At 62.3% G+C, this 230,686-nt stretch carries 188 protein-coding genes and 11 pseudogenes (2 of these 199 only partly in view); 111 read left to right on the forward strand and 88 right to left on the reverse strand.

The window, feature by feature from the left end:
• Window positions 1-974, forward strand: partial view of an ABC transporter substrate-binding protein gene (locus ACSC1P_RS18450; protein WP_435361679.1) — the 3' portion only. It extends 919 nt beyond the left edge of the window; the window shows 974 of its 1,893 coding nt (coding positions 920-1,893); its start codon lies beyond the left edge, outside the window; its stop codon occupies window positions 972-974.
• Between the two features lie 194 nt (window positions 975-1,168).
• Here ACSC1P_RS18450 and ACSC1P_RS18455 read toward each other — a convergent pair whose 3' ends face one another.
• Both ACSC1P_RS18455 and ACSC1P_RS18460 read right to left on the reverse strand, forming a co-directional pair.
• A complete protein-coding gene (locus tag ACSC1P_RS18455) occupies window positions 1,169-2,398 on the reverse strand; it encodes a DegT/DnrJ/EryC1/StrS family aminotransferase (RefSeq protein WP_435361680.1) in 1,230 nt (409 codons plus the stop codon).
• Window positions 2,399-2,484: 86 nt separating this feature from the next.
• On the reverse strand, window positions 2,485-4,308 hold the full coding sequence (locus tag ACSC1P_RS18460) for a hypothetical protein (RefSeq protein ID WP_435361681.1): 1,824 nt from the start codon (window positions 4,306-4,308) through the stop codon (window positions 2,485-2,487).
• Between the two features lie 119 nt (window positions 4,309-4,427).
• Here ACSC1P_RS18460 and ACSC1P_RS18465 point away from each other — a divergent pair, with 119 nt between their 5' ends.
• Both ACSC1P_RS18465 and ACSC1P_RS18470 read left to right on the forward strand, forming a co-directional pair.
• A complete protein-coding gene (locus tag ACSC1P_RS18465; protein ID WP_435361682.1) occupies window positions 4,428-5,051 on the forward strand; it encodes a hypothetical protein in 624 nt (207 codons plus the stop codon).
• A gap of 1 nt (window position 5,052) precedes the next feature.
• Window positions 5,053-5,907 (forward strand): metallophosphoesterase family protein, encoded by an 855-nt coding sequence (locus tag ACSC1P_RS18470; protein ID WP_435361683.1) that lies wholly within the window; start codon window positions 5,053-5,055, stop codon window positions 5,905-5,907.
• 1 nt (window position 5,908) lies between these two features.
• Here ACSC1P_RS18470 and ACSC1P_RS18475 read toward each other — a convergent pair whose 3' ends face one another.
• The 8 genes from ACSC1P_RS18475 to ACSC1P_RS18510 all read right to left on the reverse strand — a co-directional run bounded on the left by ACSC1P_RS18475 (window position 5,909) and on the right by ACSC1P_RS18510 (window position 17,701).
• Window positions 5,909-7,048, reverse strand: a complete 1,140-nt coding sequence (locus ACSC1P_RS18475; RefSeq protein WP_435361684.1) for an oligopeptide/dipeptide ABC transporter ATP-binding protein — start codon at window positions 7,046-7,048, stop codon at window positions 5,909-5,911.
• On the reverse strand, window positions 7,045-8,121 hold the full coding sequence (locus ACSC1P_RS18480; protein WP_435361685.1) for an ABC transporter ATP-binding protein: 1,077 nt from the start codon (window positions 8,119-8,121) through the stop codon (window positions 7,045-7,047). Before ACSC1P_RS18480 ends, ACSC1P_RS18475 begins: the two co-directional genes overlap by 4 nt.
• Window positions 8,122-8,251: 130 nt before the next feature.
• Window positions 8,252-8,521: a hypothetical protein gene (locus ACSC1P_RS18485; RefSeq protein WP_435361686.1), complete on the reverse strand. Its 270-nt coding sequence runs from the start codon at window positions 8,519-8,521 to the stop codon at window positions 8,252-8,254.
• Window positions 8,522-8,721: 200 nt separating this feature from the next.
• Complete coding sequence (locus tag ACSC1P_RS18490; protein ID WP_435361687.1) at window positions 8,722-9,684, reverse strand: Gfo/Idh/MocA family protein; 963 nt, start codon at window positions 9,682-9,684, stop codon at window positions 8,722-8,724.
• A 168-nt stretch (window positions 9,685-9,852) separates the two neighbouring features.
• Entirely contained in the window at window positions 9,853-13,860 is a 4,008-nt protein-coding gene (locus tag ACSC1P_RS18495) for a twin-arginine translocation signal domain-containing protein (protein ID WP_435361688.1), read from the reverse strand.
• Between the two features lie 105 nt (window positions 13,861-13,965).
• Entirely contained in the window at window positions 13,966-14,727 is a 762-nt protein-coding gene (locus tag ACSC1P_RS18500; protein ID WP_435361689.1) for a sugar phosphate isomerase/epimerase family protein, read from the reverse strand.
• A 41-nt stretch (window positions 14,728-14,768) separates the two neighbouring features.
• Window positions 14,769-16,793: an alpha/beta hydrolase gene (locus ACSC1P_RS18505; RefSeq protein ID WP_435361690.1), complete on the reverse strand. Its 2,025-nt coding sequence runs from the start codon at window positions 16,791-16,793 to the stop codon at window positions 14,769-14,771.
• 65 nt (window positions 16,794-16,858) lie between these two features.
• Window positions 16,859-17,701: a GNAT family N-acetyltransferase gene (locus tag ACSC1P_RS18510; protein WP_435361691.1), complete on the reverse strand. Its 843-nt coding sequence runs from the start codon at window positions 17,699-17,701 to the stop codon at window positions 16,859-16,861.
• 107 nt (window positions 17,702-17,808) lie between these two features.
• Here ACSC1P_RS18510 and ACSC1P_RS18515 point away from each other — a divergent pair, with 107 nt between their 5' ends.
• The 8 genes from ACSC1P_RS18515 to ACSC1P_RS18550 all read left to right on the forward strand — a co-directional run bounded on the left by ACSC1P_RS18515 (window position 17,809) and on the right by ACSC1P_RS18550 (window position 26,634).
• The gene (locus tag ACSC1P_RS18515; RefSeq protein WP_435361692.1) at window positions 17,809-19,257 is read left to right on the forward strand and encodes an enolase-like domain-containing protein; all 1,449 of its coding nucleotides are present in this window, start codon (window positions 17,809-17,811) and stop codon (window positions 19,255-19,257) included.
• A gap of 48 nt (window positions 19,258-19,305) precedes the next feature.
• A complete protein-coding gene (locus tag ACSC1P_RS18520) occupies window positions 19,306-20,280 on the forward strand; it encodes a GNAT family N-acetyltransferase (protein ID WP_435361693.1) in 975 nt (324 codons plus the stop codon).
• A gap of 95 nt (window positions 20,281-20,375) precedes the next feature.
• The gene (locus ACSC1P_RS18525; protein ID WP_435361694.1) at window positions 20,376-21,242 is read left to right on the forward strand and encodes a sugar phosphate isomerase/epimerase family protein; all 867 of its coding nucleotides are present in this window, start codon (window positions 20,376-20,378) and stop codon (window positions 21,240-21,242) included.
• Window positions 21,243-21,322: 80 nt separating this feature from the next.
• Complete coding sequence (locus tag ACSC1P_RS18530; protein ID WP_435361695.1) at window positions 21,323-22,300, forward strand: Gfo/Idh/MocA family protein; 978 nt, start codon at window positions 21,323-21,325, stop codon at window positions 22,298-22,300.
• A 22-nt stretch (window positions 22,301-22,322) separates the two neighbouring features.
• Window positions 22,323-23,300, forward strand: a complete 978-nt coding sequence (locus tag ACSC1P_RS18535; protein ID WP_435361696.1) for a Gfo/Idh/MocA family protein — start codon at window positions 22,323-22,325, stop codon at window positions 23,298-23,300.
• A gap of 26 nt (window positions 23,301-23,326) precedes the next feature.
• A complete protein-coding gene (locus ACSC1P_RS18540) occupies window positions 23,327-24,595 on the forward strand; it encodes a CapA family protein (RefSeq protein WP_435361697.1) in 1,269 nt (422 codons plus the stop codon).
• 76 nt (window positions 24,596-24,671) lie between these two features.
• A complete protein-coding gene (locus tag ACSC1P_RS18545) occupies window positions 24,672-25,688 on the forward strand; it encodes a Gfo/Idh/MocA family protein (protein WP_435361698.1) in 1,017 nt (338 codons plus the stop codon).
• A 52-nt stretch (window positions 25,689-25,740) separates the two neighbouring features.
• Entirely contained in the window at window positions 25,741-26,634 is an 894-nt protein-coding gene (locus ACSC1P_RS18550) for a Gfo/Idh/MocA family oxidoreductase (protein WP_435361699.1), read from the forward strand.
• Window positions 26,635-26,724: 90 nt separating this feature from the next.
• Here the strand turns inward: ACSC1P_RS18550 and ACSC1P_RS18555 are convergent, their stop codons facing one another.
• Together ACSC1P_RS18555 and ACSC1P_RS18560 are read right to left on the reverse strand one after the other, a co-directional pair.
• Window positions 26,725-27,786 carry a Gfo/Idh/MocA family protein gene (locus ACSC1P_RS18555; RefSeq protein ID WP_435361700.1) on the reverse strand — a complete coding sequence of 354 codons (1,062 nt, stop codon included), beginning with the start codon at window positions 27,784-27,786 and terminating at the stop codon, window positions 26,725-26,727.
• Window positions 27,783-28,763, reverse strand: a complete 981-nt coding sequence (locus tag ACSC1P_RS18560; protein WP_435361701.1) for an LLM class flavin-dependent oxidoreductase — start codon at window positions 28,761-28,763, stop codon at window positions 27,783-27,785. Before ACSC1P_RS18560 ends, ACSC1P_RS18555 begins: the two co-directional genes overlap by 4 nt.
• Window positions 28,764-28,965: 202 nt before the next feature.
• Here ACSC1P_RS18560 and ACSC1P_RS18565 point away from each other — a divergent pair, with 202 nt between their 5' ends.
• A complete protein-coding gene (locus tag ACSC1P_RS18565) occupies window positions 28,966-29,730 on the forward strand; it encodes an IclR family transcriptional regulator (RefSeq protein WP_435361702.1) in 765 nt (254 codons plus the stop codon).
• A gap of 148 nt (window positions 29,731-29,878) precedes the next feature.
• Here ACSC1P_RS18565 and ACSC1P_RS18570 read toward each other — a convergent pair whose 3' ends face one another.
• Window positions 29,879-31,855, reverse strand: coding sequence for a hypothetical protein (locus ACSC1P_RS18570; protein WP_435361703.1), 1,977 nt, complete (start codon window positions 31,853-31,855; stop codon window positions 29,879-29,881).
• Window positions 31,856-31,948: 93 nt separating this feature from the next.
• On the opposite strand from ACSC1P_RS18570, the gene ACSC1P_RS18575 reads away from it, so the two are divergent.
• The 3 genes from ACSC1P_RS18575 (at window position 31,949) to ACSC1P_RS18585 (ending at window position 35,028) form a co-directional block, all read left to right on the forward strand.
• Window positions 31,949-32,923, forward strand: a complete 975-nt coding sequence (locus ACSC1P_RS18575) for a Gfo/Idh/MocA family protein (protein ID WP_435361704.1) — start codon at window positions 31,949-31,951, stop codon at window positions 32,921-32,923.
• Window positions 32,920-33,906 carry a Gfo/Idh/MocA family protein gene (locus tag ACSC1P_RS18580; RefSeq protein WP_435361705.1) on the forward strand — a complete coding sequence of 329 codons (987 nt, stop codon included), beginning with the start codon at window positions 32,920-32,922 and terminating at the stop codon, window positions 33,904-33,906. Before ACSC1P_RS18575 ends, ACSC1P_RS18580 begins: the two co-directional genes overlap by 4 nt.
• A gap of 93 nt (window positions 33,907-33,999) precedes the next feature.
• Window positions 34,000-35,028 (forward strand): Gfo/Idh/MocA family protein, encoded by a 1,029-nt coding sequence (locus ACSC1P_RS18585; protein WP_435361706.1) that lies wholly within the window; start codon window positions 34,000-34,002, stop codon window positions 35,026-35,028.
• 33 nt (window positions 35,029-35,061) lie between these two features.
• Here the strand turns inward: ACSC1P_RS18585 and ACSC1P_RS18590 are convergent, their stop codons facing one another.
• The 4 genes from ACSC1P_RS18590 to ACSC1P_RS18605 all read right to left on the reverse strand — a co-directional run bounded on the left by ACSC1P_RS18590 (window position 35,062) and on the right by ACSC1P_RS18605 (window position 39,411).
• On the reverse strand, window positions 35,062-36,396 hold the full coding sequence (locus ACSC1P_RS18590) for a neutral/alkaline non-lysosomal ceramidase N-terminal domain-containing protein (protein ID WP_435361707.1): 1,335 nt from the start codon (window positions 36,394-36,396) through the stop codon (window positions 35,062-35,064).
• A gap of 109 nt (window positions 36,397-36,505) precedes the next feature.
• Window positions 36,506-37,525, reverse strand: a complete 1,020-nt coding sequence (locus tag ACSC1P_RS18595) for an ABC transporter permease (protein ID WP_435361708.1) — start codon at window positions 37,523-37,525, stop codon at window positions 36,506-36,508.
• Window positions 37,526-37,529: 4 nt separating this feature from the next.
• Window positions 37,530-38,537: an ABC transporter permease gene (locus ACSC1P_RS18600; protein ID WP_435361709.1), complete on the reverse strand. Its 1,008-nt coding sequence runs from the start codon at window positions 38,535-38,537 to the stop codon at window positions 37,530-37,532.
• A gap of 142 nt (window positions 38,538-38,679) precedes the next feature.
• Window positions 38,680-39,411, reverse strand: a complete 732-nt coding sequence (locus tag ACSC1P_RS18605; RefSeq protein ID WP_435361710.1) for a fumarylacetoacetate hydrolase family protein — start codon at window positions 39,409-39,411, stop codon at window positions 38,680-38,682.
• 156 nt (window positions 39,412-39,567) lie between these two features.
• Between ACSC1P_RS18605 and ACSC1P_RS18610 the strand changes: the two genes are divergently transcribed.
• The 3 genes from ACSC1P_RS18610 to ACSC1P_RS18620 are packed head-to-tail and all read left to right on the forward strand — an operon-like array spanning window position 39,568 to window position 41,516.
• Window positions 39,568-40,023 (forward strand): universal stress protein, encoded by a 456-nt coding sequence (locus ACSC1P_RS18610; RefSeq protein ID WP_435361711.1) that lies wholly within the window; start codon window positions 39,568-39,570, stop codon window positions 40,021-40,023.
• Between the two features lie 45 nt (window positions 40,024-40,068).
• The gene (locus tag ACSC1P_RS18615) at window positions 40,069-40,455 is read left to right on the forward strand and encodes a Rid family detoxifying hydrolase (RefSeq protein WP_435361712.1); all 387 of its coding nucleotides are present in this window, start codon (window positions 40,069-40,071) and stop codon (window positions 40,453-40,455) included.
• The gene (locus ACSC1P_RS18620) at window positions 40,452-41,516 is read left to right on the forward strand and encodes a glucose 1-dehydrogenase (protein ID WP_435361713.1); all 1,065 of its coding nucleotides are present in this window, start codon (window positions 40,452-40,454) and stop codon (window positions 41,514-41,516) included. Before ACSC1P_RS18615 ends, ACSC1P_RS18620 begins: the two co-directional genes overlap by 4 nt.
• A 20-nt stretch (window positions 41,517-41,536) precedes the next feature.
• On the opposite strand, the gene ACSC1P_RS18625 is transcribed toward ACSC1P_RS18620, so the two are convergent.
• Window positions 41,537-42,742, reverse strand: a complete 1,206-nt coding sequence (locus ACSC1P_RS18625) for an aminotransferase class V-fold PLP-dependent enzyme (RefSeq protein WP_435361714.1) — start codon at window positions 42,740-42,742, stop codon at window positions 41,537-41,539.
• Between the two features lie 113 nt (window positions 42,743-42,855).
• Here ACSC1P_RS18625 and ACSC1P_RS18630 point away from each other — a divergent pair, with 113 nt between their 5' ends.
• Together ACSC1P_RS18630 and ilvA are read left to right on the forward strand one after the other, a co-directional pair.
• Window positions 42,856-43,833: a mannonate dehydratase gene (locus ACSC1P_RS18630; RefSeq protein ID WP_435361715.1), complete on the forward strand. Its 978-nt coding sequence runs from the start codon at window positions 42,856-42,858 to the stop codon at window positions 43,831-43,833.
• 140 nt (window positions 43,834-43,973) lie between these two features.
• Window positions 43,974-45,194, forward strand: a complete 1,221-nt coding sequence (ilvA, locus tag ACSC1P_RS18635; protein ID WP_435361716.1) for a threonine ammonia-lyase — start codon at window positions 43,974-43,976, stop codon at window positions 45,192-45,194.
• A 35-nt stretch (window positions 45,195-45,229) separates the two neighbouring features.
• Here ilvA and ACSC1P_RS18640 read toward each other — a convergent pair whose 3' ends face one another.
• The 5 genes from ACSC1P_RS18640 to ACSC1P_RS18660 all read right to left on the reverse strand — a co-directional run bounded on the left by ACSC1P_RS18640 (window position 45,230) and on the right by ACSC1P_RS18660 (window position 51,148).
• Window positions 45,230-46,648: a hypothetical protein gene (locus ACSC1P_RS18640; protein ID WP_435361717.1), complete on the reverse strand. Its 1,419-nt coding sequence runs from the start codon at window positions 46,646-46,648 to the stop codon at window positions 45,230-45,232.
• Between the two features lie 112 nt (window positions 46,649-46,760).
• Entirely contained in the window at window positions 46,761-47,966 is a 1,206-nt protein-coding gene (locus tag ACSC1P_RS18645; protein WP_435361718.1) for an AGE family epimerase/isomerase, read from the reverse strand.
• A 417-nt stretch (window positions 47,967-48,383) separates the two neighbouring features.
• Window positions 48,384-49,202, reverse strand: coding sequence for a PIG-L deacetylase family protein (locus tag ACSC1P_RS18650; protein WP_435361719.1), 819 nt, complete (start codon window positions 49,200-49,202; stop codon window positions 48,384-48,386).
• A gap of 71 nt (window positions 49,203-49,273) precedes the next feature.
• On the reverse strand, window positions 49,274-50,005 hold the full coding sequence (locus ACSC1P_RS18655; protein WP_435361720.1) for a glutamine amidotransferase: 732 nt from the start codon (window positions 50,003-50,005) through the stop codon (window positions 49,274-49,276).
• 348 nt (window positions 50,006-50,353) lie between these two features.
• Window positions 50,354-51,148 carry a helix-turn-helix transcriptional regulator gene (locus ACSC1P_RS18660; RefSeq protein ID WP_435361721.1) on the reverse strand — a complete coding sequence of 265 codons (795 nt, stop codon included), beginning with the start codon at window positions 51,146-51,148 and terminating at the stop codon, window positions 50,354-50,356.
• 246 nt (window positions 51,149-51,394) lie between these two features.
• Here ACSC1P_RS18660 and ACSC1P_RS18665 point away from each other — a divergent pair, with 246 nt between their 5' ends.
• Window positions 51,395-52,381 (forward strand): DMT family transporter, encoded by a 987-nt coding sequence (locus tag ACSC1P_RS18665; protein WP_435361722.1) that lies wholly within the window; start codon window positions 51,395-51,397, stop codon window positions 52,379-52,381.
• Between the two features lie 113 nt (window positions 52,382-52,494).
• Here ACSC1P_RS18665 and ACSC1P_RS18670 read toward each other — a convergent pair whose 3' ends face one another.
• Window positions 52,495-52,794 carry a SulP family inorganic anion transporter gene (locus tag ACSC1P_RS18670; RefSeq protein ID WP_435361936.1) on the reverse strand — a complete coding sequence of 100 codons (300 nt, stop codon included), beginning with the start codon at window positions 52,792-52,794 and terminating at the stop codon, window positions 52,495-52,497.
• 697 nt (window positions 52,795-53,491) lie between these two features.
• On the opposite strand from ACSC1P_RS18670, the gene ACSC1P_RS18675 reads away from it, so the two are divergent.
• Window positions 53,492-53,947, forward strand: coding sequence for an ATP-binding protein (locus tag ACSC1P_RS18675; protein ID WP_435361723.1), 456 nt, complete (start codon window positions 53,492-53,494; stop codon window positions 53,945-53,947).
• A gap of 82 nt (window positions 53,948-54,029) precedes the next feature.
• On the opposite strand, the pseudogene ACSC1P_RS18680 reads toward ACSC1P_RS18675, so the two are convergent.
• Window positions 54,030-54,308, reverse strand: a pseudogene (locus ACSC1P_RS18680) (glucodextranase DOMON-like domain-containing protein); the annotation flags it as partial.
• Window positions 54,309-54,684: 376 nt separating this feature from the next.
• Here ACSC1P_RS18680 and ACSC1P_RS18685 point away from each other — a divergent pair.
• From ACSC1P_RS18685 to ACSC1P_RS18700, 4 genes and pseudogenes are all read left to right on the forward strand, one after another.
• Complete coding sequence (locus ACSC1P_RS18685; RefSeq protein WP_435361724.1) at window positions 54,685-55,479, forward strand: helix-turn-helix transcriptional regulator; 795 nt, start codon at window positions 54,685-54,687, stop codon at window positions 55,477-55,479.
• A 378-nt stretch (window positions 55,480-55,857) separates the two neighbouring features.
• Window positions 55,858-56,895: an alpha/beta hydrolase family protein gene (locus ACSC1P_RS18690; RefSeq protein WP_435361725.1), complete on the forward strand. Its 1,038-nt coding sequence runs from the start codon at window positions 55,858-55,860 to the stop codon at window positions 56,893-56,895.
• Between the two features lie 115 nt (window positions 56,896-57,010).
• The gene (locus ACSC1P_RS18695; protein ID WP_435361726.1) at window positions 57,011-58,057 is read left to right on the forward strand and encodes an SGNH/GDSL hydrolase family protein; all 1,047 of its coding nucleotides are present in this window, start codon (window positions 57,011-57,013) and stop codon (window positions 58,055-58,057) included.
• Between the two features lie 181 nt (window positions 58,058-58,238).
• Window positions 58,239-58,490: pseudogene (locus ACSC1P_RS18700) on the forward strand (family 4 glycosyl hydrolase); the annotation flags it as partial.
• A gap of 31 nt (window positions 58,491-58,521) precedes the next feature.
• On the opposite strand, the gene ACSC1P_RS18705 reads toward ACSC1P_RS18700, so the two are convergent.
• Window positions 58,522-60,774 carry an NADP-dependent malic enzyme gene (locus ACSC1P_RS18705; protein WP_435361727.1) on the reverse strand — a complete coding sequence of 751 codons (2,253 nt, stop codon included), beginning with the start codon at window positions 60,772-60,774 and terminating at the stop codon, window positions 58,522-58,524.
• A gap of 139 nt (window positions 60,775-60,913) precedes the next feature.
• On the opposite strand from ACSC1P_RS18705, the gene rdfA reads away from it, so the two are divergent.
• From rdfA to ACSC1P_RS18720, 3 genes are all read left to right on the forward strand, one after another.
• On the forward strand, window positions 60,914-61,549 hold the full coding sequence (gene rdfA / locus ACSC1P_RS18710; RefSeq protein ID WP_435361728.1) for a rod-determining factor RdfA: 636 nt from the start codon (window positions 60,914-60,916) through the stop codon (window positions 61,547-61,549).
• Window positions 61,550-62,978: 1,429 nt separating this feature from the next.
• Window positions 62,979-64,415 carry a LamG-like jellyroll fold domain-containing protein gene (locus tag ACSC1P_RS18715; RefSeq protein ID WP_435361729.1) on the forward strand — a complete coding sequence of 479 codons (1,437 nt, stop codon included), beginning with the start codon at window positions 62,979-62,981 and terminating at the stop codon, window positions 64,413-64,415.
• A gap of 374 nt (window positions 64,416-64,789) precedes the next feature.
• On the forward strand, window positions 64,790-66,169 hold the full coding sequence (locus ACSC1P_RS18720; RefSeq protein ID WP_435361730.1) for a hypothetical protein: 1,380 nt from the start codon (window positions 64,790-64,792) through the stop codon (window positions 66,167-66,169).
• 105 nt (window positions 66,170-66,274) lie between these two features.
• Here the strand turns inward: ACSC1P_RS18720 and ACSC1P_RS18725 are convergent, their stop codons facing one another.
• Window positions 66,275-66,472 (reverse strand): hypothetical protein, encoded by a 198-nt coding sequence (locus ACSC1P_RS18725; protein ID WP_435361731.1) that lies wholly within the window; start codon window positions 66,470-66,472, stop codon window positions 66,275-66,277.
• A gap of 183 nt (window positions 66,473-66,655) precedes the next feature.
• Between ACSC1P_RS18725 and ACSC1P_RS18730 the strand changes: the two genes are divergently transcribed.
• From ACSC1P_RS18730 to ACSC1P_RS18745, 4 genes are all read left to right on the forward strand, one after another.
• The gene (locus tag ACSC1P_RS18730) at window positions 66,656-68,530 is read left to right on the forward strand and encodes an ABC transporter substrate-binding protein (RefSeq protein WP_435361732.1); all 1,875 of its coding nucleotides are present in this window, start codon (window positions 66,656-66,658) and stop codon (window positions 68,528-68,530) included.
• 144 nt (window positions 68,531-68,674) lie between these two features.
• The gene (locus ACSC1P_RS18735) at window positions 68,675-69,679 is read left to right on the forward strand and encodes an ABC transporter permease (RefSeq protein WP_435361733.1); all 1,005 of its coding nucleotides are present in this window, start codon (window positions 68,675-68,677) and stop codon (window positions 69,677-69,679) included.
• A 104-nt stretch (window positions 69,680-69,783) separates the two neighbouring features.
• Entirely contained in the window at window positions 69,784-70,794 is a 1,011-nt protein-coding gene (locus tag ACSC1P_RS18740; RefSeq protein WP_435361734.1) for an ABC transporter permease, read from the forward strand.
• Between the two features lie 12 nt (window positions 70,795-70,806).
• Window positions 70,807-73,035 (forward strand): ABC transporter ATP-binding protein, encoded by a 2,229-nt coding sequence (locus ACSC1P_RS18745; protein WP_435361735.1) that lies wholly within the window; start codon window positions 70,807-70,809, stop codon window positions 73,033-73,035.
• Between the two features lie 320 nt (window positions 73,036-73,355).
• On the opposite strand, the gene ACSC1P_RS18750 is transcribed toward ACSC1P_RS18745, so the two are convergent.
• From ACSC1P_RS18750 to ACSC1P_RS18760, 3 genes are all read right to left on the reverse strand, one after another.
• Window positions 73,356-74,660, reverse strand: a complete 1,305-nt coding sequence (locus ACSC1P_RS18750; RefSeq protein ID WP_435361736.1) for a hypothetical protein — start codon at window positions 74,658-74,660, stop codon at window positions 73,356-73,358.
• 231 nt (window positions 74,661-74,891) lie between these two features.
• A complete protein-coding gene (locus ACSC1P_RS18755) occupies window positions 74,892-76,058 on the reverse strand; it encodes a pectinesterase family protein (RefSeq protein ID WP_435361737.1) in 1,167 nt (388 codons plus the stop codon).
• A 53-nt stretch (window positions 76,059-76,111) separates the two neighbouring features.
• Window positions 76,112-77,281 carry a pectinesterase family protein gene (locus tag ACSC1P_RS18760; RefSeq protein ID WP_435361738.1) on the reverse strand — a complete coding sequence of 390 codons (1,170 nt, stop codon included), beginning with the start codon at window positions 77,279-77,281 and terminating at the stop codon, window positions 76,112-76,114.
• Between the two features lie 165 nt (window positions 77,282-77,446).
• On the opposite strand from ACSC1P_RS18760, the gene ACSC1P_RS18765 reads away from it, so the two are divergent.
• Window positions 77,447-78,496, forward strand: a complete 1,050-nt coding sequence (locus ACSC1P_RS18765) for a Gfo/Idh/MocA family protein (RefSeq protein ID WP_435361739.1) — start codon at window positions 77,447-77,449, stop codon at window positions 78,494-78,496.
• Between the two features lie 87 nt (window positions 78,497-78,583).
• On the opposite strand, the gene ACSC1P_RS18770 is transcribed toward ACSC1P_RS18765, so the two are convergent.
• Entirely contained in the window at window positions 78,584-78,808 is a 225-nt protein-coding gene (locus tag ACSC1P_RS18770; RefSeq protein WP_435361740.1) for a DUF8074 family membrane protein, read from the reverse strand.
• An 87-nt stretch (window positions 78,809-78,895) separates the two neighbouring features.
• On the reverse strand, window positions 78,896-80,440 hold the full coding sequence (locus tag ACSC1P_RS18775; protein WP_435361741.1) for a glycoside hydrolase family 28 protein: 1,545 nt from the start codon (window positions 80,438-80,440) through the stop codon (window positions 78,896-78,898).
• Window positions 80,441-80,716: 276 nt separating this feature from the next.
• Between ACSC1P_RS18775 and ACSC1P_RS18780 the strand changes: the two genes are divergently transcribed.
• Window positions 80,717-81,013 carry a hypothetical protein gene (locus ACSC1P_RS18780; protein WP_435361742.1) on the forward strand — a complete coding sequence of 99 codons (297 nt, stop codon included), beginning with the start codon at window positions 80,717-80,719 and terminating at the stop codon, window positions 81,011-81,013.
• A 117-nt stretch (window positions 81,014-81,130) separates the two neighbouring features.
• Here the strand turns inward: ACSC1P_RS18780 and ACSC1P_RS18785 are convergent, their stop codons facing one another.
• Window positions 81,131-82,195: a pectate lyase family protein gene (locus tag ACSC1P_RS18785; protein ID WP_435361743.1), complete on the reverse strand. Its 1,065-nt coding sequence runs from the start codon at window positions 82,193-82,195 to the stop codon at window positions 81,131-81,133.
• A gap of 492 nt (window positions 82,196-82,687) precedes the next feature.
• Here ACSC1P_RS18785 and ACSC1P_RS18790 point away from each other — a divergent pair, with 492 nt between their 5' ends.
• The 4 genes from ACSC1P_RS18790 to xacF (ACSC1P_RS18805) all read left to right on the forward strand — a co-directional run bounded on the left by ACSC1P_RS18790 (window position 82,688) and on the right by xacF (ACSC1P_RS18805) (window position 86,544).
• Window positions 82,688-82,837: a hypothetical protein gene (locus tag ACSC1P_RS18790; protein WP_435361744.1), complete on the forward strand. Its 150-nt coding sequence runs from the start codon at window positions 82,688-82,690 to the stop codon at window positions 82,835-82,837.
• Window positions 82,837-83,940, forward strand: coding sequence for a lactonase family protein (locus ACSC1P_RS18795; protein WP_435361745.1), 1,104 nt, complete (start codon window positions 82,837-82,839; stop codon window positions 83,938-83,940). Before ACSC1P_RS18790 ends, ACSC1P_RS18795 begins: the two co-directional genes overlap by 1 nt.
• Window positions 83,941-84,044: 104 nt before the next feature.
• Window positions 84,045-84,479: a PPC domain-containing DNA-binding protein gene (locus tag ACSC1P_RS18800; protein ID WP_435361746.1), complete on the forward strand. Its 435-nt coding sequence runs from the start codon at window positions 84,045-84,047 to the stop codon at window positions 84,477-84,479.
• 613 nt (window positions 84,480-85,092) lie between these two features.
• Window positions 85,093-86,544, forward strand: a complete 1,452-nt coding sequence (xacF, locus tag ACSC1P_RS18805; protein ID WP_435361747.1) for a 2,5-dioxovalerate dehydrogenase — start codon at window positions 85,093-85,095, stop codon at window positions 86,542-86,544.
• Window positions 86,545-86,631: 87 nt separating this feature from the next.
• Here xacF (ACSC1P_RS18805) and ACSC1P_RS18810 read toward each other — a convergent pair whose 3' ends face one another.
• From ACSC1P_RS18810 to ACSC1P_RS18820, 3 genes are all read right to left on the reverse strand, one after another.
• Window positions 86,632-87,471, reverse strand: a complete 840-nt coding sequence (locus ACSC1P_RS18810) for an NAD-dependent epimerase/dehydratase family protein (protein ID WP_435361748.1) — start codon at window positions 87,469-87,471, stop codon at window positions 86,632-86,634.
• 91 nt (window positions 87,472-87,562) lie between these two features.
• Complete coding sequence (locus ACSC1P_RS18815; RefSeq protein ID WP_435361749.1) at window positions 87,563-88,027, reverse strand: universal stress protein; 465 nt, start codon at window positions 88,025-88,027, stop codon at window positions 87,563-87,565.
• An 81-nt stretch (window positions 88,028-88,108) separates the two neighbouring features.
• Window positions 88,109-89,245 (reverse strand): mandelate racemase/muconate lactonizing enzyme family protein, encoded by a 1,137-nt coding sequence (locus ACSC1P_RS18820; RefSeq protein WP_435361750.1) that lies wholly within the window; start codon window positions 89,243-89,245, stop codon window positions 88,109-88,111.
• Window positions 89,246-89,405: 160 nt separating this feature from the next.
• Between ACSC1P_RS18820 and ACSC1P_RS18825 the strand changes: the two genes are divergently transcribed.
• Complete coding sequence (locus ACSC1P_RS18825) at window positions 89,406-90,350, forward strand: dihydrodipicolinate synthase family protein (RefSeq protein WP_435361751.1); 945 nt, start codon at window positions 89,406-89,408, stop codon at window positions 90,348-90,350.
• Between the two features lie 162 nt (window positions 90,351-90,512).
• Here ACSC1P_RS18825 and ACSC1P_RS18830 read toward each other — a convergent pair whose 3' ends face one another.
• Complete coding sequence (locus ACSC1P_RS18830; protein WP_435361752.1) at window positions 90,513-91,757, reverse strand: mandelate racemase/muconate lactonizing enzyme family protein; 1,245 nt, start codon at window positions 91,755-91,757, stop codon at window positions 90,513-90,515.
• Between the two features lie 693 nt (window positions 91,758-92,450).
• Here ACSC1P_RS18830 and ACSC1P_RS18835 point away from each other — a divergent pair.
• The gene (locus tag ACSC1P_RS18835; RefSeq protein ID WP_435361753.1) at window positions 92,451-93,401 is read left to right on the forward strand and encodes a dihydrodipicolinate synthase family protein; all 951 of its coding nucleotides are present in this window, start codon (window positions 92,451-92,453) and stop codon (window positions 93,399-93,401) included.
• 117 nt (window positions 93,402-93,518) lie between these two features.
• On the opposite strand, the gene ACSC1P_RS18840 is transcribed toward ACSC1P_RS18835, so the two are convergent.
• Window positions 93,519-94,511: an aldo/keto reductase gene (locus tag ACSC1P_RS18840; RefSeq protein WP_435361754.1), complete on the reverse strand. Its 993-nt coding sequence runs from the start codon at window positions 94,509-94,511 to the stop codon at window positions 93,519-93,521.
• A gap of 123 nt (window positions 94,512-94,634) precedes the next feature.
• Between ACSC1P_RS18840 and ACSC1P_RS18845 the strand changes: the two genes are divergently transcribed.
• Window positions 94,635-95,357, forward strand: coding sequence for a ThuA domain-containing protein (locus ACSC1P_RS18845; protein WP_435361755.1), 723 nt, complete (start codon window positions 94,635-94,637; stop codon window positions 95,355-95,357).
• Window positions 95,358-95,454: 97 nt separating this feature from the next.
• The gene (locus tag ACSC1P_RS18850) at window positions 95,455-97,362 is read left to right on the forward strand and encodes a DUF8034 domain-containing protein (protein ID WP_435361756.1); all 1,908 of its coding nucleotides are present in this window, start codon (window positions 95,455-95,457) and stop codon (window positions 97,360-97,362) included.
• 25 nt (window positions 97,363-97,387) lie between these two features.
• Here the strand turns inward: ACSC1P_RS18850 and ACSC1P_RS18855 are convergent, their stop codons facing one another.
• Entirely contained in the window at window positions 97,388-98,170 is a 783-nt protein-coding gene (locus tag ACSC1P_RS18855) for an IclR family transcriptional regulator (protein ID WP_435361757.1), read from the reverse strand.
• 303 nt (window positions 98,171-98,473) lie between these two features.
• Here ACSC1P_RS18855 and ACSC1P_RS18860 point away from each other — a divergent pair, with 303 nt between their 5' ends.
• Both ACSC1P_RS18860 and ACSC1P_RS18865 read left to right on the forward strand, forming a co-directional pair.
• On the forward strand, window positions 98,474-99,826 hold the full coding sequence (locus ACSC1P_RS18860) for a glycerate kinase type-2 family protein (protein WP_435361758.1): 1,353 nt from the start codon (window positions 98,474-98,476) through the stop codon (window positions 99,824-99,826).
• Between the two features lie 29 nt (window positions 99,827-99,855).
• A complete protein-coding gene (locus ACSC1P_RS18865; RefSeq protein ID WP_435361759.1) occupies window positions 99,856-100,842 on the forward strand; it encodes an LLM class flavin-dependent oxidoreductase in 987 nt (328 codons plus the stop codon).
• A gap of 130 nt (window positions 100,843-100,972) precedes the next feature.
• On the opposite strand, the pseudogene ACSC1P_RS18870 reads toward ACSC1P_RS18865, so the two are convergent.
• A pseudogene (locus tag ACSC1P_RS18870) lies at window positions 100,973-101,179 on the reverse strand (transporter associated domain-containing protein); the annotation flags it as partial.
• A 633-nt stretch (window positions 101,180-101,812) separates the two neighbouring features.
• Between ACSC1P_RS18870 and ACSC1P_RS18875 the strand changes: the two are divergent.
• Entirely contained in the window at window positions 101,813-103,744 is a 1,932-nt protein-coding gene (locus tag ACSC1P_RS18875) for an archaea-specific SMC-related protein (protein WP_435361760.1), read from the forward strand.
• An 81-nt stretch (window positions 103,745-103,825) separates the two neighbouring features.
• Here ACSC1P_RS18875 and ACSC1P_RS18880 read toward each other — a convergent pair whose 3' ends face one another.
• Together ACSC1P_RS18880 and ACSC1P_RS18885 are read right to left on the reverse strand one after the other, a co-directional pair.
• A complete protein-coding gene (locus ACSC1P_RS18880) occupies window positions 103,826-104,296 on the reverse strand; it encodes an MFS transporter (protein ID WP_435361937.1) in 471 nt (156 codons plus the stop codon).
• Window positions 104,181-104,987: an MFS transporter gene (locus tag ACSC1P_RS18885; protein ID WP_435361761.1), complete on the reverse strand. Its 807-nt coding sequence runs from the start codon at window positions 104,985-104,987 to the stop codon at window positions 104,181-104,183. Before ACSC1P_RS18885 ends, ACSC1P_RS18880 begins: the two co-directional genes overlap by 116 nt.
• A gap of 145 nt (window positions 104,988-105,132) precedes the next feature.
• Between ACSC1P_RS18885 and ACSC1P_RS18890 the strand changes: the two genes are divergently transcribed.
• Window positions 105,133-105,549, forward strand: coding sequence for an EamA family transporter (locus ACSC1P_RS18890; RefSeq protein WP_435361762.1), 417 nt, complete (start codon window positions 105,133-105,135; stop codon window positions 105,547-105,549).
• A 51-nt stretch (window positions 105,550-105,600) separates the two neighbouring features.
• Window positions 105,601-106,029 (forward strand): universal stress protein, encoded by a 429-nt coding sequence (locus tag ACSC1P_RS18895; RefSeq protein ID WP_435361763.1) that lies wholly within the window; start codon window positions 105,601-105,603, stop codon window positions 106,027-106,029.
• A gap of 209 nt (window positions 106,030-106,238) precedes the next feature.
• Here the strand turns inward: ACSC1P_RS18895 and ACSC1P_RS18900 are convergent, their stop codons facing one another.
• The 3 genes from ACSC1P_RS18900 to ACSC1P_RS18910 are packed head-to-tail and all read right to left on the reverse strand — an operon-like array spanning window position 106,239 to window position 109,458.
• Window positions 106,239-107,876, reverse strand: a complete 1,638-nt coding sequence (locus ACSC1P_RS18900; RefSeq protein ID WP_435361764.1) for a BCCT family transporter — start codon at window positions 107,874-107,876, stop codon at window positions 106,239-106,241.
• An 11-nt stretch (window positions 107,877-107,887) separates the two neighbouring features.
• A complete protein-coding gene (locus ACSC1P_RS18905) occupies window positions 107,888-108,346 on the reverse strand; it encodes a Rieske (2Fe-2S) protein (RefSeq protein WP_435361765.1) in 459 nt (152 codons plus the stop codon).
• A 2-nt stretch (window positions 108,347-108,348) separates the two neighbouring features.
• Entirely contained in the window at window positions 108,349-109,458 is a 1,110-nt protein-coding gene (locus tag ACSC1P_RS18910) for an amidohydrolase family protein (RefSeq protein WP_435361766.1), read from the reverse strand.
• Between the two features lie 368 nt (window positions 109,459-109,826).
• Here ACSC1P_RS18910 and ACSC1P_RS18915 point away from each other — a divergent pair, with 368 nt between their 5' ends.
• Window positions 109,827-110,594 (forward strand): IclR family transcriptional regulator, encoded by a 768-nt coding sequence (locus ACSC1P_RS18915; RefSeq protein WP_435361767.1) that lies wholly within the window; start codon window positions 109,827-109,829, stop codon window positions 110,592-110,594.
• Window positions 110,595-110,693: 99 nt separating this feature from the next.
• Here ACSC1P_RS18915 and ACSC1P_RS18920 read toward each other — a convergent pair whose 3' ends face one another.
• The gene (locus ACSC1P_RS18920) at window positions 110,694-111,938 is read right to left on the reverse strand and encodes a saccharopine dehydrogenase family protein (RefSeq protein WP_435361768.1); all 1,245 of its coding nucleotides are present in this window, start codon (window positions 111,936-111,938) and stop codon (window positions 110,694-110,696) included.
• Window positions 111,939-112,102: 164 nt separating this feature from the next.
• Between ACSC1P_RS18920 and xacF (ACSC1P_RS18925) the strand changes: the two genes are divergently transcribed.
• Window positions 112,103-113,554, forward strand: coding sequence for a 2,5-dioxovalerate dehydrogenase (gene xacF / locus ACSC1P_RS18925; RefSeq protein ID WP_435361769.1), 1,452 nt, complete (start codon window positions 112,103-112,105; stop codon window positions 113,552-113,554).
• Between the two features lie 26 nt (window positions 113,555-113,580).
• Here xacF (ACSC1P_RS18925) and ACSC1P_RS18930 read toward each other — a convergent pair whose 3' ends face one another.
• Window positions 113,581-114,345 carry an IclR family transcriptional regulator gene (locus tag ACSC1P_RS18930; RefSeq protein WP_435361770.1) on the reverse strand — a complete coding sequence of 255 codons (765 nt, stop codon included), beginning with the start codon at window positions 114,343-114,345 and terminating at the stop codon, window positions 113,581-113,583.
• Window positions 114,346-114,943: 598 nt separating this feature from the next.
• The gene (locus ACSC1P_RS18935) at window positions 114,944-115,708 is read right to left on the reverse strand and encodes an IclR family transcriptional regulator (RefSeq protein WP_435361771.1); all 765 of its coding nucleotides are present in this window, start codon (window positions 115,706-115,708) and stop codon (window positions 114,944-114,946) included.
• Window positions 115,709-115,867: 159 nt separating this feature from the next.
• Between ACSC1P_RS18935 and ACSC1P_RS18940 the strand changes: the two genes are divergently transcribed.
• Both ACSC1P_RS18940 and ACSC1P_RS18945 read left to right on the forward strand, forming a co-directional pair.
• The gene (locus ACSC1P_RS18940; RefSeq protein ID WP_435361772.1) at window positions 115,868-117,937 is read left to right on the forward strand and encodes an alpha-glucuronidase family glycosyl hydrolase; all 2,070 of its coding nucleotides are present in this window, start codon (window positions 115,868-115,870) and stop codon (window positions 117,935-117,937) included.
• Between the two features lie 93 nt (window positions 117,938-118,030).
• The gene (locus ACSC1P_RS18945; RefSeq protein WP_435361773.1) at window positions 118,031-118,264 is read left to right on the forward strand and encodes a hypothetical protein; all 234 of its coding nucleotides are present in this window, start codon (window positions 118,031-118,033) and stop codon (window positions 118,262-118,264) included.
• 19 nt (window positions 118,265-118,283) lie between these two features.
• Here ACSC1P_RS18945 and ACSC1P_RS18950 read toward each other — a convergent pair whose 3' ends face one another.
• Window positions 118,284-119,192: a HEAT repeat domain-containing protein gene (locus ACSC1P_RS18950; RefSeq protein ID WP_435361774.1), complete on the reverse strand. Its 909-nt coding sequence runs from the start codon at window positions 119,190-119,192 to the stop codon at window positions 118,284-118,286.
• Window positions 119,193-119,299: 107 nt separating this feature from the next.
• Here ACSC1P_RS18950 and ACSC1P_RS18955 point away from each other — a divergent pair, with 107 nt between their 5' ends.
• The 14 genes from ACSC1P_RS18955 to ACSC1P_RS19020 all read left to right on the forward strand — a co-directional run bounded on the left by ACSC1P_RS18955 (window position 119,300) and on the right by ACSC1P_RS19020 (window position 137,912).
• On the forward strand, window positions 119,300-120,604 hold the full coding sequence (locus tag ACSC1P_RS18955; RefSeq protein ID WP_435361775.1) for a DUF7405 family protein: 1,305 nt from the start codon (window positions 119,300-119,302) through the stop codon (window positions 120,602-120,604).
• 44 nt (window positions 120,605-120,648) lie between these two features.
• Window positions 120,649-122,289: a CRTAC1 family protein gene (locus tag ACSC1P_RS18960; RefSeq protein ID WP_435361776.1), complete on the forward strand. Its 1,641-nt coding sequence runs from the start codon at window positions 120,649-120,651 to the stop codon at window positions 122,287-122,289.
• Between the two features lie 71 nt (window positions 122,290-122,360).
• Window positions 122,361-123,245: a fumarylacetoacetate hydrolase family protein gene (locus ACSC1P_RS18965; protein WP_435361777.1), complete on the forward strand. Its 885-nt coding sequence runs from the start codon at window positions 122,361-122,363 to the stop codon at window positions 123,243-123,245.
• A gap of 181 nt (window positions 123,246-123,426) precedes the next feature.
• Window positions 123,427-125,655, forward strand: coding sequence for a glycoside hydrolase family 3 N-terminal domain-containing protein (locus ACSC1P_RS18970; protein ID WP_435361778.1), 2,229 nt, complete (start codon window positions 123,427-123,429; stop codon window positions 125,653-125,655).
• A gap of 247 nt (window positions 125,656-125,902) precedes the next feature.
• Window positions 125,903-126,994: a D-xylose 1-dehydrogenase Gfo6 gene (gfo6, locus tag ACSC1P_RS18975; protein ID WP_435361779.1), complete on the forward strand. Its 1,092-nt coding sequence runs from the start codon at window positions 125,903-125,905 to the stop codon at window positions 126,992-126,994.
• Between the two features lie 168 nt (window positions 126,995-127,162).
• The gene (locus ACSC1P_RS18980) at window positions 127,163-127,924 is read left to right on the forward strand and encodes an IclR family transcriptional regulator (protein ID WP_435361780.1); all 762 of its coding nucleotides are present in this window, start codon (window positions 127,163-127,165) and stop codon (window positions 127,922-127,924) included.
• A 72-nt stretch (window positions 127,925-127,996) separates the two neighbouring features.
• Complete coding sequence (locus ACSC1P_RS18985) at window positions 127,997-129,070, forward strand: mannonate dehydratase (protein ID WP_435361781.1); 1,074 nt, start codon at window positions 127,997-127,999, stop codon at window positions 129,068-129,070.
• Between the two features lie 228 nt (window positions 129,071-129,298).
• Window positions 129,299-131,056 (forward strand): ABC transporter substrate-binding protein, encoded by a 1,758-nt coding sequence (locus ACSC1P_RS18990; protein ID WP_435361938.1) that lies wholly within the window; start codon window positions 129,299-129,301, stop codon window positions 131,054-131,056.
• A gap of 39 nt (window positions 131,057-131,095) precedes the next feature.
• Window positions 131,096-132,094, forward strand: coding sequence for an ABC transporter permease (locus ACSC1P_RS18995; RefSeq protein WP_435361782.1), 999 nt, complete (start codon window positions 131,096-131,098; stop codon window positions 132,092-132,094).
• On the forward strand, window positions 132,084-133,103 hold the full coding sequence (locus ACSC1P_RS19000) for an ABC transporter permease (protein ID WP_435361783.1): 1,020 nt from the start codon (window positions 132,084-132,086) through the stop codon (window positions 133,101-133,103). Before ACSC1P_RS18995 ends, ACSC1P_RS19000 begins: the two co-directional genes overlap by 11 nt.
• Window positions 133,104-135,320 carry an ABC transporter ATP-binding protein gene (locus ACSC1P_RS19005; RefSeq protein ID WP_435361784.1) on the forward strand — a complete coding sequence of 739 codons (2,217 nt, stop codon included), beginning with the start codon at window positions 133,104-133,106 and terminating at the stop codon, window positions 135,318-135,320.
• A 111-nt stretch (window positions 135,321-135,431) separates the two neighbouring features.
• Window positions 135,432-135,776, forward strand: a complete 345-nt coding sequence (locus ACSC1P_RS19010) for a hypothetical protein (RefSeq protein WP_435361785.1) — start codon at window positions 135,432-135,434, stop codon at window positions 135,774-135,776.
• Window positions 135,777-135,895: 119 nt separating this feature from the next.
• Window positions 135,896-137,341 carry an MATE family efflux transporter gene (locus ACSC1P_RS19015; RefSeq protein ID WP_435361786.1) on the forward strand — a complete coding sequence of 482 codons (1,446 nt, stop codon included), beginning with the start codon at window positions 135,896-135,898 and terminating at the stop codon, window positions 137,339-137,341.
• Between the two features lie 121 nt (window positions 137,342-137,462).
• On the forward strand, window positions 137,463-137,912 hold the full coding sequence (locus ACSC1P_RS19020; protein ID WP_435361787.1) for a universal stress protein: 450 nt from the start codon (window positions 137,463-137,465) through the stop codon (window positions 137,910-137,912).
• A 283-nt stretch (window positions 137,913-138,195) separates the two neighbouring features.
• Here the strand turns inward: ACSC1P_RS19020 and ACSC1P_RS19025 are convergent, their stop codons facing one another.
• Entirely contained in the window at window positions 138,196-139,122 is a 927-nt protein-coding gene (locus ACSC1P_RS19025) for an NAD-dependent epimerase/dehydratase family protein (RefSeq protein ID WP_435361788.1), read from the reverse strand.
• Between the two features lie 165 nt (window positions 139,123-139,287).
• Between ACSC1P_RS19025 and ACSC1P_RS19030 the strand changes: the two genes are divergently transcribed.
• From ACSC1P_RS19030 to ACSC1P_RS19065, 8 genes are all read left to right on the forward strand, one after another.
• On the forward strand, window positions 139,288-141,615 hold the full coding sequence (locus tag ACSC1P_RS19030; RefSeq protein ID WP_435361789.1) for a glycoside hydrolase family 3 N-terminal domain-containing protein: 2,328 nt from the start codon (window positions 139,288-139,290) through the stop codon (window positions 141,613-141,615).
• Window positions 141,616-141,740: 125 nt separating this feature from the next.
• On the forward strand, window positions 141,741-143,189 hold the full coding sequence (xacF, locus tag ACSC1P_RS19035) for a 2,5-dioxovalerate dehydrogenase (RefSeq protein WP_435361790.1): 1,449 nt from the start codon (window positions 141,741-141,743) through the stop codon (window positions 143,187-143,189).
• Window positions 143,190-143,272: 83 nt separating this feature from the next.
• Window positions 143,273-144,817 (forward strand): glycoside hydrolase family 43 protein, encoded by a 1,545-nt coding sequence (locus ACSC1P_RS19040; protein WP_435361791.1) that lies wholly within the window; start codon window positions 143,273-143,275, stop codon window positions 144,815-144,817.
• Window positions 144,818-144,916: 99 nt separating this feature from the next.
• Window positions 144,917-146,158 (forward strand): mandelate racemase/muconate lactonizing enzyme family protein, encoded by a 1,242-nt coding sequence (locus ACSC1P_RS19045; protein ID WP_435361792.1) that lies wholly within the window; start codon window positions 144,917-144,919, stop codon window positions 146,156-146,158.
• A gap of 900 nt (window positions 146,159-147,058) precedes the next feature.
• A complete protein-coding gene (locus tag ACSC1P_RS19050; RefSeq protein WP_435361793.1) occupies window positions 147,059-147,826 on the forward strand; it encodes an IclR family transcriptional regulator in 768 nt (255 codons plus the stop codon).
• Window positions 147,827-148,008: 182 nt separating this feature from the next.
• Entirely contained in the window at window positions 148,009-149,055 is a 1,047-nt protein-coding gene (locus tag ACSC1P_RS19055) for a thiamine pyrophosphate-dependent dehydrogenase E1 component subunit alpha (RefSeq protein WP_435361794.1), read from the forward strand.
• Complete coding sequence (locus tag ACSC1P_RS19060; protein ID WP_435361795.1) at window positions 149,052-150,065, forward strand: alpha-ketoacid dehydrogenase subunit beta; 1,014 nt, start codon at window positions 149,052-149,054, stop codon at window positions 150,063-150,065. The genes ACSC1P_RS19055 and ACSC1P_RS19060 overlap by 4 nt, the downstream gene beginning before the upstream one ends.
• A 6-nt stretch (window positions 150,066-150,071) precedes the next feature.
• On the forward strand, window positions 150,072-151,088 hold the full coding sequence (locus tag ACSC1P_RS19065; protein ID WP_435361796.1) for an NAD(+)/NADH kinase: 1,017 nt from the start codon (window positions 150,072-150,074) through the stop codon (window positions 151,086-151,088).
• A gap of 95 nt (window positions 151,089-151,183) precedes the next feature.
• Here ACSC1P_RS19065 and ACSC1P_RS19070 read toward each other — a convergent pair whose 3' ends face one another.
• On the reverse strand, window positions 151,184-152,518 hold the full coding sequence (locus ACSC1P_RS19070) for an E3 binding domain-containing protein (RefSeq protein WP_435361797.1): 1,335 nt from the start codon (window positions 152,516-152,518) through the stop codon (window positions 151,184-151,186).
• 120 nt (window positions 152,519-152,638) lie between these two features.
• Window positions 152,639-153,598: a LipP1 family hormone-sensitive lipase gene (gene lipP1 / locus ACSC1P_RS19075; protein ID WP_435361798.1), complete on the reverse strand. Its 960-nt coding sequence runs from the start codon at window positions 153,596-153,598 to the stop codon at window positions 152,639-152,641.
• A 107-nt stretch (window positions 153,599-153,705) separates the two neighbouring features.
• Here lipP1 and lpdA point away from each other — a divergent pair, with 107 nt between their 5' ends.
• Entirely contained in the window at window positions 153,706-155,124 is a 1,419-nt protein-coding gene (lpdA, locus tag ACSC1P_RS19080; RefSeq protein ID WP_435361799.1) for a dihydrolipoyl dehydrogenase, read from the forward strand.
• Window positions 155,125-155,618: 494 nt separating this feature from the next.
• On the opposite strand, the gene ACSC1P_RS19085 is transcribed toward lpdA, so the two are convergent.
• Both ACSC1P_RS19085 and ACSC1P_RS19090 read right to left on the reverse strand, forming a co-directional pair.
• Window positions 155,619-156,329, reverse strand: a complete 711-nt coding sequence (locus ACSC1P_RS19085; protein WP_435361800.1) for an amidase family protein — start codon at window positions 156,327-156,329, stop codon at window positions 155,619-155,621.
• A 347-nt stretch (window positions 156,330-156,676) separates the two neighbouring features.
• Window positions 156,677-158,494, reverse strand: coding sequence for a PAS domain S-box protein (locus tag ACSC1P_RS19090; protein ID WP_435361801.1), 1,818 nt, complete (start codon window positions 158,492-158,494; stop codon window positions 156,677-156,679).
• A gap of 374 nt (window positions 158,495-158,868) precedes the next feature.
• Between ACSC1P_RS19090 and ACSC1P_RS19095 the strand changes: the two genes are divergently transcribed.
• Entirely contained in the window at window positions 158,869-159,108 is a 240-nt protein-coding gene (locus ACSC1P_RS19095) for a hypothetical protein (protein WP_435361802.1), read from the forward strand.
• A 910-nt stretch (window positions 159,109-160,018) separates the two neighbouring features.
• Here ACSC1P_RS19095 and ACSC1P_RS19100 read toward each other — a convergent pair.
• Complete coding sequence (locus tag ACSC1P_RS19100; protein WP_435361803.1) at window positions 160,019-160,225, reverse strand: hypothetical protein; 207 nt, start codon at window positions 160,223-160,225, stop codon at window positions 160,019-160,021.
• Window positions 160,226-160,291: 66 nt separating this feature from the next.
• On the opposite strand from ACSC1P_RS19100, the gene pyrH reads away from it, so the two are divergent.
• The 4 genes from pyrH (at window position 160,292) to ACSC1P_RS19120 (ending at window position 163,733) form a co-directional block, all read left to right on the forward strand.
• Window positions 160,292-161,002 (forward strand): UMP kinase, encoded by a 711-nt coding sequence (gene pyrH, locus ACSC1P_RS19105; protein WP_435361804.1) that lies wholly within the window; start codon window positions 160,292-160,294, stop codon window positions 161,000-161,002.
• 34 nt (window positions 161,003-161,036) lie between these two features.
• On the forward strand, window positions 161,037-161,276 hold the full coding sequence (locus ACSC1P_RS19110; protein WP_435361939.1) for a hypothetical protein: 240 nt from the start codon (window positions 161,037-161,039) through the stop codon (window positions 161,274-161,276).
• Window positions 161,277-162,025: 749 nt separating this feature from the next.
• Window positions 162,026-162,454: a DUF7539 family protein gene (locus ACSC1P_RS19115; RefSeq protein WP_435361805.1), complete on the forward strand. Its 429-nt coding sequence runs from the start codon at window positions 162,026-162,028 to the stop codon at window positions 162,452-162,454.
• A gap of 670 nt (window positions 162,455-163,124) precedes the next feature.
• Entirely contained in the window at window positions 163,125-163,733 is a 609-nt protein-coding gene (locus ACSC1P_RS19120) for a hypothetical protein (protein WP_435361806.1), read from the forward strand.
• A 107-nt stretch (window positions 163,734-163,840) separates the two neighbouring features.
• Here ACSC1P_RS19120 and ACSC1P_RS19125 read toward each other — a convergent pair.
• A pseudogene (locus ACSC1P_RS19125) lies at window positions 163,841-165,042 on the reverse strand (CBS domain-containing protein).
• Window positions 165,043-165,356: 314 nt separating this feature from the next.
• Here ACSC1P_RS19125 and ACSC1P_RS19130 point away from each other — a divergent pair.
• Together ACSC1P_RS19130 and ACSC1P_RS19135 are read left to right on the forward strand one after the other, a co-directional pair.
• The gene (locus ACSC1P_RS19130) at window positions 165,357-165,785 is read left to right on the forward strand and encodes a universal stress protein (RefSeq protein ID WP_435361807.1); all 429 of its coding nucleotides are present in this window, start codon (window positions 165,357-165,359) and stop codon (window positions 165,783-165,785) included.
• Between the two features lie 126 nt (window positions 165,786-165,911).
• Complete coding sequence (locus ACSC1P_RS19135) at window positions 165,912-168,092, forward strand: heavy metal translocating P-type ATPase (RefSeq protein ID WP_435361808.1); 2,181 nt, start codon at window positions 165,912-165,914, stop codon at window positions 168,090-168,092.
• Between the two features lie 274 nt (window positions 168,093-168,366).
• Here the strand turns inward: ACSC1P_RS19135 and ACSC1P_RS19140 are convergent, their stop codons facing one another.
• Window positions 168,367-169,623, reverse strand: coding sequence for a tyrosine-type recombinase/integrase (locus tag ACSC1P_RS19140; RefSeq protein ID WP_435361809.1), 1,257 nt, complete (start codon window positions 169,621-169,623; stop codon window positions 168,367-168,369).
• A 212-nt stretch (window positions 169,624-169,835) separates the two neighbouring features.
• Window positions 169,836-170,581: pseudogene (locus ACSC1P_RS19145) on the reverse strand (IS6 family transposase).
• A gap of 76 nt (window positions 170,582-170,657) precedes the next feature.
• On the opposite strand from ACSC1P_RS19145, the gene uxaC reads away from it, so the two are divergent.
• Window positions 170,658-172,025, forward strand: a complete 1,368-nt coding sequence (gene uxaC, locus ACSC1P_RS19150) for a glucuronate isomerase (protein ID WP_435361810.1) — start codon at window positions 170,658-170,660, stop codon at window positions 172,023-172,025.
• 253 nt (window positions 172,026-172,278) lie between these two features.
• Here uxaC and ACSC1P_RS19155 read toward each other — a convergent pair whose 3' ends face one another.
• From ACSC1P_RS19155 to ACSC1P_RS19165, 3 genes and pseudogenes are all read right to left on the reverse strand, one after another.
• On the reverse strand, window positions 172,279-173,394 hold the full coding sequence (locus ACSC1P_RS19155) for a sensor histidine kinase (protein ID WP_435361811.1): 1,116 nt from the start codon (window positions 173,392-173,394) through the stop codon (window positions 172,279-172,281).
• 113 nt (window positions 173,395-173,507) lie between these two features.
• Window positions 173,508-173,630: pseudogene (locus tag ACSC1P_RS19160) on the reverse strand (IS6 family transposase); the annotation flags it as partial.
• 40 nt (window positions 173,631-173,670) lie between these two features.
• The gene (locus tag ACSC1P_RS19165) at window positions 173,671-174,501 is read right to left on the reverse strand and encodes a winged helix-turn-helix transcriptional regulator (protein ID WP_435361812.1); all 831 of its coding nucleotides are present in this window, start codon (window positions 174,499-174,501) and stop codon (window positions 173,671-173,673) included.
• 374 nt (window positions 174,502-174,875) lie between these two features.
• Between ACSC1P_RS19165 and ACSC1P_RS19170 the strand changes: the two genes are divergently transcribed.
• Window positions 174,876-179,405, forward strand: a complete 4,530-nt coding sequence (locus tag ACSC1P_RS19170) for a right-handed parallel beta-helix repeat-containing protein (protein WP_435361940.1) — start codon at window positions 174,876-174,878, stop codon at window positions 179,403-179,405.
• A pseudogene (locus ACSC1P_RS19175) lies at window positions 179,404-179,613 on the forward strand (hypothetical protein); the annotation flags it as partial. The gene ACSC1P_RS19170 and the pseudogene ACSC1P_RS19175, both read left to right, overlap by 2 nt.
• Before the next feature lie 475 nt (window positions 179,614-180,088).
• Here the strand turns inward: ACSC1P_RS19175 and ACSC1P_RS19180 are convergent.
• Window positions 180,089-181,807 (reverse strand): sensor histidine kinase, encoded by a 1,719-nt coding sequence (locus ACSC1P_RS19180; protein WP_435361813.1) that lies wholly within the window; start codon window positions 181,805-181,807, stop codon window positions 180,089-180,091.
• A gap of 257 nt (window positions 181,808-182,064) precedes the next feature.
• Between ACSC1P_RS19180 and ACSC1P_RS19185 the strand changes: the two are divergent.
• A pseudogene (locus tag ACSC1P_RS19185) lies at window positions 182,065-182,379 on the forward strand (DUF955 domain-containing protein); the annotation flags it as partial.
• Here the strand turns inward: ACSC1P_RS19185 and ACSC1P_RS19190 are convergent.
• Window positions 182,320-182,475, reverse strand: a pseudogene (locus ACSC1P_RS19190) (arsenic resistance protein); the annotation flags it as partial. The pseudogenes ACSC1P_RS19185 and ACSC1P_RS19190 sit on opposite strands and share 60 nt — an antisense overlap.
• Before the next feature lie 29 nt (window positions 182,476-182,504).
• Window positions 182,505-182,600, reverse strand: a pseudogene (locus ACSC1P_RS22125) (hypothetical protein); the annotation flags it as partial.
• A gap of 509 nt (window positions 182,601-183,109) precedes the next feature.
• Here ACSC1P_RS22125 and ACSC1P_RS19200 point away from each other — a divergent pair.
• Window positions 183,110-184,540 carry an FAD-binding oxidoreductase gene (locus tag ACSC1P_RS19200; RefSeq protein ID WP_435361814.1) on the forward strand — a complete coding sequence of 477 codons (1,431 nt, stop codon included), beginning with the start codon at window positions 183,110-183,112 and terminating at the stop codon, window positions 184,538-184,540.
• 365 nt (window positions 184,541-184,905) lie between these two features.
• The gene (locus tag ACSC1P_RS19205; RefSeq protein WP_435361815.1) at window positions 184,906-185,058 is read left to right on the forward strand and encodes a C2H2-type zinc finger protein; all 153 of its coding nucleotides are present in this window, start codon (window positions 184,906-184,908) and stop codon (window positions 185,056-185,058) included.
• 255 nt (window positions 185,059-185,313) lie between these two features.
• Here the strand turns inward: ACSC1P_RS19205 and ACSC1P_RS19210 are convergent, their stop codons facing one another.
• The 5 genes and pseudogenes from ACSC1P_RS19210 to ACSC1P_RS19230 form a co-directional block, all read right to left on the reverse strand.
• Window positions 185,314-186,117: an energy-coupling factor ABC transporter ATP-binding protein gene (locus tag ACSC1P_RS19210; RefSeq protein ID WP_435361941.1), complete on the reverse strand. Its 804-nt coding sequence runs from the start codon at window positions 186,115-186,117 to the stop codon at window positions 185,314-185,316.
• Between the two features lie 68 nt (window positions 186,118-186,185).
• Entirely contained in the window at window positions 186,186-186,998 is an 813-nt protein-coding gene (gene cbiQ, locus ACSC1P_RS19215) for a cobalt ECF transporter T component CbiQ (protein ID WP_435361816.1), read from the reverse strand.
• 2 nt (window positions 186,999-187,000) lie between these two features.
• Window positions 187,001-187,321: a cobalamin transport operon protein gene (locus tag ACSC1P_RS19220; RefSeq protein ID WP_435361817.1), complete on the reverse strand. Its 321-nt coding sequence runs from the start codon at window positions 187,319-187,321 to the stop codon at window positions 187,001-187,003.
• Window positions 187,321-188,001 carry an energy-coupling factor ABC transporter permease gene (locus tag ACSC1P_RS19225; RefSeq protein WP_435361818.1) on the reverse strand — a complete coding sequence of 227 codons (681 nt, stop codon included), beginning with the start codon at window positions 187,999-188,001 and terminating at the stop codon, window positions 187,321-187,323. Before ACSC1P_RS19225 ends, ACSC1P_RS19220 begins: the two co-directional genes overlap by 1 nt.
• 137 nt (window positions 188,002-188,138) lie before the next feature.
• Window positions 188,139-188,483, reverse strand: a pseudogene (locus ACSC1P_RS19230) (CopG family ribbon-helix-helix protein); the annotation flags it as partial.
• 143 nt (window positions 188,484-188,626) lie between these two features.
• Between ACSC1P_RS19230 and ACSC1P_RS19235 the strand changes: the two are divergent.
• The 5 genes from ACSC1P_RS19235 (at window position 188,627) to ACSC1P_RS19255 (ending at window position 195,333) form a co-directional block, all read left to right on the forward strand.
• Window positions 188,627-189,883, forward strand: a complete 1,257-nt coding sequence (locus tag ACSC1P_RS19235) for an RNA-guided endonuclease InsQ/TnpB family protein (RefSeq protein WP_435361819.1) — start codon at window positions 188,627-188,629, stop codon at window positions 189,881-189,883.
• A gap of 775 nt (window positions 189,884-190,658) precedes the next feature.
• The gene (locus tag ACSC1P_RS19240; protein WP_435361820.1) at window positions 190,659-191,360 is read left to right on the forward strand and encodes a cob(I)yrinic acid a,c-diamide adenosyltransferase; all 702 of its coding nucleotides are present in this window, start codon (window positions 190,659-190,661) and stop codon (window positions 191,358-191,360) included.
• Window positions 191,360-192,853: a cobyric acid synthase gene (locus ACSC1P_RS19245; protein WP_435361821.1), complete on the forward strand. Its 1,494-nt coding sequence runs from the start codon at window positions 191,360-191,362 to the stop codon at window positions 192,851-192,853. The genes ACSC1P_RS19240 and ACSC1P_RS19245 overlap by 1 nt, the downstream gene beginning before the upstream one ends.
• A 106-nt stretch (window positions 192,854-192,959) precedes the next feature.
• Entirely contained in the window at window positions 192,960-193,964 is a 1,005-nt protein-coding gene (locus ACSC1P_RS19250) for a sister chromatid cohesion protein PDS5 (protein ID WP_435361822.1), read from the forward strand.
• Window positions 193,965-194,115: 151 nt separating this feature from the next.
• Window positions 194,116-195,333, forward strand: a complete 1,218-nt coding sequence (locus tag ACSC1P_RS19255; RefSeq protein WP_435361823.1) for an ABC transporter substrate-binding protein — start codon at window positions 194,116-194,118, stop codon at window positions 195,331-195,333.
• Window positions 195,334-195,380: 47 nt separating this feature from the next.
• Here the strand turns inward: ACSC1P_RS19255 and ACSC1P_RS19260 are convergent, their stop codons facing one another.
• Window positions 195,381-196,343, reverse strand: a complete 963-nt coding sequence (locus ACSC1P_RS19260) for a formylglycine-generating enzyme family protein (protein WP_435361824.1) — start codon at window positions 196,341-196,343, stop codon at window positions 195,381-195,383.
• A 197-nt stretch (window positions 196,344-196,540) separates the two neighbouring features.
• Here ACSC1P_RS19260 and ACSC1P_RS19265 point away from each other — a divergent pair, with 197 nt between their 5' ends.
• The 7 genes from ACSC1P_RS19265 (at window position 196,541) to ACSC1P_RS19295 (ending at window position 202,941) form a co-directional block, all read left to right on the forward strand.
• Window positions 196,541-197,224 carry a hypothetical protein gene (locus ACSC1P_RS19265; protein ID WP_435361825.1) on the forward strand — a complete coding sequence of 228 codons (684 nt, stop codon included), beginning with the start codon at window positions 196,541-196,543 and terminating at the stop codon, window positions 197,222-197,224.
• 380 nt (window positions 197,225-197,604) lie between these two features.
• Window positions 197,605-198,918: an MFS transporter gene (locus ACSC1P_RS19270; protein WP_435361826.1), complete on the forward strand. Its 1,314-nt coding sequence runs from the start codon at window positions 197,605-197,607 to the stop codon at window positions 198,916-198,918.
• Window positions 198,919-199,032: 114 nt separating this feature from the next.
• A complete protein-coding gene (locus tag ACSC1P_RS19275; protein ID WP_435361827.1) occupies window positions 199,033-199,650 on the forward strand; it encodes a histidine phosphatase family protein in 618 nt (205 codons plus the stop codon).
• 56 nt (window positions 199,651-199,706) lie between these two features.
• Entirely contained in the window at window positions 199,707-200,114 is a 408-nt protein-coding gene (locus tag ACSC1P_RS19280) for a DUF5788 family protein (protein ID WP_435361828.1), read from the forward strand.
• 685 nt (window positions 200,115-200,799) lie between these two features.
• Window positions 200,800-201,657: a ParA family protein gene (locus tag ACSC1P_RS19285; protein ID WP_435361829.1), complete on the forward strand. Its 858-nt coding sequence runs from the start codon at window positions 200,800-200,802 to the stop codon at window positions 201,655-201,657.
• The gene (locus tag ACSC1P_RS19290) at window positions 201,654-202,139 is read left to right on the forward strand and encodes a DUF7970 domain-containing protein (RefSeq protein ID WP_435361830.1); all 486 of its coding nucleotides are present in this window, start codon (window positions 201,654-201,656) and stop codon (window positions 202,137-202,139) included. The genes ACSC1P_RS19285 and ACSC1P_RS19290 overlap by 4 nt, the downstream gene beginning before the upstream one ends.
• A gap of 145 nt (window positions 202,140-202,284) precedes the next feature.
• Window positions 202,285-202,941 (forward strand): ThuA domain-containing protein, encoded by a 657-nt coding sequence (locus ACSC1P_RS19295; protein ID WP_435361831.1) that lies wholly within the window; start codon window positions 202,285-202,287, stop codon window positions 202,939-202,941.
• A gap of 24 nt (window positions 202,942-202,965) precedes the next feature.
• Here the strand turns inward: ACSC1P_RS19295 and ACSC1P_RS19300 are convergent, their stop codons facing one another.
• The 5 genes from ACSC1P_RS19300 to ACSC1P_RS19320 form a co-directional block, all read right to left on the reverse strand.
• Window positions 202,966-204,054 (reverse strand): Gfo/Idh/MocA family protein, encoded by a 1,089-nt coding sequence (locus tag ACSC1P_RS19300; protein ID WP_435361832.1) that lies wholly within the window; start codon window positions 204,052-204,054, stop codon window positions 202,966-202,968.
• A gap of 113 nt (window positions 204,055-204,167) precedes the next feature.
• Window positions 204,168-204,560, reverse strand: a complete 393-nt coding sequence (locus ACSC1P_RS19305) for a Zn-ribbon domain-containing OB-fold protein (protein ID WP_435361833.1) — start codon at window positions 204,558-204,560, stop codon at window positions 204,168-204,170.
• Window positions 204,557-205,726 carry a thiolase domain-containing protein gene (locus tag ACSC1P_RS19310; protein WP_435361834.1) on the reverse strand — a complete coding sequence of 390 codons (1,170 nt, stop codon included), beginning with the start codon at window positions 205,724-205,726 and terminating at the stop codon, window positions 204,557-204,559. Before ACSC1P_RS19310 ends, ACSC1P_RS19305 begins: the two co-directional genes overlap by 4 nt.
• A gap of 69 nt (window positions 205,727-205,795) precedes the next feature.
• On the reverse strand, window positions 205,796-206,971 hold the full coding sequence (locus ACSC1P_RS19315) for a 3-hydroxyacyl-CoA dehydrogenase (RefSeq protein WP_435361835.1): 1,176 nt from the start codon (window positions 206,969-206,971) through the stop codon (window positions 205,796-205,798).
• A 27-nt stretch (window positions 206,972-206,998) separates the two neighbouring features.
• Window positions 206,999-207,223 (reverse strand): hypothetical protein, encoded by a 225-nt coding sequence (locus ACSC1P_RS19320; protein WP_435361836.1) that lies wholly within the window; start codon window positions 207,221-207,223, stop codon window positions 206,999-207,001.
• 180 nt (window positions 207,224-207,403) lie between these two features.
• Here ACSC1P_RS19320 and ACSC1P_RS19325 point away from each other — a divergent pair, with 180 nt between their 5' ends.
• Both ACSC1P_RS19325 and ACSC1P_RS19330 read left to right on the forward strand, forming a co-directional pair.
• Window positions 207,404-209,056: an AMP-binding protein gene (locus ACSC1P_RS19325; RefSeq protein WP_435361837.1), complete on the forward strand. Its 1,653-nt coding sequence runs from the start codon at window positions 207,404-207,406 to the stop codon at window positions 209,054-209,056.
• Window positions 209,037-209,546 (forward strand): nuclear transport factor 2 family protein, encoded by a 510-nt coding sequence (locus tag ACSC1P_RS19330; protein WP_435361838.1) that lies wholly within the window; start codon window positions 209,037-209,039, stop codon window positions 209,544-209,546. The genes ACSC1P_RS19325 and ACSC1P_RS19330 overlap by 20 nt, the downstream gene beginning before the upstream one ends.
• A gap of 22 nt (window positions 209,547-209,568) precedes the next feature.
• Here ACSC1P_RS19330 and ACSC1P_RS19335 read toward each other — a convergent pair whose 3' ends face one another.
• The 3 genes from ACSC1P_RS19335 to ACSC1P_RS19345 all read right to left on the reverse strand — a co-directional run bounded on the left by ACSC1P_RS19335 (window position 209,569) and on the right by ACSC1P_RS19345 (window position 211,386).
• Window positions 209,569-210,423 carry a 3-hydroxyacyl-CoA dehydrogenase family protein gene (locus tag ACSC1P_RS19335; protein ID WP_435361839.1) on the reverse strand — a complete coding sequence of 285 codons (855 nt, stop codon included), beginning with the start codon at window positions 210,421-210,423 and terminating at the stop codon, window positions 209,569-209,571.
• A 94-nt stretch (window positions 210,424-210,517) separates the two neighbouring features.
• A complete protein-coding gene (locus ACSC1P_RS19340) occupies window positions 210,518-210,934 on the reverse strand; it encodes a MaoC family dehydratase (protein WP_435361840.1) in 417 nt (138 codons plus the stop codon).
• Complete coding sequence (locus tag ACSC1P_RS19345; protein ID WP_435361841.1) at window positions 210,931-211,386, reverse strand: MaoC family dehydratase; 456 nt, start codon at window positions 211,384-211,386, stop codon at window positions 210,931-210,933. The genes ACSC1P_RS19340 and ACSC1P_RS19345 overlap by 4 nt, the downstream gene beginning before the upstream one ends.
• Before the next feature lie 149 nt (window positions 211,387-211,535).
• On the opposite strand from ACSC1P_RS19345, the gene ACSC1P_RS19350 reads away from it, so the two are divergent.
• Entirely contained in the window at window positions 211,536-212,711 is a 1,176-nt protein-coding gene (locus ACSC1P_RS19350) for an acyl-CoA dehydrogenase family protein (RefSeq protein ID WP_435361842.1), read from the forward strand.
• 274 nt (window positions 212,712-212,985) lie between these two features.
• Here ACSC1P_RS19350 and ACSC1P_RS19355 read toward each other — a convergent pair whose 3' ends face one another.
• The 3 genes from ACSC1P_RS19355 to ACSC1P_RS19365 form a co-directional block, all read right to left on the reverse strand.
• Window positions 212,986-214,629, reverse strand: coding sequence for a class I adenylate-forming enzyme family protein (locus tag ACSC1P_RS19355; RefSeq protein WP_435361843.1), 1,644 nt, complete (start codon window positions 214,627-214,629; stop codon window positions 212,986-212,988).
• 122 nt (window positions 214,630-214,751) lie between these two features.
• Window positions 214,752-215,720 carry an MBL fold metallo-hydrolase gene (locus ACSC1P_RS19360; protein ID WP_435361844.1) on the reverse strand — a complete coding sequence of 323 codons (969 nt, stop codon included), beginning with the start codon at window positions 215,718-215,720 and terminating at the stop codon, window positions 214,752-214,754.
• Between the two features lie 117 nt (window positions 215,721-215,837).
• Window positions 215,838-216,290 (reverse strand): nuclear transport factor 2 family protein, encoded by a 453-nt coding sequence (locus tag ACSC1P_RS19365; protein WP_435361845.1) that lies wholly within the window; start codon window positions 216,288-216,290, stop codon window positions 215,838-215,840.
• Window positions 216,291-216,448: 158 nt separating this feature from the next.
• On the opposite strand from ACSC1P_RS19365, the gene ACSC1P_RS19370 reads away from it, so the two are divergent.
• Together ACSC1P_RS19370 and ACSC1P_RS19375 are read left to right on the forward strand one after the other, a co-directional pair.
• Window positions 216,449-217,207 (forward strand): SDR family NAD(P)-dependent oxidoreductase, encoded by a 759-nt coding sequence (locus ACSC1P_RS19370; protein WP_435361846.1) that lies wholly within the window; start codon window positions 216,449-216,451, stop codon window positions 217,205-217,207.
• A gap of 55 nt (window positions 217,208-217,262) precedes the next feature.
• On the forward strand, window positions 217,263-218,204 hold the full coding sequence (locus ACSC1P_RS19375) for an amidohydrolase family protein (protein ID WP_435361847.1): 942 nt from the start codon (window positions 217,263-217,265) through the stop codon (window positions 218,202-218,204).
• A gap of 34 nt (window positions 218,205-218,238) precedes the next feature.
• Here ACSC1P_RS19375 and ACSC1P_RS19380 read toward each other — a convergent pair whose 3' ends face one another.
• The 5 genes from ACSC1P_RS19380 to ACSC1P_RS19400 are packed head-to-tail and all read right to left on the reverse strand — an operon-like array spanning window position 218,239 to window position 223,198.
• Complete coding sequence (locus ACSC1P_RS19380) at window positions 218,239-218,988, reverse strand: ABC transporter ATP-binding protein (protein WP_435361848.1); 750 nt, start codon at window positions 218,986-218,988, stop codon at window positions 218,239-218,241.
• Window positions 218,985-219,800, reverse strand: coding sequence for an ABC transporter ATP-binding protein (locus ACSC1P_RS19385; RefSeq protein ID WP_435361849.1), 816 nt, complete (start codon window positions 219,798-219,800; stop codon window positions 218,985-218,987). Before ACSC1P_RS19385 ends, ACSC1P_RS19380 begins: the two co-directional genes overlap by 4 nt.
• Window positions 219,797-220,954 (reverse strand): branched-chain amino acid ABC transporter permease, encoded by a 1,158-nt coding sequence (locus tag ACSC1P_RS19390; protein ID WP_435361850.1) that lies wholly within the window; start codon window positions 220,952-220,954, stop codon window positions 219,797-219,799. Before ACSC1P_RS19390 ends, ACSC1P_RS19385 begins: the two co-directional genes overlap by 4 nt.
• On the reverse strand, window positions 220,951-221,820 hold the full coding sequence (locus ACSC1P_RS19395) for a branched-chain amino acid ABC transporter permease (RefSeq protein ID WP_435361851.1): 870 nt from the start codon (window positions 221,818-221,820) through the stop codon (window positions 220,951-220,953). The genes ACSC1P_RS19390 and ACSC1P_RS19395 overlap by 4 nt, the downstream gene beginning before the upstream one ends.
• A 31-nt stretch (window positions 221,821-221,851) precedes the next feature.
• Window positions 221,852-223,198: an ABC transporter substrate-binding protein gene (locus tag ACSC1P_RS19400; RefSeq protein WP_435361852.1), complete on the reverse strand. Its 1,347-nt coding sequence runs from the start codon at window positions 223,196-223,198 to the stop codon at window positions 221,852-221,854.
• A gap of 261 nt (window positions 223,199-223,459) precedes the next feature.
• Between ACSC1P_RS19400 and ACSC1P_RS19405 the strand changes: the two genes are divergently transcribed.
• The 3 genes from ACSC1P_RS19405 to ACSC1P_RS19415 all read left to right on the forward strand — a co-directional run bounded on the left by ACSC1P_RS19405 (window position 223,460) and on the right by ACSC1P_RS19415 (window position 225,780).
• Entirely contained in the window at window positions 223,460-224,275 is an 816-nt protein-coding gene (locus ACSC1P_RS19405; protein WP_435361853.1) for an enoyl-CoA hydratase/isomerase family protein, read from the forward strand.
• Between the two features lie 89 nt (window positions 224,276-224,364).
• The gene (locus ACSC1P_RS19410; protein WP_435361854.1) at window positions 224,365-224,862 is read left to right on the forward strand and encodes a Zn-ribbon domain-containing OB-fold protein; all 498 of its coding nucleotides are present in this window, start codon (window positions 224,365-224,367) and stop codon (window positions 224,860-224,862) included.
• A 138-nt stretch (window positions 224,863-225,000) separates the two neighbouring features.
• Complete coding sequence (locus tag ACSC1P_RS19415; protein ID WP_435361855.1) at window positions 225,001-225,780, forward strand: enoyl-CoA hydratase/isomerase family protein; 780 nt, start codon at window positions 225,001-225,003, stop codon at window positions 225,778-225,780.
• Between the two features lie 42 nt (window positions 225,781-225,822).
• Here ACSC1P_RS19415 and ACSC1P_RS19420 read toward each other — a convergent pair whose 3' ends face one another.
• Window positions 225,823-226,959 (reverse strand): acyl-CoA dehydrogenase family protein, encoded by a 1,137-nt coding sequence (locus ACSC1P_RS19420; protein WP_435361856.1) that lies wholly within the window; start codon window positions 226,957-226,959, stop codon window positions 225,823-225,825.
• A 94-nt stretch (window positions 226,960-227,053) separates the two neighbouring features.
• Between ACSC1P_RS19420 and ACSC1P_RS19425 the strand changes: the two genes are divergently transcribed.
• The 3 genes from ACSC1P_RS19425 to ACSC1P_RS19435 all read left to right on the forward strand — a co-directional run bounded on the left by ACSC1P_RS19425 (window position 227,054) and on the right by ACSC1P_RS19435 (window position 230,248).
• A complete protein-coding gene (locus tag ACSC1P_RS19425; RefSeq protein ID WP_435361857.1) occupies window positions 227,054-228,208 on the forward strand; it encodes a thiolase family protein in 1,155 nt (384 codons plus the stop codon).
• Window positions 228,205-229,368, forward strand: a complete 1,164-nt coding sequence (locus tag ACSC1P_RS19430; protein WP_435361858.1) for a thiolase family protein — start codon at window positions 228,205-228,207, stop codon at window positions 229,366-229,368. The genes ACSC1P_RS19425 and ACSC1P_RS19430 overlap by 4 nt, the downstream gene beginning before the upstream one ends.
• A gap of 97 nt (window positions 229,369-229,465) precedes the next feature.
• Entirely contained in the window at window positions 229,466-230,248 is a 783-nt protein-coding gene (locus tag ACSC1P_RS19435) for an SDR family NAD(P)-dependent oxidoreductase (protein ID WP_435361859.1), read from the forward strand.
• Window positions 230,249-230,301: 53 nt separating this feature from the next.
• Here the strand turns inward: ACSC1P_RS19435 and ACSC1P_RS19440 are convergent, their stop codons facing one another.
• Window positions 230,302-230,686, reverse strand: the end of a protein-coding gene (locus tag ACSC1P_RS19440) for a zinc ribbon domain-containing protein (protein ID WP_435361860.1). It continues 1,028 nt past the right edge of the window; 385 of the gene's 1,413 nt are visible here — the last part of the coding sequence; its start codon lies off the right edge, out of view; it ends in the stop codon at window positions 230,302-230,304.

Genomic DNA, 230,686 nt, shown 5'->3' on the forward strand with positions numbered 1-230,686 from the left:
AGTACCCGACGACGAACAACATCAAGGTACTCATCAACTGGAAGAACCGCGACTACCTGCAGGACGTGAACTTCCGTCGCGCTATCGCTGCCGTCATCAACACGCAACCGGCCGCGACCGCGGCAGGGAACGGTGCGCCGCTCCCCGTCCACAGCGGGATGGACCCGGGGAACAGTGAGGTGTACCTCGGTGACAACATGGGCAAGTTCATCGACTACAAGCCCCAAGAATCTGCACACGACCTCGCCGACGAGTTCCTCGCGAAATCCGGTTACGAACGCCAGAACGGCACCATCGTCGATTCCAGTGGCAGCGAAATCGACCCGATTCGCTTCACTGTCGGCAACGGCAGTCAGTGGTTCATCGCCGGTCGCGTCGCCTCCGAGCAGATGAAGGAGTACGGCTTCCCCGTCGAGTTCAACTCCATCGAGCGCAGCACGAAGGTCGACATCATCCAGAACAAGATGGGTGACTGGGACCTGAGTACCGAGAGTCACTATGCCGGTATCACGCTCCACCCGTTCTCGTACTTCGACTACGGGACGTTCTGGGGCTGGCGGCTCGGCCCGGCGGGCTACGGCCCGACGAGCGGTCTCGACTCGCAGATTCAGGGCTGGCTCGACGACGGCGAAAAGTTCTCCCCGTACAATGGCAAGCCGCTCGTCGTCGAAGTGCCGGAGGAGATCGGCGCGATGACCCTCGACGGCCCGACGAAAGAGGTGAACGTGTTCGAACTCGTCAATGAAGTTCAGACGCCTATCTCGAAGGAACGGACTAATGAGATCATCACGGACCTCAGCTGGGCGTGGAACTTCCACCTCCCGGACATCGACACGTACAACCTCCTCGGTGGAAACTGGGGCGACACGAAGAACTACCAGTGGCCCGAAGAGGACTGGCCGGCGACCGGGACCAACAACACCGGTCTGTACTACATGATCCAGAACGGGATGGTCGACCACGTGTACGAGTAAGCCACCAACAACCCACCACTGTCTGTCACGGTATCCCGCCTCGTCACTATGTTTTACGGTCATGCTGGTGTCCACAGCGATCGCTGTTCACGCGGACCTGTTGCACTGCTCAAGTTTGGACTGGAACGTGCGAATGTTCGAGTCCGATTCGTCGAAGAGGCAGAGAGAGATACCCATCGACGAGCGGAAATCGCCTAAATGAGTTCGTCGACGTTCCGCTGAATCTTCCGGAAGGCGTCTGCGATGGCCCGGATGTCTGCTTCCTCGACGAGGAGCATCGGGTGGCTGAACGAGATGACGCGTTCGGTGACTTGCTCGACGCCGGGGAGATGCAGGCTCCGGTACGCTGGGACGTCTGCGTCGTCGGGGACGAGGGCTTCGACGCTCTCTCGCGAGAACGTGGGTTGGTCGTACATCGGGTAGGTGTAGCCAGTCCCCGAGGGAACGCCTTCGGCACTCAGGGCCTCACGGAAGTCATCGCGCGAGAGTCCCTCGAACGAAGACGAGTCGTACTGGAGTTCGAAGATGCAGTACCCGCGAGCCGTGATACGGTCGTCCTCGGGCTTGGCCGAGATGCCGTCGATGGATTCGAGTTCTTCGCGGAGAATCGCCTCGTTCTCGCGGCGTTTCTCGTTCTGTGCTTCGAGTCGTTCCAGTTGTGAGCAGAGCAGGGCACCCTGGAACTCGGTCATGCGGGCGTTCGATGCGAGTTCGTAGTGTCGGTACGCCTTCCCGCTGACGCGGCCGATGTTGTGCAGCAGGTGCCCGCGCTCTGCGAGTATTTCGTCGTCGGTGACGACGATGCCACCCTCACCGCCCGAGAGTGCCTTGGTCTGCTGGAAAGAGAAGGTTCCCACGTCGCCGATGGTGCCGACTTTCTCGCCGCGCCACTCGCTCCCCTGTGCGTGGGCCGCGTCTTCGATGAGGAAGAGGTCGTGTTCCTCGACGACGGGCAGGAGTTCGTCGAAGTTCATCGGGTAGCCGCCGATGTGGACGCCGACGAGGCCGACCGTTTTGTCGGTGACTTGCTCGGCGACCGACTCGGGGTCGACGTTGTGCGTCTCCGGGTCGACGTCGACGAACCGGGGAACCGCGCCGATAGACGTGACGGCACTCGCCGTCGCGATGAAGGTGTACGGCGGGACGAGGACTTCGTCACCGGGCCGCACGTCACACATCCGGAGTGCGACCTCGATGGCGATGGTCCCGTTCGCGACGGCGATGGCGTGCTCTGCGTCGTGGTAGTCGGCCCACTGGTCTTCGAAACGCTCGACCCACTCCGCGTTTCCGGAGGAGCGACACCAGACGCCGGAATCGAGCGCGTCGAGTACGTTTTCTCTGTCCTGGTCGTTCACTTGTGGCCACGGTGGAATCTCTAGCTCTTCGACGGCCTGGGGGCCACCGTGGAGTGCTAATTCACTCATCTGCCTGAGAATGCGTCCGTCAGTTATTAAGTTTTTACCCGCGACGAGAACCTACCGCCGTCGTCGATTTCGAACGATGGTTCGAGTCACTGCGTGTGCGTTGGTTCGAGGCGCGTCTCGAACACCATCTCCGCACCGGGAACCAGTTCCGTCTGTGCCGCCAGACAGCGTCGTGCCGTGTAGCTGCGCTGCCAGAGTTGCTTGTACTCGGTAGTCGGGAACTCGTCGTAGCTCTCTTCGTAGATCGGTGGGAGGTTCGGTTCGACGACCGAGGTCTCGGCTGGCGTCTCGCCCACGTCGACGAGCAACGCCCCTGGCGGGTTCGTGGTCTCGATGTGGTCCATCGACCGCAGCGTCTCCGTGCGAAGCTTGTAGCGACCGTCAGTGAGTTCGTCGATGCGCTCGGCGTGGAACAACGGGCCACCACAATAGCCAGCCTCGTGTGCCAGCATGCCGTCTCGCACGACGACCGCCCCGTCGGGCTCGACGTCTATCTCGCGCGTTACGTCGATTGGAAGGCCGTGAAATGAGTCGTAGCGAACCTGACAGTGTGCAGACCGTGCGCCGAGCCCGAATTCGGTTATCTCTCCCGCGGTGTCGTTGTCACCCGTGAGGAGTTTGTCGTGGTCGTCAGCCGGGTAGCGGTCCCACGTCGTCGGCTGTGCGTACGGGACGTTGTGGTAGAGGAGTTCACGCTGGAGGTAGCCGTTCGTGCCGAGGAGCGTCGATTCGTCGTAAGTCAGGAGTTGTATCGCCCCGGCGTCGGCGTGGTCGTGGACGAGTGCCGGTCCGACCGAGAGGAGCAGATACGATTTCGTGCCACTCTCTGTGTCACCCCCGGTGAGCGCGACTTGCCCGTCGACGAGTTCGTGGCTCGGGAGTCGCGTCAAGTCGGACTCGTCCAGAACGTACCCCTGTGGAAGGCGTCGAATACGCCCGTCGGGCGTCGGTCGGCGTCGAAAGTCGACGGTCGAGTCTCGCCAGTGGGTCGCAAGCGCCAACCACGCGAGTTCGTGGGCGTGTGTCTTGAAGACGAGTCGCCCGTTGTACACGCTCTCGGTTTCGGGCAGGCGATTCAGCGTCGCAGCGAAAGTGGGAGCGACTCGGCGGCCGAAGTACGAAAACACGTCGTCAGCCACGGCCTGGTACCGACCGTCGCCCGTGTCCGCCGCCACTCGTTCGAACAGCGCGAGCCACGTACACTGGTGCTGGTGATAGCTCGAATCACCGTACGGGGCGACCATCCCACCGGGCGTGACGACTCGCGTGTTCCGTTCGAGCATGTTCTGGACCGAGCGCGAGGCGTAGAACTCGTCGGTCAGTCCCCGGAGGCCTGCCCACTGAGCCAGCATCGACTCCGCGAACCCTTCGTAGTTCGATGCTTGCTCGTGGAACTCCCGCCGGTTCCACCACGACTGCCACACCGGGTCGGTTCGGTCGCTGAACTCGTATGCGGCGGCTTCGTCGGGGAACAGGTGACGCGCGTAGTCAGCGTAGAAACACGCCGCGATGGCGTGATTCGGAACGTGCTCCCACTCTGATTCGCGCTCATCGACGTACTGGCCGAGTGCCGCATCTGCACCGGCGACCCACGTGTCGGCGAACGAGGCGCGTTCGGCGTCCGTCAGTTCGTCGCCGACGAGTTCGTACGCCGTGCCAGTGAGAATCGACGCGAAGTGGTCGCCCTCGCCGATGTCTGTGAGATACGCCACGGCTTCGTCACGGTACGTTTGGTTCCCGGTCTCTGCCGCGAGAACCGCGTATATCGCCGCGAAGTCCTGCCGAATCCGACTTCGTCCGCCCCACTCTGCCTCGTCGTACTCTCCGTCCCAGTAGGGTTCGAGGTGTGGTCGTCGCAACGCGCTCACCGCCGACTCGAGTACCTCGACACGTGTCTTCGCTAGGGGCATCGTCGACTAGCAGTGTGCATCGAACCGGCATAATGGTTTGGCGACGGCGACCTTGCGGACAAATCGCGAGCCCTGGCCGGGGAGCAAAGTATTATTAGCGGGCGTGTGAACGTCTGTCTATGGGTGACCAATCGAGCCCACGCTCAGATAGCGAGAGCACCGACGCCGCCTCACAGGGCGGCCGTCGTCGGCCCTCGCGTACAGACGTCGCCGACAACCGCATCGTCGAGCGACGAGACCCCGTCGACCAGAGCGAGAGCGGCCTCGTCTCACGCGACTACCAGCCGCGTCACGGCGGCCCGGAACTCATCGCGTCGTGGCCACTCGGTCCGACGCCATCACAGACCGAACCGGGTGCAGTCGACTGGGAGGTGACCAGTTCGGAGTACGTCCAACTCCAGCGCAACCTCACGGTCAATCACTTCCTCGGCCCCATCGAGTACACGAAGATTTACGCCGGCATTCGTGGCCGTGGCCGCGTCGAAGGCGGCGGGACACTCTCGCTCAAACTCGAACCCATCCACTTAGAGGGCGACGAGTTCCAGACGGAAATCACGCTGACCAACGACGACGACGAACCGTTCATGACGCCGATGGTCGAGTTCACGCCCGACGGGCGGGTCTACCGTGAACACTCGTTCATCGGCCGCGAGATGTACGGCGGGTACGTGTTTTCGGCGAAGGTCGAAGACGGGACGGGCTACCTCGACCAGGGAACCGCGGTCCACCTGTGGAGTGAGTGAGATGCAGACGATAGGCCTCCTCTACGACCTGCACATCAGTATCGGTCGCTTCCCGCACGAAGACGAACACGTCCAGCACGCTGCCATCGACAAGCTGAACGAAGTCGGCGTCGACTGGACGCTGGCCGGTGGCGACCTGCGCCTCATCTCGCCGTGGGAAGACGCGACCCAGTGGGGCGAGTGGCACGGCGACCCCGACGACGCCTACTACCACAGCGAGTTCGGCAAGGCGAAGCGACTGCTCGACGAACGCCTCGACAGCGACTACCACGTCATCCGCGGGAACAACGAGCGACCCCTGAGCGCGTACCGGAAGCACTTCCCCGCGGAGGACCACCCGCTGTGGTTCCACTTCGAGGAAGACGGCGCGCGCTACGTGTTCCTCGACTCGAACCCGCACGACGGGACCCACCCGCTCACCGAGATTCAGAACTTCGTCACGGCCCCGCAGATATCCATGCTCGAACGGCTCATGGACGAGGACCCGGACATTCCGACGTTCGTCTTCTGTCACGCCCCGTTGTGTAAGCACACGGAGCTGGACGAGAACTGGGAGACGCGTTCGAAACCGTACTTCTTCGTCCTCAACTATCAGACCGTCCAGAGCGTGCTCTCGCGCGGGAACACGGTGCTGGTGAACACCGGGCACTACTACTACGACCACGGCCGTGGCAGCAAGGTCGAGAACGGCATCGAGTTCGTCCTCTCGCGCCATCTGAGCCACATGTCCGAGGAGTCGGACTACGGCGGCGACGTGCGCTGGATGAACGTCGACACGGAGAACAACTACGCCGAAGTGCGCTACTACGACGTCGGCGAAGACGAAGAAGGACAGTTGACCGAAACGACCTGGTAAGTCAGTCGTCGTTGTCGGCGGTGGCGGTCGTCCCGCCTTTCTCGTCGAGCGTTTCGAAGTCGCTCGCAGCGTCGGCGTCGAGCGGTTCTGACTCCCAGTACTCGTGGTGGTCGTCCATCCGGAAGCACGCCGCCTGCGTCTGGCACTCAGTCTCGACGAGTTCCGGAACCTCTCCCGTACAAGCCTCTCTCGCTTCCGGACAGCGGTTGTGGAACCGACAGCCCGATGGCGGGTTCTTCGGGTCCGGAATGTCGATTTCACGTACCGGTGGCTTCGTCTGCTGTGCCTTCTGTGCGAGGTCGGGGTCGAGCGGCGGCGTCGCCCACGCGAGCACCTTCGTGTACGGGTGTTGCGGGTTCTGCAGGACGCGGTCCGCGGGGCCGATTTCGACCAGTTTCCCCAGGTACATGATGCCGATTCGGCCGTCGGCCTTCTCCGCCAGATACCGGGCGTTCGAGAAGTCGTGTGAGATGAACAGGAACGAGGTGTCCACCAGCTCCTGCAGTTCGAGCATCAGGTCCATCATCTCGACGCGCAGACTCACGTCGAGCGCGCTCACCGCCTCGTCGGCGAGGATGAGGTCCGGTTCCATCAGAATGGCCCGAATCAGTGCGACGCGCTGTTTCTCACCGCCGGAGAGTTGGTGTGGGAAACGCGTCGCGTAGTCCTCGGCGGGCTTCATCCCGACACGCTGGAGTAACCGGTAGATGTGGTGTTCGCGCTCGTTCACGTCCATGTCCGGCTGCCAGCGTTTCAGCGGGTCCGAGAGACAGGAGACGATGGTCCGGTTCGAGTTCAGCGAACTCCCCGGGTCTTGGTGGATAATCTGAAGCGACCGACGAATCTCGTCGAACGGGATGTCCGGATTCCGTGAGTCTTTCGCCGCCCAGATGTCCTGCCCACGGTACTTGACGCTGCCACCGGTCGGCCGCTGGAGGCCGACGGCGGTCTTGCCGAGCGTCGTCTTGCCACAGCCGGATTCGCCGACGAGTGCGAGCACGTCCTGTTCGGCGATATCGATAGACACGTCGTCGACCGCCTTGACGACGCTATCGTCGTGTGAGAAGATCTTGTCGAGGAAGCCGTCACTCTGAAAGTGGACTTCGACGTTTTCGAGTGAGACCAGTGGTTCCGTGCTCACGTGTCACCACCTCTGTGGGCGTGCGCACCGAGCCCATACGGCACCGACTGTTGGGCTTCTTCCGAGTAGAAGCACGCCGCTTCGTGTTGGCCTTCCACCTCGTGGAAGTGGGGGTCGCTCTGGACGCACTGTTCACGCGCGACGGGACAGCGCGGGTGGTACGAACAGCCAGCCGGAACGTTCACCGGGTCAGGTGCCTCGCCCTCGATGGGTCGCATCTCGTCGAGCGGTGCGTCGACGCTCGGCACCGACCGAAGCAGCGCACGAGTGTACGGATGCCCGGCGTCCCTGACCACGTCGGCGCTCGGGCCGTACTCGACGAAGTTGAAGGCGTACATGACGCCGAGTCTGTCGGCCAGTCCCGCCACGAGCGGCAGGTCGTGCGTGATGAAGACGACCGTCAGGTCGTAGTTCTCCTGTAAGTCCTGCAACAGCGTCAGAATCGTCCGCTGCATGAGCAAGTCGAGTGCCGCCGTCGGCTCGTCCATGACCAGTATCTCCGGTTCGAGGATGAGGCTCAGCGCGATGAGGGTGCGCTGTTTCATCCCGCCGGAGAGTTCGTGGGGATACGCGTTCATCACGCGCTCGGGGTCCATGTAGAGGTCCGAGATGAGCCGGTACGCGTGGTCCATCCGCTCCGAGTAACTCGCCCGGTGAGCGTGGATGGTCTCCTCGAAGTGGTCTTTGATCTTCATCGTCGGATTGAACGAACTCATCGCTCCCTGGAACACCATCGAGATCTCGTTCCAGCGAAGTTTCTTGAGTTCGTCGTCTCGGAGATTGAGCACGTCGACCGGGTCGCCGTCACGCGGGTAGTACGTGATATCGCCGGTGACGATACCGGGATTGACGACGGCGTCGAGTAAGGCCGCCGCGAACATCGATTTCCCGCTGCCGGACTCGCCGACGACGCCGAGGATTTCTTCGCGGTAGATCTCCATCGAGACTTCGTCGAGTACGCGGGACTCGCCGCGGTCCATGTCGAACTTGACCGTCACGTCGTTCATCTCGATGATGACGTCGCGCTCCTGTCCCCGTTCGTGCGTCCCGAGCGCTGCCTCGCTACGGGACACTCGCATCACCTGCTAGCGAGCCATCGCGCGCTGCGAGCGGTGGCGTGGATACTCTACCGTCGATACCGTCGACCGTGGTGGTGTGTTTCGTGCGCATGTGTCGGTTGGTGGGTATGGTGGCCAGCACGGTTCAGTAGTTCCGGAGGTACCGCAGCGTCCCGTACCCGACGAGACCGAGGGTGAAGGCGGTGAGTCCCCAGATGCCGAACATCCCTGCGAGGACACCGTCTTCGACGGGATGGCCGAGCATCCACAGGACCTCGAACGTGTACCCGATCGCCGTGACGAGGACGCCGAAGACGGTCAGTGACAGAAAGAACGAGCGACGGAGCGCGAAGACGCCACGCTCGACGAGGCTCGCATCCTGCCTCGCGTCTGCTCGCATCGTATTCGATACCATGTGTTAGCAATTCAGAAGACAGACACCTAAAGGTTGTGTCGCCGTACTGGGTGGATAGGCGTTCGCTGCACGGGCAGCAGACGAAATTCGTCGCCGACTCCGCTACTGTGTCTCGACTGACTAGCAGTCGGTGAGTGGCCAATCGACTCGTCGTTACTGTGTCTCGGTGCGCTGCTGTGCCCCGGGCGTCCTGGGTCGATTCATCGGTCGCCGGGAGAGGACACCGACCTCGACGCTGCCGCGTCGATAGCGGCCCAGTTCAGTTCGAGCGTGCGCGTCGCGTCGGCGAACGAACAGCGAACGAGCGACTGGTCGTCCGCTTCGCACGCCTGAAGGAACTGTTCGACCTCTTTCGCGTAGCGGTCACACGTGCCGTCGAACTCGATTGCTTCACCGTCTACCAGACCGGTCAATCGTTGGTCCGGATAGTCGAGGTGCATTTCGAAGTCGTCCCCGACGATGTCGAGTTCGACCGTCCACTCCGGTGCGGTGACCGACGACGAGACGTTCGAGACGACCCCTGTCTCGTGTTCGAGCGTCGCGGCGACGGCGTCGAAGTAGTCGATTTCTGGCGTCCCGACCGACTCGCTGCCGGCCGCGAACACGCGGTCGACTTCCCCACCGAGGTAGCGAAGCAGGTCGTACACGTGCGTCGCTCGAACGTTGATGTCGCCGCCGGACAGTTCCATCTCGTTGCCCCACTCGCTCGCGAGCAAGCTACTCCAGTAGCAGGCGTCGAGGAGCGCGATTTGCCGCTGGTCGATGAGTTCGATGGCTCGTTCCGTGATGGCATCGTACCTGAAGACGTACCCAGAACCGGTCACGACGCCAGCGTCGTCGAGGACTCGTTCCCATTCGCGGGCGTCTTCGGGATGGAGACCGACGGGCTTCTCGACGAAGCAGTGGACGCCGTGTTCGGCCGCGAGTTCCGCCTGGTCGTCGTAGGCGAACGGGGGAATCGCGACGAAGACGATATCGAATTCTTCCGCCTCGAACAGTGTGTGGTGGTCGGTGTAGACAGACGCGCCGCGCGGGTCGGCCGCGTCACGCGCCGCTTGTTCGTTCACGTCACAGACGGCGACGATCTCGTGGCTGTCGACGTCGTCGACGCAATCCATGAGACCGCCGGCCATCTTGCCAGCTCCGATGAAGGCTATTCGCATCTCGTGTTCATCTCACTCGATAGAACCTTCAACGTTGTGTTGACGAGTGACAGACGTGAGTAACAGCGTGGCGAAAAAAGGGGAACGATCCAGTGATGGCAGACGGGGGATGCCGGTAGCGTCGGCAGTCCGGTAGCGTCGGCAGTGTCGTGGAGTTGTCGAGTGCCTTCAGGCCGACCAGGTGGAAGAGAGCGGGACAACGCAGTCGCCACCCTCGACGAGGACGTACTCGTAGCCAGCATCGGGGTTCTCGGAGTCAGTGAACTCCTTGACCGTGGTCCGTTCGCCGACCGAGAGCGTCACGCGGTTGCCGGATTCTTGCGTCACGCCGGTAATCTCGTACGCACCGTTGCGCATGTCGACGGCGTCGCAGTACACCCAGCGACCGACGGCGTCCTCGATGGACGCGCGATTGCCACCGTTGCTGTTGTGCCCACCGGCGAGTTGGACAGTTATCTCGTTGTCGAGCGTCAGCGACCGAGTGAAGTCTTCGACCGTCCCTTCGAAGCGTCCCACCGGATTGCTGACGAACGGCTGCCCGGGGTCGTAAGAGCCGTCGTCCTCTTCGTTGACCGGCCGGACGAGCGTCCCGTCGCCGAGGTAGACCTGACTGACTTCGCCGTCGTTGACAGAGACGACGGCGTACTCGCCCTGGACCTGCACCGTGCGGTCGATGGTGTAGACGGTATCGCGGTCGTAGGTCCGGACGACGTAGTCGGTCCGACCGTTCGTGAGTTCGACCTTCACGGCAGCGACCGGCCCGGACGCGACCTGCATATCGCCGTCGTCGAACGATTCCTCGTCGCTGTCGACGGTTTCGACGAGCGGACTGGAGATGGACGCGACGTACCGGTCGTCGACGTACGGTTCGACGACCGAGGTGAACGTCGTGTCGAGGTCGGTCCCTTCGCGATGGGCGAGGGCGTACCGGAACTTGTCGGGGTTACCCCACCGCTGTGGAGGGTTCCCACTCGCGATGGCCACGTCGTCGCACTCGGTGAGCATCGTCAGCCGGAGGTGCGCGTCGATGTCCGTGTCGAGTGCGTCCCAGTAGTCGACGATGTCCCAGTCGACGCTGAACGCGCCGGGGTCGTCGTCGCGGCTCACGTCGTAGAGGTAGTTGTAGCCGTTGCCGACCTCGCGGTTGTAGTCGGTGTCCTCGCCGCGACCCGGCTTGGGGACGTTCGGACCGGCGTAGGTGCCACCGTCCTGTTCGGTGAGCGAGAGGCCCTCGATTTCGAGCCCGGTGTTCGACTCGAACTCGACGTCGAGGAACTCCACGGTGGAGCCGTCGAGTTGGAAGTCGTCGAAGTAGAGCGCGCCGGTCTGGCCCTTGCCGACACCGCCGAAGATGCCGACTTGCGAGTCGGTCGGACTGTCGAGGGTGTAGGACCCAGCGGCGTGGGTAGACCCACTGCTGTCGACGAATTCTACGTCGACGCCAGTCCCGGACTGGGTGACGGAGAGGCTGAACCACGCGCCTTTCTCCCAGTCGTTCATGTTGTCGTGGTCGCCCCAGGTGTTGCTCTCTGGGTAGTAGATACCGATTTTCGCGGCCGGGTCTGCGCCCTGATTGCCGACGCCGGCGACGACGCGGCGGCCCTGGTCGTCCGTGCCGAGGGAGACCGAGTGGTTGTGGTGCCAGTAGTCGTTGTAGCCGGTGACCGCGCTGTTGATGTCGACGGTGACGTCCACGTCGCTGCTGCCCGCGTCGATGGCGAGGCCACGCCAGTCGTGACTGTCGCCGTCGGGGTCGTATACCCGCGTCGACCACGTGCCGGTGGTCTTCTTCTCGGTCGACGCCTGAATACTCCCGACGCCGTTGCGCACGACGAACTCGGAGACGCCGTCGGCGAGACTGTAGCTCAGGTCGTCGCCGGGCACTTTCGCGCCGTGGAAGCTGAACAGGTGGTCGTCGCCACCAGCGACGCGGAAGAAGTCGACCGAGTACGAGTCCTCCTCGTCCACGGCGACCTGCATCGTCGTCCGTTCGTAGGCGTCACACTGGTCGTAGACGTTACTCGCGTCAACGTCGAACACCTGTACGTCGTCGGTGTGGTCGAAGAAACGGGGCTTCGAGACCCACTGTTTCTCCTGTTTGTTTTCGTCGACGAGGACGGTGTTGTGACTGACTGTGTTCGAGGTCCAGTTCCGACGCTTTGGCCAGCCACCGGTCTCCTCGGGGTAGCCGAGGTCCGGACTGAGATTCAGGCCGTGTGCGAAGACGCCGAGGTTCAGCGTGTCGCGGTGACAGTGACTGGTGCCGTACCCCTCGTCGGGGCCGTACGCGTTCCGACCGTAGTAGGTCCAGACGCCGCGGCCGTTCTCCGCGTCGCCCGCACGAAGCGCGCTGAAGCCCAGTCCGGCCAGTTGCGTGCTGTCGATGTCCAACGGCCCTTCCGCATCGAGGACCGCCTGGATGTCGTCTTTCACCGAGTTGGGGTCGGTGTCGAAGATGCCGCCGCGAAGCCCGTCGGTGGACTGGTCGTTACGGAGGTAGATCCACCGCGCGAGGTCGTCGCCGCCGTGGACTTCGTACGCCCGGACGAGGTTGTCCGTCTCGATGGTGTACTGGAAGCCCGGTGCCCCGGCCCCTTCCGTGTCACCGTACTTCGGGACGTACTCGTTCAGGTACGTGATGGGGTGTTGGGTCTTGAACGACTGCTTGAACACGGGATTCTGGTAGAGGTCTGCGCCCTCGTAGGCGTCGTAGCCGTTGAGGGCGTCGGCAGTCCCCTGCAAGGCGGACGCGACGAGGCTGTTGTAGTGGGGCGTCCCCTCGTAGGGGTGGCCGTCGCGGTCGAACTTCGTGAGCAGCGACGAGAGTACGTCGCCGCCGGTGATGTACCAGTTCCCCCACGGCGTGCCGTCGTCTTCGTACTCCAGTCCGCCTGCTTTGAACAGGAAGTCGAGGGCGTCTTTCGTGTAGCCGTCGGCGTCGTCCTGAATGACTGCCGAGAGGGCGAGCGTCGTCTGGTGACTCCCGAAGTTCCCCCGAATCTGTGCGTCCTTGAACGCCGGGAGTATCTCCTGAATCAGGCCGGTCTCGATGTTCGCTCGGATGTCTTTGACCGACGACTTCGAACCGATGCCGGGATACTCGGCTTCCTTCTCCGAGAGGAACGAGACCATCTCGTCGTCGCCGGACTGTGCCGGGAAGACCGCGTCGTACGCCTGCAGTATCGCTTTGATGCGGAACGACTCCCAGATGGAACCGGCTACCTTCCCGCGCCCGGTCCCACCGTGTGAGTTGTTCGGCAATCCGTTGATGTAGGTGTAGCCGCTCTCTTCGAAGTACACCGTGTCTTGCAGACTCAACTCGGGATAGACGTCGGCGATACGGTCGAGCAGCACCGAGGCTGCCGTCGCGTACTGCTGCTCGCCGGTGTAGAGGTAGGCGTCGCGTAGTGCGACGGCCAGTTCACGATGGCCGTATCCAGCGAACCAGTGGTTCGCCCACGCGACGGGAACCCAGCGCTGCCCTTCCGGACCGAGGTCACCGTTCTCGTCGACCCAGCCAGTGCCGTCGTCGACACCCCAGCCCGCACCCATCTCGGGGTGTTCTTCGTTGACCAGCAGCGAGTCGTCGGCGAGGTCCGGATCGAACTTGCCGGCGTCGTCGAGGCCACTCTTGCGGTACGCCTCGTAGTCGTTCGTCGGGAGTGTGTACGTGCCGTTCGTCACCTTCCACTGCTTCCCGGGTTCGCAGGCGTAGCTGAAGCCGGAGAGCGGGTGTTTCGAGTCCCAGCCACTGCCAGGGTAGTAGCCGGCGTTGCCGCCGGCGAGCCAACCCGCCCGCGGAACGTCCTGACTCGTGACGTACTCCCAGAGTTCGTCCTGCGAGAACGTCGAAAGGACGGTGTCTGCGTCTTCGACCGCGCCGTCGCGGATGTCTTTCGCCCAGTCGTACTGCTGGATGTTGTCGCGTGCTGCCTGTCGTTCCTCGTTCGTGTAGTAGGTTACTCGTGTCTTTTGTGCTGTATCGGTTGGGGTTGCCCCGGCCATGTTCGCGCCGACCATCGACGCCAGCGCCGCGACTCCTGAGGCTTTCAGGAAGTCCCGGCGGTCCACCGGCAGTGAGTCCGCCACCAGTGAGAGGTTCGGGTCGAGCCATTCGGTCCAGTCGTCGTCGGATGCGCCGCTCCCCCCGACATGGGATGTGTTGTCACTCGACATCGCATCTGGTCATACCCACTAAATCTTAATAAGTATTCGGTATGTTGATTATTCTGAATTATCTGACTTCCTCGTCCGGGAGAACGTCTGTCCCGGACGAGCGACTCACCGCATCGACGTGAGATACGCTCTGTCGCGTTCAATCGCCTCCTCGTAGGACAGGTCGTCGGTGACGAACTCGACGTTCACGTAGCCTGCATATCCCTCGTCCGCGAACGCACCGAGCACCGCCTCGAGGTCGAAGAACGCGTCCGACAGGAGACACCGGTCGCGCGTGTCGCGGTCGGGCACTGCCTGCACGTGGACGTTGTTCGACAGGGGTGCAAGTGCCCTCGCCTCCTGCACGAGCTCTGCCGGAGCCATGCCGAACAGTGGCTGGTAGTTCAGGCCACACGCCTCGTGGTCGACGCCCTCGACGACACGTCGGGCACCTTCGGTCGTGTTCGTCAGTGTCCCTTCGTGCTTCTCGACCGTGACTTCGAGTCCCATATCTGCCGCCAAGACGGTCGCCTCGTAGAGGTCGGAGACGACCTCGTCGTGGTGGTCGTCGTCCCGGTCTTGCCACTCTTGGTCGCCCGCCCAGACACGGACGAGGTCCGCCCCGAGTCGGTCGGCGACGCGAAGTTCGTGTGAGAGTTCGTCGTGGAAGCCAGCCGTTCCGGGGCGGAGATACGACCCGTAGACCGGAATCGCGAGGTCGTTCGCCAGTGCACACTCGCGAATCGCGGCACACGTCGCTTCGTCGCCGTCGCCGACGTGGTCGCCGCCCCAGACTTCGACACCGTCGTAACCCGCGGCCGCGGCGGCATCGAGGACAGCCAACACGTCCTGCTGCTTGTTCGAGATGGTACAGAGACCGAACTGCATGGTTGGTCCTTTCGGGTGAATTGACAAAAGCGTTCCCGCATTCAGGTTCGACGGTCCGGGGCCGGAAGCCCACCGTCGGGGAACGGTACCTGCTCGACCTGCCGGTCGTCGAGCACCGGCAGCAGCTGTGGCACGTCGAATCGACCGACCACGTCGAAGACGTTGAGGCCGAACACCGGGTCTATCTCGGCGGTCGTCGCCCGGTCGCGGAACGTCGGCACGTCGTCGAGGGTGACGGCGACGAACTCCGCGTCCGCGACCGCGGCGTACAGTGCGGGGAACATCATCCGGCCAGCACCGACGATACCGAGTCGCTCGCATCCGATTCGCTCGCGGAGGTAGTCGGCCGCCCGGAGCACATCGAAGGTCCGCATCGCGAGCAAGGAAGTGCCGGTCATCAGCGCGTCAGAAGCGAGTTTGTACTCGGTCCCGTGGTAGTCGAAGTACGTTCCCCCGTTCGCCAGCGGCGTGTTCACGTTGCGCGACCGGACGCCGCCGACGCCACGGGGGTCGAAGACGAGAACGACACCGCGTTTGCGAGCCCACTCGTCGACGTCGTCGCGGTAGGCGTCGATGTCGTCGGTCCCGTGCGGAAGTAACACGATGGTCGGTATCGACTCGTCTACGTCCGGGTCACGAACGATAATTCCGGTGGTGACGATGTCGGGTTCACTCCGGAAGAACACCTTTTCGCGGACGAGTCCGTCCGATTCTTCGCGCTCGATGGACCGTGGCGAGAGTCGACACCGCGACCGGTCGAGGTCGAAACGGTCCCGAAGGCGGTCCGGCAACTCGTCCACGTCGGGCCGTTCGGTGTCGCTCGTCCGTCCCGTTTCGTCGAGGAAGTCACGGACGAGGTCGACGACGTGGCGTTCGTCGGGGTAGGCTGCGTTCACCTCGCCGTCGGGGAGGCAGTGCAACGTTTCCACAGCCTCGACGGCCGGGTCCCCAGTCTCGAACGTCGGGTCTCGGCCCTGCAAGTGGACACGGAACCAGTTGACCGCGGCCTGTCGCAGCGTCGGGGAAAACCCGTGCGTCTCCGGCGACACCGTGAGGTCGATGTGCTCGGCCGCGTCGTACAGGCCGTACACCGACTCGGCGCGCTCGACCGTTCTGTGTGCGCCCTCGATGCAGAGGAAGTCAGACTGCGCAGCGCCAACACGAACCGGCTTCGGGGCGAATCCGGTGAGGAAGTCATCGTATCTGGGCCCGCGCTCGATTGCTCGCCAGAGAATCTGTTCGCCGTCCTGTGCCTGCCCGGTCTTCATGTAGTCCTCCTTGCTCGTCACGAAGCAACAGGGCATCGCGGCGGCGAGGCGGTCGTCGGCAAGCATCAGGTAGCCCGTCTGCATGCCGCCGCCGGAGTTGCCCGTCGCGCCGATGCGGGTCTCGTCGACCTCGGGCCGTCCAGCCAGATAGTCGAACGACCGGATACAGTCCCAGACGAAGAACCGGGCCAGATTCGTCCCGGCGAGCAAGCACTGATGCCCGAGGTAGGTGTGTTCGATAACGTTCTCTCTCGGGGTCGTCCCCGTTTCGGGGTCGTAGAACTGGTGACGCTCGCCCTGCCCGATGGGGTCGACCGCGAGGATGGCGAACCCCTCGGCAACGAGGTCGAGACACACTTGCTGGTAGACTTGCGCCGCTTTTCCCGTCGACGAGTGCCCACAGAAGAGGAGGACACCTGGGACCTGCTCGGCTTCGGACTCGTCGTCGCTGCGTTCGCCGAATTCGTCAGCTACTGCGTCGGGAAGATAGAGGTTCGCTGTGACGTGGAACCCAGGAAGACTCTCGAACACGACCGACTCGACGACGTAGCCGTCGCGTTCGAGCGTTCCGGTCACTTCGGGCCGAAGTGGCGTCTTTTCGCTCGGGAGTCCACCCATCGCGTCGAAGAAGTGCTCCCGAGCAGCGTCTCGTCGGGCCGCGGCGGCCTCGACCGAATCGACCGCTTCGCGAGCGCGCTCTGCGGCCGCGAACTGCGCGTCTGCGCGTCTGCGAATCTCTCTCGGAAGCTGTGCACTGGCGTCGTAGAAGCCGTCGACGTTCTGGGCGAACGAGTCCATCGGTGGACTGAATCGACGTGTACGAGTCGATTAAAGCTTTGCCTGCGACGGTCGCCCCACCCGAGTTATCCCCACGCGAAGTCGACCGCCCCGTGGACTGCGGAGCCGTTCAACAGCCGTTCGTCGGTCTCGTAGCTCATCCTGACGAGTTCACGCCGTTTCTGTAGCCCGTACCGTTCCAGGACCTCGGTCGTCTCGGGTGACGGGAAGGAGTCGACGACGAGACACGGGTCAGTGAGGACGCCGGCGGCCCCGTCGAGCAACCGGGGGAGGTCGGCGGGGTCTGGTGCGACGATTGGGCCCAGTTGTGGGTGTTCACGCCCAGGTCGAAGTATCGCGTACGCTCGAAGGCTGCCGTCGTCTCGGACGCCAAGTGCCGACGTGCCGACTTCGGACAACAGGCGACCGAGGAGCTTGCTCCTGTCGACACCGACCGTCGCGTAGTCGAGTTCGTAGATGGAGTCGCGGGCACTCGGCGTGAGTACCGTCGCTGCAGTCTCGGTGTCGGGACTGGCGTCGAGCGGGCCGGTCCAGCGTTCGATGGGACCCGCGTCTTCGAAGTCGTGGTCGTGATAGATGGACGCGCCGTACTGCGTCGCGTCGAGGCCGATGGCTGACGAATTCGCGTCGCGCGCGTAGTCTAGGCCTCGTTGGAACAGTTCGGTTCCATAGCCAGCGCGCCGATGGTCTTCGTCGACGAGGACCATCCCGATCCACGACACGTCGTCGTAGGTGGCGACGCAGGTGGTCGCGACGACGTCGCCGTCGATACGACCAGCAAAACAGCCGTTCGGTGAGAGTGCGAGAAATCGCTCCCAGTCCGCTGCCACCTGATTCCACCCTGCCTGAGTGGAGAGGCGTACGCCAGCCTCGACGTCGTCGAGGGTGAGCGTGGTAATATCGAGCACGTCTACCACTCACGCCGGGAGGAATAAAATGTATCGCTGGCACAGTCACCCGAAATCGGAGACGCGACCGGGCGGAGTTTTATCTACCGTCGGCGAGAGTGTCTCGTATGACAGTTTCCGTCGCGGACACTGAGCTGTACGTACTGAACTTACACCGGCGGATGACGTTCCACTTCGGAAACGTCCACGTCGCCGAAGGCCCGCAGATTCTGCTCGACGCGACCGTCGAAGTCGACGGCGACGAGTATCGCGGCGTGGCGATGGGTGCGCTCGCGCCGATGTGGTTCTACAAGGATCCGGACCTCACGATGGAGTCCGGCGTCGATGCCATGCTCGACGTGTTCGAGATCGCGTGCGCGACCGCCGAGGAGATGGCGGCCGAACCGTCTGCGTTCGCGTGTTGGCAGGCACTCTACGACGCCATCGGGAATGGGACGCCGGACACCGACCATCCTGACCTCCTCTGGAGTTACGGCGTCAGCCTCGTCGAACAGGCAGTTATCGATGCGACCTGCACAGCACTCGACACGCCCTTCCCGGACGCAGTCCACGAGAACGACCTCGGCATCGACCTCGGCGCGATTCACGATGAACTGACCGACGCCGAGCCCGGTGACTTACTTCCCGACGAACCCCGCACCGACGCAGCGGTTCGGCACACTGTCGGCCTCAGTGACCCGCTCGTCCCCGCAGACGTGTCGCCCGAGGACCGACTCGACGACGGCCTCCCACAGACGCTCTCGGAGTACGTCACCGAGCAGGGCATCAGCCACTTCAAGATAAAACTCGCCGCAAAACCGTCCGACGCCGACCGTCTCCGGCGCATCTACGACGTGGTCGACGACCACCTCGACGACTACGCCTTCACGCTCGACGCGAACGAGCAGTACGACTCCGTCGCGGCGTTTCGCGACCAGTGGACAGAGATGGCGGCCGACGACGACCTCGCTGCGTTCTTCGACCACCTGCGCTACGTCGAACAGCCGCTACCCCGCGACGAAGCGTTCAGCGGACAGACCCGCGAGGCGTTCGCAAAGTGGGACGACCGGCCGCCAGTCATCATCGACGAGTCCGACGACTCGCTCGACAGTCTCCCCCGCGCGCTCGACAGCGGCTACGACGGCACGAGCCACAAGAACTGCAAGGGTGTGTTCAAAGGTATCGCGAACCGCTGTCTGCTCGAACACCGTCGCCAGCGAGACGGCGGTGAGTACCTGCTGAGCGGCGAAGACCTCACCACGCTCGGTCCCGTCGAACTGCAGGAGGACCTCGCCGTGATGGCCACGCTGGGCATCGACAGCATCGAACGAAACGGCCACCACTACTACCGCGGTCTGAGCATGCTCCCCGACGCGGTCCAGGAACAGGTCCTCGACGCACACTCGGACCTGTACACGCGTCACCCGGACGGTTTCGCGACACTCGCCGTGGAAGACGGCCGCATCGACCTCGGCTCGGTCGTCGAGGCACCCTTTGGCCACCGCGTCGACCTCGACACGGACGACCCGATATTCGTCCCGCTGTCGGAGTGGACGCTCGAATCCATCTACCTGTAAGCAGTCCCGCGGGGAAACCTATTTTCGGCCACCGTGAGTAGTCGTGTCATGGACTGTCGCCGTCTCACCCGAAGAGCCACGATTCACGAGGGCGTCGCTCGCTGGAACGCCTGCCACCCGACCGTCGCGTTCGACCACCGCATCGCCGAACAGCGACTCTTCTCCCCCGCTGACGGGGTCGCCACTACCGCGTGGGGTGGCTTCGTCGACGGTGACCTCGCGGGGTTCGTTGCCACCAAACGACTCAGGGAACCGGTTCCGGGGTACCCGGAGACAGACACCGGCTGGGTGAGTCTCATGGTCGTCGACCCGTTACTCGCAGACCCGGTCGAAGACGGCACGACGTTGCTCGAAACGGCCGTCGGAGACATGCGAGACGACGGCATCACGACGATACGATTCGGTGTCGACATCCGCAAATTCTTGCCTGGGCTGCCAGCCGCCGCCGAGGTGTACGCCCCCGCACTGGAGTCGGTCGGGTTCGAGCGCGGCCGAGAGCTGTGGGACCTCTACTGTGACATCGGCTCGCCCGACGCTCGCGCGGCGATGGCACCGCACCTCGACGCGCCCGACGGCGTGCGAGCGCGTCGGGCCCGACCCGAAGACGAGGTCGCACTTCACGCGTTCATGGAGCGCGAGTTCGACGGGCGCTGGGCGTACCAAGTCGAGACGAACTGCCGTCTTCCCGGTGGCTTGCAGGACTACTGGCTCGTCGAGCGAGACGACGAGGTGGTCGCGTTCGCCCGGACCGGCTGTGCCGATTCGTCGGTTCTCACGGCCTGTGTCAACTGGCTCGACCGCTGGGGGGCGCGCTACTGTGGCCTCGGTCCCATCGGCGTCGCCGAAGACGAACGCGGCAACGGGTACGGTTTGCACCTCATCGCGTCCGCGATGGATACGTTCCGAGAAACAGGCTATCACCACATGACCATCGACGGCGTCGCAGCAGGCTTACTCGACTACTACGCCCAACTCGAATTCAGCCCCGAACTCGCGTTCGTCGGCTACGCCACCGACCAGTGACCGTCGCCTCTTCTCGACCGACCGCCTCGCTCACACCGGCGTCGATGTCACCGTCAGGACAACACTCAAGTTCCACGCCGTGGCATTCTCTGTCGATGCAAACCGCGCTATTCACCAAGGTACTCAGCGACCGCAGTCTGAAAGACGCCTGTACGGTCGCCGCCGACATCGGCTACGACGGTGTCGAACTGATGTGTCGCGACCCGCACTTCGGTGTCGACACCACCGACGAGGAAGCAGCCGAGCTGCGCGACCACGTCGCAGCCCTCGGGCTCGAGATCCCGTGTCTCGCGACCTACACCGGCAGCTACCTCGACAAGAGTGAGGACGAGCGCGAGGAACAACTCGACCAGCTCGAACGGTTCTGTGAACTCGCGACGATACTCGACGTGGACCTCGTCCGCCACGGGCCCGGCGGGCCGTCCTCGTTCGAGGCCGAAAAGTCCGACTACGAGGAGGCGGCGGGGTGGTTCCGACGTGCTGCGGACCTCGCGGCCGAGTACGACAAAGAACTCGGTGTCGAGATTCACAGCAGCACTATCGTCGAATCGGCCGCCGACGCGCGCTACTTCCTCGACATGGTCGACCGCGAGAACGTCGGTGCCATCCACGACGCCGGGAACATGTTCATCTCCCGGTCGGACTACGGTGCGGCGTCGGTGAAGATGCTCGGCGACTGGCTCCGTCACGTCCACGTCAAAGACGAGCGGCGGGTCGCCGGCGACGGAGACGGGCGATTCACTGTGCGGACCGTCGAAGGAGCGGAGTGGTTCGAACCGGCTCTGCTGAACGAGGGCGACGCCGACCACGCGCCACTGTTCGACGCACTCGCCGCAATCGACTACGACGGGTTCCTCACCGACGAGTGCCACGTCGCGCCGACCGACGACCGCGACCCGGTCGCCATCGCGCGGGGAGAACACGAGACACTCGACCGTCTTCTCTCGAACGCAGGGCGGTAGACGGGGGAGACACGAGGCGAGAGAGAGACGAAGCGGCACAAACACGAACCGTTTTGGTCCAGCGGGCCGACGCTGGTGGTATGTCAGCACACGTCGGAGTCGTAGGACTCGGACTGATGGGGACGGCCCACGCGACGCGATTGCGCGAGGCAGGGGCCACTGTCGTCGGCGCGGACGTGAGTGCCGCGGCACGCGAGGAATTCGCGTCTGAGTTCGACGCCCCAACGTTCGAGTCACACGAGGCATTGCTCGATTCGGGCGTCGACGCGGTCGTGGTCACGGTCCCGAACTCGGTACACGAGGCGGTCACCGTCGACGCACTGGAGCGTGGCGTCCACGTCCTCGTCGAGAAACCACTCGCGCACACGGTCGAGAGCGCCGAACGCATCGCCGCCGCCGCGCGCGACTCCAGCGCCTTCTGTACGGCTGGCTTCGTGATGCGCTACTACGGCTGTGCCACGGCCCTCCTCGACCGCTGCGCTGCAGGCGAGTTCGGCGAGGTCCAGCACGTCGAGGCTGCCTACGTCCGCCGCGATGGTGTCCCCGAGAGCGGCTGGTTCCGCGACGCGCCCCTCGCCGGAGGTGGCGCACTCGTCGACATCGGTGTCCACGTCCTCGACCTCGCACTCGCGAGTATCGACTTCCCTGCAGTCGAGGGTGTCTACGGTCGCGCACGGAGCGAACGAGAACCCCTCTCTGTCGAAGACAGTGCCACGGCACTCCTCCGCTGTGCAGACGGGTCGACCATCTCGCTAGAAGCCGCGTGGGCGTCCAACCGCGAACTGCGCAAAGAAGTCGTCGTCCGTGGGACCGAGGGTGGGGCGACACTCGACCTCGTCGACGAGACGCTCACGGTATACGACGACCCGACCGAGGAACCCACCGTCGTCGAGACGGGCGAGACGGTCTGGTTGACGCCGGAAGTCGAGGCGTTCGTCGCCGCCGTCGACGCCGACCAGCCGCCGTCGACTGGGACCATCGACGAGGCGCTGACCGTGCAGCGAGCCATCGGCGCAGTGTACGAATCGAGCGACACTGGGGAGGTGGTCCGTCCATGAGCGACGGCCGAGTACTCGCCAGGTGTCGGCCGACCGCTGGACGGACGACTCCGGTCCGGGGGCGACGATGACGACCCTCGGCCTCGGTCTCGTCGGCCCGAGCGACCGTCTCGAACGGCGAGTTGCGCTGTGGCAGACCGTCGACGGGGTCTCCGTGACGGCGGTTGCCCCGACGGATGGGGTGTCTCCAGCAGTCGACACCACGACCGTCGAAACTGTCCCTGCGCTCGTCGACACGGGGAAAGTCGACGCACTCGACTGTGTCACCGCCCCTGCCCGAACCCGGGAAATCGCACTGGAAGCCATCGAACAGGACGTCCCTGTCCTCTTGCCGTGGCCAGTCGCCGAGTCGGTCGGGGACGCATCGGCCGTCGCCGACGCCGCAACCGAGGCGGACTGTCTGGTGCTTCCGACGCTCACCTCGCGATTCGCCCCGCCCCGTGTCCGTGCGAAAGCGCGCGTCGACAGCGGTGCGCTCGGCTCGGCCGGGAACGTCCGGGCCGCACACCGATACCAGCAAGAGAGCGTAGACGGGGAGGACGAAGATTGCGACGACGGCGAACTGCTCGCGGCGCTCGGAGTCGAACTGGACTTCCTTCAGTGGGTGTGTGGCGACCTCGTCCGCGTCTTCGTCCGTCGTGCCGGCATCCCGGCAGCCGTCGTCACCGGTCGGTTCGCAGACGACACCGTCCTTCACGTGACCGTTCGCGAAGCCGGTACGTCCGGGTACGGCTTCGAACTCGCTGGTGACGAGGGCCTCGTGGAGTTCGACACGACCGACTCACCTGGCGTCTCGACGAGTAACGGGGCCGTCCCGGTCGGCGAAGTCGACCCGCTCCGCCGCGTCCTCGTCCACTTCCGCGAGTGTGTCGTGGGCGACGCCGAGCCGCGGGTTACAGTCGCTGAAGCGGCAGATGTGCTGCGAATCGCACGCGCAGCACTCGACTCCGAGACGACGAACGAGCCAGTCTCCATCGACACCACCCAGGCCAACGATTAAGCACCTGTCCACGAGAGTTCCTCTCGATGACCGACAGCCTCGAGTTCACTACTGGGTCTAGCGACTGGTCGCTGTTCGCGGCCGGCGACTGTTGTCTCGACCCCGCCCGACGCAGCGACGACGATTCACTGCTTTCTCCTGCCCTCCACGACCGTGTCGCCGGTGCAGACTGTGCTGTGGTCAACTTCGAAGCCCCGGTCAGAGCCGACGGCACTGCGGGAATCCCGAAGAGCGGACCACCCCTCGAAAACGACCCAGCTGCACCGACGCGCCTCGCCGACGCGGGGTTCGACGTGGCGGCTCTCGCGAACAACCACTCGATGGACTACGACTGGGAGAGCCTCCGTCGGACCATGACCGAGTGTGAACAGCACGGACTCGCGGTTTGCGGGGCGGGCATGAACCGCACTCGTGCACTGGAACCGGCGACGTTCGAGGCCGCGGGAAACAGTGTCGCGATACTCAACGTCTGCGAGCGCGAGTTCGGCGTGGCGCGCGCAGACTGTCCCGGAACGGCGTGGTCCAGCCATCCAGACGCACGCAAGCGAGTACGTGACGCGGCGGCCGACTTCGACGTCGTCGTCCTCGTCTCACACGGTGGCGTCGAATACGTCCCCTTCCCATCACCGGAGCGACGCGCTCAGCTACACGAGTTGGCTGAGGCGGGTGCAGACGTCGTCGTCGCTCACCATCCACACGTCCCGCAGGGGTGGGAGGTCCACGACGGGACGCCCATCTTCCACAGCCTCGGCAACTTCGCGTTCGACAAGATGGCCGACGACACGGCGACGAGTTGGGGTCTCACTGTGGAACTCCACTTCGACGGCGACGAACTGGTCGGTGCCGACCTCGTCCCGACGGCGATGGTCGACTCGGTCGTGCACGAACTCGGTGTCGCGGACGAGCGCGACCGCGAGACCCATCTGGACTACCTGCACGACGTCGCCGACCGCACGTCGACGGCGCTCGACGCGCACTGGCAGGCCGTCGCCGTCCAGACCTTCTACCGGTCGTACTCGAACTGGTTGCTCACGGGCGTCGGTCACGATACCGCCGCACTCGAAGCGGCGCGAGAACAGCCACACGACGAGGCGACACAGCAGGACCTCTGGGACGCGAGCGAGACGACGCGCCGCGAGGAGATGCTCGTGTTGTTGAACGTCTTACGCTACGAGGGCCATCGACAGGTCATGACCGATGCGCTCGCCGTCCTGACCGGCGAGGTGGCGGACCAGCGCTCACCCGAGATTCAGATTGCCGTCGACGGCCTACTCGAGTGGACGCGCCGCGAGTGACGGCCGAATAGATACGTGTCGTTGAAGTCTAAAGTGGTCGAAAGGTTTTATTCGGTGGGGCGTGGTATGGTAGGGTATGACGACCGATAGAGAGTTGCCAGTCCGACTTGGACTCCTCTCGACAGCGCACGTCCATACGGGTGGGTTCGCTCGTCTCCTCTCGGAACGGGCCGACGTGGAGTTCGTCGGCCTCACCGACGACGACGAGCAACGTGGTCGACGGGCTGCCGACGAATACGATGTCCCGTTTCTGGGTCTCGAAGCGCTCCTCGACGACTGCGACGGTGTCCTCGTCTTCTCGACCAACACGACCCACGGGAAGTGGGTTCGCGCGGCGGCCGACGCCGACGTCGACGTCCTCTGTGAGAAACCGCTGGCGACCGACCGCGACGAAGCCGCAGACCTCGCTGCGACCTGCGAGGCGGCAGGCGTCAATCTCGCGATGCTGATGCCGCTCCCGTTCACCGACCCCGCCCGGCGAGCCAAACGCGCCTACGACGATGGTGCCATCGGCGACCTCACGATGGCGGTCGGGACGAACCGCGCGAAGTTGCGCAACCGTCACGAGACGGGCTGGTCCGCCGACGAAGAACACGCCGGCGGCGGGGCCGTGATGGACCACACCGTCCACATCGTCGGCCTCGTCCGCTGGCTCACGGGCCGCGAAGTGACGAGCGTGCACGCCGAGTTGGCGACTATGCAGGACGGCCCGGAGACGGAGACCATCAACGTCCTCTCGATGGAACTCGACGACGGGACTCCGTTCACCCTCGATGGCTCGTGGGACCGACCCGAGGAGTGGCACTACTGGGGCGACGCGACGCTGTCCCTCTTCGGTGACGACGGTGACCTCCACGTCGACTGCTTCGACTACACCTTCCGCGAAACGCGAGATTCGGGCGACGACCCCGGCATCGCGTCGACGTACTGGGGCGAAGAGCCCAACGAAGCACTCCTCGTGGACTTCATCGACGCGATTCGAGCGGGGCGAGAACCCGAGGTCTCGGGGCGAGACGGTGTCCGCGAGGCTGCCGTCTGCGTCGCCGCCTACGAATCCGCGGCCGCTGGCAGACCCGTGGAGGTCAAGTACTGATGAGGCTACCCGAACAGTCGGTCCACGAGCCGACTCCGAGCGGGGTGAATCCATGCGAGAAGTAGGAATCGTCGGCCTCGATACGAGCCACCCAGCAGCGTTCGCGGAGATACTCGACGACCGGGACGACGTGACAATCGGTGGTGTCTGGGACGACGGGACGGTCCGCGACGACGAGCACGTCGACCAGTTCTGTGCCGACACCGACGCGGAGCGGTTCGAGGACGTGGAGACGATGGCGGAATCGGTCGACGGGGCGATGGTGCTCACGGTCGACTGGGAGACGCACGTCCCGCTCGCGACCGCGTTCCTCGACGCCGACGTGCCGACGCTCGTCGACAAACCCCTCGCCGCCGACCTCGCGTCATTGGACCGATTGGAAGCGAGTGCCGAGGAGGCCCCACTGTGTGGCGGGTCGGCGGTCCCCTTCCACCCGGAGTTGCGCGCCCTCCCCTGTGGTGGCGAAGATCGTACCATCTTCGCTGCGGGGTACAACGACTTCTACTACTACCGCGTCCACCTCTCGGATACGCTCAGGCGACTCGCAGACGCACCGTGGGCCGCCGTCGAACCGACCGATGACCCGGGTACGACGCTCCGTGTCGTCTTCGAAAACGGTGTTCACTCGTGGATTCGCTACGACGGGACGCCCGACGAAGGTGTCTTCGGGGTCCTCGACGTGACCGACTCCTCGACCACGGCCGTCGAGATTCGAAGCGGCGAAGACAGTTTCGCGGCCCTGTACGAGCCGTACATCGAATCGTTCGTCCACGCCATCTACGGCGACCGCGACGACACGGCACTGCTCATCGACGCCGCACAGCTCGGACTCGCCGTCGAGGCTGCACTCGATGCGGGACGGCGTGTTACCCCCGACGACGATGTCCTCACCGAGACGAAGAAGGACTCGTCGACCTTCGTCGGGAGCTACGAACCGTACTACTGACGATGGTGAGAAGGAAGAACGACTGCGGCTGGTCGAATCGACTTACACCGCCCTGCTGATTGGTTGCTGGTTGCTGACGACCGAAGCGACTTACTGGCCCGAAACCCGGACCCACGAGTCGGTCGCTGCCGACTCGTACACCGCGTCGAGGACGCGAAGAACGCGAATCGCATCCGCGATGTCTGCTGGATTCGGTGCGTCTCCGTCACGTGCGGCGAGGAACTGCTCGAAGAACGACAGCCCCCAGCCACCGCCGTAGCCCGGCACCGGCGTGTACTCGTGGGTCACCTGGCGATGGGGCGTCGCTGTCCAGTCGTCGGCCGAAGAGTCGAGTTCGACCGTCGTCTCTTCGTCGAAGCCGAACGTCGACCCCATCGGGTCCCAGCGGCTCCGCCCGTCGGACCCGTAGACGTTGAGCGTCGTGTCGTACCGCCCTTCGCGCAGGAAGTAACTGCACGTGTGGGTGCCGATCGCGCCGCTCTCAGTCTCCAGCTGGATGGTCGCGCCATCCTCTACGTCGACGCTTCCTGTCCCGTGCGTCGTCATCGCGTTGACGCGGACGACCGGTTCGTCGAGTATCCACTGGAGCAGGTCGATCCAGTGGACGCCGAGCCACTGGACGATACCGCCGCGGCTCGCGTCGGCGTCGAATAGGTAGTGGTCGGTGTCGCGATGGTCGAGTGCGGAGGCGACGAAGCGCATGTCGAAGCCTCGAACGTCGCCGTAGAACCCTTCTGCGGCGAGTTCTTTGAGCTGCTTGGAGATGGGATGACCCCGCCACGTGTACGAGAGGCCGACGGTCGCGTCGCTCGCTCGAATGCGGTCTGCGAGTGGTTCGAGGTCGGCAGCAGTTCGTGCCGCCGGCTTCTCCGTGAACACGTCGACGCCTCGCTCGACGGCTGCGCGGACGAGCGCCGGTGTCTCCCGGTTCGCTGCGGTTACCCAGAGGAGGTCGATGTCGGTGTCGTCGAGTAGCTCCGACGTGGCTTCGTAGTACGGGACGTCGGCGAGCGTGTCGATACCGAGTGCTTCGGGTGTCGCACCGTATGGGTCTGCACAGGCGACTACGTCGCAGTCCAGTTGTGCGATACTCTCCAGATATGGCGCGCGGTGGTGATGGTCTAGACCGACGTAGCCGATACGTGCAGTCATTTGAACGCCGGGATGACCTCGTCGCCGAGTCGTTCGAGACACGTCATCGTCGGCTCCTGTGGCTGACCCGGGAACTGGACCCGAACGAGGACGTGGTCGACGCCGAGGTCCTCGTACTCCCGGAACTGTTCGACGCACTCCTCGGGCGACCCGATGACGAACTTCTCGTCGAGTTCCGACCAGTCGACTTCCACGTCGTGTTCGTCCATGTAGGTCTGGCCGTAGCGCGCGTAGATCTCGTAGAGGTTCAGCAAGTACGGTTCGATGGCGTCGCGCGCTTCCTCGGTGGTGTCGGCGACGAAACAGTCCCGCATCAAGATGACCTCGTTCTTGGAGCGGTCCATGTCGAACTCCTCGATGGCGTCCTCGTAGACACCAATCTGGTATTCGAGGTCCTCGAGCGTCGACGACGCAGAGGCGATCCAGGCGTCACCGCGGTAGGCCGCTCGCTTGATGGCGACGTCCGCGTGGCCGCCGATCCAGATGGGCACGTCGCCTTTCGGCGGCGGCGTCACGAAGGCGTCGTCGTAGTACCAGAAGTCACCGCTGTGGTCGACGCGCTCGCCGTCGAACAGTCGGCGCAGCAGGCCAACCGACTCGATGAACCTGCCCACTCGTTCGTCCATCTCGACGCCGAACACCTCGAGTTCACGCTCGCGGTAGCCCAGTGCCGCCCCGAAGGCCGCGCGCCCGTCGCTGAGTCGGTCGATGGTGGTGAACTGTTCGGCGAGGTGGAGCGGGTCGTAGAGCGCGGGTAACATCGCAGCGGTCCCGAGCTGGAGCGAGTCGGTCCGCGCAGCGATGGCAGCGAGTGCGGTGACGGGTTCGACGAATCCCTCGTCGTGGACGTGACGTTCGCCTACGGTGACGGAATCGTACCCGACTTCTTCCATGAGTTCGGCCTGTTCGACGAGGTGTGATTCGTCGAACACGCCAGCTTCGGTGTGGTACTGATTGAGGAAGACACCAAACTTCACGCGTACACCACCTCGGGATACTGGCAAAGGTTGCTAGAACTGTAGCGCAGTCTGCGCATGCGTAACATACCTCCCCTTCTGCCTCGGGTGTATTATAAGTTGTGTCGTCGCACATTTCTCGTGGCTCTGGGGTAACCGAGCATCGACCCTCGCGTGTTCATCTCTCCCAAACATTTTTACTTCCCTTGGCTAAACGAGAGGTATGGCAGCAAACGACGCACGCAACCCGATAAAGGCGGTCCAGACGTCGCTCGACGTGCTCGACGTCGTTCAGGAGCACGAGTCGGTGGGGGTGACGGAACTGGCGAACGAACTCGGCCTGACCAAGGGGACGGTTCACTGTCACCTCTCGACGCTTCGGCAGAACGGGTACATCGTCAAGGAAGACGGCCAGTACAAACTGGGGCTCCGCTTCATCGACGTGGCCCACCGCGTCCGGAACAGACACGAGATATACGACATCGTGAAGGACGAAGTCGACCGGCTCGCGGAGAAGAGTGGGGAGATGGCACTGTTCACCGTGGAAGAACAGAACCTCGGCGTCTGCCTGTACAAGGCGCGTGGCGAAGACGCCGTCCAGACCGAACTGTACGTCGGCTATCGCAACGAACTCTATCACACCTCTGTGGGGAAGGCACTGCTTGCGTGTAAGTCTGAGGACGAGGTGTCGCAGTACATCTCCGAAACCGAATTAGAGTCGCTGACCGAGAACACCATCACGGAACCCGACGCGCTTCAGGTGGAACTGGACGAAATCGCAGAGTCGGGGTTCGCGTACAACAGAGAGGAGAGCATCGCCGGCCTCACCGGCGTCGGGGCGGCGATCCGGAACCAGGACGGCACGGTGTACGGCGCAATCGCGGTCATTGGTCCGACCAGTCGAATGAGCGAAGACCGCCTCGACGAGGTCGCAGAGATGCTCTATCACTCGGTGAACGTCGTCGAAATCAACGCCACGTCGCTGTAATCGTTTGGCTGTGTAAAATCACCGTTTTCAGTTCTTCTATCTCCCGTATTCAACCGTCTGAAACGTTAGTTCTGGTGACCCCCCGGAAAACCGGTGTGAGCGTTACGAACATAGTATCGTAATGATTTCGAAAACGTGTTTCGGACCGTCAAACGTCGTCGTTCTCGGTAGTACCAGGGTCGAGCAAACACTGCTCGCCATCCGCCTCGATTGAAACCGCAGTTTCGCCGAACGGGACCGTACAGTACGGGCCGTCGTACCGTGGATAGCCAGTCAACGAGACCTCGTCGCCGTCGACGGTGAACGGCTCGTCCCAACCGAACGTGACGCGCCCGAGCGACGGCGAAGTGTACGTCATCGACTCGGCATCGCCCGATAGCGAGGCGGTAGACACGGCGTCGACGAACCGGTCGAAGGAGCCGTGTTCTTCGCGCCGACCGACCTCGCAGACCCACGCCGTGTCGGTCGCGGCTGCGACGAGGTCGTAGGGAGTCGGCTCGTCAAGGCCGAGGAGGTCACAGACTTCCGCTGTGGGCGGCGCCCAGTTCGTCGGTTGTGGCGTCCCGATGGCGAGGTACCCGTCGCCGCGGCGACCGCAGACCCAGTCCCCACACTCGACCCACTCGTCGAACGCGAATCGAGGCACGTAGGCGTGGGTGAACGGCTGCTCGGCTAGCGAGGCGTCGAACCCCGGAATCGCAGGTGGCTCGTACGGCGGGTCGCCGACGCGATAGAGCGAGACACAGACGTTTCTGTGGGATGCAGCACGGGGGAGGACCCCGTTTCGTCCCCAGTAGGTGGCCATCCCATCGTCTCGTTTCGCTTGCGGGTGATTGGTGAAGACGACGGCGCGGTCGCCGAGCGACGCCTGCCAGACGTGTTGCTGGAAGCCGAACTTCCCGGGGCGATAGTCCTGGACACAGCTCAGCGAACACGCGGGCGTCCGGTAGGTCGTTATCTCGGCACGTGTCAGGGCGGTGTTGTTCGGGTCGGGTGTGTAGTCCGGTCCGTCTGCGTGCTCTCGATGGTAGCAAACCGCCGGTGCGATCTCTGCGTGGCGGCGGCGATAGCTTCGCGGACAGACGGATAGGGCCGTCTCGGCGACGTCACGATGGCCCATGACGAGTTGGCCCCAGAAGAACAGCGTGTCGTCGGGACTGGCCGGGTTGACTCCAAACGCGGCGGCTTCGCCCACGTCGAGGCCGTGGCGCTCACGGTGGACGAGTTCGGGCGGGTCGTCCCGACCGACGGCACGAATCACGTCGGGGACATCGTGGTCGACGGTCGCGAGGACGAGCGCGGCGAGGCCGACGGTCTGGGGTGGGTCGCCGGTCCCCCAGCCGAGATAGCACAACGGCGCAACTGGCTCCAGTGCTGGGTCGAGAAGCGCGTCGGCGTACGCTCTCCCGTGCGTCGTCGCGAGCGCGCCGTCGAAACTGTCGACTGCTAGTTCGTACAGCAGGACGTTCACGAGGTCACGGGCACGCCGTCGAAGCACGTCGTCGGGGGCGTACTCCGCGAGCAGCAACAGTGCGAGGGCGTTCTCGTCGTAGTACTGGTTCGAGAGCCACTCGCTCCACCCGAATCGGGCACGCCAGTCGAGCCAGCGGTCGAGACGCCCCCTCGCTCGGTCGCGATGCCACGTCCCCGGCTTTCCGGTGACGGTGAAGGTGTCGTCGGCGAGGAGGTCGCCTGCGAGGTACTCGGCGGCCGCGTACAACACTTGGTGGTTCTCCGTCGAGAACCAGCAGTCGGTCGGGGCGTCGTCGAACCAGTAGACAGCCCGGCGGAGCGTTTCGTCGATGGCGTCGCGGAGAGACGCATCGATATCGGCGGCGTATCGGTGTCTGAGGTGCAACAGGGCGTGCAGTCCGAAGTCGGCACAGTCGGCACGAGAGCGAACGTGTTCCATCGTGACCCAGACGTGGTCGGCGTTTACGGGTGGGGCGTCGTGCCCGCGCCGCCGGAGTTCGAGCGGTGGAATCGCCAGATACGCCCGAGAGTGTGATGGGAGTCCCGACGGACACGCCTCGTTTATCGCCCTATCTGGGTCGGGCGGCGGGTCCGTTGCGATGGCGTCGAGGTAGGCGAGGCGTCGTGCGTCGGGGTCGTCCGGAAACATCATCTGACTGGCTTCCTCCAGTTCACGCGTTCTCGTGACGAGCACTTAGTCGTTCACGCCGGTGTGCTTATGTCCGCGCCGTGAAAGCATTGAGGTATGCCAACAGTTGCCCTCGTCGGAGCCGGGTTCATGGCTCGGACACACCTCGAACGATACGCCGAGATGGACGTCGACGTGGTCGCCGTCGCCTCTCGAACGGGACCGAGCGACTTCGTCGACGAGTTCGACCTCGACGCGGAGACGTTCACCGACTTCGAGACTCTGTGTCGAGCAACCGACCCGGATTTCGTCGACATCTGCACACCGACGGACACCCATCGCTCACTGGTCGAGACAGCGGCCGCCGCCGGGTGTGACGTCTTCCTCGAAAAGCCCATCGCGGGGTCGCTCGCAGACGCAGAAGCCATCGCGGACGCCATCTCGACGTCGGGCGTCACGTGCATGGTCGGCCACGTTCTCCGCTTCTTCCCGGCGTACCGAACCGCGAGAGACCGCGTCGAGGATGGCGGTATCGGGACCCACGGCGTCGCCCGCGCGAGACGACTCTCGCCGTTTCCAGAGTGGGGGTCCGACGACTGGTACGCCGACCGAGACCGGAGCGGTGGCCTGTTCCTCGACCTCGCGATACACGACCTCGACTACCTCCGGTGGGTCTTCGGCGACGTGTCTCGGGTCTTCGCGCGCCAGCGTCGTCGCGAGCGCCAAGAACACGGCGTCGTCACCCTCCGATTCGAGAGCGGGGCCGTCGGCTACGTCGAAGCGTCGTGGGCACAACCCGAGAGTAGGACGCTGACGAGCGAACTAGAATTGGCGGGTGATGACGGCCTCATCGAACTCGACTCGTCTGCAGCGCCACTCCGGGAGTTCCACGACGACGAGTCGAGCGTCCAGAACACGATGGCACGCGACGGCTATCGTCGCCAACTCGACCACTTCGTCGAGTGTCTGGAACACGGCGTCGAACCGACTGTCACGGTCGCAGACGCGACCGCCGCACTTCGACTCTCACTCGCGGCCGAACAGTCTGCGGCGAGTGGACGACCAGTCGACCCTGCGGAGGTGGAGCCATGACGGTCCGTGTCGGCGTCTGTTCGGCCGCGCACGTCCACACCGACGCCTATCTTCGGCTGCTCTCCGACCTCGACGACGCCGAACTCGTTGGAATCGCGGACGATGACCCGAAACGAGGACGTGAGGCGGCCGACCGGCACGGGACCGAGTCCACCGACAGTAGCGACCTGCTGGCCCGCGTCGACGCCGCAGTCGTCTGTGCGACCAACGCCGACCACCGCGAGTGGGTCCGACGGGCGGCCGACGCAGGGGTCGACGTCCTCTGTGAGAAACCGCTCGCCCCGTCCCTCGACGAGGCGTCAGAAATCGTTTCGCTCGCCGACGAGGCCGGCATCCACCTCGGAGTCGCGATGCCGCTTCGTTTCAGCGACCCGGTACAGCGCGCCGCGGAACGACTCGGGGACGACGCGGTCGGCGACCTCTTCGCGCTCTCGGGAACCAACCGAGGGCGAATGCCCGGCGGCTGGTTCGCGGACCCGGAGAAAGCCGGCGGCGGAGCCGTCATGGACCATACCGTCCACGTCCTCGACCTCGTCTTGCACCTGACTGGGCGTCGCGTGACCGAAGTGTTCGCCGAAGTCGACACGCGCTTTCACGACATCGCCGTCGACGACGTGAACGTCCTCTCGATGGAACTCGACGACGGGACACCGTTCGTGCTCGACGGGTCGTGGAGTCGACCGGACGAGTGGCACACGTGGGGCGACGCCACGCTCGAACTCGTCGGTGAGTCGGGAACACTCGCCATCGACTGTTTCGACCAGCGACTGCTCCATACCCGGAATTCGGGTGAGGCCGCCGGCGTCAACAGCGTCTTCTGGGGAACCGACCCCAACGAAGGGTTGCTTCGTGACTTCCTCGCGGCTGTCGAGGCCAACCGGCCACCAGCAATCACGGGTGCCGATGGTCAGTACGCGGTCGCGGTGGTCGAGGCCGCGTATCGGGCAGCGGCCTCCGGTGAACCGGAACCAGTCGACTTCTGAGGCACTCGCCACGTCGGCGGCCTCGTAGGCGCGCTGGTCACACCCACCGTGTCAGTCGATAGCTATACAGTGCAGAGACGAGATGATGACGGTATGACTCTGGACGTGGCTATCCTGGGCACCGGCCCGGACCCCGACGCAGACGGCGACCACGACGGCTACTCGATGGGCTACCGGCACGCGAACGCGTACGCCGCAGTCGACGGGTGCGAACTCGTGGCCTGTGCAGACCTCGACGAGGAGAACGCGGCGGCGTTCGCGTCGAACTACGACCTCCCCGAGGACTCAGCGTACACCGACCACACCGAGATGCTCGCCGACGCGAGCCCGGACCTCGTGAGCGTCTGTACACCGCCCGCGAGCCACGACGCACTCGTCACCGACTGTGCCGAAGCGGGTGCCGCAATCCACTGTGAAAAGCCGATGGCGACGACGTGGGAGGCGTGTACCTCGCTCGTCGCGACCTGCGAGGCACTGAACGTCCAGTTGACGTTCAACTTCCAGAACCGGTTCCGTCCGGTCGTCGACAAAATCGACAGGCTACTCGACGGCGGAGCCATCGGCGAGGTCGAGCGAGTCGAGGTCCACCGCGCCGACCTTATGCAGACCGGTATCCACAACTTAGACCTCGCCACCCACTTCGCCGGCGACACCGACCTCGACTGGGTACTCGGTGCCGTCGACGCCAGCAGTGGCCGGAAGTGGTACACGAACATGTACGCCGAAGACCAGGGACTCGCGCAGTTCCGGTACGAAAACGGCGTCGATGGCCTCGTCGTCACGGGCGAGGGAACCGACGAAGCAGCATCACTCGTCCGGGTGGAGGGCACCCGCGGCTGTCTCGAACTCTCGTTCTGGTCGGAGACGCCACTGCGGGTACGGCGTGACGGTGGGGACTGGGAGGCGGTCGGCGTTCCAGACGGTGACGCACAGGTCGGTGCGTGTCGAGAAGTCGTGAACGCCCTCCGAGAAGAGCGGCCGTGCGAACTGCGCGCCGAACGGGCCCTGCGAGTGACCGAACTCGTCTTTGGCGTCTGGGAGTCGGCGCGCACGAGCGGTCGTGTCGACTTCCCGCTCGACGTCTCGGGGAACCCACTGGCCGCCATCGTCGAGGACGAATAACCGCGCGAATCGTTAGAACCGCTCGAACCGCACTCAGTCGACCGTCCGGTCGCCGCGAACTCTATCGGCGAGGGCCCGGGCTCGACGCAGGATACGGTCCTCGTTCGTCGGTTCGAGCGGTCCGGCGTACTGCGACCGAAGTATCGCGTCGGTTCCCTCGTACCCACCCTCGTAGACGGCGTCTGCAGTCGGAACGTAGGTGAACTCCGCATTGGCGTACGCGGCGACCCACACGGGCCCGGGCAGCGACTCCTTGAGTTGCGTGGCGTACTCGACTAGCACTTCGCCGCCGAGGCCGACGAGCGTGAGGTCGTCACCGAACCCGAACGCCTGTATCGGATACGGATAGCACTGTGCGATACCGCCCGTCTCGTCCAACTCGTCGAGCAGTCGCTCCGCACGAACACGAAGGTACCGCTCCTCGCTCTCGCACATGGCCTCGAGTTCGGCCCTGTCCGGTGCAGGTTCGAACGTGACCGGCTGTTCGGTGAACACGGTTCTGAGCGGACCTCTGACGGGCTGCCGACGAGAGTCGACTGCGGCCCGAACCGCGTTGGCCAGCGACCGACCGTGTTGCGCCACGAGCTCCGGCTCTCGCCGAGGATACGGGTTCTGGTCGCCGGCACAGCCCAGCACGAACTGCGCGGTCGCGTCCGGATATTCCGCTTCGACGTATCGCGTCGCGTAACCCGCCCAGTCGCCGCTAAAGCGGGTGAAAAAGACGGTCGTCGTGTGACAGGCGTAGCCGAACAGAATCGCGACCGGTTCTCCGTCTCGTTCCGCGACGAGGACCGGAACGTCGTGGTCGACTGGCCCATCGGGGTTTTGGACGTGTGCGATGCCGTCTTCGACCGAGAGTCGACGGTTCATCGCGAACCCACAGCGCGCGTGACTGTAGCTCAGGGCTGCGGGCTGGCAGTCCTGTACCGCCGCGTCGATGACAGCGACGAGTTCGTCTTCGAGGCGCTCGCGGTAGGCAGCACCCCGTTCGTGGTACGGCCCGTCTTCGTCGGCGTACATATCGAGTTTGAACTCGCGGAACTCCGGCCCGCAGTGGGTGTGCGTCGCCGTCACCATCACCGCGTCCGGGTCGAGGCCGCGGCCGCTGGTGACACGCTCGACGACGCGTTCGCGCATCGTTCGCGGGACGAACAGCACGTCGGCCGTCGCGATGACGGCGACTGTGCCGGTTCCGTCCTCTAGCGCGGTCGCTTTCGCGAACAGTTCTTGCTCGGTTCCATCGGACGGCTCGGTTCGCTTCGCGAAGCCGGCCATCCACATCGACTGGTCGGGCGTAATGTCGCGAGTCGCCGTTCCGACCGCCCACCGACCTTTCTCGGACGGTGCTGTCTGCGCAGGTGGTACCATCGTACGTCACCGTTTCGCAGGGCTGTCAGGTAAGTATATCCCCGCGATTCGTGCGTCAGGGGCGGCGAGTCGGAGAGTAAGAGAGACGAACGGCTCTCGGCTCGGTCGGTCAGCTGTTGGCGATGTCCGTCTCCTCGTTGCCACCGACGGACTTGGCGTGCCGGGCGCGAAGCTGCGGGTTGAACACGCGGTCGAGTCCCTGTGAGAGGATGATGAGCCCGAACGAGAACAGGGTCAGCGCGAACATCGGCACGAGTAGCCAGTGACCGTACTGTCCCATGTTGACCATCGCGCCCGCCTGATACGCGAGGTTCATCATGACGCCCCAGTTGAGGGTCGAGAACGGCAGAAAGCCGAGGAAGTACAGCGCCACCGACTCGAAGATGACGATGCGTGCGGAGTTCGCCGAGTTGATCAGGATGTACGGCATCAGCTGCGGCACCACGTCGCGCCGAAGGATGGTGCCGGACGAGACGTCCATCGCACGAGCGGCCTCGATGTAGGACTCCTCACGGATGGTGAGCACCTGCGACCGAATCGAGCGGGCGAGGCCCGGCCAGTTGTCGATGGCCAGAATCATGCCGACCATGAACGGGTCCTTCGGCTGGTAGATGGCGGCGATGACGATGACGAGCGGCAACGCGGGAATCGTCATGACGACGTCCGAAATCGTCATCAACACGTTGTCCGCCCAGCCACCCTTGTAGCCGGCGACGGTCCCGACGAAGACGGCGATACCGGTCGCGACGATGGCACCAGCGACCGCCATCTTCAGCATCGCCGGCGTGGCGTGGACGACCTGCTTCGCGACGCTCTGTCCGAGTCTGTCGGTCCCGAGTGGCACCGAGGAATCGACGAACGCTGCCGTGTACGGTGCGCCGTCGGTCAGCGACGGCTCTTCGACGAACCTGACGCCGACGACGCCGACGAGGATGTAGGCGAGGACGATGAACCCGCCGAGCGGCAGCCGCCAGTCGGAGAAGCCGACCCGCAACGGGGCCAACACGTACTGGTCGAGTTTGCGGTAGGTGCGTTCGCGCCGCGTGCTGGTTCGCTCTGCGCCGCTCGTTCCGTCGTCGAAGATACTTCCCCGCTCCGAATCAGTCTTCCTGAGGGTATCGTGGCTCATAGCGTTAGTAGGCCTCCCGTTCGCCGGTGGTTGCCCGCGGGTCGATGATGCCGTACGTGAATTCGGCGATCAGGACACCGATGAGGGTGACAGTGGTGAAGAACAGGAATATCCCCATGAGGAGGGGGAAGTCCCTGTTCTCGATGGCGCCGAAGGTGTACCACCCGACTCCGGGGTAGCTGAACAACTGTTCCATGATGATGGAACTGCTGAAGATGCTCGCGATGCCGATCATCAGGCTGGTGTACAGCGGGAGGATGGCGTTTCGCATCACGTACCGTGACGCGATTCGCCCCTCACCCAATCCACGGAGTTCCGCGACGCGGATGTAGTCCTCACCCATGACGCGGATACTGTTCCCGCGCATCGCCAGTGCCTGGCCGCCGAAGCCGACGACGAACCCGGTGAGTATCGGTAAGGCCGCGTGCCTGATGACGCTGATCATGAAGGGCAGCGTAAAGCCCGGCGTCAGTGCGTGATTGTACCGGCCACCAGTCGGGAACCACCCCTGGCCGAACGCGAGGACCGATAGCATGAGGATCGCCGCGACGTAGTACGGGACCGAGGTCAGAATCGTCGCCACGAGCGACATCGACTTGTCGAGGTGGCCGCCCTCGCGATAGGCCATCAGCGAGCCGAGGAGGATGTTGGTGACGAACCCGAGCAGTAGCCCGTAGATGCTGATGAAGACGGACCAGGGCATCGCCTTGAACAGTAGGTCGAACACTGGCTTGTTCTGCCAGATGGACTGTCCGAAGTCCTGGTAGACAACGATGTCACGGAGGTAGAACAGGTACTGCTTCCAGACCGGTTCGTCCGGCTGAATCCCGGTCCGGAGTTCGACGAGATGGTTGATTCGCTCGATGTCGACCTGGTCCCCCTGCGACACGGCCTGCTGTACCAACTGCTCTCGCATCGCTTCGATGGGTCCCCCCGGCAACAACCGGTACATGAAGAACGAAATCGTGAGGACCACGAAGAGCGTGAAGACTGCCTGCCCGATCCGACTCACGTAATATCTCATCGTCTATGACCCAAAGAACCCACAGCAGACATATAATAGTATGGGTCACAATCCCAAACAACCAGCAGCGGGGACGGGGCAGTGACTCCACTATCAAAGCAGCAACGCGAGAGTAGTTCGACGGTCGAACCTATCGAGTCGTGACGTGGTTCTCTAGGACACCGACGCCCTCGAACTCGACTTCGACTACGTCGCCCTCGGCGAGCGGCCCCGGACCGTAGGGCGTGCCGGTCGCGATGAGGTCGCCGGGTTCGAGTGTGATAAGCTGGGAGATCTCCTCGATGAGTTCGGCGACGGTGAAGATGAGCATCTCGCGGGTCGCCTCCTGTTTCGTCTCACCGTTCACACGAAGTTCGAGTCGCGCGTCAGCAGGCACCTCGTCCGGCGTGGCGAGGAACGGACCGATGGGGAGCGAGCCGTCGAAGGCCTTCCCGCGGACCCAGTTCTGTTCTTCCGACTGGTCGTCGCGGTTCGAGATGTCGTTGACGCAGGTGAAACCGCGGACGTACTCCATCGCCTCGTCGGCCGAGACTTCTCGACACTGTTCGTCGATGACGACGCCGAACTCGGCTTCGAACTCGACGAGTTCTTTCCCCGGCGGGAGTTCTATCGCGTCGCCGTGGCCGGCGATGGTATTCGGTCCTTTGAGGAAGAAGTCGGGGCGGTCGGGGAGGTCTCGGTCGGCCTCGTCACGGTGGGCCTGATAGCCGCCTGCTTGGCAGACGATCTTCGTCGGTTCACAGGGCGGTAAGACCGTAACGTCGTCGAGGTCGTAGGTCTGGCCGCCCGCCTCGACGGTTCCGTCGTCGTACTCGCCAGTGCGGGTCCTCCCGGTCGGGTCACGGAAGCGAAGCTGTCGCATCGTGTCAGTCACGTTCGCGGTATCCTGTATTAGTGTTTTGGGAGGGGTCAGTCGCTGCCGAACTGGTACCGACTGTCACCAGTTCCAGCCGTGAATCCCCGCCACATCGTGACGGCCGAGACGAATATTTATACAGTGGGTTCACGAACGTCCGCTATGGATCGCGCACTCGTCGTCGTCGATTCGACAGAATCACACGAAAGTCTCCTGCGAGAAGCGGCCGATTGTACCAGCGGCACGCCCGCCTCGCTCTTGCTCGTCTCGTTCATCAGTGAGGAGAGTTTCCACCAGGACCAGGAGACGCTCCAGCAGATCGCATCGGCCGAGTCGACGTCGTACGGGGCTGATGCCCCAATCGAGGCCGCCCGTGGGGTTGCCGAGGCCGCAGGGCGGGACGCACTCGGTGCCGATGCCGAGTTCGAGACGATGGGTGCCGTCGCCGACGACGACGAGCAGGCAGACCGAATCGTCGCCATCGCTGCGGAGGAAGGGTGTGACCACGTGTTCCTCACCGGCCGTCGGCGCTCGCCCACGGGAAAGGCGCTGTTCGGTGACCGGGCACAGAAGGTGTTGCTCAACTTCGACGGCTACGTGACCGTCGCGATGGAGTGAGCCGTCGGTAGTTTTACAGTCCTCGCTGACTCGCTCCAGATAGAGATGGAAGAGATATCCACAGCTGACGCACCGCCGAGTATCGGGCCGTTCTCGCAGGCGATTCGCGACGATGGCCGCATCTACGTCTCCGGACAGGGACCCATCGACCCGGAGACCGGCGATATCATCGAGGGCAGCGTCGGCGACGAGACCGCCCAGACGCTGGAGAACGTCGACGCGGTCCTTCGCGCCGCCGACTGCTCACTCGACGACGTGGTGAAAGCGACGGTCTTCGTCCGCGATATGGCGAACTACGACGCCATCAACGAGGTGTACGCCGAGTACATGAGCGAGCCGTACCCGGCCCGAAGTGCGGTAGAGGTGGCGGACCTGCCGGTCGACATCGAAGTCGAGATAGAGGTCGTCGCGTCCGCGGGGACCCGCGAATGAAGGCGGTCGCCGTTACTCGTGACGACCCTACTCCCCGCGTCATCGAGGTTGCTGACCCAGAGCTTGGCGAAGGTGAGGTACTCGTCCGCGTCTGTAGAGTCGGCATCGACGGCACCGACCACGAAGTCATCGCTGGCAATCACGGCGGCTTCCCCGCGGGCGAGGAACACATGGTCCTCGGCCACGAGGCCGTCGGCGTCGTCGAGGACCCGAACGGGTCCGCGTTCGAAACGGGCCAACTCGTCGTGCCGACGGTTCGTCGCCCGCCCGCAACAGGTTCGAACCGCTATTTCGAAAACGGCGAACCCGACATGGCCCCCGCGGGCCAGTACGTCGAGCGCGGCATCGACGGCGCGCATGGGCACATGGCCGAGTACGTGACGGCACCACCCGAGTGTCTGGTCCCAGTCCCCGACTCGTTCCGGGAGTTCGGCTTTCTGGTCGAACCGCTGAGCAACGCCGTCAAAGCGGTCGAGCACGCCGAGGCGTCGCGGTCTGCGTTCGAGTGGGAACCGGAGAGCGCCTTCGTGTTGGGGAACGGCCCCCTCGGCTTGCTCACGGTCGCGCTCCTCCGCGAACAGGGCTACGACCGACTCTACTGCATGGGCCGCAGAGACCGGCCCGACCCGACCATCGACATCATCGAAGAAACCGGTGCGACGTACGTCGACTCGCGCGAGACGAACCTCGAAGATGTGCCCGACGAGTACGAGCAGATGGACCTCGTCGTCGAGGCGACGGGCTACGCCCGCCACGGCGTCGAGGCTGTCGAGGCACTGGCTCCGAACGGGGTCGCTGCCCTCCTCGGGATTCCGGGCGACACGACGTTCGAATTCGACGGCGGGCGCATCCACCGTGAGATGGTGTTACAGAATCAGGCCATCGTCGGCAGCGTCAACTCGCACGTCGGTCACTTCGAGACTGCACGCGAGGCTCTCGCGGCGTTCCCCGACTGGTTCGTCGACGACCTGCTCACGGGCGTCTTTCCACCAGAAGATATCGAAGCAGCGTTCGAGTCCGACCGAGCGAAGATCAAGACCGTCATCGACTTCGAGAACTGACGAAGACTACTGTCCTCGTTTCAGAACTGTGCGCGAATCCGGTCGACGACGTAGTCAGTCTCGTCGTCGGTGAGGCACATCGGGTTCACGGTGAACGCCTCGGGCAGACTGTCTGCACCAACGAACACCCGTGGTTCCTCCCGGCGGAGACCCGAGACTGCATTGGTCGCCGACACGCTCGCTTCTTCGGCGTCAACCGTGACGACGACTTCTGGCGCGACGTTCACCTTCCCAGCCGCGGAGAGTGACGTTTCGACACCCGGCAAGTCGCCGAGTTCGTCTGCGACGTACTCCGAACGCTCGGTCCACTCCCGGGCGTTCGCGTCGTGGTCCTCGTCGAGGAACGCGTCGAGCGCGGCGAGCAGGCCAGCGAGTTCCTCTTTGCCCACCTTCATCGGCCTGCCGATGCCCTGTCGCGGGACCCCGCCGAGGGCGTCGGGGTCGAGCAGCTCGGTCGGCGGTTCCCACACCTCCGCAGCCGCGTGCATGTCGAGATGCTGGGCCGCGACCGAGCGAATCAGGTCTTCGCGCCCGGCGAGGATACCGGTCGTCTGCGGCCCCCGAATCGCCTTGCCACCGCTGAAGGCGACGAGGTCCGCCCCTGCCTCGACGAACCGCTTGAAGTTCGCCACCGGCGGGAGTTCCGCAGCGGCGTCGACGATGACCGGCACGTCCGCCTCGTGCGCGATGTCGCACACCGTTTCGAGATCGGGTTCGGTGTACTCCTTCTGGACGTAGGCGACTGCTGCGGTGTCGTCGGTGACGGCCGCAGCGATCTCCCACGGTTCGGTGTTTCGCGAGCCCGTCCCGAGGTGGCGGTCGTTCGTCCCCACGTCGACGATGGTCGCTCCTGCGGCGCGGAGCGCGTGGTCGTAGCCGGTCCGGTGTGTCCGGGGCATGACGATTTCGTCCGCGAGACCGTCGGTGTCGGGAAGCTGGTCCATCGCGGCGATGTCTCCACCGGCGAGACAGGCCGCTGCACCGAGTGCGAGCGCGCTCGCGGCGCCGGACGTGACGTAGCCTGCATCGGCACCAGTGACCGCTGCGATTCGGTCGCTGGCCGCCGCTTGCAGGTCCGAGAGTCTGACGAACGCCTCGGCTGCGCGGTCCATCGCTTCGACCGCTTCGGGCCGGATGCGACTCCCGCCGATACGCGTCTTGGTCCCCGTCGCGTTCACGACGTGTGGCACACCGAACGTCTCGTAAATCGTGTCCTCTCCACTCATGTCCCAATGCGCGCTGCCCGACGGCAAAAGCGTGGTGGTGAGTCGAACGCCTCGACCGTCTGCACTGGCGAAACTGTAAAGGCCTCCATGCGTGTTGGCGAAGGAGAGAACAGATGAAGACAGCACTCGCGCTGCCCGCGAAGCGGGACCAGCGGTGGGACCTCGCGGCACAGGCCGGCGTCGACCAGGCGGTCGTCCACCCCCACATGAGCGACGTGGACAACGGTCGCCGTGGCGACACGCCGTGGTCCTACGACGACCTCCAGCGACTCCAGAACGCCTACGAACAGACCGGCCTACGACTCGGTGTCATCGAAGGCGGCACCCCACTGACGGACACGACGCGACTCGGCCTCGACGGCAGAGACGAGGAACTCGACCGATTTTGCGAGTTTGTCCGAACGATGGGTGCACTCGATATCCCCGTCCTCTGCTACTCGTGGATGACACACTTCTGGTGGCTCCGAACGACAGATACCTATCCGACGCGCGGCGACGCCTGGACGACGGCGTACGACCACGACCAGATGCAGCGCGGCCCGCGACCCGACATCCCGGACGTGACCGAAGCCGACCTCTGGGACAGTCTGGAGTACTTCCTCGACCGGGTCGTCCCCGTCGCGGAGGATGCCGGTGTTCGTCTCTCGATGCACCCCGACGACCCGCCGCTCAGTCCAATCCGGGGTGTCCCGCGAATCATGACCAGCGTCGACGCCTACGACCGTCTCCTCGACCTGTACCCGAGCGAGGCGAACAGCGTGAACTTCTGTCAGGGGAACTTCGCCGCGATGGGTGAAGACGTGCCCGCGGCCATCCGCCACTTCGGCGACGACATCTCGTTCGTCCACTTTCGGGACGTCGAGGGCACGACCGAACAGTTCGTCGAGGTCTGGCAGGACGACGGGCCGACCGACATGCACGCGTGTGTCGAAGCCTACCGGGACATCGGTTTCGACGGTCCTGCGCGACCCGACCACGTCCCGACGATGGCCGGGGAGAAACAGGACACTGCCGGGTACGAAACGAAGGGGCGACTCTTCGCCATCGGCTACATGACTGGACTCATCGAATCGGTCGGCCCGTGGGAGTGAGAACGGGATTCGCGCCGGGAGTGACGAGACGATTCTCACGACACCGTTTGGTCTTGTGAAACGGGTGGATACAGACTGGGACCGTCGTCGTCCCGCCTGTTCTCCACAATTTTCAAATAGCACGTCCGTGTCTTGGTACCATGCCCCGTGTCGATAGCGAAGCTATTCGGGAAGCAGCGGAACGGTTCGACGACGAAATCGTCCAGCGGACGCCAGTCGACCTGAGTCGGTCGCTCGGGTCGCACGCCGACGCGACCGTCTACCTCAAGATGGAACACCTCCAGCGAACAGGCTCGTTCAAGACCCGCGGCGCGACCAACAAGATGGCCGAACTGTGGGCGAGCGACCGCGACATCGACCACGTCGTCGCCGCGAGTGCTGGCAACCACGCACAGGGCGTCGCGCTCGCTGCGACCGCGACCGGGTTCGACGCCACCATCGTAATGCCCCAGAACGCGCCACAGGCGAAGATTGACGCGACCCGTGATTACGGAGCGTCCGTCACACTCCACGGACACGACTTCCAGCAGGCGATGGCACACGCCAAGGAGTTGTCCGGGCGAGACGGCACTGCGTTCGTCCACGCCTACGACGACCCCGCGGTCGTCGCCGGACAGGGCACGCTCGGCCTCGAAATCCTCGAAGACGTCCCGGACGTCGACACCGTCATCCTCCCCATCGGCGGCGGCGGCCTCATCGGTGGGACGGCCCTCGCCATCAAGAGCGAGCGACCAGACGTACGGGTCATCGGTGTCCAAGCCGAATCCGCGGCGACGGTCCCACAGAGCCTCCAGAAGGGTGGCCCGAACGACTGCGACGAGACGGACACCATCGCCGACGGCATCGCGACCGGTGGCATCTCGCAGTTGACGTACGACCTCATCGAAGCGCACGTCGACGAGGTCGTCACCGTCTCGGATAGCGACATCGCCCGGGGTATCCTGCTCCTGATGGAGCGAGCGAAGCAAGTGGTCGAGGGAGCCGGTGCGGCCGCGGTCGCACCACTGCTCACCGACGACGTAGATGTCACCGGTGAAACGGTCGTCCCCGTCCTCAGCGGTGGCAACCTCGACGTGTCGATGCTCCAGACCGTGCTCACGCACGAACTGAGCGCCCGAAGCCGACTCATCCAGTTGCGTATCCGCATCGACGACCGACCCGGCGTGTTAGAGACGATTTCGAGCATCGCGGGCACGCATGGTGCGAATATCCGGACGGTCCACCACTACCGGGCAAACGCGGACCTCGCCGTCGGTGAAGCCTACCTTACCTTCGAGATGGAGACGAGCGGGCGCGAACACGGTGCCGCAATCAAGGAGAGTATCCGCGACTCCGGGTTCGAAATCACACAGATCAACTGAGTGGGTGTCGTCGACCGAGTGTCCGCGGGGAGTCGTCAGCGCACGTCCGGCGTCTGCACACGTGCTACTAGCGAGCGAGTCGCAGAGACGATTCGGTCTTCGATGTCCGGCTTCCACGTCCCTGGAGCCGTCGTCAGTCTGATTACGTTCCCGCCCTCGTACCCACCGTCGTAAATCGCCTGCTTGGTTGGCACGTAGGTGAACGCGTCGTTCGAGTAGCCACTGACCCAGACCGGGCCGTCGAGTTCCTCCGTGAGCCGGAGCGAATACTCGACCAAGACTTCGCCAGCGAGGGCGACCATCGTCAGGTCCGTGCCGAACCCGAGCGCCTGTATCGGATACGGGTACTCACGCGGTACCGACCCGTACTCGTCGAGGGTCGCGAGCAGGTGCGACGCGCGCCACGACGCCGCCTCGTCATCGGCGTCGGCCATCTCTTCCAGCTCCGCCCGGCTGGGTGGGTCCTCGAACGCGATGTCTATCTCCTCGTAGGCCACCGTCAGTGGGCCACGGACTGGGCGACGTTCGGCCTGTAGTGCCGCCTCGACGCCGAGCGCGACGGCTCGTGCGTGCCCTTCGACGTACCGCTGTTCTCGCTCCGGGTACGCCTTCTGATCCCCACCACAGCCTTGGAGGAACAGTGCTGTCGCGTTCGGGTAGCGGTCTTCGAGGATTTCCTGCGTGTACCCTGCCCAGTCACCGGAGAACTCGGTCAGGTGTTGCACCGTCGTGTGACAGGCGTAGCCGAACACGAGACCAAAGATTGCGTCGTCGCCCGATTTCGTCGGGTCCTCGACGCTCAACACGGGAACGTCGTGGTCCACCGGCCCGCCGGCGTACGGCGTGAACGAGATGCCATCCTCGTACGGTCGTCGTCGGGACATGGCACTCCCGCAGCGGCCGTGACCGTACGTGAGTTCGGCGGGGCGACGGTCGTCCAGGGCGTCGCCGACGAGTGAGACGAGCGTCTCGACGAGGCTGTCCCGGTACTCGACAGCGCGCTGTTGGTACTTCTCGTCGACGCCGTAGGCTTCGAGCGGGAGAAATCGAATCCTGTCGGGCGACTTCGGACGAGACTGTCCGCCGCCTTCCGTATCCCCGCCAGTCGTCGCCGTTCGCGTGACCGGCCCCTGATGGGTGTGCGTCGCGTTCAGCAACAGTCGACGCGGTTCGAGGTCGTACGTCTCCGCACACCGTTCTGCGACGGCTGTGCGCAACTGGTGACCGACGAACAGTAACTCGACGCTCGCGATGACCGCCGTGTTTCCCGCCTCGTCCGACAGGGCGAGTGCCTTCGCGTGGAGGTCTTTGTGGATACCCTGCGAGGGCTCGTCGCGGGCGAAGAAGCCAGCCATCCACATCGGCTCGTCGGGCGTAATCGTCCGAGTTGCGGTTCCTGCTGACCACGGCGGTGACCGCTGTTGACTCACGCTGCTGGTGTCGGCGTCGTCCATAGCGAAAAGGCGTCCCGAATCGAGTTAACTATTCGCACTCTGCTGAGGGTGTCGCTCCCGGCTCGCCAGAAAGCGAACCTCGAGCGAATCCGGCGACGCGTCGGTGGTGACCCTACGACTGTCTCGCCGCGTCGAGTGCGAGTTCGATGTTGGCGAGCTGGTGGTAGCCGACCGTCACCTTCGGCGTCGGGTCGAGGGCTTCGTGGACCGCGTTCTCTCGCGTGAGCTTGAAGTACCAGTTCCCGTATTTCGTGTTCACGACGTTGTCCCACGCGTACGACCAGATGTCGTCGTACCACTCACCGTACTTGCTGTCGCCCGTCGCCGTGCCGAGGACGACTGCCGCCCCGATTCCCTCGGCCAGTGGCCAGTAGTACTTGTCCTCGACGACGGGCTCGCCGTCCCGGTCGAAGTTGTACACGAAGCCGCCGTACTCGTCGTCCCAGCCGGACTCGACTGCGGCTTCGAAGAACTGCTCTCCTCGCGAAAGCAGCCAGTCCTCCTCGCGGTGGCGTGCCAGCAGTCCCAGCAGCTTACTCCACTCCAGCAGGTGGCCGGGCTGGTAGCCCCACGGTCTGAACAGGTCACCGGGGTCGTCACGGTTGTACGCGTAGTCGAACTCCCAGTCCTCGGTGTAGTGTTCCCACAGGAGGCCGTCGCCCCGGTCGGTGAGTTCGCGAGCCAGTGACTCGGCGATTTCGTACGCCCGGGAGAGATACGCCGACTCTCCCGTCGCTTCGTACGCCGCGAGGTACGCTTCGCACATGTGCATGTTCGCGTTCTGTCCGCGGTAGGTCGATAGCGGCTCCCATTCGGCGTCGAGGTTCGACCGACACAGTCCGTGTGCTGGTTCCCAGAACTGCTCGACGATTGTCTCGACTGTCGGTTCGATGCGCGCTCTCGCACCGGGAATGCCCGCCCTCGCAGCCGTCGCGTAGGCGAGGAGGACGAACGCGTGGCCGTACGTCGACCGGGTATCGTCGACGACCTCCCGACCGTCGAGGAGCCAGGCGTAGCCGCCTGTCTCGGGGTCGTAGTGTGCAGTCTCGAGGAACTGGAGGCCGTGTTCGGCTGCGGACCGACACCAGTCCGGCCCGCCGAGGATGTGTCCCACGCTGTAGTTGAACACCAGTCGGCAGGTAGCGACGAGATGGCGACTGCGAGCGTCGTACACCGTCCCGTCGTCGTCGCGCAGTTGCGCGACGTAGCCACCGTGCGTGTGGTCTATCGACGCTGGGTAGGAGAAGTTGAGTAGATTCGTCGCATGCTGGTGCAGCCACCGCGGGTCTTGAAACGGGGCGTGGTCTGTGGTGAACATCGGTCGGTATGTCTGTCCAAGCCGACTCTCGCCGACTCATTAAGGCTTGTCCCGAGCGAGCCTCGTGTCGCAGTACTGTTTGGTACTGCCAAACGAAACCGTGGGGTTCAGTCGCTGAACACTGACCTCTCACCGCAAATCCGCCCACACATTACATACATAGTTCCGTAATGATTGCGAAGTTCTCCGCACTGAGTAAAAGATGACCCGCGCTAGCATCCATGGTACGAAATAACACAAAGCTGTTTAACATAGACAAACAGGTTAGGATCTTCTACACCGTAACCGTCGGAGCGTCGGCCCGAACGAACCGGTGACTCAGGGTCGCTTCGGCGAAGATGGTGTGGAACTGGACCAAAACAGTGCAGTAGCAACAGACAGTGAGCGGGCTGGGACCTCACACTCTCGTTTCTTCGCTTAGAACGGGAACAGCACTTCTTCGTCCTCCGCAGTCAGCGGACTGCCGTACTCACACGGCTCGAACGCTTCGGCGTAGTCGACCTCGTGCCCACGTTCCTCGCCGTATCGTTCGACGAGCAACTCGCGATAATCGTCTGCGACTTGCTTCGATTCGGTCAACCACTCAGTCGCCAGCCACTCCTTTCGTGCGCCCTCGTCGTCCGGGACCTCGTCGAGGTTGCCCCGGTTGTACGGGAGCCACTCGTAGAACTGCGAGGTGTGCTGGTGAAGCATCTCCAGTTTGTCGTCGACCACGTCGTCGATGTCGACGACCACGGCCGGATCGAACGGGTACGGTTTCTCGAATCCGTCCTGCACGTAGGCGATGACCGGGTCGGTCGAGAGCGGCTCCACGTCGGGACAGATGTTCGGGACCGTCACCATGTACGCCGAATCCTGCACGAGTCTCGACGTGTATCGGTGGTCGGGGTGGTAGTCGTTCGGTCGTGGGGCGAGGACGAGGTCTGGATCGTACTCGCGAATCTCGCGGATGAGTTCGCGCCGGTTGTCGAGCGTCGGCTGCAACTCGCCGTCTTCGTTGTCGTACACCTCGTAGTCGATACCGGCGACGGCGGCCGACTTTCGTGTCTCACGGCGGCGGCGTTCGACCAATTCGCTCCCACTGAGCCGGTGGTGGCCAGCACTGCCGTTCGTGAGCGAGAGGAACTTCACGTCGTGGCCCGCAGAAGCGTACTTGTTCGCAACGCCGCCGACTTTGATGTCACAGTCGTCCGGGTGCGCACCGATGGCTAGCACCCGCTTCGAGTCTCCCAACATATCGCGTACCGACGACGCTCGTCGACAAAAATCCCCCACCCGTGTGTGCCACTGTCCCGTTATTTCCACAACTAGTCAGCGACCATCCGGGAGACGATCGCTCCCCACAGCTCGGGGAGGTACTCCCACTCAAGAAACTCCTCCGGTGCCCAATGGGGCGCACAGTCGGTCGCGAATGCGAACGAACTGCCCGCACCGTAGTCGCCGACGACGAGGAATGGGTCGTCCCTGACGGTCGCCCATACCTCCGCGTTAGGTTTCGCTTCGAGGCGGTTGTAGCCGAGGACGTGGGGCCACGTGCCGGGTAGTTCACCTGGCGTCCCCTGGTCCTCCGGGACCGCACCGGCCGGCGTCTCGACGCGGTCGTCGGCCCGAGCGATTTCGACTGGGAGCACGTCGGCGACGGGCGTCATCCCGTACCTCGCTCGCCCGCCTTTCCCGGCGAAACTCATGTACCCGCCGACCATCCCTAAAGCGCCACCGTCCCGCACGTACTCTGCGAGTAGTGTGCACCTGTCCACGTCTGTCTCGCCGTCGGCCACCTGTGGGGTTATCTGCAACGTGTCCGCACCGATGTCGCTCAGGATGACGAGGTCGTACTGTGCGAGTTCGTCCAATGTCCGTGGAAACTCTGTGTTCGCGACGTGACACGGCTGGAACGTCACGTCACAGTCCGCCGTTTCGAGCGCGGCGATGACGTAGTCGGCTGGTTCGCCGTACTCGCTGTCCATGAACACGTTTCGACCTTTGACCTCGACGGTGAGCGTGAACCACGACTCACCAGCGAGTAGTACCGAGACCATAGCCTGTATGGCGTGACCACTGTTGTAACTGTACCGGCACTTGCGAGCGACGACTTCATTAACAAACCTAAGGGAGTTTAAATAGGATGAGTGTCGCCAGTCACCACCAACGATAGGTTCAGAAAATTGGTGTAGAAACGTCCTCCACTCTCGAAATCTCCCATAAATCTGTGAGGTAAAAATCCAAAATACTGCCAAACATTACATTCAGACGAGGAACGTCTTCCCCACCGAATCCTTACTAGAACACAAAAAGAGTTTGTTATCGGCCCCCAACGTGGCTGACGGAACACTACCGAGTGAAGCCAGCCGAGTGCGATTTGTTCCCCGCACGGCCAGCGGCTCGAATCACTTCGCCAACTCTGCCCGGTCGAGCGGCCGAGATGCTTCCCAGTATTGTTCGAATCGGTCGTTCGCCCACGCGAGAATCGTCTCGTCTCTCGTCTCGATCGAGCCCTGCAAGACGCCACGGTCGTCACGCAACAGGAGGTGAACGACGTCGTCGGCGACGAGGACCGCGAGCGGAATATCTTCGTCACGAACGTGAATCTCCGCGTTCGAGGCGTCGACGAGTGCTGCGAGGAGGTGACAGAGTTCTGAGTCTGCAGTAAGTGCGTCGATGGCCGACTGAGAGAACACGCCGTAGAACGAGAGACTTCCTTCGGTGACGCGTTCTTCGACAGCTGCGAGGCTCTGGTTGTTGAACGCGTGGGAGAAGGTCACCATCTCGTCGGCGGTCGCGGCGAGTTCTAGCGCCCGCTGCAGAGGCGCACCCGGTCGAGTCTCGGTGGGCTGAATGACCGTCGCGTCAGTGAGGTGAGAGAGGTCGAACGTGATGCTGTCGACCGGAAGATACGGCACCACGTCGCGGAGGTCACGTTCGGTGTCGAGAATCGTCAAGAGATTCGTAAAACCGTTGGAGACGAGTTCGCCAGTTGGCGTCGCGATGTACGACCCACCGTCGCGGCGTATCCACGACCGGTCCTGGAAGTCCTCCAAAATCCGGCCGAGCGTTGCCTGCGATGCCCCCGTCGCCTCCGCGAGGGCTGACCGCGTTCGAGAACCGTCCGAGAGTTCAGACAACACCGTGACCCGGTTCGACGAAAGCGCGAGAAACTCGATCTCCTCGAGCGCTGATTCCATGCCCGTACTCAGTGCGACGTCCCTATACCCGTTTCGCACTGTGAAAGATTTTCACGGTGTGGGGCTGGCGCACACTACGCGGTGGTTGCACGAACTGTAATAATTTCTAAACGAACCTAAAACCCTGTAGCCAGTAGGTGGGTGTATGATGAATACGTCACTCTCTTACGCCTGTTCTCACGGTTCGTTCAAAGCCCAGTCGAGCGAACGGCTTCGTTTGCGCCGCAGAGGGGAGGGCAGTCGCTGATGGCCGTCGACCGGAAGACTATCTTCGCGTTCCTCGCCGTCGCGGTGCTCTTCGGCGGGACGTTCGTCGCAGCCAAGCTCGGATTGTCGTACTTCCCACCGCTCCTGTTCGTCGCGATTCGGTTCGACATCGCGGCGGTACTGTTGGTCGGGTACGTCGTCGCGACCCGTCGTCGGAACCAGTTGATTCCCCGGACGACGGGCGACCTCGTCGGCATCCTCGCGACTGGTGTGTTCGCCATCGGTGGCGCGAACGCGCTCCTCTTCGTCGGCCAGCAGTACACGTCGTCCGCCGTCGGAGCCATCATCGCGAGCCTCAACCCCATCCTGACGCCGGTGTTCGCCGCGTTCCTCCTCTCTGACGAACGCGTCTCACCGCGGCTGGTGTCTGGGTTGCTCCTCGGGCTCGTCGGCGTCGCACTCGTCGTCGGGTTCGACCCCGCGAGCGTCACCAGCATCGGCTTCGGAAAGACGGTCATGTTCGTCGGTGCGGCAATCGGTGCCCTCGGGAGCGTCCTCATCCGCTGGGGCGACGGCAGCCTCACCAGTACGGTACGGACTGCGTGGGGGCTCCCCTTCGCCGCGGCCCTCTCGCACGGCCTCAGCGTGGCCGCCGGCGAACAGGTGTCCGCTGTCACACTCGCTCCGGAGGGACTGCTCGCCCTCGTCTACCTCGGCGTGTTCGCCGGCGCACTGGGCTACATCGCCTACTTCGGCCTCATCGACGACGTCGGCGCAGTCCGGGCGAACCTGGTGTTCTACGCCACCCCCATCGTCGCGACGCTCGGTGGCTGGGCACTGTTGTCCGAGTCGATTACCGCAAACACCGTGTTCGGCTTCGTCGTCATCTTCGCTGGTTTCGTCGTGTTGGGGAGCGAATCGGTCGACCTCGAAAGCGTGCTCCCGTTCGTCGATGGCAGTACTGAGGACGACGGAAGCTCGTGCCTCCGTGTCAATGGCGAGGCCCGCGGCTTCGAATCTGACTAGTCCTGTTCGGCTCGCCACCGACCGATGACGACGGCGATTGGCTCTGCTTCTTTCGTCGGTCCAACCGCGTCGTCGAGCGGTGCGAAGTACTCGGTCCCGGAGACCCGGCCGAGTTACATCGTGTGTGACTCACTGATTCGGCCGATGGTGACCAGTAGCGAGAGGAGCACGCCTGGGAGCATGCCGAAGAAGAGGACACCGACCAGTGCGCCCATCGCGATAGCGAACTCGCTCCGGCTGACTTCGTACAAGTGGCGCAGGCTAGGGATATCGACCAGCCCGGAGACGGCGACGATGACGACCGCAGCGAGCGTCGCCTTCGGAAGCGTGGTGAACACCTCCGTCAAGAAGACTAACACGAGGACGAGGACGAACGCGACGACCAGATTAACGAACTGGGTTCGGCCGCCGATTACTGGAGATTAGCAGACTGTTTCTGGTGTCGTTTCCGAGCAATCCAACGAACACAGCGAAAGACTACGTAGATGATCAGAGGAGATCCAGTAACGAGGAAATACGACGATTCGGGGAAGCGAATTTCGCCAGTATATTGGGACGGGGCGATAGCCGCACCTACCAGAAAGATACTGCACAGGAGGACTGCAACCGTAATGTTTCCCCACACGTATCGCAAGCGTCCCCGGAACAGACGGGAGAAAAAATACAGGAGAAGCGGTACGCAGGTCACAAGATAGAATCCCTCCGGTGGGAGATCGAGAGGCCTTCGGAGGTATGAGAGCGAGAGAGCGGATTCTCCGGTGTAGAGTATCAGCATAGTGAGTGCTAATCCCGCATCATTATCTACCGAATCCAGAATTCCCATAGGCTTACTCATACTTGCCGCTCAAAGTAAATTCCGCTATTTTCTAGTAGTCTCTCCAGCTTTTCAGCCACCGTCAAGTAGTGTAGTACATCACTTTCCTGTCTGTAACACCGAGGCCGAGAAATCGTGTAACCGATACGCGGACTGTATTTAGCAGGACTGCTGAACCCTATCACTTATTGAGAATATCAACAAGGCCGGTAGACCCGAACGAGGCGCCCGAACAATTAGACCGAGCTGCGCGTGCGCTGGACCGGGTGAACACCCTCACTTCGGGGTTAGTCGAGATGGTTCGCGAAGGCCACATCGTCACCGAGTTCAGCTCGGTCTCACTCGTCGACTGCGCCGAGCGAGCGTGGGAACGTCTCGATAGGGTCGACAGCACGCTGGTCATCGATGAAGAGACTGGAACGATACAGGGCGACGAAGCGCGCGTGCAATTCCTGTTCGAGAACGTCTTCCAGGGCATGCTCTTGTTGGGTGACGACGACGTGAATATTCGTGTCGGGACCCTCGAGAACGGATTCTTCGTCGAGGACGACGGCCCCGGTATTCTACGAGACGAACGCAAAGTCATGCTAGGAGAGGGCTACAACCCATCCAAGCGAGGAACTGCACTCATCGTCAACATCGTCCAACTCATCGCGACAGTACACAACTGGGAGGTCGCATTGACCGAGAGAACTGACGGAGGCCTCCGCGTCGAGTTTACTACTCTTCAGAACTCAAATCCAGTCGAGTGAAATTGACCATTCTTTGAACGACTTCCCCCCTTTCGAATCCGGGCTCGCCGAACTGAGTGACGACGATGCCTGGACCCGTTCGTCAGTCGAGCGTGACGAACGAGAGCGTCGCCAACTCGTCGACACTGTACGCCAGCGCGTCAGACTGAGAGACGCCATCGGGCGTCGTCACGTCCATGACGAGCGGGGCATTTCCAACAGCTCCACCTTTTGCACCGCCGAACACGTAGCCGCCTGCAGTCTCCTCGACCGGACGCAGCCCACCGAAGTTCTCGGACTGGACCATCGCGACGAGCTCGAGGGCAGCCGCGTCCACCCCGTCGAAAGCCTCACGGTCGAGGCTGAGCGTGACCGTCCCAGCGTCGGTATCGACACTGTCTCAGACCGAGATGGTGTTCCCGTCGCCGTCGGTCAGGGCCGGGACTTTCTCCGCCACCCCCGCCGACACAGCCAGCGAAGACCACCGTGAACACGACCGCCAACGTGACCACTCGATGGTTCATGCGCTACCTCCAACACGCGCTGGTAGCAGCATTTCGATGGACGGCAGTATGAGAAATCCACCGGTCCGCTCTCCCGAGCCAGTATCTGAACTGTGATACATATCCCGAAGAGTGCTCGGGATACTAATATTTATTCTCGGTGAACGATGTTCAAGACCTGAACAACGGGCGAGAGCACCGATGGAAGACGATACTGCTAAACACTCACTCTGTAAAACTTTTCAATAGGGTACGATGAATTCGCCACGCGAAGAGGTCACGTTCGTCGCTCGTTCTGAGAACCGGGTCGCCGTCCTCAGTACGATGGATGACAGGCCCATCACGAGAACGGACTTAGAGGAGCGCGCGAACGTCAGCCGTGTCACACTCGGCCGAATCCTCGCGGACTTCGAAGACCGAGGTTGGGTCGAAGAAACTGGCGGTGGCTACAACAGGACTCCGACCGGTGAAATGGTCGCAGGGGCACTCGACGAGTTGTTCGAAACCATCGCCGTCGCCCGAAAACTCGATAGCGTCGTCCAGTGGCTCCCGACCGAAGAGATGCCGTTCGACCTCCAGCGGCTCGGAAGTGCAGACGTCACATTGCCGGGCCCAGCAGACCCAGCAGCGCCGACGCGACGTGCCGGTCAGCGCCTCCGAGACACCGTACACGTCAGACTCCTCATGTCCGTCATCGTCGCTGAAGTCGTCGAAGCCTGCTGGGACGCGACGGTCAACGGAAACCAACAGTTCGAGGGCGTCTTCACGCCCGAAGTCGCCGAGACCATGGTGACCGACCCGACGATGAGTGCACAGGTGGCAGAGATGGTCCAGACCGACCAGGTTACGATCTACCTGACCGAGGAACCGTTCCCGTTCATACAGGGACTGCTGGATGACATCGTCGCTTTCGGCGTCACCGACGAGGAGAACCTGCCACGTGCCTACTTCGAAACACAGGACGAGACAGTGCGTGCGTGGGTCGAGTCGACGTACACACACTATCGGAATCGTGCCGAAGAAGTCACTCCCGAATCGTTCGGTTTTTGACGCTGCCACACCGAAAATTGACTCCCGACAGGAGCCAAATTTATCTAAATTTGTCATACTCTAAAATTTTAACTATTGTGGTTTCTTTTGTGTTATCTATTCTGACACTCCCTTCGAAGGTGTTCAAATAATGAAAATATGAAACCAGTTTGCCAACCAGTACCTCAAATTGCTTTATCTTTTGAATAGAATAGTGGATTTTATGGCTATTTGTAAACCATGATAATAAATGTACCGAAGTCCCTAAATAACAATAGTTTTATCCTTTTCAAAATGGTCTAATTTTCTTTTATTTGGGTGTTGCTAGTTTTTCACCCTGCTCTTACGGCCCCAGAGACAGATTTATCTGGGCAGTAGCCGAGTGAACGGACGAGCCGGATGACTCACGACGCCTTCGACGCAGACCGGTGGGCCACGAGACTGGTTCGCGACACGGAGGGTGCGCACCGATACGATGGCGAGACGGGGACAGCCTTCACCGAGTGGCAGCGCCAGTTTCGGAACGACCTCCGAACAGTGCTCGGACTCTACGTCGTCGAACGGACCGCGCGAGTGACTCCGAATCCACATCGTCACGAAGTCGATGTAGTCGACGACCACGAGCGACAACGCTGGTCGCTCCGCACTGAGCCGGACTGGCGACTCCCGTTCTCGATCATGCTGCCGGCTGACGCCGAGCCACCGTTCCCAGTCGTCCTCACTGTCCACGGACACACAGACTTCGGGACCGACGTCTCGATGGGTGTCGCAGCGACCGAGGATGCCCGTCGACAGATAGCGGTGGAACGCCGAGATATCGCTCGACAAGCCGTCGACAACGGGTTTGCAGCCGTCGTCCCAGCCGTACGTGGATTCGGTGCACTGGAGGCGACGGGGCCACGATGGGAGGGCGAACGGTCCTGCACGGCGCTACAGCACGTGGCACAACTGTTCGGGCGGACTCTCGCCGGCGACCGGGTCTGGGACATACTCCGGGTGCTGGACTTCGTCGCCGACGCGCCGCAGTTCGACAGTGACCGAATCGGCATCACTGGGCACTCAGGCGGAGGCGCAGTCGCGTTGTTCGCCAGCGCACTCGACGAGCGGCTGTCCGTCGCTTCGGTAAACTCGTACCTTTGTGCGGTCGAACAGTCCATCGTCGGAATCGATCACTGCGCCTGTAACTACGTCCCCGGACTTGCGACGCTCGGCGACCTGCCCGATATCGCAGGACTGGTCGCGCCACGACCCCTCGTCGTCACAGCGGGTCGCGACGATTCTATTTTCCCCATCAAGGGCGTGAGAGTCGCCTTCGACCGCGTCCAGACGATGTACGACGCAGTCGGAAGGACGGAGGACTGTACACTGTTCGTCGGGGATGGCGGTCACCGCTACTACCCCGACGGGGTGTGGCCGTTCTTCGACAAGCGACTCTGAGCGAGTCTATCCGACTATGCGCAGCATCGAGAGCCAGACTTCCGGACCGACTCTTCGTCGTTGACCCTTCGCCGCGTCCGGAGTCTACATAGTGGTTCGAGTGGATGGTGGGAACATGCGACACGACGAGTTCGACTTCCACAACGTCGCGGAGCTACGCGAACCCGACGAAGAGGACCACGATACCCACAGAGACGGCCTTCTCCTGCAACGAGTGCCCGAGTCGGTTCGACAACGGTTGAACGACGGTGCACAACGACGGATGCGTCACCCCGCAGGTGTCGAACTTCGGTTCGTCCCTGACGGGCCGGTCGAGGTGACCCTCTCGACGATTCCGGTGAAGGACAGAGAGTCAGGAACCGTCCGGGTGTTCTGGGGACCGTTCCAAACGCACCAGACCGTCGAAATTGGACCGGAACCGACGACGATTCGCGTCGAGTTCCCCGAGAAACTCGCCGACATCGTGCCCGAAGTCCGCGAAGAACTGTCGTTCGACCCACGCGTCTGTCGAATCTGTCTCCCGGGCGAACACCGCGGTGGGCACATGGTCTACCACAGTGCCGAGGGCGACCGGCGACCACCAGTCGACGACGAACTGCCAGACACACGCTATCTCGCCTACGGCACTTCCATTACCGAAGGGGAGGCGCCGCTCGCTGAACACTTGACGTACGCGAGTCAGACCGCGACGCGACTCGGGGCAGAGCTCGTCAACCTGGGGTCCTGTGGTACTGCGTACTGCGACCCTGCGATGGCGGAGTTCATAGCTGGACGAGACGACTGGGACGTCGCGACGCTGGCGCTCTCGGTGAACATGGTCGGCCGCTTCCCTGTCGAAACGTTCGAGGAGCGTGCTGCGGCGATGGTCGACGCGGTCGCGTCGGCGCACCCTGAGAAACCGGTCGGCGTCGTCACCATCTACACGAACGGCCGCGACGTGTGTGCTGGGCACTCCGAGGCTGTGGAGTGCGAACAGTTCCGCGAATCCCTGCGTCGAGTCGTCAAAGAGTCGTCGCAGGCCAACGTCCACCTGTTCGAAGGGCCTGCCATCATCGACGGCATCGAGGGAATGACGCCCGACCTCACACACCCAGGCGACAATGCGATGATCCGCATGGGCGAGAATCTCGCGAGCGAACTGCAACCGCTGCTGTCGGAGTGACCGCCGGCGGTTCTCCCGACAGTCCGCAGCCCGTTCGACTGTCCGCAGCGACGGGTGAAAGACACCGGAAACCCGAGCCATTTGTCTGTGGGTTTCGTGACCACAGAACATGCACACCCTGCAGGCGGTAGACGAGAGTCCGTCGAGCGTCCCCACCGTCAAAATCGGCTACGTCGGCGGTGTCACCCCGTTGGTCGCGGGGGAACTGCCGCCGCAGGTTCGGTCGATGGTCGAGCGTCACGTCACGAACCAAGAGACGCTCGTCGAAGCGGGATTCACGGGTAACCTCGACCTCGCGTTTCAGGCGTTCCTCAACGAACCGCTGGTCGACATCCCCAGAGAAGACGCGAGAGACCTGTTCGCCGAACTGGTCGAGACAGAGCGCGAGTACTTCGCCGAGTACGACCTCGACAGCGCGTCAGTACTCGACTGAAAACGTGGTTGGGTAGCGAGTCCGACGCGACTCAGTCTTCTTGCGCGTCGGCCACCGCGACGCCCGCGAGGTTGACGATGTCGGCGACTTCGTCGCCACGCTGGAGAACGTGGACTGGCTTATCCATACCGACGAGCATCGGCCCGATGGCTTCCGCGCCACCGAGGCGCTGGAGCAGTTTGTAGCCGATGTTGCCCGCTTCGAGATTCGGGAAGACGAGTACGTTCGCGGCCTCGTCCAGTTCCGAGAACTCGTACGTGTCGGTGAGCATCTCGTCGACCACGGCCGTGTCGGCCTGCATCTCACCGTCGACCGGGAAGTCAACGTCGGGGTCGTTCCGCAGCATTTCCGCGGCTTTGCGGGGCTTGCGCGTCCCCTGATTGTCGACCGAGCCGAAGTCGGAGTACGAGAGGATGGCGACCCGCGGGTCGACGTTGAACCGGCGCGCGAGCGAAGCGGTCTGTCTGGCCACCTCCGCGAGTACATCCTCGTCGGGGTCCTGATTCACCGTCGCGTCGGCGCAAAAGACGACTCTGTTCTTGAACGTCAGCATGTACACCCCAGCGGCGTAGTCGACGTCCGGTGCGGTCCCGACGACCTGCAGCGGCGGCCGAAGGGCCGATGGGTAGTGCTCCGTCAGACCGGTCAGCATCGCGTCGGCTTCCCCCAGTTCGACCATCACGCTGCCGAGGTACGCGCCGTCTCTGATGAGTTCGCCTGCTTCGGTCCGGGTGACTCCTTTGCGCTGTCTGAGCTCGTACAGCCGGTCAGCGTACGGGGCTAGGTCACGCTCCAGCGGGTCGACGACCTCGGGTTCGAACGAGAGACCGAGGTCGTCGACGGTCCGGCGAATCCGGGCGTGGTTGCCGAGCAGCACAGGCTCTGCGATGCCCTGGTCCGACAACTGGTAGGCCGCGCGAATCATCTTCTCGTGCTGGCCTTCGGAGAGGATGACGCGCTTCGGTTCGGACTTCGCCTTGTTGAGGACGACGCGCATCATCTCCCGAGACTTCCCGAGACGAGCTTCGAGTTCTTCGACGTACTCCGCCTCGTCGAATTCATGTTCGCTCGCACCGCTCTCGATGGCCGCCCGAGCGACCGCCGGGGACACCTCGAACAGCACCCGCGGGTCGAGCGGCTTCGGGATGATGTACTCCGGGCCGAACTGGAGCGGGTCGTCGCCGTACGCTTTGCGCACCGCGTCGGGCACGTCCTGCTTGGCGAGTTCCGCGAGTGCCTCGGCAGCGGCGACCTTCATCGCCTCGTTGATCTCCGTCGCGCGGATGTCGAGCGCACCGCGGAAGATGAAGGGGAACCCGAGGACGTTGTTCACCTGATTCGGGTAGTCGGAACGACCGGTCGCCATGATGACTTTGTCGTCGCGGGCCTGTTTCGCTTCCTCGTAGCCGATTTCAGGCTCGGGGTTCGCCATCGCGAACACGATGGGGTCGGCGGCCATCGACCGGAGCATCTCCTGGCTCACGATGCCACCGACGGAGAGGCCGACGAACACGTCCGCGCCCGCCATCGCGTCGGCGAGGTCGCCCTCGGGGCAATCCTGTGCGAACGCGCAAGTGAAGTCGTCGAGATGGTCCTCGGACTCAGCCCGGTCCTCGGTGATGATGCCGTCTACGTCGCACATCGTGATGTTCTCGCGCTCGACGCCGAGCGAGACGTAGAAACGGGCAGTCGCGGTCGCGGCCGCGCCGGCTCCGGCGAAGGTGACAGAGAGGTCGGAGAGGTCCTTCCCGGCGATTTCGCAGGCGTTGAGGAGCGCCGACCCAGAGATGATGGCAGTGCCGTGCTGGTCGTCGTGGAAGACGGGGATGTCCATGCGCTCGCGCAGTTCGCGCTCGATTTTGAAACACTCGGGCGCTTTGATGTCTTCGAGGTTGATACCCCCGAACGTCGGTTCCATCGCGGCGACGTGTTCGATGAACTCGTCCGCGTCGCCGTCGAGTTCGAGGTCGAACACGTCGACGTCGGCAAAGCGTTTGAACAGCACACCCTTGCCCTCCATCACGGGCTTCGAGGCTTCGGGACCGATGTCGCCGAGGCCGAGGACTGCCGACCCGTCCGAGACGACGGCGACGAGGTTGCCTTTCGACGTGTACTTGTACACGTCTTGGACGTGCTCCGCGATTTCTCGGCACGGCGCAGCCACGCCGGGCGAGTACGCGAGCGAGAGGTCGCGTTGCGTACTCGTCGGTTTGGTCGTCGAAATCGCTACCTTACCGGGTGGGTCCCGGCTGTGATAGTCCAGCGCTTCCTTCGTGGGGTCCATACGTTGGCTAGCTACAGCACCGGGTAAACCTGTTGTGGTGGCCACGGTCGTAGGTGCTGAGCCAACACACGTCCACCCATCTACGCACCGACCGCGTGTCCAAACCGTTTTTACACCATTCGTCCTACTCTCGGTAGGAATGACCGACGACGGCACGGACGACGGGGACGCCTCGACGACACGCCCGGCACGGCGCAGCAAGGTCGGTCGGGTCATCGAAGAGCGCGAGCTGGATGGACTCGGCGAAGAACTCGAAGCGTACTGGACCGGGACCGGGTCCGAACAGTACAGCCTCCGCGAACTCGCGGACCTGTTCAATCACCGCGTCCTCCGCGCTGCCATGCAGGCAGCGAACATGGAGATACTCGACGGCGAGGTAGAGAACTTTTACGAGTTGCTCACCGGCGACGAAGTGACCGGTGGGACGCAGGTCCAGACTGAGCGCAGACTCGAACGCGAGGGTCTGGACGTCGACAGCCTGAAAAGTGATTTCGTGTCGCATCAGGCGATTCACACCTACCTGACCAAGTACCGCGGTGTCGAGCGCGTCGAGGACGACCAGGACCAGATCTCGAAGACCCAAACGACGATAGAACAGCTTCGAAACCGTGTGCAGGCCATCACCGACACGTCCATCACGTCACTCGTGAACACCGGCCGCATCTCCCTCGGTGACTTCGACGTCTTCGTCGACGTGCGAATCACCTGCAACGACTGTCAGACGCAGTACTCGTTCACGGACTTGCTCGATAGAGAGCGCTGCGAGTGCGACTGAGGGGAACGGCTACCTGCACGAGACGCACGTGTTCTGTTCTCCATCCATCGAAACGACGACTCCCCGCGAACGGCGGGAGACGCGAACGAGAGGGGAGTGGTGCAAGCGGAGCCGAAGGCGTTCGACTCTCCCGTCGTCTTCACCTCGACAGAGTAGATCGCGTCCCTCCCAGCCCCACAGGCGTTCCCGAGCACTTGCGACCGTTCTCTCTGACGGCCATGGATATTCCAACGGGTCACAGAGAGCGACACGCCAGTGGACGGATCTTGATCTCGCATTCGCCCAAGTCCACGCCCACGATGCGATATTGGCCGTCGTCGATGAGTCGCTGGGCGTGTCGCTGCCTCGCCTGGCAGCCGAGTCACGTGAACCCATTACTGTAACAACGTACCCGGTGACGTTCGCTACCACGGTTCCCCACACACGAACATTACATCACTAGTTCTGTAATAGTAGTCTTTGGTATGGGGTGGGGGTGGGTGGAAGAAAGCCCGACGGAACGGATCATCGACACCCACATCGCGAGAACTCCCGTTATGATGGGTGTGAACGGCCGACAACGCCACCGACACGAGTTCGCCACAGGGGAACGAGTCGTCCTGCTAAGTTCAGTACAGGTCGTCGCTTGCACACCCCAAATGGTCCATACTGACCCTCCAGATGTCCAACGTGGCCGGTCTTCTCCCCCTATCTGGCCCGAATCCGCGTCGAACGGGGCCTGTCTTGTTACCACGGCACACATTCTTCGTGCCCCTCTCGGGAACGCACGCACTCAGCACGGACGAAGGCCACCATCGATGACCATCATCACACCGGAACTCCAGCCAACGTCGCGCACGCTCGGCGCTGTCGGGTATGCACTAGCGTGACGAGGAACCGGTTTCAGATATCGAGTGCTGGTGGGTTAGATTACGGTCCATGCCCGCGTTGCCGGCGTAAGTGGGGTCATGAGACTGTGTCTGATCAGCGGTCGGATTGGGTCGAGTCGATTGTGGCGTGAACAGTGGTTCCTCGTTGAGGCATCGAGGTCAGCACTCCACGTGTTCGTGGACTCCGCGCAACTCACGCGCGGAGGACGGTGAGATGCGCCAGATTTGTGAGAGCGGTCTCTTCGAGGCCGACGGTCGTCTCGCTGGACGATGCTACCGCGACTCGGCGGATCTGTCCAGTTCGATGGGAGTCATGCAGCCAGAGCATCGCCACTTCAGCGAACCCGTCGTTCACTCGGGACCAGCGAGTCCAACTGGGATATCGACCATTGGGGTCGCTTTCGCGACCGCAATACGAGTGAAGGGATGGGCTCTGTGTATCCAACAGACCGATTTCGTCGCTTCAGGCCACGAGACTGCAGTCTTTCACGTTCGGGCGAAGTGTCTCCAAATATCCAAAAGATTTAATATCAATAGCACGCCCCTTGTTCACGGGAATCATGAAGAAACAGCGTCGACAATTCCTGCAAGCGTTGAGTGCAGGTTCGATTGGACTGATAGCTGGTTGTACCGGCGGCGATGATAGTGCTGACACGACAAGTGAAACGGGAACCCAAGAAGAAACGACGACTGGGGATTCGACGGAGACGGAGTCGACCGAGACGTCGTCTGGGGGCACCCAGGAGGTCACCCCGGAGTCGGTCATCCACCAGACGGCCGGTGGCGAAGACATCTGGGACAAGACCGACAAGGGCCACTTCTTCTACACGGAGCAGAGTGGTGACTTCGACGTGCGCGTCAACGTCTACAGTGTCGAGCAGGGCGTCAACGAGTACGCGAAGGCCGGAATCATGTTCCGGAATTCGATGGACCCGGGCGACGTGCACGTCATGACCCGGCGTGCGCCGAGTGGCAACTCGAACGTGCAGTGGCGGCCGGAGAAAGGCGCAGAGGCTGGGAGTCTGACGTCTGACATCGGCGAAGGGAAGGCCCAACTCGACAATTACTTCTGGCCCTGGCATCGCCTGGTGCGAAAGGGAGATACGGTCGAGTTCCACGTCAGCAGTGACGGCGAGGAATGGCAGCTGATGGCCACGCTGACTGGAGACGACGTTGCGCTGGGGGACGGAGGGTTCCTCGGACTCGCCGCGACGAGCCACAACCGCGCGCAGAAGGCCAATTTCTACTACCAGGGACTGGAAGGAGTCACCCCGACCGAGGCAGGGGACCTGGGTGGACCCATCGTGCCGGGTAGTGTCGAAATCCTCGACGAGATGCCGAGCGACGTCAAGCCGCCCGAGAAGCCCGAACCCGCAGCCAACAAGATCGCTCACTTCACCTTCGACGGTGACCAGATCACTGACACAGTCTCCGGAAACACCGGCTCGATGGGCGGCGGCGTCGAGACTGGCGTCAGCGGCAAGGTGGACAGCGCGTTCAAGTTCAACGGTGAGGACGGGTACGCGACGTTCCCCGCGACGGGCCTCGACGCCGAGCAGGCGACCGTCACCGGGTGGTTCAATGTCAGCGAGCACCAGGAGTGGTCGCGTGTGATGCAGGCTGGCGGCAGCTACGAGGCCAGCCCGGGTGAGACGAACGGTGGCTGGGACCTGGGCTTCGAGGGTCCGACGGCCAATCTGGCTGTCACCACCTACGGTTCGCAGAAGGTGCGCCCGACCAAGCACGAGATCGAGTACGACACGTGGTACTTCGTTGCCGTCGTCTTCGACGGCGCGAACGTCGCCCTGCACCTCTACGACGAGAGCGGCGAGGTCGCAGTCGTCGAGAACGAGCAGAAGGGCCGGGGTGTGAACGCCGAAGCCCCGATCACGTTCTTCGCTGGCGACACCAACTACACCGCCGGCATGATCGACGACGTCCGCGGGTTCGACGGCCCGCTCTCGAAGGACAAGATCCAGAGCATCTACGAAGAGTAGGTTGGCAGATTTCCGTCGGCCGACCTGCAATTCACCTTCGACGGTGACCATGTCGCGGATGACGTTTCCGAAGGCACCAGCTCGATAGGCGGCAGCGTCGAGACGGCCGCCACCGGCATGGACGGCAGTGCATCAAGTTCGGCGGTGAGGACGGCTACGCGACGTTCCCCAGGGTGGCCCTCGACGGCGAACGAGCACGAGCACACGTCCAGCTCGAACAGAAGGGTCGAGCAGCTACGATAGCTACGAGGCGATCGACGGACCGGCGTCGACGCTGTCATCCTACGTTTTCATTTCTCTCGCCGCTGAGCGGCAGCGAACATCACAGCATGGCGACAAAATCTATTTGTAATTGGGTTCCTGTGCTTGCACGTATGCCTGAGGATAACGAGACTGGGGACCACTCAGTGTTCACCCGGCGGCACTGGCTCGCGATGGCCGGCGTTGGAATGTCTGGGATGGTCGCTGGCTGTTCGAGCAGCGGGACGGAGACGGAAGCGCCCACGGAGACGACGACCGAGGGAACGCAATCAGACGAAACGACGACTCCAGGTGAGACGACGGGGACAGAAGAACCAACGGAGACCAATGAAGCAGAGGTCCCCGAGGGAGAGCCACCGGAGGACGCCGGATCGTACTATAAGCTGGACTCCGGATTCGCCGATCCGGCGCCGTGGCTCGAATCCGAAGACGTCTCCGTGCACAAGGTCACGGAACCGACTCGAAAAGCACTCGCGAACGCCGTCAACAAATCCGGACCGCGAGTCGTCGTCTTCGAGACGAGTGGTACCATCGACTTGGGTGGCAACTGGATCAAAGTGACGAACGACAAGCTGTGGATCGCCGGTCAGACGGCCCCCTCGCCGGGCATCACCCTGACCAAGGGGCTCCTGCAGATCGCGGCAAACGACTGTGTCGTCCAGCACATCAGGTCCCGTCCGGGCGACGAGGGTGCCGGCGGCAAGCCCTCGGAACTCGATTCGGTAGACTCTGCAGACGGCACCCAGAACAACATCTTCGACCACGTTTCGGCGTCGTGGTCGACCGACGAGGCGCTCTCTGTCGGGTACAATACGGAGAACACGACGGTGTCGAACTGCATCATCTCCGAACCGCTGAACGACTCGCTCCATCCGAAGGGGGCACACTGTTACGGGTCACTGACGGGGAACAACGCCAAGAACGTCGCGTATCTCGGCAACGTCCGCGCGCACGCCAAAGCCCGGAATCCCCGACTCAAGACGGGGACGGAGAGCGTCGTCGTGAACGAGACGGTTTTCGACTACAAGCGGGCGGTCAAACTCGACGACGACAGCAACTCGGCTGTCGTCGGCAACACGTACCTTGACCCCGAGTACTCCTTCGAACCGACCATTCGAAACGGTAATGTCTATCTCGAAGACAACGTCTTCCGACCGAAAGGGACGAAGAAAGTCTCCGAAGATCTGGAGGAGCTCGACGAACCCCCGGTCTGGCCGGAGGGGCTCGAAGCGATGGCTGCCGAGAAGGCTCACGAGGAAGCCCTCGCCAACGCCGGTGCTCGACCGGCTGATCGGACCGCGTACGAAGAACGCATCACCAAGGAGGTCACGAACAGGGACCCAACGAAGGGGTACATCGACAGCCAATCCGAGGTCGGCGGGTATCCCGAACTCGAGGAGAACACCCGTTCGCTACAGGTGCCGGATTCGGGCCTCCGGAACTGGTTGCAGTGGCACGCCCTGGCCGTCGAGGACTCGGAGATCAGCCTGTAATCGACGTCACGTTTCCAGGTGGCTTCATCGGCGGCGAGATTGGATAACTGAACGCCGTCCTAGCCGGTCTTCTCTCGACGGACGCGAACTGCCAGCGTGACACGGTTATTTGAACGGCGTCCAGCGGAAGTAAATCACAGCGGCGCTCGCACCCATCGAGATCACGATCGGTATCAGTGCCAGTTGTGCGACCACGTAGGATGCACTCCCCGGTTCGATGACCAGTAGCGAGAGGCCAAGGAGCAGGAGAAACGTGCTGTCGAGTCCGATGATCATCTTCGACGCGGACTGGAGATCAACCATACGAACCGATTATGGCCCCGCAGTATTTACCCATTTGCTCAATTTAAATAAATAAATTTGATTACGTTTATCGGGCGATGATGCCGTTTCGGCTGGGTGCGTCGGAGCCAATTGTATATTTACACCACAATAATCGTGCGAAAATGGAGTAGATATATACATTTTGGCTACCCTCACTCTATCATGCCAGATTCAGATAGCTGGCCGAGCGCAATCAGCCGGCGGAAGGCCCTTCACGCGACAGCCCTTGGAGGAGTCAGTCTTCTCGCAGGCTGCAGTGGTGGCAACAGCCAGAACGAGGCAACGCAAGGTTCGAACGATGGTAGCAGCAGTGGAGATGGTTCCACCGTCCACGACGCGGAGTTCGTGGAACTGGACCGCCAAGGCACCCCGCCGATGAAGCGTCACTTCAATCCCTGGAACCCCACTAACAATGGATGCTGGTTCCCGGGGCAGGCTGTCTTCAATAGCCTGGCCAAGTACATCCCGGCGTCCGACGAGAACATCCCACTGATCGCGAAGTCCTGGGAAATGCCCGAGGAAAAGGTTCTCGAGGTCGAGCTCAGCGACGAGTACACGTGGCACAACGGGGACACGTTCGTCGCTGCAGACTGGGCGACCCAGTATCAGATCCAGAAGAACCTCGCCGAACTCCAATCCGAAGGCGAGGGGAACGCGACCATCTACGACAGCATCGAGGCCACGGACGACACGCACCTGCGAATCAAGATCAACTCGGATCTGTCCACACGGCGGGCCGTGATGAACACGATTGCCGTGCACAACGGGACCCACAGTTACGGGGTTTTCACCAAACATGATGCCGAGCCATGGTCGTCGTGGCGAGACGCCTTGGTGAACGGTTCGCAAAGCGAAAAGCAAAGTGCCGCCAAGGAGATTTCGACGACGGCAAAGCCAAAGATCCAGAACGCAGTCGGGAACGGTCCGTTCGAGGTCGACCAGGTCGGCGATCAAGAGATCATCCTCAAACGGTACGCGGACTATCCCAACGCCGATCAGATCAACTTCAAGAACTACACCTACTGGATTCCCCCCAACACCGGGCAGGTCTTCCAGCCGTTCGCGAACGAGATCGTTACGGCGACGTCCAAAGGCTTCCCCGTTCAGGACGCCCTGAAGAAGCAACTCCCGAAGAATACGGAACTGTTCCGTGAGGGGCTCTCCGCGAACAAGTTGTTCGCGTTCAACATGGGCAACAAGGTGCAGGATTCGGTCGTGAGCAACCGGAACGTCCGGCGTGCCCTCCTCCACGTCTTCAACCGTGAAGAGGTCAAGAGCCTCCTGTCGGGCGTCAACAAGATGTACAAGTGGCCGTCCTGCCGGATCCCAGGAAAGGTCATGGAAGACGAAACCCACCCGTCGGCAAAGTTCGTCAAGGACAACTTCGAGCAATACGGCGATGGCGATACCCAGCGCGCGGCCAAAATCCTCCGAGGGGAAGGGTTCGAGAAGAACAGCAACGGCGAGTGGATGACCGACAGCGGCGAACGATTCCAGGTGGAGGTACTCAACGCCGCCAACCGGTCGGACTTCGGGATCTGGATCCAGCAAATGAAGGACTTCGGCGTCAAGGTCAACCAGGAGAACATCGACTCCGCGACCTTCGACGAGCGCCGGAAGAAAGGTGACTTCGACATCATTCCCGACGGCTCGTCGGCGAACGGCGTCTTCGCTATGTGGACTGAGGACCTGGTCATCAACTGGCTCCTCAAGACGCTCCTGCACGGCCCGGACGAATACGACATCCCGATGCCGATCGGGGATCCGAGCGGATCCGGCGGCACGAAAACGATCAGTATCTCCGAACACATCTCGCAGTGGATGGTGACGGACGACGAGCAATACCATCACGAACTGATGTGGTGGTGGAACCAGTTCGTGCCGGAGCACGAGAACATGTATCGACCCGACGCTGGCGCAATCAACACGAAGAACTTCAACTGGAACGAGGTGCCTGACTCGGTCGTCAACGGCAGTGCGAATGCGCTTACGTTGTCGCTCAAGACCGAGGGTGGATCTCTCGCGTACCAGCCCTGAGCGTCGGCCCCTAGCGAGACTCCGATTTCGGTAGGGAACCCGGTCCACACCCTTCATTCGACGAAGCTTGCGACACCCCCGAGATTGCGTTGCCTGACGGACCAAAACATTGATTAACGAGGTCACTGATTGTTAAAGAGAGACATGGCTACCATTGACTGGCGTGTGAGACGCATCGGGCAAGCAATCTTTACAATCTGGGCCGTGATTACGTTGACATTCATCTTCATCCGCGTGATGCCGGGGAACCCCCTCGGAGCGTTGCGTTTGCAACTCATCCGCCAGGGGATGTCACCGACGCAGGTGAACGCCCTTATCGAAAAGCGTCTCACCATCGATCCGACCCAACCGATTCCACTGGCGTACGTTGACTATATGATTAGTTTCATCCAGGGGAATCTCGGTCACTCGATATACTACGACCGGCCAGTGATTAACGTCCTTGCCGAAGCCATCCCGTGGACGGTTTTCGTCCTGGGATGGGCCGTGTTCATCAGCTACTCGATGGCCGTCGTCATCGGCGCGACCATGGGGTACTTCGAGGGAGGGAAGTTCGACGTCTCCATGTCCGGGCTCGCAGTGGTCCTCGGTTCGATCCCGTTCTACGTCTTCGCGATCTTACTGCTCATCTTCCTGTCGTACAGGCAGGGCTGGTTCCCGACCGGCGGGCGGTATACGACCGGGACGTCCCCCGGACTCAACATACCGTTCATAACTGGTGTCCTTCATCACGCAGCCCTCCCGATACTGTCGTACGTCGTGATCTCGGGGTTACGTGCGCTCGGGATGCGGGGGAACAGTATCCGCGTACTCGGCTCGGACTACCTCCGCGTGGCGAGGCTCCGGGGCCTCCCAAACCTGACGATAACGACGCAATACGTCGGCAGAAACGCATTGTTGCCGATGTATACGTCCTTCCTCATCAGCGTCGGACGGATGTTCGGTGGGTCTGCCGTTCTCGAGGAAGTGTTCACGTACCGTGGGCTGGGCTACTACATGTTGCACGCGCTCTATCAACGAGACTACCCGCTCCTGATGGGTGCCTTCTCGGTCATGACGATTGCGGTGGTACTCACGCTAGTCATCGCCGACCTGACCTATCCGTTGATCGACCCGCGTGCGGGAGGTGGTAGCGATGAAAGTTACTGAGAACACGACGCTGACCCACGACCGAACGTATCGACAAGAGACCGCGCCAGTACACGCCGAACCGAGGGCACGGACAGCACCGTCCGTCTCGGGGGTGAACTCGAATGAGTGAAAAGAGCGGCATCCGCTCGAACGAAGAAGGTACCGTCAGCTCGCCGTTCGAGATTACGTCGGAGGTCGAGGAGACGCGGAGAGAGCGGTTCGAGAAACTCTACGACACGTACGTCCACACGCCCGTAGAGATCATCTGGAGCGACTGGCGAGCGCGTATCGGGGCGTTCATCCTCGTGATCTATCTCCTGATGGCCATCGTGGGCCCATCCGTGGTCGATCCGGTTCGCACTGGTGAAGGCGGTGCGCTCGTCCAGCCATTCACGACCGCGGAATTCCCGCTTGGAACGGACGACCAGGGTCGGGACCTCTTCGCGATGACGGTCTACTCGGCTAGACCGATGCTCATCATGATGTTCTCCGGGGCGATCACGACCATCGCGGTCGGGACGGGCGCCGGTGCAGTCGCCGGGTATCGAGGAGGATGGATCGACAACGTCGTGAGCGCGATCACGGACATCTTTATCAACATTCCTGGGTATCCGCTCGTGATGACGCTCTCACTCCTGCTACCGATCTCTGGGAACCCCGTCCTGATCGGGATCCTCATCAGTGTCATGGCCTGGGGCGGCCTCTCGCGGAAGATGCGCTCACAGGTCCTCACGCTCCGCAACGAGTCGTTCATCGAGGCGTCACGGTCCATCGGACAGCCCTCCCGGCTCATCGTCTGGAAGGACATCCTGCCGCACCTGATGCCGTACGCGATGATCAACCTCGCCAGTACAGCACGGCGGATTATATTCACCGTGGCCGGGCTGTACTTCCTCGGCATCCTGCCGTACGGTGATCCCAACTGGGGCGTGATGCTGAACCGCTCCTACCAAGCTGGCGCATTCTACCGCCCGCAAGCGCTGCACTGGTTCCTCATCCCGGCGGTCGTGATCATCGTCATCGGGGTTGGCCTGGTGCTGCTGAGTCAGTCGCTCGACCGGGTGTTCAATCCCCGGGTGCGGGCGCGTCATGAGAAACGAACGGACAGTAAGTCACCGATGGAGGAACTCTGAGGTACTCTCACAATGACTACGACACAACAAAACGCGTTCGTCGACGACACCGGTAGTACCGACGCGATCATGCAGTTGCGGGACATCACCGTGACCTTCGATATGGATAGCGGCGAGTCCCGCGTCGTGGATCGTGCGGATCTCGATCTCCGCCGCAACGAGATTCTCGGCATCGTCGGCGAGAGCGGCAGCGGCAAATCGATGCTCGCGTCGTCGATGATGGACGCAATCGAAGACCCCGGCTATCTGGGCGGGGATGTCACCTACAATCCGCAATCGGGTGACCCGGTCGAAGTGCTCGAGATGTCGGACTCCGAACTCAAGAATTTCCGCTGGGACACGGTCTCGATGGTGTTCCAGGGGGCTATGAGTTCGTTCAACCCGACGCTGACAATTCGTCGGCACTTCGTCGAGACCCTCGACGCTCACGATTACAACGTTCCCGACGGGATCGAATACGCCAAGGAACTTCTCTCAGATCTCTACTTAGATCCAGAGCGAGTACTGGACTCGTACCCGCACGAGCTGAGCGGCGGGATGTCCCAGCGTGCGCTGATCGCACTCAGCATGGTCCTCGATCCGGACGTGCTGATCATGGACGAACCGACCGCGGCACTCGACCTGCTGATGCAGCGGTCGATAATCTCGCTCATCAACGAGCTGAAGGACAAGTACGATCTGACGATCGCGCTCATCACGCACGACTTGCCACTCATCGCGGAACTCGTCGATCGGGTCGCCGTGATGTACGCTTTCAATCTCGTCGAAATCGGCCCCGTCGAAGACGTGCTATCGGGATCGATTCACCCGTATACGCGGATGCTACTCAAAGCCACCCCCGACATCGACTCGCCAGTCGAGGAGATGCGCCCGATCGAGGGGGACATGCCCGATCCGTTGAACGTGCCGGACGGGTGTGCGTTCAATCCCCGCTGTCCGTTGGCTGACGGGCAGTGTCGCGAGGTCGACCCGGGGGCGTACCAGGCAACCTCCGAGCACGCTGCGAAGTGTCACTACTGGGAGGCGGTCGACGAGGAGATTCCGATGAGCGAAGAGACGTCCTCGATGGAGTCCTTCGTGGATTCCGCCCTCTCGACCGACCGTCGCACGTGGCAGGATGGCGACGACCCAATCGTCGAGCTCGACGACGTCGAGGTACACTTCGAGAAGGAAGAAAGCGGCTTCCAGTTGTTCTCCTCGCCGTCGACCATTAAGGCGGTCGACGGCGTCTCCCTCGAGATCCACGAGCGAGACGTCACGGTGATGCTCGGCGAGAGTGGGTGTGGAAAGACGACGCTCGGGAAGACGGCCATCGGCCTCCAGCGACCGACCGGTGGTTCAATCGAGTACTACGGCGATACGGAGTCCGGCGGTCCCGTCGACATCTGGCAGGTCCGCGATTCGGGCGCGGAGGACGGGGTCAAATGGGGAGACATCAGAAAATCACTCCAGATCATCCACCAGGACCCTGGGAGCGCGCTCAATCCCCACCGGCGGGTCTCGACGCTGCTCGAGGACCCGCTCAAGCGCTGGAAGCCCGAGATGGACGGACACGATCGCCGGGCACGGATCCTCGGCCTGATCGAGCACTGCGGGATGACCCCGCCCGAGTCGTACATCGATCGGTATCCGCACCAGCTCTCCGGCGGCGAGCAACAACGGATGGCGATCATCCGGGCCATGCTGATGAATCCGGAGTTGATTCTGGCCGACGAGCCCGTCAGTGCACTCGACGTTTCTCTGCGCGTCGAGATGATGGACCTGATGATTCGGCTCCAGGAGGAGTTCGACACCTCCTACTTCTACGTCTCACACGACATGGCGAACGCTCGGTACATCACCGAGAAAACGGGAGGCAGAATCGGGATCCTCTATCTCGGGAACCTCGTCGAAGTCGGGCCACCCGAGCAGATCGTCCACAATCCACAGCATCCCTACACGAAGGCACTGCGGTGGGCGACGCCGAAGCTCCGGAGCGACGAAGCCGAGATCGAGGGCGACACCCCGCTCCGGAGTATCGACATCCCCGATCCGGAGAATCCCCCCAGCGGCTGTCCGTTCCACACGCGCTGTCCCGCTGCACGAGAGGTCTGCAAGAACGAGATGCCCGATTCCTACGCGGGATCCGATGCTCCGGGTCACGAGGTCTCGTGCTTCCGGGCCGTCAACAATCACCAGTACTGGAGCAGTGAACCGCTCGGCGAAGACGGCGATCTGCCGGACGCGTTCATCCAGGACTAACGACCACGGTCCACTTTCGACGGAAGGTTCGAACGTCGTAGTGCGGCTTTTCTGATTGAGTTTGTCGTCCCCGATCAACGAGACTGAACCCTTCGATCAGGCGAGGGTGTCGATTCTTTCGAGCGAACCCTCCAGGCTCCGACGAGAATGCAGCTAAAACACGTTCGCATCGGCGGACACTGCGCTGGAGGAGAGCCATCCCGCCGGTTACTCACCCACAGCTCGGGGACGGTTGAGACTGGGTACCGGGGTGAGCTGCCTCGTTTATCGTCGGCAGTAGGGAGAAGTAGTTTCCTGATCGCGCTAATCGAGTGTGCCGATTACTGTTCGACTTCGAGGGCGTGCTGTCGAAGCCAGGCTCTCAGGTTCGAATCGGGAACGGTCAGTGCGCGGGTGTTCTGTTCGAGTTCGGGATACCCGCCGACTTCTTCTTGACTGTCGATGACGTGGCCCTCCCCGTTTTTGATCATATCGACGATGCGTTCGTCGTGTTCGCTCCGGTCGGCCGGTCGAGCCCCAGCGTTCGTGAGATTATGCGACGAGACGTCGGCGGCGGCCATCGTCTCCAGGTCGTCGGGCCACAGCGGCCGTTCGTCGAGTTTCGTGAGTGCATCTTCTGCTTCCGAGACGCCTCCTTTGACGATGTTGTCTTCGAGGTAGACCTCTGCGGGCTCGTCGCCGAAGGACCGGATCGCCGGCAGCCCTGTCTGTGGTTTCTGATAAACGTTGCCGACGACACTGGCGCGGGTGACCGGTTGTCCGTCGGAGTCACCCATGACGCACCCGTCGTAGTAGTGGTGGATGAGGTTGTTGGCGACGACGGTCTCGTTGCCTTCCTTGAGCCGTGGGTTCCGGTCGGTCGAGTTCGCCCAGACGTTCCCGGCGAGCGTGACGTTCTTGGAGTTGTCGCCGATAAGTGAGTTGTACCCGTGCGGGCCTTTCGGATGGATCGAATCGTCGAGCGGTTCGGCGACCAGGCAGTTGGTGACCGTGTTCTTGTTCGTCTGGAAGCCGACCGAGAGTGCTTCGTCTATCGACCACGAGGCCGAGCAGTGGTCGATGACGTTGTTCTCGAAGTCGTCCTGGATGAAGATGGCGTCTGTCGACCCCGGCGTCGCGTCAGCACCGTCTCCCGGGCGGACCCGAATGTGTTGGACCACGCAGTTGTTGGCCTCGATCTTCAGCGTGCCGCGAGTGAGCGTGATGCCCGGCGAGGGCGCCGTCTGGCCCGCGATCCAGAGGTTGTCGTTTCCGATCGTGAACGCCCGGCCGCCGAGATCGACCGTGCCACTGGTCTCGAAGACGACGATTCGTGGTTTCGTCCCGATGAGTTTCCGGGTGAAATCTTGGAGGTTCAGGTCCGATTCGGTGATCCGGCGGACCTCCACGTCCTCGCCGTCGGCCCACGGGGCCATCTCCGCAAACCCGTCGTCTGGGTCGATCTGCGAGGCGCTTCGCGGTGGTTCGTCTGGTGGCGTGACGACGGGCTCCGTCTCGGTCGTCGTCGACGTTGTGGTCGTTTCGGTTGTCGTCGGGGTCGTCGTGTCGGTCTCCGTCGTCTCGGCTCCGTCAGTTGATTCGCTGTTGGAGTTACACCCAGCGACGGACACACTGACGCCAGCCATACCAACGGCTGCCAAGAACGAGCGTCTATCTCGTCTCATGTTTGAGATACACTAACAGAGTGGGCTCGAATATTTAGACGTTTTGGTGGTTCTTTCGACGAGAACACCGCGAGCCTGAGTGAGCGGCCCACGTCGGCTCGTCGTCCTCGCCGACCATCGACGCGTCGAAAGTGATATCGGGACTGCCGACCGCCGTCGATCCGGGTGCGACGTGCAATTGATCACGCCGGTTCAGAGGCACTTCGTGGGGTCCCAGTTGCCGAAGACTGTCGCCGGGTCGGTGTAGGGGTCGGCTTCGTCGGCGGACAACTGATGGGCCCACGACGCGCGTTCGTCGGGCGTATACCCCGGGCCCGACCCGTTGTACTCGGCGTAGAAGGCCGTCTTTCGCTTGTCGGGCGCGTCGGGTTCGGACCACCGGGCCCACCCGATCGGCTTGATGTGATCGCCCAGTTCGGTGTCGAGAAAGACCGTCCTGGCGTACTTGCCCCATGGGCGACCGAGGTAGAACGAATCGTCCGGTGCGTCCCCAGTGATCGTGCAGTCGTTGAAGACGAGTCCGTAGTCTTCGTTCTGACCCGTCGAGGCTGCAGTGACGTATCCACTGTCGTCGACGCAGTGGATCTGGCAGTGCTCGTAGTAACCCTGACCTGGACCGAAGATGAAGTCGACATCCCCCTCGACGTAGCAGTTCTCGAGGTACTGGGAGCCACCGACGTAGAGCGTGTCCTGAAAACTGGTAATTCGGCAGTTCAGGAACATCGCACGTTCACCTTCTGCCTGCGCGGCGATCGCTTGGCCGAGCGGTTCGGCGTCGTTCCTAATGGTGAGATCCTTCGCCGTGAAGTCCCACCCCCAAATCGTGAGGGTTCCGGTCGCGAACGTCCCGAGGGGGTGTCCGTTCTCGTCTTTCTTGTTGGCGTGGTCGTCGTAGGTGATGATCGTCTTCTCCGGACCGTCACCCAGGAACGTCACGTCCATCGCCTTGACCGGAATCTCAAGTTTCTCCTCGTAGACGCCTTCTTTGATGTATACCTGTGTTCCACTCGGGTCGTTCTTCGGAGTCGCATCGATAGCCGCCTCGACGGTCTCGAAGTCACCACTCCCGTCCTTCGCGACGACGATATCCGGGTCCTTCTCCAGGGTCGGACAGCCGACTTCGTCGAGATTCTCCTGAAAGCTCTCGGTCTCGGTCTGCGTGGTCGATGGTGTTTCGGTCCGGGTTGCACTCGGAGGCTGTGTCTCGGTCGACGTCCCCGGTGCCGAAGTCCTGTCGCCACCGTTCCCGGAACACCCGGCGAGTCCACCGGTCACGCCAGTCCCGGTGAGTGCCAGGAGGCGACGGCGTGACAGCCGGCCCGCGATCGTATCGGAACAATGTTCGTCGTCGTCAGTCATCGGATATCATCTCGAATGTTCGATGTATTCACGTATGTTTCTCGTCGTTGCGGTCACAGACACACCGTCGGGTCCCAGCCGTCGAGGACGGTCTTCGGTGAGCGGTACGGTTGCGCGTCCGATTCGCTCAAGACGTGGCTCCACTCGACGCGCTCGTCGGGCGTATACCCCGGTCCCGAGTTGTTGTATTCGGCGTAGTACGCGGTCTTCGTCTTGTCGGGATGATCGGGTTCGGGCCACGGATGATAGCCTTCCGGGCGGATGTGCTCGCCCATCTCCGTATTGAGGAAGACCGTCTGTGCGTATCGCTTCCACGGCCGACCGAGGTAGAACGAATCGTCCGGTGCGTCCCCCGTGATGGTGCAGTCGTTGAAGACGTAGCCGTACTCCTCGCCCTGCTCCGTCGATGCAGCGGTGGCGTACCCGCTACTGCCTTTACAGAAGATCTCGCAGCCGTCGAAGTACGCCGTCGCGGCACCGAAGATGAAGTCGACATCGCCCTCGATGTAACAGTCCTTGTAGTACTGATTCGTATTCTCGTTGCGCGTATACAGCGTGTCCTGATTGCCCACGAACCGACAGTTCACGAACAAGGCACGGCTCGCGTCGACGCGAGCGGCGACGGCTTGCGCGACTGGCTCCGCATCGTTCCGGACGGTGAGGTCTTTGAGCGTGATGTCGTAGCCGTTGATGACGAAACTGGCAGACCCGGACGTCCCGATCGGATTGCCGAGCGAATTCGTCTTGTCCGCGTGGTCGTCGTACGTGAGAATCGTCTTCTCGGGCCCGGCACCCAGAATCGTGACGTCGAGTTTCCCACCCAACTCCAGTTTCTCCTCGTAGACGCCTTCCTCGATGTACACCTGGTTTTCCTCGAAATCATCGGCTGGTAGCGAATCGATCGCCGCCTGGACGGTTTCGTAGTCACCACTGCCGTCCTTGGCGACGACGATGTCGGGGTCGCGGTCGAGTTTTGGACAGCCGTATTCCTCGAGTTTCTCCTCGACGCTCTTCGTCTCGGTCGGTTCTGCCGTGGACGTCTGCGATTCTGTTGTCGTCGACGCCGAAGACGGGGGTTCGGTTTCTGACGCGGTGCGCTCGGCGTCGCCACCTGTGCAGCCGGCCAGTCCGGTGAGTGCCCCCACGCCCGTCGCGGCGAGCACCTTGCGCCGGGACAGTCGATGCGCAGCAGAATCACGACGTTGCTGGTCGCTCTTTTCCATCTACCAAATGGTCGGGGAACGAACGGATAAATCTATGCCAGCCGACGATTCGCGCGCACAGTACGTCTCGGTCGAGACGACTGCGAGAAACGACGACGCGAATCGGTCCCAGCGTGATGCCTGCTAACGCAACATTTATGCGCCCAATCTCTGTACGAATACGTCATGAACGCCGGCACAGAACCCGGCTCGCGTCTCGCGATCGGAATCGCGGGTCTCGGGTCCGTGGGGATGCGGTTAGGCGAGGAATTTAGAGTGAATCGGGACGCGTCGATCGTCGCCGTCACCGACGTCGTTCCCGAGAACGTCGAGTCCGCCGCGGAGGTCTTCGAGGTCCCAGCGGACGGGCAGTTCGAGAGCTACGAGGCGATGCTCGACGAAGCGAATCTGGACGCGGTCGTGATTGCCACACCCAACGGCCTCCACTACGAGCAAGCGATGGCGGCGATGGATCGAGACCTACACGTGCTGCTGGAGAAACCGATTGCGACGGACGTCGAGGACGCGATGGACCTCACCGAACGCGCCGAACAGTCAGACAACGTCGTCATGCTGGGCTTCCAGCGCCACCTGAATCCCGCGTTCATCGAGGGACATCAGCGGTGGCGCCAGGGCGACGCCGAGCCGACCTTCATCACTGGCGAACTGACCCACGACTGGCGTGACTACTTCGAGGAGATGGACGACTGGCGGATGAATCCGGACCTCAGCGGCGGTGGGCACCTCATCAACGTCGGAATCCACGTCATCGAAGCCATCCTCTGGATGACCGGCCTGAGGCCGGTCACCGTCGATGCGCACGTGTCTTTCCACGACGACGCCGAGATCCTGGACAAGGAGTCGTCGATCCGGATCGAATTCGAGAACGGCACGATCGCGACCTTCACCGACACCGGGCTGGCGACTCGTGCCCGCGAGCACATCCACCTGTGGGACGACGACGGCGCACTGTACTTCGATGGACGGGAGTGGAACGAACGCCACGGCTACGCGATCGACAACGACGGAACGGAACACGACCCGTACCGCGGTGGGAGCGAGGGGAAAGCCGACGCGTTCGTCGAGACGGTGCAGACTGGTGCAACCCCGCCATCGACGGCCCGGGACGCCCTCTGGGGGCTCGCGGTGACGATGGCAACCATGGAGTCTGGTCGCCGCGACGAACCCGTCGACGTGTTGGACCTCTACCCGGGGCTCAGCGCGTTCGAACGATAGCGAGCGAGGGGATTCCTTCTGCGGTCGAGATTTCGCGGACACGAATCGATAGCGGTTCTCGTCGACGCGCCGCCAGACCCCAGACAGTCAGGCTTGTGCCTCGATATCCGTCTCGTCGTCGGTGAGTTCGTCTACGAGGCGTGGGACCATCGTGACGTGGAAGTAGACCGTCCACGCAAGCGCCGCGATGAGGCTCACGCCGACCAGCAAGAGGTTGTCCTGGATTCTCAGTCGCATCACGAGCAGCCCACCCGTCAGCACCACGCCGAGCGTGTATACGTACACGATGACATCTATGCGTGTCAGTTCCATGGCGACTCGTTGACCGCCCCGTGGTAAATCACTGGCGGTCAGAACCATCCAGTTTGCCACTGGGTTCCGTGACCGCTTGCGGTCGATCTACCGAGTGTCGACCGACGGGCCGTCGGGGTCCGTCTCGGTGGCGGCGGCGAGGTCGCCGTAATTTCCGGATAGTGATATCGACGCCGAATTGTCACCGCTCGCCTGGAGGAACGTCCCCTCGTCCGGGGCACTACACCCACGGATTCGCAACGCTTCGACGTCCGATGCGGAGACGACGGGCGACGGGGTATCTTCGACGTGGAGTCCGTCGATCTCGATCTCGCCGGTCGCCTCGAACTGCATCGCTGGGCTCTCGGATGTCCGGATGGTCACGTCGTCGAACCGGACGTCGTCGACGGACTTGCAGAACAGCCCGTGTTGCTGGTCGTACGCCTCGGCCATCGCGGGACTGAGGTCGGTGGCCGAGAGCGGTCTCGTGGCGTCGATATCCACGTTCGAGAACGTGATCGTCTCGAAGTACTGTTCCGGGAGGCCTGCCAGGAACCCGGCGCTCTCGACGTTACGAGCAGTGATGTTCGAGAAGTGGACCCGTCGAACCATCGGAGTCGTCTCGTCGACGTCCGCGGGGTCGCTGTCGATGTCCATGAAGTAGTAGCCATTGACGACGAACGGACACGCGACGTTCCGCATGACGATGGTGTCGAAACGGAGGTCCTCGACGACGCCGCCGCGTCCCCGCTGGGTCTTGATACGGATGCCGCGATCGGTGTTCGTGAACGTGCAATTCGAGACCGTCACGTCGCGAACGTCACCGGACATCTCACTGCCGATCACGACGCCGCCGTGGCCGGCTTCGATCGTACAGTTCGTCACGGAGATCTGCGCGGCAGGTCTGGCCCGTTCTCGACCCTCCTCGTCCTTCCCGGACTTGAGACAGATCGCGTCGTCGCCTGCGTTGATGTACGTATCGCTGAGTCGGACCGATTCCGACGAATCGATGTCGATCCCATCCCCGTTCGGTGCATTCGCCGGGTTTTGGATCCGAGCGTCGTGGAACGTGACGTCTTTCGAGTAGACGACGTGCGTATTCCAGAACGGCGAATTCTGCAGCGTGACACCGGAGACAGAGACGTTCGTGCTCTCGTAAATCTGGAAGAGTGGTGGCCGGAGCGTGAAGCTGCTAACGTCGTCGCTCTTATCGTTCTGCCTATCGAACTCGGCGAGCCGGTCGAGGAGGCCGTCTGGAATCTCCTCGTCGGGTGTCTCGTAGAAGTTCCACCAGTACTCGCCCCCGCCGTCGATGACCCCACGGCCGGTGATCGCGACGTTCGCGGCGTCTTTGATCCACAGACACGGGTGGAATCCGTACTGGTCCCAGCCCTCCCACCGACTCTGGACTGTCGGGAATGCAGTATAGTCACCGACGAACTGGAGCGTGGCACCAGCCTGGAGGTGCAGCGTCGTGTCGTCGCCGACGACCAGCGGGGCCGTGAGGTACGTCCCTGGTGGCACGAGGACCGTGCCGCCCGAGTCTCGGCAGTCGTCGAGTGCCGCCTGAATCGCGTCGGTATCCCTCGTCGATCCGTCACCCACCGCACCGTACTCTTGGATGTCGAACTGCGCAGTAGTAGCGTGCTCCATCAGCTAAGGCCTCACGGAGGGAACGAATAAACGTTGCGTCGGCGTCGCGAGTCGTGGGTAGCGGAGGTGGGTTCGGGCGATGCTGACCGAGCAGACCCAGTCGTCGGGACGGACCCGCTCCCGGTTCGATAGCACACTCAATAGCGTTGGGCACCAGTACGCTCTCAGCGGTTGCGTCCGTTCCAGGTTCCAACCAGCCGTCGGACGACTCACGTGGTCTGTACGACCCGCGGCCACCCAAAGGAATAAATACTGGCGTTGAGAAACTCTCTCACGATGCCATCCTCGTCTAATTCGCTTAGTTTCGGCGAGTACGTCGACAGCGAAATCGTCCGCCGGATTATGGAACAGTACAGGACGTCGGTCAGTTTGAAGGTCGCGGCGTTCGGTGCCGGCCTCATCGCCTTCGCGTTCGGTATCAACTTCGTCTTCGGTATGACGCCCGCGATCGAGTCCAGCACGGGATTCTTCGACCTCTGGGGACTCTGGGCAGCGATCTTCTCCATCTGGGGTGGCGCGATGCTCGTCGTCGGCCTCCTCACGTATAGCATCGTCTGGCTGAAGCGCCAGTAAGGAAACAGGCACGCTGTCGCCGGTCGTCGACGAGCCCAGTTCGCGACGCCGACCTTTCAACGTCGTTCGCGCTGTTTCAGCTCTAAGTCCGAACTGCACTTGCTGCTCGACCAGTCGTCACTGTTCGACTTCGAGGGCTTTCTGTCGGAGCCACGCTCTGAGATTCGAGTCGGGGACGTCCAGTTCGTGCGTGTTCTCCGCGAGTTCGGGATACCCGCCGACTTCGGATTGACTATCGATGAGGTGGCCCACGCCGTTGCGGATCATGCCGAGGATGCGCTCGTCGTGTTCCGTCCTGTCCGCCGGGCGAGCACCGACGTTCGCCATGTTGTGGTCGAACGTCTCATTGGACGGGAGCGTTTCCAGGTTCTCTGGCCACAACGGGCGTTCGTCGAGTCTCGAAACCCCTGACTCGACCATCGGGACGTCACCCTCGTTCAGGTTGTCTTCGACGTACGCCTCGCCGTCGCCGAAGATGTTCGCCTGTCCGGACTGGGGGAGTCGATAGTCGTTCCCCTCGATGCTCGCTTGCGTGTTCGGGTCGAGCCAGCAACCGTCCCCGAAGTAGTGGATGACGTTGTTCGCCTGCACGCTCTGTGTACCCTCCTTGAGCCGCGGGTTCCTGTCGGTCGTGTGCGCGTAGACGTTCCCGGCCATGGTGACGTTCTCGGCGTTGTTGCCGATCAGTGAGCTGTATCCGTGCGGGCCCTTCGGGTGGAGCGAGTCCTCCAGCGGCTCGGCGATCAGGCAGTTCGACACTGTCGTATTGGTCGTGTCGTAGCCGACCGAGAGCACCTCGTCGGTCGACCACGAGGCCGAACAGTGGTCGACGATGTTGTTCTGACTCCCGTCTCGGGTCTGGATGCAATCCATCGAATCGGCACTGCCGTTCGCGCCTTCGTCACCCGGTCGGACCCGGATGTGCTGGACGACGACGTCGTCGGCATCGATGGTGAATCGGCCCCTGACAAACGTGATGCCTGGTGAGGGTGCCGTCTGGCCAGCGATCCACACCTTCGGATTCTGTATCGAGATCCACTGTCCCTCGAGGTCGATGGTTCCACTCGTCTCGAAGACGACGACGCGCGGACCCGGGTCGCCGGCGAGTGCTTTGAGGAACGATCGCGGCGTCGGTTCCGTCACCTTGAATACGGGCGTGTCGTCGTCGAGCCACGGTGCCATCTCCGCGAACCCGTCGCTCGGATCGAATTGTGAGGCACTTCGAGGTGGTTCGTCCGGGACCGAACTCGTCGGTTCGGAGGTCGGCTCCTCCGTGGCCGACTCCCTGGTGGTCGTCGGCTCCTCGCTCGTCGTCTCGGTTTCACTATTGCCGCTGTTACAACCAGCGCAAGCGGTGCACAAACCTGCGATTCCAGTTCTCAGAAACGTTCGTCTATCGGGAGTCATCGAATCCTCGTCCAACGGGTTTGTGTGTTGCTATCATATGCGTTCCGGTGGGACTATCGAGACTGCGGTCACCGCTCTCGATGAGCGGGACGGGAGATCACATCCCGCACGGTGGTCCCAGCGTGTTCCGGCATGGGAACGATCGCCGGCGCTCGTGCAGCAGTTCCAGAACTCTTCGCGTTTCCACTGCCAGCCGTCGAGGCAACGGGTCAGCGACCAAGCAGCGACCATAGAGTTAACCCCGCGCTTGCCGAACCGACGAGCGAGATGGAAAACGCGGACATCGAGACCGAACAGGTCACATATCGCGCCCACGAGCGGCGCACCGAGTTCGGGCACTCGCATTCCGGCGAGGCGCATCGCGCGGTCCAGTCGATAACGAGAGTCTTCGTCGAGGCGAATCGGGTGGACGCGTGATGCCGGAAGACGAAGGCTCGGCCGGGAGAGGGGATGAAATGTCGCTCGCATTCGTCTGCTCGGCCGCGACCGACGACGAGCACGAAGCTGGTGTCTTCACCTACTCTTTCGACCCAGCAGACGGGTCCCTCACACGACTGTCACACACACCACTGCGCCGGCCGATGTACCTCGCGGTCCACCCCGGCGGCGAGCGACTCTCGGTCGTGAACCGACCGGCGGGTGACGCGGACGGACAGGTATTGACGTTCGCTATCGACCACGCTTCTGGGACGCTATCGCTGCTGAGTCGACGGTCGAGCGGCGGCCTCGGTCCATGTTACGTGAGCGTCGACGCGGCGAGCCGATTCGTCTTCACGGCGAACTACGCCGCGGGCACCGTGGCGATGCTCCCAGTCGAAAGCGAAGGTAGCGTCGGGCCGCCGAGTCACGTAGTCAAGCACGATGGGTCTGGCGAACTGGCGGGTCCGCAGGTCGAGCCACACCCCCACGCCGCCGTCCCCGGTCCGCGAAACCGGTTCCTGTACGTCCCCGACCTCGGACTGGACCGGGTCGTCGCCTATCACATCGACGCCAAGGCCGGGCGACTCGACGCGGCACCGGCCCGGAGCGTCGACCTGCCGCCGGGGGCCGGGCCGCGTCACATGGAGTTCGGGCCCGACGGGGAATCCGCGTTTCTCGTGAACGAACTGAACTCGACGCTGACGCGACTGGCTGTCGGCGCTGACTCCGGCGCGCTCTCCGTCGAGGCGACCGTCTCGACGCTGCCGCCGGACGAATCGGCGAGCGATTGTCCAGCCGCGGACGTGCACGTCCACCCGTCCGGACGGTGGGTGTTCGCGTCCAACCGTGGGCACGACAGCATCGCGACTTTCGCAGTCGCCGATGGAGAACTGAAACTGGTCGGCCACGAACCGACGCGAGGGCGAAAGCCCCGTGACTTCTCGCTCGGCCCGACCGGGCGCTGGCTCCTCGTTGAGAACCGCGACAGCCACCGAATCCGCTCGTTCAGCGTTTATGCGGAGACGGGGTCGCTCTCGGCGCGAGACGACGAGACAGCGGTTGGGAAACCGACCTGTGCAGTCGTGCTGCCACGGGAGTGACGCAGTGACGGCCACTTCCGGGCCTGAAGTCCTCCAACGAGGGGAACACGCACCCCTGCCGGGTCAACCTTTATTCTCCCCGCTTGAGCAGTACGAACCGACTCATGGAAAGCTTCGAATCCGAGGACGGCCACGTCGTCGTCCGTCTCGACCGCGGCGACATGGCACTCGAATCGCTCGAACAGGCGTGTGCCGACCACGACGTCGACACTGGGGCCGTCGTCTCCGGCATCGGGACGTTCAGCAACCTGAACATCCACTACGTGAATCGAACCGACTTACCAGAGACCCAAGCCGACCGAAACGTCACGCTCGAACTCGACGGGTCGTGGGAAGTGACGAACGTCGGGGGAGCCATCGCCGACGGCGAACCACACCTGCACGTGACGGCGTTCAACGGAGAGCGAACCGTCGGTGGCCACCTCGAAGACGGCTGTGAGGTGAACGTCCTCGGCGAGTTCACCATCCGGAAGTTCGAGGGACTTTCACTCACCCGTGAGCCGAGCGAGCACAACGTCTCACAACTCACACGTCGCTGAGTGTCCCCTCGTCGTGGCGAAAATCGCAAAGAAGAATCGATCCGGCGTTTCCAACGGATGAAACCGTAGCCGACGAGTCCGACGATGATGAGCGATGCTCCCCACGTCGTGAGTATCGCCGCCCAGATGTCGTTCTGGATGCCGGTGTCGGTGATGGTGGCGAGCACGATTCCCAGAACGCCGAGCGTCGCCAGCATCAACAGAGTCGTCTCGATCACTGGGCCGAGTCGCTCACTCGTGACGCGGATGACGTACTTGTGTGGTACAAAATTACAGTATAACTCGATTGGGGCCAGGACTGCACGGAAGGCTAGTTTTATTACGTTTGCGAATAACTCACAAACGTCCCGTGACATAGCGGAGGGACATGCTGGTGTGTAGAAGACGGCAGCAAACTGGCCACGGCATCAGCCACAATCACGTGCCAGTGATTCAACACCGCGGAGACAGCAACCTGTCGTAGCCTGTCACCTGTCCATAGCAGTCTCCGGGACTGTCATCCCGCCGTGGCAGCCATCGCTGTCTTCTCACGACTTTTCCACGAGACTGGTGAGGCATTGTCTCCACCAAAACATTGGTATTCCAGTGTCGAGAAAAGGTCCAGTACGGACTTATGACCACAGAGTACGCCAACTACATCGGCGGAGAGTGGGTCGAATCGACAACCGGTGAGACTTTCGAGGTAACCAACCCGGCTGACCCCGACGAGGTCGTCAGCACCCATCCCGCATCGAACGAAGCAGACGTGCAGGAAGCCATCGACGCGGCAGTCGCCGCACAGGACGAGTGGGCCGGAACGCCCGGACCGTCGCGCGGTGCTATCCTGCGTGAGGCGGGCGAACTGCTCGCCGACCGCAAGGAGGAAGCGACCGAGACGCTCGTGCGCGAAGAGGGGAAGACCTGGTCCGAAGCGAACGGCGAGGTCCAGCGCGCGATAGACATCTTCTACTACTACGCGGAGAAGTGCCGTGACATCGGTGGCACGGTCAAATCACCCAGTGGCACGGACAAGGAGCTGTACACGAAGCGCGAACCGCTCGGCACCGTCGCGCTCATCACGCCGTGGAACTACCCCATCGCCATCCCGGCGTGGAAGCTCGCACCCGCACTCGCCGCGGGGAACACGGCCGTCCTCAAGCCAGCCTCCGAGGCACCGAACTCGGCGCGCATCCTGCTCGAAGTGCTCGACGAGGCTGGCCTCCCTGACGGTACGGCCAACCTCGTCACCGGGTCGGGGAGCGAAATCGGGACGCCACTCGCGGAGTCGGAAGCCATCGACGGGCTCTCGTTCACTGGCAGCACGGCAGTCGGGACCGCTGTCGCACAGGCCGCGTCGGAAGACCTGACGCGCGTCCAGTGTGAGATGGGCGGGAAGAACCCGACCGTCGTCATGCCCAGCGCCGACCCCGAAGAGGCTGCAGACATCATCAGTGTCGGCGCGTTCGGGACGACCGGACAGTCCTGTACGGCGACATCGCGTGCCATCGTCCACGAGGACGTGTACGACGAGTTCGTCGAGGCCATCGCGGAGATAGCCGAGTCGACCGACATCGGCCCTGGTCTCGACGACCCGGGTATGGGGCCGCACGTCTCCGACGGCGAACTCTCCTCGACACTGGAGTACATCGACATCGCGCAGGATGAAGGTGCGACGCTTGCGGCGGGCGGCGGACAGCCCGAGGGCGACGAGTACGAGGGCGGCTACTACGTCGAGCCGACCGTCTTCTCGGACGTCGACAACGACATGCAAATCGCACAGGAAGAGGTCTTCGGACCAGTCCTCGCCGTCATCGAGGCGAGCGACTTCGAGGACGCACTCGCGACCGCCAACGACACCGTCTACGGACTCTCGGCGAGCATCATCACACAGGACCTCACCGAGGCGAACCGCTTCGTCGAAGACATCGAAGCCGGTGTCGCAAAGGTGAACGAAAAGACGACTGGACTGGAGCTCCACGTGCCCTTCGGCGGGTACAAGGACTCCTCGACGAACACCTACCGCGAACAAGGTGACGCCGGTCTCGACTTCTTCACGTCGGTCAAGACCGTCTACCGCAACTTCTGACGCAGCGTCGGCACCACGCCGTCTTCCATCAGAAACTCGTTCTTTCGATGGCCGTTCCACTGAGTCGAGACTCGAATAGCGACGCACTCAGGCCGGCGGTTCGTCCCACTCCTCGCCGTCGTCTTGCGGGTCGTAGCCGATGCGGGCGCGAGCGTGTTCGAGGTCGAACCAGCGCCGATGGTTGTCGCTGACACCGCTGAAGATGCCGTACTCCACGTCGTCGTTGGAGAGACAGCAGTCGACTTGATGGGCGAAGTCGCGACGCGACTGCCACATCGCCTTCATCCGAGCGACCTGTTCGTCGTACTCGTCACTGCCGCGCTCCCACAGTCCTTCGTCGACGCCCTTCTCGGCGTCACCGTAGGGGTGGTCGTACTCCTCGTTGCGCACGCTACAGACGCGAAGCGAGTAGAACCGTTTCGGGTACTCGTAGTTCTCAACGTAGTAGCGGCCCATGTCCTCGCCGAAACTCTTCGACGCGCCGTAGAAGGAATCGGGACGGACGGGGTCTGTGTGGTCGATGACGAGGTCGTTGTCCGGGTAGTAGATGTCCGGCGCGAACTCCTCTTCGTACATCCCCATGACGTGGTTCGTCGAGATGAAGACGAACGATTCGAGTTCGTTCTCGCGCGCCGCCTCCAGCGCGTAGTACATCCCGATGACGTTCGGTTCGAAGATGTCGCCCCACTCACCGTCCGTGTAGGGGTACGCGGCCATGTGGACCATCGCGTCCTGTCCCGCGCTCGCCTCCAGCAGCGCGTCGAAGTCTGTGACGTCAGCGACGATCGTGTCGTAGCCGCCGTAAGGGTGGTCGTCCGGTCGGTCCGAGCGGTTGTAGTAGGTGAAGTCGTACTCGTCTCGGTCGTGCAGGTGGTCGATAACTGCGGTTCCGCACCGGCCATAGACGCCGGTCATCAGTACGTCCATACTGCCCTATGTGTAAGACACTACCATAAAAAGACCGGGTGGGGGTACGGTCTGCCAGTCAGTCGCGATTCAAGTGGGGGCGGTAGGCCGATTATTCGACCGTAATCGTGACCAACCCGTCGAAGTTGAGGATGACCTGCTGTGCCTCGTCACCGAACAGCACTTTGCCGGTGGGCGACCGCTTGCGACCCACAACGAAGATGTGCTGGCAGTCGTATTCGTCTGCGGCGTCGAGGATGGCGTCCGGGCGTTCACCCGACTCGATGACGCTCGCGACCACGCGGTACGAGACCTCCCAGTCGAGGTCGCCAAGGACTTCCTCGGCTGAGTCGCGGACGGCGTTTCGCGGCCCGTCGAGCGCGCTCGCGTCGCTGTACGTCGTGTTCTCGACCGACCCGATGGATTCGAGCGTGTCGGTGTCAGCCTCGTAGTCTTCGGCCATCATCGTCGTGAAGAGGACGAGTTCGGCGTCCGGACCGCGGGCGTGTCGCGCGGCGTCTTCGAGCAGTTCTTTGTGAACGTCCTTGTCGTCGACGACAACGAGTGATCGGTGCATGCCACTACGTCCCGCGAGTAGCAAAATAAGTCTAACTGACGCGGCGACCGTTCAGGGGCCGTCGGAGGTGACGAGCGGTGGTCAGTCGTCCGCTCGGTACCGCGCGACTGCGTCTTCGTCGACGGTGATACCCAGGCCAGGTTCTTGTGGCACCGCGAGCGAGCCGCCGGTCGGGTCGAAGGGCGTCTCCAGAATTCCGTCCCGGAGCGGGTTGTCGCTCCGGTCGAACTCGACCATCATCGGTTCGGGGACGTTGCGCGTGTTCGGGTAGTCGGAGACGCTCGCGGCGAACTGGATGGCGGCGGCGAGTCCGACAGCACTGTTCCAGATGTGCGGTCTGACGCCGACGTTCTCGGTGGAGGCGAGTTTCGCGATAGTGCGTGCCTCGGAGAGGCCGCCACAGCGCGCGAGGTTCGGCTGGACGATGTCGACGAGTCGGTCGTCGACCAGTCGCTTGAACGCGAAGCGACCGAAGTGTGCCTCGCCCGCGGCGATAGGGATGTCGACGTGCTGTTGCACCTCGCGGTAGCCGTTCAAGTTCTCCGGTGGGACCGGCTCCTCCATCCACGTGATGTCGTACTCGGCGATGGCCTTCGCCGTGCGAATCGCCTGGTCGGGCCGGTAGTTCCCGTTGATGTCGACCATCAGGTGCGCATCGTCGCCGAGGACCTGGCGCGCGGTGCGAACGCGCTCGACGTCCTCGTCCAGGTTACTGCCGATCTTGATCTTCGCCGCGGTAAACCCGTTGTCGACGGCTCGCTGCATCGGCTCTTCGATGGGGCGGTCCTCCTCGGTGAAGTACATCGTCGACGCGTATGGCGTGAGCGTGTCGCGGTCTCTGCCGCCGAGCAGTTTGTGGACTGGCTTCCCGACCGACTTCCCGATGATGTCCCAGCACGCGAGGTCGATGGCGCTCACGGCACTCTGCACGAACACGCTCCCGCCGAAGTGGTACGGGTCGGTGTACGAGTCCGCCGCCAACGACTCCACGTCGTACGGGTCCATCCCGAGCACGTCGTCGCGGAACAGCGTGTCGATGGTCGCGCAGGCGATGGGGCCAGGGGCGAACGCCTCACCCCAGCCAACCACGCCTGTGTCGGTTTCGAGTCGGAGTAGCGTCGTCGCCCGGTCGTGGCCGAACCCACGTGCGTCGCCCAGCCCCTCGCCGTCGGGGAGGCTGTGCGACAGCGGAATCGGCTCTACGTCTACGATTTCCATACAATGACGATTCACTGCCCGGCCAAAATAGCTTGTGTTGGTGGCGCCCGTTGGCCACGGCGGGACACGTGTCGACCACGAGAGTTACAGCATTATTACGCCGTGTTTCAACGTTCATCCAGACGATGGCTTTATAATACATCCACTGTATTCTCATAGCATGCCACTGTCAGCCGAACAGGTCCGGACACGTCTACGTGGCGTCGCCGTCGGACTGCTGACGCCGTTCGATGACGATCTTAACATCGAGCACGAAAAGCTCGGTGAGAACGCCAAAGACCTCTACAACGAGGGCATTCGCACGTTCCTCGCCACAGCGAATATCAGCGAGTATCACTCACTCTCGCAGGAAGAACGAATCGCAGTCGCCGAAACGAGCGTCGAAGCACTCCCAGACGACGCCTGCGTTCTCGCGGGCGTCGGCGGGAGCATCCCTGAAGCCGAGGAACTCATCGAGTCGTACGACCGGATGGGTGTCGACGCGCTGATGGTTATGCCCCCGGACCACACCTACGTCCACGAACAGGGGCTGCTCGACTACTACCGCAAACTCGAACACGCGACGGTGACGCCACTCGTCCCGTACGTCCGCGGGTTCGACCCATCCGTCGACTTCCTCGCAGAACTCACGCGAATCGAGGGCGTCGTCGGCATCAAGTACGCTATCAAAGACGGGGTCAAACTCGGCTCTGCGGTCGCCGCCGGTGCAGACGACGTGGTGTGGGTAAACGGTCTCGCCGAACCGTTCGCGGTATCGTTCTGGGGCGAAGGTATCGAGGGCTTCTCTGCGGGCGTGAGCAACTTCCGTCCCGAAGTCGGCCTCGAACTGTTCGAAGCACTGGAAGACGAAGACTGGGAGCGCGCGCGTCGACTCCGCAATATCTGCATGCCGTATCAGAACTTCCGCGACGAGACGGGCCAGGACAACGAACTCGGCGGGGCAATCAGTGTCTCTGCCGTGAAGAAGGGACTCGAACTCGCCGGGCTGCACTCGGGTGATGGCCGCGTTCGCGAACCGATTCGTCCACTCTCCGCCGAGGACGAACAGCGGGCGACCACGTTGTACAACCAGCTAGACGACGACATTCAGCAACTAATCGGATAACCGCGTCACGAACACACGTCACCGCGACTCGGGCGTGTAGTCTCACGGTCGGTTCGAGTGATGGAGCAAGCGACGGACGCCACGCGGCAGTATTTGATTGCATCAGTCGTCGAAACCCCTGCTTATCGCGGTTTACCAGTAACAGACCGACGAGCAGCCCGCTCAGTCGTCGTAGTGGAACTCCGTCCAGGGCCCGTCGGTGAACGGATAGTCTTCCAGTGCGTCGAAGTCGACTTCGATGCCGAGGCCCGGGTCATCGGAGAGCGTGAGGACGCCGTCGTCGACCGATGGCTGGCCTTCGACGATATCGAACGCGAGGTCGAACGGATACATCCCCGGGTCGCCGTCGACGTGCGGAGTGAGGAGAGGGTCGCGCTCGAACACCGGGTATTCGAGCAGTCGCACCTCGGGCGCGGCCGCGACGAGGTGCGCGTTCGCCAGGAGCCCCACCCACGTCCCGAAGTTGTGGGGGACGAACTCCACGCCCCTCCCGTGGCAGAACTCAACGGCGTCACGACACCCGCTGAAGCCCTCGTGGTGGCGAACGTCGCCCTGCAAGAAGTCGACCGCACCGGTTTGGCCCAGTTCGACCAGCCCGGCGGGTGACTCTTCGCTCTCGCCGCCTGCGAGTGGTACCCCGGTCTCGGTGAGTGCCTTGTAGCCGACACGGTCGTCCGGCTCGACCGGCTCTTCGATCCAGAACGCACCGCAGTCCGTGGCGTGCTTGACCAGGTCGTGGACGACATCATCGCCGTACGAGTCCTGGAGTTTCCACCACGTGTGCACGTCGAGCATTATCTCCATCTCGTCGGTCGCCTCGGTGAGCAACTTGACCGTTCGTCGGTCTCCCTCTGGGCCGATGCCAGGTCGATACTTGTAGCCCATGAAGCCCAGTTCTTCGATGAGTTCGGCCTGTTCGACGTATCCTTCCGGCTCCATGTACATCCCTGCACTCGCGTACAAGGGCATCTCGGTATTCGGTTCGCTCTCGAACTCCTCGGCCAGCAGTTCGTAGATGGGCGCCCCGAGTTCCTTCCCACGGATGTCGTGTAGTGCCACGTCGATGGCCGAGACGGCCTCCTTCCGCAGATGGGGTGGGAGGTCCGCCTCGTCGATTAGCCCGTGTGCATCGGCTATCTCGTCGATAGTCTCACCCTCCAGAACCGCTGCGACCGGTCCCTCTACGACGTCGGCGAACGTCCCCTGTGAGTCGCCTTCGAAGTACTCGCGCATCGCGGAACTACTCGCGCCGGCAGTGGCGACGCCACGTTCTCCGTCCGCAGTTTCGACCACGACGAGCACGACGTCTCGTTTGAGTAAACGACGCGTCCCGCCGTGGAACGACCGGTCCTGTGGTGGGTCTATCGGTGACGACAGTGCGTATCCAGCGACCGCTGCGATGTTCATACACAGGGTAGGTCGGGTCAAGACCATAAATCATGACGAGACGACACAGTGTGAAGGACCCACATGAATTGTTCCCCCACCGGGAACGATACCCCGCGTAACACGCCACTCGCGAGAGTCGAAGCTGGCTACATATTCACACGTCATCCGCCTCGACGGCTGGAGACGAGATTGTGTGTTTCCCGCCTGTACCCGGACAGAACATCTGTGTCTGGTCGTTTAGGGTCCTCGGCACACGTCGATCAGCGCGTCGCTCGGACGCGACCCGTCGACGCTAGCTGGACCGACAATGAACACTCGTACGACGAACTAATTCCCGCCTCACGAACCGACCGATATCAGCCTCTAAAGCCCCTGAGACAGCCGTTTTGTGCTTTCCCAAGTGTCGAGATATATCGTTCGTGACGGTGTGTTGACTACAAACACCCCGGGTAAGAGGGCTATTACAGGACACCCATTACGGAACTAGTTTCGTAATGGTTCGGTCTGCGGGAAAGTGAGTCCCGTTGGACCGGCGAGAATCCGACCCAGACGACACGTAGTGCGTCGAATCATCGAGACCGCCTCAGGTCAATCCCGTTCACGACCACCGCAGACCGAACACGGACTGGCCAGACGCCGAGCATCCGACAGAGTCCAGCAGCGCTTGCCACAGCGAAGAATTTTATACGAGTCGCCCGAGTTGTGAGGTACATGCTGAAAGAAGAGTTCCGCGACCTCAAGGACCACATATCCGGTGGTATCATCCCGGCGACTGCGAACCCGTGGACCCCCGGCCCCGAATACGACCTCGTTACGGAGGACCTGCACAACCTCGTGGAGTTCCTCACAGACGTCGATGGTGTGAAGGCGGTCATCGCGAACGCACACACTGGCGAGACGAAGATGCAAGACGACGAGACGTACGTCGAAGTCGTCGAGGAACACGTCGCCGCGGCCGGCGACACGCCGGTCTTCGCTGGCGTCTACGGCGAGAGTTCCACCGAGGCGGCGAAGCTCGCCCAGAAGGCGAAGGACGCGGGCGCAGACGCGGTGATGCTCCTGCCGCTCGACGTGTACTCCCACCAGATTCCGCAGGAGCCCATCGACCACTTCAAGTACGTCGGCGAGACAGTCGACATTCCGCTCATCAACTTCCAGTTCCCGACCTGGGGAAGTTCCGGCCTGCCCATCAGTGCGCACGTCGAAATCTGTAAACTCCCGCACGTCATCGCGTTCAAGGAAGCGTCGTTCGACCCCGTCCGCTACGACCGAACCGTGCGTGCAGTCGACCACGTGCGCGACGATTTCACGTTGATGACTGGCAACGACACGTTCCTCAAGCACGCCTACCACATGGGCGCGGAGACCGGACTCATCGGCTACGGGAACGTCGTTCCCGACCTCCACGTCGAGAAGATTCGCGCGGTCCACGACGGCGACCTCGAACGCGCACAGGAGATCCGCGAACAGATGCTCCCGCTCACCAACCACATCTTTGGTGAGCCGGAGGGTCGGTACCGCGCGCGGACGAAGGCGGCGCTCAAGATGCAGGGTATCTTCCAGTATGACACGCTCCTGCCGCCGCAACAGCAGATCAGTCACGAAGAACGGGAGGACCTCCGCGAAATCCTCGAGGACCTCGGTCGACTCGAAGAGCCGTGAATCGACGAATCGCCTGACGTAATTCGAGCCAGACGCGGCCCCCAGCCCGACACCACTGCCCACCGTCAGACATACACCGGGCAGCAGGTGTCACCGTTTTCTCGCAGTGTCGTCGATTCAGCTGTGCCCGTTCACCGGGACCGGCTGGTACGGCTCTTCTAGGTAGTCGAGTTCGCTCGACGAGAGGCCGATGTCGAGGGCCTCGACTGCCTGTTCGAGGTGTTCGATACTGGTCGTCCCGACGATGGGGGCGTCGACTTCGTCCTGATGGAGCACCCACGCGAGTGCGAGTTGGCCCATGGTCACACCTTTCTCGTCGGCGAGTTCTTCGACGCGCTCGTTGATTTCGAGGCCGCCGTTCGCCTGATACGTGGCGACGCGTTTCGACATGTGGTCGTCGCCGTCCATGAACGACCCGCGAGTCGTGTCGAGGAACTGCTCGTGCGGTCTGGTGAGGAACCCGCGAGCGAGCGGCGACCACGGCATGACGCCGATGCCTTCCTTCTCACAGAGGGGCAGCATCTCGCGCTCTTCCTCCCGATAGGCGAGGTTGTAGTGGTTCTGCATCGAGACGAAGCGGTCGAGTCCGAGCGAGTCACTCGTGTGGAGCGCGTCGGCGAACTGATGTGTCCACATGGACGATGCACCGAGGTACCGGACTTGCTGGCGTCGTACCGTGTCGTCGAGCGCCCGCATCGTCTCTTCGATGGGCGTGTCGTAATCCCAGCGGTGAATCTGGTAGAGGTCGATAGTGTCCATCCCCAACCTGTCGAGGCTGTTCTGTAACTCCTGTTCGATGGCCTTGCGCGAGAGACCGCCCGAGTTCGGGTTCTCCGGGTCCATCTGGTTGTACACTTTCGTGGCGACTACTGACCAGTCACGGTCGTACTCGGTGAGGACGTCGCCGAGGACGCGCTCGGACTCACCCAGCGAGTAGACGTTCGCCGTGTCGAAGAAATTGATACCGAGGTCGATAGCGCGTTCCACGAGTTCGCGGCCCTCCTCTTCGTCGAGGACCCATTCGCGCCAGTCGCTCGACCCAAAGCTCATGCAGCCGAGACAGATGCGGCTTACCTCGATTCCCGTGTTACCGAGTGTCGTATACTCCATGCGTTGACCGACCCAGACCGTGGGCAAAAGGATTTCGTCGAAAGAGGGTGTCGCGTCGGGACCGGTTCGGTGATGCCCGCCGCCGACCACAGACTTATTTCGGTCGCCGCGGCACTCACCAGTATGAGTATCCAGGTCACCGTCTGGAACGAGAACGTCCACGAACTGGAGGAAGAAGACGTCGCCGAACGCTACCCCGACGGCATCCACGGGGCTATCGCCGACGGGTTGGAAGCAGCGGGCTACGAGACGACCACTGCCACACTGCAAGAGCCAGAACACGGCCTCACCGAGGCAGTCCTCGACGAGACCGACGTGCTCGTCTGGTGGTCACACTGCGCGAACGGCGACGTCAGCGACGAGGTCGCCTCACGCGTCGTCGACCACGTCCACGACGGGATGGGGTTTATCCCAGTCCACTCTGGCAAGAACTCGAAGCCGTTCACGCGCCTGATGGGGACGACGTGCAACATCAAGTACCGCCACGGCGGCGAGACGGAGCGCGTCTGGGTCGCCGACCCAGGTCACCCCATCGCTGACGGCCTCGGCGAGTACTTCGAGGTCCCCCAGACCGAGATGTACGGCGAACCGTACGACATCCCCGAACCCGACCGAACGGTGTTCATCTCGTGGTTCGAAGGCGGCGAAGTCTTCCGCTCGGGCGTCTGCTACCGTCGCGGGCGCGGCCGAATTTTCGCCTTCCGGCCCGGCCACGAAGAGTATCCCATCTTCTACCAAGACGAGATTCGCCAGGTCCTCGCGAACGCGGTCGAATGGGCAGCACCGAGCGAAGGCTCGGACGCGGTCTGGGGCGAGGTCGACCCCATCGAACCGCTGGACGAGTGAGGAACACTCGTAATCGGCGGCAGTAACTCGTCGACGATTCCGGCACCGCGGTTGCAGCCACCCAAATATTAATCCGGGCGAGGGACGCGCTAGCAGTATGCACGAGATAGCTGCGAGTACGTCGGTCACGCGCCCGCCAGACTGGGTGCGCCGACAGCGAGACCTCTTCGACACGATGGCGTCGGCCGTCGACCGATTCGTCGAGGACTATTTGGACGAGGACGGTGAACCACTGTGGCCGCCTGATGGACACGTCGGCGTCGATGGCTTCGACGACGTCGTGGAGGGGTTCTACAACTGGCCGCTGGTGTACGCCATGGGCGGTGACGAACGACTTCTCGACCACGCCAGAACGGCGTACGAGGCGGCACTGGAGCGCGGCAATCGAACGCCGACCCCCTTCGGTCATCCGATGGTCGTCGACGAGTTCGAGCAGTGTCGTGACTGGTTCCACATGGGCGAGGGCAACCTCTACACGTACAACATGGGACTGGCAGCCCCGGATGACGAGTCGGTCGTCGAACGCGCCGAGCGGTTCGCTGGCATGTACACTACAGACGCCGAGGTGAACAACTTCGACGACGAGAAGAAACTCGTCCGCGGGCCGATGAGCGGCAGCATGGGGCCAGACTACTGCGACTTCTCGGCGTACGAACACCACCCCTACGGGGCGGACTACCGGTGGGCCAGACACGGTCTCCCGTGGCGTGACCTCGAATTCGACGAGGCAGCCGACCTGCTCGACCCAGACAACGAGGAACGCGTGTTCGAGGTGTTGAACGAGCGCTGTGCGAAAGGGGACATTCCGCTCAACCTCAACGTGACGAGTCTGATGACGAACGCCTATCTCCACACCGGCGACGACCGGTATCAGGAGTGGGTTCTGGACTATCTCGAAGCGTGGCGTGAGCGAACCCGAGAGAACGACGGCATCATCCCGGACAACGTCGGCCGCTCGGGCGAAATTGGTGAGTACACTGACGGGTCGTGGTACGGTGGCTACTACGGCTGGTCGTGGGGCGGGTGGCACTACATCGGCATCGGGCCGACCGTCGCCGCGGAGAACGCAGTGTTGCTCGACGGAGACGAGGAGTACCTCGACTTCCCACGGTCGCAACTCGACACACTCGTCGAGCAAGGTATCACGGTCAGCAACGACGACGTGCACGACACGCTGTACATCCCCCACAAGTACGGTGACGGGGGAGACTACCACTACGACGCCTCGGGCGTCCTCACCGAGGACGATGGCGAGGTGCTGTGGCGCGACGGCTGGTACGAGTTCCAGCCACACACGGACGACCCGTACGCGGTTCACCTCTGGTACGTCTCGCAAGATGACGAAGACCGCGAGCGCGTGCGGAGCCTCCGCGACTGGGGGAAGCAGAACTGGAAACAGGTCGACAATCGGGCATCGACGAAACACGGTGCCGGCAGCGAGTACGCGTGGCTCGCCTACTTGGATGGGGAATTCCCGGACTATCCCGAACAGATTCTCGACGCCAACCGGTCACAGATGCAGGAACGCCTCGACCTCATGCGTGCGGAGGGGAACAAACCGACGACGACCGACGAGGACTACCTCCGCGACCGGAATCCGGTGTTCCACCGGGGGCTGCTCCAGCTCACCATGGGCGCACCGCAACCGGTGTACTACGGCGGACTAGTCCACGCGCAGGTGCGCCACTTCGACCCGGTTCAGGAACGACCGGGACTGCCCGACGATGTCGCCGCCCTCGTGGAACGGGTCGACGAGGACGGTATCGACTGCACGCTGGTCAACGTCGGCAGTGAGGACCGCGAACTCGTCGTCCAGGCTGGTGCCTACGGGGAGCACGTGTTCGAAGAGATTCGCTACGAAAACGAGACTGAACAGCCAGCCACGAACGCCATCTCGGTGTCGTTGCCGAGCGGCACGCGAGTGTCGCTCGAAGCGACACTCGACCGCTACGTGAACGACCCGTCGTACGCCGTCCCCTGGGAACGTGGGGATGCGTCGGTGTAGTACCGACGCGAGTTTCCGTCGAGAATTACGAGAACTTCGTGTTGAGTTCGATGACGTTGGCCGCGCGCTGGACGTGTTCCGACAGTTCGTCGTGGAGTCGCTCCTCGGTGAAGCGACTCGACGGACCAGTGATGCTGACCGCGCCGAGGACGGTCTCGCCGTTCTTCACCGGAGCAGAGACGCATCGGAGCCCACGGATGTTCTCCTCGTCGTCGATGCCGTACCCACGCTCGCGAAGTTGGTCGAGGCGGTCGTACAGTTCCTCGGCGCTGGCGATGGTCTTCTCGGTGTGGACCTCAAACTCGGTCGCCTGGACGATTTCTTCGGTCCGTTGTGCGGGCAGGTACGCGAGGATAGTCTTGCCCAACGACGTGGAGTACATCGGTGCCTGCGTGCCAACGCGAGACCGCGTTTCGACGGCGCGCTCGCCAGTCGCTTTGTACAGGTACGACACCTGTCCGTGCTCTTCGATGCCGAACTGGGCGATTTCACCGGTCTCTTCGGCGAGTGAGTCGACTTCGTCACGGATGACGTCGTAGTTCCCCACCTGGTCGCGGACGTGCGTCGCCATGTCGAGGAAGCGCAGGCTGAGTCGGTAGCCGTCGTCCTCACGGACCAGAATCTTGCGCTCTTCGAGCGTCCGCAGGTGGCTGTGAATCGTACTCTTCGAGTGCCCGAGGTCGTTTGCGACGTCGGTGACGCCGATTCGTCCTCGCTCTTGCAACAACTCGATGATGTTGAACGCTATCTCGACCGAGCGAATCGTTCGCCCCTTGCGTTCGTCCCCGGCGTCCGTGGCGTTTGGCATGGTCAACCCAAAGGACTGGCACCATAAAACGTTGTTCCCGTGTGGGGAACTACGCGGTTGTATCACAGCCTCAAGGGGTGTGCAGCAGTCTGAGTGGCTGAGGCGGGGCAAGCAGCCGCTTCGGGTCACGACCTGCCGACGAAAACTGCACGAAGAGCCGGTGGTCGTCACCAGTGGCCATTCGTATTTCTCGACTGGCAGTTCCCCTCTGGCGTACAGCTCACGGTGACAGTCTCAGCCGACGCAGTCCTGCGTCGAGCGACGGTAAGAGTTAACGCACGTCCACCAGTAGGTGGCACAACGATGGAGACGGAGACAGAACTACGCTCGCATGCCCGTGAGTGTCTCCTCGCAGGTATCGATGCAGCGACCCCAGAGACCGTGTTGACCGACGCAGTCCAGGTGGACGGGTCGACACTCCGCGTCGACGGAACGGCCGTCGACCTCGACAGGGTGGAGGACTGCTACCTCGTCGGTGGCGGAAACGCCGCAGGGGCGGCAGCGCACACACTAGAGGGAATCGTCGGCGAGTGGCTCACCGATGGCGCAGTCGTCACCGACGACCCACAGGAGACTTCGGTCGTGACTACGCACCGGGGAGCACACCCGCTACCGAGCGAGGAAAACGTCGCAGGAACGACGCACGTACTGGAAATAGCCGAGGAGGCAAACGAAGACGACCTCGTCCTCGTCGTCGTTTCCGGCGGCGGGAGCGCACTGCTGTGTGCGCCCGCCGAGGGCATCTCGCTCGCGGACCTTCGAACCGTCACCGACCGCCTCCTCAAACGGGGTGCGGACATCGACGAGATAAACGCCGTCAGAAAGCACTGCTCGGCCATCAAAGGCGGTCAGTTAGCCCGGGCAGCAGCACCGGCGACCGTCGTCGGCCTCGTGTTCAGTGACGTGGTCGGCAATCGACTGGACGTCATCGCCAGCGGCCCGACGGCCCCCGACGACAGCACCCACGAGGAAGCGCTCGCAGTTCTCGACCAGTACGGACTCGTCGAGGATTCACCGGTTCGCGGACGACTTTCGCGCGGCACGCGAGGAGAGCTACCAGAGACGCCCCGTCGTGGCGACGAAGCCTTCGACGCGGTCACGAACCACGTTCTGGCGGACACCGACACCGCCCTCGATGCAGCCGCCGAAACCGCGGCAGACCTCGGCTACGGTCCGCTCGTGTTGACCTCACGAATCCGCGGTGAAGCCAGTGAAGCCGCGAAGACACAGGTCGCCCTCGGCGAAGAGGTGCTGACAACCGGCCGGCCCGTCCAATCGCCAGCGGCGCTCCTCACGGGTGGTGAGACGACGGTGACAGTCGACGGCGATGGGTCGGGTGGCCCCAATCTGGAGTTCGCCCTCAGTGCGGCCATCGAGTTGGACGACGACGGCATCGCCGTCGGCAGCGTCGATACAGATGGGTACGACGGCGGCACCGACGTGGCTGGTGCCGTCGTCGATGCAGACACAATCTCGCGCGACGACGAGGCAGCAGCCCGCGCTTCGCTCGCGGACAACGACGCGTTCGGTTTCTTCGAAGGCAGCGAGGAACTGGTCGTGACTGGCCCGACCGGGACGAACGTCAACGACCTCAGGGTCGTGTTGGTCGAATCGCCCGAGCATGTGAACGCTCAGCATTGCACAAGAAGTAAGTAGGTGCCCGAACGACTGGATTACCACAGCGTATGAAGTTTGGAATCTTCCCCATAGAGGGCGGTGAGACCTGGGAACGAGTCGTCGAACAGTGCCAGATAGCCGAAGACGTCGGCTTCGAAGCCTGCTGGGTCAACGACCACCAGGCAACCGAGGGCGACAACTACTGGCCGTCGCCGCTCACGCGTCTCACCAGCATCGCACAGGGAACCGAAGAGATGGAACTCGTCACGTCCGTCCTCATCCTCCCACTGTACCACCCACTGCACGTCGCCCAGCGCGCGGCGATGCTCGACAACATCTCCGGCGGTCGGCTGACCCTCGGTGTCGGCCTCGGCTACGTCGAAGAGGAGTTCGACGCGTTCAACGTCCCGATGGAGGAGCGCGCCGGACGGATGATCGAAGGCATCCAGTTCATCCAGGAGTTCTTCGAAGCTGACGAACCCATCTCGTTCGACTGCCCGTTCTTCTCCGTCGAGGACTGGGAGGCGCTTCCGGACACCGTCTCCGACCCGCGGCCGACGCTCTGGATCGGCGGCTGGGGCCCCAAGCAGATCTCCCGTTCCGTGAAGTTCTCCGACGCGTGGGTTCCGGGTGTCGTCGCGGACCTCGGTATCGTCGAGGACCGCAAGGAGAAACAACGGGAACACGTCGAGAACTCCGACCAGGACTGGGAGTCGATGGACCACCCGCTGATGCGTGAGTGCGTCATCGCCGAGACCGAAGAGGAGGTCATGGAGCGCAAGCAGTACCTCCACACCACCTACCTCGACGAGTACGGCGGCGAGTTCTCGCACCCGCTCATGACGGCAGACAGCGTCGAGGACTTCCACGAACTCGCGGACGACCGCTTCATCTACGGGACGCCGGATCAGATCATCGAACAGGTCGAAGACATGCAGGACCGGTTCGAACTGAACCAGCTCGCGCTTCGCTTCCACCACTCCGGCATGCCGAAGGACCTCGTCGAAGACCAGATTCGGCTGTTCGGTGAGGAAGTCATCCCGGCGTTCGACTGAGACAGACTCGGTAGGAACGGGCGGCGGCGAACCGCGACGTGTGAGGACGAAGCGACTCAGTTCGATGCGGTCACGCCAGCGTCGCTCTCGTTCGTCCCAGTCGCAGCACATTCTTCGATACGAATCCCTGAATCCGCGTGTTGTCAACGGCTTCGACGACGACTGTGGCGTCTTCGTACTCGAACCGTTCGCCGATATCGACCAGTCGCCCAGCACTGTTGAAGACGAAGCCAGCGATGCTCTCGAACTCTTCCCCCTCGGGGAAGTCGATGCCCGTCGCGTCGTTCACGTTCTCGACGTTCACGTCTCCACGGACACGGACAGTCGTCTCGTTGACCCGCGCGTCGATACGGTGACTCGCGAGCGAGAACATCGCGAATTCCGAGGGGGAGAAGAACGCAGAGAGCACCATTCCAACCCTCAAGAGTGTATCGACGAGTCACAGAGAACAGAGAATCTTGTTCGGGACGCGTACAGACACACGTATAAGAACATAATATATATGTAGAAAGCTATGTTTCTTCGAAATCGCTCCCAAGACAGTATCGGTGAATGACGCCGACAATTGTATATTTCCCAATGCCTTTTTTTATTCAATTTTAATCCAAATTATAGACTATTTGGATAATTTACAGCCTTTTCCCGAACAGATGAAGAAATTTCGATGAGAAAGTTGTATGCAAAATATTCAACCATCATAGCCTCGCTGGCAGCCTCTGTGCTGGCAGCACCCAGAGACCCACTAGTAATCAGATATAAATCAAAAAGTACTATATAAAATATAGTAAAGTTGGACCACAGCAACGCACTACCAACAGACGATTTTGACCCGCGGTCGTCGTCGTTCGCTGTAATCGAAGAACCCGTCGTAGGCCGATTGCTACTACCGCCGCACGGGTCGTTCATGCACACCCTAACGATACCGAATGCAGGAATAACCTATTTGTACCGTGGTTTCAAAGTACATCTCGTGAAATCACGCACAGAATCGTCCGCCACGCACATTTCTGTACGGAACATCGGCGGTATCGCCGAGACTCAGGTGGACCTCACAGACGGTGTGAACGTCCTCGCCGGGCGGAACGCGACGAATCGGACATCGTTCTTACAGGCAATCATGGCTGCACTCGGGAGCGAGAACGTCTCGCTCAAGGGAGACGCCGACGAAGGGTCGGTCGAACTGCGCTTCGGTGGAGAGACCTACCGACGCACGCTCGACCGACGAAACGGCTCTGTGTCGTTCGAGGGGTCGCCCTACCTCGACGACCCGGAACTCGCCGACCTCTTCGCGTTCCTCCTCGAATCGAACGACGCGCGACGCGCAGTCGCCCGGGGCGACGACCTGCGCGAACTCATCATGCGGCCGGTCGACACGAACGCCATCGAGGCGGAAATCACCCAACTCGAGGCCGAGAAGCGAGACCTCGACGAACGACTCTCGGAACTCGAAGACCTCGAACGCCGCCTCCCACAACTCGAATCGAGAAAGACCGAGTTGACCACGCAGATAGAGGAAAAGCGTGCCGAACTCGCCGAACTCGAAGAGGAGATATCAGCGATGGACCAGGACGTCGAAGATTCGCGCGACGAGCAAGCCGCGCTCGAAGACGCACTCTCCGACCTTCGGTCGCTTCGTTCAGACCTGGAAGACGTTCGGTACCAACTCGATACCGAACGTGAGAGTCTCGACCGACTGCGCGAGGAGAAGAGTTCGCTGGAAGCCGAACGAGCAGACCTCCCCGACTCGGCACCGACCGACGACGACGACCTCGATGCAGAACTCTCCCGGCTACGAGAGCGCATCCAGACGCTCGACGCCGAAATCAACGAACTGCAGAGTACCATCCAGTTCAACGAGGACATGCTCGAAGAGGGCGGCGAACCGCTCCGCGCCCAAGACGACAATGGCTCCGTCACCGACGCGCTCGTCGGGGACGACGAGGTCGTCTGTTGGACGTGTGGGACAGAGGTTTCGACGGACCAGATAGAGTCCACGGTCGAACAACTGCGTGAACTGCGCCGACGGAAGGTCGACGACCGCAACGACCTCAAGTCGGAAGTCTCAGACCTCAAAGAGCGACGCGAGTCACTCAGTGAGGAGCGAGAGCGAATCGAGCAGGTCGAAGAGAAGCTCGCACGAACGACCGCCGAAATCGACCGCCGTGAAGGGCGTGTCGAGGACCTTACTGACCGTCGCTCCGAACTCGAAGACGAAATCGGGGACCAGGAATCGACCGTCGAGAACTTAGAAGACGAAGAGTTCGAGGAAGTGCTCGACCTCCACCGCGAGGCGAACCAACTGGAGTTCGAAATCGGCCGACTCGAAGACGAACTCGACGAAGTCACTAACGAACTGGGCGACGTCGACGACCGCCTCGAAAGTCGCGAGACGTACGAGGACCGCCGCGAGTCGATTCAGGAGGAACTCGAAGAGCTTCGGACTCGCATCGACCGCATCGAAGCCGACGCCGTCGATGAGTTCAACGACCAGATGGAGACCGTCCTCGACTTGCTCGACTACGCCAACATCGAGCGTATCTGGATCGAGCGGACCACCGTCGAGCGTCGGGAAGGCCGCCGGAAAGTCGAACAGACAGCGTTCGACCTTCACGTAGTTCGCGTGAACGAAGAAGGAACTGCGTACGAGGACACCGTCTCGAACCTCAGTGAGAGCGAGCGTGAGGTGACCGGCCTCGTCTTCGCCCTCGCGGGCTACCTCGTCCACGAGGTGTACGACGTGGTCCCGTTCGTCCTCATGGACTCACTCGAAGCGATCGACTCGGCACGCATCGCCGACCTCGTCGAATACTTCGGCGAATACGCAGACCACCTCGTCGTGGCCCTCCTCGAAGAGGACGCCGCGGCGCTGCCGGACTCGTATCACCGCGTCAGAGAAATCTGAGACGCTTCGACTTTCCCACAGCGGCCCGACGTGCGAACGACACTCTTTCCCGCATCACATCGTCACCACTCGAGAGGACGCTCACCGGGCAATCAGCCAGACGACGGTCGAGCCCGCGACGACGAAACACAGTATCAGACTCCCGAACGCGACGGTATAGTCGTGATGCGTCGCGACGAAGCCCACGTACGTCGGACCGAGGCTTCCGATTGCGAAGTAGGCCATACGGAGCGCGCCGAGGTCGCCACCGACGGTGTCGCCAGCGAGTTGGTCCACGAGATGGATGTAGATGAGCGGCCAGAACGTCGTCAACCCGACAGCGTAGACTACTAATCCGAGGACGACCACTGCGAATCGGTCGCCGGCGACGAGCGTGCCGAGGCCGACGACGCTGAGGCCGGTCGCGACCGCAGACACGTGGAGGTGCGACCATCGGTCACCGACTGCGCCGGCGAGCGGCGTCGTCACCACCCCGACCATGAACAGCCCCGCGAACCCGAGCGTCGCGGCGAACGACGTGAAACCCTTCTCGGCCTGCAAGAACGTCGGCAGGAAGCTCGCGGTCCCTTGCCACGCGAACAACGAGAGCGACGTGATGACGAGGAGTGCACCAGCCTGCGGTGTGCGGCCGAGTCTGGCGAGTGACGCTTTGAGGTCGAACGAAACGCCAGAGCGAGTGTCGACCCCGGTCGACTCGGAGGAGTGTGAGCGTGACGACGGCGAGGAGGATGGCGACCGGGAGGAAGGCGAGTCGCCACGTGGTCACCGTCAAGACGACGGCCGCGAGCGCGGCCGAGAGGACGCTCCCGAGGTTCACGGCCGCGTCGCGGATACCGAACGCGCGGCCGCGCTGGTCGTCGAACAGGTCACCGAGGAGGACCATCCCGGCCGGTTCGAACATTCCGTATCCGGCCCCGACGAGCGCGAGGCCGAGCGCGAAGACGAGGAACGTCGTCGCGAGCGAGAGCGTGAGAAACCCCAGGATCATCACGAACTGAGCCGTCAGGAGGACGAGTGTCGACGACAATCCGTCGGCGTACCGGCCACCGGGGTACTGGAGGAGCGCGTTACACGCCCAGAGGAGCGATACGGACAGGCCCGCCTTCGCGGGCGTTATCGAGAAGGTCTCGATGATGGCGGGTGACAGCGGTGCGACGACGAGCACCCCGGAGAGCGTGACGATCAGCCCCACCGCGTGGAGCGAGAGCTGTTGGCCGGAGTACCCGCTGACGACATCTCTCATTTGGAAGTACTCAGAACCTCTCAGTGTGGAGTAATAAGGGTTGGTGTTGCCACAGTGGTCTGGCGGCCCAGGCTACCCCAATCCGCCCAGGTAGCCTAGGCAGCGAAACGACTTTGACAGTCGGCCGACACAGTTACTCACACACATGTCGAAAGCGACAGTTCTCTTCGCAGGCGCAGCTATGGTGCTGTACGCTGGGTGGGCGTTCTTCGCCAAACTCGCGACCAGAACCGTTCCGACGGGGCAGGCCGTCCTCTACACGTACGTCGCCGGTATCGTGGCGACCACCGGCTTCATTCTGTACAACAGCGGGGGCTCGGTGTCGTTCACGACCGACGGTGCCGTTCTCGCCGTCGTGAGTGGCCTCTGTCTCGGGTTGGGGACACTCGCGTACTACACCGCACTGGACGGCGGGTCAGTCGGTATCGCCACCAGCATCAGTGGGATGTACCTCCTGATAACGACGATACTGGGCGTCGTCTTCCTCGACGAATCGCTCGGGGCCGCGAACGTCGCCGGTATCGGGGTCGCCGTCGTCGCCGTCTTCTTGCTGGCCCAGTGAGGACACGTCTGGACCCCAATCACTTTGAGTGATGCACGCGAAATCGTGACTATGGCGGTCGTTGCAGCCATCGACGAATCTGAGAGAGCACAGCACGTCGTCCGCGAAGCGGCGGACCTCGCGGCCGCGTTCGACGACGAACTACAGCTGGTCCACGTGTTCGAGCGGTCAGAACTCGTGAACGTCCTCGAAGTAACCGTCGACGAGGAGGACTTGACCGAGAACTACGAAGTCCAGCAGGCGACAGAACGTATCCTCGACGCTGCAGCGAACGGGGTCGAGGTGGAGTACGAGCCCATCGCTCGAATCGGCGAACCCGCGACGAAGGTCGTCGACTACGCCGACGAGGTGGACGCACGCTACATCGTCATCGGCGGGCGAAAGCGCTCGCCGACCGGGAAGGCCCTGTTCGGGAGCGTGACACAGAAGGTCATCCTGAACGCCGACCGACCGGTGGTCAACACCGCCGGGGCGACGTAAGCTGCGTCGCGTCGCCAGCACTTTTTCTCGGGCCACATCGCGCTCGTCAGTGGCGAGGATCGACAACAGTACAGCGAGGAAGTGAGCAACGTCGGTGACTCGTCGCACGCGAGACTGGTGCGACGCGGTAGCGAGGAGGAACGTGACTGCGAGGATAGACGCAACAGCGAGAAACCAGCGACGAGGACGGATGGGAACCGAACGCTGGTTCAGTCTTCAGAGGTGATCGAAGAGTCTTGGCGGCTCCGCGCCGGTCGCGACGGGCCGACGCGAGCCTCGTCTCGCGTCGTGTCGCGGTCGGTGAGCAACACTGGATGGTGCTTCTCCAGTTCCATGGTCAGTCCGACGAAACAGAGCAGACACACCAGTGCGACTGGGAGCCCGACGAGGACGATCATGTCCTTCAGCGCCGGGAGCCCACCGACGATGAGCAGGATGGACGTGAGCAGGCCGACGAGTGCGCCCCAGGTCACGCGGTTGATGGTCGAGGGGTTCTCGTCACCGCCGGTGGTGAACATGGCCAGACTGAGCGTCGTCGAGTCGACGGTGGTGATGAGGAACGACAGCACCAACAGCAGGTAAAGGCCGGAAAACACGCCACCGAGCCCCCACGGAACGATCTGTTCGAACAGCGGGAACCCGGCGACTTCGGTCCCGTACTCGCCGACGGCACCGAGGATGTCCGCTTTCCCGTTGTGCTGGACCCACAGCGAGGAGCCACCCATGACGACGAACCACGGGAAAGAGGCCGCCGACGTGCCTGCGAGGCCTGCGAACACGACCTGTCGAATAGTCCGGCCACGACTGATGCGAGCCATGAAGATGCCGATCATCGGCGCGAACGAGAACCACCACGCCCAGTAGAAGATGGTCCAGCCGCCGACCCAGCCCGCCCCGTTTGCGACGTTCGCGTAGAGGCTCATCTCGACGAACTCGTTCGCGTAGCCACCGACGGCTTCGGTGCCGAGGTTGAGGAGGAAGCTGGTCGGACCGGCCAAGAACGCGACGACCAGAAGCGCGGTGAACAGGAACATGTTGAAGTGCGAGATGCGCCGAATCCCCTTGTCCACGCCGAGTGCAGCCGAAATCGTGAACCCGACGGTGAGGCCGGTCGTGACGAGTAGGATACCGAGGTCACCGACCTGAATCCCCCAGTTGTAGGCGATACCGGTCAAGAACTGGGTGACGACGAACCCGAGCGAGACGGCGACACCGCCGACTGAGAGGACGACGATACCGATGTCGAGCAGTTTTACCCAGCCTTTATCGAGATTTTCGACGCCGATGAAGGGAGCGAAGATGGTCGACGGCTTGATCGGCGCACCACGACGGTGGACGAAGTAGGCGATGGTCACGCCCACGATGAGGTACGCGGACCACGGTGAGATGCCCCAGTGCAACAGCGTGTACTGCACGGACCTGGGCATCGCGGCGGCAGACCCCGCACTCGCGTCGAAGAACGGCGGGCCGGACGAGTAGTGGAACAACGCCTCTGCAGGTCCGTAGAAGACGAGTCCGGTCGAGAGCCCGGCCGAGAACAGCATCGCGAAGAATGCGAAGAACGAATACTCGGGCTCTTCGTCGGGGCCACCGAGTTTGATGCGCCCCCACGGACCGACGAGTAGCCAGATACAGAACGCGACGCAGACGAACATCGCGCCGAGGTAGAACCAGCTCAGGTTCTGCCAGAGCCACTCGTTGATGGCGGTCAGCGTCTCGCCTGCTTGCGTCGGCCACGCCCCGATGAGGGCGATGGCGACGACGGTCAGGAACGCCCCGACACCGAACACCGCCGGATCGATCTCGTCGCGGAATTCGCCGAACAGACTGTCTTGGTCAGTGCTCATGCTCGAATCACCTACAGGTACACAACGACGGTTCCTTGCTCGACTTCGACGTCGTACGTCTCGACCGGCGGTTCGTCGCCTTCGAGGTCGACGCCACAGTCGCCACACCCGTTCCCGTCAGTGGCGACGTCCTCGTCACCTTCGACGGTCGCCTCGAACGTCTTCGCTTTGACCTTGTGTGGGTTGAATATCGATTCACCGGTCTTGATGTCGAACTCCCAGCCGTGCCACGGACACCGGACGATTTCGCCCGGTCGTTCGTAGGTGAACTCGCCGGGCGTCTCGGACGTGGTCGTGCCGGTGACCGGTCCTTCACACAGCGGTGCGCGCTGGTGTGGACAGTCGTTCTTCAGGGCGAAGTAGTCGCCGTCGACGTTGAACACGCCCACCGAGAAGCCGCCGAGTTCGGTGATGCGCCGTTCGCCCGACTCGAACTCGCTGGCCGGACAGATCTCGAAGCGTTTCTCCATCGTCAGCTGTCACTCCGTTCGACCGGCAGGTCGTACAGTTCCTGGGCGTTCTCGTAGCGGATGGCGCGCTCCATGTCGTCGTCCATCGGGGGCAGTCCCCACGTCGGCGAGTCGCCGTCCCAGTGCGGGTAGTCGCTCGCGAAGACGAGTATCTCGTCGGCGTGCATCATCTCCAGAATCTGGTTGTGGTGTTCCGGCTGTTCGGGCTCCTCGATCGGCTGACTCGCGAACCAGACGTTCTCGCGGATGTACTCGCTCGGTTTCTTCTCGAGCCACGGCACCTGCGAGCGAAGCCCTTTCCAGTTCTTGTCGAGACGCCACATGAAGTGCGGGAGCCAGCCGTACCCACCTTCGAGGAACGCAAAGCGGAGGTCGGGATACTCGACGAAGACGCCCTCCGTGACGAGGCTGGCGAGCTGGCCCATGTAGTACGCACCGAGGAGCGTGTGCCACTCGATGTAGGAGTTCGGGTGGCCGGCACCGGTCGGCGGGTTGGCGACGCCGTGACCCTCTGAGAAGGGGTGGACACCGACGGCGAGGTCCATCTCTTCGGCCGCCTCGTAGATGGGCCAGTAGCGGGGCCGACCGTAGGGGTCCTCGGAGCCGCCCGGCATGAGGACTTGCTTGACCTGTGGGTGGTCACCGTACTCACGAATCTGTGCTGCCGACGCTTCGGGATTCTTCGGTGCGGCGTAGATGGAGCCGATGAATCGGTCGTCCACCGTGAGACACTCCTCGATGAGCCACTGGTTGTACGCGTCGGCGAGTGCTGCGGCGTACTCGCGGTTCGGGACCGCTCCGAGATTCAACCACGAGTTGCCGGTGAGGATGGCGTAGTCGATGTCGTACTCGTCGAGGTGGTCGTCGGCGATCTTCTGGAGGTCCGACCCCGGCTTCCCACCGTCGTCGGTGACTTCGTCCAGTCGGAGGAAGCCACCGGGGTTGCGGTAGAGGAGCGTCGGCGTGACGATGCCGTCCCGTTTGTACTGTTCCGGGAGGTACTGGATGAACTCGTCCTCGTCCTTCCACCGCTGGTGGATGTCGCAGTCGATCAGCGAGAGCTCGCTCTCGGAAGCCGACTGCTCGGCCACTCCCTGGTCAGAGTTTGACATGGTGTCTACTGCCAAGTACATGGTTGTTGTACATAAACATTTTCCAATTCAGCGAATATTTACTAGTAACCTATAATATCGAATCTCGCCATCGCGGCACTCTACAGCCCCATATCGATGGTTTCCGAACGTTCCAAAAGTACCCTGACATTCGACTATGCCGAAGAGGGCGAGCCAGCGAAAGCTGCCCAGATGGGTACCAGCTACCAACTGCTGTGGCGAAACACGTGGAGATTCGAGCACGGGCACTACGAACGGCGAAAAGTCCGGCCGAGCGACGGCTACTGGAAGGAGACGGAGCCCGGTTCGGGACATCGTCGATTCGACAATCCCGAATCTATTTGTGGTGCGTGTGTGAACTATTGACTATGACAAACGAGGCAAACCGGCCGATAAAGTCCCTGCTGACGATGGACGAACTATTGCAGGTCCTCGACGAGACGGGCGGTGCCGGTGTGACGGCTGTCGCCGACGAGGTCGAGCGACCACAGAGCGTCGTCCACGACTACCTGAGTACGCTCCACCAGCTCGGCTTCGTCGTGAAGGAGGGCCACCGCTACCGGCTCAGCCTCAAATTCCTCGAACTCGGTTCGAACGAACGCTCCCGTGTCCCCATCTACGACATCGCCAGACCAGAGATGGACCGACTCGCCGCAGAGTCCAGCAGCGAACTCGTCTCGCTCGTCGTGGAAGAAGCGGGACTGGCAGTCTGTCTCGACGCCGCCTGGAGCAGCCAGAGCATCACCTACAACACGTTCCCCGGGATGCACTTTCACCTCCACTCGTCGGCGACGGGGAAAGCCATCCTCGCGAACTACCCGGAGGACCGGGTCGACGAAATCCTCGACAGACACGGCCTTCCAGCACGGACGCCGAACACCATCACGGACCGGGACGAACTGTTCGCACAGTTCGAGGAGATTCGAGAGCGAGGACTCAGTTTCGAGCGAGAGGAGTACAAGTCGGGCATGATGTCCATCGCCACGCCGATCACCGACGAGACAGACACCGTCCTCGGTGCCATCAGCGTCTCCGGGCCGGCGCATCGGATGCGAGAGTCGGCGGTACAGGAAGAACTCACGGACAAACTCCTCTCCGCCGTGAACATCGTCGAACTGAACTACGGGGCGCGCTGAAGCGAGTGAGAACGTGAGGAAGGGAGACCGTCAGACAGTGAGAGGGCGACAAATTGTCGCAACGAGAGACGTGCTATGGGACGGAGCCGAACGCGAGCCTCACTTCTTCGGTGTCGTCTCGGGGACGAGTTCGAAGCCGCGTGCGTCCATCTCCTCGAAGTACCGCTCGGGGTCGACACCGCTGTTCTCGGTCGTGAAAATGCCCTCGCCGTCCGACTCGCCGGCCGCCATCAACTGGAGCGTGACCGAGAGCGGGACGCCGACGTAACAGCCGTACTCGCGCATCAGCGTGATGTCGTTACCGTCGAAGAACGGGAACGGCTGGGTCATGTGGTAGACCGACCGAGCGCCGCGGTCGGCAGCCGACCCGACGACTTCCGTCGAGAGGATGGTCTGGGGCGTCCACTCGGTCTCGGGCGAGAGTTCGCTGGGGTCACGCCACTCCTCTTCGGCACCGGCCTGGATGATGGCCTGTTGCATCGCCTCGATGGCGTCGACCTCCGCGCCGTCGACCTCGACGGGGTCTGCGTCGAAGAGGCCAGCGTTGAGCAGCGTCTCCTCGTAGTCCTGCCACTCGGGGTGCCAGACGCCACGAGTCACGATGCGCTCGACACCGGTCTCCTGTGCGATGTCCGACCACGGGAATGTGATGGACTCGGGGTGGGTGATGACGTACGTCTCCTGCGTACCGACGGGATCCGGGAAGGCGAACTCCTTGCGCAGTCCGAACGGCGGGAGGTCCTTCGTGACCTCGCCGTCTTGCCAGACGACACGCTCGTCGACGGTCGGGTCGTGTTCGTAGGTGACCGTGTCGGTGAGGCCAGCGGTCGTCTGGGTGAGCAGTCGCCACATTCCCCAGTAGAAGTTGACCTCGGCCACGTCGTCCATGTCCTGACAGGCGAGCATCCCCAGCATGATGGTGCTGACGACACCACCGTTACAGAACCAGAGGGAACATCCTGCCTCGGCGAACTCCTCGGAGCGGCCGAGGATGCGGTCGAAGTCGAACGCGTTCAGGTCGACGCCCGTGATGTCACCGACCTCGACGATGGCGTCGAGCACGTTGTCCTCGAACTGGTATGGGAGGCCGTTGACCACGTAGTCAGCACCGTCGAGCACCTCGACGATGTCGGCCGTGTCGGTCGCGTCCACGTCGGTGTAGCTGAATCGCTCGTCGTCGATGGTGTCCAACAGCTTCGTTGCGTTCTCCTCGTCGACGTCTGCGACGACGATCTGGTCGAATCCACTCGTCTTGTGCAGGTCGTAGACACAGGACGAGGTCATTGCTCCGGAACCGCCAAGTACGACTACTGTTCCGCTCATAACTCGTCGTGTCCGTTTCATTTCCACCCACAAGAACCTTTGGCAAGCTGCAACACGAGTCGCCGAATTCTGCAGTTAGAACCTTTCGTGCGCCCGTACTCACCCTCATGCGCTCGTGCGAGGACGGCGGTCGGTTTCTCCGTGAGGAATAGACATTTATGTGAGAGCTGTGCATTGTGAGGCGTATGCCAGCTACAGTCGGCAACTTCGTCAACGGCGAGTGGCAAGACACAGAAACGGGCGAGACGTTCGCGGTCGAAAACCCCGCAGACACCGAGGACGTAATCGCGCACTTCCAGCAGTCGAACGCCGCGGACACGAACCGCGCCATCGAAGCCGCGGCGGCGGCGCAGGACGAGTGGGCCGAGACGCCCGCTCCGGAGCGTGGCGAGATTCTGAAGCAGACCGCCCAACAGCTCGAAGCACGGGCAGAGGAACTGACCGAGACGCTCGTCCGCGAAGAGGGGAAGGCACGGCCCGAAGCCGCCGGTGAGGTCCAGCGAGCCGTCGACATCTTCTACTACTTCGCGGAGAAGGCGAACGACCTCGGCGGCGACGTGAAGGCCGCGAGCAGCACGGACAGCCAACTCTACACGCTCGGCGAACCGCTGGGCGTCGCGGGACTCATCACGCCGTGGAACTACCCCATCGCCATCCCGGCGTGGAAGCTCGCCCCCGCACTGGTCACGGGCAATACCGTCGTCCTCAAGCCCGCCTCGCAGGCACCCAACGTCGCGAGAAAGCTCGTCGAGTGTCTCGAATCTGCGGGCGTCCCGGACGGTGCAGTCAACTTCGTCACCGGCCCCGGCAGCGAAGTCGGGACGGCCATCTGTGAACACGACGCGGTCGACGCCATCTCGTTCACTGGCAGTGCTGCCGTCGGCGACATCGTCTACGAGACGGCCGCCGAGGACCAAAAGCGCGTCCAGCTAGAGATGGGCGGGAAGAACCCGACCGTCGTCACCGAGAGTGCCGACGTCGAGGAAGCAGCCGAAATCGTCGGCAGTGGAGCCTTCGGCGTCACGGGGCAGGCCTGTACCGCCACCTCGCGAGCCATCGTCCACGACTCGGTGTACGACGAGTTCGTCCAAGCACTCGTCGACTACGCGGAATCGCTGTCCATCGGTCCCGGTCTCGACGACTACGACGTCGGGCCGCAGGTGAGCGCGAGTGAACTCGACGGGACGCTCTCGTACATCGAGGTCGGCCAGGAGGAAGGGGCGACGCTCGAAGCCGGTGGCGGCCAGCCAGACGAGACCGAGTACGAGGACGGCCACTTCGTCGAGCCGACCGTCTTCTCCGACGTGTCACCCGAGATGCGAATCGCACAGGAGGAGATTTTCGGCCCGGTCGTCGCCGTCATCCCCGTCTCGGACTTCGACGAAGCGGTCGAGGTCGCGAACGACAGCCGGTACGGCCTCTCGGCGAGCGTCGTGACCGACGATCTTCGGCAAGCACACCGTTTCGTCGACGACGTAGAAGCTGGCGTCGTCAAGGTGAACGAGAAGACGACAGGCCTCGAACTACACGTCCCCTTCGGCGGGACCAAGGACTCCTCCAGTGAGACCTACCGCGAGCAGGGCGACGCCGGCCTCGACTTCTTCACGACGACCAAGACGGTCTATCTGAACTACTGAGGGCCGTTCGGTCACGTCGAACAGACTCAATACTGTTTCAGATTTATTTCGACGAGGTTCGCCGCCCGGCGGAGCGTGTCCGGTAACTCCTCTCTGTAGCGTTCCCCTTCGAGTCTCGTCGCTGGCCCCGAGATACTCATCGCACCGAGGACCTCACCGTCGGGGCCCCGAATCGGTGAGCCGACGCAGCGGAGGCCATCGCCGTATTCCTCGTCGTCGAACGCAACGCCTCTCTCCCGGACCGCTTCGAGGGTCTCAAACAGCGTCGCTTCGTCCGTGATGGTCTGGTCGGTGTGTTTCGGCAGGCCGTGACGTGCGAGTACCTCCTCGACTCGTTCACGAGGCATGAACGCGAGCATCGCCTTGCCCGTCGCACTGCAGTGTAACTGGTGTACCTCTCCCGCCGCCGTCGAGAACCGGATCGTCTGGTCACCCTGCGTCCGGTACAGGTAGACGCCCCGACCTGCTTCCGCGACCGCGAGGTTCGCCAGTTCGTTCGTCTCTCGCGCCAAGTCGTCGACGTGCGGGCGTGCGACTTCGTAGACGCCGGTCTGCGTCCGGGTGTGTTCACCGAGTTGCAAGAAACGGAGGCTGAGCCGATACCGACCGTCGTCGGCGACCACGTACCCACGCTTGCGGAGCGCGGTGAGGTGGCCGTGGACGGTGCTCTTCGACACGTCGACCCGGTTCGCGATTTCGGTCACACCCGCCTCTCCCGCCGCTTCGACCGCTTCGACGATTCGCAAGAGCGTTTCGTCGCTCTGAATCGACCCGGACGTGTCGTCGTTCATGCTACCCCATCGTTCGACCGCCGGGGTTTTAGCAGGTCTGTTTTTCTTCGTGCACGTTCGACGAGAGGGAATCCCTACTGAACACGGGAGCGACTGGCCGGTGTTCGCTCTCCATCGATATTGTGGGCTGCAAGTCCGAATCCTCCGTTCGATGGGACAGAACAGTGAGAGACCGGCCGCTCGCATCAACTGGCGAACTCGCTGCCACCCGCCCATTACACTACTAAGACTGTAATGTGGTGGCCAGTTGAACGTGAGAATTCGCACGACTGCGTCGGCTACGACGCCGTTCCGAACGACGATTCTGGAATCGTGAACGCACCCGTGTCAATACCATACGTTCAGCCACGTCGTATCGGACAGATAGTGCTGAAAACCGCGTATTTTCGTATGAATTGTGATATTATGTTTGTGGCGGTTGACGAAGCGGAACCGAGTAGCGGAAGAACCACTTGTTCATCATTACTGAAAGCCAGTACAGGATTAGACAATAGCTATTCACCCCCGCCACCAGTTCAGCCTCGTGAGAAGATAGTTGCAAACCGCACACACAGTGTTCAGGATGGTGGAATGCGACGCCCGATACTGGAACAGTGGCCTACGAATACGTGACGTTCAGTTCGATGACGTTGACGGCCTCGAGGACGCGATTCGGTAGTTCTTCGGTGAATCGCTCACCGCGAATCCGGTTCGAGGGGCCGGAGACGCTGATTGCACCGAGAACGCGCCCGTTGTTGCTCAGAATCGGCGCAGCGACACAGCGCAGTCCGGAAAGTCGCTCCTCGTCGTCGAACGCGACACCGCGCTCTCGAATCTCCGCGAGTTCCGATTTCAGTTCGTCGGGGTCGGTGGTGGTCGTCGGTGTGAATCCGGTCAGGCCGTGCATCTCGATTATTTCGTCGACGCGTTCTTCGGGGAGGTGTGCGAGTATCGCCTTCCCGAGTCCGGTACCGTGTAATGGGACGCGCGTCCCCACGTGGGCTTCGACCTGAACTGCCTGGTCCCCGCGGGCCCGGTGGAGATACGAGCCCCGGCCGTGCTGTTCGACCATGAGGTTGGCCAGTTCGCCCGTCGTCTCCGCCAGCGCGTCGACTTCTGGCTTCGCGATGTCGTAGATATCCATCTGGACACGGGCGAAGGCACCGTATTCGAGGAACCGGACGCCGACATGGTAGGTTGACCCCTCTTTGACGACGTACTCCTCCTGCAACAGGGTGCTCAGGTAGTTGTGTATCGTACTCTTCGGGAGTCCCAGGTGGTCGGAGAGCGTCGAGACGCCCGCCCCGTTGAGCTCTTTCAAGGCGTCGAGGATCTCGAACGCGTTCTCGACTGATTTCACGGCGTGTTTCGCTCGCTTGCCCATGCTATAGAATCTCTCACCGCCAGGTATTGAAACATTCGTTCGGAATGGAGACGGTGTGTTCAGAAATACTGAATCGAGGCGGTGGGACCGAAACCACCAATCAGGGCCAGTTCGTGCGGACCGTCAACGATTTACAGGCAGGTGCGGAACGTGTAGGAGATGACGACAAGAGAGTACGACGACTGCTGGCTCCGGTACGACGAGCGAGCGAATCCAGGCTCGTATCGTCACTGCCGGCACGTCTACGCCTCCGTCGGCGCAGCGGAACTCGGCGCGGTGCGGGACGAACTACGGCGTGGTCTCACGGGACTACTCGGACAAGAGCCACACCTCTGGCAGCACCCTCCCCGGTCAGTCGATGGCTTCCTCGCGGTGGGGACACCAGACGAGATGGAAGTCGTCGCCGACTGCGTCGACACCGAGACCGTCGCCGCGCTCGCCGATGACGGCTTCCACATCCGTGCTGCCGAGTGGAACGGGGCCGATATCGTGGTCGTCACGGCCAACAGCGACCGCGGGCTAGTGTACGGGACGTTCCACCTGCTCCGACACATGACGCTCGGACGGTCACTCGATGGCCTCGATATCGTCGAAGAGCCGACGAGTCCCGAACGAGTCATCGACCACTGGGACGACCCGTTTCGCCGGTCGGTCGAGCGAGGATACGCGGGTGTCTCACTCTTCGACTTCGGTAGCCTGCCCGACCTCCGCGACCGGTACGTCGACTACGCCCGGTTACTCGCTTCGGTCGGCATCAACGGCATCGTCGTCAACAACGTGAACACACAGATACCTGAGCGTGCCAGCGCAAATCCGGCGATGGACGACCTCGCCGGGTGGCAGCTGCTCGACTCGCGGAATTTAGAGAAACTGACCGGACTCGCGTCTGTATTTCGACGATACGGGATTCGTCTCTACCTCTCGGTGAACTTCGGTGCACCAGAGGTTCTCGGGGACCTCGACACCGCCGACCCCACCGACGAGCGCGTCGAACAGTGGTGGGCAGACAAGGCCGACGAGATATACGACGTGATTCCAGACTTCGGCGGGTTCCTCGTGAAAGCGGACTCGGAAGGCCAGCCCGGCCCATACAACTACGGCGCTGACCACGTCGACGGCGCGAACGTCCTCGCCCGGGCGCTCGAACCACACGGCGGTCGCGTCTGGTGGCGCGCGTTCGTCTACGGCTCGCACAGCGACCGCGCTGTACAGCAGTACGACACCTTCGAGCCCCTCGACGGTGAGTTCCACGAGAACGTCACCGTCCAGGTCAAAAACGGCCCCATCGATTTCCAGCCGCGCGAACCTGTCTCGCCGGTCTTCGGCCAGATGCCCGAGACGAATCTCGGGCTGGAACTCCAGATAACTGGCGAGTACACCGGACAGCACGTCCACACGTGCTACCACGTCCCGATGTGGAAGGAAGTGCTGGAGTTCGACACCGGTCCCGAGGGACACGGCAAGCGAGTAAAGGACCTGTTCACCGACGCCGGGACCGGCATGGCGGGCGTCGGGGGCCCCGGTGAAGACCCGAACTGGACCGGCCACTATCTCGCGCAGGCGAACCTCTACGGCTACGGCCGCCTCGCGTGGGACCCGGACCTCGACACCGCGACCATCACGGACGAGTGGGTCCGCCAGACGTTCGGCCACGAACCGACCGTCGTCGAGACGGTCACCGACATCATGCACAGCAGTTGGCCGGCACTCGTCGACTACACGACCGGTGGCCTCGGCCTCATGCACATGATGTACAACGGCGAAGCCAAACTGGAGAACCACTACGACCCCAGCCCCGAGGCGTGGCCGGGCTATCACGGCGGGACTGCGGACGGTATCGGGAAGGACCGCAATTCGGTCGGCAATGGGTACGCACAGCAGTATCCCGAGGCGCTCGCAGCTCTATACGACGACCCAGCGACCTGTCCCGAGGAACTCCTCCTGTTCTTCCACCACCTGCCGTGGGAGCACGAACTCGCCGACGGCCGCACCGTGGTCCAGACGCTCTACGACAACTGCTTCGCCGGTGTCGACACGGCGAGGCGACTACGCGACGAGTGGCGGTCGCTCGAAGGGAAGGTGGACGAGCGTCGATTCCGCCACGTCGCGGAACGCTTCGAGGAACAGGTGGTACAGGCAGAGCGCTGGCGAGACACGTTATCCTCGTTCTTCTACGACTACTCACAGGTCCCCGACGAGCGAGGCCGAGTGCCACTCGACGAGTCCTAAACCGGGAGCGACCTATCCCGAGAAGGAACCGACGGCACGGGCACTGGACGACCGACCCCGACACTTTTGACCCGTTGCTCCAAATCACGAGTCATGTCGAAAACGTCGGCCCTGCTCGACCTGCTGTGTGCGCAGCGACGGCAGATGAAGGTCATCATCGCGGTCCTCATCGCGCTCGGGCTGCTTCTCGGGCTGTCGGTCCTGTTCGTCGAGCCCGGCGACGAAGCGTATCCCATCCTCCTGCTCGACATCGTCCTCGTCGGCGGTGCGTTCGTCTTCTTCACCGCCACCTACTGGTACTGTACGAAGCGAGCGATGGAGAACTAAGTCCGCAAGCAGCGTCGAGTCAGGAGCGATATTCGAGGAACGTCGCGGTCTCTTCGGCCAGTTCCCTGACGGCCTCGTCCTCGTCCGTCTCGGCCACACGTCGGAGTTTCACCACCGCCGCGTCGTCGCCGAGGTGACCGAGGGTCTTGATAGTACGCGCCCGTACAACAGTCCGGTCGTCGTCGAGACAGTCGAGTACTTGGTCTCTGACCGGCGCGACTGCCTCCGGGTGGTCGACAGCGATGTAGCCGAGCGCGTCGATAGCCCCGCCAGCGACGGATGGGTCCACGTCGTCGAGCAGCGTGACGAGGTCGTCGACTGCATCGACGGCTCCAGTCGAGTCCTGTTCGGCGACCGCGACGACGACGTTCGTCAGCGTCTGTCTCGCGGACGTCCGTCGCTGGCGCTCTTGTTCCTCGTGTTCTTGCAGTGTCTGTCGGGTCACCCGGTCCTCGACCACCTCGCTGAAGTCTTCGATGTCGGAGTCGAGTTCGGCGACCCCAATGGCTGTCACGATGGCCCCGACGTGTGGAGTCACGAGGTCGTGACGGGCGACGACGAGCGTCCCGAAGAGGTTCGCACCGGCCAGTTGCACATCGACGATATCGGTGTCGAGGGCGGCGACCAGCGGCGACAGTCTCCCGTCGAGTGCAGTTGGGTCGTGGTCCGCGACGGTCGCGAGGACTGCGATAGCCCGCAACGCGATCGCGGCGTTGTCGTCTCCGGCGATTCGTACGACATCGTCGAGGAACGGTTCGACGTGCGGGACGCCGGCAGTGGCGAGTCGCTCGCACACCTCGACACCGCGTTGCTGGACGAGCGGGTTCGATGACGAGAGCGCGGCGTGAACTGCCGACTCGTCGACATCGTCTGGCGTGACCGTCTCCGGGGTGATACCGTCGAGGGGCTTCGACGAGTCCGAAGGCATGGCCAAACGATGTGTTGCGGTGTGTAAATACGTGAGGGTCTGCACACGGACCAGTGGGCTGTGCCTCGCAACAAGTTCTTTGGTGGTCTGGTGAAAAGAGTGAGTGAATGACTGCCGAAGATTCTCGTGGGCTCTCCCGGCGAACCCTGGTTCAGGCAGCCCTCGCCATCGGGGGGACGAGCGCGCTGGCGGCCTGTCAGGAGGCAGAACACGGTCCCGACGACCAGACGGACGAGACACCTGACTACCCCCGCGGCGTCGAAGACCGGTCGAACCTTCCGGACCGACAGCACGCGTGGGACGACTACCTCGTGCGGAGCGTCCACGGCACCACGACACAGAGCCAGCACCAGTTACTCCTCGGCTTGCACTACCGGGGCTCGATACCGCCGACCGCCGACGAGCGTGAACAGGTCGAAGACGCACTCCGTGTCCTCGAACGCGCGTTCCAGTGGGGGAGTGGACTGGACACGAGCGGTAGCGTCAACGACGGTTTGCTGTTCATGCTCGGGTACGCCCCGCGCTACCTCGAACGAGTCGACATCGACGTCGAAGGCCTCCAGCGACCCGAGACGATTCTCGAAGAAATCGGCGAAGACCCATCGCTAGCTGCGGATTTCGACGCGCTGTTGCTCCTCGACAGCGACTACGCGTCGGTGCTGTTGTCGGCCGAAGAGGCCCTCTTCGGGGAGGTACAGACACTCAACGGTGTTTCGGTCGACTCGCGTTTGACCGGCGTGTTCGAGGTGGTCGAACGACGAACCGGTGTCCTCGGGAAAGGCCGCCCAGCGCAGGAGATAGACGACGAGGACATCCCGGACGACGCGCCGCTCTCGATGGGGTTCCGTGCCGGGTTCGACAACAGCCTCCCCGACGAAGACGTGGCGACCATCACGGAGGGCCCGTTCGCAGGTGGGACGACGCTCGCCGTTTCCAGACTCACCACGAACCTCGACGGCTGGTACGACCAGTCGCATCGCCAGCGACTGAAAGAGATGTACTGCCCGGCACACGACTACGACGAGGTGGGAGACATCGGCGACAGGTTGGGCGATCACAGCCGCATCACCGAGGAGAACGTCGAGAACATGGACGAACTCGCAGCCGAACACGGCATCGTCGGCCACGCCCAGAAAGTCGCCTCGGCTCGCTCCGAGTCGTTCGAGCCACAGATTCTGCGTCGGTCCGAAGGCGTCGCCACCGACGACGTGCACGGGTCGTCGTTCAACTTCTCGTCCGTCCAGACGGACACCCAGAAATTCCTCGACGTGCGCAAAGCGATGAACGTGGACGAGTACGACCACGACGTGCCCGACGACCGGCACGGCATCGTCGACTACCTCGGGACCCGCTCGCGAAGCACCTACCTCGTGCCGCCACGGGCGGACCGCGCATTGCCCAACCAGCGATGAACCGGCAGCTCTCGGGGGTTTCGAGGCTACCCGGTCGCTGGCACGTGCTGGTCCTGGTCGCGCTCCTCGTCACGAGCAGCGGGTGTTTCGGGCTAGACGCAGGACTGGGTGCGAACGGCTCGCTCGACACACGCATCGATTTTCGCGAGCGAACCGACGCCTCTGGCCTCCAGTACGAGACGAACGGCGGCGGCGCGGGCAACGGCAACGACGGCGTCTACGTCGCCGACTTCGACCGCGACGGCTGGCAGGACGTGCTGGCGGTCGGTGGCGACCACCCTGCACTCTTCCGAAACACTGGCGGCCAGTTCGCTCGGGTCGAGTCGTTCCCCGAATTCGGTGAGTCGGTCAAAGGCGCGCTGTTCCTAGACTACGACGACGACGGCTGGGAGGACCTGCTCGTCCTTCGGTCACACGACGAGCCAACCTTACTGCACAACGCGAACGGGACGTTTGAGCGCACCGACGCCGAACTCGGGAACCTGACCTATCCGATGGGCGCGACCGCCGACGACTACGACCGCGACGGCGACCTCGACCTGCTGGTCTACCAGTCCGGTGACTGGGCGACTGGCAAGCCAGAGGGCTACTTCAGCCTCTACAAGTTCGTCCGAGAGGACAACGGCCACCCGAACGTCCTCTACGAGAACACGGGTGAAGGCTTCGAGCGAGTTCACGACTCCGGGCTTAGCGAGGCCTCGCGCTGGAGCCTCGCCGCGAGTTTCGTCGACCTCACGGGCGACGGGTTGCCGGACGTCCACGTGGCAAACGACTACAACACCGACGCGGTGTACGTCAACGACGGCGATGGCACGTTCACCGAGCGCGTCCTGCGCGGCAACACCTCACGGAACGGCATGGCCTCCGAAATCGCGGACGTGAACGGCGACGGCGCGCAGGACGTGTTCACGACGAACATCTACCTGCCCTTAGACGAGGTCGCAGACAAAGAGCGCAAAGAGCGCCTCAGACTCCTGTTCGGAAACGTCATCAAGTCCGGCCGGACGAAGGGCAACACCCTGCTGCTAAACGACGGGACCGGCAACCTCAGCGACCGGGCGGTCGCCTTCGGCGTGCGACAGGGTGGCTGGGGTTGGGCTGCGAGTCTCACCGACCTCGACAACGACGGCGACCGTGACCTCATCCACGCGACCCAACACGTCGCTCGCATCGACCGCGACGACCCGCACTACACCTATCCGATGCTGTTCGAGCGCGAGGGCGACGCGTTCGAGAACCGCGACGCCAGCGCGCGGAACTTGACCGAACACGACGGCCGCGGCCTCGTGACGCTCGACTACGACCGTGACGGCGACCGCGACGTGGTGATCGCGCCGTACGACGGCGAGGTGACCGTCTACGAGAACGTCGGCGCGGCCGCCAACAGCCTCGCGTTTCGCGTCGTCGACGCACAGGGGTCGACCGTGTACGGAGCCGAGATCACGGTCTCGACGGCCGACAGAGAGACCGTCGTCCAGCAGACGGTCCAGTCCGATTTCCTCTCGCAGGAGAGTCGCGTCACACACGTCGGGCTAGGAGACGCCGCGCGAGTCGACCTGACCGTGACGTGGCCTGACGGGACCACCCGAACGTTCGAGAACGTCGAGGCGAATCAGCAGGTTCGAGTCACGAAAGACGGGGTCGAACCCGTCCGTGAGACGGGCGATTCGGCGGATTCGAGGTAGTGTACCGACAATTTTCGGTGGAATGTCGTGCTCGCCGATACTCTCTTAAGCACGTCCATACATCATTGTGTATGCGCTATTACCGACTCCCAAGTGGAGACGGCGGTACGGGCGACGATAGACTCGTCGTCGTCGACGACGACGGCGACGCGTACGACCTGACGACCGCATCCGCAGACCTCGGTTCGTTTACGGCGCTCGCGCGCACCGCGAACGCCAGCGACCGGTCGGTCGACGACATCGCGGCAGACAGGATTCCTGACGCCGAGCAGATTTCGACGGACCGGCTCGCGGCCGACGTGGGCTTGCCGGTGCTGCCACAGGAAGTCTGGGCGGCGGGCGTCACCTATCACATCAGCGAACAGGCGCGCGAGGCCGAGAGTGGGAAACCAGAGGTCTACCTCGACGTGTACGAGGGCGAACGCCCGGAACTGTTCCTGAAAGCGACCCCGTCGAGAACCGTCGGCCCCGGCGAGGCTATCGGCGTCCGTGGTGACTCCGAGTGGGACGTGCCGGAGCCAGAACTCGGTATCGTCCTCCACCGCGGCGAGGTCGTCGGCTACACCGTCGGCAACGACGTGTCCAGTCGCGACATCGAGGGAGAGAATCCGCTGTATCTTCCGCAGGCGAAGGTGTACGACCGGTGCTGTGCAATCGGGCCGTGCGTGGCGACCGCGGCCACAGTCGGCGACCCGCACGACCTCACGATGTCGTTGACCATCGAACGCGACGGCGAGGTCGTCTTCGATGATTCGACCACGACCGCCGAGATGGCGACGACGTGTGAGACGCTCGTCGAATACCTGCGGCGGCACAACACGCTGCCCGAGACGGTCGTCCTGCTGACCGGAACAGGATTAGTGCCTCCTGCCTCGTTCAGCCTCGACGAGGGAGACGAGGTGTCCATCACCATCGAGGGAATCGGGACGCTGGTCAACGAGAGCGTCGTCGTCTGAACAGGAATCTGTACAGAGAGCCGATACAGACGAGCAGCCGATTCAACTCGTACGAGCAGGGTACTCGACTGACCGATTCGGGCAACCGAGTGTAGCCGACGCACTGAATCCACACACCAAACCAGGCGTGGTACGTCTACACGCACCAATCTTTTTACGAGGGTCATGCGTTCGCTTGTGTATGGCGTCTGACTCAGCAGTCGCAGAGTACCAGCGACCGGAATCGACGACAGCGCAACGGGTCGACGACCTGCTCGACCGAATGACCACGGCGGAGAAGGTGGGGCAGGTCGTCGGAACCTGGGGCGGGAAACTCGGCGTGGAGAACGACCTCGACGACGTGAAGCGAGCGATTCGAGAGCATCATCTCGGCGTCGCGGCGCCATTCGGCTGGGGTGGGGCGTTCGCTCGTGACCTCGACGCCGCAGTCGAGGCGGCGACCGAACTCCAGCAGTTCGCCACCGAGGAGACGCGACTCGGGATACCCCTCCTGCTCAATGTCGATGCGGTCCACGGCAACGCGTACGTCGCTGGTGCGACAGTCTTTCCGAACGGGTTGGGCGCTGCGGCGACGTGGGACCCTGCCCTCGTCGAGGAGGCTGCCGCCATCACGGCGACGGAGACACGACGCGTCGGAGCCCACCAGAACTACTCGCCGACGTGCGACGTGGGCCGCGACCCGCGCTGGGGGCGCGTCTTCGAGACGTTCGGCGAGAGTCCACGGCTCTGTGCGGCGATGGCCAGTGCGAAAGTGCGTGGCTATCAGGGCGACGGCCTCGGCGACCCTGAGGCGGTCGTCGCGACGGCGAAGCACTTCCCGGCCTACAGCGAACCGGAACGCGGCGAGGACGCGTCACCAGTCGACGTTTCGGAGTACAAATTGCGGAACGTCTTCCTCGGCCCCTTCGAGGCAGCACTCGACGCTGGCGTCGAGTCAGTCATGCCCTCGTACAACTCGATAAACGGTGAGGCGGTCCACGGCTCGGCGACGTATCTCGACGGCCTGCTCCGCGACGAACTCGGGTTCGAGGGCCACGTCGTCTCCGACTGGGGTGGTGTCAGGCACCTCGACGAGGACCACCGTACTGCAGCCGACCGTCGCGACGGCATCCGCCAGTCGCGCGCCGCTGGACTGGATATCGAGTCGGTCGGGCACGTCGACGCAGCCGAACACCTCGTCGACCTCGTGGAATCGGGCGACCTCGACGAAGCGACGCTCGACGAGAGCGTCCGTCGGGTCCTCCGACTGAAGTTCGACCTCGGGCTGTTCGAAGACCCGTTCGTCGACCTCGACACCGCACGAGAGACGCTCGGCTGTGTGGACCACCGCGAGGCGGCCAAGCGGACTGCCAGCGAGTCCATGACGTTGCTCCAGAACGACGGCATCCTCCCGCTCTCGGGCGACGAAGACGTGTTCCTCGGCGGCCCGAACGCGGACGACCTCGTCCACCAACTCGGCGGTTGGAGCGTCGACGACGCGGAGGGGGTACCGGGCCAGACGGTTCGGGCAGCACTAGAGAAGCGACTCGACGGCACACTCTCCTACGAACAGGGGACGTCACTGAACGAGTCGCTGGACATCGATGCCGCAGTAGAAAAAGCAGCAGCGGCGGACGTGGCGGTACTCGCACTCGGCGAAGGCTGGTACTTGCACGAGTTCGGGCCGTCGGTGCAGGCGGGCGTCGAGACGGGCGAGTGGCCCATGCGCTCGGAACTTCGGCTCTCGGCGGCACAGCGCGAACTCGTCGAGCGCGTCCACGAAACCGGCACGCCAGTCGTCGGCGTCCTCGTCACCGGCCGCCCGCTCATCGTCGACTGGATGGCCGATCACGTACCGGCGCTGCTCATGGCGTACTATCCCGGGAGCGAGGGCGGACAGGTCGTCGCGGAGACGCTCCTCGGAGAGAACGACCCGAGCGGAAGACTGCCCATCTCGATTCCGCGCTCGATGGGCGATAGCCCGCAACATCACGACCACCTCGCGCATCCGACGCCCATCGGCGACGACGAACACCCGGACTCGTACGACCCACTGTTCCCCTTCGGCCACGGCCTGAGTTACACCGAATTCGAGTACGAGCAAGTGACGGTCGGGCGTGACGAGGTCAGCGATGACGAGACGGTCGACGTGACGGTGACCATCTCGAACGTCGGGGACAGAGCCGGGACCGAGACGATTCAGGTGTACGCTCGCCCGGAGACGAGTCAGCGAGTCAGACCCGAACGGACGCTGGTCGGCTTCGACCGCGTCGAACTCGACCCGGGTGAAACGGTCGCACAGACGCTGTCGATACCGGTGTCGGCGTTCGGCTACTACCGACCACCGGACGGTCACGTCGTCGAAGCCGGTGCGTATCACGTGTTCGTCGACGACGACGAAACCACGGTCACGATTCGGTCCAACGAGTAGCGTCAGTCCGCACCGTGTCGTGGTGCGTAGCCGCAGTTCGCACAGACGACGCTCCCGTGGCGTGACCGTTCGATGTGGCTCTCGCAGTTGGGGCAAGGCGTTTGCATTCATCAGCAAACACGGTTCGACAGGACTTGTACCTTTATACGACAGTCGTCGAAACTCTGGCGACGCCCTGCTGCCGAGTCGAACCGCGAAAACCGTGGCAGCACGAGACTATTTGTAGATGCCGAACACACCAGCGTGTATGACGTTCGAGCTACCGATAGACGAATTTTCACGCCGTGACTGGCAGCGCGCCAGCGAGGGAACCGTTCGGTTCGCACTCATCGGCCTCGGCTGGTGGACCATCGAGGAGGCGATACCAGCGATTTCGGCGTCGACGTTCTGTGAGAGCGCCGTCGTCGTGAGCGGGTCGAAGGAGAAGGCAGCAGGCGTCGCAGACGACCACGACGAGGTCACGCACGCGCTCACCTACGACGAGTTCCTCGCAGGCGAGGCACAGGACGCCTACGACGCCATCTACATCGTCACCCCGAACGCGCTCCACCTCCCCTACGTCGAAGCTGCTGCGGAGTTCGGCAAACCCGTGCTCTGTGAGAAACCGGTGGAAGCGACGGTCGAGCGGGCCGAACGACTCGTCGACTGCTGTGTCGAGACGGACACGCCACTGATGGTCGCCTATCGGATGCAGACCGACCCGGCCGTCCGCCGGACCCGCGAGATTATCGAGGCCGGGCACATCGGCGACCCCGTGCAGGTGCAAGGACACATGTCGCAGCCGCTCCTCGACGTCATCCCGAATCCGGACCAGTGGCGGCTGGACCCGGACCTCACGGGCTACGGGGCGACCGTGATGGACCTCGGCATCTACCCACTCAACACGGCACGGTTCGTGCTCGACGCCGACCCGGTTTCGGCGCGGGCGCGACTGCGGGCCGAGTCTGCGGGCTTCGAAGACGTGCCGGACGAACACGCCAGCTTCGAACTCGTCTTCGACGACGACACCGTCGTGAGTTGTACCGCGAGCCAGAACGCACAGCGGGCGAGTCACTTCAAAGTCCTCGGCACTGAGGGCGAAATCACGCTCGAACCCGTGTTTTACCCGGACCAGACGCGCTCGATGACCGTCTTGTCTGGGGAATCCGTAGTCGACGTCCAGGTGCCGCCCATCGACCAGATGGAAGAAGAGTTCGACTACTTCGCCGACTGTCTGCTCAGCGACGAAGCACCGCATCCCGACGGGGAACACGCGCTCGTCGACATGGCCGCGATGGCGGCCGTGTACGAAGCGGGCGAATCTGGAGAGACCGTCGATATCTCGGCGAGGCAGCACTGAAGGCAGGCGTTTTGCGACTGATTTTCTCTCGTCAGCGAGTTCGAGTTGGGTACTGGTCGTTCAACTACCGGCGACGAATCCGGTGCTGGTCGGTGATGACAGCGCGACACAGAATTCGGGTAAGCAGTGCAGAACAAATTATTAGTTTCACTACCACTACCGTGGGGTATGACCGAACCGAAACACCCCGTCCGCTCGGTCGACCGGGCGCTGGACGTCCTGGAGGTGCTCCAGGAACTCAACGGCGCGACGGTCTCCGAGGTCGCCGCTCGCGTCGACATCGGCAAGAGCGCGGTGCACAACCAGCTTCGGACGCTGGCGAACCGCGACTACGTCGTCCAAGAGGGCGACCAATACGACATCGGTCTCGCCTTCCTCGGCCTCGGGGCGTACGCTCGCAATCGCACGCGGATCTACCAGACGGCCAGACCGGAGGTCGAGAAACTGGCCCACGAGACTGGCGAACTGGTCAACCTCATGGTGGAGAAGAACGGCGTCGGCATCTACCTCCACCAAGCGAAGGGCGACAACGCGGTCCAACTCGACACCTACGAGGGCAAGCAAGTCAGTCTGCACTGCACCGCCCTCGGCAAAGCGATACTCGCCTTCCGCCCGCGCGAGGAAGTCGAAGCGTACATCGACGAGTACGGCCTCCCACAGGTGACCGAACACACGATAACCGACCACGACGAGTTCTTCGACGAACTCGACCGTGTTCGCGACCGGAACTACGCGACCGACAGCGAGGAGCGACTCACCGGGCTTCGCTGTATCGCTGCGCCGATAACCGACGGACAGGACCGCAGCATCGCCGCGGTCAGCGTCTCCTGTCCCGCACACCGAGTCAGCGACGAGCGGTTCGAGGGTGAACTCCCGGACGCGGCACTGGCGACGGCGAACGTCATCGAACTCGAACACAACTACTCCTGAGTCGTCTTCGGCCGCTCGCGACAGTCCCGCGTCACCCGAGACACTTTGTCGGTTCAGTCTGAATCCAGTAGTATGTGTGGCAGACACGAGCCTGCGGCTCAGCAGGCCGCCGACAGTGCGGCCGCCGTTCGCGTCGGAGTTCGAACCCGGTCACTCTCGACGGAACGGCTCCAGTACATCAGACAACTCGGGGCGACAGACGTGTTCGTCGACCACGCCGACACCGAGGAGGAACCGGACGACTTCAACGACCGGGACGGGACCGACACACTCGCAGTCGGTCGGGACTCGATTCCGACCGTCGACGAGTTAGTCGCAGCTCGCGAGCGAGTCGAAGCACAGGGACTCACCCTCACCGGCATCCAGTCGCTGCCCTACTCACTCTACGGCGACATCATGTTCGGCCGCGACGGCGCGGAAGACGTACTGGCACAGATAACGACGCTGATTCGCAACCTCGGCGATGCGGATATCCCGATATTGGGCTACCAGTGGAACCCACGTGGCGTCGTCCCGATGCGGACCTCGCCAGTCGAACTCCGTGGCGGTGCGGAAGGAACCGCGTTCGACTTCGACGAAATCGACGACCCTCACGGCCTCGCGCCCGGCCTGGACCGTGCGTACACCGAAGTTGAGTTCTGGGAGCACTACGAGGGCTTCCTCCGCGAAGTCCTCCCGGTCGCCGAAGCGGCAGGGGTCGATCTCGCGCTCCATCCCGTCGACCCGCCGGTGCTGGAGTCACTGGGTGGCATCCCCCGACTGTTCCGGAACGTCGAGAATTTCGAGCGGGCGATGGAGGCCGTTCCCAGCGACAACCACGGACTGAAGCTCTGCCTCGGGTGTTTCTCTCAGATGGGCGAGGACGTCACCGAGGTGCTGCGCCGATTCGGTGCTCGCGACCAAATCGTGTTCGTCCACTTTCGCGACGTCGTCGGCACGGTTCCAAAGTTCAACGAGACGTTCGTCGACGAGGGGAACTTCGATACGGTCGGGGCGGTCGAGACGCTCCACGAGGTCGGCTTCGACGGTGTCGTCATCCCGGACCACGTCCCGAAGATGGTCGGCGACGACGACTGGCGACACCGCGCACGTGGGTTCACCGTGGGGTATCTCCGCGGCGTCGTCGACGCCGTCCGGACGAGGTAACACGACCCCAGTCGAGTCGATGACGGCCGCACAGTGGTCCCGATACCGGGTTTCGACGGTCAGGATTGGCTGAATCGCAGCCGGACAGCGACCCCTGTCGACAGCCCTCACATCGAGATATCTATCCCATTATCCATAATATTTATATTCTGCTATGACAATGGGTTCCATGTTATGGCATCTGATAGCGGTCGGAACGGCTACGGTGACGTACTCAGTCGCCGAAAAATGCTCGCAGCCGCTGGAGCGTCCGGACTCGCAGCGCTTGCGGGCTGTTCCAGTGGTAACGGGGGAAACAACGATGGAAACGGTAACGGCGACGGCGGTGGCGGTGGTGGCGACGGTGGCGGCGGTGGCGGCGGTGGTGGCGGAAACGTGCAGAACGCGACTTTCGTCAACGCGTACACCGGCAATCCCGTCGACCTGCACTTCAACTCATCCGCCAGCCAGAACTTCGCCTGGCCACCCGGTAGGGCCGTCTTCGCCCCCTTCCTCAAGTACTCGTTCAACGAGAGCGAGTTCCTGCTGGGGGCACTCGACGACTTGCAGGTGAACGAGCAAGAAGCCACACTCACGTTCCGTGACGACCTGAAGTGGGACGACGGCGACGACTGGACCACCGAGGACCTCGAAGTCCAACTCGAACTGGCGAAGAAGACGGGGAGTTCGCTCTGGGGCTATCTCGATGGCTACGAAATCGTCGACGAACACACGGCCAAACTGCAACTCTCCGGGAAGACGAACCCGCAGATAATCAAATTCGAACTCACGAACTTCTTCGTCGACACGAAAAAGGAGACGCACGAAGAGTGGCTCGACAAGCCGGAAGAAGAGTTCCTGCAGTGGGCGTACGAGGACCCGGTCGCCAGCGGAATGTTCTCGTTCGTGAGTAAGGACCAACAGGCGTTCGAGTTCGAGCGCAATCCCGAGTTCTACAACGCCGACAACGTCAACTTCAGCACGTACCTCATCGAGAGCTACGGTGGCAACACCGCCCAGCATCAGGCACTCATCTCCGGGTCGAAGGTGGACGCGGCGACGAGTCTGTTCACGCCGCCGGAGATCGCGAAGCAGTTCCCGGACAACGTCGTCGAGGTCAACATCCCGGCGAAGTGGGGCTACGGTATCGTCTTCAACCACAACGACCCCGTCTTCGGCAAGCGAGCAGTCAGACAGGCAGTCGCCCACGTCATCAACCGACAGTCGCTCGTCGACAATGCGGGCCCGCGGACGAAGTTCACCGCGCCGATTCCCTGTGGCATCGCACCCAAGGACCAGGAGACCTGGCTGGGTGACTGGTACGACGACTTCGAGACGTACGGCCCGAAGGCGAAACAGACCGACAAGGCGACCCAGTTACTCGAAGACGCCGGCTTCTCCAAGTCGGGCGGGAACTGGAAGGACGGCAGCGGGAACACCATCGGCGGGAACTACTACTCACCTGCCGGCTGGACCGACTGGACGACGATGACCCAGACCGTCGTGAGTCAACTGAACGACTTCGGCTTCGACTTCTCGGTCACGACGAAGCCAACCAACGACTGGTTCGGCCAGTACTCCGGGAGCAACTTCAAGATGGGCAGCTTCTACTGGCTCCCCGGTGGCTCGCGCTCTGCGTTCCCGTACTTCCCACTGTACTACCAGCTGTGGGCGACCGACATCGGTGGCGGCCACGGCTACCGCGAGAAGGCCGATTCCGAACAGACCATCCCCGGCCGCGACGGCGGCGAGATGACCATCAACCCGCTCGAAGTCACGAAGCAAATCGCACGACAGCCCGACGACGAATCCGCGAGAGAGTTCGTCCAGCAGGCCGCCTGGCACAACCACATCGAACTCCCGTTCCTCGGGCTGGTCTCGAAGTTCGAGCAGTCCTGGATGACGGACGACCAGTGGTCCGTGGCCGGCGAGGGCAGTCCCAACCGCCGCGTCAAGTGGCCCCAGTTCTGGTGGCCCCACGAAGGCGAACTGCAGTACACCGGATAATCCAAGTACCAGGGCACCCACCGTTACCATACAATAAAAATGAACTATTATCTCAGACGGGCAGCGAGAATCCCGCTGACGATACTCGCAGTCGTGACGCTTTCCTTCGGGCTGATTCGACTCCTCCCGGGCGGCCCGTTCACGCAACTTCGCATTCAGCTCATCCGCCAGGGCGTCCCCGTCGAGCAGGTCAACGCACGCATCGAGGCACTTCAGAACATCCGACCTGACGCTCCCCTCTACGTCCAGTATTTCGACTACATGGCTGGCGTCCTCCAGCTCGACCTCGGCGAGTCGATTTCGCTCAACAAACCCGTCGTGGAAGTGCTGGCGCAGGCGGTGCCGTGGACGGTGTTCCTCGTCGTGACCTCCACCGTGTTGATGTTCGTCATCGGTGTGTTCATCGGTGCGATTCAGGCGTACTGGGAAGGCTCGCGGTTCGATAAGTTCGTTTCCGGCGGATCTATCTTCCTGATGTCGGTGCCGTACTACATCTTCGCCGTCATCCTGCTGTTCGTCCTCGCCTTCCAGAACACCTGGTTTCCGACCGGTGGCGCACACGCGAGAGGACTCACGCCGACGGTCGGGCTGGATTACTACGTGAGCGTCCTCGAACACGCCGTGTTGCCAATCGCGGCGTTCACCATCGGTGGCATCGGGTCGACCGCGCTCAACATGCGGGGCAACGGGATACAGATTCTCGGTGAAGAGTACGTCGAGGTCGCCCGACTCCGGGGGCTCTCTGACACCCGCATCGCCACCAGGTACGTCGCGAGGAACGCCATCCTGCCGATGTACACCGGCCTGTTGCTACTCATCGGGTTCCGCCTCGGCGGGACGGTCGTCCTCGAGGAGATATTCTCCTACCCCGGGCTCGGCGACTACCTCATCGCTGCGGTCAACGCCAACGACTATCCGCTGATGATGGGCTGTTTCCTCGTCATCACGGTGACGCTCGTCCTCGGCGTGTTCATCGCCGACTTGACCTACAGCCTCATCGACCCGCGCATCAGTGCAGGTGATTCCGATGGCTACTGAGGACACGACATCCGACGACATCGACTGGCGGTCCGGTGCCTCTGCGGCGACGATGAGTCGCCGTGACCGACTGCAGGAGAAGTTCGAGCGGCTGGTCTACGAGCCGGCACTCGTCGCGTGGTCCGACACGCGGACGCGCCTCGGCCTGCTCATCCTGAGTTTCTACGGCGTGCTGGCGCTCGTCGAGATTCTGGGGCTGTGGCGAAACCCAAGTCCGAACCAGGCCCCGCGGCTGCTCAAGCCGTTCCAGAACTGGACCTTCCCGCTCGGGACGACCCCGTCTGGCGTCGACCTACTCGCGCTCATCATCGACTCCACCCCCTTCATCCTGCTGATGGTGCTTGCGGGCGGAGTCTGGGCGACCAGTGTCGCCATCCTCGTCGGCACCGTCGCCGGCTACAAGGGCGGCACGGTCGACGCAGTCATCATGTCCATCTCGGACTTCTTCATGGCGATTCCGGGCCTCCCGCTCGTCATCGTGCTGGCGCTGACCCTCAATCCCGAGAATCCGCTCCTCCTCGGCGTGGTTCTCACCATCAACTACTGGGCAGGACTCGGCCGGTCGATTCGGTCACAGGTCCTCTCGATACGGGAGAAGAGCTACGTCGAGGCCTCACGGACGATGGGGACCAGTACGTCACGTATCATCCGCAAGGACATCCTGCCGAACATCATGCCGTACGTGATGGTGAACTTCGTGCTCGCCGCGCGCTACACCATCTTCGCGTCCGTCGGCCTGTACTTCATCGGCGTGTTGCCCTACACCGGCCAGAACTGGGGCGTCACGCTGAACAACGCGTACTATCAGGGCGGCCTGTTCACGACCACGTCGCTGCACTGGCTGCTCGTCCCGATAATCGCCATCGTCGGGCTGTCGTTCGGCCTGATTCTGGTGAGCCAGGGGATGGACCGGATATTCAACCCACGGGTTCGGACCCGGCTCACCGGCGAGTCCGAGTCAGAGTCCGTCGACGAAGAGAGCAGTTCGACCAACACGGGGATGCTATAGATGTCCACGGAGACGCCACCAACCGACCAGACGGCCATGCACAGCGCGGGCAACGACCCGATACTCGAGATTACGAACACGAACGTCACCTACAGCGAAGGCGAGACGTACGTCCTCGAAGACGTGAACGTCGAGATAGAGCGACGAGAGGTCCTCGGCATCGTCGGCGAGAGCGGGAGCGGCAAGTCGATGTTCGCCTCGGCGCTGCTCGACGCGATTCCCGACCCGGGCCGACTCATCGGCCAGATTCTGTACCACCCGGAACAGGGCCAGACCGTCGACGTGCTGGAACTGAGTGACGAAGAGCTTCGTCAGTTTCGCTGGGAGGAAATCTCGATAGTGTTCCAGGGCGCGATGTCGTCGTTCAACCCGACGATGAAAATCGGGGCGCACTTCAAAGAGACGCTCAAGACCCACGACAAGAACGTCTCTGACGGGATGACGTTCGCCCGAGAACTACTCGAAAACCTCTACCTCGAACCGGAGCGTGTGCTGGATTCGTACCCGCACGAACTCTCCGGTGGGATGCAACAGCGCGCGCTCATCGCACTGAGCATGGTGCTCGACCCCGAGGTGCTCGTGATGGACGAGCCGACGGCCGCGCTCGACTTGCTCATGCAGCGGTCCATCCTGCAGTTGCTCGACGACCTGCAGTCGGAGTACGACCTCACCATCATCTTCATCACGCACGACCTGCCGCTGGTCGCGTCGCTGGCCGACCGCATGGCCATCATCTACGCGTTCGAGTTCGCCGAAATGGGGCCGCGAGACGAGATTATCGGGAACGCCGCGCATCCGTACACGCGAGAGTTACTGAACGCGACACCGAATCTCGACGCGCCGCTTTCGGAGATGCAGCCCATCGAGGGCGAAGGACCGGCGCCAGTGAACGTCCCCTCTGGCTGCCGGTACCACCCGCGGTGTCAGCTGGCGACGGAGGAGTGCCAAACCGACGACCCGCCGTTCTCGGCCGTCGAGGGCAGCGGTGGCCGCCACCGCTCTGCCTGTCACCACCGAGACCGGGCCCGCGAAGAGATTCCGCTCAACTTCGGAAAGTCGGCGGCGCAGTTCGACGCCGGCAATTCGGCCGACAGGGCAGCATCGACGACTGGCTGGTCCCACGAGTCGACGAGCGAGACGCCGCTTCTCTCGCTCGACGACGTGGAGGTCCACTTCGAGAAGGAGCAAGGTCTCGTCCAGAAGTTCACCGAAGAGCCGGACGTAGTCCGCGCAGTCGACGGCATCTCGCTCGACATCGACGAACAGGACCTCGTCTGTCTCCTGGGCGAGAGCGGCTGTGGGAAGACGACACTCGGAAAGACGATGATCGGGCTCCAGCAGCCGACCGGCGGCTCGATTCGGTACAAGGGGACCGACATCTGGGAGGCGAGAGCCGGCGACGGCGACATTCCGTACGACAAGATACGCCAGTCGCTCCAGATAATCCACCAAGACCCCGGGAGCGCGCTCAACCCCAATCGGCGCATCGTGGACATCCTGTCGGAACCGCTCCGGCACACGCACCCGAACATCAGTGCGAACGAGCGCCGAGCGCGCATCCACTCGCTCATCGAGCGCGTGGGGATGACGCCGCCGGGGGACTTCCTCGACCGGTATCCGCACCAGCTCTCCGGCGGCGAGAAGCAGCGCGTCGCCCTCGCGCGAGCGTTGTTGATGGACCCGAACGCCATCCTCGCCGACGAGGCGATAAGCGCGGTCGACGTGTCGCTGCGTATCGGCATCATGGACCTGATGCTCGAACTCCAGTCTGAGTTCGACACGTCGTTCCTGTTCATCAGTCACGACCTCTCGAACGCGCGCTACTTCGCCGAACACGGCGACGGCCGCATCGCGGTGATGTACCTCGGCGAAATCGTCGAAATCGGTACGGCCGACCGGCTCATCCACGACCCGCGTCATCCGTACACGGAAGTCCTCCGGTGGGCGACGCCGGACTTAGACCTCGACGCGATGGAGGCCGAGGACCCGCCCATCAGAGAGATCGACGTGCCGGACCCGGTCAATCCGCCGTCTGGCTGTCGGTTCCACACGCGCTGTCCCGTCGCCCGCGAGGCGTGTACGCGCCAGAAGCCGGAGCTACGCGCCGTGGGCGATGCAGATGGGAAAGCAGCGTGCTTCCGCGAGGACCCAGACCACGAGTACTGGGACAGCGAACCCCTCGACGGTGCCGAAGCGAACTCAGAACAGGTCCACTGAGTCTGGGCTGTCTCCTTCTTTGCGGGATTGTCGCTCCGCGAGCCACGTAAGTCGACGTGACAGCGGAGGTCAACAACGGAATTAATACGGGAGCGGCTGAACACCTGCGTCATGAAACGGTACGAGCCAGAATGCGAGGATGGCACGCTCTTTCTGGTCGCCGACGGCGACCGGGTAGAAGTCGGGACTGTCGACGACGTGGTCGACGCGGTCGGCGGTGAGACGTACACCATCGAGTACGACGAGAAGCAGCGCAAACAGCCGTGGCTCGACACGGACGAGGGTCGACACGAGATAGACGTACGCGAGACGGTGACGACGCTCCCACACACGGCGGAGATGGTCTCCGAGCTCCGGAACTACGACATGAGTACCGACCGGTACGGCCTCCCCACGCGGACAGTCGAGTTCGCCAACAAACTCGTCGACATCATCGAACAGCAGGGGAGTAGCTGAGCGTCTTCCAGCGGGTCGCAATCGGCCAACACGGACGATGTAGCCGACGTGGTCTAGCAGCGACGACTTGCCCGCGAACGAACACTTATTCTGCTTGGCCCGCTACCGATGTGCAACGTGTGGTTACAGGATTGAATCCCGTACGCTGGGTGCTCAGTGTCATCGGGGGACTCCTCGTCCGGCTGAACCTCGTCGCACCGGAGCGTGCCCGAGAGACGACCGACCTGGCGTGGCCACGCATCGTGACCGGGCTCGCGCGGATGTCCCAGAGCGTCGTCGACGTGGCGATGGTCGGCGTCGCCGTGGGGCCGACCGCCATCGCCGGGATGGGCTTCGCTGGCCCCTACTGGGGCATGACGTTCGCCATCGGGGGCGGGATGGCCGCAGGCACTATCGCGCTCGTCTCGCAGCGCTACGGTGCGGAACGATTCGACGAACTCGGGCAGGTCGTCCGGTCGAGTGCGTTCCTCGTGACCGTCATCGGCCTCCCAGTGACCGGCCTCTTTCTGGCGGTTCCGGGCGCGCTCGTCGCACTGCTGACCGACGACCCCGTCGCCATCGAGTACGGCGCAGCCTACCTCGAAGTCGTCGCGCTCGCGGTCCCCTTCGCCATTCTGAACCAGGTCGGGAGTCGAGCCCTCATCGGTGTCGACGACGCGTGGACCCCGATGGTGGTTCGGTCCGCCGGCGCAGTCGTGAACGTCGTCCTCAACGCCTATCTCCTGTTCTGGCTCGACATGGGTGTCGTCGGTGCCGGGCTCGGAACCGTGGTCGCCAGCATCCTCGTCACGGTCGCGTTCGCTGTCGGCTTCGGAACCGGCCGGCTTCCGCTGGTCGGCGAGTTCCCAGTGACGGTCGGACTCGGTGGGCGGTACGTCGACCGAGAGACGGTACGCGACCTCGTCGCCATTGGACTGCCCGTCGTCGGTCGAAGTTCCGTCTGGACCGTCGCCCGCTTCCCGATACTCGCGTTCGTCGGCTTGCTCGGGTCGCACGTCGTCGCAGGCTACGTCATCTGTCGGCGCATCTGGGGACTGCTGAACACGCCGGGCTGGGGCTTCGGCCTCGCCGCGAGCAGTCTCGTCGGCCGGGCACTCGGTGCGAACGACGAAGCGGGCGCGGCGACGTACAGCCGCGAGATAACCTACTTCACCACTGCGACGTATCTGCTCGCCGCACTCATCGTCGCGGTGTTCGCCGAGCAGATCGTGACGCTGTTCGTCGACGACCCGACCGACCCAGCAGTTCCGGTCGCCGTCGTGCTGGTCTACGCCGCCTGTGTCGCCATCGTTCCGCAGGGAGTGACCAGCAGTTTGGAAGGCGCACTGGATTCGACCGGTGACACGAACTGGCCGTTCTTCGGGAAGGTGCTCGGCATGTTCGGATTCGCCGTTCCGCTGACGTACCTCGCAGCGACGACATCACTCGGGCTGTGGGCGCTGGCACTCTCGTTCCTCGGCGAGAGCGTCCCGAGCGCGCTGGTCAGCTACTACCGGTTCCGTTCGGGGCGCTGGAAGCAGATTAGTCGACGATACCGGCCAAACCGGAACACAGGAGACGACTGAAGGGGCTGCATCGTCAGAAACAGGGACAACAGTTCTGGTCGCAACAACCGATTCGACCCGTGAGCAGCACGGTTTCGACCGGCGATGGCTTTATTTGACCTCGCACTCCACTTCGACCGACATGGAACGAGGATTAGTACTCGTCGACACGACGGACGAACACCGGGCGCTGGTCCGGGAGGCGGTGGAACACGCGGTCGGAGCGAACGCGAGCCTCGTCCTCCTGACGACGATGAGCGAAGCGGAATTCGAAGAAGACGCCGAGACACTCGAATCCATCGGCGAGATCGAGCACACTACCTACACGAGCGGTTCGGTCCTCGACGGGGCAGTGAACGACGTTCGAGAGTTCGTTGCTGACGACATCCCCGACGGGGTAGAGGTCACCATCGTCGCACGGGCTACTGACGAAATCGCTGATTCTGTCGTGGACCTCGCTGCGGAGCGAGACTGCGACCACGTCTTCGTCTTGGGTCGGCGGCGGTCACCGACCGGGAAGGCGTTGTTCGGCGACGTTGCCCAGCAAGTCGCACTCAACTTCGACGGCTACGTGACGCTCGCGACGCGGTGAATAGCGGCGAGGGCCTTGCCTCGGCTCACGGTACACGCATCGCGCTGAGGACTAGTTGGACGCGACCCCAGCGGCGACGACCCGACAATCGTGCGCTACGGGACTGAACGAGGGTCGTCGCGTCGCCGAGGGCAAGTGGTGACTGATGGGCAGTGTACTGTGGCACGACAGACAGGCCTGGCTCACTGCCAAGAGCCGTGTTAGCAATACACGTTTTTGTATTTATTACTTCGTGTTCGCTCACCGAAACGGCAGCACGAGATCCGACTTCGATACCTCGGTGTCAGTCGAAGGACGGTCCGTCGACGGACGCAGATTCGGCCGTCCGCCAACTGTGCGCTGGTTCCCAGCCGAGTTCGTCGCGAGCTTTCGCGGTCGTGAACGCGCACTGCTCGCCGGTGATGTCGGCCGGGTCGGGGAGCGACCCGTCCGCGACCAGTTCGACCAGCGTCGTGGTCTCGACGTCCATGTAGTTCTCTGCGGCGTGAGCGAGGTACGCCTCGTGGCCGTCGAGTTCGGTCTGAATCGCGCGAACGAACAGGTCGGCGAGGTCGCGCACGTCGATGTACGACCAGAAGTTGCCGACGCCGGGAATCACACTCCCGGGTTCGGCCTCGTCGAGGTCGAAATCCCGACGAATCGACTGGACCTCGTACTCACCGGGATACTGGACCCACGACGGCCGAATCGATGCGACTTGCACGTCGTAGCGTCGTGTGACCATTCGCGCAATCGACTCGCCGGCGACCTTCGAGACGCCGTAAGGGTCCTCCGGCCGCATCGGGTGGGACTCGTCGATGGGTAGGTAGTCGGGAAGCAGGAGTGATTCGGCGAACGGGAAGCCGTAGGCCGACTCGCTCGACGCCCACGCGATTCTGGCACCGAGTCTGCCCGCGGCGACGAGGACGTTGTACGTCGCCATAATGTTCGTCGAGAAGACGCGAGAGCCGGCGTGCATCGTCGGGTCGGGAATCGCTGCGAGGTGGACCACCGAGTCCGGGTCGACGGCGTGGAGCAGGTCGAGCGTCTCGCCGGCGTCGGTCAGGTCGGCCTCGAAGAATTCGACGTTCTCCGCATCGGCATTGTCGCTCGGTAGTCGGCGGTCGATACAGACAACGTCGTGGCCATCGCTGGCGAACCGGTCGACGACCCAGCGGCCGACGCCGCCGAGGCCACCGGTTACTGCGATTACCTGTGTATTGTCGGTCATCAGTTGTTCCTACGCGGGCCAGCTTTTGAAGCTCCGGATGGCGTCAAACCACGCGCAGGTGCAGCGGGGATGCCCAGCCCAGCACCGAACGAACCGACGCCGAACCAGTCTCGCCACCCAGCGACCGAATCGTTAAGGCATACCACGATGAAGTCGGAGACAGTGATGCAAGAGCGTTCCGAGAACGAGGTATATCGAGACGAATCAGCGCCGACCGAGCGCCGAATCGACGACCTGCTCTCACGGATGACACTCGCCGAGAAGGCGGCGCAACTGGGCTCAGTCAACGCCGAGCGCGTCCTCGACGACGACGGCGAGCTCGACCGGACGGCAGCCGAATCGCTCCTCGCCGACGGGATGGGTCACCTGACACGAATGGGCGGCGAGGGCAGTCTCGCGCCCGAGGACGCCGCGCGAATCACGAACGAGTTACAGGAGATACTCGGCGAGACGCGCCTCGGCGTCCCCGCGATCCCCCACGAGGAGTGCCTGAGTGGCTACATGGGCCCCGAGGGAACCACGTTCCCGCAGGGCATCGGCATGGCGAGTACGTGGAACCCCGACCTGCTGGCCGAGGTCACGGCGACGATCCGCTCGGAGATGGAGGCCATCGGCACCAAACACGCGCTCTCGCCGGTCCTCGACGTGGCGCGTGACCTGCGCTGGGGTCGCGTCGAGGAGACGTTCGGCGAGGACCCCTACCTCGTCGCAGCGATGGCGTGTGGGTACGTGGATGGTCTGCAAGGCGAGTCCATCGAAGACGGTATCTCGGCGACGCTGAAGCACTTCGTGGCACACGGCGCGACTGAAGGCGGGAAGAACCGGTCGTCGGTCAGCCTCGGTCGGCGCGAACTGCGCGAGACGCACATGTTCCCCTACGAGGCCGCCATTCAGGAAGCAGGAGCCGAGTCGGTGATGAACGCCTACCACGACATCGACGGCATCCCGTGTGCGAGTTCTGAGTGGCTCCTGACCGATGTCCTGCGCGGGGAGTTGGGCTTCGATGGGACGGTCGTCTCTGACTACTACAGCATCGACTTCCTGCAGGCGGAACACGGCGTCTCCGACGGTGCCCGTGAATCCGGCGTGAAGGCACTCGAAGCCGGTATCGACGTGGAACTTCCCTACACCGACTGCTACGGAGACCATCTCGTGACCGCCGTCGAGAACGGCGAACTGTCCGAGGAGACGGTCGACGCCGCGGTCAGGCGGGTCCTCCGGATGAAGTTCCGAAAGGGTGTCGTCGACAGCCCGACCGTCGACGCAGACGCGGCATCGGCCGCCTTCCACACGGACGCGGCGACCGAACTCACCGAGCGCGCAGCGCGAGAATCCATCGTCCTGATGAAGAACGAAGACGACCTCCTGCCGCTCGACGACGTGGACTCTCTCGCCGTCGTCGGGCCGAAGGCAGACGACGTACAGGAGATGATGGGCGACTACGCGTATCCGGCACACTACCCTTCGGAAGAGGTCACTGTCGATGCGACGACGCCCCTCGACGCGATTCGAGACCGCGCGGGCGAGGCGTTCGACGTGGTGTACGAGGAGGGCTGTACGACCTCGGGACCGCGTACGGACGGGTTCGACGCGGCAACCGAGGCAGCCGCTGGCTCGGACGTGACGCTGGCGTTCGTCGGCGCGCGCTCGGCCGTCGACTTCTCCGACGTTGACGAGAAGGACGTCGACAATCCGGCGCTCCCGACGAGTGGCGAAGGCTCCGACGTGACCGACCTCGGTCTGCCCGGTCGCCAGCACGAATTCCTGCAGGAACTTCACGAGACGGGGACGCCCCTCGTCGTCGTGGTAGTCAGCGGGAAGCCACACTCGCTGACCTGGGAAGCAGAGCATGCCCCGGCCATCGTGCAGGCGTGGCTCCCAGGCGAAGAGGGCGGCACCGCCATCGCCGACGTACTGTTCGGCGACTACAACCCGAGTGGACACCTGCCAGTGTCGTTCGCACGGTCGGTCGGGCAATTGCCGGTCCACTACAACCGGCGGCCCAACACGGCGAGCAAAGAACACGTCTACACCGAGAGCACGCCACTGTACCCCTTCGGTCACGGCCTGAGCTACACCGACTACGAGCACTCCGGGATGACGGTGTCGAGCGAGACGCTCGAACCGGCCGGGTCGGTCACCGCGAGCGTGACGGTGACGAACACCGGAAAGCGAGCTGGCAGCGACGTGGTTCAGTTGTACGTCCACGCCGAGTCTCCGGACCAGGCCCGCCCGGTGCAGGAACTGATAGGGTTCGAGCGCGTCTCGCTCGGCCCGGGTGAGTCCGCGCAGGTATCGTTCGAGGTCGACGCCACCCAACTGGCCTACCACGACCAGTCGATGACGCTCACGGTCCACGAAGGGCCGTACGAGCTACGTGTCGGCCACTCGTCGGCGGACATCACCGAGACCGCGACCGTCGACGTGGCCGATTCGAAGGCCGTTCCGCGAACCGGTCGGACCTACTTCGCGGAGACGAGCGTCGAACAGTAACGAAATTCCTCGGACTCGCTCGTTCTGTTTTTCGTGGCACTGGGTCGCTGGTTCTCGCCGGTCGTCAAGGCAACTCGATTGACGAGACCGTAAGAATCTCCTACGTATAGTGAGACACCACGAACGTGAGCCAACTGTCCCAGAACTACGTGAACGGAGAGTGGACCGACGCGTCGACCGGCGACGTATTCGAGTGTACCGACCCGGCGGCACCGGACGAAGTCGTCGCCGAGTACCAGAAATCGGACGCGAGCGACGCGGGCGAGGCCGTCGAAGCCGCGGCCGCGGCACAGGACGAGTGGGCGACCACACCGGCACCCCAGCGTGGGGCCATCCTCCGCGAGGCCGCCGGGAATCTCGATGCGCGAAAAGACGAACTGACCGAACTGCTAACGCGCGAGGAGGGGAAGACACACGCCGAAGCCGGCGGCGAGGTCCAGCGTGCGATAGACATCTTCTACTACTACGCGGAGAAGACCCGTGACCTCGGCGGGGCAGTGAAGTCCGCCAGTTCGCCGGGAACGAACCTCTACACAGTGAACGAGCCAGTCGGTGTCGCTGCGCTCGTCACGCCGTGGAACTACCCCATCGCCATCCCGGCGTGGAAGATGGCCCCGGCACTGGCGACCGGGAACACGTTCGTCATCAACCCCGCCTCCGAAGCGCCAGGGGTCGCCATCGCCCTGCTCGAAGCACTCGACGAGGCCGGCCTCCCGGACGGTGTCGGGAACATCGTCACCGGCCCGGGGAGTACGGTCGGCGACGCTATCGTCACCCACGACGAGGTCGACGCCGTCTCGTTCACCGGGAGTGGGCAGGTCGGCCACATGGTCTACGAGAAGGCCACGGACGACGGCAAGCGCGTCCAGACCGAACTCGGCGGGAAGAACCCGACGGTCGTCGCAGAGAGCGCCGACGTAGACGAAGCAGCCGACATCGTCGCGGCTGGCGCGTTCGGTGTGACGGGCCAGGCCTGTACCGCCTGTTCCCGCGCCATCGTCCACGAGTCGCTCTACGACGAGTTCGTCGAGGCCGTCGTCGACCGTGCGGAGGACATCGAGGTCGGTCCCGGGGACGAGTACGACATGGGACCGCAGGTCAGCGAGTCCGAACTGGAAGGCACGCTCGACTACATCGAAGTCGCCGAAGCGGAAGGCGCGACCCTCGAAACCGGCGGCGGCCTACCCGCGGGTGACCAATTGGGCGACGGCTACTACGTCGAACCAACCGTCTTCTCCGGCGTTGAGCGTGACTACCGCATCGCGCAAGAAGAGGTGTTCGGGCCGGTCCTCGCCGTCCTCGAAGCGAGTGATTTCGACGACGCCCTCGACTCTGCGAACGACTCCCAGTACGGGCTGTCGGCCAGTATCGTCACGAACGACCACAGCGAAGCCGAACGCTTCGTCCGCGAGGTCGAGGCGGGCGTCTCGAAGATTAACGCGAAGACGACCGGACTGGAGCTGCACGTCCCCTTCGGCGGCTTCAAGCAATCTTCCAGCGAGACCTGGCGCGAGCAGGGCGACGCCGGTATCGACTTCTACACCATCGAACGGACCGTCTACGACAACTTCTGAACGAAGTCGGTCTCCTGGCCGACTTCCGACTCGACTTCCGCTGGTCCCGAATCTTTACTCCGGTCCACGTGGTACGCGTGGTCGTGGCGTACCAGAATCCCATCCTACCGGGGACGCATCCAGACCCCACGGTCTGTCGCGTCGGCGACGACTATTATCTCGCGACGAGTTCGTTCGAGTACTTTCCCGGGGTTCCACTGTATCACAGCGACGACCTCGTCTCGTGGAACCACATCGGCCACTGTCTCACACGCGAAAGCCAGCTCGACCTCGCCGAGACGCGCTCGTCCGGTGGCATCTACGCACCGACGCTCAGGCACCACGACGGAACGTTCTATCTCGTCACCACGCACGTGGACGGCGGCGGCAACTTCGTCGTGACTGCGGACGACCCCGCGGGCGAGTGGTCTGACCCCACGTACATCGACGCGCCGGGATTCGACCCAGACCTGTTCTTCGACGACGGCACAGCGTACTTCTCGTATGCTGCCGGGCCGACACTCGCCGAGACGACTATCAAGCAAGTGACGGTCGACCTCGACAGCGGCGAGGTCGGCGACGAACGAGAACTATGGCGGGGATTCGAGGGCAGTTTCAGCGAGGCCCCACACCTGTACGAGCGAGACGGCGTGTACTACCTGCTCACCGCCGAGGGCGGCACGCACGTCAACCACATGGTCGTCACTGGCCGAGCAGACAGTCCGACGGGACCCTTCGAACCGTGCCCGAGCAATCCGGTCCTCTCGCATCGCGGGCATCCAATGGGAGCCATCAAGGCGGCCGGCCACGGCGACCTCGTCCAGGCCCCCGACGACTCGTGGTGGCTCGTCTTCCTCGGCATCCGTCAGCGAGGCGGGCATCCCGGCTGGCACCACCTCGGCAGAGAAACGTTCCTCGCTCCCGTCGAGTGGGTCGACGGGTGGCCAGTCGTCAATGGTGGTGACCCCGTCAAACTGGCCATGGACGCCGACGGTCTCCCGGGTGCGTCTTCCGTGCCGGTCGACCACGAGTCGGTCGCCGGAGGGTCCGCAACTGGCGAGACAGAGACGACGTTCGACGGAGAGTCCCTTCCCGGCGAGTTCGAGTATCGACGGAATCCCGAGCCGGGGGCCTATACACTCGACGAGGACGAGTCCGGGCTAGTTCTCCGGGGACGGACAACCAGTCTGGACGAGGTGGGTGCGACCTTCGTCGGTCGTCGGCAAGCCCACTTCGACGGTCACGTCGAGACGACGTTCGAATTCGACCCTGACGAGAGCGAGGACGCCGGACTCGCGCTGGTCGCCGACGAGGACCACCACTACGAGGTCGGCGTCGGCGACCACGGTGACGGCCCGGTTTCGTTCGTTCGGCTCCGCATCGGGGAGGTGTGCGACCGAATCGCCGAGCGGCCAATCTCGGGGACCGACCATCACCTCAGCATCGACGCGAATGCCGGGCAGTACGTGTTCAGGTACGTAGCAGCCGACGGGACCGAAACCGAACTGGGTACCGCTTCGACGCGGTATCTGGCGACGGAAGTGACCGGGAGCTTCACCGGTGTGTACGTCGGGCCGTACGCGACCAGTCCCGCAGCGGAGTCGACGCCGGCGCGGTTCGAGCTGTTCGCGTACGAACCGACCGAGTGACCGGGAGACACCAACGGGAAGACGGCGTCCGGCAGGCGAGCTATCAACCTTCGCGCCGATGCCAACTATGAAATACCCCGCTACAGATATCAGTAGTGTATGTCGAACCTTCGCAAGCTACGCGACCCGAACGCCGAGTATACCATGCGAGACCTGTCCGGTGAGACGATGGGCCTCACCGACGAGCGAAACGGCCCTCGTGACGTCGAAATCACCGACGTCCAGACGACCATCGTCGACGGCAACTACCCGTGGATTCTCGTCCGTGTCTACACCGACGCCGGTCTCGTGGGCAACGGGGAGTCCTACTGGGGCGGCGGCGACGCCGACATCATCGACCGGATGGCCCCCTTCATCATCGGCGAGAACCCGCTGGACATCGACCGACTGTACGAACACATGGTCCAGAAGATGTCCGGCGAAGGCTCCATCTCCGGCAAGGTCATCTCTGCTATCTCCGGCATCGAAATTGCGCTCCACGACGTTGCGGGCAAGATCATGAACGTGCCCGCTTACCAGCTCGTCGGCGGGAAGTACCGCGACGAAGTCCGTATCTACTGTGACTGTCACGCTGGCGACGAGTCCGAACCCGCGTCCAACGCTCGCGAGGCGAGACGTGTCGTCGACGAACTCGGCTACGACGCCATCAAGTTCGATCTCGACGTCCCCTCGGGCCACGAGAAGGACCGCGCGAACCGCCACCTCCGCGGTCCCGAAATCGACCACAAAGTCGACATCGTGCAGGCGGTCTGTGAGGAAGTCGGCGACGAGGCAGACGTCGCCTTCGACTGCCACTGGGCGTTCACTGGCGGGAGTGCGAAGCGACTCGCCAAAGCCATCGAAGAGTACGACGTGTGGTGGCTCGAAGACCCGATACCGCCGGAGAACCACGACGTCCAGCGTGAGGTCACACAGTCCGCACCGGAGACCCCCATCACGGTCGGCGAGAACGTCTACCGGAAACACGGCCAACGCCAACTCCTCCAGGAACAAGCCGTGGACATCATCGCGCCCGACCTCCCGCGCGTCGGCGGGATGCGTGAGACGCGAAAGATTGCCGACCTCGCAGACCTGTACTACATCCCGGTCGCGATGCACAACGTCTCCTCACCCATCGGGACGATGGCCTCGGCACAGGTCGCCGCCGCGATTCCAAACTCGCTCGCCGTCGAGTTCCACTCGTACCAACTCGGCTGGTGGGAAGACCTAGTCGAGGAAGACGACCTCATCCAGGAAGGGCGGATGGCCGTCCCCGAAAAGCCCGGTCTCGGGCTCACGCTCGACCTCGATGCGGTCGAAGCGCACATGGCTGAGGGTGAGGAGTTGTTTGACGAGGCGTAAGCCGAAGTCAAGCTCGTGAAGCTCCGCTTCACGGTGTTCGACGAAGCATAGCTTCGTCGGGCAGGTCGAACGAACTCCGAACTCGTTTAGGGAATATCGCGGAGCTGTTTATCCTTCTCACTCCTGAGCAACGACTGCGTCTTCAAATCGTCTGTTCTGTGTAGCAAACTATCAGTCTGCGATACTAAACACCTTATCGGATGACTGGGTGAAGTATACCTAATAGCCTGGTGAGTAAGATAGTGTGGTGCTACCGGGGAATGACATGAAGCACGTGAGGCTGAGACAGAGGACCCATACGATCGTACCAAAACCCACTCACAGGGGTCCTGTGGCCCCACGTGAGGACGGCACACCGCTCGTCTGACCAGCGATGTCGTCGGGTCATCCAGACAGAATCGGTTTTAGTAGCACAGAATGAGGTTCAGTAGCAACACACGAGAGCCAGTATCACTCATCCGTCGGCCACAGCGATCGACTGGTCTCGCAGCGTGCGTCTCGGTCGTGACGAGGGACTGCTACTGAGTCTCCGAGCACGGTTTTTCACCCACACATTACAAACATAGTCCTGTAATGGACACTGGCGACGCTACCCCGTCGATTCGCCGTCGGTGCCAGTGTCACGGTTTCTCTCGTGCACGGCCGCCGGTGGAAGTCCAATCAGGGGGACGATCTGGCAGGAGCTATTCGAAATAATCGGAAATTGGGATCAGTATCATGGTATTAAACATCATGATAGACACTAACATTCGGTAGGCATTCCGACTATCTCGAACTGTCAGTCGAATATCGGGAGAATCTCTTACACTGGGCTTCGTCACGGCGATACGTAACACGACAACAGGTCTACTGTTCCGATATAGACGGAACAATTATGAGGATTCTGTGAGAGGTACACGTATGTCCTCGAAGCCGCTAAAATCTCTCGTTCGTGCGAACCGCATCATGGAAAAGCTCGTCGAGAACAAGGCAGCTTCAGTGAACGAACTCGCCGAAGCGTTCGATATGCCATTGAGTACGATGTACGAGTACGTGAACACCCTCGAAACACTCAATTACATCGTCAAACAACCGGATCGTCGCTATCGCGTGAGTACGTCGTTTCTCGAAATCGGGAACAGGGTCCGGCGGGACCGCGAGATATACAGCACGGCAGAACCAGAACTTCGCCGACTGGCCGAAGAGACGGGCGAGTTCGCCGGGCTGATGATAGAGGAGAACAACCTCGGCGTGTTGTTGTCGATGAAGAAAGGGGAGAAGGTGAAGCGACTGCAAGTAAGCCGAACCTACCCCGGTGTCAAATCGCGTCTTCACACGACTGCGTACGGAAAGGCGATACTGTCTCAGTTGTCCGACGACGAGATTCGCACCATCCTCGACCAGTACGGACTCTACCCGAAGACGGAGAACACCCTCACCGACGTGGAAGCCGTCCTCGAAGAGGTGGAACTCGTCCGCCAACGAGGGTATGCGTTCGACGACGAGGAGTGCTTCGACGGAATGCGGGGAATCGGGGTCCCACTCACTGACGGGTCGGACAATATGCTCGCGGGCATCGCACTGTATGGCCCGCCGAGTCGCCTCAACGACGAGGTGTTCTTCGAGGAGTATCCTACAGTCGTGCAACAGTACGCGAACATCATTCGTGGGAACCACGAGTACTCCTGACGCCCTAATCCGTCGGTTCTAGTGGTCTGGCGACGTCGATACGCGCCTGCAGTGGCCAACGACGAACTCCGCGGCTCATCATACAGAGAGTAATGCAATCGAGCCAACAAATTATTACCCAGTGGTACGTCTTAGTAACCGGTATTCTTAATACACTATCGTATGTGAATAGTTAACGCAGCATGGCAGAGTATACACTGGACACAGAGGAGGGGAGAATCGAGGCCCTGCGTCGAATGTTGACGATTCGCGAGTTCGACACACGAGCGGGGCAGTACTTCGCCGATGGTGAGATACCGGGGTTCGTTCACCTGTACATCGGTGAAGAAGCGGTGGCCACCGGAACGTGCGCTGCACTCGAACCGGACGACTACATCAGCAGCACACACCGGGGTCACGGCCACTGTATCGCGAAGGGGCTTGACCCCGAACTGATGATGGCCGAACTGTTCGGAAAAGAGACCGGCTACTGCAACGGCAAGGGAGGCTCGATGCACATCGCAGACGTCGATGCCGGGATGCTCGGGGCGAACGGCATCGTCGGTGCAGGACCGCCGCTGGCGACCGGGGCGGCGCTCTCGATCGATTACCAAGACCGCGACCAGGTGGCGCTCGCGTTCCTCGGTGACGGCGCGACTGCGCAGGGACAGGTTCACGAGTCGGTCAACATCGCTGCGACGTGGGACCTGCCGGCCATATTCCTCATCGAGAACAACCAGTACGGCGAAGCGACGCCCGTCGACAAACAGCACAATATCGCGAACCTCAGTGACACCGCCGGTGCCTACGACATCCCCGGCATCACCGTCGACGGGATGGACGTGACCGCCGTCTACGAGGCAGTCACCGAAGCACGAAAGCGGGCAGCGGCAGGGGACGGCCCGACACTAATCGAAGCGGAGACCTACCGATACCACGGCCACTACGAAGGAGACGAACAGAACTACCGGACGGACGAGGAACTCCAGCAGTGGAAGGACCGGGACGCCATCGACGCGTTCAAACAGCGCCTCGTCGACCGCGGGGAACTCTCCGAATCGGACATCGAAGACATGGAGGCCGAAGTAGAATCGACCATCGCAGACGCAATCGAGTTCGCACAGGAATCCGACCTGCCTGCGCGTGAGGAAGCGTACGACGACATGTTCAAGGAATCAGTTCCCGAGATCGAGAAGTTCGCAAGCCGCGCCCGCACCGACGGTGGGTCGAACGGAGGTGATTCGCGATGAGTGCCCAGAGCGCCCCTGCAGAACTCGACAGCATGGAGACCGAGGAGATGACCGTCCGGGAGTCGATCCGGCTCGCACTGCGCGAAGAACTCCGGCGTGACGAGGACGTGTACGTGATGGGCGAAGACGTCGGTGCCTTCGGGGGCGTCCTCGAAGTGACCGGCGACCTCTTCGACGAGTTCGGCGAGAAGCGGGTCCGAGACACACCCATCGCCGAGGCCGGGTTCGTCGGTGCGGCGACTGGCGCGGCAGCGACCGGGACACGACCGGTCGTCGAACTCATGTTCTCGGACTTCATGGGCGTCTCGATGGAACAGATCATGAACCAGATGGCGAAGATGCGGTACATGTTCGGCGGTAAGACCGAGATGCCGGTCACCGTTCGGACGACCGAGGGCGGTGGCATGGGAGCCGCCAGCCAGCACTCCGGCACGGTTCACGCCTGGATCGCACACTTCCCCGGTCTGAAAGCGGTCGCACCCGGGACGCCTGCGTCGGCGAAAGGCCTGACGAAGGCTGCCATCAGGTCCGACGACCCGGTGTTCGTCTTTGAGAACAAGATGATATACGAACAGACGGGCCAAGTCCCGACCGACGAGGACTACACGGTCCCAATCGGTGAGGCCGCAGTCGAGCGCGAAGGCGCGGACGTCACCGTGGTCGCTACTCAGCGACTCGTCGGCGAGTCGCTTGACGTCGCAGAGAGCCTGTCCGGCGACGTGAGCGTCGAAGTCATCGACCCACGGTCGTTGTACCCACTGGACACCGAGACCATCGTCGAGAGTCTCCAGAAGACCGGCCGGATGGTCGTCGCCGACGAGAGTCCGCTCTCGTACGGCGTCCACGCCGAAATCATCGCCCGAGCACAGGAAGAAGCGTTCTTCAGTCTCGACGCACCCATCCAGCGCGTCGGCACCCCCGACACGCACATGCCGTTCAGTACACCGCTCGAAAAGGAAGTGCTCCCGGACGGTGACGAGGTCGAGAACGCAATCCAACGGATTACGTGAGCAGTCGTGGCACACGTTGGACTCATCGTCAATCCGTCGGCCGGCCGTGACATTCGCCGTCTCACTGGCGGTGCGAGCGTCGTGGACAACTACGCGAAACGGCGCGTCGCCGAGTGTGTCCTGAACGGCCTGACGCTCGTCGATGAGACACCCAGCGTCGAAGTGATGCCGGAGAAAATCGGCATCGCGTCCCACGCCATCGACGAGGCACCCGCAGCGATGGACGCCTCTCTCGTCGAGATGGCAATCGAGGAATCGGCAGCCGACACGCGACGCGCCGCCGCGCACTTCCGCGAGACAGCAGATGTCGTCGTCGTCCTCGGCGGCGACGGGACGACCCGTGACGCCGCGCTCGAACTCGGTGACGTTCCACTGCTGTCCGTCTCCACGGGCACGAACAACGTCGTCCCGACGCCCGTCGACGGCACCGTCGCTGGCGCGGCCGCCGCCGTAATCGCGGGCGGAGTCGTCGACGTCGACTCCGTGACCTACCGACACGGGCGCATCGACGTCTGGGCAGACGACGTCACGGGTGAGAAGACGCTCTCGGGCCTCGCAACAGTCGGTATCACCGACCGACCGTTCGTCGGGACGAGAGCCGTCATCGACCCATCGGACCTGCTGGGCGGTGTCGTCACCCGGGCCCATCCGGGCGAAATCGGCCTCACCAGCGTTGCGGGGTGTCTCTCGCCACTCGCGCCAGATGCACCGGGCGGTGTCGCACTCGAATTGGGAGACCCTGCCCAGACGCCTCAGTCCGTCCGGGCTGTCCTCGCCCCGGGGATGACGACGACCATCGGGGTCGAGCGACACGACCCACTCGACTGGGGTGAATCGACGACGTTCAGCGTGACAGACTGTGTCGTCGGTGCGGACGGAGAGCGTGAAATCGAACTCGTCGACGCGACCGTGACGATGACGCCCGTCGCTGACGGTCCTCGTCTCGTCGACGTCGATGCCGCACTCGGTGCTGCTCCGCAAGGCTCGGCAGTACGCCGAAGCGGTGTCTCGCCCGAAGAGTAGTTCCCGCGCTCCTGTTTTCCGTTTCCTGTGCGATGCGCACTGTCGGTACTTCGTCGCGAGGCGTTGCGAGTGAAAACACGTGACCTCTCGGTCGCTTACTCCTTGCCGCGATACGATTCGAGGACGAGTTCGGAGGCCTGACTCGCTCGCTCCAGGAACTGGTCGAGAAATGCGTCGGCTTCAGACTCGCCGAGTGCGTGCGTATCGTACGTCAGGCTGGCAGTGACCAGCGGTTGGAGTTCGACTCCATCGCCGTCGGGAACTGCCCGTTGGCCGGACGGGTCGACTTCGAGGGCGGCGACCCCTGGTTGGTTGACGAGCAGTCCCTTCGAGTCCACGCCCGCCGTATTCGACAGCGTGAACGAAGGCTTCCGGTCGTCGTCGCCGTCGAGTGATTCACGGGCCGCGACGAGTTCGGTCAGTGACTTCTCACCGACATCGGAGATGGTGCCAGTCGTTGGGGCACCGTCGACCTCGGTGACGAGTGCGATGTCTTGTTGCGCCTGCAGTTGGTGCGTCGACTCGGAATAGGTGCCGTTCACGACCGGAACATCTGACAACGCTTCCGAGGCGACGACCACCAACACGTCGGTCGTGGTGACCGCCTCCTCGAACGCTCCCCGAACCGCCTCGGTGGTGTCGAGCAGTGCCTCGCCAGTTTCGGGAGCCGCGACGGTAGTGGTCCGCTGGAACCGCAGCCCGGCCACCTCACCGGATTCGACACGGCGAACCGACGCAGCAGTCGCGGTCGATTCAGACGCAGCGGCTGCCTCGACGTCGTCGGCGGTAATCGAGTCCATCGGACCCGTGCCCTCGACCGACGTGAGGTCCACATCCAACTCCCCTGCCCGTTTCTTCGCCCGTGGCGACGCTTTGACCGACTCTGTGCCGGAATCGGTCTCGCTGGCGGCTGCTTCGACGTCGTCGGCGGTAATCGAGTCCATCGGTCCGGTTCCTTCGACCGATGTGAGGTCGACTCCCAGTTCTTCTGCCTGTTTTTTCGCCCGCGGGGACGCTTTCACTTCGAGGGCTGCACCACCAGTGGCGCACGGAGATTCAGTTGCTTGGTCATCGGTCGGAGTGGTGTCAGCCGGTGGGTCCGATGCCTGCTCGTCCGAACTGCCTTCGGCAGTTTCGGCGACGCCGTCGAGTTCGGCCTCGACCGCTGCCTCTAGTTCTGAGATATCGGCGTCGGCGGCTGCCAGAATTCCGATCGGCTTCCCCGGTGGCACAGATTCCCCTTCCTCGAGGTATATCCGCCTGAGTACACCGTCTTCCCGTGCCTCGACCTCCCCGATGCTCTTTTCGGACTCTATTTCGGCGATTACGTCACCTTCCGACACGCTATCGCCGGGACCGAAGAACCACTCAAGGACGATTCCTTGCTCCATCTCCAGCCCGAGCTTGGGCATCTTGACAATAATTGCCATTATAAATCATTTATCTACGCCAGCATACAAAAGTGTGTTCACCGAGGCAACGTCCCGATTCGCTCGGCGGCCCAGTGCTCGTCGTCACTCCAGGTTCTGGCGCGTATCAACACAGACGTCTCACGGCGTCGCGACAGTCCCGCGAAGTTCCTGCTGGACGTGCTCGCCGATTTGCTGGATCGAGTCTCTGGCCCGGTCCAGTTCTGGCTCGGCGAGCATCGTCAAGAACCCGTGAATCATGTCGTCGTACTGGACGTGAGTCGTCGGGACCCCCGCTTCGGACAGTTCCTGTGCCAACGCCTGTCCGTCGTCGCGGAGCGGGTCGAAACCACACGTCAGCACCAGCGACGATGGGAGGCCGTCCATGGACTCCGCACGGAGCGGCGAGGCGTAAGCGTGCGTTCCATCGAGTTCACTCCGGAGGTAGCCGTCCCAGAATCGCTCCATGTCTGCTCGGGTGAGGAAGTACCCCTGCGCGTTCGCCTCGTAGGAATCCGTGTCGAACGCGTAATTCGTCGGCGGGTAGGCGAGCACTTGATAGTCGATATCGGGCCCGTCCCTGTCACGCGAGAGCAGGCCGACGCCCATCGCGAGGTTCGCCCCCGCACTGTCACCAGCGACCACCAGCGAATCGGCCGAGGCACCGAGTTCCGCCGCGTTGTTGGCGACCCAGCACGTCGCCGCGTAGCAGTCTTCGAGTCCCGCCGGGAACCGATTTTCGGGTGCGAGTCTGTAGTCGACTGCGACCACGACGCACTCAGTCGCGTTCGCGAGTGCTCGGCAGAGCGCATCGTGCGTTTCGAGTCCGCCGAGCAACCAGCCGCCACCGTGGAAGAACACGAGCGAGGGAAGATCTCCCTCCTCGGTCGGCCGGTAGATACGGATGGGAACGTCGCTTCCCGGGCCCGGAATCGTCCGTTCCGTGACCGAGGCGACGGTGTCCGGTGGCTCACTCGGGACGGTGAGGTCGCGATACGTTTCACGAGCGTCTTCCAACGACAACCGATACAGCGGGGGCAGCCCCTGCTCGGAGAGTCCGTGTAGGTACTCCTCGACCTGCGGATGAAGCGTGGATGACATTGCGTCTACTACTGTATTCGGGCAGAGCAGTATAATTGTACCCCCTCTGGCAGGGGGGTATAATAGGCTCCACGCTGTACTCCTCACCCGTCAGGTAGCATTCGAAGATGGCTGCAGATTCACTCCCAAGAGAGACTGAAGTACTGGTTATCGGCGCTGGTCCCGGCGGCTACGTCGCTGCGATACGGGCGGCCCAATCAGGTGCCGACGTAACACTCGTCGAGAAGGACGCCTACGGCGGGACCTGCCTCAACGTCGGCTGTATCCCCTCGAAAGCACTCATCACCGCGACCGATATCGCACACGACGCGGAGGATGCCGACCGAATGGGTATCAGTGCCGACATCGACGTCGACTTCGGGGCGATGACCGAGTGGAAAGACGGAGTCGTGAGTCAACTCACTGGCGGCGTCGAAAAGCTCTGCGAGGCCAACGGTGTGACACTCGTCGACGGCACCGCATCGTTCACGAGCGAAAACGAGGTCACGGTCGACCGGGACGGAACGAGGAAGGGCGCCATCGAGTTCGACAACGCCATCGTCGCAACTGGGTCGCGTCCGGTCGAACTCACCGGATTTTCGTTCGATGGCCAGCACGTCCTCTCGTCGACACACGCGCTCGCTCTCGACTCGCTACCCGAGGAGCTAGTCGTTATCGGTGCGGGATACATCGGAATGGAACTCTCGACCGTGTTCGCCAAGCTCGGCGTCGATGTCACGGTCGTCGAAATGCGCGACCAGATACTCCCCGGATACGAGCAGGACGTTGCGCGTGTCGTCAGTCGACGTGCTGAGAGCCTCGGCGCCGATTTCCGCTTCGGTGAACGCGCCGAGGGCTGGACGCCGATCACTTCCGGTGTTCGGGTGACTACGGAGTCTGACGACGACGAGCGGTTCGAATACGACGCCGACTCAGTCGTCGTGGCCGTCGGTCGGGAGCCAGTCACGGATACACTCGAACTGTCAGCTGCAGGTGTCGAAATGGACGAGAACGGCTTCGTCCAGACGGACGACCAGACCCGAACGAGCACCGAGGGAATCTTCGCCGTCGGGGACGTCGCTGGCGAACCGCTGCTCGCTCACAAGGCGAGTCGCGAGGGCGAAGTCGCTACCGAAGTCATCGCCGGAAACGCTGCCACGGTCTCGACGCGGGCGGTTCCCGCTGCGGTCTTCACCGACCCCGAGATCGCGACGGTCGGGATGACCGAAGCGACGGCCGAAGAAGCGGGCCTGAACCCCGTCGTCGGCCAGCTGCCGATGCGGGCGTCGGGTCGGGCGCTCACGCTCGACGAAACCGACGGCTTCGTTCGTGTCGTCGCGGACGAAGAAACGGGAACCATCGTCGGGGCGCAACTCGTCTGTCCCGACGCCTCGGAACTCGTCGCCGAGTTCGCGCTGGCCATCGAAACGGACGCCACACTCACAGACATCGCGACGACGGTCCACACGCATCCGACTCTCACCGAAGCAGCGATGGAGGCTGCCGCGAACGCGCACGGTGCGGCGATCCACACGCCCAATCGGTGATTCACCACGCTCGGTTGGACGCTCCCTGCCCACGGTTCGGGAACCGACGACAGAGTTCTCGAAACCGGATAGCGGAGCGTTCAGCACCGCCGCCGTTCGCTCACTGCCGGCAGTCGTTCGCCTGTCGTGCTTCCATTGCGTGAGGAGAACACCAGCATACGATACCGATTACCCCACAATCATAGAGTGTGCGGAGGAAGCCCACGGCTTCAGTCGAGGGAGGTGTTCGATCAGATCAAGAATGATAAACAAATCTTTGTTTCCGTTCATTCATTCAAAAATCCTCTTTGTTAGACGACTCACAACTAATTTTCGAGCACGAAGTTGATGCTCCTGGGTGATACTCCGCATCTGCAGCTATCAAGATTAAATCCAGATTACAGGAAATCCGAATTGATTGAGTATTTATGTAAAAACACTTGTTAGTTTTTAATATTCCTGACGATTTGGCCTACGACCTCTCCATCCCGGGGAGGATTGTATCTCACCCCTCGTTACGAGTCGTTGTCACCATCGCGATATCGGTGAGACCACGACCGGAGACGCTCGAAGGCAGCACTCGCAGCGAAGATCGCGTCGTCGGCGAAACGCGGGCCTGCGATCTGCATCCCGACCGGCAGTCCGCCACGAACGGTTCCTGCCGGAATCGACGCGGCGGGGTGGCCGGAAAAGTTGAGCAAGTACGTCGGACACCAGCCGATTCGTGGGTCGACCGGTTCCCCGTCGACCTCGTCCGGGCCGAGCGTCGACCTCTCCGACGAGTTCGCTACGGGGGGATGGCAGACGGTGGGCGAGACCAGTAGGTCGAACTCCTCGAACACGTCCTCGATGGCATCGTGAACTTCGGTTCGGACGACGTGGTCAGTGAGCTTCTCCGTCTGCTCGAGGACGGTCTCGTCGTCGGGTTCCGGTTCGTCAGAGTCCTCGGGTCGGTGTCGAAGCTTTCGCTCCGGTTCGGGCGGAACGTCGACGCCCGCGTTCTGTGCTTTGATCAGATTCGTTCGAACAACGGTTTCGACCGTCTCACGAAGGTTGGCTGTGAAGTGTTGGTTCCAACTACGCCACAACGTCGACTGCCCGGGAATGTCCTCGAAGCCGATTTCCCCGCAGAGTGTTGGATGGTCGTCCAGGTACTCGACGAGTGCTGTCTCATGGTCCCATCCGTGGATTTCTTTCAACACGATCACACGGAAGAGGAGGGCCATCTCGTAGCTTGTCGAGTCCGCGTAGTGGTCATGGGAGCTAAACTGGAAGTAGGCCAACGGAAACGTGCCGACAAACAGCTCGACGGAAGTATGGGTGTCGTGGTCGAACCACGCCTACGAGACAGTGCGAACATCTGACTCCAGTCCGACTAGTGAGCTTCTGTCGTACAATGGTGTTGAATCGTACACCGGCCACTCAATATGCGGGTTTCGGGCCATTCGGCGAAATATAGCACGGCGAGATTCACGAGTTGGTGCCACAACAATGTGCTGGACCCGACACGGCCAAGAACTCGTCTTCTTCGACACGACCACGAGGCGTACACGACGCCGCTATTACTCACGAGCTACATCGACTCCAGTCCCCCGTTTATCGCATCAGTTCTGAATTCGAAACGCGCACCGCTGGTTTCGCTGTCTGTCACGGCGATATCCCAGTTGTGTGCGGTGGCGATGCTCTGGACGATACTGAGACCGAATCCCGTCTGGTTGTCCCCCATGGAGTACCCCTGTTCGAAGACCTTCTCACGGTCTTCTGATGGGATTCCAGGGCCGTCGTCTTCCACGAAGAACCCGTCGTCGAATTCACCGACCCGGATGGTAACAGCGCCTCCGCCGTATTCGACGGCGTTCCGGAACAGGTTCTCGAACAGCGTGATGATGCGTTCACTGTCACCCGTAACCGACCCAGTTGCTGAATCGATTGTTAGTGTGGCGTCGGGAGCGTTGATGCTCTTCCAGGCGGTGTTCGCACAGTCCGCGAGTGACAGCGGGAGGAATTCATCGACGGACTTACCCTCACGCGCAAGGGTTAGCAACGACTCGATGAGTTGATCCATACGGGTAAGCGCGCGATCTGCGCGGTCGACGTGCTCGAGTGAATCGTCGGGGTCGTCACGAATCAACTCGAGACTCACTTTGGCCGTTGACAGCGGGTTACGGAGGTCATGACTTAGGATGCCGGCGAACCGGTCGAGTTGTCTGACTGCGCCTTGGAGCTGTCGCTCGCGTTCGAGCCAATCGGTCATGTCACGAATGACACAAACGAACCCGTGATACTCGCCGTTTTCCTCTTCGACAGGGGTAAGTGTGAAATCAGCCCAGTACTGATGCCCGTCTCGGCGAGTCCGCCAACCTTTCTCGTGGAGCGATCCCTCCTCTAGCGCTAGTTCGAGGTGGTGGTCGGGTTCTCCCTCGGCGATGTCTTGTTGCGTGTACAGTACCGAGATATTCTGTCCGAGAATTTCCCCCTGCTCGTAGCCGTTGATGCGTTCGGACCCGGAGTTCCAAGTGGTGATTTCACCGTCAGGGTCCGTAGAGAAGATAGCGTATTCGGTGATCGCTTCGATAAGAAGGTCGAATCGCTGCCGTTCTTCGGCCAGGAGCTTCTCAGCCTCCTGCTTGTCGGAAATTCTGAAAGAAACACAGATGATCGTCCCGTTGTCAGCGTACGAGAGTGCCTGACTGGTAAGGAGGTGACTCCCGTCTTTGGTGATTTGCTCTACCTCGCCAAGCCAGCGGCCAGCACTTGGAATCTCTGTCAGAATCTCTTTGAAGACCCGTTTGATATCTTCTTCTGGGCAGAGGATCGTCCAGTGCTCACCGAGTAATTCCGGCGGCGTGTAGCCGTACATCTCGGCGTAGGCGCTGTTGACGTAGATGAAGTAGCCGTCCTCGTCGAAGATGCCGATTCCTTCACGGGCGGTTTCCATTGCCAGGAGCCGTCGGGCAATCACATCTTCCGTGCGATAGTTCTCGACGAACTGTTCGATATGATCCGACAGTCGGTCCACCGATCCTAGCTCTCCCTTCTTGATGTAATCGGTGACACCAGCGGAGATAGCCGCTGCGGCAATTTCTTCGCTCCCCTGTCCTGTGAACAGAATGAACGGAAGTTGAGAATTGCGCGACCTGACTTCACGGAGGAACGACACCCCGTCCGTGTCCGGCATCGCATAGTCGCTCACGATGCAGTCAACCCGGTCCGCTTCTAATAGTTCGAGTGCCTCAGACACGGTCTGGACGGACTGAACCGAGATTGTTTCGCTCTCCTGTTCGAGTCGGGATTTAGTCGTGTCTAACATTGCGGGATCGTTATCGACGTGCAGAACGCGAATTGTCTCTGGTCTAGGAGACATCGGTTCTCTGCGTGTCCCAGTGCTCATCTTAGAACCACTACGTGACCAGCGGCCAAATCTGACACGCCTGCGTTCACCAGTGTGTCGCGTGTTGCTGCTGCAATACAGACGATACGCTCGAACAGATAGTGTCCGGTTCTGCAGGAACCATCTCAATTGAAACAAAATCTGCGGGCCCAAATTGAAGGGGACCCGATTGTCCGGCGGTACGCTGGTGCCCGTCGTGACCGCCTCTTCGTAGCTGTTAGGTCTCCAACTCGCCCCTAATGTGATGGAAGCAATGGATGGGTTTAGCAGAGCGACGATACCGGCTCAAAGGGATGGCACCGGATTCCTGCTGTTGGGGCCCACTTTTCCACATCAGGGGTATCACTATCATCTACCGGAGAGTAATTGGTCGTATGGTGGAGTACGAGGCCACGTTCGAAATCGAGTCAAAGTCCGATGCCTACGCCATGGAGAGAGTCTTAACTCAGCTGTACGATGCTCTACGAGAGGAGGCACGGACAGTACGTGAGGGGACGGAGGATTCGACTGAGATGTTGGAGCAGTTCGCGACCATCCGTGATGCCGCACAAAACCCACTGCCTGGCTCACTGACCGTGACTTTCGACCAGGCCGACAAGCCATTCGAGGAGTAATTGAAGAGATGGAGGCGGATGCTACCGCTCGTGCCCGGAGGTGGGAGTACCACTCGGGCCTACACCTCGGGTCGAGGGAGACGGTCCAGGCGACCGGCTACAATGTGACGGCGGTGTAAATTCTTGCTCGACGGGATGGTGGTAGATTCCCATCCTGTATTCAGCCCGACGACGACGACAGCTCCGAAAGTCGGTCGGTTCTTCAGTGGTTCACTCACACTTTCGGTCTGATAGGTATGAAATTCACACTTGATCGAGAAAGACGAAGCCCAACCAAGATGGAACAACAACATCTCGTCCTGGTTCCGCTGTGACAGTGTTCAAACTACAGATTCGACACGTACTCCATATGCTGCCAACACTGGTCCTGCTGACCGGATACTGTTCTCTGGCACGTCGTTCCATCCTCGCACCTCACACCACATCGCTGTTGTCGTTCATCCATCTGATGTAGTCACTAAATGTGTGTTATCTTTGTAAGTTCTCCTGTGCGGTTTCCAATCTAAACCGGATTGTGAATTACCAGCTAATAATCTAAATCGGAAACCACGAAGTCGGCAACTGAAGTGCCTCGACTAGAGAGCTGTATTCATCACGTTGGTAATCCGTGTCAAGCTGAACGAGGCCATCGCCGGAAGCCAGATTGGCAGAAGTCTATGGAGTTGAGTAATGGGTTGCATCCGAGGCAAGAATCCACGAGTCACACACGAGGCGACAGTTGTGGCGAATCTCGTCACACTCTGCCTTGTGGTCATCTCCGTCCGACGCGGGAGAAATTTTCTGATGAGTGTCGAGTCGGTTTCGTTCCGGTCGGAGTTATCGAACTCCTGAACGACGACGCAGGAATACTGAGACCGCCTATGTTTCACGAATCTGTCGCAGAGAACGCCCCATGGCCGAGTGAATAGCCTCACTCGTTTTCGAGGTGTGGGTCCGTCATTTTCACCGTATAAACGCGTTCTCTGGGGATGTACGTGTACTCATCGTCGCCGTGGTGAATCTGCCAGTGGTCCTCTCGATACTTCAGTTTCTCATCGTCGATCTCTTCCGTAACGATCTCGTCCACGCCTTGATAGACAATCGTCGCCATGACCAACAGTAGGCGGGCTGTGTCCATAACGTGGCGGGTCACCAAGGGGTGCTAGATTGTTGTTTGACGCTGTCCTACAGTCTAGAGACCATCATGCGCATCGTACTCTCACTTGGCGGGAGCATCCTCGTGCCGACGCTTGACCCAGAGCAGTTTCGGGAGTACGCAGGCGTCATCACAACACTCGCCGAGGAGCACGACGTCTGTGTCGTCACCGGAGGCGGATCCCCTGCACGCGAATTCATCGGTGTGGGGCGAGCTCTCGGTGCGAACGAAGTCGAGCTGGATCACCTCGGTATCGAGGTTACCCGGCTAAATGCCCGCCTTCTCATCGCGGCGATCGGCGACGAGGCCGTCTCGACGCCAGCAAAAGACTACGAAACGGCGGGCAGAGCGCTCCGGTGCGGCGACATCGTCGTCATGGGTGGAACAGCCTCTGGTCAAACTACTGACGCGGTGAGCGCTCTCCTTGCTGAGTACGTCAACGCAGACTGTCTCATCTATGCGACGAACGTGCCTGGCGTCTTTAGCGCGGATCCTCACACTCACCCAGACGCAGAGCCATTCGACGAGTTACGCGCGAGCCAACTCATCACCCTCATCCTCGATATCGACAGCACTGCCGGGAGCAGTGTACCGATCGACCTTCTCGCCGCGAAGATGATCCAACGTGCACACTGCGAAACAGTGGTTTTCGATGGAACCGATCCAGAGTGCATCCTCACCGCTGTCCAAACCGGCGAATTCGAGGGGACGAGAATCATCTCGGACGGCGACGATGACACGCCACCGGCTGAACCATGACGGCTGTTATGCTTGTGGAGAACGACATCTGTGTATGTCTCGTCACGTGGCTTCCTTCGAGATTGACTCACAAGCCGATTCGTATGCCGCTCGACGCATCTTGGAGCGAGTATACGATACGATTCGAGAAGAATCATCGAGCGGCGGGGAAGACTCAACCGACACGAGCGAACTCCTCAAATCGTTCGAAACGCTCCGAGATGCAGCGAAACGTCCAACAGCAGGCAAGCTGACGATCACCTACGAACAATACGACGACGAATTCGAGAACTAAGCTCGCAGAACACCCGTTACGGGGAGAGATACGCAACCTCAGTCTGCAGTCCGCCAGCGTCCCCCAAGTTCCTCACGTTCGAAATCGTTATGTTTTCCATCGCGGAAGACTGTCACACGACCGTTCTCTTCGCTCAGCGTCACACTGGCAAGCACCTCTTCCCGGAGGGAGACTTCTAACGCACTGAGATGTTTGGTTCCCATCCAATCGGCATAAGCGAGGGGTGGCCCTTCGACCACTTCCGTAGCATTTGGAGTCCGAACGCGAACCATCTGTTCTTGGATCGTCCGATCCGCAGCAATAACGACTGCCCCATCGCAGCTGAATGCCACGTTGCGGGCTGCGTCGATGAACTCATCGGAGGTGATGGCGACTGACCCACACTGGTCGACGGGCCACGTGTTGTCCCCCAGCGGATCGGTGTATCTACCGAAATCGATGTCAGCAACGACAATAAAATAGAGACTCGGTCCGGTTACATATGGTTCGTCCCACCGGCTGAAGGAGAGACTCAAACTCTCCGCGGTATATCTAAGGATGTCGATAGTTTCTGGGATTGTGGCATACTCCGCTTGACCGCTGTTGGATTCTATGATAACTCTCTCACCGGCATACTCGATTTACATGGAGAATCCGTTTGAATGCTCTGCCCGTGACAGAGACTACTAAAGTACACCGTCACCACTGACACACCCACCATCCGTAGACGTTGTACAAACGTTCATTCGCCTTGCACCCCTTCTAGGACCATGGCCGAGTTTCCAGACGAACGACAACTCGTACTACGGGCGCGTTCCCAGTTGGACAAGTGGACAAGAAGTGCTCGGATGGAGGCGTACACTGAACTGTTCGAAGGTGACGGTCCCATCCTCTCCCCCAAAGAGATACAGCTGCTCGATGCGCTCGACTCGGAACTGGAGCGAGAGGGCGGTGATGGTGTCTGGGGCACCGACCAGTACGGAATCCATACAGCGGGGACCTCGAGTTCGGATACCTCACTCGGCGTAGTCTGTGTGTACCACCCACAGATCACCAAAGATTCCGTCCTTCGTGGGGCCGACGACCTCGACGACGAGACCGAAGAGCGACTCAACGCAGCACTCTGGCGATACAGCGAGCGCGTCGCGACACTCATCGAAGAAACACTCGACGAGTTCATCCACCAAACACAGAGCTGACGATTCGTCTCGCCTCTTCTGCCAGACCGGTATTGGTGTGCAACTATCGTCTGGTTCGCTCGTGTCCCGGTGCGAGATTTAAGAATACGTCTTCCTTGGCTCCACACTCCGGACAGGTGTGTACGAAGTAGATATCGTCCTCATCGCGTTTTTCGATCCGCCACTCTGACCGGGAACGCGCTTCGTTTCCACACGTTGGACAGCGTTTGTGATGGTCCTGGAGGTATGTACTCATGAAATCGATGAATTACTTCGTTCCATGATGGTATTCCCGCATTGTCTGTTGGGTACAGCGGCTACGTTATTTGTTTCCACCTCCTGACTGGTCGTTTGGCCACGGAAGCACGGTTGATCAGTGCTGTTGAACTCCTCGAATAGGACTCGATATCGCTTCCTCGGCAGCACAGAGTTACTGGCTGAATTTCGAGGTATGGACGTATCTTGACGAATACCTGTTCAGGAGTGCAGACGTTGTGTCGTCCTGTGAACACGGGCGACAGGGTAAACCGTCTCCCCGGCGTATATCCAGCGGTAGCCGTATGGCCGAATCGGTGACGGCGTTCGTCGACGCAGTCCCTGTCAGCCAGACGGATGTGGATCACCCGATTGAACGGACGTCAGGTCGACCCACCTTCTGCTCGCTGTGTCCGGTACGTCAGAGCCACCAACTATGACTGAACAAACGAAGAAAACGATAGTAACGCGAACGATCGACGGTGTCGAAGCACTGGTCAGCGTAGATCCGGCAGAGATTTTTATCGATCTCCCTGTGTCGAATCCACGGTATATCCGTGTTCAGGAAGGAGATCGTATCCAAGAAGGTGACGTCGATACTCAATCAACGGCTGAGATGGCGGGGCCGCTACTCACGCACTGGGTCATCGAATCGATCACCGAGGAGACCGTAATAGGGAGAGATACCAAGACCAATGAGACACAGGAATGGGATCGCGAACAGCTGATTCAGCGCCTTGGGGCCGGTGAATTCAGCACAGAGCTTACGACGTTCGATCGGGTAAGTGTCACCGACCTCGAAGATTGGCGCGGGAGGCATACTTCCGAAGGTTCTGAAGAGGTTAAGCCGTATGTAGTCGCCGTAGTGTACGGCAACAACGGGGGGAAGTTCACACAACTGTATGCCGCAACCGAAGCCGGTGACTGGGATTCGCTAGAAGTAGTACAGCAGGATTCACACGTCCAGGCATTCAGCGACGAGCTACGGACACACTTCGACGACGCCGTCCGCGAGGCGCTCGAGGTCGAGAAACAGTATCACTAGATTCGCCATTAGTGCAATCGGTCTCTCACAGACTACCTACCAACCGACGCACACTCGTTGTGTTTCAATCGACTCCTTCAGCCTTCTCTGTGGGAGAGCGGAGTCCGTCACCCGCCGAGCCACCACCCGTAGAGGTGCTCTTGAGCCTCAGCGTCGGATTGCTTCTTCGACTGGCCGTAGGTCTTCCCCTTGAGGAGTTGGCGTTCGACAGCGTTCGCGGCGAGGCGGAGGGCGTGGGAGGCACCGTAGCCTTCGCCATCGGCCGTGAAGTAGCCACGGTCGGTGACCAGCCGAATTCGTGCCAACACGAGTGGGACGCCACGCGATTGCTCTTTGTGCTCCTGCAGTTCGATACTGGCCTTGATGACGCTCATCTCACCGTACTTCGAGGTCATGTTCTCTATCAGCGCGGAGACGTCGTCGTAGTCCATTCCCTCCAGCAGGTCGAGGCCGAACACCTGTACGGAGTTCCGGTCGTCGCGTTGCCAGGTAAGCGCCTCAATGACGTCCGTCTTCGTGATGACACCGACCGGGTCGTCAGTTTCGTCGGCTGTGACGACGAGCGATGAGATCTCATGTTCGAACATCGTTTCAACGACTTCGTCGAGCGGGGCGCTTTGTCGGACCGTCACCACTGCATCGGACATCAGATTTCGGACCGGCAGATCGAGCAGCCGGTCGGGGTCGCCCTCGCGGGCACCGAATCCACCGTGGCTGCTCCCAGACCGTCCGCGGCCACCGAAACTCCCCGGCGACCCACCCTGGCTCTTGCTCCCGCCGCGCGTCGTAAAGTCGATGACATCGTACAGGCTCACCATTCCCGCGAGGTCGTCCCCGTCGACGACCGGGAGATGAGCGATGCCGGCTTCTCGAAGCATATTGAGCGCTTCCCCGATCGTGGTCTCAGGAGTCGCACTGATCAACTCCGCCGTGTAGGCGTCGGCAACGGTCGCCGCGTCGAGAAACGGACGGACGGCCTCCAGAACAGCATCTGCGGTCACCACCCCGACTACAGGTCGTCGTGGAGCACGGGAAGCGTCTTGGCGTCGCTGCCGATCATGAGCCGCGCGACCTCGCGGACGTCCTCGGTGCGTTCGACAGTCGTGACGTGCTGTACCTGTGAGCCGACCTTTGCAGAGGGCTGGTTGGACGAGGACGCCAGCTGTCGGCGACTAACGACGCCGCGATACTCGTCGCCATCTGTGACGACGACGGCATCGAGTTCCTGATTCTCGAAGGCGCCGGCGACCTTCGAGAGCGGGGTTCCGATGTCGGTGAACTTCGTGGAGAGAATCTCGGAGATATCCATGAGTAACTCTCTAGTGGGAGGGGTGCGGGACGATTATGCCTGTCCCACCCCTGAGTCGAGTGGTGGAGACGTCCGAAGGGCCGCGTTAGGGCGACGAAGGATGCCAGTAGTCCAACGAGAACGGCATACCTGACAGCGACGATACCCCATTCGGCTATCACACTCACGTCGCTACGCGAGGGAGCTACGTGGTTCAACCGTCGAATACAGGCGAGTGATATCCGCAACACGGCTCGTCTGAACGCCCCGTGCATCGTCGTCGCGCTACCCGCGGAGCAGTACGTTCATTTCTATTCACCACGAACCATTTTCTCATGCCGGTCAACGTTCTCGTCGCTTTCGATGGCTCTCCGCTTTCAGAGCGTGCGCTCACATACGCTATCGAGACCTTCCCCGACGCGTCCATCACATCGATGTACGTTATCAATCCGGTCGACTCGGTTATCGACGTGGAGGTTGGCGGCTTACCAGTCGCCGAAGACTGGTACGAGAATGCGAAAGAAGAGGCAACCAGAATCCACACGACAGCCACGGATCTCGCGGCGGAACGGAATACCGAACTGGTTACAGTCACGGAAGTCGGCAAACCGGCACGAGCGATTCTGGAATACGCTGACGACCACGGCATCGATCAGATCGTCATGGGCAGTCACGGCCGCTCAGGAGTCGACCGTGCGCTCCTCGGGAGCGTCGTCGAGACAGTCACCCGCCGAGCACGGATCCCGGTGACGATCATCAGCTGAAGCATCGTGACCACGAGGACAGGGAGGAGGTCCACAGTGTCGAGGACCCGCTTCGTCTGCAGTCAGACAGGGACACAATGACAGACCGAAAATACAGAACCACGATGCAGTGTTTGGAGAGATCGCGTGACTGTTACTGAATTACCCCCGCTCTCGACGTGTGCTGTCCAGATCGAACGACGAGGTGGTCGCGGCGAAGCGGGAGCGCGAGCCCTCGAACGACATCTCCAGAGTCTATCCGGCGTCTACGACGTCGACGTCTCGTTCCGAACGGGGAGCGTTCGAATCACTTACGACGAGAGCCTCACCTCCGAGGAACAACTTCGAGAAGCGATCCAAGAACGTGACGTCTCGATCCAAGACGAGCTAGACACCGAAACCGACGAGGTGACCACCCGTTCGGAACTCAGGCGGGAGGCGGTGTTCGTCGGTCTGACGCTAGCCGGCATGGTGACCGGCTTGGCGACCGGGTGGCTTGATGGACCGTCACTCCTCATGTGGGCCGGCTACGGCGTCGCGTACGTCTTCGGTGGGTGGTACGGGCTCAAAGGCGCGATCGAGACGCTCCGTCACGGCGCTGTCGACATCGACCTGCTGATGATCGTCGCCGCGCTCGGCGCGCTCTCGATTAGCGCACCGTTCGAGGGTGCGATGCTCCTCTTCCTGTTCTCGCTGTCGAACACGCTACAGCACTACGCGATCGGCCGCTCACGCCGGGCAATCAGGTCCCTCGTCGAGATGCGGCCGGACGATGCACAGGTCCTGTACAATGGGGAGGAGGTCACGGTCCCCATCGAGGAGGTCGCTGTCGGTGACGTGTTCGTCGTCCGCCCCGGCGACAAAATCCCGCTTGACGGCATCGTTACGTCCGGCGAGGGGACGGTCGATCAGGCCTCGCTCACTGGCGAGTCTGTCCCCGTACCGAAAGAACCCGGTGACGAGGTGTTCGGCGGCACGATCAACGAGAGTGGAAGCCTCGAAATCAAAGTCACACGACAAGCCCACGAATCGGCGATTAGCCGCCTCATCCACATGGTCGAACGCGCACAGAGCGAGAAAGCACCGACCCAGCGGCTCATCGACCGCCTCGAACAACCGTACGTCCTCGGTGTGTTCGGGCTCACGATCGCCGCGATCGCAATACCGCTCGCGCTTGGGAGCGAGTTTACCAGCACGTTCTACCGGGCGATGACGCTCATGGTCGCCGCCTCGCCGTGTGCTGTCATCATCTCCACGCCGGCAGCGGTGCTCTCGGCAATCGCTTCCGGGGGTCGACAGGGCGTCCTGTTCAAGGGCGGCGAACACGTCGAGACCGCGGCACGAATCGATGCCGTCGCCTTCGACAAGACCGGCACACTCACACAGGGCGACACGCAGTTGACCGACGTGTTCGTCCGTGACGACACGGTAGCCGAGACACTGACCGAGGACGAACTGCTCTCCATCGTGGCCGCAGTGCAGGCCCGCTCGGAGCACCACCTCGCTCGGGCTACCGTGAGGGCGGCAGAAGCTCGGTCACTCGACGTCCCTGACGCGGAGCGATTCCAGTCAGTCGCCGGGAAAGGAGTCAAAGCAGTCGTCGACGGCAGCACGACCCACATCGGGAATCGCAGTTACTTCGAGACCGTCCTCGGTGATGCGGCGATCGACGGTCTCGAACCAGGCCTCGACCACCTCCAGACGTTAGAGGTAGAGGGGAAAACGAGCGTCCTCGTCGCCCGAGAAAACCACGGCGACGTCGCCGTGTCGGGATGGCTCGCGTTCACCGACACTGTTCGCCCTGACGCGGCCGAGATGATCGCCGACCTCCGCTCGCTCGGCGTAAAGCACATCGTCATGCTGACGGGCGACAACGAACGCGTCGCACAGCGCATCGCTGACGAGGTCGGTATCGACGAAGTCCAGGCGGAACTGCTACCGGAGGAGAAAGTGGCGACAATCGAAGACCTGGTCGAGCGACACGAGTACGTGGCGATGGTTGGCGACGGCGTCAACGACGCGCCAGCGCTCGCCACGGCGACCCTCGGCATTGCGATGGGTGGCGCGGGAACCGACGTCGCGCTCGACACTGCCGACGTGGTGCTGATGGGCGACGATCTCAGCAAGATCCCCTACGTTCTCGGCCTCGGACGCAAGACCCGCCGAACACTCACAATCAATCTCGCCATTGCCTTCGGTGCGATTGCACTCATGGTCGGCACGATCCTTCTCCGCGGTATCCCGCTCCCACTCGCAGTGGTCGGTCACGAGGGCTCGACGGTCATCGTCTCACTAAATGGCCTTCGGTTGCTTGGCTTTCGTGGATGAGCACGGTACAAGGGGCCGAAGGGGCGCAGTCGTTACAGAAGACGAGTGAACCGTCGATAACACCTGCCCACGATGGACGGAAATAGAGGTGAGGGTCATGAGAGCGGATGACGACGACTGCGTGAGGGAACGAATCGAACAGCAATCCGTCTGTTGGCAGATGATGCAATGGCTACCGCTAGGTTTGACCCCAAAGAAGTCGATAACCGTATGCATTGAGACGACCAGTCTCAACTACACGCGGCCCCAATACGGTATAGCGGTATGTGGTTTATCAAATGCGGTGGTCAGAGTGTGCATCGTCTCGGTTCTGTCCATCGAACGCTGCAGCCAGCCGTTCTCGCATCGCGTTTCGACGCAGTTCTCGCTGTTTCTCTTGAGAGACGTAGTTCGCGAGGACGACCGACGCGTCGGCGCTCCCCTGGTCCGCGGCGACCCCTTCGATGCCGGTCACGAGATCCTCGACGACCGCAGAGTACGTCGAGTACCAGAATCGTCGCCCCATCTTCGACACCGGGGTCTCCCCACGCACTCGAACGTCCGATCGCTCACAGATTCGTTGGAAGCGATTTTGGACGGTTTGACCAGTGACGTGGCCACTCGCGGCGGCCCCAGACGGGAGGAGGTAGCCGTTCCAGTGGCTTCGTTCACCGAGTAAGGCGACCCGGTCTTCGAGAATCGGCCGTCCGTACAGGACCGAGACCGACCCAGGCCCGTTCTTCCGGCCGTCGTCGAAGTGGATCACGGCCTCGGACCCGGAGAGGTCCAGTTGACTGCTGTGCAGCGAAGCGACTTCTCCCCGGCGTAATCCCCAGGCACAGAGCGCATAGACGACGATTTCCTCGGCTGGCGTCTCGACAGCGTCGACCAGCCGAGACACCTGTGCTGGCGAGAGTGCAGGATTGTCAGGCTCACCGACGCGCCAGTCGTACTCGTCGGTGAAGTCCCGTACGGGGTTGAACGCGGCTTTACTCCGCCGAAGCAGGTGTTCGTAGAACGCGGACACCGCCCCGTGGTACTTCACGCACGACGAGGCCGCGAATTCCTGGTGCATGTGGTCGAACACGTCGAGGTTTCGCTGAATCTCGGCCGTCCGGTTCGATTCGTCCTGCACGGCGTCGACGAACGAGGCTTCGCCGTGGTAGTCGAGGTACAAGTCGACGTAGGTCTTGAGTCGGTAGCGTCGGGTCCGTATCGTGCTCTCTGCGAGGTCTTTCCGGGTGGCGAGGGCGTGCAGATACGCGTCGATTTCCTCCTGTACGCCCTCGTCGTCGGTCGGAATCGACGACTCGGTGTCGTCCTCCTCGGTGAGGCCAACGTCCTCAACGAAGAACTCGCGCAGCGTCCGGTCGTGGTGTTCGCGAAGGGCGTACTGTATCCCACCGTTTCCCGTTTCGAGGAGGTCCTGATACGTCGGCGGTTTCCCCGTCTCGTGTCCTGCTCGTCGGAGTGCGGGCTCGATTTCGCCGTGAAAGTACGCGACGAGGTCTGAAAGCGACTTCTGCGACCAACGAATGCGCTCCTGGCTCACGCGAAATCAGGGACGAGAAGCCGCCACGCTGCGAATGAGGGTGATTCTGAGTCGGCCATTTTCCTACTGCTCGGTCTTTTTGGCATCATCTTAATACTTTTGTGTAGTTGTGAGTCTCCATCAGACACACAAGATACACAAACATCACTAGTAATGCAGAGAGATTCTTGTGAATCATATATCGCTATACCAAATCTGTGTCCTGGCACTGTCTAGTTAACCTCCTGAGCTGGCGTTCTTCCGCTATGTGACTGATGCGGTCGCTGAACGTTGTAGTAATGCACGGACATCGCAAGTCATCGGCGAACGCTCAGCCGACTGCCCACCCACGAATTGTGGAAACGGTCTATTCGCATCTTCAGGGTCTGAAACCACTTTTCAATCAGGTTTCGGTCGGTGTAGTCGACCCGACCGTTCAATCCTAACCGGGAAAGGGCAGTCCGATAGCCGAACTGATCAACTAGAAACACAGCGTCTGAGAGATCGTGTTTCTCAGCGAGTCCAAACAGGAACGCAGCCGCCGGATTCGTGCCGTGACGTTTGAACAATGTGGCGTCAAGAATCAACTTCGTATCGGGGTCTATTGCAGCGTACAGCCAAGACCACTCACCATTGATTTTGATAGCTGTCTCGTCGACCGCGACCCGCCTCGGCTTCGCCTTCGGCGGGTCTGGGAGGCTATCAGAAAGCCGATGTACCCATTGGAAAATAGCTTGAAACGACCGTTCTACGCCAATTAGCCGAAGAACCGCTTCTGTTTCCCTGGGCGAAAGTCCTGCTAAGTGAAGACGGACGGCGAACGCCCTGACGGGCGTCCCCATAACTCAGTGAGTTCTGGTGTGCGAACGAGACGCAGAGCGTCTCGTTGACGTCGCCGTCCGCTCTCGGTCCGCTCTCGCAGCCACCATTCAAACGTAGCCGTGTGTATAGCCTCCCTGAGCAGGTTTACGAGCTTCATGAACACTAGCTCTTCGACCTGCTCGCTCCGTAACTAGCCAGTGCCCTTTTTCATTACACCTCGTGCATCAGTAAGTATGAGCTTCTTGGACAAAGAGTACCTTCTCGAATCGCCAGCGGCAGTCAGACTGTATGAGTCAATCCGTGACGAGCCGATTCTGGACCCACACAGTCACGTCGATGTGCGGGCAGTCGCCGAGAATGACGGCTGGACCGACATTTGGGAGGTAGAAGGCGCAACAGACCATTACGTGTGGGAACTGATGCGCAAACGCGGCGTGCCAGAAGCCAAGATTACCGGCGACACGAGCAACTGGGAGAAGTGGATGGCCCTCGCCGAGGTGTTTCCGAAGTTCGCGGGGAATCCGACGTACGAGTGGGTCCACCTCGACCTCAAGCGGCGCTTCGGGATCGACAGCCAGATTTCAGCCGAGACCGCCGAGGACATCTGGGCAGAAACGAAGGCGGCGCTCGACGATACCGAGATGTGCCAGCAGGCGCTACTCGAGGAAATGAACGTCAGCGTCGTCTCGAGCACCGACGACCCGACCTCGAAACTGGAGCACCACCAGAAGCTGGCCAACGACCTCGACGACGTTACAGTTCGACCGACCTGGCGGCCCGATACGGCGATGAAGATCGACGAGAGCGGATGGGCGGAGTACGTCGAGGAACTCGGAGCAGCCACTGACACCGACGTGTCCGACCTAACCGGGTTCTGTGTGGCACTCGAAACCTCACATGGGTACTTCGAGGCACACGGTTGCGGGGCCAGCGACCACGGCCTACAGGAGGTCGTTTCCAGACCGGTCAGCGAAGACCGTGCAGCGGAGGTCTACGAGCGTGCATACACCGGCGGGGACCTCTCTGAGAAGGACGTGGCGGACTTCCAGGCGTACGTTCTCAACCTTATCGGCGAACTCAATAGCGAGACTGGCTGGGTCACCCAGTTCCACATCGGCCCAGTGCGGGACTATCGCGACTCGCTGCATGATCGCCTTGGGGCCGACGCTGGTGGCGACATCTCGACGCAGGACGTCGAACTCGTCGACAACCTCCGGTATTTCCTCAATCGATTCGACAACGATCTGGAGGTCGTCCTCTACACGGTCGATCCGACCCACTATCCGACGGTCGCGACAATCGCTCGGGCGTTCCCGAACGTCAGCGTCGGTGCGGCCTGGTGGTTCAACGACAGTCCATATGGCATGCAGGAGCAGCTCGAGTACGTCGGCACGGTGGACCTGCTCGCGAACTATGGCGGCATGGTCAGCGACTCCCGCAAGCTCATGTCCTTCGACTCTCGGTTCGAGATGTTCCGTCGCTCGTTGGCGAACACGGTCGGGTCCATGGTCGAGCGCGGCCAAATCCCTGGGGATGTCGCGGCTGACCTCGTACAGCAGGTCGCCTACGATCGGCCCGCGGAACTCTGGGGCATCGAGTAGCGCTCGTTTCGGCCAGGTACGACCACTCGCGGACGAGAAATGTCGAGCATCGGGCCGTGAATGACGAACACTCTTTACGTCGTGGATCTCTTCGTCAACGTAGTCCATCGAATCTGGACGCGCACCGACCGACTCTGTAGGCGTGAACATACGACTATTGAGCACCAATGAGGCCGCGCTCACTTCCATCGTATGTCTCACGCCCGCTCAGCCGGATATCCTCGCCGTTTCTGGCTTCTCGTTCATCCACATGCTACTCGGGTTCCATCGCTGGATGAAGCTCCACGGTCACTTCCGTCCCGCGGGGGTAATCGTCGGCGAAGGAGATCTCGCCGTCGACCTGCTCGAGCACGGACGTCGCGAGGTACAGCCCCGTCCCAATCCCCGAGCGTCCCTCATAGCGCGTCTCGGAATCGTTGAGCATCTCCTTCTGTCCGTCGGGAATTCCGACGCCATCGTCTTTAATCACGACGGCGACCCGGTCGTCGCCGTCGTGGATGTGGATTGCCACGTGCGGTGTGTCGCGATCCGTATGTCGGATAGCGTTAGATAGGAGCTGTTCGAAGGCCGAGGAGAGCATCGGCGTTCCGCGGACGAATACCGAATCGCGGCCGATGCCCGAGCGATCGACCGTGAGGTCAGCGTCACTTCGGTCGCGGACGCGAACGATTTCCGGGTCGAGAACGTCGCCGAGTGCGACCGGCTCCGATTCGATCTGCCCGTCCATGGAAAGTGCGTCAACCAGTTCGCTGGCCGCGTCCGCAAGCCCGGCGGCGTGGCGCGCGGCCTCCAGCAGGCGGCGGACGCTAGGGACTCGATCGTCGTCGACGTGGTTCTCCAAATCTTCGCCCCAGCCGATGATCGCGCTCGCGTCGTTCCGGACGTCCTGTCTGAGTATTTGATTGAGCAGTTCCAGGCGACGGTTGGCGTGAAGCAGTTCAAGCTGGGACTCGTGGCGGTCGATCGCGTAGCGCAGAGAGCGTCGGAGAACCTCTTCGGTGATGCGGCCTTTCGTGAGGTAGTCCTGGGCGCCCTTCTGGATCGCTTGCGGGCCGAGCTCACTCTCCATCCGCCCCGTGAGCACGACGATGGAGACGTTGGGAGCAGCGTTGACCACCGCTTCCACCGTATCAATCCCGTCGCTGTCGGGTAGTCCTAGATCGAGGATCACGACCGTCGGCTTGTGCTCCATGAGCGTCGCAAGCGCGTCTTCGACCCTAGCAACGCGGTCAATCGCTGCGACTTCGATCATTCTGTCCGAACCACGGCTCGAGCGCGAGGCCGTCAGCAGTCGCTCCACGACCGCAGCATCGTCGTCGTCGTCCTCAACGAGGAGGACATCGATGCCGGGCTCAGCGGCGGCAGTCATCTCTGCCCCCGTCGCTCGCTCAAACCGTACCGACCGTCGACTGCGAGTGCCATTGTCGACCCGGGGTTGAACTGGAACATACTTGAGCGTTCGGCCACCCTTTTCGGTCGTGTTTAGTTTGGAGCATTGTGCCAGCGAGCGAAGCTATGCAACCAATTTTCGGCAGTTTCGGGTTTGACGTGGCTGAAGCAGTTCGAAAAAGACGACGTTCGGCGCTTCAGCTCGCGAAACATCCGTAGATCGGGTTTGTAAAATGCCATCGGGGACGGTGCGCACCTACCCCTCGGCATCGACCGTCTTCTGGTCCTCCAACTCGGCTAGCCGCGAGCAAATCCGTTCGTAATGGTCGCTGTCGGCGAGAGCCTGCTGGGCGTACCGCTTTTCGAGGAAATTGAGGTGCGCCGCCAGAGCGCGTCGCTCCCGCTGCTCCGAAGGTTCGCCGTGTCGCTTGAGCTGCGTTTCGATCGTCCCCCGGAGCGCGTCCCGGGACGTCGGCTTTGGCACGATCGCGTCGCACGGCGTGTCGGCGACGTCGTGTGACGGTTGCTCACCCGTCAGCAGGACGACCCGACACGCGTCATCGGACGAACGAACGAACGCCGGAACGTCCTCGATCGGGATGCCCGGAAGCCGGCGATCCACGACGACTACGTCGGCGAGGTCGCCGAGTCGTCGGAGTCCGTCGGCGTTCCGCACGTTGCGTACCGTGTACTCCGGCGTGAGCCAGTGTCGGTAGAGCTCGGAGAGGCGGCGATCCCGATCAGCGACGACGACGCAAGGACGAGAGCGCTGGACGTGGCGAACGCCCCAGGCTGCGAGTTCGTCGAAGACTGGTTCCAAGTCCGAACCCGCATCAGTGAGCCGATAGTCGACGCGCTGGGGGGACCCCTCGACGTCGTGGCGTTCGACCACGCCAGCGTCCTGCAACGACTCCAGGTTTTCCGAAAGCACTTTCCCGGAGATGCCATCGAGTCGCTCTTCCAGTTCGTTGAATCGGAGGGGTCCGTCGTCATGGAGTGCGAGGAGGATCTCTGGCTGCCACTTCCCAGAAACGACGGAGAGCGCACGCCCGATGACCTGCGTACGCTCTCCCGGACGAAGTCCCATCGTCACTACGTTTCCGAGGAGACACAAAAAAGCTCACGGCACCCATCGGGACACGAGATCAGTCGTCGACCGTGACGCCGGATCGTTCCTCCACGCAGACCAGATGAGGATACGAGCCGACAGCTGTCGTAGATGCGTTTAGTTACCTTGCGGTAACCAGCCAACTAACGATAGTGTTAGCGAGAGATTATGTCGGGGGTCGCTACATTCGTGTTATGAACACGTTCCAGCTGAGTGGCCCGCGACGTGCGTCCATTCGAGGAGTGATCCAAACGCTACTCTCGATAGGGCTAATCGCGCTCGCCGTCTCGATGGCCTCTAGCGGCGGTTTCGCCAGCAGTTTCGGCCCCGACGCGACCGAAATCGACCGTTGCATGGAGATCACGGAACCGGGCGAATACGTCCTGACGGAGGACCTTCAGCCGGCGGCGCCGGAGAATCTCACACTCGACACGGACACCTATCCCAGAAGTGCGTGTCTCGCAGTGAACGCGACCGGGGTCACCATCGATGGACAGGGACATGAGATCAACGGCACCGCCGCCCACGCAAACGGCTCGGGCCAGTACTACGGCGTTCGCATCCAGAACCTCTCCGACTCCGCTGGCACCGACGAGGTGTCTGCACTTTCGGCGAGGATCACTAACGTGACGCTCACCCAGTGGTCCCGGAGCGTCTACAGCTACAACACCCACGCACTCCTCGTCAACGACAGTACGATCCGGAGTGACCTGCCGGGGCAGACCAGCGGCCTCTATCTCAGGTACTCGGACAACGCGACGATTCGCCAGAACGTCATCGACGGCCCATCGAAGGGAGTCGACCTCCTCGAGGAGTCACACGATGCGAACGTCACAGACAACACGATCACGAACACGAGTATCACGGCGATCGAAGCCGACGTGGACCGCCTGCTCGTCGCGAACAATCACGTCGAGGACTACGGTGGCAGCCTCGATGCGAGGGGCGTCTACATCGAGGAGGGGTACGACGTGCGCATCGTCGACAACGTCGTCCGCGACGGTTACGAAGGGATCGTGGCCTACGGCACTGCCCTCCAGGACGTCACGATTTCCAACAACACGCTGAGCGGCGGCGATACAGCCATCACGCTCGAAGATTATTATTCCAGTCCGAATCCGAGCTCGGCGAACGCGATCCTCCGGAACAACACCGTCGACGATTTCGACGACGAGGGGATCGTCGTACAGCGCCTCTCTGCCACCCCAACGATCGCCGATAACGTCGTCACGAACGTCACCAACAGGGGTATCCACATCTTTGGTGAATCGGACAACGGCCTCGTGGAATCGAACGTCGTCACGGATTCGGGAACCGGTCTCTGGTTCGATGTTGACCAGACCACCGTACAGGACAACGACCTCTCGAATAACGACATCGGCATCGACGTCCGGCGATCGAACGAATCGACGGTCCGCCGGAACGACCTCTCCGAAAGCGGGACAGTCGGCGCGTACGCCCTCGGACTGAACCACGGAACCGTCTTCTCGAACAACACGATCACGGACGGCGCCGGAACCGGCGTCGAGATCACGGTCCTCAACGACGATGCGTCAGACGTCAGCTTCGAACGAAACGAGATCACGCGGAACCAAGGCGCGGGCATCGTTGTAGACAATGAGAACGCGCCGTCAGCCGTCGGTCCGCGGAATCCTGTGATCCGTGCGAACAACATCTCCTCGAACGGCGCGGAGGGAATCCTCGACGGCGACGGCGTCAACGCGACGTACGTGGACAATCGGATCGCAAACAACACCGAACAGGGCCTCTTCCTGGCATACTACGCCCGAAACGCGACAATTCGAAACAACACCGTTGTGGACAACGGCGGCGTCGGCATTCAGCTGGGGATCGGATCGAACAGTGAAACGTCGAACGTCACTGTTGTGGAAAATCAGCTGTCGAGCAACACAGACAACGCGATCCTCGTAGAGGAGAGCCCGGGCGTCGTTCTCACGAACAACTCGATGAGCGATCACGACGTGGACCTTCGACTGACCGAGACGACCGGCGTCGAAGTCCACGACAACACGTTCGAGACGGGCATCGGATTTGACGCCGAGGATTCCGAAGACTACGCCCACGACGTGAGCGACAATGCGTTTTACGACGGCTCGCCGCTGTACTACGTGGCTGGTGACGACGCACCCACTGTGCCCCAGGACGCTGGGCAGGTGATCGTCGTTGACGCCGACGGCCTCGCGCTATCGGATCTCGACCTGACGACCGGATCGGTGCCGACGGGGGTGCTCGTCGCCACCAGTAACGGATCGTCGGTCGAGAACGTCTCGGTGACGGGTCCAGCACGGCAGGGCGTTCGGATCGTTTCCCTCGCCAATTCGACCGTCGACGGTACCATGGTCGACGGCTCCCGGCGCGGAATCGTCGTCGCGACCTCGCCAGGAATCGACCTCACGAATGCGACCGTGACGAACGTCGCCGGGGCCGAATCCGGCGATAGCGACGGTATCGAACTGACGGAGTCCGCTGGCGCAACGATTCGGGATAGCAGCGTGCAGAATGCGTCGGGCGACGGCATCGAGGTCGGACAGTCCGAGGGCATCCGCATCGAGTCGAGCGTTGCCGACGAGACCGGGCGGAGGGGCATCCTCGTCGAGCAAAGTCCCGGGGCCGCCGTCCGGACGAGTTCGGTCCTCGACGCAACGTACTCCGGGATTCTCCTGGACGGCGCTTCCAACAGCACGGTCGAGGGGAATATCGTGACGAACTCCCCGAGCGCGAACTACGGTCTTCGTGTGCTCAACTCGGACGAGGTCGCGTTGCTCGACAACCACGTCCAGGGGATCGCCGGTGAGGGAATCGCGACGACAAACGCGAACAACGTCACGATTATCGACACCTACGCGTACGACAACGACGTTGGGATCGCCGTCGGAACCGGTGACTTCGGCGGCGAGGCGAACGCGGTGCTCCGCCAGAACGAGCTGGCCCAGAACGACCTCGGCCTCGATGGAGTGGAGATCGTCGAGCTGGTGAACAACACCATCCGCGACAGCACGAACGACGGTGCGTTCGTGGACGACAGCGACGACCTCACGGTGACGCGAAACGTCATCGAGCGAAACGGCGGTGTGGGCCTCGAACTCGACGTCCTCTTCGACGTTACCGTTGCGAGCAACGAGTTCGACGATAACGACGTCGCGATCCACGACGCGGGCTCGGTCGGCCTCCTGATCGATACGAACACCTTCAGGAACCACGATACGCAGAGCGTCGAACTCTACGGCACCGACGAGTTCACCGTCAGGAACAACACGATCGAGTCGACCGTCGACAGCGATGGATTCGGGATCTCCGCGGGCGTCCGCACAGAGCTCGCGTCCGGCGACGTCGGTACGATCGCCGACAACGCGTTCGATTCGAACGACTACGGCATTCAGGTCGTGGCCGAGAACACTGATCTGCTCGGGGCGAACCTGACGATTCGTGACAACGAGTTCACGGCCAACACGGAGGGCGTGATGGTCTACGACGCGGCCGACGAGATCGCGATCGCGAACAACGCCTTCACCGAGACGGCCGGCGACGCCGTCGCCTACGGTGCTTCCTCGCCGACACACTATCTCGACGCCCGGCAGAACTGGTGGGACGCAGCCGACGGTCCGAGTGGGAGCGAATCCGATCCCGTCAGTGGAACCGTGGCAGACGGAAACGGTGATGCCGTCGGGTCGAACGTTCGATTCGACCCCTGGCTCGGAGACAATTCCTCGGTTGGAAGCAACCTCACCGCGGACGTCTCGGTCGTCGGGGCGTCGCTGAACACGACTGAGACCGAGCTGAACGGAGCCGTGACGGTCACCGCCGACGTTACGAACGTGGGCAACACCTCGGGTACCTACGATGCCGACCTCGAGATCGACGGCACTGTCGAGGACACGGCCACTGTCCAGGTCGCGCCCTCGACGACTGAGACGGTGACGTTCACCTACGCCTTCACCGCCACGAGGGACTACGACGTGGCCGTCGACGGGGTGACAGCAGGCACCGTCTCCGTCGGGGGCAGCGGCGACGGCGACGGCGGTGACGATGGCGGAGAGAGTGGTGACGACGGCGGTGACGATGGCGGCGACGGAGAGGGCGGTGATGGCAGTGGAGACGGCGGTGACAGCAGCGGAGACGGCGATGGCTCGAACGGCGACTCGAACGGGACTGCAGGTGGGAGTCCATCTGAAGACACCCCCGACAGCAGCCAACAAGCCCTTACGGACAACGATCCCGCCGACCCCGGCGTTCAGGTATTCTTCGACGAGGGGCCGGTCGAGAAACTGTCCTTCGAGGACGAAGCCCTCGCGGATTCCGGAACTGTGGAGATCGAAACACTCGAAGAGCCCCCCACGATCGTCGCGGATGAGTTCGGCCCCGAGAACGTCGTCTCCTCGGTTGAAATCGACGTCCCCGAGTCGGCCACCGTCTCGCCGGCCAGGCTCACCTTCCGTCTATCCGAGTCAGAAATTGGCGATCGAAACACAGACACCCTGCAGGTCATCCGGGTTACCGGTAGCGTGAACCAGCGGTTGCCGACCGAGGTAATCGAGGCCTCCGGCGGTGGCTATCGCGTCGAGGCCGACACGCCGGGCTTCTCCAACTTCTCAATTGTATCCGTGGAGCAGGCCACGACACCGACCCAAGGGACTCCGACCGCCACCGAGGCAGAACCCTCGACGCCGACCACGATGACCGCGACCCCCGAACCATCCCCGACCGCGAAACCCGAACCATCCCCGACAGCGAAACCCGAACCATCCCCGACCGCGACCCCAGCCCGGACCGAAACCCCAGTCGGGGTCCTCGGTTTCGGGCCTGGAGTCGCTATCGTCGCCTTGATTCTGGCCGTTCTCATCACGGTCAGACGACGTGGGTGATGTGACGTTCGATCAACGTTCGAACATCGAAGCGACGATTTTCGCGCTCCGGCGCAACTACGGCGAGACCGTGCGCGCTCAAACTTGGTTCGGATAGTTCCGCGAACTCGTCCTCAAGTGCGCCATCAGAAACGTCGAACTAGTTCTCGACAGCTCTGTCGGGCGAATGAAGGCGTCTGAACGAGGCCTACTGTGGCTAATAAACTGAATATTCTGCTCTACTGAGTCGACGTGTGGCTCCGGTTTTCGTCCGTCTAGTCGCACGTCTGAGTCATCCGCCGTCCGTGCTTCTCGGGCGAACGACGCCGTCTGCAGCGCCCGGTCGAGTTCGAGGCGCTGGTTCTCGACTTCGAATCGAGTGACGACGGTGTCGTCCCGTCGCTCGGCGTCGTACGACCATGGGCGTTCGCCGACGAACGAGACGTGGGCGCGCGCGCGTCGATGCCCGTTCGATCAGATGCCAGACGGTCCGGGCGTGCGGCCTCGCGGCGCTCGGCCGTTCCGGGATTGGGACTGGCATGTTCGAATCGGCTCGCCGTGGACTCGGGTTGCTCGCTCTGAATCGCAGGTCTCTGGCGACTCACGCCGCCCAGATGGCTTCGCTCCAGACAACTACCGCACTTCGTGAGTGTCTGTGGCCGAGGGCGACGCACCTCGGTATCCGTATATAGACGTCGTCTCGCTCATTCACTGCCCTCTGCTGTCGTGAACTCGACGTCCGTAATCTCGAATCGCGCCCCGCCTGTCGACCCCTCACTCGCGCGGACCGACCATCCGTGCGCTCGGGTAATCTCTCGCACGATGGCGAGCCCGAACCCAGTTCCGCCGGGCGAATTGCTGTATCCTCGCTCGAAGATCCGCTGGGGTTCATCTTGGGAGATTCCCGGACCAGTATCTTCGACGTAAAAGCCGTCGGGAAGCGAACCGACCGTGACGTGAACCCCTCCAGTGGCTGGTTTCTTAGATTCGAAACCGCGATCGGCAGGCCGACGCTGTCCGCTCAATGCGGCGTTCGAGTCCCTCTCCTCACCCCTGGCCTCCCCATCGATCTGTCTCTCAGTGCTCGGAGATCCGTGCTCGACGCTGTTCTGGAACAGGTTCTCGAACAACTGCTGTACCCTCGACGGGTCGGCCAGCACGGTCTGATCCGTCTCCACGGTAAGTGTGGAGTCTGGACTCCACACGTGCATCCAGGCAGCGTCGGCGAGTGATGCGAGCTCGATCGGTCTTCGGTCCCCGAGGTCCCGGCCAGTTTGAGCGAGTTCGAGCACGTCGTCGACGAGTTGGTCTATCCTGTTCGCCGCGGTGAGTACGCTCTCGACGTGGGTGATGTCGCCGGACGAAATCGCCATATCTGCACTCCCACGAATCTCCATCAGTGGCCCCTGGAGGTCGTGGGACATCATCCCCGCCAGGTCCTCTAGCTGTTGGAAGGTGATCAGCGTGATCCCCGATGCTCCGCCGACTCGATTGGTTCGAATCTCGAAGTCGCGATCGACCCCTTCGACGGTGAACGTCCGCTTGATGATGTTCGGGCCTTCAAGATCTGGAAGGTCGTCGGGTGCTTGCTCACCCAACAATTGGTCGACACTCCGCCCGAGGACCTGTGCTGCGGCTGGGTTGACGTCCACCACGCGCCCGTCCGCGTTGACCACGAGCATCCCGAGTTCCATTCGCTCGATTAGCTCTTTGCGTCCAAGCTCTCGCGTCGCGGGGATGAGACGGACGAAATCGTACTGGAGGACGATGGCGATACCGATCATACACGAGAAAAGTATCGAGAGTGGCGTGATTGCGAAACCGTTCGGCGGTATCGGGAGGAAGTACACCACGTCAGCGACGATTCCCAGCGAGACGGCGACAGCCAGCGTCAGCGCCTGCCAGCGATAGACGCCTTCGGCGACCAATGCGTAGCGGACGAACGCGGCGGTCGCACTCACCGTGAGTAAAAAGGCGTAGACGATCCATGGCACTGCGACTGCCCCGTACCTGTAGGCCACGTGTTGGGGATTCGACGCCGGTGTAACACTCGCATAGAAGAGCCCGTGGACGCTGTCTGTGAGTGCCAGGAGGAGGGCGGCCACGGCTGGAAGGGCAACCAGTACCCGGTGGCGCCGCGAAAGCCGCCCGTCGTACCCGGTGTAGGACAGGGCGAAAAACAGGATGGCCACCGGGACGACGGTTATCCCTACGTACCGAACCTGGAGCAGGACCCTCGAGACTGCCAGCGAGCTAGTCGCGTAATTGAGCCCAGCCGATATCATCCAGACGGTGTCTCCGACGAGAACGGCCACGAGCCAGATGATACCCGGTCGGTCGCGTCGTCTGAACGCATACACCGCGAGCGCGATGGCGAAGGCCGCACCGAGAAACTGAACGAGCACCAACGCAGTTAGAGTCATTTGCTACAATCAGTCCCCCTCAACTGTGTTCGTCCTCTGTATTGGAGTACTGATTGATGTAATTTCTGTTCGTTCACCCTCTCTCTCCCCGAAATTCGACTCCCTGGGACCCGCGTTTAGTCCGCCCGCACCCGAGGGGGTGGCGGGGTCGTTCCCGCGAATGTACAATGTTCCAAACAGATTCATTCAGCGACGACGTTCAAGCGACGGCCGACAACCAGTAATCGTTCGACGAAAGCGAGACCCTGTCGACGGAGATGCAGGAGTCCCTCGAGCAGTGGGTCGAGGATCTGGCGTCCACGACCGGTGATGTTTGAGCGAGCGAAGAGTTCCAAGAGTGGCTCGACGTCCAGAGCAGGTTCCACGACTACTCGCACCGCGACACACTCCTGATCAAGTACCAGTGTCCCGAAGCGACGAAAGTCGCGGGCTACAGGACGTGGCAATCCGAATTTAACCGGCACGTCCAGGAAGGCGAGTCCGCCGTCTGGATCTGGGCTCCGATCATTACGAACCAGTGCCCGTCGTTCACCAACGTCCATCCTGATCCACCCGCTCACCAGTCGCCCGAGCAGCGGCATCACTATGAGAAACGCGATGTAGATCGGCACGACAACCACAATCTGGCCGAACGAGTTCTGTACGCGGGGGAGTTGCGAGGCGACGACTCCACGTAGTCGCCCGTGGTGTAGTTCCAAATTTTGGTGCCGATGTCGGCGTCAAGCGCGTACATGTTGTAGTCGTCGCTCCCCACGTACACCTTTCCGTTGACCACCACGGGCGACGAATCCACGGTCTCGTCGGTGGTGTAATTCCAGACTTCCGTAACGCTAGTACCGCCTGGGCGATGCCGTTCAGATTCGACTGGAGGCCGAATGACGGCCGTGCGGGTTCGTCCGCTATCTTCACATCGACGACGCTTCCCGCGTGAGCTACCCTACCCTACTCGCTCACGGCTGACGCCGTTCGCTCCTTGAGGGTAGGGCTTCCTGCTTCCACGACGCCGAGGTCGTCGACTTTATCCAGCACGTCTCGCGGTGCTGGGGCGGTAGTCATACGTAATTCTACGTTGACCGAGGGCAAAGGCGTTCTGTCGATAGAAACAGTAGCTGTGTCGGAATTTCCGACCCAACTCGGCGAAATGGCACTGCGCAAGCTCGTATTCGGCCCGATATCGTCTCCGGCCCTCGGAATTATCTGTGTCGTCGGAGACTCGTCGTCTGTAACGTCACACCGCGTTCACGCAGTGAACATATTTCACGGGGAATAGCTAATACTGAATTAACCGATTGTTGATGTGTCATGAAGGGAGATGGCACACAATCCGAGGCTGCAACCGTAGAATCGCTATCCACAGGGACACTCGAAGAGTTCGACGCCGCACTGTCCGGGGATCTCGTCCTTCCAACACACGACTCGTACGAGGAGGCGAGGAGGGTCTGGAACGGACGGGTCGACTATCGGCCCGCGATGATTGCTCAGTGTCGTGACTCAAACGACGTCGCGACTGCGATTCGGTTCGCTCGTTCACACGACCTCGACGTATCGGTACGGAGTGGTGGTCACCACCCGTCCGGGTCTGCTGTCGCACCCGAAACCGTCGTCGTCGACTGTTCGGAGATGACGGCAGTTACCGTCGACACGGAGGCCCGAACGGTTACTGCCGAACCGGGAATTACGGCCGCAGGCCTGCTAGAGGCGACCCAGGAACACGGACTCGGAGTCCCGACCGGAAGCGCAGGTGACGTGGGTCTCGGCGGGTCCACACTCGGTGGGGGCATCGGCTGGATTAGACGGTCGAAGGGCCTCGGAATCGACTTCCTTCGCGAAGTCGAGATGGTCACAGCCGACGGCGAGGTGCGCACGGTTTCCCAAGACGAACACAGCGACCTGTTCTGGGCGATGTGCGGAGCGGGCGGGCAGTTCGGTGTCGCGACGAGATTCGAGTTCGACTGCGTCGAAGTTGGTCCCATCGTGCCCATGGTCGCGGTGTTCTACCCTGGAGCGGACGCCGAAGCGGTGTATCGTGCCTACGACGCCGCGATGGCAGACGCGCCCGACGAAATCTCGACGATGGCGGCGTACGGTCACATCCCGCCGATGCCGATGCTTCCCGAGCAACTCCACGGCGAAGCAGCAGTGCAGGTGATGGCCTGCTACGACGGCTCGGTCGAAGAAGGGATGGCTGCACTCGCTCCGTTCCGGGAGCTTGGCGAACCGCTCGCCGAGATAGGCGAGCCGATGCCGTACCTCGCGTTGCACCAGATGGGGACGGAGATGTTCCCCGGTGACCGGAATTACTACTGGCGCTCGTCGTTCAGTGAGGCACTGGACGAAGCCCTCATCGCGGAGGTCGTCGAACTCGGCCGGGACGGCCCGTCGCCGAGTTGTGGCATCTCGGTGTGGGCACTCGGCGGAGCGATGAACACGGTAGCACGCGATGCGACAGCGTTCCCGTGGCGTGATTCTGGCTACATGCTCACGGTCGAGGCCAACTGGGACGATGGCCTCGGCGACAAGGACGAGCACATTGAGTGGGCGCTCGCGATCGACGACGTGTTCCGCGAGCACGGGGCGACCGGTGCCTACATCGGTTTCCACGGAATCGAAGAGACCGACGACCGAGTCGAAGAACTCTGCTTCGGTGAAAGCTGCGACCGCTTGCGTGAAGTCAAATCTGAGTACGACCCCGCTGGGCTGTTCGGCACTGCCTTGCTCGCTGAGGACAGCTAACCGGGACGGTCACCCGCAACCATAGGGGGCGTCGGCAGTCGAGACTGCATATGAGTCTGTCCAAGACCCCACAATTTTTGATACACTTGGTTCATGAAAATTCCCACGCAATTCTGCTTCAATGACGACGTTGCCATCAGACATCACGCAGAACCACACGGTAGACTGGCAGCGCCGGTAAGTGAGTCATCCGCAGTTCGAAAACGGCCAAAGTACGGCCATAGACCCCCACCATCGAGCCTTTACTCAGATTCTCAATCGAGCAGTCTTAGTTAGCCTCGAAACAAAATTACTAGTTCGTATCAATCTCACAGATACAATTTCTAATAACCCTTTTACTGTCCTCGCGCGTTAGTTGGTATGTAATGGCGTACACCTGCTCCAGTTGCGATGCACAGTTCAAGAGCGCTGCTGGTGTGACTCAGCACGTCGCACTCCACCACAACACGTGTGCCGAGTGTGACGAGAAATTCGACGACACCGATTCACTACAAAACCACATCCACGAGAACCATTGAGCGGACGGCTCGGTACAAGAAGACTCACCGTCGGATTTTTTTCGTCAGGGCTAGTCGTCGACACGAAAAGAACTAGTGCAAACTGCCAGTCCGCAGCCACTGCAGCGTCCGTCACAGACTGGTACGTCCAATCAGGTACCGTCTTCACTCACTCGCTAATATCTTTCTGGAAGGAGAGAATTCCGTGAGTTAGTACGGGAGTGATTACAAAAACGGCGATAGGCACCAATGTCAAACCGGCGTTGGAGAAAGTGCTCAGTCGTGTTCCATCCCATCCGACGACGGAGACTGCAAGGATTCCGAACTATCGACATCAGTGAGGAGCGTCACGAGTTCAGTTTCCGTCACTGGCTGCGCGGCCGTATCTAACCCCGAGTCACGAGTGACACGGACTGCAGTCGGCGGATGAAGATTCGCTTTCTCCAACAATGCGTCGTCGTAGAATACCTCACGTGGCGTCCCTGTTCCGGCAATGTTGCCGTCGGCCATCACACAGACTCTGTCGGCGACCTCGGCAGCGAAATCGAGGTCGTGCGTCGAGACGACGACGCTGATACCGGACGCACTGATTTGCTCGATTCGATCAGCGACCAGTCGGGAACGCGCCGGGTCGAGTCCGGCGAGTGGTTCGTCGAGCACGACGACGCTCGGTTCGAGAACGAGCACGCCAGCGAGGCCGACGAGTCGCTTCTCGCCGCCGCTCAGATAGTGCGGAATCCGGTCTTCGAGGTGGCTCGCGTCGACGGTTGCGAGTGCTTCACGAGCGCGCTGTTTCGCCTCGTCACCTGGAACGCCGTAGTTCCGCAGTCCGAACATCACGTCGTCCAGGACCGTCGGTGCGACCAGTTGTGTGTCGGCGTCCTGAAAGACGAATCCGACTTCCTTCCGCGCGTGCGCCTTGTTTTCTCCAGTGATTGGCGTACCGTCGACGACTAGTTCGCCGTCGTCGGGTACCAAGGTCGCGTTCAGGTGTTCGAGGAGCGTCGACTTCCCCGCGCCGTTGCCGCCGACGAGTGCGACGACTTCGTCGGGATAGACGGTGAACTCGACGTCGTGCATGCCGACCGTCCCGTCTGGATACGTGTGTGACTCACACTGGAGGTCGACGAGCGGGGTCGCATCGCTGCTCACAGACTCACCCCGTAGACGACGAACGTTGCGTAGCCGATGACCACGGCGTACGAGCCGACGACGACGAACAGCTCGTGCATCGGCGGGCGTGGCACGTCGCCGTACAGCGTGATGTCACCGTCGTAGCCGCGGGCTTCCATGGACTTGACGAGCCGTTCGGACTGCTCGATAGCCGACAGCATCGTCATACCGAGGATTCTCGCGTACAGCCGCTTGTTCGACCAGAACTCGGAGAGGTTCGCTCCCCGAGAGAGCGCGGCTTTCACGAGGTCTTCGAGCGTTTCGAGCATGACGAACGTAAACCGATAGGTGAGCAACGCGATCTGGTCGATTGGACGCGGCAGCAACCGACCGAGCATGTACGCGACGTCGGTGTATTTCGTGGTCATCGATGCGGTCAGCGTGAACGTGACGACCGTCAGTGACCGACAGCTGAGTTCCGCAAAGAGTGCTGCGCCTTCCCACGTGACCGAGAGTTCACCGACCGGTGTCGAGAGCGCGCCGACGATTGGTGTGCCCGGTTCGAGAAAGGCCAGCGGCGTGGCGACCGAGACGATGAACAGGAGCGGGAGGGTGTACCAGCCTACGAGCCGTCGGTACGGAAGACCCGCCAGTCCGTAGACCGCGAGGACGAGGCCGTAGAGTCCTGCGAGTAGTGAGAGCCGGTCGAACACCGTGACGGCGAGGACCAGCGCACCAACGAACCCGACCTTCGTCCAGGGATTGACGCGGTGCAACGGCCCAGACCGACGTTCGGCGAACGCCGTGATGAGTCGCGGGTCCGGGACGTGGTTTGAGAGCGTCGTCACGATTACCGGGCCGGGCGTTCCCCGTCGAAGCCGCCGTATAGGTCGACGTAGACGTACAGCCCGATACCGAGCAGGGCAAGCAGGAGAACGAGCGCCCCGAATTCGAACAGCATGCCGGCCTTCCGAATGGGGCCAGCGATGACGATACCACGGCCGAAATCGACGAGCGCGCCGCCGCCCTCTTGCACGCCCTTCTGCAGCGCCTGCGCGGAGCGTTTGGCCCACGGGAGTGCACCGCCAGTGGAGGTGAAGCCCCACAGGCCAGCGGCAAGGCAGACCACGCAGAGACCGAAGAGTCCGGCGTACTGCTTCCAGCGCTGCATCAGGCCGTCACCCCGCTCGATTCCCCCCAAGTGTGACGGTCGGCGAGGCCCACGAGGTCGGGGCGAACCGACGCGAGGAACTGGACGATAAACCCATTTAGAATGCCCTCGATGACGGCGACGCCGAGGTTGAGTCCGACGAGGCCAGCGACCGCGATTGCCAGGTCACCGCGGGGCAACGCGCTTCCGTTCACACCGCTGATGACGATTATCAGGCCCATCAGGAACGCCCCCGCAGAGAGACCGAGGGTCGCGGCGCTCGCACTGGCGGGGAAGACGTCCCAGTCCATTCGGAGCAGGGTCTTGAACGCGTAGTAGGCGACGACTGCTTCCGTGGCGTTGACGAGCGTATTCGCGCCGAGCAGGCCAACCGCACCGTGCCCGAGCGCCGCCGAGAAGAGATTCACGACCAGTGCGATGAGGACTCCAAGCAACGGACCGGCGAGAATTCCCACGAGGCCAGTGAGGTTCATGTGGACGCCACCCCAGACCGGGATGTTCAACTGGAAAATCGCGAAACTCGCTGCGGCAGCGATGCCAGCGAGTGCGATTTGCTGTGTTTCGATACCACCCTTTCGGATCTTATAAACGACAGCGCCGACCAACCCGACGCCCAGAATGGTCCAGAGAATCAGTGCCCATAGTGGAAACGCCCCTTCACCGAGGTGAATATGTGCCATAGCTATGTTGCTAAATTTATTGGTGAAAATAATAATCTTGCTGTACTAGATTGAGGTAGTTGACAATATATGGTAAAAGGGCACTGCAATTTGATAAAGTGTATTCCGACTCCTGAAGACTCGTCAGTCACCCCTGCCTATTGGATGCCGATTTTTCCGGGGGGTAATTCGACGGGTAGAATCGTGTATTCGACCGATATCGACTCATCTACGCCACGAACCGTTCCGACAAATCGCAACGCGTCTTCGTACTCAGTTTCGATTACGAACGTCTCGACACAGCCTGCGTCGTCGTCGAGACAATTGTGTGCGTTCGACCGAATCGAGGCCTCGAATTGGTGGCGAACAGCCAACATCTGGCATTCGATATCCGGTGCATCGTAGCCGAAGACCGCAGTCACCGTCGCTAACACCTGTCGGCCCTCGTACTCTGTCCCTTGGTGCTCTGCAAGCAGTGATTGGCAGGCTTCGCGAATGACCTCACACAGATGCAAGGAGGAAGCCCACGGCTTTAGCCGTGGGAGGAATCCGACAATCCTCGAAACAGACCACGAGCGATAGCAGACCGGCTCCCCCACGCCAGTCGTAGAGATTATAAAATAACACTTCGTATGTGAGGTTATAGATGGAGGTCAAACGAACCATTCCGGTCAAACTATCGGTTCCAGACAACCGAGAAGACGACTTCCATCAGACCATCGACCAGTTCAACCACGCCTGCAACTACACCGTCCAGAACGGCAGGAACGACGACGGCTACCTCATCCTCAACAAGTCCACCATACACGACAAAGTGTACCACGACTTGCGAGACGAGACAGACCTGCCCGCAAACCTCTGCATTCGAGCCTACTCGAAAGCCGTCGAAGCGATGAAAAGTACCGTTGCTGACTGGAAGAAGGGAAACAGCCGACCACTCCCGCGATTCAACGAGCCGTCCGCCGTGTACGACAAGCGAACGTTGACCATCAAGGACAGGTCGGCCACCCTCTCCACCATCAACGGGAGAGTTGCCGTCGAATACGTCCTCGGGGACTACCAACGGTCCTACCTCGATGACGACGGCTACGAAAAACGGATGGGAACGCTCCACTACCGCGAAGACGAGGACGCGTTCTATCTCCACATCATCATCAAGAAAGAGGTCGAAGAACGCGACAGTGAGAAGGTATTGGGCGTAGACTTGAACTTGAAGAACGTCGCCGTGACCAGTACGGGGTCGTTCTACGATGGTGGCGAACTGTTGTGGGGTCAGAACCATTACTTCCGCGTGCGTCGTAGCCTTCAGCACAAAGGCACTCGCTCCGCCAAGCAGGTACTCCGGCGACTGTCGGGGCGAGAAAACCGCTTCGTGTTGAACCGCCTGCACACGATTTCTCGACGCATCGTGGAGGAAGCCGACGCCCACGACTGTTCGTACATCGCCGTCGAACGCTTGACCCACATCCGCGAGCGAATGGACAACTGGAACGACCAAGTGAAGCGTCAGATGCACAACTGGGCGTTCCGCGAACTCCAAGAAATGCTCGCGTACAAGGCCAGCGAATACGGGATTCGTGTCGAACAGATACCGCCCGCATTTACGAGTCAAACCTGCTCGAAGTGCGGGCATCAATCCAGCACGAATCGTGACCCGAAGACTGGCTGGTTCGAGTGTAACGAGTGTGGATACTCAGTTGACGGCGACTACAACGCCTCGAAGAATATCGGTTTGAAGTTGCTAACTTTACCAGAGGGCAAACGTCCCTCTGGGTTGGGTGACGGTCATCTCGCCCTCAAGTCTGGGACGCTGAACGGGAACGGCGATTACACCGCCTACTCCACATCGGAGGCAGACCGGGAGTCCACGGACAAGCCCACGACTTCAGTCGTGGGTCGATGACGTAGTGTTGCATGTTCGGGTAGATGGGGACGTACGCGAGCGTCAGCGAGTCGAGATTCCCACCGTTTCCACCGAGACAACCAGAGATTCCAGTCGCAGCAACAGCACCTGCGCTTGCCCGTTGGAGCAGCGTTCGTCGAGTGAATTGGAGCATCGTTATTGCTAACCCAGAGGACAATTATAATAATAAATGTGATTTGGATATTGTTGTTTAATATCTAAACGGCGCGACTGTCCTTCTCCTTACGCCCGTACTGGTGACGGCGACGGAGTACGCCGACGTCGACCCAGTACGTCCACAAATCGCCGTGATACTAGGGGCGAACATCGGGAGTCTGGCTACGCCACTCGGAAAACCCCAAGAACGCGTTCGTCCTCGCCGCAGTGAGTACCCTCGCCGGCGTCGCGACCCCGATGGGGAGTGTAGCGACACGCATCGTCCTCGAACAAGCACGGCACGCGAACGTCGAAAACTCACTCCGCCGACCGCTCAAAGTCGGGTTGCCACTCGTCGTCGTCACCTCGACTGTCGCCGTCGGCTTGCTGAATGTGTTCTGGAGAGATGGAGTATCGGAGGTGCAGCTACAGACTCCGCAAGAAGTGGCAGCTGCCAATGCCACAACCAACACAAGAGATATTTATCTAAAGCAACCTTGTTTGTTAAGACGGGTGGTGAGTCGTTGAATAGCCATGAACTGCACTAGTAGTGGTTGTAATCGACTGGTCCACGCCACGCGTCACCACGCCCGCGATAACAACCGCTCGACCAGTAACCATGCACGACACAGACGATACTCCGACCGATGCAGACCAAGTTCGCAAACACACCCCAGGCCGCGGCGTGAAGCCGGGGGCCAATCCCATCGAGCCGGACGCGCCAGACGAATTCGGGCTGGTACAGGCGTGGTGGGGCGACGGCAAGGGAAAGACGACGGCAGCCATAGGCATGGGGTTCCGTGCCGCCGGGCACGGCTACCGGGTCCACATGCTCCAGTTCATGAAGGGCGGCGCGGACAGCGTCGAAGCGGTCCGCGGTGAGTACAACGCCATCGCGGCGATGCCCGGGTTTTCCTACGAGAACCTCGGCCACTACGGCTGGCACGGGATGCGAGACGGTTCGACTGACGACTCCCACGAGGCCGAGGCCCGGGCCGGGTTCGACCGCGCGACAGCACTCGTGCAGGCAGCCGCAGACGCCGACCTGACCGAGCCACTCGCGCTTGACGGCGAGCCCGATGAGGGCATGCACTTCCTCATCCTCGACGAGGTGCTGTACGCGGCTGACCGTGGACTCGTCGACCCGGACGAACTCATCGAACTCGTCGAAGGGAAACCCGAGTACCTCGAACTCGTGCTGACTGGTAGCCACCACCGACCCGAGTATCTGCTCGACCACGCCGACCTCGTCACCAACGTTCGCAAGGAGAAACACCCCATCGACGCTGGGCAGCGGGCACGAAAAGGGACCGAGTTCTGATGACCCAGACGCTGCTCGTCGCCGGGACGGCCAGTCACGTCGGGAAGAGCACCATCGTCGCTGGACTCTGTCGGGCACTCGCCGACAGGGGAGTCGACGTGGCCCCGTTCAAAGCCCAGAACATGTCCAACAACGCCCGGGTCGCGGTGCGCCCCGACGGCGAGTGGGGCGAAATCGGCGTCTCGCAACACGTGCAAGCGCGCGCAGCACGCGTTCCCACGACGACGGACATGAACCCGGTGTTGCTCAAACCCAGAGGCGATGGCGAGTCGCAGTTGGTTATCGACGGCGAGGCGGTCGGACACTTCAGTGCAGGGAACTACTACGACGACCACTGGGAGGACGCCCGAGCGGCGGCCGAGAGTGCATACGACCGACTGGCCAGCGACCACGACGTTATCGTCGCCGAAGGGGCGGGCTCTATCGCCGAGATAAACCTCCACGACCGCGACCTCGCGAACCTCGAAACGATTCGGTTCGCCGACGCGGACGTGCTCGTCCTCGCAGACATCGAGCGTGGTGGTGCGTTCGCCGCGCTCTACGGGACGCTCGCACTGATTCCGGACGAGTTCGCGGACACCGTCGTCGGGAGTGCGCTGACGAAGTTCCGGGGCGACGCGTCGCTACTCGATTCTGGCATCGACGAAATCGAGACACGGACGGGCGTCCCCGTGGTCGGCGTCGTCCCCTACGACGACCCCGGCCTCCCAGCCGAAGACAGCGTCTCATTGCCGGCGGTGGGCGAGCGAGGCGTCATCGGCGGCGACAGCGAGGTTCCGGAAGACGAGACCGTCACGGTCGCCGTTCCACGACTCCCACGACTCTCGAACGCGACGGACCTGGAATCGCTGGCTGGTGAACCCGGTGTTCGGGTCGCGTACGAACCGCTCGACGACGACCTGGCGGACGCTGACGCGGTCGTACTGCCGGGAACGAAGAACACCGTCGACGACCTCCGCGAACTTCGACGCGCTGGGTTCGATTCGGCAATCCGGTCGTTCACCGGGCCAGTGGTCGGCCTCTGCGGCGGCTACCAGATGCTCGGTGAACGAATCGAGAACGCGGGCGTCGAGAGCACCGAATCGGTCGAGACTGTCGAGGGATTCGGTCTCCTTCCGGTGACGACGACGTTCTCTCCCGAAAAACGGGTCGAGCGAGTCGAGCAACGCCTCGACGGTGTCGGCCCACTCGCCGGTGCGACGGGCCCGGTGTCGGGGTACGAGATACACATGGGCTCGACGACGCCTACGGAACCGGTCGAAACCCCTCTCAGCGACGAGAGCGCCGCCACCGACCGCATCCTCGGGACCTACCTCCATGGATTGTTCGAGAACGAGCGTGCGAGGCGCGCGTTTCGTGACGCCGTGTTCGCCCACGCAGGCAAGCGACCGCCGACCGTGACGGACGGTTCATCGTCACCGTTCGAGCGAGCGAAAACACTCGTCAATGACAATCTGAACACGTCGTTCCTCGACGAGTACCTTCGCGTGTGAGTCCACGTGTGCTGTCCTCGATTCGTGAACCAGCGATTCGCGCCACCCCGTGACCACCGGATTACTAATTGCACACGACGGAGAACACCAGCATACAGAAACGACAATGGACGGGTCGAAACAACCGCCGACGGTCGCCCATCTCACGAGTGTCATCGAAGCTGGTGAGCGCTCGGAAGCGATCACGTGTCTCGCCGTGGTGGAGACAGCAGCCCCGAGACGCAGGAAAGAGGCAGTGCAGGCCCTCCGGAATCTCACCGACGAGCAGCCAGAAGTAGTCACGCCAGTTCTTCCAGCGCTCACCCCGTTTCTCACCGACGACGAGCGAGCGGTCCGCCTGACGACAGCGAAATTGTTCGTCGCGGTCGCCGAGTCACACCCAGAAGCGGTCACATCGCTCGCCCCGGTACTCGCGGACCGTCTGGCTGACGACGACGAGTTTTACTACGTGCGTGCCCGCGCTGCCGAAGCGTTGGGCTACGTCGCACGTGAACGACCCAGCGCGGTGGATTCTCCCGAAGTGCTTGCAGACTTCCGGGTTGGGCTGTCGTTCGACGAACCAGCGGTCAAGGTGAAACTGGCGAAGGCGTTGGAATGCGTTGCACTGGGCAACCCTCGTCGACTCAGACATCACGTTTCGACCCTCGCCGAGCACCTCGACGACGACGAGGAACTCGTTCGGTATCACCTGTGTACCGCACTTGCTGCGGTTGGGTGTGACTACCCAGACGTGCTTTCGGACGCCAGCTCAGCCCTCATTGCCAGACTGTCAGACGAGAGCGCGTCAGTCCGTGGCCGTGCCGCAGAAGTACTCGGTCTCTGGCTCCGAGCGGCGTCCGAGACGCCACCGAATGTCCGCTCGGCACTGACCGAACTAGCCACGGACGATGACGCGTTCGTCAGACACCGAGCCAGTTTCGCCCGTAATTTGCCGGTCGACGAGACCGACGCGTTTGCCGAAGTCGGGACAGTCGACGGGCTCCGCGCGACGACCGAGGACGCCGTGACCGAAATCACGTCGCCGGATGGCGATGCAGCGTGTCCACACTGCGACCTGGCACTCCCGGAAAGTGGTCCACCACTCTGTCCACGGTGTGGGGCACCGCACTGACAGAGTTCGTCCCGCCTTACTGGCCGACTCGGTGAGCAGACAGTGATGTCGCAGGATGAGCGACTGTAGCGGTAGTACTGGGACCGTTCAAGACTTTTTGGCCAGCCTAAATTTCGAAACGGTTTTATACATTTAGGCAGGCCTAAAACATATGCAAGACAGGACGAACGGCGGCAGAGAACCGACACGACGAGATTACGTGAAGTACGGCGGGGCGATACTCGGCGGGACGCTCCTCGCGGGTTGTACCGGTGAATCGGACCCAACGGGTTCGTCCACCTCGGAACCGACGCAGACGCAAAAGGCGACCGACAGCGGGTCGAGTGCGACTGATAGCGAGACGACCACCGGGGACACGCCGTACTCGGTCTCGATGGCACCCGTAGGCGAGGTCACGTTCGACGCGGTCCCGGAACGCTGGGCCGCGTATGATGGCGGCTACGCCGACATGGCTGTGGCACTCGGGAAAGGCTCCGGACTCACGGGTATCGGTGGCGCAAGTCGGTTCTACACGTACGTGTACGACGAACTGCCGGGTGTGAGCGTCGACCGTGGAACCGTGGAGGCAAATCCCGAGGTCAGGACGAAAGAACAGTTCTACGAACTCGACAACGACGTGCACCTGTACGACCCACAGATGCTCGTCAACTGGTTCGATTGGGGCCAAGACGACGTCGACGAAATCACCAACAACGTCGCGCCCTTCGTTGGGAACCTCAACTTCCGGCGGTCCGACGACTGGCACGACTACCAGTACTACACGCTCTACGAAGCGTTCGAGAAAGTCGCCGCAGTGTTCCAAGAACAGGAGCGATACGCGGCGTTCAAAGAGCTTCACGACGAGTTCATCGCCGACGTTCAGTCCAAGTTGCCCCCGGAGGAGGAACGCCCAGCGGTGTTCCTCACCTTCGAAGGAACCGACGAGCCAGAGACCTTCTCGCCGTACCGGCTGAACGACAAAGGCACGAGCAAGAAGCAGTGGCGCGACCTCGGCGTCGGCGACGCGCTCGACGGCACCGACATCGACAACCTCAGCACGACCGACCGCGGGGAACTGGACTACGAAAACCTGCTCGAAATCGACCCCGAAGTGATTCTGGTCCGCGGCCACGAGCGTGATTCCGCATCTGCGTTCCGCGAAACCGTCCTCGGCTACATGCAGGACCACCCTGTCGGCAGCGAGCTATCGGCCGTCAAAAACGGACGGGTGTACCGCGGTGGCTACCTCTATCAGGGACCGATTCACAACCTGTTCCTGACGGAACGAGCCGCGAAGCAACTGTTCCCCGACATCTTCGGCGACGTGACGGGCGACGACGAACTGTTCGACCGACAACGAGTCGCCGACATCGTCACCGGGGACTTCTAAGCCAGTCGGCGAGTCGTCCGTGGGCCGATTTCGACGATAAACTACCCTCACTCGCCCCCTCCAGTGACGATACAGCGAAAGCCGACGTGGTTCGTCGACGTGTCGACCGGTTCGGGATAGCGGGCCGCCGGCCGGTATCTGCGGCAGTAGTTCGGGGCACACAGATGCGAGCCACCCTTCAGCACTTTTCGCGGAACCTGTGCTGCGTCGCGCGGGTCGACGCTACCAGCCTTGGTCCCACCCCGCGGGTTCTTCGGGGCACAGCACGGACTCGTCGCCTCGTCGGGGTGTCGCGGCTGGAACCAGTCGTCCGTCCACTCCCAGACGTTGCCGATAGTGTCGTACAGCCCGTACCCGTTCGCCGGGAACGAACCGACGGGCGAGGTGCCCACGTACTCATCTTCGGCCAAATTCTCCCACGGGAACAACCCTTGCCACGTGTTCGCCATGTGGTTCCCGTCGGGCGTGAACTCGTCACCCCACGCGTACGTGGCACCGTCGAGGCCACCCCGCGACGCCCGCTCGTGCTGGACTTCGGTCGGCAACCGTTTGCCAGCCCATCGCGCGTATCGCTGGGCGTCTTTGAAGGTGACGTGGACGACTGGATGGTCCAGCCGGTCCGTGATGTCGCTCTCGGGACCCTCGGGGTGTCGCCAGCAGGCACCGGGGACGTACTGCCACCACTGGCTGGGGTCCTGTAAGGGAACTGGCTCCGAAGGTGGTGTGAACACCGCCGACCCAGCCACCAGCAACTCCGGGTCCGCCTCGGGATAGTCCGCCGAGTCTGGGTCTCGTTCTGCGACCGTGACGTAGTCAGTCTCGTCGACGAACGTCTGGAACTGGGCGTTCGTGACTGGCGTCGCGTCCATCCAGAACCCCTCGACGCGGACGTCGTGCGCCGGTGCCTCTTCTGGATAATGGTCGTTCGACCCCATAGTGAACCGCCCACCAGGAACCCAGTTCATCCCCTCGGCGGGTGGCTGTCCGGGCGGCGCGTTCTCGACACGCATACTGTGTATAGTCCATCAATCGATTTACGCCCGAGCCATGATTTCCCCGTCGTCGTCTCCGTCCTCTCCTCGGTTGCGAATGGCCCGCTTTCGGCGTCTCCAGTGACGCCGTCTCATCGACGGTGCGTTCGAGCGAGAACCCATGCCGCGATGTGGTCCGCAGAAGACTTATCACGCAATTGGGAAACAACATCGGTATGCATTGGTCCCGGCGGCAGGTCTTGGCGAGCGTACTCGGAGGTGGGACACTGGTCCTTTCCGGGTGCAACACCGGCGCAACCCAAGACGACGAAAACACGCCATCCACGGCTGCTTCTCCCACCGACTCGACGACCACCGATACCGTCGAAACGACGAGTCCGGACTGGCACGTGCGGCCCGACACCGAACCAACCGCAGTCGAAACGGGTAGCTGCCAGAACGAGGAGTTCAAACGGATGAACTCCTGGGTAGACGACTCCGTCGCTTGGGGCGACGTTTCCGTGGATGGAACGCCGGTGTTCGCCCTCCGCGTCGAGTCTCTCAGTCACGGGTTCGGCGACACAGTCCGCATCGAACTCCGAAACGTCTCCGACGAGACGCGCGACATCGGGAACAAGCACAAATCGAACCTCTCACTGTTCACCGAAGACGGGTGGCGGGAGGTGCGGGGATTTTCGACGGGGACGGTACAACCAATCACCGATGGGGCACACCCCATCGAACCGGGTGAGCCCGTCGAGTGGGTGTTCCCGTTCTCGGCGGCAGGAATCGTCGAGATGAGCTATCCGTCGCATCGAGACGACCTGACTGTCTGTCCAGCACTTCGTCAGGGGCGGTATCGGTTTGCAACTGGTGCGACCCCCACGGGTGTCGCTGTCGGGTTCGACGTGACGGAGTGAATACACGGCGTCCGAGTATCACCCACCACCCTGTCTGCGTTTCTCACGGCACCACCAGACCTTTGTGTTCAGTCAGCGACGTCTCTCACGAAGCGTCCTATGACTCACCGGTACACGTGTCGTCCGGTGTTCGATCCGTGCTCGCCGCCGGCCGCGAAGCGGGCCCGATAGCTGCAGCATTCGGGTTCGTTTCGCTACGTTCTGTAGCCGCACTTCATCTAACGAAGACACACGTCCATGCCGACATCCACTGGGCCGTCGACACGCAGACACGGCTCACCTGACCACGTATCGCCGCTCGATTACCAGACGCATCGCTTGCGGTCGCACTCGCCCCTGCGACCCGAAACACTCGACCTGACCGACGGTGGTGGTCGTCGATGACCACCGCTGAAGCAACCACCGATGGTCCATCGCTGTGGCGCAATCGGGACTTTCGGCGCTACTTCGCCGGGCAGTTCGTGACGAACGCCGGGGACAGTCTCTACACCGTCGCCGTGCTGTGGCTCGTCTTCGAACTCAGCGGGTCCACGGTCCTCACAGGCATCGCGAACTCGCTGCTGTTGCTCCCGTGGCTCTTGCAGATACTCGCCGGGCCGGTCGTCGACCGGCTCCCACTCAAGCCGGTCCTCGTCGGGTCGCAGGTCCTACAGGGCGTCGTGGTCCTGGTCCTGCCACTCGCCGCCGCGATGGACCACCTGACCGTCGGTGTCTTGCTCGCGGTCGTCCCCTTCCTGACGATGGCGACACTGTTGATGGCCCCGATGCAGGCGACGCTCGTCCCACGTATCGTCCCCGAGCAGCGGCTGTCGAAGGCGAACTCCGCACTCGCGAGCGTGACGCTCGGCCTCGACATGGTGTTCGACGCGCTCGGCGGCGTGTTCATCGCCGTCTTCGGCGCGACGACGCTGTTCCTGTTCGACTCGGTCACGTTCGCTATCGCCGGTCTGCTGTTCGCAGGTATCGCGGTCAACTCGACCGACCACGCGGCGACAGCCGACGAGATCCCAACCAGTGCAACGGCCGACGACGAGTCGATACTCGGCTCGTACGTCGATGACCTTCGGGAAGGCATCGACATTCTCAGAGGAACCGTCTTCGTCGAACTCGTGCTCACTACGGCGGTCGCCAACTTCGCCATCGGCGTCACGCTCGCGATTCTTCCGGCGTTCGCCGACGGTATCGGTGGGGCCGCAGTGTACGGCCTGTTGCTCGGTGCCCTCGGTATCGGCCGGCTCGTCGGGTCGCTCCTCGGCCCCTATTTCGAACAAGTTCCGTACGGTCGGGTCAAGCTGGTCGGCCACTCGATCGGGGCGGTCTGCTGGATCGCCGCGGTGTACGCTCCGTCGGCGGCACTGACCATCGTCCTGTTTGGCCTTTCGTGGGTGCCCGCCGGTATTAGCGGCGTCCTCTCGTCGACACTGAACCAGACCGTCTTCCCGACCGACCTCCTCGGTCGCGTGTCGACGATCAAAGGCACCGCCTCCGGAGCGACGCTTCCCCTCGGCTCGCTCATCGGCGGTGTCATCGCCGCCGTGCTGGGGACGACCACGACGATGGGGCTGGCCGCGTTCGGCTTCGGGTTCACCGGCCTCTACGTTCTCCTGCGCCCGCGACTCCGACGACTGCCCCCAGTCGCCGACGCTGACCCGGAAGCGTTCGACGTGCAGTCGCCACGACGCGACGACGAGTAGACACTCGACGGGGTCATCAACCCATTTTTCGTAAGGCTACACGGAGGTGCACCTGCCATCGCTTCGGAAGTCGAGTTCAGCACCCTCTTCTCGTCGTACGGTTTAGAGCCAGAGATGACCACAATCGTTGCCGTCCGCCACGGTGAGACGACGTGGAACCGCGAGCGTCGGATGCAGGGATGGGCACCGACGCCACTCACGGATGTTGGGTGCGAGCAGGCCACCACCCTCGGCGGGGCGCTCGACACACGATACGACATCGACCGCATCTACTCCTCCGACCTCCACCGGACTGAGGAAACGACCGAACTGCTCCTCGACCACGTCGACGCACCAGTCACCTACGAATCTGCGTGGCGCGAGCACGACATCGGTATCTACCAAGGGCTGCCCGCCGACGAGATGTTCGAGCGCTTCCCCGAGTATGGGGTCTGGGAAGTCGGTGCGGAAGCAGCCTACAGAGAACCGGAAAGTGGGGAAACGCTCGCGTCAGTCCGTGAACGTGTCGTCGACCGTTGGGAGCGACTGCTGGTCGACTGTGAACCGTCCGAAACAGTCCTCGTCGTCTCCCACGGGAATCCGATTCGGTTCCTGCTCGGCCACGTGAAGGGGCTCGAACTCACGGCGGCGTTGGAGCAGTCGCAAGGGAACTGCGCTATCAACGAGTTCCAGTACGACCCCGACGCGGAGACGACGAAAGTCGTCTGCGAGAACGAGACCGACTACTCCTGAGTCGATACGTGTTACCTCTCGGACAAAACTAAAACCCCGTGCCGCGTAGGTCGCGTATGGAGGAACATCGACGCGACGAACTCCTCGACCAGTTACGGCGGTCGAGTGCTCGCGTGGGAGGTTCGATGCCGGAATCGGTCGTCCTGAACGACGAAACGGTCCCACTCCAGCAGTTCTACTTCGAGGTTTCCGGTAGGGACCAACTGTCCCCTACGGAGAGCGAGCGTGTCGAAGAAGTACTACGATTCTTGCGGCGTGAACGACTGCGACTGGTCCAACTCGTCGAGAACGACGAGGTCGACTACGAGACTGGCACCGAACTGGTCACGACGGTCGCGAACCTCGAACGAGCCATCAACGCGTTCGAGTCACTCGAAGGGTCGAGCATCGGGGAAGAACTACGGCAGAAGAAAATCCAGTCGGCCAGAGAATTGGTCGACATGATGCGGTCGTTCGGCGTCTGAGGACGAACCTTCAGCGCGTCGGACCTACACGAGCTGATACTTCGGCGGCGACCACTGGTCATGGAGAGTCAACACAGCCAAGCAGTGTTACCCATCAGTATAACTGGATAGTCTGAATCGGTGGGGTGGGTGGTGTGACTGTTCTGTCCCACTCTTCAGCGCAGCCCAGCTCGCAGCCCCACTGCACAGAATGGCTGTAGAGATACCCCGAATATTACACTGAGTAGTGTAACCGTTCAATGTAACTCACTGGTATGTCTCGAAGGTAATACCACAGAGCACGCCCCCGCACCAACATTAGTTCTGGATACCCGAATAGTATTACTACTCAGCCAAACTTTTCAGTATAACCAACAGACAGCGAGCGGATTTGTCGAAAGTGAGACCGCGAATATAGAGAGTTTCATCCCAGTCATTCAGAAATTCATACCGTTCTAGGCTCGCAGTCTCGCCTGACCGACTGCCCAGTTACCCTGTAGTGACTCACCAGTCAGCGTCACCCAACAGTCAGCCACACCGACTGTCGAGAGAGTATAGCCAGACCACCGAGCCAGAGCCACCAACCAGCAACACTGTTCAGTAACACTGGCCAGCTACACTTACCAGTAACACTGAGCAACAAACATGCACAGACAACATGACTGTCTGGGCAGGATTTATTACGCGACACACTGAACGGCCAGTCATGATTACGTTCACGACGTACTCGGAAGCGGGTGGGGTCGGCAAGACGACACTCGCAGCCAACCTGGCTGTCGCGCTCGCGCGACAGGACCTCGACGTGCTCTGCATCGACCTCGACCCACAGGAGGGAAGTTTGAGCTACGTCTTCGACGTCGACGACGACCGCGACGACGGGAGCGCAGACAATCTGGTACGTCACATCATCGGCCGGCCGAAGGGGGACTTCGACGACCTCGTCAGAGAGACCGAACACGGCATCGACGTGGTTCCGGGCCACAACATGCTCGAGAATCTCACGGCGAATTTGATGCGAGCGGCCGAGATGGAAGAGGACATGCACCCCGACTCGGACTACGAGTGGCCCAAGCACGAACAGCTCCACCGAGTCCTCGCGGAGAACGACGTACCGAGCCAATACGACGTCATCATCTGTGACCCGCAGGCGACCGCGGGGGACGCACTGTACAACGCAATCTACGCGACGCGGTCCATCCTGCTCCCGGTCGAACTCTCTGGAAAGGGAGCACTGAGCATCAATGGTTTGGAAGACCTCGTCGACGGCCTCGAACGTGGCGTCGGTATCAACGTCGGTGTCCTCGGTGTCGTGCCGGTCGGGTTCAAGCGCACGAACACGCAGCAAAATCACCTCGAAGAACTCGAAGAGTCGACGTTCGAGATACCGGCCGTCCTCAAAGAACGCGCCAGCCTCATGCAGAACATGTGGGATTACCAAGCGTCTGCGTACACGGTCCTCGAAGACCACCGTGAGCCGAACGGGGACTACGAGCTCGACACGCTGGAGAAGTTCGACGGGCTTGCCGACCACATCCGCCGCCAGTTCGGGGTGATCGAAGCATGAAGACCGGCGCAGGCGACGACCCGTTCGCGGACCCATTTGAAGAGGAACCCGAAGAGGAACCGGATGGAGAAGCAGAACCAGAGCCTACAACTGAACTCGACGAGGCCGATTCCTCCGGCAGCGACGAGTCGACCGACGACGAGTCCGTGGAGAACGATGTGCCCGTCGAGACGACGAGTGACGAATCGGCAGTGGCCGAATCCGACGAGGGAACGAGCGATGATTCGCTGTCTCCGCAGGACATCCCGTGGGTGCTTCGCCGAGGTGCGGTCAAGGAAGACCGCGACAACGTCCACCAGTTCTTCCTGCGCGACGAGTACTCCGAGCGGGAGGACGAACTCCGGAGCGAAATCGCCGACCACCTCGACATGCGGACCAAAGACGTGAAGAAACTCGACCTCCGCGAGGCGATGGTCGCAACCGCCGACCCCGAAGCCATCGCGGCGGAACTCGAGTCGTGGGGCTACGAATACCTGAAGTGAAACCACGGGCAGTAAACTGTATTTCGCGATATCGTTTGCTTCCCCAGCATCGAACCTCGGTGTTCGTTCACAGCGTCGAGAGCGACATCTCGGAGTAGCACGCTGACCCCTGCTCTTTTTCTAACCGAGCAGAGAACCGTCATGCATGTCGAACATCACCGTCCTGCTGCTCGGCGAGAACAGTATTCACGACTTCGACGAGAAGGCCCCACACATCGAGCGAGCACTCGGCGACGATGCCGAGGTGACGGTCTCGACGGACATTTCGGCGCTCGAATCGCTCGCCGAGTACGATGTGGTCGTCGACTATCTGACCGACAGCAGGCTCTCGTCCGCAGCAGTAGACGGATTGCGGTCGTTCGTCGCCGACGGCGGTGGCTACCTGCCGATTCACTGTGCCGCCGACCTCACCAGCTACATCGACGACGACGGCGAGTTCACCAGCCGCGAGACGCCACATCCCGAACTTCGGGAACTCGTCGGTGGGCACTTCGTCTCTCACCCCGAGATATCGACGTTCACCGTCACCATGACCGATTCGACACACCCCGTAGTCGACGCTCTCGACGACTTCGACGTTCTCGACGAACCGTATCAGGTCGACGTGGACGAAGACCGGGTTCGCGTCCTCGCACGTATGGACCACCCCGACCTCGACGAGCACTATCCGGTTGTCTGGGTACACGAGTACGGTAACGGGCGCATCTGCTACAGTTCGCTCGGACACACCGACGAAGCACTGGACCACGAGAGCCACCACGAACTCCTGACGAACGCGGTGCGGTGGGTAGCAGGCGCGTAGGGGGCCACAGCAGCCGTTCAGGAGTCAGTCCACGAACGACGGTGAAACCGGCTCGGGGCGGTCGAGCGTCGAATCGAGTTCGACGTGCTCACCCGACTCCGACGCCGCCCGAATGCCGGACAGTATCTCCAATACGTGGCAGGCGAGACGGCCGTTCGCGCGGTGGTCTCCGTCGTTCCGAATCGCACGCGCCATGTCCGCGACGCCGAGTCCACGACCAACCGCGTGGTCGTGCGTCGGTTCGACGGTCTCGGTCTCCTCGCCGTCACGCTGAATCGCGACACGGCCGGTGAACTGGTTTGGGTCTGGCAGTTGTAGCGTGCCCCCCGTCCCGTAGATTTCGAAGGCTGGAGTTGGGAACGTCGACCGGCCAGCCCCGTCGAAACTCGTCGTCAGGGTCGCCGTCGCGCCGCGTTCGAAGTCGACGATGCCGGTCTCGTGCGTCGGCACCTCGACGGGAATCGTCTCGCCGTGGCGCGGTTCACTCGTAATCGTCCGTTCGGTCGTCGTTTGCGAGACGGACCCAGTGACTCTGCTCGCTGGTCCGAGGAGTGAGACGAGCGCAGTCACGTAGTAGGGCCCCATATCGAACAGCGGGCCGCCGCCCTCGCGGTAGAAGAGGTCGGGGTTCGCGTGCCAGGACTCGTGACCGCCGGAGACCCAGACCGCCGTGGCACCGACGGGTTCACCGATGTGACCGTCATCGATGACCGACCGGCAGGTCTGCAACCCAGTCCCGAGGAAGGTGTCTGGTGCACCGCCGAGTCGAAGACCGGCCGCCTCGGCTTGGTCACGAATCGAGACTGCCTCGTCGTGACTCACTGCGAGCGGTTTCTCGACGTAGACGTGTTTGCCGGCGTCGAGAATCTGTTTGCACGTTCCGGCGTGGACCGCTGGCGGCGTGAGGTTGACGACGAGTTCCACGTCGTCGGTGGCGAGGAGTTCGTCCGGTTCGTAGCCGGTGAGCCCGTACTCGTCGGCGGTCGCGGTCGTACGCTCGGGGTCGAGGTCGGCGCATGCCACGATGTTGTAGCTGTCGAACTGCACCGCGTTTTCGATGTAGGCGGCGCTTATCGTCCCGCAGCCGAGCACGCCGACGGTGAGCGGTTGCATACCACTCCGGGCACAGGCCACCGGCTAAGTCCTTCTGTTCGGTGCAGTGTCTGCGGGTGCTCGAGAAGAGGGAGGCGACGATGCAGCGTCGGAGCCAGTGTCACCGAATATCGCTACTGAGGCGACCGTTCGAAGACGGGAACGGGCCGCCCGTCGGCCGTCATGACGTCGACGAGGGAAACCGAATCTCCGATAGAGACGACCGGTCCTCGAATTCGGGCTGTACACCGAGCTTCCTCGCCGAGCGAGACGACTGCGACCTGATACGGCCCGTCGTGTCCCGGCGGGGGGACTGCGATGGTCGTCTCCGTGTACACGACGCCGTCTTGTGGCAGTTCGACCACCGACAGCGAGCGCGACCGACAGCGGGAACACGCAGCCATCGCCGCCGCCGTCTCGTGCCCACAGTCCTCGCATCGCTGTCCCAGAATCGTCTCGTCTCGGAGCGCCTGTTGCCGGTCTTTTTCGGTCAACGTCCCATCTAGGGGCTTCGGCGACGGCGTCATCGTGCCGCCTCCACGACCGTCACGACGGTCGTCGCAGCGTCGCCACCGAGGTTGTGTGCGACGCCACACGTCGCATCGGCGACTTGCCGGTCGCCAGCGTCACCCCGGAGCTGCTCCGCGAGTTCGACCAACTGAGCGGTCCCAGTCGCGCCGATTGGATGACCCTTCGCCTTGAGACCACCACTAGGGTTGACCGGCACATCGCCACCGAGTCGAGTGCGCCCTGCTGCCGCAGCCGGCCCGCCGTCGCCGTCTTCGAACAGGCCGATGGCTTCCGTCGCCATCACCTCGGCCCCCGTGAAGCAGTCGTGGACTTCGGCGAAGTCGATGTCTAACGGGTCGATTTCGGCCTGTTCGTACGCCGCTGCGGCGGCGTCTCTAGCGGACTGTGTCGTCGAGGGGTGAACCTTCTCTGCGAGCGGGACGAGGTCGGTGGCGTGGCCCACGCCCGTCACGTCGACGTGTGTCCCGTTGAAGCTCTCGGCGTGTTCGTCGCTGACCACGACGAGTGCCGACGCACCGTCGGAGAACGGACAGCAGTCCATGAGTCTGAACGGATCTGCGATGACTGGACTCTCCAGAACGTCTGCGACGGTAACGTCGTCCCCGAAATGTGCCCGCGGGTTGAGACTCCCGTGATAGTGGTTCTTCACCGCGACGGCGGCGAGTTGTTCTTCGGTCGTCCCGTGTTCGTACATGTGACGCTTCGTGAGGAGCGCGAACACGCCCGGGAACGTGAGTCCAGTCGGTTGCTCTGCCTCACGGTGTGACGCACTGGCGAATATCTCGGTCATATCCGCGGTCCCGAGTCCCGTCTTCGGTGTACACCGCTCGACGCCGCCGACGAGGACCACGTCGTGGAGTCCGGCCTCGACCGCCTGAACGGCGTTTTTGAACGCGTTCGACGATGTCGCACAAGCGTCTTCGAAGCGCTGGCACGGAACCCCGGCGAGGCCGAGATGCGACGCCAGTTTGGGTGCCAGATGCGTGTCGTTCTCCGTCATCCCGCCCATGGCGTTCCCGAAGTAGAACGCGTCGACCTCACCCGTCGAGACGCCGGCGTCGTCCAATGCGGGAAACGCCGCCTCCGTGAACAACTCGGCGAGTGTCCGGTCGTGGACGCCGAACGTAGTCATGCCAGTACCGACGATGCTTGCTCGTGCCATCTATACCCAATCGAAGAGAAGTATCGTGATAAACCTGTGTCTCCACGCAATCCGCGGGTGTGACTACGTCTATGCTGGTATGTCCGGACCGCCCTGGTTGGCCCACTGTTCGTGTTGTTCGTGTGGCTCGTACCGGGCGAGACCTGTTTCTGCGAACAGTTCGGCAAGCGTGTCGTAGGTGCGCTGATAGCCGACGCCGGCGGCCAGTTCCGTCGGGCCGACCGGGAACCCGGCTCCGAGGACGAGTCCCTCGTCCACCGTCTCTGGCGGAGCGACGTCAGCCGCGACCAGCTTCGCCGTCTCGTTGATTGCCACGGCCACCAGTCGGTCGCGAACGACGGTCCGGCCCTCGTCGACCGGAATCGACGCACCGCCGTCCTCCCAGTCGTAGAAGCCGCGGCCGGACTTTTTGCCGAAGTCGGCATCCTCGACTCGTGCCGTGAACTGCGGACAGGAACGATAGCCGTCGCCGAGTGTCGCCGCCATGTAGTCGAGCACGTCGACGATGACGTCGATACCGATCTGGTCGAGCAGCTCGAAACAGCCCATCGGTAGTTCGAGGTCGTGCTTTGCGGTGCTGTCGACCTCGGCGACGCTCGCGGCGTCCATCTCGACCAGCCAGCCCGCTTCGTTCAACAGCGGGACCAGCACCCGGTTGACGACGAATCCCGGTTCGTCTCTGTGCACTCGAATCGGGGTCTTCTCGAACGAGTCGACGAGTGCTGTAGCGCGGGCGAGCGTCTCTTCACTGGTCTGCTCTCCGGCGACGACTTCGACAAGCGGCATCCTGACTGGCGGGTTGAAGAAGTGCATCCCACAGAAGTCTGCAGGGCGGTCGGTCGCCGCGGCAAGTTCCGTTATCGAGAGCGTCGACGTGTTCGTTGCGAACAATGCGTCTGCGGGGGCGTGGTCGACCACCTCGGCGAACACCTGTTTCTTCAGGTCGAGTCGCTCGGGGACGGCCTCGATGACGACATCCACGCCGTCGAGTGCCGTGCCGAGGTCGACGATGGGTTCGATACGTTCGAGAGTCGCAGTCGCTTCGTCGTCGGTCAGGCGACCGCTCTCGGCGAGTTTCTCGACACTCCACGTGAGTCGGTCGTAGCCCCGACCGACCGTCTCCTCGTCGATGTCTCTGAGACGGACTTCGTAGCCCGCTAGTGCGGCGACTTCGGCGATGCCGTGGCCCATGCTGCCGGCACCGAGGACCGCGATACTAGTCACATCTGGTGGCGATGCACTCATCGTGGGACCCCTCGACCGATGACCATCTCAGTCACAGTCTCCGGCGAACAGGTAGTAGTCGGTGTGCTTGACGACGAGGGAGTCAGCCGAGGCGGCGACCCCGCCGTCGGCGCACAGTCGCTGATTCGTCTCGGCGAGTTCGGCGAGTCGCTGCTGGCAGTCCTCGTCGAGTTGGTCGTAGTCCAGGAGTTCGATGTTGGCCGCGAGGTCGGCTGGATCTACTGCTTCTAAGTAGGTGATAGTACGCGTCATGGTGGGGTAGTGGCGACGCTCGGTCGGGACTCGCCGACCGGTCGTACACACAGACACTCGATACCCCACCACTTAACACTGTGTGCTGTGACAACATGGGTCGTTTGTGGTCGAGCCGAGGAGCACGTCGCGTCCACCCCGGCGTTGATTATTTGTACTCATCCCGTGTGTACACGAACGATGCAGACGTACGAAGACTTCGCCAGCGTGAGCCTTACGCTGGAGGACCAGTCGGACTGGCTGCTCCCGACGGTCCTCGAACGGCAGGCCGAAGAACGGACCGAGGAGACGTTCCTTCAGTGGGAGACGACGGACCGGACCGTCACCTTCGGCGAGACGAACCGAATCGTGAATCGACTCGCGCACGGACTGCGCGAGTGGGGTGTCGAGAAGGGCGACCACGTCCTGTTGATGTTACCGAACTCATTGGAGTACGTCTTCCTGTGGTTCGCACTCAGTAAAATCGGTGCGGTCGAGGTACCAGTCAACACCGGCTACAAGCAGGGGACGTTCACACACGTGGCGAACCTCACAGACTCGGTGTACGGCGTCTTCCACGACTCCTACGTCTCGCGGGTGCTGGCCGTCGAGGACGATCTCGATTTCCTCGAGAGCGTGGCCGTCCTCGGCGACGACGTGCCGGACACGAGCGACTCCGCCTTCGCATTCGCCAGCTACGAGGACCTGCTGACCGACGACGACACCACGCCCGCAGCAGACCTCGCGTTCCACGACGTGGCCTCCATCATCATGACCTCGGGGACGACCGGCCCCTCGAAGGCGATACAGAAGACGTACGGCCACCAGTACTTCTTCGCCGAAGAGTGCGTGAACCTCGTCCAGTTGACCGACGACGACGTGTACATGACCGGGAACCCGCTGTTCCACAGCAACGGGCAGGTACTCGTCGTCCTCCCCGCGCTCATCGCGGGCGCGAAGCTCTGTCTGTTCGAGAAGTTCTCCGCGTCAGGTTGGGTCGACCGACTCCACGAGACCGGCGCGACCGTCTGTAACTTCCTCGGGTCGATGATGGACTTCGTCTACCAGCAGCCAGAACGAGACATCGACGACCAGAACGACCTTCGCTGTCTGTTCGCCGCACCGACCGCCTACGGCATCCAGGAAGAGTTCGAAGCCCGATACGGCATCGAGTACATCTCCGAGGTCATCGGGACGACCGAGACCTCGATGCCGATTCTGGCCCCCTACGGCGTGGAGCGACCCGAGGGCGCGGCCGGGTTGTTGCTGTCCGATTTCTACGAGGTGCAACTCGTCGACCCCGAAACCGACCAACCCGTCGAGACGGGGAAGATGGGCGAGTTCGCGATTCGACCGAAGCGGCCGTGGTTGATGACGCCGGGGTACTACGGGATGCCCGAGAAGACCGTCGAAGCCACGCAGAACTGCTGGTTCCACACGGGCGACGGTCTCAGACGGGACGAAGACGGCTGGTACTACTTCGTCGACCGGATGGGCGATACGCTCCGTCGCCGCGGCGAGAACATCTCGACGTACGATGTGGAACAGCCGATACTCGACCATCCAGCGGTCGAGGAGTGCGCAGTGGTCGGCGTCCCAGCCGAGGAGGAAGGCGGCGAGGACGAGGTGAAAGCGTTCGTCGTGTTCAAAGCCGACGAGTCCGCGACCGCGGTCGAACTGACCGAGTGGTGCGACGACGCGTTGCCGTACTTCATGGTGCCGCGCTATCTGGAGTTCGTCGACGAACTGCCGAAGACCTCGAACGAGAAGATTCAGAAAGCGAAGCTCAGAGACCTCGGGAACTCGGCGGCGACCTGGGACCGGGAGGAGTCCGATGTCACCCTCACCAGATGACGGCAGCGAGAGCGACACGCTGTCAGCACGTGTCGCCCGACTGGAGGCGAGAGGAGCACTGAAAGAGCTCAAAGCTGCGTACTGTTACAGCATCGACGCCCGCGACTGGGACCGCCTTCGTTCGCTGTTCACCAGCGACGCCGTCCTCGACTTCGGTGGACTCGGCACGTACGAGGGCGACGACGGCCTCGACCGGTTCGTGCGTGAGTTCGTCGAAGCGAACCTCGATGGGTCCGCACACATGGTCCATAACCCAGTGCTCGACGTTGACGGCGACACGGCGACCGGCCGCTGGTACGTCGAGTCGCCGGTCACCTACGCCGACGGCTCGGGTGGCTGGCGACAGGGTGTCTACGACGACGAGTACCGACGGGTCGACGGCGAGTGGCGGTTCGCGTCGGTTCAGATGCGCTTTCTGTACACGGCCGACTTCGGCCCTGACGGCTGGCCGGACGTGTCGCTCGTCCGTGGCGGGCAGGACACGCTCTAAGCGGTCTCTGGACTCGATCTCTCTATTCGTCGTCCCAGTCGTAGAACCCGTGTCCGGATTTGACGCCGTAGTCACCGGCTCTGACCATCTTCTTGACCACCTGCGGCGGTCGGTACACGTCCTGTCCGAGTTCCTCTGCGAGGTACTCCCCGACCTCGACGCGAACGTCCCAACCGTTGTAGTCACCGAGTTTCAGCGGCCCCATCGGGAAGTTGTAACCGAGTTCCATCGCGGTGTCGATGTCTTCGGCAGAGGCGACGCCCTGCTCGACCATGCGCGCGGCCTCCATCCCGAGGACCAGTCCGAGGCGCGACGTTGCGAAGCCGGGGAAGTCGTCGACGAGGATACTCGTCTTCCCGAAGTCGTCCGCGATGGCTTCGACGGTCTCGACCGTCTCGTCGCTCGTGTGGTGGCCCGTGATGAGTTCGACCAGCTTCATCTTCACCGGCGGGTTGAAGAAGTGCGTGCCGACGACGCGCTCGGGATGGTCGGTCACGCTCGCGATTTCGGTGATAGAGAGCGACGACGTGTTCGACCCCAACACCACGTCGGGGTCGGTGTTCGCGTCGAGTTCCTCGAACACGCTGTGCTTCAACTCCATTTTCTCCGGGACGGCCTCGACGATGACCTCGGCGTCCGCGGTGACGACGTCGATGTCGGTCGTCCCCGTGGCGCGGTCGAACACCGCGTCGGCGTCCTCGACGAACCCGCCGTCTTCGGCCTCTCGCAGGTTGGTCTCGATACGGTCGAGGCCAGTCGAGACGAGGTCGTCGTCGATGTCGCGAATGACGACGTCGAACCCTTGCTGTGCGGCGAGTTGGGCGATACCGCTGCCCATCGTGCCTGCTCCGATGACTCCGATGGCTCTGTCTGCCATAGTACAACCGTTTCGACGTGGTGTGATAACAGTTACCCAGACGGCGGGCGCTCCGCCCCAGTCGTGACAGTGAAGCGTCTCGTCACTCGCCCGTTCAACGTGGGAGTCTCGCAGTCACGGTCCCGTCGACCGCGACTGACCCGTCTTCTTTCGTGAGTGTGACCTCGAACGTGACCAGTCCGTCGCCGTCTTCGATGCGTTTGTCGGCGACGGTCGCCGACGCGGTCACCGTCTCGTCTTCGAACACCATGTCGTGGTAGCTCGATTCGAACGACCGGAGGTCCCCTGGCGACGCCAGCACGTCGTAGACACACTGGAAGATGTAGGAGAGGTTCGCCGGTCCCTGATTCAGCCGACCGGGGAAGCCGAGAGCCGAACTCGCCTGTGGGTCGTAGTGGACCGGATACGGGTCTTGCAGTATCGCGGCGATGAGCTTCATGTCGGTCGCGTCGACGTCCTCGACAGTCCTGTCCGGGAGCGAGTCGCCCGGTGAAAGGTCTTCGTACTTCATGCGTCGAAGAGGACTACGTCGAACGAGAGATCGTACACCGGTTCGCCGGCCGTGGTCGTCACGTCGTACTCGAACGTGACGAAGGTGAGTTCGCCGCGCGAGCCGTCTTTGGTCGCGACGTTCGGGATGTAGCCGGAGACGTGATACGGCTCGTGGACCCGAATTGGCTGGTTGAAGTCAGCATCGAGTCGTGCGAGTGCCGCACCCTCTTTCCAGTCGGGGGCGACGTTTCCGAGCGTGCCCTCGATGCCGCCAGTCGCGTCGACGGCGAGGTGCTGGCACATCGTCGGTGGGACGAGTTGGCCAGCCTCCCCTTGCTCGGTCGCGGCGTCACCATAGCGAAAGGCCGCCTCCTCGTTTCGCGTCGCGTCCGCCCAGAGGAACGCTTGCCAGGATTCGATGGTGAGTTCACCATCGGGCAGGCTCGTCCCTTCCAGTTCGGCGAGTTCCATGGTCTGTTTCACTCTTCATCGGGTGTCCCCAAATACGTTCGTGCGGTCCGCCTCGTCGACGCCAGTTCTTCGGACTGACGCATCGAAACCGGTCTACTCACCGGTGCGAGGATTTATGCGACGAGCCGACGAGTTCGGAATGCGTACGCATGAACTTCGAGCTAAGCGAAGAGCATAAACTGATGCAGTCTGCTGTGAAAGACATTGCCTCACAGTACGACTCCGAGTACTGGCAGGACGTCCACGAACACCAGCGAGTCCCCGAGGAGATATTCTCGGACCTCGCCGAAGGGGGCTGGTTCGGTATCCCCATCCCGGAAGAATACGGCGGACAGGGGATGGGCCTGTTCGACACGGCCATCGTCATGGAAGCACTCTGTGAGGCCCACGCCTGGGAGACGACGTTCCGGTTCACCATGAGCACCGTCTTCGGCGGGACCACACTCGTCGAGAACGGCACAGAAGCCCAGAAAGAGAAATACCTCCCGGGCATCGCGAACGGCGAAGACGTGTGGGCACTCGGGCTGACGGAGCCAGACGCCGGCCTCAACTCGTCCAGCCTCACGACGAGGGCCGAGCGAGACGGCGACGGCTGGGTCATCAACGGACAGAAACAGTGGACCTCCGGGATGGAGTTCGCCGACCACCTCCTGTTACTTGCCCGAACGACACCGAAAGACGAGGCCGGGTCGCGCACCGAGGGACTGACCATGTTCGTCGTCGACCCCGAACACGAGGCCCTCGACTACCGAGAGATTCCTCTCGACATCTACTTCACCGAACCGACATACGACGTATTCATCGAGGACCTCGCCGTCGACGAGTCACAGGTTATCGGGGAAGTCGGGCAGGGTCTCTACCAGATCTTCGGGATGCTCAACAACGAACGCGTCACCGCCGGTCTCTCGTCGTGGGGTGCCGGGAAGGAAGCACTCGACACGGCGGTCCAGTACGCGAAAGACCGCGCCGTCTGGAACGAGCCAATCGGTGCCCATCAGGCCATCCAGCACCCGCTCGCGGAGGCACACGCAGAGATGGAGAGCGCACGGACGTCGCTTCGAGAGGCTGCGTGGAAATACGACAACGACGTTGGGAACGTCGCCGAGGCGTCGAACGTCGCGAACTACCTCGCCGGAAAGGCCGCGTGGAACGCGACCGAGGCGGCGATGACTACGCTCGGCGGCATGTCCGCGAGCGCCGAGATGGGCGTGGCCGCAGCGTGGGGCGTCGCCAGACACCTCCGGACCGGACCGGTCTCCGAGGAGATGATACTCAACTACATCGGGCAGCACAGCCTCGGTCTCCCGCGCTCGTACCAGATGTAGACGCCCCGGTTTTTCTCACACGATGTTGGACGCGGCACGCCCGTGTCTCGATGTGGCGTACTCGGTTCGATAGCTGCTGCACTGGCTTCGGCGAGGTTTGAGTCTACGATGGAGAAACCCGAAAATCAGGAGACAGCGGTGGTACGAGTGGCTGAGTGAGACGGCCGATAGTTCGCAGCCTTGGCTGCACACGGCGGACTCGACCGGTTCGCTGCTTCCTCGCTATGGTGTCTGGCGAGTGCTCTGCTCGTCTCGTTTTCGCACGATGCTTCGCTCAGACCTGTCGCACACGGCTATCCTCGGAGACCTCCCAGCTTTCCACGTCCTCTCTGACGATCTTCCCGGTCGTGCTCCGGGGCAGGTCCTCAGGGCTGACGATTTCGAGGTAGTTCGGCAGTTTGTAGTTCGCGATGCGGTCTTCGAGCATCGCCATGAGTTCGTCCTTGTCGAGTTCGTCCGGTTGCGTCGAACTGACGATGACGCGGGGCACCTCGCCCCACTTCTCGTCGTCGACTCGCACGGCGATGGCGTCCTCGACCAGTTCGTTCTCCAGCAGGATGTCCTCGATTTCGGCGGGGTAGATGTTCTCCCCACCGCTCTTGATGAGGTACTTGCGGCGGTTGATGAAGTCGAGCATCCCGTCGTCACGTCGCTCGAACATGTCCCCGGTTCTGAACCAGCCGTCGTTGAAGTCGGACTCGTTCGCCTCTGGGTTGTTGATGTAGCCGCTACAGAGTGCGGGACCGCGGACCGCCAGTTCGCCGACGTCGCCCTCGTCGACCTCGTTCCACGACTCGTCGATGAGTTTCGCGTCCGTCCACGTCGACTCGATCTTCGAGAGGTCCTCTGTCTTCGGGTGGACACCGGGTTGGATGTGGTGCCCGCCAGAGGTCCCGTGACCGATTTCGGTCGAGCCGTAGGAGTTGATGAACGGCATGTCGAAGCGTTCGGTGACGCGCTTCACCTTCTTCGGGTCCACGAGGTCGACGAGGCCGCCGATGTGGCGAATCTCGCGGAATTCGTCGACGGACGTACCGCTCTCTTCCATGTAGTCGAAGAAGGTACTGATGGTGCCCGGGAGGAGGACGAACCAGCTTATCGCTTCCCCGTCTTCTTTGAGAATCTCGACGATTCGCTCCGGGTCGAACCCGTCGATTGGGTAGAACGTCCCGCCGAGGATGGCCGTCGTCGGGAGCCAGTCCGCGGTCACGATGTGGCACATCGGCGACCACGCGAACTCGGAACTCCCCTTGTTCAGTTCGAAGTCGGTGATGGTCTTGTACGCCCGCGCCATCCAGGCGCGGTGACTGATGACCGCGCCCTTGGGCATCCCCGTGGTGCCGGATGTGTAGAGGACGACGAGTCCTTGCTCGGGGTCGACCGACCCCGGCTCCAGCGGCTCCGACGTATCGCCCATCTCCAGCAGTTTCTGATACGAGACCGTGTCGTCGCTCTCGTCGGTGTCGTCGAACGCGAGGTACTCGGGCTGTGCATCGGAGTCGTCGGTCGCCCACCGTCGCTTCTCCTCGAATCGGTCCGAGGCCATGATGTAGTCCGCTTCGACGAGGTCGATACAGTGTGTCAACTCCGTCTTCTCGATGCGCCAGTTGAGTGCTGCGGTAAGCGTCCCGAGTTTCGCACTGGCGTAGTACAGGACGATGATCTCCGCACGATTCTCAGCGAGCATCGCGATGGTCGTCTCGTTCGGTGTCACCCCCATTTCCAGCAGGCCGTTCGCGAGTCGGTTCACCCGGTCGTTCAGCTCGTCGTAGGTTATCTCCTCGTCTTTCGTCTTCACCGCCACGTCGTCGCCGTACATTCGCGCCGACTTTCGAACCAGGTCCCCCACGGTGAAGTTCCTGCTCGCGTCGACGAACGAGTCGTGATTCTGTACCCCAAGCTCGAAGTTGGCGTCCATACACCCTGAAAGTTGTTAACAAGGGTTATAATATTTTCCCAGCAGATAGCCGCTCACACCGACGACGAGGAGTCTCGGTTCCCAGACGAACTGTAACTCAGACGACTGAACTAGCGACGGCCTCAGATGAATTCCGACGCATGGGCGTCTTCGTCGGCGACGGAGAACTCGTCTCCGTCTCGCTGCAGTACACCGTGGTCGGCGAGGTGTGCGAGGTGCGCGTGTGCTTCGCCCACGCCGTGCAGCACGTGTTCGTTCTCCAGCGACCCGAACAGCGCAGACGCGACAGCCCAGACAGACGACGGGCCACGGTCGTCCAACACTTCGACGACTCGTTCGGAGCGCTCCCGATGATGGTCGAGTATATCGTGTGCGCGTGCAGCTGGGTCGTGAATCGCTTCCCGATGCCCGGGCCAGACGGTGTCGAAGTTTCGGTCGGCGATTCGTTCGAGCGAGTCGACGTAGCGAGCGAGTGGGTCGTCGACGCGCAGGTCGGCTCCACCGACGTTGGGGGTGTAGACCGGGAGAAGTGCGTCCCCGAGGAACGCTTCGGGGCCGTGGTCACCTTCGAACGCGAACCCGATGTGGCCGAGGGTGTGCCCCGGTGTGTGGAACACTTCGAGGTCGCAGTCGTCGAACGAGAGAACCGCACCGTCTTCGAGCGGGGTGACCGCCGCGGAGTCACCCGCCAGCGCGTAGCCGCCGTCTATCGTCTCGAAGAGACTCTCTCTTTCTCGTGCTGGCACCCCGCAGGCGGCGACGAACGACTCGTGGCGGTCGCGGAACTGTTGGACCGCACCGGGGTCGCGTTCGACCAGCGGGACGTCCAGTTCGTGGGCGTAGACGGTCGCGTCGCTCACCTCTTGCAACCGTGCTGCGAGGCCAGCGTGGTCGTAGTGCCAGTGCGTGACGAGGACCGCGTCGAGGTCCGCAGGGGCGAAACCGAACGACTGGAGGCCGTCGCGGAGTTGGTGCCAGCAGTCCGCCGAGGAGACGCCGGTATCGACGAGAACCGTACTCGTCTCCGTTTGGAGCAAGTAGACCGAGTTGTCACCTTCGAACTCGGGACTGTCTAGTGAGATTCTATCCATAGGGTGTGTATCGAGGTGGGCATTGGTAAAAACGATGGCCTGTAGCAGGTGGTGGTACGGCGATGACGGATGGCTGTGAGGCGTCGCTGCCGCGGTGACGAGTCGGTACAGCCGGACTCAGATAGCCATCGGCTCTTCGGCCCAGCCCTCGCTGTACGGCGAGAAGTACTTCGCGTCGTAGGTGAGCTTGCCGATGAACCACTCGTCGCCCTGTTTCTCGAAGTCGACCGTGTAGAATCCGGCGAGCCACGCCGCTCCGATTCCCTCGACCTCCTCTAACCCGAGGAAGTGCCAGCGACCGGTCGCGGTGTCACCGTCGACGGTGACCCACGGGTTGAGCGCGAGGTGGAAGGAGTCGAGGATGCCTGTCTCGCCCTCGATGTATCCCGAGAGGAACTCTCGGACCTCTTCTTTGCCTTCGTAGTAGCCGAAGTCGCCGTAGTCGATGTCGGCGTCGTCGGTCATGAGTTCGAGGACGCCTTCGAGGTCGTGTTCGTCCATGCGGAGCGCGTAGCAGTGCATGGCGTTCGTTACAGTCAATACTGCTGCTGGGTCGTCAACTTCTTTCATGGTACATATTCACATTCAGGACATCACAGTAAAACAATTATCTTTTATTACATACACTATAGGACTGTTTCGACTGACGCATCTCACGGCCCAGTACCCAGCACCCCATCGAAACCACTAATGAGAATGCGACACATTGTCAATTCGGAGTCGACTACATGAAACTCGCAGCAGATAAATCGACAGTCATCACCGGCGCAGCGTCGGGAATCGGGGAAGCGACCGCGAAACTATACGCCGAACACGGGGCGAACGTCGTCGTAGCAGACGTGGACGTAGACAGTGGCGAAGCGACGGTCGCCGATATCGAAGACGCCGGTGGGACCGCCACGTTCGTCGAGACGAACGTCGCCGAGTCCGAGGACGTACAGGAGATGATTCTCACAGCCGTCGAGGAGTACGGCGGGTTGGACGTGGTGTTCAACAACGCCGGTATCGAAGGGCCTGTGACAGATATCGTGAACTACTCCGAGGAAGGCTTCGACCAGGTGGTCGACGTGAACCTCAAGGGGGTCTGGCTCGGGATGAAGTACGGCATCGAGGCGATGCTCGAAGACGGCGGCGGCGCGGTCATCAGCACGTCGTCCATCGGCGGACAAGTCGCCGTCCCCCAGTACGGGGGCTACGGCGCGACGAAGGCCGGGGTCAGTCTCCTCACGAAGACCGCCGCACTGGAGTACGCAGACCAGGGTATCAGAGCGAACGCGCTCGCGCCTGGTATCGTCGAGACACAGATGATTTCGCGCGTCATCGAAGAAGACCCCGAGCAAGAAGAGGCGTTCAAAGCGATGGAGCCGATGCCGGGCCTCGCGCAATCCGAGGAAATCGCGAAGGCCGCACTGTTCCTTGGCTCCGACCTCGCCTCGCGCGTGACCGGCGTCACGTTGCCAGTCGAAGGCGGAAAACTCTCGCAGTAACAGACCGACCACCGCAAGCTATTCTTTCCGTCGCGCGGTCTGTACTGACGTTCCAATGTCGACCGTCGTAGACGTGCATTCACACCTGTGGGCAGAGGACTGGCTCCCGGAAGCGTTCTGGGACGCGTTCGTGGACATCGCCGTCCGCACGAACGAGAAGAAAGGCAAGACCGTAGACCCGGAGCGCATCCGGGAGTCGTACCTCCCGACGTACTGGGACCCGAGTGGCGACGCGCTGCTGTCGCGCATGGACGAAGCCGGCGTCGACCATCAAGTCGTCTTCGCCGTCGACTTCGGCCTCGCACTCGGGGAGGCCGAGACACCCATCACCGAGGTCAACCGCGCCGTCGCCGATTTCCGGGCGGAAAACCCCGAACGGATCTCCGCACTGGTGACCATCGACCCGCGCCGCGAGGGAGCAGTCGACCACGTCCGGACCGCACTGGACGAGTGGGACATGGACGGGTTGAAACTCCACCCCACCGCCGGGTTCTACCTGCACGACGAGGAGACCTACGAGTTGCTCGACCTGCTCGTCGAGCGCGACAAACCACTGTTGACGGACTCGGGGCCGGTATTCGCACCGCTGTACAGCGAGTGTTCGCACCCGACCCACATCGACAGGGTGCTCGCGGACTACCCGGACCTCGACGTCATCGCCGCGCACATGGCGTTCGAGTGGTGGGAAGACCTGCACGCCATCGCTCACTCGAAGGTCAACAGTCGCCTCCACGTCGACATCTCCGGCTGGCAGGAGCGTGTCAAAGAAGACCCCGAGGAGTTCGCGACGGCAGTCCGGACCCTCATGGACGACGTCGGCTCCGACCGCATACACTGGGGCACCGACGACCCGGCGTTCGACCCGGTCCACCCCAAAGAGGAGTGGCTGGACAACGTCCGGGCGCTCGCCGAGCGCGAGACCGGGCCGACGTTCACGGACGAAGAAATCGAGGCATTGCTCGGCGAATCGGTGAAACCACTGTTCGAGCGACTCTGAGAAGCGCCGAGAAACGTCTGAAAAGCGGCGAGAATCAGGTGCCGAGGTAGGCGTCGCGGATGTACTCGTCGCCCTGTAAGGACTCAGCAGTCCCTTCGCGAACCACCGACCCGTTTTCGAGCAAGTAGATTCTGTCCGCGTGTTTCACCGCGAACGTGACGTTCTGCTCGCAGAGGAGGACCGTCACGCCGGACTCTTGAATCTCGGTGAGTGCCGCGCTGATGTCCTGAACGATGACTGGCGCGAGGCCGATGGTCGGTTCGTCGAGGATGAGCAGTTCGGGGTCGCCCATGAGGGCGCGCCCGATGGCAAGCATCTGTTGTTCGCCGCCGCTCATCGTGTGTGCCTCCTGCTCGGAGCGTTCGTCGAGCACTGGGAACACGTCGTAGACGTAGTCGAGTCGCTCTCCGGTGTCGTCGTGTCGGCGGTAGGACCCGAGTGTCAGGTTCTCTTCGACGGTCATGTAGCCGAAGAGGTCCCGTGTCTCGGTGCAGTGGATGAGTCCACGCTCGACGAGCGCGTCGACCGACTGCGAGCGAACTTCGTCGTCCTCGAATCGGACCGACCCGTCGTAGTCGTGGAACCCGGAGACGGTCTCTGCGAGTGTCGTCTTCCCGGCCCCGTTCGGGCCGATGACCGAGACGACTTCGCCCTCGCCGACGGACACCGACACGTCCTGCAGTGCGGCGACCTTCCCGTAGGACACGCCGACGCCATCGACCGAGAGAATACGGTCTCCGCCGCCGTCGCCTGCGGACGCGGTCGACTCTGACTCCAGACTCATAGTTCGTCACCCCCAAGGTACGCTTCCTGTACAGTCGGGTCGGCGGTTATCTCCTCGGGTGATCCCTCGGCGATCTTCGCACCGAACTGGATGACGATGGCCCGGTCGATGAGTGAGAGGAGTCCCCGCATGTTGTGGTCGACGACGATGAGCGTGATTCCCTCCTCACGCAACTCGGAGAGCAGCGCCGAGAGCATCTCGACCTCGCCTGGTGCCAGCCCGGCGAAGGGTTCGTCGACCAGTAATAGGTCCGGCTTCGTCGCCAGTGCTCGGGCGAGTTCGAGTCTGAGGAGGCCCGCGTGCGGGAGTTCGTCGGGTTCGAGTTCGAGTTGGTCGCCGAGACCGACGCGCTCACAGATGGCGGCTGCTTCGCGGTAGGTCCCACCGAACAGTCCAGAGAGCGTGAACAGGTCGTCGGAGACCAGCGCGAGTTCGACGTTCTCGACGACGGTGCGGTCGTCCAGCGGCCGGAACGACTGGAACGTCCGGGCCATCCCGCGTTTGACCATGGCGTACGCGGGAAGGCCAGTCACGTCCTCGCCGCGATAGGTGACGCGGCCCGAGGTCGGCTTGTACGCCCCAGCGATGCAGTTGAACGTCGTCGACTTGCCGGCCCCGTTCGGGCCGATGAAGCCGAGTATCTCACCCGACTCGACGGTGAACGAGAGGTCGTCGACCGCGGTGAGGCCGCCGAAGCGTTTGGTGAGGCTCTCGACGACCAGTGCCGCCTGCGACTCGTCCGTCGCTGGGGCGTCGGTCGCGGTCCGGTCTGCCTGTTCCGTTTCAGTCGCTGGCGTGGTGTCGGTACTCATCTGTCGTCACCTCGGTCGTCGTCCGTCAGTTCGTGAATCTCCTCACGATAGCGGTCTCGTATCTGTTCGAGCGGACTCGCGCCGCCGTCGGCGGCGACGTTCGGTCGGTTCCCCCCGAACCGACCAATCACCTGCCGGCCGCGGTCGATGCTCCACGGGACGAGCCCGCTGGGGAGGAAGAAGAGGAAGAACAGCGTGAGCGTGTAGAACAGAAGCAGGTCCAATCGCGTGACGGGCATGTCGAGCACCGGTACCATCCACTCCTGCTGGCCGATCCAGTCGCGGAGCGTGTAGAGGAACAGTCCCCCGATGGCCGGCCCGACGATGGTGCCGAGTCCGCCGAAGATAGCCGCGATGAGTATCTCGATCATCACCGCGAGGTCGAGCAGTTGACTCGGCGAAGCGTTTCCGACCGGCGTGTGGACGAACACCGCGCCGCCGAGACCGCCGAGTGCGGCACTCGTGACGAACGCGAATATCTTGAACTTCGCCGGGTTGATGCCGGAAGCCGCGACCGCTTCCTGGTCCTCACGGATGGCCGTGAACACCGTCCCGTGGTCGGACCGAGTGATGGCGTACGTCACGCCGAGGACGAACAGGAAGACGGCGAACGCGAGGTAGTAGTTCGCGTCGACCGTTTGGACGAAGTCGTCGAACTCGACGAGCGTCGCTGGACTCGGCAGTCCCTTGTCGCCGCCGAAAATATCGCTGAACATCACGAAGATGCGGAGCAGGATGAGCGGCGCAGTGAGCGTGATGAGAGCGAGGTAGGGCCCTTGCAGTCGGAGTGCGGGCGCACCGATGATGAATCCCGACAGCGCGGCGAGTGCGACGCCCGCCGGAATCGACAGGAGCGGGTCGACGCCGTGGCCGAGGTTGAGCAGCGCCGACGTGTACCCGCCGATGGCGAAGAAGAACGTGTGGCCGAAGCTCATCTGGCCGGTGTAGCCGGAGACGAAGTCCCAGCTCATCACGAACACGGCGAGGTACAGCGCGCCGGTCGCCTTGAGCAGGTCGAGCGTCGATAGCTGGAACGGGAGCAGTGCGAGTGCGAAGAGACCGACGATGCCGAGTCGGTGACGTATCGACCAGTTCCGGGGGTCGAGGACGTGCCGGACCGTCGGACTGTCGGTGTCGGGGACCGAGTCGCTCATGCGGCTTCGACCTCCGCGTGGCCGAACAGGCCCTCAGGTTTGACGAGCAACACGGCGATGAGCGTGACGAGTGACGCGAACCCGGCGAGGCGTGCGTCGATGACCGAGATTGTCAGTATCTCGAAGAAGCCGATGACGTACGCACCGAGGACACTCCCGCGGACCGAGCCGAGTCCCCCGAGGATGACGATGGAGAACGACAGCAACAGCGGGTCGAGTCCCATGTTCCAACTGGCCGTGCGGAACGAGCCGAGGAACAGTCCAGAGATGCCCGCGAGCATGCCCGCGATAATCCACGTGTACTGGGCCATCCGCCGGCGGTCTATGCCGACGAGGTCGGCACCGCGCTTGCTCATGCTCGTTGCTTCGATGGCCATCCCGGTCCGCGTGTAGTTCGTGAACGCGAACAGCGCGCCGATGAGGATCCACGAGAGGCCGAACACGAGCAGTCGGTTGTTCTGCAGCGTGATGCCGAGCAGGTCGGTCTTTCCGCCGAGCAACACGGGAATCGCCTGCGGCTGGGTGCCCTCGAAGACGAGGAACAACTGTTCGACGATGAGAAGGACGACGAGCGTCAGGATGATGACCGTGATTGGGTCGTCCTCGACGTGACGAATCAGCACTTCGTACATGAGGAGACTGAACAACGCGGGGACGAGCAACGCCGCGAGTGCCCCCACCCAGATGCTCACGTCTAACCACGTGGTCACGTAGTACGCCGAGTAGGCCCCGATGACGATGTTCGCGCCGTGGGAGAGGTTCAACACCCCGCCGACGCCGAAGATCATCGTGAAGCCGATGGCTATCAGCGCGTACAGCGCGCTGAGCATTACGCCGCTAGCGATGATGGTGAGTGGGTCTACCATAGTCTGAGTGTCGGTGGTCGGCGAGCGGGCATCACATCCACGGCGGACTTTGCACGTCCGCCGTCGCGACGTCCCCCGGCCAGATGGTCTGTTGGGAGCCACCGTCACCAGCTTGCCACTGGAACACTGGCGGTCTGACCTTCCCCTCGCCGTACTTCACGTCGTGCGGATACTGTTCGTCCTTGCCGTAGAACTCTATCTGGCCGGTCGTCCCGGTGTGGCTGATGCCTTCGAGGGCGGGCACCACGTCCGCAGGGTCCTTCGACCCAGCCTCGTCGACTGCCGCGGCGTAGAGCTTGATGGCGTCGTACGTCGTGTAGCCGATGAAGTGCGGCAGCGAGTTGTAGTTGCTCTGGTAGGAAGAGACGAACTCCTGCGTTTTCGGCGTAATCGAGACGCTCGCGTTCGCGGATGCGTAGGACCACGCACCCTCACACGCGCCGTCGACCGAGCCATAGTACCCCGGCACCGACATGGGCGCATGGAGACCACCGAATCCGAACGGGCGCTCCTGTTTCGCCCACTGGACGATACCGGCGGTGCCCGTGTTCGCCATGAATACGAAGGCGCCGTCGACACCCGCGCTCTCCAGTTCGTCGTAGATGGTCGTGAAGTCCTCAGTGTCCGAGGAGTACACTGTCTCGGTGGCGATGTCGACACCGATTTCTGGCAGGCCCTGCCGGACACCGGCGGCGATTGGTTTGATACCCTCGATGTCCTCGATGATGAGGCCGACCGACTCCCAGCCCATGTCGCCGAACGTTTCGTCGGCGAAATTGACGAGGTTTTGGCCGAGGAAACTCCCGTTCGGTGGCCCGGGTCGGAAGATGTACTTGTACTTCTCGTAGTTCTCGGCGATGGCGGTCGTGATGTCGGTCGAGACTGCGCCCGAACTCAGGTGGACGGTCTTCTGTTGGGCGATGCTGTCCATGATGTTTAGCGCGACCTCGCTCCCGAATCCGCCCGTCGTCGCGTCGACGTTGTTGCCGAGGATCAGTTCTTGGTACTTCGACTTCCCGGTCGAGGGGTCGAGTTTGGTGTCTTTGACGACGACTTCGACGTCGGCGCCGGCCGCGCCGCCAGCATCGTTAATCTCCTTGGCTGCGAGCTTGGCCGCGTTCTCCATCGCCGTACCGCCAGCGAAACTTCCTGGGAGGGGTGCCAGTACGCCAATTTTGACCGGTCCGGATACGTCCCCCCCACCACCGCCGCCACCGCCGCCACTGCCGTTGCCACCACCGCCGCCGCCGTCACCACCCCCGCCGCCGTCGTCGCCGCCACCGCCGCTCGAGCAACCGGCTAGGGTCGCTGCGACGAGTCCTGCACCCGCACTTTTGATGAATCTACGCCGACTGTCTACCGAGTTCTGGTCACTCATGCTCCCGTCTCCTGTGCCAAATCTGGTCCCGCGATAATAAGCATTATGTATAGATAACATACCACACAGTGTCGCTCGGGAGTGAACGTTCGGAACCAACCGACAGCGAACTAGTGTGGGTCGAGTGAACACAACGCTTACATCGTCGTCACGTGTTCGTCTCGACGACGAGATGCCACAGAGAGCCACTCGCGTACGACAGCGAAGTCTGCACAGTCCCTTGCTACCGGTTTTTCACGTACGAACTCGCGGTGGTGAGCGATGACCGAATCACTCCCCGAGGTGGCTACCGAGTTCGAGACAGTCAGCGTCGACGTTCGTCACGAGCCGAACCTAGTCGCGACGGTCACCATCGACCGTCCGGATGCACGCAATGCGATGAACGTCCAGGTCCGCTCGGAACTCAAAGATGCCTTCGACGCCATCGAAGACTCGGATGTTCGGGCGGTAATACTCACCGGGTCCGACGACGCGGGCACGTTCGTCGCCGGAGCAGACGTGACCGAACTCAGAGAGAGAACTGCGCTCGAACAGCGTGCGTTCAGCAAGCGTCCTCGTGTGTACGAACACGTCGAGAACCTCCGGCAGCCGGTCGTCGCCCGCATCAACGGGCACGCACTCGGCGGCGGCTGTGAACTCGCGATGGCCTGTGACGTGCGGGTCGCACGCGAAGGGTCGAAGGTCGGCCTGCCCGAGATAACCCTCGGACTGTTCCCCGGCGGCGGCGGGACGCAGCGACTCCCCCGACTGGTCGGCGAAGGTCGCGCGATGGAACTGATTTTGACCGGGGCAGTCCTCGACGCCGAAGAGGCCGAAGCCGACGGCCTCGTCGACCACGTCTATACCGAGGAGTCGTTCGACGACGAAGTGGACGCCCTGGCGGACCGAATGGCGCGTCACTCGCCGGTGGCGCTGGAGTTCGCCAAGCGGGCGGTCCAGGCGAGTGGCGAGATGGACCTGCGAAACGGGGTCGAGTACGAGGCCGAACTGTTCGCACAATTGCTGACGACGGACGACGTCGACGAAGGGATTTCGGCGTTTCTGGAGGATAGAGACCCCGAGTGGACGGGAGAGTAGCAGAGGAGAGCCCAGAAACGTGTGTGATAGTGTCACACTAATGTAAGAAATGCTTTTAGTCGTGAACCGTGCAGTCTGTGACAGTACGAATGCCCAGCAGTGGAGAGAATTCCGTCCAGACGACCGCATCGAACGCCGAGTACAAGTACAACTTCCACTGGGACTTAGACTTCAGTCTCAACATCGGCGAGACGAACAAGCGATTCTTCGAAGCCCTCGAAGAGAAGACGATAGAGGGGAACGTCTGCCCAGAGTGTGGCAACGTGTTCGTCCCACCCCGTTCGGTGTGTGACGAGTGCTTCGTTCCCGCCGACGAGTGGGTCGAGGTAGAACAGGAAGGCGTCGTGGAGAGTTACACGGTGTGCTTCTTCCAGTTCACCAATATGCCCGAGCCACCCTACATCACGGCCGTCATCCGCCTCGGCGACGCCGCGACGTGCATGCTGCACTTCGTCGAAGGTATCGAGTACGACGACCCCGAAGACCTCATCGGGTCCATCGAGAAAGGGACGCGCGTGGAACCGGTCTGGAGCGACGACCGGACGGGGTCCATCCGCGACATCGACCACTTCAGACCAATCGAGTGAGATACAGCAGAGAGAACTGACCGACCGAACCGACGACCCTGTAGCACCGACCCGACCGACTACACCCAGCCGCGACCCATCCACACCGGGAGGCTCGCGGCGTCTGCCCATCCTTCAGCAACCCACACCACACAGCAGATGTACGACGACCTGACCTACGAAACCGACCGCGGCATCGCCACGATAACAATCGACCGGCCGGGGGTGAAGAACGCGTTCCGCGAAACGACACTCGAAGAGCTGAACGACGCGATTCGGCACGTGACCGACGACGACGGCGTGTACTCGCTCGTACTCACCGGTGCTGGCGACGCCTTCTGTGCCGGGGCGGACGTGACCGAGATGCCGGACATGAGCGAACAGACGAAAGCGGACTACGCCGGCTACCTCTGGAAAGCCCAGAACGTGGTCCGCCAGCTTCGGTCGACGCCGACGCCGGTCGTGGGTGCCGTCTCCGGCCCGGCCATCGGTGCCGGCTGTGATTTCGCGCTCGGTTGTGACGTTCGCTTCGTCGATGACTCGACGATACTCCGACAGGGATTCGTCAAGGTGGGTCTCGTCCCCGGCGACGGTGGCGCGTGGCTGCTCCCCCGGCTCATCGGTGAGGCGAAGGCGAAAGAGTACCTGCTCACGGGACGGGACATCACCGCCGACGACGCCGTGGACCTCGGACTCGCAGTAGCGGTCGCCGACGACGCGCTGGACGCGGCGACCGCGTTCGCAGAGGAATTACGCGACCTGCCCGCCCGAGCGGTGCAGCACACGAAGGCACTCACGGACCCGTCGCTCTCGTTCGAAGACTACTGCGAGCGCGCCATCGACTACCAGTGGAAGTGCGTGAACGACTCGGAACACGACGAAGCGGTCGCGGCGTTTGGCGAGCGGCGCGAGCCCGACTACGATAGAGAGTACAGCTGAGTCGGTTCGGCAAAACAGCGACCGGCGTGACGTGGAGCCGATTCAGAACAGCGACGGAAGACCGTCTTTCTTGAGGACCGCAGCGATCTGGTTTCGCTGAATCTCGTCCGTCCCCGCGGCGAGGCGGCGGCCACGGGCCATCCGGTAGAGGTACTCCAGCGGGTGACCCTGCTGGTAGCCGTTCGCACCGTGAATCTGGAGTGCCTCGCTGACGACGTACTCGACCATCTCCGAGGAAGTGAGCTTCGCCAGTGACGCGTCGAGTCGGTCGGGGACACGTCCCTGCTCGTGCGCGTTGACCGCGGCGCGGTAGGTCAGTGCGCGCGAGGCTTCGAGTCGCTGGGCCATGTCCGCCAACTTCCACTCGATACCCTGGAAGTCGCCGATGGGTTGACCGAACTGTTCGCGCTGTTGGGCGTAGTCGAGGGCCTTCTCCAGCGCACAGCCGGCGAGTGCGTTCGCGAGCGTCGAACTACCGAGTCGCTCCCAGTTGAGCGCCTTGAGGACGTTGACGAATCCTTCCTTCCCCCGCGTCAGGACGTATTCTTCGGGGATGGGGACGTTCTCCATGTAGAACTGCGTCTGGGTCCCGCCGTGCATGTTGGTGTAGTGCTCGGAAATCTCGACGCCCGCCGCGTCGAAGTCCATCACGAGCGAACCGAGGCCGTCGTCGAACTGCGCCCAGACGACTGCTGCGTCGGCGTGCGGGACGTGGCTGACCCAAATTTTCTCACCCGAGAGGTAGAGGTCGCCGTCGTCCTCTTCGACGGTGGTCCGCATCGACCCCACGTCGGAACCGGATTCCGGTTCAGAGATAGCGATGGCGATGCTCTTCTCGCCCGCGGTAACCGCGGGCAGGTATCGCTCTTTGACCGCGTCGGTGCCGAACATCTCGATTGCCCGGGGCGCGACCATCTGTTGGTTGTACAGGTACTCCGCCGTGTCGGGACAGACGCGACCGACCGCTTCGACACTGAGCATCGCCTCGAACTCGGTCATCCCACCACCGCCGTACTCGGGGTCGATGTTGATACCGAGAAAGCCCTGCTCGGCGAGCAAATCGATGTTCTCCTCGGGCAGGTCGCCGTCCCACTCGAACGCCTTCTCCGCGAACTCCTGTTCCGCGAGGTCGGAGAGCGCAGAGACTACCATGCGCTGCTCATCGGAAAGGGTGAGCATACCACAGGATTCGAGGCTCGGGAGATAACGTTTCGGGTGACTGGTCCATCCCAACCGAACGCTTAAGAGCACTACCCGCAGTGTATGTAAACACATGTCACAGGCAGCGATAGCCTCCTGTTCCATCAGAGGCTTCTCCTCGGACACCGCCGCAGTCGGCGACATCGTGTCGGCCGCGGCACGTGCGGCCCTCGACGACGCAGGGCTCACGCGAGACGATCTCGACGCTATCGTCATGACCGACCAGGACGCCTTCGACGGGGCCGCCATCAGTGGCGGCATGAAGGTGACGCCCGCGGGCGGCTACACCAAACCCTCGATGCGCATCCAGAACAATGGCGGCCACGGCATCCACCACGCCATCTCCAAGCTCCACGCTGGCAAGGCGGACTGTATCCTCATCGTCGCCGCCGACACGGTCGAAGCCGACGAACGAGTGCTAAGCCACATCAGTCAGGAACCGCTCTACGCTCGGCAGTTGGGGCAGTCGAACGTCCAATCGTACGGCCATCTCGCGACCCACCTCGTCGACGAACACGGGTTCAGTAGCGAACAGTTCGCCGAAGTCGCGGCGAAGAACTACGCGGGCGCTGCGGACAACCCGTACGCCCATCGGACCGAGCCGTACTCCGCAGAGGAGATACTGGCCTCGGACCGGCTCGTCGGCCCCCTCCACGAACTCATGGTCGGCCCCCACTCGTTCGGCGCGGCGGTGATGGTCCTCACCTCGCCTGCTAAGGCCGAAGACCTCGACTTCGACCCCGTGTGGATAACCGGCGCGGGACTCGGGTCCACTCGGTACCACTACCGCGACCTGCTCTCGCACGTCGAACAGGACGGGCAACGAGCCGCTCGGGACGAGGCGTACGAACGGGCCGGTATCGACGACCCTGCCGCAGAAATCGACTACGCGGAGGTCTGCAATCCGAGCCCGATGTTCGAGTTGTTGAGCTACGAATCGCTCGGATTCTGTGGTGAGGGTGAAGCCGGTGAGTTCTTCGATTCCGGGGCGACCGCGGCTGGCGGCGACCTGCCGGTGAACCTCTCCGGCGGCGCACTGGCGACGAACCCACCGAGTAGCGGCGGTCTCTATCGAACCATCATGGCGACGAAAGTACTCACTGGCGAGTTCGGCGAATCGGCGGTATCGAATCCGGAACGGGCGGTCGTCGCTGACAGCGACCTCCACCTCGGGATACAGGGCCGGACGGATGCGGTCCTCGTCCTCGAAGCCGGAGGTGCGCGATGAGCGACGACGTGGCGGTCGTCGGTGTCGGGTACTCCGACCCGGGCTCGTTCACCGACTACCGCGAGTCGTCGATGGCGAAAGAAGAGCAGGCGCACGCGGCCATCGACGCGGCGTTGACCGACGCGGGCGCGTCGTTCGACGACCTCGACGCGACGATGTTCACCACGGTCGACGGCTTCGAAGGGACGTTCCGGGTCGAGCGCACGCTCGAAGTGATGGGACAGGCGAACAACATCCCCGTCCTGTCGGTGAACACGGGCGGCACGGCCGGCGGAAGCGGCGTGAAGGCCGCCTACGAGTACGTCGCGTCGGGGATGTACGACATGGTCCTGGTGTACGGTTCGCCGACGTTCGACTCCGTGTTCGAGGGACAGCAGGTGATGAACACGGCGGCAGAGCCGCTGTACGAGCGTCACTTCATCACGGCCATCCAGATGGGTGCGCTCCCGTCCTCTGCGTACATGGACGCCTACGGCGCGACCGAAGAGGACTTCGCGAAGACCGCGGCGCGCAACCTACAGAACGCGGAGCTGAACCCGTACGCACACCGCTCCAGCGGGAAGACGACGCAAGAAGTCCTCGACTCGCCGCTGGTCTCGTGGCCGCTTCGGCGGCTCATGACCTGTCCAGTGTCCTCGGGGTCTGGCGCACTCGTCGTCGCCAGCGCCGAGAAGGCGGCCGAACTGTCGAGCACGCCGATATGGATCGACGCCATCGACAGCATCAGTAACACGTTCGCGACGGCGTACCGGACTTACGAGTCGTTCCCGAAGTTGAAGATGCTCGCCGACCGCGTGTACGAAGAGGCTGGCATCGACGACCCACGCGAGGAACTCGACGTGGCGGAGACGTTCAACCCGTACATCCCGTTCGAGCTGATGCAGTACGAGGCCCTCCGCATCTGTGACGAGGGTGAGGGCAAACACATGGTACGTGACGGCGTTACGGCCCGCGGCGGCGACGTGCCGTTCAACCCCTCTGGCGGCGTCGTCTCGACGAACTCAGGCATCTGTGCGTCGCTCTCGCGTCACATAGAAGTGGTCCTCCAGTTGCGTGGTGATGCCGGGAAGCGGCAAGTGGAATCCCCCGAACAGGGCATCTCCCACTCGTGGGGTGCGAACCTCGGGCAGTTCCACCAGTTGGCCGTCTTCTCCCGCTAGTACCGTCGGTCTGCCCGCTCTCATTTTCCTGAAACTCGTCGTCCTGACCCCAGTGACGCGAGGATTTAACCCACCTACCCACGTACCGTGTGAGCAGATGACGAACGAAGCTTTCGACATCACGGGAGAGACTGCAGTCGTGACTGGCTCGTCGACTGGCATCGGCCGTGCAATCGCAGAGCGATACGCCGAAAACGGGGTCGACGTGGTCGTCTGCTCGCGTGAGCAGGAGAACGTCGACCCGGTCGCCGACACCATCAACGACCGCGACGGCGGCCGGGCACTGGCGGTCGAGTGCGACATCCGCGAGTGGGACACTATCGAAGCACTCGTAGAGACGACCGAGGCCGAGTTCGGTCCAATCGACGTACTGGTGAACAACGCCGGGGCGAGCTTTCAGTCACCGTTCGAGGAGTTGAGCCAGAACGGCTGGCGGACCATCGTCGACATCAACCTGAACGGACTGTTCAACTGTTCGCGAATCGTCGGCGAGCGAATGATAGAACACGGCGGCGGAACGATTCTCAACATCTCCAGCGTCGCTGGGCGAGACGGTGCACCCCAGATGACGCCGTATGCCGCCTCGAAGGCGGGCATGAACAACCTCACGTGGACCCTCGCGTACGAGTGGGCGAAGTACGGCGTCCGGGTGAACGGTATCGCACCAGGACTGGTCGCCACCGAGGGCCTCCAGTCACAGATGGGTATCTCGGCGGCCGACATCGACGTCGAGGATGTCGACCGCGAAATCGGCCTCCCTGACGAAGTCGCCACCGTCGCGCAGTTCCTCGCCAGTCCAGCAGCCCGCTACATCCTCGGCCAGACCATCGTGGTCGAAGGCGTCCCACGGCTCCCACGGACGAGCCATCACGGTGACTGAGCCAGAACACGGAGACGAACTGGAAATGCGAAATCGAAACCGACCTGCACGATTCAGTGCGGTCTGACTGCGACGCCGTACCGTGTGACTCCTTCTTGCGTGTAGATACGCCGTATCGTCGCTTCGACCCGGTCGCCCACGGCGACCGAGTCCGGGTCGGCGTCGACGACGAGGGCGGGCGCGCTCGCCGACGACTCGTCGGGACCGTCGAACGCCACGATGCCGGTCGCGTACGCTCCCGAGGCTGCTTGTAAGGCAGCGAACTCCGGTGGTGCACCACCCTGCGAGACGACCGAGACTGCTTCCAGCGTCCCCGTCTTTGACAGCGTGACCGATTCGTACTCGACCAGTCCGTGACAGTCGGTGCAGGCACCGGTCGGTGGGAAGTTGAGTGTGCCGCAGTCGGGACACTGCCCGGCTTCGAGTCGGTAGCGTTGT

The sequence above is a fragment of the Haloarchaeobius caseinilyticus genome (assembly GCF_051207395.1).
Classification (GTDB): domain Archaea; phylum Halobacteriota; class Halobacteria; order Halobacteriales; family Natrialbaceae; genus Haloarchaeobius.

What these genes read in the sequence shown, in the direction of transcription:
- ACSC1P_RS18455 (WP_435361680.1), bottom strand. Translation starts at nt 2,398, where the DNA reads ATGAGTGAATTAGCACTCCACGGTGGCCCCCAGGCCGTCGAAGAGCTA.
- ACSC1P_RS18460 (WP_435361681.1), bottom strand. Translation starts at nt 4,308, where the DNA reads ATGCCCCTAGCGAAGACACGTGTCGAGGTACTCGAGTCGGCGGTGAGC.
- ACSC1P_RS18465 (WP_435361682.1), top strand. Translation starts at nt 4,428, where the DNA reads ATGGGTGACCAATCGAGCCCACGCTCAGATAGCGAGAGCACCGACGCC.
- ACSC1P_RS18470 (WP_435361683.1), top strand. Translation starts at nt 5,053, where the DNA reads ATGCAGACGATAGGCCTCCTCTACGACCTGCACATCAGTATCGGTCGC.
- ACSC1P_RS18485 (WP_435361686.1), bottom strand. Translation starts at nt 8,521, where the DNA reads ATGGTATCGAATACGATGCGAGCAGACGCGAGGCAGGATGCGAGCCTC.
- ACSC1P_RS18490 (WP_435361687.1), bottom strand. Translation starts at nt 9,684, where the DNA reads ATGCGAATAGCCTTCATCGGAGCTGGCAAGATGGCCGGCGGTCTCATG.
- ACSC1P_RS18495 (WP_435361688.1), bottom strand. Translation starts at nt 13,860, where the DNA reads ATGTCGAGTGACAACACATCCCATGTCGGGGGGAGCGGCGCATCCGAC.
- ACSC1P_RS18500 (WP_435361689.1), bottom strand. Translation starts at nt 14,727, where the DNA reads ATGCAGTTCGGTCTCTGTACCATCTCGAACAAGCAGCAGGACGTGTTG.
- ACSC1P_RS18505 (WP_435361690.1), bottom strand. Translation starts at nt 16,793, where the DNA reads ATGGACTCGTTCGCCCAGAACGTCGACGGCTTCTACGACGCCAGTGCA.
- ACSC1P_RS18515 (WP_435361692.1), top strand. Translation starts at nt 17,809, where the DNA reads ATGACAGTTTCCGTCGCGGACACTGAGCTGTACGTACTGAACTTACAC.
- ACSC1P_RS18520 (WP_435361693.1), top strand. Translation starts at nt 19,306, where the DNA reads ATGGACTGTCGCCGTCTCACCCGAAGAGCCACGATTCACGAGGGCGTC.
- ACSC1P_RS18525 (WP_435361694.1), top strand. Translation starts at nt 20,376, where the DNA reads ATGCAAACCGCGCTATTCACCAAGGTACTCAGCGACCGCAGTCTGAAA.
- ACSC1P_RS18530 (WP_435361695.1), top strand. Translation starts at nt 21,323, where the DNA reads ATGTCAGCACACGTCGGAGTCGTAGGACTCGGACTGATGGGGACGGCC.
- ACSC1P_RS18540 (WP_435361697.1), top strand. Translation starts at nt 23,327, where the DNA reads ATGACCGACAGCCTCGAGTTCACTACTGGGTCTAGCGACTGGTCGCTG.
- ACSC1P_RS18545 (WP_435361698.1), top strand. Translation starts at nt 24,672, where the DNA reads ATGACGACCGATAGAGAGTTGCCAGTCCGACTTGGACTCCTCTCGACA.
- ACSC1P_RS18550 (WP_435361699.1), top strand. Translation starts at nt 25,741, where the DNA reads ATGCGAGAAGTAGGAATCGTCGGCCTCGATACGAGCCACCCAGCAGCG.
- ACSC1P_RS18555 (WP_435361700.1), bottom strand. Translation starts at nt 27,786, where the DNA reads ATGACTGCACGTATCGGCTACGTCGGTCTAGACCATCACCACCGCGCG.
- ACSC1P_RS18565 (WP_435361702.1), top strand. Translation starts at nt 28,966, where the DNA reads ATGGCAGCAAACGACGCACGCAACCCGATAAAGGCGGTCCAGACGTCG.
- ACSC1P_RS18570 (WP_435361703.1), bottom strand. Translation starts at nt 31,855, where the DNA reads ATGATGTTTCCGGACGACCCCGACGCACGACGCCTCGCCTACCTCGAC.
- ACSC1P_RS18575 (WP_435361704.1), top strand. Translation starts at nt 31,949, where the DNA reads ATGCCAACAGTTGCCCTCGTCGGAGCCGGGTTCATGGCTCGGACACAC.
- ACSC1P_RS18580 (WP_435361705.1), top strand. Translation starts at nt 32,920, where the DNA reads ATGACGGTCCGTGTCGGCGTCTGTTCGGCCGCGCACGTCCACACCGAC.
- ACSC1P_RS18585 (WP_435361706.1), top strand. Translation starts at nt 34,000, where the DNA reads ATGACTCTGGACGTGGCTATCCTGGGCACCGGCCCGGACCCCGACGCA.
- ACSC1P_RS18590 (WP_435361707.1), bottom strand. Translation starts at nt 36,396, where the DNA reads ATGGTACCACCTGCGCAGACAGCACCGTCCGAGAAAGGTCGGTGGGCG.
- ACSC1P_RS18595 (WP_435361708.1), bottom strand. Translation starts at nt 37,525, where the DNA reads ATGAGCCACGATACCCTCAGGAAGACTGATTCGGAGCGGGGAAGTATC.
- ACSC1P_RS18605 (WP_435361710.1), bottom strand. Translation starts at nt 39,411, where the DNA reads ATGCGACAGCTTCGCTTCCGTGACCCGACCGGGAGGACCCGCACTGGC.
- ACSC1P_RS18610 (WP_435361711.1), top strand. Translation starts at nt 39,568, where the DNA reads ATGGATCGCGCACTCGTCGTCGTCGATTCGACAGAATCACACGAAAGT.
- ACSC1P_RS18615 (WP_435361712.1), top strand. Translation starts at nt 40,069, where the DNA reads ATGGAAGAGATATCCACAGCTGACGCACCGCCGAGTATCGGGCCGTTC.
- ACSC1P_RS18620 (WP_435361713.1), top strand. Translation starts at nt 40,452, where the DNA reads ATGAAGGCGGTCGCCGTTACTCGTGACGACCCTACTCCCCGCGTCATC.
- ACSC1P_RS18625 (WP_435361714.1), bottom strand. Translation starts at nt 42,742, where the DNA reads ATGAGTGGAGAGGACACGATTTACGAGACGTTCGGTGTGCCACACGTC.
- ACSC1P_RS18630 (WP_435361715.1), top strand. Translation starts at nt 42,856, where the DNA reads ATGAAGACAGCACTCGCGCTGCCCGCGAAGCGGGACCAGCGGTGGGAC.
- ilvA (WP_435361716.1), top strand. Translation starts at nt 43,974, where the DNA reads ATGCCCCGTGTCGATAGCGAAGCTATTCGGGAAGCAGCGGAACGGTTC.
- ACSC1P_RS18640 (WP_435361717.1), bottom strand. Translation starts at nt 46,648, where the DNA reads ATGGACGACGCCGACACCAGCAGCGTGAGTCAACAGCGGTCACCGCCG.
- ACSC1P_RS18645 (WP_435361718.1), bottom strand. Translation starts at nt 47,966, where the DNA reads ATGTTCACCACAGACCACGCCCCGTTTCAAGACCCGCGGTGGCTGCAC.
- ACSC1P_RS18650 (WP_435361719.1), bottom strand. Translation starts at nt 49,202, where the DNA reads ATGTTGGGAGACTCGAAGCGGGTGCTAGCCATCGGTGCGCACCCGGAC.
- ACSC1P_RS18655 (WP_435361720.1), bottom strand. Translation starts at nt 50,005, where the DNA reads ATGGTCTCGGTACTACTCGCTGGTGAGTCGTGGTTCACGCTCACCGTC.
- ACSC1P_RS18660 (WP_435361721.1), bottom strand. Translation starts at nt 51,148, where the DNA reads ATGGAATCAGCGCTCGAGGAGATCGAGTTTCTCGCGCTTTCGTCGAAC.
- ACSC1P_RS18665 (WP_435361722.1), top strand. Translation starts at nt 51,395, where the DNA reads ATGGCCGTCGACCGGAAGACTATCTTCGCGTTCCTCGCCGTCGCGGTG.
- ACSC1P_RS18675 (WP_435361723.1), top strand. Translation starts at nt 53,492, where the DNA reads ATGGTTCGCGAAGGCCACATCGTCACCGAGTTCAGCTCGGTCTCACTC.
- ACSC1P_RS18685 (WP_435361724.1), top strand. Translation starts at nt 54,685, where the DNA reads ATGAATTCGCCACGCGAAGAGGTCACGTTCGTCGCTCGTTCTGAGAAC.
- ACSC1P_RS18690 (WP_435361725.1), top strand. Translation starts at nt 55,858, where the DNA reads ATGACTCACGACGCCTTCGACGCAGACCGGTGGGCCACGAGACTGGTT.
- ACSC1P_RS18695 (WP_435361726.1), top strand. Translation starts at nt 57,011, where the DNA reads ATGCGACACGACGAGTTCGACTTCCACAACGTCGCGGAGCTACGCGAA.
- ACSC1P_RS18705 (WP_435361727.1), bottom strand. Translation starts at nt 60,774, where the DNA reads ATGGACCCCACGAAGGAAGCGCTGGACTATCACAGCCGGGACCCACCC.
- rdfA (WP_435361728.1), top strand. Translation starts at nt 60,914, where the DNA reads ATGACCGACGACGGCACGGACGACGGGGACGCCTCGACGACACGCCCG.
- ACSC1P_RS18715 (WP_435361729.1), top strand. Translation starts at nt 62,979, where the DNA reads ATGAAGAAACAGCGTCGACAATTCCTGCAAGCGTTGAGTGCAGGTTCG.
- ACSC1P_RS18720 (WP_435361730.1), top strand. Translation starts at nt 64,790, where the DNA reads ATGCCTGAGGATAACGAGACTGGGGACCACTCAGTGTTCACCCGGCGG.
- ACSC1P_RS18725 (WP_435361731.1), bottom strand. Translation starts at nt 66,472, where the DNA reads ATGGTTGATCTCCAGTCCGCGTCGAAGATGATCATCGGACTCGACAGC.
- ACSC1P_RS18730 (WP_435361732.1), top strand. Translation starts at nt 66,656, where the DNA reads ATGCCAGATTCAGATAGCTGGCCGAGCGCAATCAGCCGGCGGAAGGCC.
- ACSC1P_RS18735 (WP_435361733.1), top strand. Translation starts at nt 68,675, where the DNA reads ATGGCTACCATTGACTGGCGTGTGAGACGCATCGGGCAAGCAATCTTT.
- ACSC1P_RS18740 (WP_435361734.1), top strand. Translation starts at nt 69,784, where the DNA reads ATGAGTGAAAAGAGCGGCATCCGCTCGAACGAAGAAGGTACCGTCAGC.
- ACSC1P_RS18745 (WP_435361735.1), top strand. Translation starts at nt 70,807, where the DNA reads ATGACTACGACACAACAAAACGCGTTCGTCGACGACACCGGTAGTACC.
- ACSC1P_RS18750 (WP_435361736.1), bottom strand. Translation starts at nt 74,660, where the DNA reads ATGGCTGGCGTCAGTGTGTCCGTCGCTGGGTGTAACTCCAACAGCGAA.
- ACSC1P_RS18755 (WP_435361737.1), bottom strand. Translation starts at nt 76,058, where the DNA reads ATGACTGACGACGACGAACATTGTTCCGATACGATCGCGGGCCGGCTG.
- ACSC1P_RS18760 (WP_435361738.1), bottom strand. Translation starts at nt 77,281, where the DNA reads ATGGAAAAGAGCGACCAGCAACGTCGTGATTCTGCTGCGCATCGACTG.
- ACSC1P_RS18765 (WP_435361739.1), top strand. Translation starts at nt 77,447, where the DNA reads ATGAACGCCGGCACAGAACCCGGCTCGCGTCTCGCGATCGGAATCGCG.
- ACSC1P_RS18770 (WP_435361740.1), bottom strand. Translation starts at nt 78,808, where the DNA reads ATGGAACTGACACGCATAGATGTCATCGTGTACGTATACACGCTCGGC.
- ACSC1P_RS18775 (WP_435361741.1), bottom strand. Translation starts at nt 80,440, where the DNA reads ATGGAGCACGCTACTACTGCGCAGTTCGACATCCAAGAGTACGGTGCG.
- ACSC1P_RS18780 (WP_435361742.1), top strand. Translation starts at nt 80,717, where the DNA reads ATGCCATCCTCGTCTAATTCGCTTAGTTTCGGCGAGTACGTCGACAGC.
- ACSC1P_RS18785 (WP_435361743.1), bottom strand. Translation starts at nt 82,195, where the DNA reads ATGGCACCGTGGCTCGACGACGACACGCCCGTATTCAAGGTGACGGAA.
- ACSC1P_RS18790 (WP_435361744.1), top strand. Translation starts at nt 82,688, where the DNA reads ATGGAAAACGCGGACATCGAGACCGAACAGGTCACATATCGCGCCCAC.
- ACSC1P_RS18795 (WP_435361745.1), top strand. Translation starts at nt 82,837, where the DNA reads ATGCCGGAAGACGAAGGCTCGGCCGGGAGAGGGGATGAAATGTCGCTC.
- ACSC1P_RS18800 (WP_435361746.1), top strand. Translation starts at nt 84,045, where the DNA reads ATGGAAAGCTTCGAATCCGAGGACGGCCACGTCGTCGTCCGTCTCGAC.
- xacF (WP_435361747.1), top strand. Translation starts at nt 85,093, where the DNA reads ATGACCACAGAGTACGCCAACTACATCGGCGGAGAGTGGGTCGAATCG.
- ACSC1P_RS18810 (WP_435361748.1), bottom strand. Translation starts at nt 87,471, where the DNA reads ATGGACGTACTGATGACCGGCGTCTATGGCCGGTGCGGAACCGCAGTT.
- ACSC1P_RS18815 (WP_435361749.1), bottom strand. Translation starts at nt 88,027, where the DNA reads ATGCACCGATCACTCGTTGTCGTCGACGACAAGGACGTTCACAAAGAA.
- ACSC1P_RS18820 (WP_435361750.1), bottom strand. Translation starts at nt 89,245, where the DNA reads ATGGAAATCGTAGACGTAGAGCCGATTCCGCTGTCGCACAGCCTCCCC.
- ACSC1P_RS18825 (WP_435361751.1), top strand. Translation starts at nt 89,406, where the DNA reads ATGCCACTGTCAGCCGAACAGGTCCGGACACGTCTACGTGGCGTCGCC.
- ACSC1P_RS18830 (WP_435361752.1), bottom strand. Translation starts at nt 91,757, where the DNA reads ATGAACATCGCAGCGGTCGCTGGATACGCACTGTCGTCACCGATAGAC.
- ACSC1P_RS18835 (WP_435361753.1), top strand. Translation starts at nt 92,451, where the DNA reads ATGCTGAAAGAAGAGTTCCGCGACCTCAAGGACCACATATCCGGTGGT.
- ACSC1P_RS18840 (WP_435361754.1), bottom strand. Translation starts at nt 94,511, where the DNA reads ATGGAGTATACGACACTCGGTAACACGGGAATCGAGGTAAGCCGCATC.
- ACSC1P_RS18845 (WP_435361755.1), top strand. Translation starts at nt 94,635, where the DNA reads ATGAGTATCCAGGTCACCGTCTGGAACGAGAACGTCCACGAACTGGAG.
- ACSC1P_RS18850 (WP_435361756.1), top strand. Translation starts at nt 95,455, where the DNA reads ATGCACGAGATAGCTGCGAGTACGTCGGTCACGCGCCCGCCAGACTGG.
- ACSC1P_RS18855 (WP_435361757.1), bottom strand. Translation starts at nt 98,170, where the DNA reads ATGCCAAACGCCACGGACGCCGGGGACGAACGCAAGGGGCGAACGATT.
- ACSC1P_RS18860 (WP_435361758.1), top strand. Translation starts at nt 98,474, where the DNA reads ATGGAGACGGAGACAGAACTACGCTCGCATGCCCGTGAGTGTCTCCTC.
- ACSC1P_RS18865 (WP_435361759.1), top strand. Translation starts at nt 99,856, where the DNA reads ATGAAGTTTGGAATCTTCCCCATAGAGGGCGGTGAGACCTGGGAACGA.
- ACSC1P_RS18885 (WP_435361761.1), bottom strand. Translation starts at nt 104,987, where the DNA reads ATGAGAGATGTCGTCAGCGGGTACTCCGGCCAACAGCTCTCGCTCCAC.
- ACSC1P_RS18890 (WP_435361762.1), top strand. Translation starts at nt 105,133, where the DNA reads ATGTCGAAAGCGACAGTTCTCTTCGCAGGCGCAGCTATGGTGCTGTAC.
- ACSC1P_RS18895 (WP_435361763.1), top strand. Translation starts at nt 105,601, where the DNA reads ATGGCGGTCGTTGCAGCCATCGACGAATCTGAGAGAGCACAGCACGTC.
- ACSC1P_RS18900 (WP_435361764.1), bottom strand. Translation starts at nt 107,876, where the DNA reads ATGAGCACTGACCAAGACAGTCTGTTCGGCGAATTCCGCGACGAGATC.
- ACSC1P_RS18905 (WP_435361765.1), bottom strand. Translation starts at nt 108,346, where the DNA reads ATGGAGAAACGCTTCGAGATCTGTCCGGCCAGCGAGTTCGAGTCGGGC.
- ACSC1P_RS18910 (WP_435361766.1), bottom strand. Translation starts at nt 109,458, where the DNA reads ATGTCAAACTCTGACCAGGGAGTGGCCGAGCAGTCGGCTTCCGAGAGC.
- ACSC1P_RS18915 (WP_435361767.1), top strand. Translation starts at nt 109,827, where the DNA reads ATGACAAACGAGGCAAACCGGCCGATAAAGTCCCTGCTGACGATGGAC.
- ACSC1P_RS18920 (WP_435361768.1), bottom strand. Translation starts at nt 111,938, where the DNA reads ATGAAACGGACACGACGAGTTATGAGCGGAACAGTAGTCGTACTTGGC.
- xacF (WP_435361769.1), top strand. Translation starts at nt 112,103, where the DNA reads ATGCCAGCTACAGTCGGCAACTTCGTCAACGGCGAGTGGCAAGACACA.
- ACSC1P_RS18930 (WP_435361770.1), bottom strand. Translation starts at nt 114,345, where the DNA reads ATGAACGACGACACGTCCGGGTCGATTCAGAGCGACGAAACGCTCTTG.
- ACSC1P_RS18935 (WP_435361771.1), bottom strand. Translation starts at nt 115,708, where the DNA reads ATGGGCAAGCGAGCGAAACACGCCGTGAAATCAGTCGAGAACGCGTTC.
- ACSC1P_RS18940 (WP_435361772.1), top strand. Translation starts at nt 115,868, where the DNA reads ATGACGACAAGAGAGTACGACGACTGCTGGCTCCGGTACGACGAGCGA.
- ACSC1P_RS18945 (WP_435361773.1), top strand. Translation starts at nt 118,031, where the DNA reads ATGTCGAAAACGTCGGCCCTGCTCGACCTGCTGTGTGCGCAGCGACGG.
- ACSC1P_RS18950 (WP_435361774.1), bottom strand. Translation starts at nt 119,192, where the DNA reads ATGCCTTCGGACTCGTCGAAGCCCCTCGACGGTATCACCCCGGAGACG.
- ACSC1P_RS18955 (WP_435361775.1), top strand. Translation starts at nt 119,300, where the DNA reads ATGACTGCCGAAGATTCTCGTGGGCTCTCCCGGCGAACCCTGGTTCAG.
- ACSC1P_RS18965 (WP_435361777.1), top strand. Translation starts at nt 122,361, where the DNA reads ATGCGCTATTACCGACTCCCAAGTGGAGACGGCGGTACGGGCGACGAT.
- ACSC1P_RS18970 (WP_435361778.1), top strand. Translation starts at nt 123,427, where the DNA reads ATGGCGTCTGACTCAGCAGTCGCAGAGTACCAGCGACCGGAATCGACG.
- gfo6 (WP_435361779.1), top strand. Translation starts at nt 125,903, where the DNA reads ATGACGTTCGAGCTACCGATAGACGAATTTTCACGCCGTGACTGGCAG.
- ACSC1P_RS18980 (WP_435361780.1), top strand. Translation starts at nt 127,163, where the DNA reads ATGACCGAACCGAAACACCCCGTCCGCTCGGTCGACCGGGCGCTGGAC.
- ACSC1P_RS18985 (WP_435361781.1), top strand. Translation starts at nt 127,997, where the DNA reads ATGTGTGGCAGACACGAGCCTGCGGCTCAGCAGGCCGCCGACAGTGCG.
- ACSC1P_RS18990 (WP_435361938.1), top strand. Translation starts at nt 129,299, where the DNA reads ATGCTCGCAGCCGCTGGAGCGTCCGGACTCGCAGCGCTTGCGGGCTGT.
- ACSC1P_RS18995 (WP_435361782.1), top strand. Translation starts at nt 131,096, where the DNA reads ATGAACTATTATCTCAGACGGGCAGCGAGAATCCCGCTGACGATACTC.
- ACSC1P_RS19000 (WP_435361783.1), top strand. Translation starts at nt 132,084, where the DNA reads ATGGCTACTGAGGACACGACATCCGACGACATCGACTGGCGGTCCGGT.
- ACSC1P_RS19005 (WP_435361784.1), top strand. Translation starts at nt 133,104, where the DNA reads ATGTCCACGGAGACGCCACCAACCGACCAGACGGCCATGCACAGCGCG.
- ACSC1P_RS19010 (WP_435361785.1), top strand. Translation starts at nt 135,432, where the DNA reads ATGAAACGGTACGAGCCAGAATGCGAGGATGGCACGCTCTTTCTGGTC.
- ACSC1P_RS19020 (WP_435361787.1), top strand. Translation starts at nt 137,463, where the DNA reads ATGGAACGAGGATTAGTACTCGTCGACACGACGGACGAACACCGGGCG.
- ACSC1P_RS19025 (WP_435361788.1), bottom strand. Translation starts at nt 139,122, where the DNA reads ATGACCGACAATACACAGGTAATCGCAGTAACCGGTGGCCTCGGCGGC.
- ACSC1P_RS19030 (WP_435361789.1), top strand. Translation starts at nt 139,288, where the DNA reads ATGCAAGAGCGTTCCGAGAACGAGGTATATCGAGACGAATCAGCGCCG.
- ACSC1P_RS19045 (WP_435361792.1), top strand. Translation starts at nt 144,917, where the DNA reads ATGTCGAACCTTCGCAAGCTACGCGACCCGAACGCCGAGTATACCATG.
- ACSC1P_RS19050 (WP_435361793.1), top strand. Translation starts at nt 147,059, where the DNA reads ATGTCCTCGAAGCCGCTAAAATCTCTCGTTCGTGCGAACCGCATCATG.
- ACSC1P_RS19055 (WP_435361794.1), top strand. Translation starts at nt 148,009, where the DNA reads ATGGCAGAGTATACACTGGACACAGAGGAGGGGAGAATCGAGGCCCTG.
- ACSC1P_RS19060 (WP_435361795.1), top strand. Translation starts at nt 149,052, where the DNA reads ATGAGTGCCCAGAGCGCCCCTGCAGAACTCGACAGCATGGAGACCGAG.
- ACSC1P_RS19070 (WP_435361797.1), bottom strand. Translation starts at nt 152,518, where the DNA reads ATGGCAATTATTGTCAAGATGCCCAAGCTCGGGCTGGAGATGGAGCAA.
- lipP1 (WP_435361798.1), bottom strand. Translation starts at nt 153,598, where the DNA reads ATGTCATCCACGCTTCATCCGCAGGTCGAGGAGTACCTACACGGACTC.
- lpdA (WP_435361799.1), top strand. Translation starts at nt 153,706, where the DNA reads ATGGCTGCAGATTCACTCCCAAGAGAGACTGAAGTACTGGTTATCGGC.
- ACSC1P_RS19085 (WP_435361800.1), bottom strand. Translation starts at nt 156,329, where the DNA reads ATGGCCCTCCTCTTCCGTGTGATCGTGTTGAAAGAAATCCACGGATGG.
- ACSC1P_RS19090 (WP_435361801.1), bottom strand. Translation starts at nt 158,494, where the DNA reads ATGAGCACTGGGACACGCAGAGAACCGATGTCTCCTAGACCAGAGACA.
- ACSC1P_RS19095 (WP_435361802.1), top strand. Translation starts at nt 158,869, where the DNA reads ATGGTGGAGTACGAGGCCACGTTCGAAATCGAGTCAAAGTCCGATGCC.
- ACSC1P_RS19100 (WP_435361803.1), bottom strand. Translation starts at nt 160,225, where the DNA reads ATGGACACAGCCCGCCTACTGTTGGTCATGGCGACGATTGTCTATCAA.
- pyrH (WP_435361804.1), top strand. Translation starts at nt 160,292, where the DNA reads ATGCGCATCGTACTCTCACTTGGCGGGAGCATCCTCGTGCCGACGCTT.
- ACSC1P_RS19110 (WP_435361939.1), top strand. Translation starts at nt 161,037, where the DNA reads ATGTCTCGTCACGTGGCTTCCTTCGAGATTGACTCACAAGCCGATTCG.
- ACSC1P_RS19115 (WP_435361805.1), top strand. Translation starts at nt 162,026, where the DNA reads ATGGCCGAGTTTCCAGACGAACGACAACTCGTACTACGGGCGCGTTCC.
- ACSC1P_RS19120 (WP_435361806.1), top strand. Translation starts at nt 163,125, where the DNA reads ATGACTGAACAAACGAAGAAAACGATAGTAACGCGAACGATCGACGGT.
- ACSC1P_RS19130 (WP_435361807.1), top strand. Translation starts at nt 165,357, where the DNA reads ATGCCGGTCAACGTTCTCGTCGCTTTCGATGGCTCTCCGCTTTCAGAG.
- uxaC (WP_435361810.1), top strand. Translation starts at nt 170,658, where the DNA reads ATGAGCTTCTTGGACAAAGAGTACCTTCTCGAATCGCCAGCGGCAGTC.
- ACSC1P_RS19155 (WP_435361811.1), bottom strand. Translation starts at nt 173,394, where the DNA reads ATGACTGCCGCCGCTGAGCCCGGCATCGATGTCCTCCTCGTTGAGGAC.
- ACSC1P_RS19165 (WP_435361812.1), bottom strand. Translation starts at nt 174,501, where the DNA reads ATGGGACTTCGTCCGGGAGAGCGTACGCAGGTCATCGGGCGTGCGCTC.
- ACSC1P_RS19170 (WP_435361940.1), top strand. Translation starts at nt 174,876, where the DNA reads ATGGAGATCACGGAACCGGGCGAATACGTCCTGACGGAGGACCTTCAG.
- ACSC1P_RS19180 (WP_435361813.1), bottom strand. Translation starts at nt 181,807, where the DNA reads ATGACTCTAACTGCGTTGGTGCTCGTTCAGTTTCTCGGTGCGGCCTTC.
- ACSC1P_RS19200 (WP_435361814.1), top strand. Translation starts at nt 183,110, where the DNA reads ATGAAGGGAGATGGCACACAATCCGAGGCTGCAACCGTAGAATCGCTA.
- ACSC1P_RS19205 (WP_435361815.1), top strand. Translation starts at nt 184,906, where the DNA reads ATGGCGTACACCTGCTCCAGTTGCGATGCACAGTTCAAGAGCGCTGCT.
- ACSC1P_RS19210 (WP_435361941.1), bottom strand. Translation starts at nt 186,117, where the DNA reads ATGCACGACGTCGAGTTCACCGTCTATCCCGACGAAGTCGTCGCACTC.
- ACSC1P_RS19220 (WP_435361817.1), bottom strand. Translation starts at nt 187,321, where the DNA reads ATGCAGCGCTGGAAGCAGTACGCCGGACTCTTCGGTCTCTGCGTGGTC.
- ACSC1P_RS19225 (WP_435361818.1), bottom strand. Translation starts at nt 188,001, where the DNA reads ATGGCACATATTCACCTCGGTGAAGGGGCGTTTCCACTATGGGCACTG.
- ACSC1P_RS19235 (WP_435361819.1), top strand. Translation starts at nt 188,627, where the DNA reads ATGGAGGTCAAACGAACCATTCCGGTCAAACTATCGGTTCCAGACAAC.
- ACSC1P_RS19240 (WP_435361820.1), top strand. Translation starts at nt 190,659, where the DNA reads ATGCACGACACAGACGATACTCCGACCGATGCAGACCAAGTTCGCAAA.
- ACSC1P_RS19245 (WP_435361821.1), top strand. Translation starts at nt 191,360, where the DNA reads ATGACCCAGACGCTGCTCGTCGCCGGGACGGCCAGTCACGTCGGGAAG.
- ACSC1P_RS19250 (WP_435361822.1), top strand. Translation starts at nt 192,960, where the DNA reads ATGGACGGGTCGAAACAACCGCCGACGGTCGCCCATCTCACGAGTGTC.
- ACSC1P_RS19255 (WP_435361823.1), top strand. Translation starts at nt 194,116, where the DNA reads ATGCAAGACAGGACGAACGGCGGCAGAGAACCGACACGACGAGATTAC.
- ACSC1P_RS19260 (WP_435361824.1), bottom strand. Translation starts at nt 196,343, where the DNA reads ATGCGTGTCGAGAACGCGCCGCCCGGACAGCCACCCGCCGAGGGGATG.
- ACSC1P_RS19265 (WP_435361825.1), top strand. Translation starts at nt 196,541, where the DNA reads ATGCATTGGTCCCGGCGGCAGGTCTTGGCGAGCGTACTCGGAGGTGGG.
- ACSC1P_RS19270 (WP_435361826.1), top strand. Translation starts at nt 197,605, where the DNA reads ATGACCACCGCTGAAGCAACCACCGATGGTCCATCGCTGTGGCGCAAT.
- ACSC1P_RS19275 (WP_435361827.1), top strand. Translation starts at nt 199,033, where the DNA reads ATGACCACAATCGTTGCCGTCCGCCACGGTGAGACGACGTGGAACCGC.
- ACSC1P_RS19280 (WP_435361828.1), top strand. Translation starts at nt 199,707, where the DNA reads ATGGAGGAACATCGACGCGACGAACTCCTCGACCAGTTACGGCGGTCG.
- ACSC1P_RS19285 (WP_435361829.1), top strand. Translation starts at nt 200,800, where the DNA reads ATGATTACGTTCACGACGTACTCGGAAGCGGGTGGGGTCGGCAAGACG.
- ACSC1P_RS19290 (WP_435361830.1), top strand. Translation starts at nt 201,654, where the DNA reads ATGAAGACCGGCGCAGGCGACGACCCGTTCGCGGACCCATTTGAAGAG.
- ACSC1P_RS19295 (WP_435361831.1), top strand. Translation starts at nt 202,285, where the DNA reads ATGTCGAACATCACCGTCCTGCTGCTCGGCGAGAACAGTATTCACGAC.
- ACSC1P_RS19300 (WP_435361832.1), bottom strand. Translation starts at nt 204,054, where the DNA reads ATGCAACCGCTCACCGTCGGCGTGCTCGGCTGCGGGACGATAAGCGCC.
- ACSC1P_RS19305 (WP_435361833.1), bottom strand. Translation starts at nt 204,560, where the DNA reads ATGACGCCGTCGCCGAAGCCCCTAGATGGGACGTTGACCGAAAAAGAC.
- ACSC1P_RS19310 (WP_435361834.1), bottom strand. Translation starts at nt 205,726, where the DNA reads ATGGCACGAGCAAGCATCGTCGGTACTGGCATGACTACGTTCGGCGTC.
- ACSC1P_RS19315 (WP_435361835.1), bottom strand. Translation starts at nt 206,971, where the DNA reads ATGAGTGCATCGCCACCAGATGTGACTAGTATCGCGGTCCTCGGTGCC.
- ACSC1P_RS19320 (WP_435361836.1), bottom strand. Translation starts at nt 207,223, where the DNA reads ATGACGCGTACTATCACCTACTTAGAAGCAGTAGATCCAGCCGACCTC.
- ACSC1P_RS19325 (WP_435361837.1), top strand. Translation starts at nt 207,404, where the DNA reads ATGCAGACGTACGAAGACTTCGCCAGCGTGAGCCTTACGCTGGAGGAC.
- ACSC1P_RS19330 (WP_435361838.1), top strand. Translation starts at nt 209,037, where the DNA reads ATGTCACCCTCACCAGATGACGGCAGCGAGAGCGACACGCTGTCAGCA.
- ACSC1P_RS19335 (WP_435361839.1), bottom strand. Translation starts at nt 210,423, where the DNA reads ATGGCAGACAGAGCCATCGGAGTCATCGGAGCAGGCACGATGGGCAGC.
- ACSC1P_RS19340 (WP_435361840.1), bottom strand. Translation starts at nt 210,934, where the DNA reads ATGAAGTACGAAGACCTTTCACCGGGCGACTCGCTCCCGGACAGGACT.
- ACSC1P_RS19345 (WP_435361841.1), bottom strand. Translation starts at nt 211,386, where the DNA reads ATGGAACTCGCCGAACTGGAAGGGACGAGCCTGCCCGATGGTGAACTC.
- ACSC1P_RS19350 (WP_435361842.1), top strand. Translation starts at nt 211,536, where the DNA reads ATGAACTTCGAGCTAAGCGAAGAGCATAAACTGATGCAGTCTGCTGTG.
- ACSC1P_RS19355 (WP_435361843.1), bottom strand. Translation starts at nt 214,629, where the DNA reads ATGGACGCCAACTTCGAGCTTGGGGTACAGAATCACGACTCGTTCGTC.
- ACSC1P_RS19360 (WP_435361844.1), bottom strand. Translation starts at nt 215,720, where the DNA reads ATGGATAGAATCTCACTAGACAGTCCCGAGTTCGAAGGTGACAACTCG.
- ACSC1P_RS19365 (WP_435361845.1), bottom strand. Translation starts at nt 216,290, where the DNA reads ATGAAAGAAGTTGACGACCCAGCAGCAGTATTGACTGTAACGAACGCC.
- ACSC1P_RS19370 (WP_435361846.1), top strand. Translation starts at nt 216,449, where the DNA reads ATGAAACTCGCAGCAGATAAATCGACAGTCATCACCGGCGCAGCGTCG.
- ACSC1P_RS19375 (WP_435361847.1), top strand. Translation starts at nt 217,263, where the DNA reads ATGTCGACCGTCGTAGACGTGCATTCACACCTGTGGGCAGAGGACTGG.
- ACSC1P_RS19380 (WP_435361848.1), bottom strand. Translation starts at nt 218,988, where the DNA reads ATGAGTCTGGAGTCAGAGTCGACCGCGTCCGCAGGCGACGGCGGCGGA.
- ACSC1P_RS19385 (WP_435361849.1), bottom strand. Translation starts at nt 219,800, where the DNA reads ATGAGTACCGACACCACGCCAGCGACTGAAACGGAACAGGCAGACCGG.
- ACSC1P_RS19390 (WP_435361850.1), bottom strand. Translation starts at nt 220,954, where the DNA reads ATGAGCGACTCGGTCCCCGACACCGACAGTCCGACGGTCCGGCACGTC.
- ACSC1P_RS19395 (WP_435361851.1), bottom strand. Translation starts at nt 221,820, where the DNA reads ATGGTAGACCCACTCACCATCATCGCTAGCGGCGTAATGCTCAGCGCG.
- ACSC1P_RS19400 (WP_435361852.1), bottom strand. Translation starts at nt 223,198, where the DNA reads ATGAGTGACCAGAACTCGGTAGACAGTCGGCGTAGATTCATCAAAAGT.
- ACSC1P_RS19405 (WP_435361853.1), top strand. Translation starts at nt 223,460, where the DNA reads ATGACCGAATCACTCCCCGAGGTGGCTACCGAGTTCGAGACAGTCAGC.
- ACSC1P_RS19410 (WP_435361854.1), top strand. Translation starts at nt 224,365, where the DNA reads ATGCCCAGCAGTGGAGAGAATTCCGTCCAGACGACCGCATCGAACGCC.
- ACSC1P_RS19415 (WP_435361855.1), top strand. Translation starts at nt 225,001, where the DNA reads ATGTACGACGACCTGACCTACGAAACCGACCGCGGCATCGCCACGATA.
- ACSC1P_RS19420 (WP_435361856.1), bottom strand. Translation starts at nt 226,959, where the DNA reads ATGCTCACCCTTTCCGATGAGCAGCGCATGGTAGTCTCTGCGCTCTCC.
- ACSC1P_RS19425 (WP_435361857.1), top strand. Translation starts at nt 227,054, where the DNA reads ATGTCACAGGCAGCGATAGCCTCCTGTTCCATCAGAGGCTTCTCCTCG.
- ACSC1P_RS19430 (WP_435361858.1), top strand. Translation starts at nt 228,205, where the DNA reads ATGAGCGACGACGTGGCGGTCGTCGGTGTCGGGTACTCCGACCCGGGC.
- ACSC1P_RS19435 (WP_435361859.1), top strand. Translation starts at nt 229,466, where the DNA reads ATGACGAACGAAGCTTTCGACATCACGGGAGAGACTGCAGTCGTGACT.